The 230,686-nt window shown below is 71.0% G+C and carries 213 protein-coding genes, 5 tRNA genes, 1 other RNA gene and 2 pseudogenes (2 of these 221 only partly in view); 134 read left to right on the top strand and 87 right to left on the bottom strand.

All coding sequences use genetic code 11. From position 1 onward, the window contains the following. The 4 genes in view from ISO16_RS06460 to ISO16_RS06445 are tightly spaced (at most 25 nt apart) and all read right to left on the bottom strand, a layout consistent with a single transcriptional unit that may run on beyond the window. Positions 1–765, bottom strand: partial view of a cytochrome P450 gene (locus ISO16_RS06460; RefSeq protein WP_230304488.1) — the 5' portion only. Its footprint begins 435 nt before the window's first position; the window shows 765 of its 1,200 coding nt (coding positions 1–765); it begins with the start codon at positions 763–765; the stop codon falls past the left edge of the window. 25 nt (positions 766–790) lie between these two features. Then, complete coding sequence (locus tag ISO16_RS06455) at positions 791–1,768, bottom strand: PDR/VanB family oxidoreductase (protein WP_072635551.1); 978 nt, start codon at positions 1,766–1,768, stop codon at positions 791–793. Positions 1,769–1,778: 10 nt separating this feature from the next. Continuing rightward, positions 1,779–1,997 carry a hypothetical protein gene (locus tag ISO16_RS06450; RefSeq protein ID WP_072635550.1) on the bottom strand — a complete coding sequence of 73 codons (219 nt, stop codon included), beginning with the start codon at positions 1,995–1,997 and terminating at the stop codon, positions 1,779–1,781. A gap of 3 nt (positions 1,998–2,000) precedes the next feature. Next, a complete protein-coding gene (locus ISO16_RS06445; RefSeq protein WP_006940588.1) occupies positions 2,001–3,062 on the bottom strand; it encodes an aromatic ring-hydroxylating dioxygenase subunit alpha in 1,062 nt (353 codons plus the stop codon). Positions 3,063–3,280: 218 nt separating this feature from the next. Between ISO16_RS06445 and ISO16_RS06440 the strand changes: the two genes are divergently transcribed. Both ISO16_RS06440 and ISO16_RS06435 read left to right on the top strand, forming a co-directional pair. Further along, positions 3,281–4,642 (top strand): MFS transporter, encoded by a 1,362-nt coding sequence (locus ISO16_RS06440; protein WP_065922423.1) that lies wholly within the window; start codon positions 3,281–3,283, stop codon positions 4,640–4,642. A 44-nt stretch (positions 4,643–4,686) separates the two neighbouring features. Beyond that, positions 4,687–5,964, top strand: a complete 1,278-nt coding sequence (locus ISO16_RS06435; protein WP_072635549.1) for a LuxR C-terminal-related transcriptional regulator — start codon at positions 4,687–4,689, stop codon at positions 5,962–5,964. Here ISO16_RS06435 and ISO16_RS06430 read toward each other — a convergent pair. Together ISO16_RS06430 and ISO16_RS06425 are read right to left on the bottom strand one after the other, a co-directional pair. After that, positions 5,948–6,496: a gluconokinase gene (locus ISO16_RS06430; protein WP_072635548.1), complete on the bottom strand. Its 549-nt coding sequence runs from the start codon at positions 6,494–6,496 to the stop codon at positions 5,948–5,950. The two genes, ISO16_RS06435 and ISO16_RS06430, sit on opposite strands and share 17 nt — an antisense overlap. A gap of 52 nt (positions 6,497–6,548) precedes the next feature. Continuing rightward, positions 6,549–6,863, bottom strand: a complete 315-nt coding sequence (locus ISO16_RS06425) for a WhiB family transcriptional regulator (RefSeq protein WP_065922424.1) — start codon at positions 6,861–6,863, stop codon at positions 6,549–6,551. Positions 6,864–7,127: 264 nt separating this feature from the next. Here ISO16_RS06425 and ISO16_RS06420 point away from each other — a divergent pair, with 264 nt between their 5' ends. The 3 genes from ISO16_RS06420 (at position 7,128) to ISO16_RS06410 (ending at position 9,926) form a co-directional block, all read left to right on the top strand. Continuing rightward, positions 7,128–8,213, top strand: a complete 1,086-nt coding sequence (locus ISO16_RS06420; RefSeq protein ID WP_006940578.1) for an S-(hydroxymethyl)mycothiol dehydrogenase — start codon at positions 7,128–7,130, stop codon at positions 8,211–8,213. Continuing rightward, positions 8,210–8,836, top strand: coding sequence for an MBL fold metallo-hydrolase (locus tag ISO16_RS06415; RefSeq protein WP_072635547.1), 627 nt, complete (start codon positions 8,210–8,212; stop codon positions 8,834–8,836). Before ISO16_RS06420 ends, ISO16_RS06415 begins: the two co-directional genes overlap by 4 nt. Positions 8,837–8,897: 61 nt before the next feature. Continuing rightward, the gene (locus tag ISO16_RS06410) at positions 8,898–9,926 is read left to right on the top strand and encodes a CobW family GTP-binding protein (RefSeq protein ID WP_072635546.1); all 1,029 of its coding nucleotides are present in this window, start codon (positions 8,898–8,900) and stop codon (positions 9,924–9,926) included. Between the two features lie 25 nt (positions 9,927–9,951). On the opposite strand, the gene ISO16_RS06405 is transcribed toward ISO16_RS06410, so the two are convergent. The 4 genes from ISO16_RS06405 to ISO16_RS06390 form a co-directional block, all read right to left on the bottom strand. Next, complete coding sequence (locus ISO16_RS06405) at positions 9,952–11,403, bottom strand: DEAD/DEAH box helicase (protein ID WP_050035433.1); 1,452 nt, start codon at positions 11,401–11,403, stop codon at positions 9,952–9,954. Positions 11,404–11,578: 175 nt separating this feature from the next. Then, the gene (locus ISO16_RS06400; protein ID WP_043798868.1) at positions 11,579–12,025 is read right to left on the bottom strand and encodes a molybdenum cofactor biosynthesis protein MoaE; all 447 of its coding nucleotides are present in this window, start codon (positions 12,023–12,025) and stop codon (positions 11,579–11,581) included. Further along, positions 12,018–13,064, bottom strand: coding sequence for a bifunctional molybdenum cofactor biosynthesis protein MoaC/MoaB (gene moaCB, locus ISO16_RS06395; RefSeq protein WP_006940573.1), 1,047 nt, complete (start codon positions 13,062–13,064; stop codon positions 12,018–12,020). Before moaCB ends, ISO16_RS06400 begins: the two co-directional genes overlap by 8 nt. Then, a complete protein-coding gene (locus ISO16_RS06390; protein ID WP_075288607.1) occupies positions 13,061–14,326 on the bottom strand; it encodes a molybdopterin molybdotransferase MoeA in 1,266 nt (421 codons plus the stop codon). The genes moaCB and ISO16_RS06390 overlap by 4 nt, the downstream gene beginning before the upstream one ends. 120 nt (positions 14,327–14,446) lie before the next feature. Between ISO16_RS06390 and moaA the strand changes: the two genes are divergently transcribed. Continuing rightward, entirely contained in the window at positions 14,447–15,508 is a 1,062-nt protein-coding gene (gene moaA, locus ISO16_RS06385; RefSeq protein ID WP_006940571.1) for a GTP 3',8-cyclase MoaA, read from the top strand. Then, entirely contained in the window at positions 15,501–15,761 is a 261-nt protein-coding gene (locus ISO16_RS06380; protein ID WP_006940570.1) for a MoaD/ThiS family protein, read from the top strand. The genes moaA and ISO16_RS06380 overlap by 8 nt, the downstream gene beginning before the upstream one ends. 86 nt (positions 15,762–15,847) lie before the next feature. Here the strand turns inward: ISO16_RS06380 and nadE are convergent, their stop codons facing one another. Continuing rightward, positions 15,848–16,687, bottom strand: a complete 840-nt coding sequence (nadE, locus tag ISO16_RS06375) for an ammonia-dependent NAD(+) synthetase (RefSeq protein ID WP_072635543.1) — start codon at positions 16,685–16,687, stop codon at positions 15,848–15,850. A 75-nt stretch (positions 16,688–16,762) separates the two neighbouring features. On the opposite strand from nadE, the gene ISO16_RS06370 reads away from it, so the two are divergent. Both ISO16_RS06370 and ISO16_RS06365 read left to right on the top strand, forming a co-directional pair. After that, complete coding sequence (locus ISO16_RS06370; protein WP_072635542.1) at positions 16,763–17,536, top strand: fructosamine kinase family protein; 774 nt, start codon at positions 16,763–16,765, stop codon at positions 17,534–17,536. Continuing rightward, positions 17,533–18,081 carry a nucleosidase gene (locus ISO16_RS06365; RefSeq protein WP_006940567.1) on the top strand — a complete coding sequence of 183 codons (549 nt, stop codon included), beginning with the start codon at positions 17,533–17,535 and terminating at the stop codon, positions 18,079–18,081. Before ISO16_RS06370 ends, ISO16_RS06365 begins: the two co-directional genes overlap by 4 nt. Before the next feature lie 15 nt (positions 18,082–18,096). Here ISO16_RS06365 and ISO16_RS06360 read toward each other — a convergent pair whose 3' ends face one another. Beyond that, complete coding sequence (locus tag ISO16_RS06360) at positions 18,097–18,888, bottom strand: META domain-containing protein (protein WP_072635627.1); 792 nt, start codon at positions 18,886–18,888, stop codon at positions 18,097–18,099. Between the two features lie 5 nt (positions 18,889–18,893). Continuing rightward, positions 18,894–19,523, bottom strand: a complete 630-nt coding sequence (locus ISO16_RS06355; protein WP_006940565.1) for a TetR/AcrR family transcriptional regulator — start codon at positions 19,521–19,523, stop codon at positions 18,894–18,896. Positions 19,524–19,611: 88 nt separating this feature from the next. Between ISO16_RS06355 and ISO16_RS06350 the strand changes: the two genes are divergently transcribed. The 8 genes from ISO16_RS06350 to nrdF all read left to right on the top strand — a co-directional run bounded on the left by ISO16_RS06350 (position 19,612) and on the right by nrdF (position 28,199). Continuing rightward, on the top strand, positions 19,612–20,172 hold the full coding sequence (locus ISO16_RS06350) for an NAD(P)H-dependent oxidoreductase (protein ID WP_006940564.1): 561 nt from the start codon (positions 19,612–19,614) through the stop codon (positions 20,170–20,172). A gap of 140 nt (positions 20,173–20,312) precedes the next feature. After that, the gene (locus ISO16_RS06345; protein WP_006940562.1) at positions 20,313–20,861 is read left to right on the top strand and encodes a 2Fe-2S iron-sulfur cluster-binding protein; all 549 of its coding nucleotides are present in this window, start codon (positions 20,313–20,315) and stop codon (positions 20,859–20,861) included. Beyond that, positions 20,858–21,847 carry an FAD binding domain-containing protein gene (locus ISO16_RS06340; protein WP_072635541.1) on the top strand — a complete coding sequence of 330 codons (990 nt, stop codon included), beginning with the start codon at positions 20,858–20,860 and terminating at the stop codon, positions 21,845–21,847. The genes ISO16_RS06345 and ISO16_RS06340 overlap by 4 nt, the downstream gene beginning before the upstream one ends. After that, the gene (locus ISO16_RS06335; protein ID WP_072635540.1) at positions 21,844–23,955 is read left to right on the top strand and encodes a xanthine dehydrogenase family protein molybdopterin-binding subunit; all 2,112 of its coding nucleotides are present in this window, start codon (positions 21,844–21,846) and stop codon (positions 23,953–23,955) included. Before ISO16_RS06340 ends, ISO16_RS06335 begins: the two co-directional genes overlap by 4 nt. Before the next feature lie 197 nt (positions 23,956–24,152). Further along, positions 24,153–24,383 (top strand): redoxin NrdH, encoded by a 231-nt coding sequence (locus tag ISO16_RS06330; RefSeq protein ID WP_006940556.1) that lies wholly within the window; start codon positions 24,153–24,155, stop codon positions 24,381–24,383. Between the two features lie 69 nt (positions 24,384–24,452). Next, positions 24,453–24,881, top strand: a complete 429-nt coding sequence (nrdI, locus tag ISO16_RS06325) for a class Ib ribonucleoside-diphosphate reductase assembly flavoprotein NrdI (RefSeq protein WP_006940545.1) — start codon at positions 24,453–24,455, stop codon at positions 24,879–24,881. A 184-nt stretch (positions 24,882–25,065) separates the two neighbouring features. Next, positions 25,066–27,147 carry a class 1b ribonucleoside-diphosphate reductase subunit alpha gene (nrdE, locus tag ISO16_RS06320; RefSeq protein WP_206530652.1) on the top strand — a complete coding sequence of 694 codons (2,082 nt, stop codon included), beginning with the start codon at positions 25,066–25,068 and terminating at the stop codon, positions 27,145–27,147. A 44-nt stretch (positions 27,148–27,191) separates the two neighbouring features. Continuing rightward, positions 27,192–28,199, top strand: a complete 1,008-nt coding sequence (nrdF, locus tag ISO16_RS06315) for a class 1b ribonucleoside-diphosphate reductase subunit beta (protein WP_006940539.1) — start codon at positions 27,192–27,194, stop codon at positions 28,197–28,199. Positions 28,200–28,294: 95 nt separating this feature from the next. On the opposite strand, the gene ISO16_RS06310 is transcribed toward nrdF, so the two are convergent. From ISO16_RS06310 to ISO16_RS06300, 3 genes are read right to left on the bottom strand one after another with little or no spacing between them, the layout of a single operon-like run. Further along, entirely contained in the window at positions 28,295–28,771 is a 477-nt protein-coding gene (locus ISO16_RS06310; RefSeq protein ID WP_072635539.1) for an NUDIX hydrolase, read from the bottom strand. A gap of 29 nt (positions 28,772–28,800) precedes the next feature. Then, positions 28,801–29,862 carry an ABC transporter substrate-binding protein gene (locus ISO16_RS06305; RefSeq protein WP_065922431.1) on the bottom strand — a complete coding sequence of 354 codons (1,062 nt, stop codon included), beginning with the start codon at positions 29,860–29,862 and terminating at the stop codon, positions 28,801–28,803. Between the two features lie 31 nt (positions 29,863–29,893). Beyond that, positions 29,894–30,886, bottom strand: a complete 993-nt coding sequence (locus tag ISO16_RS06300; protein ID WP_072635538.1) for an ABC transporter substrate-binding protein — start codon at positions 30,884–30,886, stop codon at positions 29,894–29,896. Between the two features lie 259 nt (positions 30,887–31,145). On the opposite strand from ISO16_RS06300, the gene ctaD reads away from it, so the two are divergent. The 3 genes from ctaD to ISO16_RS06285 all read left to right on the top strand — a co-directional run bounded on the left by ctaD (position 31,146) and on the right by ISO16_RS06285 (position 35,139). After that, on the top strand, positions 31,146–32,900 hold the full coding sequence (ctaD, locus tag ISO16_RS06295) for an aa3-type cytochrome oxidase subunit I (protein WP_195886189.1): 1,755 nt from the start codon (positions 31,146–31,148) through the stop codon (positions 32,898–32,900). 174 nt (positions 32,901–33,074) lie between these two features. Beyond that, on the top strand, positions 33,075–34,289 hold the full coding sequence (gene serB / locus ISO16_RS06290) for a phosphoserine phosphatase SerB (protein ID WP_170914110.1): 1,215 nt from the start codon (positions 33,075–33,077) through the stop codon (positions 34,287–34,289). Positions 34,290–34,365: 76 nt separating this feature from the next. Next, on the top strand, positions 34,366–35,139 hold the full coding sequence (locus ISO16_RS06285; RefSeq protein ID WP_072635537.1) for a peptidyl-tRNA hydrolase: 774 nt from the start codon (positions 34,366–34,368) through the stop codon (positions 35,137–35,139). On the opposite strand, the gene glgX is transcribed toward ISO16_RS06285, so the two are convergent. Then, positions 35,140–37,254, bottom strand: coding sequence for a glycogen debranching protein GlgX (gene glgX, locus ISO16_RS06280; protein ID WP_230304486.1), 2,115 nt, complete (start codon positions 37,252–37,254; stop codon positions 35,140–35,142). It lies immediately after the preceding gene. A 96-nt stretch (positions 37,255–37,350) separates the two neighbouring features. On the opposite strand from glgX, the gene ISO16_RS06275 reads away from it, so the two are divergent. From ISO16_RS06275 to ISO16_RS06245, 7 genes are all read left to right on the top strand, one after another. Next, positions 37,351–38,184 (top strand): ABC transporter ATP-binding protein, encoded by an 834-nt coding sequence (locus tag ISO16_RS06275; RefSeq protein ID WP_037201771.1) that lies wholly within the window; start codon positions 37,351–37,353, stop codon positions 38,182–38,184. Positions 38,185–38,478: 294 nt separating this feature from the next. Further along, positions 38,479–39,312: an NUDIX hydrolase gene (locus ISO16_RS06270; protein ID WP_029544471.1), complete on the top strand. Its 834-nt coding sequence runs from the start codon at positions 38,479–38,481 to the stop codon at positions 39,310–39,312. A 10-nt stretch (positions 39,313–39,322) separates the two neighbouring features. Continuing rightward, complete coding sequence (locus ISO16_RS06265) at positions 39,323–40,102, top strand: enoyl-CoA hydratase-related protein (protein ID WP_006933175.1); 780 nt, start codon at positions 39,323–39,325, stop codon at positions 40,100–40,102. 53 nt (positions 40,103–40,155) lie between these two features. Further along, positions 40,156–41,133: a class I SAM-dependent methyltransferase gene (locus ISO16_RS06260; protein WP_029544469.1), complete on the top strand. Its 978-nt coding sequence runs from the start codon at positions 40,156–40,158 to the stop codon at positions 41,131–41,133. A gap of 1 nt (position 41,134) precedes the next feature. Then, positions 41,135–42,292, top strand: a complete 1,158-nt coding sequence (locus ISO16_RS06255; RefSeq protein WP_006933179.1) for a THUMP-like domain-containing protein — start codon at positions 41,135–41,137, stop codon at positions 42,290–42,292. Positions 42,293–42,367: 75 nt separating this feature from the next. Continuing rightward, on the top strand, positions 42,368–42,655 hold the full coding sequence (locus tag ISO16_RS06250; protein ID WP_006933181.1) for an ArsR/SmtB family transcription factor: 288 nt from the start codon (positions 42,368–42,370) through the stop codon (positions 42,653–42,655). Next, on the top strand, positions 42,652–43,032 hold the full coding sequence (locus ISO16_RS06245; RefSeq protein WP_006933183.1) for a VOC family protein: 381 nt from the start codon (positions 42,652–42,654) through the stop codon (positions 43,030–43,032). Before ISO16_RS06250 ends, ISO16_RS06245 begins: the two co-directional genes overlap by 4 nt. Positions 43,033–43,056: 24 nt before the next feature. Here the strand turns inward: ISO16_RS06245 and ISO16_RS06240 are convergent, their stop codons facing one another. After that, the gene (locus tag ISO16_RS06240; protein WP_072635523.1) at positions 43,057–44,358 is read right to left on the bottom strand and encodes an outer membrane protein assembly factor BamB family protein; all 1,302 of its coding nucleotides are present in this window, start codon (positions 44,356–44,358) and stop codon (positions 43,057–43,059) included. 97 nt (positions 44,359–44,455) lie between these two features. Between ISO16_RS06240 and ISO16_RS06235 the strand changes: the two genes are divergently transcribed. Together ISO16_RS06235 and ISO16_RS06230 are read left to right on the top strand one after the other, a co-directional pair. After that, positions 44,456–45,217, top strand: coding sequence for an acyltransferase (locus tag ISO16_RS06235; RefSeq protein ID WP_029544462.1), 762 nt, complete (start codon positions 44,456–44,458; stop codon positions 45,215–45,217). A 15-nt stretch (positions 45,218–45,232) separates the two neighbouring features. Beyond that, positions 45,233–46,723: an amidase gene (locus ISO16_RS06230; RefSeq protein WP_050035420.1), complete on the top strand. Its 1,491-nt coding sequence runs from the start codon at positions 45,233–45,235 to the stop codon at positions 46,721–46,723. Between the two features lie 19 nt (positions 46,724–46,742). On the opposite strand, the gene ISO16_RS06225 is transcribed toward ISO16_RS06230, so the two are convergent. From ISO16_RS06225 to ISO16_RS06215, 3 genes are read right to left on the bottom strand one after another with little or no spacing between them, the layout of a single operon-like run. Then, entirely contained in the window at positions 46,743–47,987 is a 1,245-nt protein-coding gene (locus tag ISO16_RS06225) for a glycosyltransferase family 4 protein (RefSeq protein WP_006933189.1), read from the bottom strand. Next, a complete protein-coding gene (locus tag ISO16_RS06220; protein WP_072635522.1) occupies positions 47,984–49,540 on the bottom strand; it encodes a 1,4-alpha-glucan branching protein domain-containing protein in 1,557 nt (518 codons plus the stop codon). The genes ISO16_RS06225 and ISO16_RS06220 overlap by 4 nt, the downstream gene beginning before the upstream one ends. After that, on the bottom strand, positions 49,537–50,316 hold the full coding sequence (locus ISO16_RS06215) for a class I SAM-dependent methyltransferase (protein ID WP_230304485.1): 780 nt from the start codon (positions 50,314–50,316) through the stop codon (positions 49,537–49,539). The genes ISO16_RS06220 and ISO16_RS06215 overlap by 4 nt, the downstream gene beginning before the upstream one ends. A 230-nt stretch (positions 50,317–50,546) precedes the next feature. On the opposite strand from ISO16_RS06215, the gene ISO16_RS06210 reads away from it, so the two are divergent. From ISO16_RS06210 to ISO16_RS06170, 9 genes are all read left to right on the top strand, one after another. Next, positions 50,547–51,332, top strand: a complete 786-nt coding sequence (locus ISO16_RS06210; RefSeq protein WP_006933194.1) for an electron transfer flavoprotein subunit beta/FixA family protein — start codon at positions 50,547–50,549, stop codon at positions 51,330–51,332. Between the two features lie 47 nt (positions 51,333–51,379). Continuing rightward, a complete protein-coding gene (locus ISO16_RS06205) occupies positions 51,380–52,336 on the top strand; it encodes an electron transfer flavoprotein subunit alpha/FixB family protein (protein ID WP_006933196.1) in 957 nt (318 codons plus the stop codon). 137 nt (positions 52,337–52,473) lie between these two features. Then, positions 52,474–53,316, top strand: coding sequence for a GNAT family N-acetyltransferase (locus tag ISO16_RS06200; RefSeq protein WP_072635521.1), 843 nt, complete (start codon positions 52,474–52,476; stop codon positions 53,314–53,316). Then, complete coding sequence (locus ISO16_RS06195; protein WP_072635520.1) at positions 53,313–54,212, top strand: lysophospholipid acyltransferase family protein; 900 nt, start codon at positions 53,313–53,315, stop codon at positions 54,210–54,212. The genes ISO16_RS06200 and ISO16_RS06195 overlap by 4 nt, the downstream gene beginning before the upstream one ends. 42 nt (positions 54,213–54,254) lie before the next feature. Continuing rightward, positions 54,255–55,481: a cysteine desulfurase family protein gene (locus ISO16_RS06190; protein ID WP_072635519.1), complete on the top strand. Its 1,227-nt coding sequence runs from the start codon at positions 54,255–54,257 to the stop codon at positions 55,479–55,481. Between the two features lie 5 nt (positions 55,482–55,486). Beyond that, a complete protein-coding gene (gene mnmA, locus ISO16_RS06185) occupies positions 55,487–56,581 on the top strand; it encodes a tRNA 2-thiouridine(34) synthase MnmA (protein ID WP_072635534.1) in 1,095 nt (364 codons plus the stop codon). Next, a complete protein-coding gene (locus ISO16_RS06180) occupies positions 56,578–57,639 on the top strand; it encodes a methionine synthase (protein WP_072635518.1) in 1,062 nt (353 codons plus the stop codon). Before mnmA ends, ISO16_RS06180 begins: the two co-directional genes overlap by 4 nt. 10 nt (positions 57,640–57,649) lie before the next feature. Further along, positions 57,650–59,773, top strand: coding sequence for an NAD-dependent DNA ligase LigA (gene ligA, locus ISO16_RS06175; protein ID WP_029544445.1), 2,124 nt, complete (start codon positions 57,650–57,652; stop codon positions 59,771–59,773). A gap of 79 nt (positions 59,774–59,852) precedes the next feature. Continuing rightward, positions 59,853–60,341, top strand: a complete 489-nt coding sequence (locus ISO16_RS06170) for a GNAT family N-acetyltransferase (RefSeq protein ID WP_029544443.1) — start codon at positions 59,853–59,855, stop codon at positions 60,339–60,341. Between the two features lie 10 nt (positions 60,342–60,351). Here the strand turns inward: ISO16_RS06170 and ISO16_RS06165 are convergent, their stop codons facing one another. Then, positions 60,352–61,002: a hypothetical protein gene (locus tag ISO16_RS06165; RefSeq protein WP_006942337.1), complete on the bottom strand. Its 651-nt coding sequence runs from the start codon at positions 61,000–61,002 to the stop codon at positions 60,352–60,354. A gap of 291 nt (positions 61,003–61,293) precedes the next feature. Here ISO16_RS06165 and gatC point away from each other — a divergent pair, with 291 nt between their 5' ends. Both gatC and gatA read left to right on the top strand, forming a co-directional pair. Then, the gene (gatC, locus tag ISO16_RS06160) at positions 61,294–61,593 is read left to right on the top strand and encodes an Asp-tRNA(Asn)/Glu-tRNA(Gln) amidotransferase subunit GatC (protein ID WP_029544440.1); all 300 of its coding nucleotides are present in this window, start codon (positions 61,294–61,296) and stop codon (positions 61,591–61,593) included. Next, positions 61,590–63,065 (top strand): Asp-tRNA(Asn)/Glu-tRNA(Gln) amidotransferase subunit GatA, encoded by a 1,476-nt coding sequence (gene gatA, locus ISO16_RS06155; protein WP_006942339.1) that lies wholly within the window; start codon positions 61,590–61,592, stop codon positions 63,063–63,065. Before gatC ends, gatA begins: the two co-directional genes overlap by 4 nt. Positions 63,066–63,095: 30 nt before the next feature. Here the strand turns inward: gatA and ISO16_RS06150 are convergent, their stop codons facing one another. Both ISO16_RS06150 and ISO16_RS06145 read right to left on the bottom strand, forming a co-directional pair. Continuing rightward, positions 63,096–64,469 (bottom strand): alpha/beta-hydrolase family protein, encoded by a 1,374-nt coding sequence (locus ISO16_RS06150; RefSeq protein ID WP_230304484.1) that lies wholly within the window; start codon positions 64,467–64,469, stop codon positions 63,096–63,098. Beyond that, positions 64,430–65,014, bottom strand: coding sequence for a hypothetical protein (locus ISO16_RS06145; protein WP_230304483.1), 585 nt, complete (start codon positions 65,012–65,014; stop codon positions 64,430–64,432). The genes ISO16_RS06150 and ISO16_RS06145 overlap by 40 nt, the downstream gene beginning before the upstream one ends. Before the next feature lie 104 nt (positions 65,015–65,118). On the opposite strand from ISO16_RS06145, the gene ISO16_RS06140 reads away from it, so the two are divergent. The 4 genes from ISO16_RS06140 to gatB all read left to right on the top strand — a co-directional run bounded on the left by ISO16_RS06140 (position 65,119) and on the right by gatB (position 69,726). Then, positions 65,119–66,333 (top strand): sensor histidine kinase, encoded by a 1,215-nt coding sequence (locus ISO16_RS06140; protein ID WP_442800811.1) that lies wholly within the window; start codon positions 65,119–65,121, stop codon positions 66,331–66,333. 9 nt (positions 66,334–66,342) lie between these two features. Beyond that, a complete protein-coding gene (locus ISO16_RS06135) occupies positions 66,343–67,029 on the top strand; it encodes a response regulator (protein ID WP_065922437.1) in 687 nt (228 codons plus the stop codon). A 94-nt stretch (positions 67,030–67,123) separates the two neighbouring features. Next, on the top strand, positions 67,124–68,155 hold the full coding sequence (locus tag ISO16_RS06130) for a 6-phosphofructokinase (RefSeq protein ID WP_072635516.1): 1,032 nt from the start codon (positions 67,124–67,126) through the stop codon (positions 68,153–68,155). 59 nt (positions 68,156–68,214) lie between these two features. Next, complete coding sequence (gene gatB / locus ISO16_RS06125) at positions 68,215–69,726, top strand: Asp-tRNA(Asn)/Glu-tRNA(Gln) amidotransferase subunit GatB (RefSeq protein WP_072635515.1); 1,512 nt, start codon at positions 68,215–68,217, stop codon at positions 69,724–69,726. A 64-nt stretch (positions 69,727–69,790) separates the two neighbouring features. Here gatB and ISO16_RS06120 read toward each other — a convergent pair whose 3' ends face one another. Then, complete coding sequence (locus tag ISO16_RS06120; RefSeq protein WP_072635514.1) at positions 69,791–70,207, bottom strand: VOC family protein; 417 nt, start codon at positions 70,205–70,207, stop codon at positions 69,791–69,793. A gap of 285 nt (positions 70,208–70,492) precedes the next feature. Between ISO16_RS06120 and ISO16_RS06115 the strand changes: the two are divergent. Beyond that, positions 70,493–71,442, top strand: a pseudogene (locus ISO16_RS06115) (linear amide C-N hydrolase). Positions 71,443–71,467: 25 nt separating this feature from the next. Here ISO16_RS06115 and ISO16_RS06110 read toward each other — a convergent pair. After that, the gene (locus ISO16_RS06110) at positions 71,468–72,580 is read right to left on the bottom strand and encodes a PQQ-dependent sugar dehydrogenase (RefSeq protein WP_006947419.1); all 1,113 of its coding nucleotides are present in this window, start codon (positions 72,578–72,580) and stop codon (positions 71,468–71,470) included. Positions 72,581–72,692: 112 nt separating this feature from the next. Here ISO16_RS06110 and ISO16_RS06105 point away from each other — a divergent pair, with 112 nt between their 5' ends. Continuing rightward, on the top strand, positions 72,693–73,490 hold the full coding sequence (locus tag ISO16_RS06105) for a DoxX family protein (protein WP_050035413.1): 798 nt from the start codon (positions 72,693–72,695) through the stop codon (positions 73,488–73,490). A 54-nt stretch (positions 73,491–73,544) separates the two neighbouring features. Here the strand turns inward: ISO16_RS06105 and ilvD are convergent, their stop codons facing one another. After that, positions 73,545–75,386 carry a dihydroxy-acid dehydratase gene (gene ilvD, locus ISO16_RS06100; RefSeq protein WP_043796520.1) on the bottom strand — a complete coding sequence of 614 codons (1,842 nt, stop codon included), beginning with the start codon at positions 75,384–75,386 and terminating at the stop codon, positions 73,545–73,547. A 140-nt stretch (positions 75,387–75,526) separates the two neighbouring features. Beyond that, positions 75,527–76,000 (bottom strand): PH domain-containing protein, encoded by a 474-nt coding sequence (locus tag ISO16_RS06095; protein WP_029544420.1) that lies wholly within the window; start codon positions 75,998–76,000, stop codon positions 75,527–75,529. 266 nt (positions 76,001–76,266) lie between these two features. Here ISO16_RS06095 and ISO16_RS06090 point away from each other — a divergent pair, with 266 nt between their 5' ends. From ISO16_RS06090 to ISO16_RS06065, 6 genes are all read left to right on the top strand, one after another. Further along, positions 76,267–78,213 (top strand): acetolactate synthase large subunit, encoded by a 1,947-nt coding sequence (locus ISO16_RS06090; protein ID WP_006934250.1) that lies wholly within the window; start codon positions 76,267–76,269, stop codon positions 78,211–78,213. Further along, positions 78,210–78,713 (top strand): acetolactate synthase small subunit, encoded by a 504-nt coding sequence (gene ilvN, locus ISO16_RS06085; protein ID WP_006934252.1) that lies wholly within the window; start codon positions 78,210–78,212, stop codon positions 78,711–78,713. Before ISO16_RS06090 ends, ilvN begins: the two co-directional genes overlap by 4 nt. A 50-nt stretch (positions 78,714–78,763) precedes the next feature. Further along, complete coding sequence (ilvC, locus tag ISO16_RS06080) at positions 78,764–79,765, top strand: ketol-acid reductoisomerase (protein ID WP_029544417.1); 1,002 nt, start codon at positions 78,764–78,766, stop codon at positions 79,763–79,765. 76 nt (positions 79,766–79,841) lie between these two features. Next, positions 79,842–81,548, top strand: coding sequence for a SulP family inorganic anion transporter (locus tag ISO16_RS06075; protein ID WP_043796513.1), 1,707 nt, complete (start codon positions 79,842–79,844; stop codon positions 81,546–81,548). Positions 81,549–82,000: 452 nt separating this feature from the next. Then, entirely contained in the window at positions 82,001–83,593 is a 1,593-nt protein-coding gene (gene serA / locus ISO16_RS06070) for a phosphoglycerate dehydrogenase (protein WP_006934257.1), read from the top strand. Between the two features lie 80 nt (positions 83,594–83,673). Next, positions 83,674–84,684, top strand: coding sequence for a 3-isopropylmalate dehydrogenase (locus tag ISO16_RS06065; protein ID WP_029544413.1), 1,011 nt, complete (start codon positions 83,674–83,676; stop codon positions 84,682–84,684). 45 nt (positions 84,685–84,729) lie between these two features. Here the strand turns inward: ISO16_RS06065 and ISO16_RS06060 are convergent, their stop codons facing one another. Beyond that, positions 84,730–85,902 carry an MFS transporter gene (locus tag ISO16_RS06060; RefSeq protein WP_006934259.1) on the bottom strand — a complete coding sequence of 391 codons (1,173 nt, stop codon included), beginning with the start codon at positions 85,900–85,902 and terminating at the stop codon, positions 84,730–84,732. Positions 85,903–86,016: 114 nt separating this feature from the next. Between ISO16_RS06060 and ISO16_RS06055 the strand changes: the two genes are divergently transcribed. The 4 genes from ISO16_RS06055 to ISO16_RS06040 all read left to right on the top strand — a co-directional run bounded on the left by ISO16_RS06055 (position 86,017) and on the right by ISO16_RS06040 (position 88,761). Further along, the gene (locus ISO16_RS06055) at positions 86,017–86,793 is read left to right on the top strand and encodes a fumarylacetoacetate hydrolase family protein (protein WP_006934260.1); all 777 of its coding nucleotides are present in this window, start codon (positions 86,017–86,019) and stop codon (positions 86,791–86,793) included. Positions 86,794–86,873: 80 nt separating this feature from the next. After that, positions 86,874–88,346: a glutamate--tRNA ligase gene (gene gltX, locus ISO16_RS06050; RefSeq protein WP_072635513.1), complete on the top strand. Its 1,473-nt coding sequence runs from the start codon at positions 86,874–86,876 to the stop codon at positions 88,344–88,346. 172 nt (positions 88,347–88,518) lie between these two features. Next, positions 88,519–88,590 (top strand) — tRNA-Gln (locus ISO16_RS06045). A gap of 95 nt (positions 88,591–88,685) precedes the next feature. Continuing rightward, positions 88,686–88,761, top strand: a tRNA-Glu gene (locus tag ISO16_RS06040). 53 nt (positions 88,762–88,814) lie between these two features. On the opposite strand, the gene ISO16_RS06035 is transcribed toward ISO16_RS06040, so the two are convergent. The 3 genes from ISO16_RS06035 to ISO16_RS06025 are packed head-to-tail and all read right to left on the bottom strand — an operon-like array spanning position 88,815 to position 90,316. Next, the gene (locus ISO16_RS06035) at positions 88,815–88,982 is read right to left on the bottom strand and encodes a DUF5302 domain-containing protein (protein WP_006934262.1); all 168 of its coding nucleotides are present in this window, start codon (positions 88,980–88,982) and stop codon (positions 88,815–88,817) included. A gap of 49 nt (positions 88,983–89,031) precedes the next feature. Beyond that, positions 89,032–89,574 carry a pyridoxamine 5'-phosphate oxidase family protein gene (locus ISO16_RS06030; RefSeq protein WP_006934263.1) on the bottom strand — a complete coding sequence of 181 codons (543 nt, stop codon included), beginning with the start codon at positions 89,572–89,574 and terminating at the stop codon, positions 89,032–89,034. Between the two features lie 37 nt (positions 89,575–89,611). Further along, on the bottom strand, positions 89,612–90,316 hold the full coding sequence (locus tag ISO16_RS06025) for an IclR family transcriptional regulator (protein WP_029544405.1): 705 nt from the start codon (positions 90,314–90,316) through the stop codon (positions 89,612–89,614). Between the two features lie 130 nt (positions 90,317–90,446). Between ISO16_RS06025 and leuC the strand changes: the two genes are divergently transcribed. From leuC to ISO16_RS06010, 3 genes are all read left to right on the top strand, one after another. Then, a complete protein-coding gene (leuC, locus tag ISO16_RS06020; RefSeq protein WP_029544403.1) occupies positions 90,447–91,865 on the top strand; it encodes a 3-isopropylmalate dehydratase large subunit in 1,419 nt (472 codons plus the stop codon). A 25-nt stretch (positions 91,866–91,890) separates the two neighbouring features. Next, positions 91,891–92,487: a 3-isopropylmalate dehydratase small subunit gene (gene leuD, locus ISO16_RS06015; RefSeq protein WP_072635512.1), complete on the top strand. Its 597-nt coding sequence runs from the start codon at positions 91,891–91,893 to the stop codon at positions 92,485–92,487. 168 nt (positions 92,488–92,655) lie between these two features. Further along, the gene (locus ISO16_RS06010) at positions 92,656–93,390 is read left to right on the top strand and encodes an HU family DNA-binding protein (protein ID WP_043796505.1); all 735 of its coding nucleotides are present in this window, start codon (positions 92,656–92,658) and stop codon (positions 93,388–93,390) included. A gap of 98 nt (positions 93,391–93,488) precedes the next feature. On the opposite strand, the gene ISO16_RS06005 is transcribed toward ISO16_RS06010, so the two are convergent. The 3 genes and pseudogenes from ISO16_RS06005 to cofC all read right to left on the bottom strand — a co-directional run bounded on the left by ISO16_RS06005 (position 93,489) and on the right by cofC (position 97,382). Beyond that, positions 93,489–94,427 (bottom strand): NUDIX hydrolase, encoded by a 939-nt coding sequence (locus ISO16_RS06005; protein ID WP_029544399.1) that lies wholly within the window; start codon positions 94,425–94,427, stop codon positions 93,489–93,491. A gap of 8 nt (positions 94,428–94,435) precedes the next feature. Next, entirely contained in the window at positions 94,436–96,652 is a 2,217-nt protein-coding gene (locus ISO16_RS06000) for an RNA degradosome polyphosphate kinase (RefSeq protein ID WP_029544397.1), read from the bottom strand. Between the two features lie 50 nt (positions 96,653–96,702). After that, a pseudogene (gene cofC, locus ISO16_RS05995) lies at positions 96,703–97,382 on the bottom strand (2-phospho-L-lactate guanylyltransferase). A 115-nt stretch (positions 97,383–97,497) separates the two neighbouring features. Between cofC and ISO16_RS05990 the strand changes: the two are divergent. The 14 genes from ISO16_RS05990 to holA all read left to right on the top strand — a co-directional run bounded on the left by ISO16_RS05990 (position 97,498) and on the right by holA (position 111,517). Next, positions 97,498–98,496 (top strand): NAD(P)H-dependent glycerol-3-phosphate dehydrogenase, encoded by a 999-nt coding sequence (locus ISO16_RS05990; RefSeq protein ID WP_006933747.1) that lies wholly within the window; start codon positions 97,498–97,500, stop codon positions 98,494–98,496. Positions 98,497–98,500: 4 nt separating this feature from the next. Continuing rightward, positions 98,501–99,622, top strand: a complete 1,122-nt coding sequence (locus ISO16_RS05985) for a cystathionine gamma-lyase (RefSeq protein WP_072635510.1) — start codon at positions 98,501–98,503, stop codon at positions 99,620–99,622. 49 nt (positions 99,623–99,671) lie between these two features. After that, positions 99,672–100,778 (top strand): D-alanine--D-alanine ligase family protein, encoded by a 1,107-nt coding sequence (locus tag ISO16_RS05980; protein WP_006933750.1) that lies wholly within the window; start codon positions 99,672–99,674, stop codon positions 100,776–100,778. Positions 100,779–100,841: 63 nt separating this feature from the next. Next, complete coding sequence (locus ISO16_RS05975; protein ID WP_029544392.1) at positions 100,842–102,146, top strand: glutamate-5-semialdehyde dehydrogenase; 1,305 nt, start codon at positions 100,842–100,844, stop codon at positions 102,144–102,146. Between the two features lie 80 nt (positions 102,147–102,226). Beyond that, a complete protein-coding gene (locus ISO16_RS05970) occupies positions 102,227–103,108 on the top strand; it encodes an AAA family ATPase (protein WP_006933754.1) in 882 nt (293 codons plus the stop codon). A gap of 1 nt (position 103,109) precedes the next feature. Next, complete coding sequence (locus tag ISO16_RS05965) at positions 103,110–104,561, top strand: vWA domain-containing protein (protein ID WP_072635509.1); 1,452 nt, start codon at positions 103,110–103,112, stop codon at positions 104,559–104,561. 19 nt (positions 104,562–104,580) lie between these two features. Beyond that, positions 104,581–105,363 carry a nicotinate-nucleotide adenylyltransferase gene (gene nadD / locus ISO16_RS05960; RefSeq protein ID WP_080688406.1) on the top strand — a complete coding sequence of 261 codons (783 nt, stop codon included), beginning with the start codon at positions 104,581–104,583 and terminating at the stop codon, positions 105,361–105,363. Beyond that, a complete protein-coding gene (gene rsfS, locus ISO16_RS05955) occupies positions 105,360–105,869 on the top strand; it encodes a ribosome silencing factor (RefSeq protein WP_075288605.1) in 510 nt (169 codons plus the stop codon). The genes nadD and rsfS overlap by 4 nt, the downstream gene beginning before the upstream one ends. Continuing rightward, on the top strand, positions 105,866–106,519 hold the full coding sequence (locus ISO16_RS05950) for a histidine phosphatase family protein (protein WP_006933762.1): 654 nt from the start codon (positions 105,866–105,868) through the stop codon (positions 106,517–106,519). Before rsfS ends, ISO16_RS05950 begins: the two co-directional genes overlap by 4 nt. After that, positions 106,506–107,279 carry a diglucosylglycerate octanoyltransferase gene (gene octT, locus ISO16_RS05945; RefSeq protein ID WP_043797381.1) on the top strand — a complete coding sequence of 258 codons (774 nt, stop codon included), beginning with the start codon at positions 106,506–106,508 and terminating at the stop codon, positions 107,277–107,279. The genes ISO16_RS05950 and octT overlap by 14 nt, the downstream gene beginning before the upstream one ends. A 5-nt stretch (positions 107,280–107,284) precedes the next feature. After that, positions 107,285–108,103 (top strand): DegV family protein, encoded by an 819-nt coding sequence (locus ISO16_RS05940; RefSeq protein WP_072635507.1) that lies wholly within the window; start codon positions 107,285–107,287, stop codon positions 108,101–108,103. A 92-nt stretch (positions 108,104–108,195) separates the two neighbouring features. Beyond that, positions 108,196–109,017 (top strand): ComEA family DNA-binding protein, encoded by an 822-nt coding sequence (locus ISO16_RS05935; RefSeq protein WP_072635506.1) that lies wholly within the window; start codon positions 108,196–108,198, stop codon positions 109,015–109,017. Continuing rightward, the gene (locus ISO16_RS05930) at positions 109,014–110,552 is read left to right on the top strand and encodes a ComEC/Rec2 family competence protein (RefSeq protein ID WP_072635505.1); all 1,539 of its coding nucleotides are present in this window, start codon (positions 109,014–109,016) and stop codon (positions 110,550–110,552) included. Before ISO16_RS05935 ends, ISO16_RS05930 begins: the two co-directional genes overlap by 4 nt. Then, positions 110,549–111,517 carry a DNA polymerase III subunit delta gene (gene holA, locus ISO16_RS05925; RefSeq protein ID WP_006933777.1) on the top strand — a complete coding sequence of 323 codons (969 nt, stop codon included), beginning with the start codon at positions 110,549–110,551 and terminating at the stop codon, positions 111,515–111,517. Before ISO16_RS05930 ends, holA begins: the two co-directional genes overlap by 4 nt. Positions 111,518–111,579: 62 nt before the next feature. Here holA and rpsT read toward each other — a convergent pair whose 3' ends face one another. Further along, positions 111,580–111,840, bottom strand: coding sequence for a 30S ribosomal protein S20 (gene rpsT / locus ISO16_RS05920; RefSeq protein WP_003937021.1), 261 nt, complete (start codon positions 111,838–111,840; stop codon positions 111,580–111,582). A gap of 190 nt (positions 111,841–112,030) precedes the next feature. Between rpsT and ISO16_RS05915 the strand changes: the two genes are divergently transcribed. From ISO16_RS05915 to ISO16_RS05900, 4 genes are all read left to right on the top strand, one after another. Continuing rightward, on the top strand, positions 112,031–113,680 hold the full coding sequence (locus tag ISO16_RS05915; protein WP_230304481.1) for a circularly permuted type 2 ATP-grasp protein: 1,650 nt from the start codon (positions 112,031–112,033) through the stop codon (positions 113,678–113,680). Beyond that, complete coding sequence (locus tag ISO16_RS05910) at positions 113,680–114,651, top strand: alpha-E domain-containing protein (RefSeq protein ID WP_006933787.1); 972 nt, start codon at positions 113,680–113,682, stop codon at positions 114,649–114,651. The genes ISO16_RS05915 and ISO16_RS05910 overlap by 1 nt, the downstream gene beginning before the upstream one ends. Before the next feature lie 8 nt (positions 114,652–114,659). Beyond that, entirely contained in the window at positions 114,660–115,490 is an 831-nt protein-coding gene (locus ISO16_RS05905) for a transglutaminase family protein (protein WP_029544370.1), read from the top strand. Positions 115,491–115,620: 130 nt separating this feature from the next. Beyond that, positions 115,621–116,502, top strand: coding sequence for an aquaporin (locus ISO16_RS05900; RefSeq protein WP_083662551.1), 882 nt, complete (start codon positions 115,621–115,623; stop codon positions 116,500–116,502). A gap of 12 nt (positions 116,503–116,514) precedes the next feature. Here the strand turns inward: ISO16_RS05900 and ISO16_RS05895 are convergent, their stop codons facing one another. After that, positions 116,515–117,084 (bottom strand): type II toxin-antitoxin system PemK/MazF family toxin, encoded by a 570-nt coding sequence (locus tag ISO16_RS05895; protein ID WP_072635503.1) that lies wholly within the window; start codon positions 117,082–117,084, stop codon positions 116,515–116,517. 187 nt (positions 117,085–117,271) lie between these two features. On the opposite strand from ISO16_RS05895, the gene lepA reads away from it, so the two are divergent. Both lepA and ISO16_RS05885 read left to right on the top strand, forming a co-directional pair. Beyond that, on the top strand, positions 117,272–119,059 hold the full coding sequence (lepA, locus tag ISO16_RS05890; protein WP_230304568.1) for a translation elongation factor 4: 1,788 nt from the start codon (positions 117,272–117,274) through the stop codon (positions 119,057–119,059). Between the two features lie 6 nt (positions 119,060–119,065). Further along, a complete protein-coding gene (locus ISO16_RS05885; RefSeq protein WP_072635501.1) occupies positions 119,066–119,998 on the top strand; it encodes an NAD(P)H-dependent flavin oxidoreductase in 933 nt (310 codons plus the stop codon). Between the two features lie 4 nt (positions 119,999–120,002). On the opposite strand, the gene ISO16_RS05880 is transcribed toward ISO16_RS05885, so the two are convergent. Continuing rightward, positions 120,003–121,961: a glycoside hydrolase family 15 protein gene (locus tag ISO16_RS05880; RefSeq protein WP_029544363.1), complete on the bottom strand. Its 1,959-nt coding sequence runs from the start codon at positions 121,959–121,961 to the stop codon at positions 120,003–120,005. A 64-nt stretch (positions 121,962–122,025) separates the two neighbouring features. Between ISO16_RS05880 and ISO16_RS05875 the strand changes: the two genes are divergently transcribed. Next, positions 122,026–122,232, top strand: coding sequence for a hypothetical protein (locus ISO16_RS05875; RefSeq protein ID WP_006933801.1), 207 nt, complete (start codon positions 122,026–122,028; stop codon positions 122,230–122,232). Positions 122,233–122,331: 99 nt separating this feature from the next. After that, on the top strand, positions 122,332–123,354 hold the full coding sequence (locus ISO16_RS05870) for an extracellular solute-binding protein (protein ID WP_072635500.1): 1,023 nt from the start codon (positions 122,332–122,334) through the stop codon (positions 123,352–123,354). Positions 123,355–123,437: 83 nt separating this feature from the next. Here ISO16_RS05870 and ISO16_RS05865 read toward each other — a convergent pair whose 3' ends face one another. From ISO16_RS05865 to ISO16_RS05840, 6 genes are all read right to left on the bottom strand, one after another. Beyond that, positions 123,438–124,322, bottom strand: coding sequence for a universal stress protein (locus ISO16_RS05865; protein ID WP_006933804.1), 885 nt, complete (start codon positions 124,320–124,322; stop codon positions 123,438–123,440). 72 nt (positions 124,323–124,394) lie between these two features. Further along, positions 124,395–125,150, bottom strand: a complete 756-nt coding sequence (locus ISO16_RS05860; protein ID WP_072635499.1) for a sirohydrochlorin chelatase — start codon at positions 125,148–125,150, stop codon at positions 124,395–124,397. After that, on the bottom strand, positions 125,147–126,448 hold the full coding sequence (locus ISO16_RS05855) for a sulfate adenylyltransferase subunit 1 (protein ID WP_072635498.1): 1,302 nt from the start codon (positions 126,446–126,448) through the stop codon (positions 125,147–125,149). The genes ISO16_RS05860 and ISO16_RS05855 overlap by 4 nt, the downstream gene beginning before the upstream one ends. Before the next feature lie 2 nt (positions 126,449–126,450). Continuing rightward, positions 126,451–127,395, bottom strand: coding sequence for a sulfate adenylyltransferase subunit CysD (gene cysD / locus ISO16_RS05850; RefSeq protein ID WP_006933809.1), 945 nt, complete (start codon positions 127,393–127,395; stop codon positions 126,451–126,453). After that, the gene (locus ISO16_RS05845; protein WP_006933811.1) at positions 127,392–128,129 is read right to left on the bottom strand and encodes a phosphoadenylyl-sulfate reductase; all 738 of its coding nucleotides are present in this window, start codon (positions 128,127–128,129) and stop codon (positions 127,392–127,394) included. Before ISO16_RS05845 ends, cysD begins: the two co-directional genes overlap by 4 nt. Beyond that, positions 128,126–129,853: a nitrite/sulfite reductase gene (locus ISO16_RS05840; RefSeq protein ID WP_006933822.1), complete on the bottom strand. Its 1,728-nt coding sequence runs from the start codon at positions 129,851–129,853 to the stop codon at positions 128,126–128,128. Before ISO16_RS05840 ends, ISO16_RS05845 begins: the two co-directional genes overlap by 4 nt. Positions 129,854–130,236: 383 nt before the next feature. Between ISO16_RS05840 and hemW the strand changes: the two genes are divergently transcribed. Next, positions 130,237–131,439, top strand: coding sequence for a radical SAM family heme chaperone HemW (gene hemW / locus ISO16_RS05835; RefSeq protein WP_065922453.1), 1,203 nt, complete (start codon positions 130,237–130,239; stop codon positions 131,437–131,439). Positions 131,440–131,530: 91 nt separating this feature from the next. On the opposite strand, the gene ISO16_RS05830 is transcribed toward hemW, so the two are convergent. Then, a complete protein-coding gene (locus tag ISO16_RS05830; protein ID WP_006933828.1) occupies positions 131,531–131,866 on the bottom strand; it encodes a type II toxin-antitoxin system VapB family antitoxin in 336 nt (111 codons plus the stop codon). 149 nt (positions 131,867–132,015) lie between these two features. On the opposite strand from ISO16_RS05830, the gene hrcA reads away from it, so the two are divergent. From hrcA to ISO16_RS05815, 3 genes are all read left to right on the top strand, one after another. Further along, positions 132,016–133,059, top strand: coding sequence for a heat-inducible transcriptional repressor HrcA (hrcA, locus tag ISO16_RS05825; RefSeq protein WP_050035407.1), 1,044 nt, complete (start codon positions 132,016–132,018; stop codon positions 133,057–133,059). A gap of 71 nt (positions 133,060–133,130) precedes the next feature. Then, positions 133,131–134,279: a molecular chaperone DnaJ gene (gene dnaJ, locus ISO16_RS05820; RefSeq protein WP_006933832.1), complete on the top strand. Its 1,149-nt coding sequence runs from the start codon at positions 133,131–133,133 to the stop codon at positions 134,277–134,279. A gap of 10 nt (positions 134,280–134,289) precedes the next feature. Beyond that, positions 134,290–135,051, top strand: a complete 762-nt coding sequence (locus ISO16_RS05815) for a 16S rRNA (uracil(1498)-N(3))-methyltransferase (protein WP_072635497.1) — start codon at positions 134,290–134,292, stop codon at positions 135,049–135,051. Between the two features lie 79 nt (positions 135,052–135,130). On the opposite strand, the gene ISO16_RS05810 is transcribed toward ISO16_RS05815, so the two are convergent. Beyond that, complete coding sequence (locus tag ISO16_RS05810; RefSeq protein ID WP_072635496.1) at positions 135,131–135,313, bottom strand: hypothetical protein; 183 nt, start codon at positions 135,311–135,313, stop codon at positions 135,131–135,133. A 57-nt stretch (positions 135,314–135,370) separates the two neighbouring features. Between ISO16_RS05810 and ISO16_RS05805 the strand changes: the two genes are divergently transcribed. Continuing rightward, positions 135,371–136,162, top strand: a complete 792-nt coding sequence (locus tag ISO16_RS05805) for an alpha/beta hydrolase family protein (RefSeq protein WP_072635495.1) — start codon at positions 135,371–135,373, stop codon at positions 136,160–136,162. A 4-nt stretch (positions 136,163–136,166) separates the two neighbouring features. Here the strand turns inward: ISO16_RS05805 and ISO16_RS05800 are convergent, their stop codons facing one another. Then, complete coding sequence (locus ISO16_RS05800) at positions 136,167–137,741, bottom strand: MFS transporter (RefSeq protein WP_072635494.1); 1,575 nt, start codon at positions 137,739–137,741, stop codon at positions 136,167–136,169. A gap of 127 nt (positions 137,742–137,868) precedes the next feature. On the opposite strand from ISO16_RS05800, the gene ISO16_RS05795 reads away from it, so the two are divergent. The 6 genes from ISO16_RS05795 to ISO16_RS05770 all read left to right on the top strand — a co-directional run bounded on the left by ISO16_RS05795 (position 137,869) and on the right by ISO16_RS05770 (position 143,016). Beyond that, positions 137,869–138,543 (top strand): TetR/AcrR family transcriptional regulator, encoded by a 675-nt coding sequence (locus ISO16_RS05795; protein WP_006943880.1) that lies wholly within the window; start codon positions 137,869–137,871, stop codon positions 138,541–138,543. A 62-nt stretch (positions 138,544–138,605) separates the two neighbouring features. Beyond that, positions 138,606–139,673, top strand: a complete 1,068-nt coding sequence (locus ISO16_RS05790; RefSeq protein WP_006943882.1) for a PhoH family protein — start codon at positions 138,606–138,608, stop codon at positions 139,671–139,673. Positions 139,674–139,740: 67 nt separating this feature from the next. Further along, positions 139,741–140,283 (top strand): rRNA maturation RNase YbeY, encoded by a 543-nt coding sequence (ybeY, locus tag ISO16_RS05785; RefSeq protein WP_006943887.1) that lies wholly within the window; start codon positions 139,741–139,743, stop codon positions 140,281–140,283. Positions 140,284–140,307: 24 nt separating this feature from the next. After that, positions 140,308–141,618, top strand: coding sequence for a hemolysin family protein (locus tag ISO16_RS05780; RefSeq protein WP_072635493.1), 1,311 nt, complete (start codon positions 140,308–140,310; stop codon positions 141,616–141,618). A gap of 70 nt (positions 141,619–141,688) precedes the next feature. Further along, the gene (gene era, locus ISO16_RS05775; RefSeq protein WP_006943889.1) at positions 141,689–142,606 is read left to right on the top strand and encodes a GTPase Era; all 918 of its coding nucleotides are present in this window, start codon (positions 141,689–141,691) and stop codon (positions 142,604–142,606) included. A gap of 104 nt (positions 142,607–142,710) precedes the next feature. Continuing rightward, positions 142,711–143,016: a hypothetical protein gene (locus ISO16_RS05770; RefSeq protein WP_029544337.1), complete on the top strand. Its 306-nt coding sequence runs from the start codon at positions 142,711–142,713 to the stop codon at positions 143,014–143,016. Positions 143,017–143,048: 32 nt separating this feature from the next. Here ISO16_RS05770 and ISO16_RS05765 read toward each other — a convergent pair whose 3' ends face one another. Together ISO16_RS05765 and ISO16_RS05760 are read right to left on the bottom strand one after the other, a co-directional pair. Further along, positions 143,049–143,615: a TetR/AcrR family transcriptional regulator gene (locus tag ISO16_RS05765; RefSeq protein ID WP_037201765.1), complete on the bottom strand. Its 567-nt coding sequence runs from the start codon at positions 143,613–143,615 to the stop codon at positions 143,049–143,051. Between the two features lie 5 nt (positions 143,616–143,620). Then, positions 143,621–145,039 carry an amidase gene (locus ISO16_RS05760; RefSeq protein ID WP_072635492.1) on the bottom strand — a complete coding sequence of 473 codons (1,419 nt, stop codon included), beginning with the start codon at positions 145,037–145,039 and terminating at the stop codon, positions 143,621–143,623. 196 nt (positions 145,040–145,235) lie between these two features. Between ISO16_RS05760 and ISO16_RS05755 the strand changes: the two genes are divergently transcribed. Next, a complete protein-coding gene (locus tag ISO16_RS05755; protein WP_072635491.1) occupies positions 145,236–146,273 on the top strand; it encodes an alpha/beta fold hydrolase in 1,038 nt (345 codons plus the stop codon). Between the two features lie 22 nt (positions 146,274–146,295). On the opposite strand, the gene ISO16_RS05750 is transcribed toward ISO16_RS05755, so the two are convergent. Next, the gene (locus tag ISO16_RS05750; protein WP_072635490.1) at positions 146,296–146,928 is read right to left on the bottom strand and encodes a cysteine hydrolase family protein; all 633 of its coding nucleotides are present in this window, start codon (positions 146,926–146,928) and stop codon (positions 146,296–146,298) included. Positions 146,929–146,993: 65 nt separating this feature from the next. Then, entirely contained in the window at positions 146,994–148,508 is a 1,515-nt protein-coding gene (locus ISO16_RS05745; protein WP_139311018.1) for a permease, read from the bottom strand. A gap of 286 nt (positions 148,509–148,794) precedes the next feature. On the opposite strand from ISO16_RS05745, the gene recO reads away from it, so the two are divergent. The 4 genes from recO to ISO16_RS05725 are packed head-to-tail and all read left to right on the top strand — an operon-like array spanning position 148,795 to position 151,355. Next, positions 148,795–149,610, top strand: coding sequence for a DNA repair protein RecO (gene recO, locus ISO16_RS05740; protein WP_072635489.1), 816 nt, complete (start codon positions 148,795–148,797; stop codon positions 149,608–149,610). Beyond that, positions 149,567–150,373: an isoprenyl transferase gene (locus tag ISO16_RS05735; RefSeq protein ID WP_037200968.1), complete on the top strand. Its 807-nt coding sequence runs from the start codon at positions 149,567–149,569 to the stop codon at positions 150,371–150,373. Before recO ends, ISO16_RS05735 begins: the two co-directional genes overlap by 44 nt. Next, positions 150,370–150,843 (top strand): hypothetical protein, encoded by a 474-nt coding sequence (locus tag ISO16_RS05730; protein WP_050035401.1) that lies wholly within the window; start codon positions 150,370–150,372, stop codon positions 150,841–150,843. The genes ISO16_RS05735 and ISO16_RS05730 overlap by 4 nt, the downstream gene beginning before the upstream one ends. Continuing rightward, positions 150,840–151,355, top strand: a complete 516-nt coding sequence (locus tag ISO16_RS05725; RefSeq protein WP_072635488.1) for a T3SS (YopN, CesT) and YbjN peptide-binding chaperone 1 — start codon at positions 150,840–150,842, stop codon at positions 151,353–151,355. Before ISO16_RS05730 ends, ISO16_RS05725 begins: the two co-directional genes overlap by 4 nt. Positions 151,356–151,365: 10 nt before the next feature. Here ISO16_RS05725 and ISO16_RS05720 read toward each other — a convergent pair whose 3' ends face one another. Further along, positions 151,366–151,794, bottom strand: a complete 429-nt coding sequence (locus ISO16_RS05720; RefSeq protein WP_006943911.1) for a Fur family transcriptional regulator — start codon at positions 151,792–151,794, stop codon at positions 151,366–151,368. 8 nt (positions 151,795–151,802) lie between these two features. Beyond that, positions 151,803–152,189, bottom strand: a complete 387-nt coding sequence (locus ISO16_RS05715; protein WP_072635487.1) for an ArsR/SmtB family transcription factor — start codon at positions 152,187–152,189, stop codon at positions 151,803–151,805. 168 nt (positions 152,190–152,357) lie between these two features. On the opposite strand from ISO16_RS05715, the gene ISO16_RS05710 reads away from it, so the two are divergent. After that, complete coding sequence (locus ISO16_RS05710; RefSeq protein WP_006943913.1) at positions 152,358–153,749, top strand: glycine--tRNA ligase; 1,392 nt, start codon at positions 152,358–152,360, stop codon at positions 153,747–153,749. A 67-nt stretch (positions 153,750–153,816) separates the two neighbouring features. Here the strand turns inward: ISO16_RS05710 and ISO16_RS05705 are convergent, their stop codons facing one another. After that, entirely contained in the window at positions 153,817–155,856 is a 2,040-nt protein-coding gene (locus ISO16_RS05705) for a TPM domain-containing protein (RefSeq protein ID WP_072635486.1), read from the bottom strand. Positions 155,857–155,940: 84 nt separating this feature from the next. Here ISO16_RS05705 and ISO16_RS05700 point away from each other — a divergent pair, with 84 nt between their 5' ends. The 3 genes from ISO16_RS05700 to dnaG are packed head-to-tail and all read left to right on the top strand — an operon-like array spanning position 155,941 to position 159,853. Next, complete coding sequence (locus ISO16_RS05700; RefSeq protein ID WP_373566438.1) at positions 155,941–156,630, top strand: YdcF family protein; 690 nt, start codon at positions 155,941–155,943, stop codon at positions 156,628–156,630. An 11-nt stretch (positions 156,631–156,641) separates the two neighbouring features. Further along, positions 156,642–157,913 (top strand): deoxyguanosinetriphosphate triphosphohydrolase, encoded by a 1,272-nt coding sequence (locus ISO16_RS05695; protein ID WP_072635529.1) that lies wholly within the window; start codon positions 156,642–156,644, stop codon positions 157,911–157,913. A 17-nt stretch (positions 157,914–157,930) separates the two neighbouring features. Further along, on the top strand, positions 157,931–159,853 hold the full coding sequence (gene dnaG, locus ISO16_RS05690) for a DNA primase (protein WP_006947623.1): 1,923 nt from the start codon (positions 157,931–157,933) through the stop codon (positions 159,851–159,853). Between the two features lie 16 nt (positions 159,854–159,869). On the opposite strand, the gene ISO16_RS05685 is transcribed toward dnaG, so the two are convergent. Then, positions 159,870–160,115 (bottom strand): hypothetical protein, encoded by a 246-nt coding sequence (locus ISO16_RS05685; RefSeq protein WP_010594277.1) that lies wholly within the window; start codon positions 160,113–160,115, stop codon positions 159,870–159,872. Positions 160,116–160,262: 147 nt separating this feature from the next. On the opposite strand from ISO16_RS05685, the gene ISO16_RS05680 reads away from it, so the two are divergent. Further along, positions 160,263–160,335: transfer RNA gene (locus ISO16_RS05680), tRNA-Asn, on the top strand. 225 nt (positions 160,336–160,560) lie between these two features. After that, positions 160,561–160,634: transfer RNA gene (locus ISO16_RS05675), tRNA-Ile, on the top strand. Between the two features lie 253 nt (positions 160,635–160,887). Here the strand turns inward: ISO16_RS05675 and ISO16_RS05670 are convergent. The 5 genes from ISO16_RS05670 to ISO16_RS05650 form a co-directional block, all read right to left on the bottom strand. Continuing rightward, positions 160,888–162,678 carry a glycoside hydrolase family 15 protein gene (locus tag ISO16_RS05670; RefSeq protein WP_029544323.1) on the bottom strand — a complete coding sequence of 597 codons (1,791 nt, stop codon included), beginning with the start codon at positions 162,676–162,678 and terminating at the stop codon, positions 160,888–160,890. A gap of 329 nt (positions 162,679–163,007) precedes the next feature. After that, entirely contained in the window at positions 163,008–164,507 is a 1,500-nt protein-coding gene (locus tag ISO16_RS05665) for a 2Fe-2S iron-sulfur cluster-binding protein (protein WP_072635485.1), read from the bottom strand. Continuing rightward, positions 164,504–165,466, bottom strand: a complete 963-nt coding sequence (locus tag ISO16_RS05660; protein ID WP_230304480.1) for an FAD:protein FMN transferase — start codon at positions 165,464–165,466, stop codon at positions 164,504–164,506. The genes ISO16_RS05665 and ISO16_RS05660 overlap by 4 nt, the downstream gene beginning before the upstream one ends. 1 nt (position 165,467) lies before the next feature. Then, the gene (locus ISO16_RS05655; RefSeq protein ID WP_072635483.1) at positions 165,468–165,767 is read right to left on the bottom strand and encodes a hypothetical protein; all 300 of its coding nucleotides are present in this window, start codon (positions 165,765–165,767) and stop codon (positions 165,468–165,470) included. Beyond that, entirely contained in the window at positions 165,751–166,044 is a 294-nt protein-coding gene (locus ISO16_RS05650) for a hypothetical protein (protein ID WP_139311017.1), read from the bottom strand. Before ISO16_RS05650 ends, ISO16_RS05655 begins: the two co-directional genes overlap by 17 nt. A gap of 134 nt (positions 166,045–166,178) precedes the next feature. On the opposite strand from ISO16_RS05650, the gene ISO16_RS05645 reads away from it, so the two are divergent. Both ISO16_RS05645 and ISO16_RS05640 read left to right on the top strand, forming a co-directional pair. After that, positions 166,179–166,859 (top strand): response regulator transcription factor, encoded by a 681-nt coding sequence (locus tag ISO16_RS05645; RefSeq protein WP_072635481.1) that lies wholly within the window; start codon positions 166,179–166,181, stop codon positions 166,857–166,859. Beyond that, positions 166,856–168,256 (top strand): sensor histidine kinase, encoded by a 1,401-nt coding sequence (locus ISO16_RS05640; RefSeq protein ID WP_139311016.1) that lies wholly within the window; start codon positions 166,856–166,858, stop codon positions 168,254–168,256. Before ISO16_RS05645 ends, ISO16_RS05640 begins: the two co-directional genes overlap by 4 nt. A gap of 419 nt (positions 168,257–168,675) precedes the next feature. On the opposite strand, the gene ISO16_RS05635 is transcribed toward ISO16_RS05640, so the two are convergent. Continuing rightward, positions 168,676–169,416, bottom strand: a complete 741-nt coding sequence (locus ISO16_RS05635; RefSeq protein WP_006947641.1) for a PIG-L deacetylase family protein — start codon at positions 169,414–169,416, stop codon at positions 168,676–168,678. 190 nt (positions 169,417–169,606) lie between these two features. Here ISO16_RS05635 and ISO16_RS05630 point away from each other — a divergent pair, with 190 nt between their 5' ends. Next, complete coding sequence (locus ISO16_RS05630) at positions 169,607–170,071, top strand: ArsI/CadI family heavy metal resistance metalloenzyme (RefSeq protein WP_065923443.1); 465 nt, start codon at positions 169,607–169,609, stop codon at positions 170,069–170,071. Between the two features lie 52 nt (positions 170,072–170,123). Here ISO16_RS05630 and ISO16_RS05625 read toward each other — a convergent pair whose 3' ends face one another. Next, positions 170,124–170,789 carry a sigma-70 family RNA polymerase sigma factor gene (locus ISO16_RS05625; RefSeq protein ID WP_230304479.1) on the bottom strand — a complete coding sequence of 222 codons (666 nt, stop codon included), beginning with the start codon at positions 170,787–170,789 and terminating at the stop codon, positions 170,124–170,126. Positions 170,790–170,993: 204 nt separating this feature from the next. Here ISO16_RS05625 and ISO16_RS05620 point away from each other — a divergent pair, with 204 nt between their 5' ends. Further along, the gene (locus ISO16_RS05620) at positions 170,994–171,833 is read left to right on the top strand and encodes a class I SAM-dependent methyltransferase (protein ID WP_006947644.1); all 840 of its coding nucleotides are present in this window, start codon (positions 170,994–170,996) and stop codon (positions 171,831–171,833) included. 324 nt (positions 171,834–172,157) lie between these two features. On the opposite strand, the gene ISO16_RS05615 is transcribed toward ISO16_RS05620, so the two are convergent. After that, entirely contained in the window at positions 172,158–173,762 is a 1,605-nt protein-coding gene (locus tag ISO16_RS05615) for an MBL fold metallo-hydrolase RNA specificity domain-containing protein (protein ID WP_139311015.1), read from the bottom strand. Between the two features lie 818 nt (positions 173,763–174,580). Between ISO16_RS05615 and ISO16_RS05610 the strand changes: the two genes are divergently transcribed. The 3 genes from ISO16_RS05610 (at position 174,581) to ISO16_RS05600 (ending at position 177,186) form a co-directional block, all read left to right on the top strand. Then, positions 174,581–175,708, top strand: coding sequence for an NDMA-dependent alcohol dehydrogenase (locus ISO16_RS05610; protein WP_029544303.1), 1,128 nt, complete (start codon positions 174,581–174,583; stop codon positions 175,706–175,708). A gap of 37 nt (positions 175,709–175,745) precedes the next feature. Continuing rightward, a complete protein-coding gene (locus ISO16_RS05605) occupies positions 175,746–176,576 on the top strand; it encodes a serine hydrolase domain-containing protein (RefSeq protein ID WP_072635478.1) in 831 nt (276 codons plus the stop codon). Positions 176,577–176,679: 103 nt separating this feature from the next. Further along, positions 176,680–177,186 (top strand): DUF3145 domain-containing protein, encoded by a 507-nt coding sequence (locus ISO16_RS05600; RefSeq protein WP_006947655.1) that lies wholly within the window; start codon positions 176,680–176,682, stop codon positions 177,184–177,186. 70 nt (positions 177,187–177,256) lie between these two features. Here the strand turns inward: ISO16_RS05600 and ISO16_RS05595 are convergent, their stop codons facing one another. The 6 genes from ISO16_RS05595 to aceE all read right to left on the bottom strand — a co-directional run bounded on the left by ISO16_RS05595 (position 177,257) and on the right by aceE (position 185,694). Further along, a complete protein-coding gene (locus ISO16_RS05595) occupies positions 177,257–178,690 on the bottom strand; it encodes an acyl-CoA carboxylase subunit beta (RefSeq protein ID WP_006947656.1) in 1,434 nt (477 codons plus the stop codon). Positions 178,691–178,789: 99 nt separating this feature from the next. Beyond that, positions 178,790–180,037 (bottom strand): KasA/KasB family beta-ketoacyl-ACP synthase, encoded by a 1,248-nt coding sequence (locus tag ISO16_RS05590; protein ID WP_050035391.1) that lies wholly within the window; start codon positions 180,035–180,037, stop codon positions 178,790–178,792. Positions 180,038–180,045: 8 nt separating this feature from the next. After that, on the bottom strand, positions 180,046–180,324 hold the full coding sequence (acpM, locus tag ISO16_RS05585) for a meromycolate extension acyl carrier protein AcpM (RefSeq protein ID WP_006947659.1): 279 nt from the start codon (positions 180,322–180,324) through the stop codon (positions 180,046–180,048). A gap of 115 nt (positions 180,325–180,439) precedes the next feature. Continuing rightward, complete coding sequence (locus tag ISO16_RS05580; protein WP_029544298.1) at positions 180,440–181,357, bottom strand: ACP S-malonyltransferase; 918 nt, start codon at positions 181,355–181,357, stop codon at positions 180,440–180,442. Between the two features lie 128 nt (positions 181,358–181,485). Next, on the bottom strand, positions 181,486–182,799 hold the full coding sequence (locus tag ISO16_RS05575; protein ID WP_006947663.1) for a PucR family transcriptional regulator: 1,314 nt from the start codon (positions 182,797–182,799) through the stop codon (positions 181,486–181,488). A gap of 42 nt (positions 182,800–182,841) precedes the next feature. After that, the gene (aceE, locus tag ISO16_RS05570) at positions 182,842–185,694 is read right to left on the bottom strand and encodes a pyruvate dehydrogenase (acetyl-transferring), homodimeric type (RefSeq protein ID WP_043800888.1); all 2,853 of its coding nucleotides are present in this window, start codon (positions 185,692–185,694) and stop codon (positions 182,842–182,844) included. 356 nt (positions 185,695–186,050) lie between these two features. Here aceE and ISO16_RS05565 point away from each other — a divergent pair, with 356 nt between their 5' ends. The 4 genes from ISO16_RS05565 to ISO16_RS05550 all read left to right on the top strand — a co-directional run bounded on the left by ISO16_RS05565 (position 186,051) and on the right by ISO16_RS05550 (position 189,008). After that, complete coding sequence (locus ISO16_RS05565) at positions 186,051–186,473, top strand: DUF3052 domain-containing protein (RefSeq protein ID WP_006947669.1); 423 nt, start codon at positions 186,051–186,053, stop codon at positions 186,471–186,473. A 46-nt stretch (positions 186,474–186,519) separates the two neighbouring features. Continuing rightward, positions 186,520–186,984: a peroxiredoxin gene (locus ISO16_RS05560; RefSeq protein WP_006947670.1), complete on the top strand. Its 465-nt coding sequence runs from the start codon at positions 186,520–186,522 to the stop codon at positions 186,982–186,984. A gap of 34 nt (positions 186,985–187,018) precedes the next feature. Next, positions 187,019–187,093, top strand: a tRNA-Val gene (locus ISO16_RS05555). A 205-nt stretch (positions 187,094–187,298) separates the two neighbouring features. Then, positions 187,299–189,008: a SulP family inorganic anion transporter gene (locus tag ISO16_RS05550; protein WP_083662538.1), complete on the top strand. Its 1,710-nt coding sequence runs from the start codon at positions 187,299–187,301 to the stop codon at positions 189,006–189,008. 56 nt (positions 189,009–189,064) lie between these two features. Here the strand turns inward: ISO16_RS05550 and ISO16_RS05545 are convergent, their stop codons facing one another. Both ISO16_RS05545 and ISO16_RS28900 read right to left on the bottom strand, forming a co-directional pair. Beyond that, positions 189,065–190,495, bottom strand: a complete 1,431-nt coding sequence (locus ISO16_RS05545; protein ID WP_072635477.1) for a DUF1254 domain-containing protein — start codon at positions 190,493–190,495, stop codon at positions 189,065–189,067. A 542-nt stretch (positions 190,496–191,037) separates the two neighbouring features. Then, positions 191,038–191,163 (bottom strand): hypothetical protein, encoded by a 126-nt coding sequence (locus ISO16_RS28900; RefSeq protein ID WP_256997112.1) that lies wholly within the window; start codon positions 191,161–191,163, stop codon positions 191,038–191,040. Positions 191,164–191,472: 309 nt separating this feature from the next. On the opposite strand from ISO16_RS28900, the gene ISO16_RS05540 reads away from it, so the two are divergent. Further along, on the top strand, positions 191,473–192,282 hold the full coding sequence (locus ISO16_RS05540) for a hypothetical protein (RefSeq protein WP_029544289.1): 810 nt from the start codon (positions 191,473–191,475) through the stop codon (positions 192,280–192,282). Between the two features lie 522 nt (positions 192,283–192,804). Here ISO16_RS05540 and ISO16_RS05535 read toward each other — a convergent pair. From ISO16_RS05535 to ISO16_RS28610, 4 genes are all read right to left on the bottom strand, one after another. Continuing rightward, positions 192,805–193,599 carry a hypothetical protein gene (locus tag ISO16_RS05535; protein ID WP_072635476.1) on the bottom strand — a complete coding sequence of 265 codons (795 nt, stop codon included), beginning with the start codon at positions 193,597–193,599 and terminating at the stop codon, positions 192,805–192,807. 41 nt (positions 193,600–193,640) lie between these two features. After that, positions 193,641–193,853: a hypothetical protein gene (locus tag ISO16_RS05530; RefSeq protein WP_029544285.1), complete on the bottom strand. Its 213-nt coding sequence runs from the start codon at positions 193,851–193,853 to the stop codon at positions 193,641–193,643. 61 nt (positions 193,854–193,914) lie between these two features. Further along, on the bottom strand, positions 193,915–194,274 hold the full coding sequence (locus tag ISO16_RS28615) for a hypothetical protein (RefSeq protein ID WP_230304566.1): 360 nt from the start codon (positions 194,272–194,274) through the stop codon (positions 193,915–193,917). Beyond that, positions 194,211–194,522 (bottom strand): hypothetical protein, encoded by a 312-nt coding sequence (locus ISO16_RS28610; protein ID WP_072635474.1) that lies wholly within the window; start codon positions 194,520–194,522, stop codon positions 194,211–194,213. Before ISO16_RS28610 ends, ISO16_RS28615 begins: the two co-directional genes overlap by 64 nt. Positions 194,523–195,027: 505 nt before the next feature. On the opposite strand from ISO16_RS28610, the gene ISO16_RS05520 reads away from it, so the two are divergent. Continuing rightward, positions 195,028–196,698, top strand: coding sequence for an MFS transporter (locus ISO16_RS05520; protein WP_072635473.1), 1,671 nt, complete (start codon positions 195,028–195,030; stop codon positions 196,696–196,698). Between the two features lie 64 nt (positions 196,699–196,762). Further along, the gene (locus ISO16_RS05515) at positions 196,763–198,601 is read left to right on the top strand and encodes an AMP-dependent synthetase/ligase (RefSeq protein WP_072635472.1); all 1,839 of its coding nucleotides are present in this window, start codon (positions 196,763–196,765) and stop codon (positions 198,599–198,601) included. 33 nt (positions 198,602–198,634) lie between these two features. On the opposite strand, the gene ISO16_RS05510 is transcribed toward ISO16_RS05515, so the two are convergent. The 4 genes from ISO16_RS05510 to ISO16_RS05495 are packed head-to-tail and all read right to left on the bottom strand — an operon-like array spanning position 198,635 to position 201,044. Next, the gene (locus ISO16_RS05510; RefSeq protein WP_006947692.1) at positions 198,635–198,994 is read right to left on the bottom strand and encodes a DUF5655 domain-containing protein; all 360 of its coding nucleotides are present in this window, start codon (positions 198,992–198,994) and stop codon (positions 198,635–198,637) included. 23 nt (positions 198,995–199,017) lie between these two features. Further along, the gene (locus ISO16_RS05505) at positions 199,018–199,857 is read right to left on the bottom strand and encodes an SURF1 family cytochrome oxidase biogenesis protein (RefSeq protein WP_072635471.1); all 840 of its coding nucleotides are present in this window, start codon (positions 199,855–199,857) and stop codon (positions 199,018–199,020) included. 28 nt (positions 199,858–199,885) lie between these two features. Next, positions 199,886–200,353: a low molecular weight protein-tyrosine-phosphatase gene (locus ISO16_RS05500; RefSeq protein WP_072635470.1), complete on the bottom strand. Its 468-nt coding sequence runs from the start codon at positions 200,351–200,353 to the stop codon at positions 199,886–199,888. After that, entirely contained in the window at positions 200,343–201,044 is a 702-nt protein-coding gene (locus tag ISO16_RS05495; protein ID WP_006947703.1) for an HAD hydrolase-like protein, read from the bottom strand. Before ISO16_RS05495 ends, ISO16_RS05500 begins: the two co-directional genes overlap by 11 nt. Positions 201,045–201,123: 79 nt before the next feature. On the opposite strand from ISO16_RS05495, the gene ISO16_RS05490 reads away from it, so the two are divergent. From ISO16_RS05490 to ISO16_RS05480, 3 genes are all read left to right on the top strand, one after another. Further along, entirely contained in the window at positions 201,124–202,257 is a 1,134-nt protein-coding gene (locus ISO16_RS05490) for a Nif3-like dinuclear metal center hexameric protein (protein ID WP_072635469.1), read from the top strand. Positions 202,258–202,343: 86 nt separating this feature from the next. Beyond that, positions 202,344–203,081 (top strand): zinc ribbon domain-containing protein, encoded by a 738-nt coding sequence (locus ISO16_RS05485; protein ID WP_006947708.1) that lies wholly within the window; start codon positions 202,344–202,346, stop codon positions 203,079–203,081. Then, a complete protein-coding gene (locus ISO16_RS05480; RefSeq protein ID WP_006947709.1) occupies positions 203,078–204,181 on the top strand; it encodes a bifunctional RNase H/acid phosphatase in 1,104 nt (367 codons plus the stop codon). The genes ISO16_RS05485 and ISO16_RS05480 overlap by 4 nt, the downstream gene beginning before the upstream one ends. 76 nt (positions 204,182–204,257) lie before the next feature. On the opposite strand, the gene ISO16_RS05475 is transcribed toward ISO16_RS05480, so the two are convergent. After that, positions 204,258–204,782, bottom strand: a complete 525-nt coding sequence (locus ISO16_RS05475) for a DUF1697 domain-containing protein (protein WP_072635468.1) — start codon at positions 204,780–204,782, stop codon at positions 204,258–204,260. A gap of 56 nt (positions 204,783–204,838) precedes the next feature. On the opposite strand from ISO16_RS05475, the gene rnpB reads away from it, so the two are divergent. The 4 genes from rnpB (at position 204,839) to ISO16_RS05455 (ending at position 207,693) form a co-directional block, all read left to right on the top strand. After that, positions 204,839–205,252, top strand: an RNA gene (rnpB, locus tag ISO16_RS05470) — RNase P RNA component class A. A 211-nt stretch (positions 205,253–205,463) separates the two neighbouring features. After that, positions 205,464–205,643: a hypothetical protein gene (locus tag ISO16_RS05465; protein WP_006947711.1), complete on the top strand. Its 180-nt coding sequence runs from the start codon at positions 205,464–205,466 to the stop codon at positions 205,641–205,643. Positions 205,644–205,659: 16 nt separating this feature from the next. Next, positions 205,660–207,069, top strand: a complete 1,410-nt coding sequence (locus ISO16_RS05460) for an RNB domain-containing ribonuclease (RefSeq protein ID WP_072635467.1) — start codon at positions 205,660–205,662, stop codon at positions 207,067–207,069. A 27-nt stretch (positions 207,070–207,096) separates the two neighbouring features. Further along, a complete protein-coding gene (locus ISO16_RS05455) occupies positions 207,097–207,693 on the top strand; it encodes a CHAP domain-containing protein (RefSeq protein ID WP_006947713.1) in 597 nt (198 codons plus the stop codon). Between the two features lie 3 nt (positions 207,694–207,696). On the opposite strand, the gene pip is transcribed toward ISO16_RS05455, so the two are convergent. From pip to panB, 3 genes are all read right to left on the bottom strand, one after another. Then, positions 207,697–208,656 carry a prolyl aminopeptidase gene (gene pip / locus ISO16_RS05450; protein ID WP_072635466.1) on the bottom strand — a complete coding sequence of 320 codons (960 nt, stop codon included), beginning with the start codon at positions 208,654–208,656 and terminating at the stop codon, positions 207,697–207,699. Then, a complete protein-coding gene (locus tag ISO16_RS05445; protein WP_072635465.1) occupies positions 208,656–209,096 on the bottom strand; it encodes a hypothetical protein in 441 nt (146 codons plus the stop codon). The genes pip and ISO16_RS05445 overlap by 1 nt, the downstream gene beginning before the upstream one ends. Positions 209,097–209,189: 93 nt before the next feature. Beyond that, a complete protein-coding gene (gene panB, locus ISO16_RS05440; RefSeq protein ID WP_006947723.1) occupies positions 209,190–210,038 on the bottom strand; it encodes a 3-methyl-2-oxobutanoate hydroxymethyltransferase in 849 nt (282 codons plus the stop codon). Positions 210,039–210,229: 191 nt separating this feature from the next. On the opposite strand from panB, the gene ISO16_RS05435 reads away from it, so the two are divergent. The 4 genes from ISO16_RS05435 to thiM all read left to right on the top strand — a co-directional run bounded on the left by ISO16_RS05435 (position 210,230) and on the right by thiM (position 217,215). Beyond that, entirely contained in the window at positions 210,230–211,774 is a 1,545-nt protein-coding gene (locus ISO16_RS05435) for an alpha/beta hydrolase (RefSeq protein WP_072635464.1), read from the top strand. Between the two features lie 84 nt (positions 211,775–211,858). After that, positions 211,859–213,196 (top strand): glutamine synthetase family protein, encoded by a 1,338-nt coding sequence (locus ISO16_RS05430; RefSeq protein WP_072635463.1) that lies wholly within the window; start codon positions 211,859–211,861, stop codon positions 213,194–213,196. 120 nt (positions 213,197–213,316) lie between these two features. Continuing rightward, entirely contained in the window at positions 213,317–216,328 is a 3,012-nt protein-coding gene (locus ISO16_RS05425; protein WP_043800846.1) for a bifunctional [glutamine synthetase] adenylyltransferase/[glutamine synthetase]-adenylyl-L-tyrosine phosphorylase, read from the top strand. Between the two features lie 38 nt (positions 216,329–216,366). Beyond that, positions 216,367–217,215, top strand: a complete 849-nt coding sequence (gene thiM, locus ISO16_RS05420; RefSeq protein WP_043800876.1) for a hydroxyethylthiazole kinase — start codon at positions 216,367–216,369, stop codon at positions 217,213–217,215. 210 nt (positions 217,216–217,425) lie between these two features. Here thiM and ISO16_RS05415 read toward each other — a convergent pair whose 3' ends face one another. Next, the gene (locus tag ISO16_RS05415) at positions 217,426–217,746 is read right to left on the bottom strand and encodes a PASTA domain-containing protein (protein WP_006947731.1); all 321 of its coding nucleotides are present in this window, start codon (positions 217,744–217,746) and stop codon (positions 217,426–217,428) included. Between the two features lie 690 nt (positions 217,747–218,436). Between ISO16_RS05415 and ISO16_RS05410 the strand changes: the two genes are divergently transcribed. After that, the gene (locus ISO16_RS05410; protein WP_065922478.1) at positions 218,437–221,898 is read left to right on the top strand and encodes an indolepyruvate ferredoxin oxidoreductase family protein; all 3,462 of its coding nucleotides are present in this window, start codon (positions 218,437–218,439) and stop codon (positions 221,896–221,898) included. Between the two features lie 55 nt (positions 221,899–221,953). Continuing rightward, on the top strand, positions 221,954–223,045 hold the full coding sequence (locus ISO16_RS05405) for a Glu/Leu/Phe/Val family dehydrogenase (protein ID WP_029544260.1): 1,092 nt from the start codon (positions 221,954–221,956) through the stop codon (positions 223,043–223,045). 83 nt (positions 223,046–223,128) lie between these two features. Here ISO16_RS05405 and ISO16_RS05400 read toward each other — a convergent pair whose 3' ends face one another. Beyond that, positions 223,129–223,638: an Lrp/AsnC family transcriptional regulator gene (locus ISO16_RS05400; protein WP_006947744.1), complete on the bottom strand. Its 510-nt coding sequence runs from the start codon at positions 223,636–223,638 to the stop codon at positions 223,129–223,131. Positions 223,639–223,855: 217 nt separating this feature from the next. Between ISO16_RS05400 and ISO16_RS05395 the strand changes: the two genes are divergently transcribed. Next, on the top strand, positions 223,856–225,397 hold the full coding sequence (locus ISO16_RS05395; protein WP_006947747.1) for an amino acid permease: 1,542 nt from the start codon (positions 223,856–223,858) through the stop codon (positions 225,395–225,397). Between the two features lie 111 nt (positions 225,398–225,508). On the opposite strand, the gene ISO16_RS05390 is transcribed toward ISO16_RS05395, so the two are convergent. Continuing rightward, positions 225,509–226,159, bottom strand: coding sequence for a TetR/AcrR family transcriptional regulator (locus tag ISO16_RS05390; RefSeq protein WP_006947757.1), 651 nt, complete (start codon positions 226,157–226,159; stop codon positions 225,509–225,511). A 246-nt stretch (positions 226,160–226,405) separates the two neighbouring features. Here ISO16_RS05390 and ISO16_RS05385 point away from each other — a divergent pair, with 246 nt between their 5' ends. Then, positions 226,406–227,332, top strand: coding sequence for a metal-dependent hydrolase (locus ISO16_RS05385; RefSeq protein ID WP_006947759.1), 927 nt, complete (start codon positions 226,406–226,408; stop codon positions 227,330–227,332). A gap of 13 nt (positions 227,333–227,345) precedes the next feature. Further along, positions 227,346–228,506: a hypothetical protein gene (locus tag ISO16_RS05380; protein WP_072635462.1), complete on the top strand. Its 1,161-nt coding sequence runs from the start codon at positions 227,346–227,348 to the stop codon at positions 228,504–228,506. Positions 228,507–228,643: 137 nt separating this feature from the next. Here the strand turns inward: ISO16_RS05380 and glnA are convergent, their stop codons facing one another. Beyond that, entirely contained in the window at positions 228,644–230,080 is a 1,437-nt protein-coding gene (gene glnA / locus ISO16_RS05375) for a type I glutamate--ammonia ligase (protein WP_006947761.1), read from the bottom strand. A 213-nt stretch (positions 230,081–230,293) separates the two neighbouring features. Between glnA and ISO16_RS05370 the strand changes: the two genes are divergently transcribed. Further along, positions 230,294–230,686, top strand: the 5' portion of a protein-coding gene (locus ISO16_RS05370; RefSeq protein ID WP_029544252.1) for an RDD family protein. Its footprint extends 84 nt past the window's final position; only the first 393 of its 477 coding nucleotides appear in the window; it begins with the start codon at positions 230,294–230,296; its stop codon lies beyond the right edge, outside the window.

The raw sequence follows: 230,686 nt of genomic DNA, 5'->3' as shown, positions 1-230,686 counted from the left end.
CCGCGTCATGGCGTAGACGGTGTTGGCGATGCCGTGAACGGTGGTGTCCACGCCGGCGGTGAGCAGGGATCGAACGAGCATAGGCGCCTGTTCGGCGGTGATGTCACCACGGTCGGCGGCCGCCCAGATCTGCGCGCCGAACCCGCCCGGCGCGAGATTCTCCCGCCGGCACGACTCCGCGACCCACTCCTGCGTCGGCCCGGACGCGGCGAGTGCCTTCTCCACGCGGTCGTTGCGGGGCCCGAAGGCGTTGAACGCCATGGCGCCGTACGGCAACAGATGCTCGCGGCCGTCCTCCCGGATCCCCACCGCGTCCGGGAACACCCGCAGGGGGAACACCTCGGCGAGATCGGTGACGGCGTCGAACTCACCGCGGGCCACGAGCGCGTCGGCCAGGGCGTCGGCCTCGGCCTCGAACCCGGCGCGTAGCGCGCGCACGGTGCGCGGCGAGACGACGGCCCCCATGGCCGCCCGCACCACCGTGTGGTCCGGCGGGTCGGCCTCGAGCAGCAGGCTCGGGGTACGCCACGGCGTCTCGTGGGCGAAGTCGGCGAGGCCGACCCCTCGTCCGGAGACGAAGGTGCGCCAGTCGGTGAGGCAGGCGTGGACCTCCTCGAACCTGCCCGTCGCGTACACGTCGTAGCGGGGCAGGTACACCATCGGTCCGGCGGCGCGCAGCCGGGCGTGGAACGCGTACGGGTCGGCCAGGACGGCGTCGTCGAACGGGTCGTCGTCGAGGGTGGGCGGGTGCATTGCGACGGTCACGGCGGTCACCTCGGGATTCGGGCAGTCAGAGTTCGAGAACCAGGCGGGGGCAGGCGGCGCGGGACACGCAGATCAGCATGGTGTCGTGCGCGGCCTGTTCTTCGGGGGTCAGCAGGGAGTCCCGGTGGTCCACCGTGCCGGCGAGCACGGTGGTCTCGCAGGTGCCGCAGGTACCTTCGCGGCAGGACGAGAGCACCTGCACACCCGCGGCGGCGACGGCGTCCAGGACGCTCTCGTCGGGCGCGACGGTGACGGTGGTACCGCTCAGGGCCAGCTCCACCTCGAAGCCGTCCGAGCGCACCGGAGCGGACTGTTCCTTCGCGGCGAACCGTTCGATCCGCAGCGACCCGGCGGGCCGGTCGGCGCAGGCGGTGGTGACGGCGTCGAGCAGCCCGGCGGGGCCGCAGCAGTAGACGAGGGTGCCGGGACGCGGGTCCCCGAGCAGCGACGGCAGATCGAGCGGGCCCCGTTCGTCCTGCGGCACGAGGGTGACCCGGCCCGGGTAGCGGGTGACGAGGTCGTCGGCGAACGCCATTGAGGCACGGCGGCGGCCGCCGTAGACGAGGGACCAGTCGGCGCCGGCCGCCTCGGCCGCGGCGATCATCGGCACTATCGGGGTGATCCCGATCCCGCCGGCGAGGAAGAGGTAGCGCGGCGCCGGGGCGAGGTCGAAGGTGTTGCGGGGTCCGTGAACGCGGACGCGGTCACCGACGGCGAGTTTGTCGTGCACGTACTGCGAGCCGCCGCGGCCGTCGGCCTCGCGCAGGACGGCGATGCGCCACGTCCCGGTGTCGGCCGGGTCGCCGCACAGCGAGTACTGACGGACGAGGTCCTCGTCGAGCACGAGATCGATGTGCGCGCCGGGACTCCACGGCGGCAGGGGCCCGCCGTCCGGGTGCCGCAGGCACAGCGCGACGACGCCGTCCGCGGGTTCCGTCCGCTCGACGATTTCGAGGTCGGTGCCGAATTCGTCTGCTGGGGAGCTTTTTTCCGGAAATGTCATGGTCGGGTCCTTACGCGTGAGCGACTTCGCGGGTCGGTTCGGGCGGCCGGGGGAGGGCGTCGGCGTGGTCGACGGGATGGGCGAGCAGCCAGTCCCACAGCGTGACGGGATCCTCGGCGACGTGCCGGGCACCGCAATGGCACGTTCCCTCGAGGCGGTCGGAGCCGGGCAGCCACACGACGCGCATCACGTTGGGCCCGCGCAGCATCCGGTTCGGTTGCGAGGACATCGGTTACCTCGTCTCGGCGAGGGTGCCGCCCGCCGTCATCGCCTGCAGGATCCGCCGTGCGGCCAGAGCGCCGGCGTCGATGTTGATGCTCAGTTCCTGGTACCCCTCTGGTTCGGTGGCGAGCACCTGTTCGAGCCGGTCGAGCGCGACGACGTCCTGCAGCACGACGGTGCGGTTGTTCTCGCGCAGGAACTCGGTGACCTTCTCGTCCTCGAGCGCAAAATCCCTTGCCACCGACCAGAAATCGTGAGTGGAGTGTTCGGTCTCCGGGGTGATCGCGTAGACCACCTCGACGTGGAACGCGTCGCTGTCGGGTCCGGTCTCGGGCGGCAGCACGCCGACGGGCGCGATCCGGCTGTGCAGCAGGTACAGGCACGGCGGGTGGTACTCGATGTCCTGCCACCGGGTGATGCGGCCCTCGAGGCCGGTCGATTCGGCGTAGAAGGGCGGGCATTCCGCGTCGGCGATGTGCCGGGAGACGTAGACGATCCCGGCCTCGTCGTCGACCTCGGTGGTGATGGGGGTCTCGGCCACCTCGGGGGTGCCGATGTAGCCGCCGTGCAGGTACGTCTCGTGGGAGAGGTCCATCAGGTTGTCGACGAGCAGGCTGTAGCGCGCCCGCAGCGGCTCCATGCCCGAGGCCACGGCGTAGCCGGGCGCGTCGAGCCACGGCGCCCGGGGGATGCGGGTCGGATCGGGCTCGGCCGGACGGTCCGGGTCGGCGATCCAGATCCACACGAACGAGTCCTGCTCGACCACCGGGTACGACTTCAGTCGCGCGGTGCGGGGTACCCGCTTCTGGCCCGGCACGGCCACGCAGCCGCCGTCGGACCCGTAGGTGAAGCCGTGGTAGCCGCATACGACCGTGTCGCCCGCGAGGCGGCTCGGCGCCTGCGAGAGCGGGAAGCGGCGGTGCACGCACCGGTCCGACATTGCGGTGACCTCACCGGATTCGGTGCGCCAGAACAGGATCGGCTCGTCGCAGATGGTCCGGGCGAACAGTTCCCGGTCGATCTCGCGGCCGTAGGCGGCCACATACCACTGGTTCCGGGCGATCTTCGTCATGGTTGTCTCGTCTCCACGGGGATGGTTCCGGTCCGAGCGACCGGCGGATGCCTCCACCGTGACGGGCGGCACGTGACGGGCGCCACCCGACTTCCGGATGGCGGAAAGTCGGGCGGTGCCCTTCCGGTATCCGGAAGGAGGGTGGATTCGTTGTGATCCGATCCATCACGCTCCTCGCAGGTGACTCGCCTCACATCCTTCGAACAGGGGCCCGATACATGGCAATCGATCTACGTGAACGCATCGACACCAGCCCGATGACGCGCTTCCAATGGGGCGCGGTGGCGATCTGCGTGCTGCTCAACGTCCTCGACGGCTTCGACGTGCTCGTCATGGCCTTCACCGCCCAGTCGGTGTCCCAGGAGTGGGGCCTGTCCGGTTCGGCGCTCGGCCTGCTGCTCAGCGCAGGCCTGTTCGGCATGGCCGCGGGCTCGCTGTTCCTCGCGCCGTGGGCCGACACGATCGGCCGCCGCGGCATGATCCTGCTCTGCCTGGGGATCGCGTCGATCGGCATGCTTGCCTCCGCGGTCAGCCAGAGCGCCCTGCAGCTGGGGCTGCTGCGCGCCCTCACCGGCGTCGGCATCGGGGGAATCCTCGCCAGCAGCAACGTCATCGCCAGCGAGTACGCCTCCAACCGGTGGCGCGCGCTGGCGGTGAGCCTGAACTCCACCGGCTACGCCGTCGGCGCCACCGTCGGCGGCATCATCGCCGTCGTGCTGCAGAACTCCTACGGATGGCGATCCGTGTTCCTGTTCGGCGGCGTCTGCACCGCGGTGATCATCCCGGTCGTGTACCTCCGCCTGCCCGAATCCCTCGACTTCCTGCTCGCCCGGCGGCCCGCCCACGCCCTCGCCCGCATCAACGCGTTCGCGGTCCGCGCCGGGCACCAGCCGCTCGCCGCGCTGCCCGCGCCGCGACAGGCCGACGATTCCGGGCCGCGGTCCGGCGTCAGGGTCGGCAGCCTCCTCGCACCGCGGCAGCGTCGCTCGACGCTGCTCGTCTGGGCCGCGTTCTTCCTGACCATGTTCGCCTTCTACTTCGTGACGAGCTGGACGCCGAAGCTGCTCGTCGAAGCGGGCCTGTCGGCCGACCAGGGCATCACCGGGGGCGTGCTGCTGAACCTCGGCGGCATCTTCGGCGCAACGCTGCTCGGCGCGCTGTCCGCGCGATTCGCGCTGAAGCGGGTCCTGGCGTCGTACATGGTGATCGCCGGCGCTCTGCTCGTGGTCTTCGTCCCCGCCACCGTCGCGGTGGTCGTCGCGTTCGCCCTCGGCGCCCTCATCGGCGTGTTCGTCAACGGGTGCATCGCGGGCCTGTACGCGATCACGCCCTCGGTGTATGCGCCGTCGGTGCGGGCGACCGGCGTCGGCTGGGGCATCGGCGTCGGCCGGCTCGGGGCCATCGCCTCGCCGATCGTCGCCGGTGCGCTGCTCGACCTGCACTGGTCGCCCACCCAGCTCTACCTGCTCGTCGCCGGCGCCCTCGTGCTCGCCGCCGTCGCCGTGGGACGGCTGCGGTTCGAGGCGCACACCGCCGACGCCCGGTCCGCCGACACACCCGCCTCGGTGGCCACACACTGATCGGCGGGGCCGGTCGCCGGGCCGCGCGCGCTATCGTGACCGGAGTGAACACCCCGATCCCGGCCCCCGACACGCTGATCACGAATCTGCGGGACGTACTGGTCGGGCCGCTCACCGAGATCGGCCAGCGCTTCTCGGCGCTGCTCACCGACCTGGTCCCGCACACCGCCCTGGTGATCTTCACGCGGGAATGCACCGGCCGGCCCCGCAAGGTGGCCGGCGACCCGGCGATCGTCGACCGCGTGACCATCGCCGAACTCGACCGCGTCCGAAGCGAACTCGCGACCGGGCAGATCCGTCGCGGCCCGGCCCGGATCGCGGGCCGGGACCGCGACGTGTGGGCGATCCTCGACGCCACCGACACGCTGCTCGTGCTCGTCCCGGGCGGTGCCCGCACCGGCTCGATTCCCCTCGAGCTGGTCCGGGCCCTGTTCGCCGTGGTGGCCACCGGCATCCAGCTGCAGGTCCGCAACGCCAGCCCGGCGTACCTCGCCGAATCCCGCGCCGCCTCCTCCGAACGCGCACGGACCGTTGCCGAGCTCACCGAGGCCCATGCGATGACGCTCGAGTCGATCCTCGCGACGCTGCGGTCGAGGGACCTCGACGACACCCGGGCCCGCATCACCGCACGCGAAACCGCCACCAATGCCCTCATCGGGCTGCGCTCGGCCGTCGACCGGCACCGCGAACTCGCCGAGGAGGCGGTGACCACCGCCTTCGCTAGGCTGCACGGTGAACTGCGCGGTCTGCTCTGGCACCGCGAGGTGGTCCTCGAGATGGTCGCCCCGCCGGTGGACGGGCGGGCGCTGCCGGGCGAGGTCGCGCATGCGGCCCGGGCCCTCGCCCGCGGCGCGGTCCTCGCGATGTCCGCGCAGGCGAACCTCGGCCGCGTCCGGGTCGCCTGGAACTGCGACGGAACCGACCTGCTGATCGACATCCGGGACGACGGTGACGGCGAGGCCGACGCCGCCGACCTCGCGCGGCAGCTACGGGACCGGGCCGAAACCCTCGGCGGCACCGTGGAGGCCGAGTCCACGCCCGGCTGGGGCTGCCGGGTCGCGGCCCGGCTACCGCTCGACATGCCCGCACCCGTGGCCGGCAGCCCCGCACTCGAGGCGCTGGCGGTCCTCGCGCCACGCGAGGTGGAGGTGCTCGAGCACCTCGTCGCGGGCCGGCGGAACCGGGTGATCGCCGAGCGGCTCGGTGTCAGCGAGTCGACGGTCAAGTTCCACGTGGCCTCGGTGCTCCGCAAGCTCGGGGTGAGCACCCGCGGCGAGGCGGCCGCGCTCGGCGCCGAGGCGGGGATCAAGGCCGCGGGCTGACGTCCGTCCCGCGCGTCCACTCGGCCGCCCGCGCCACGATCTCGGCGGCGACGTCGGCGGGCTCGGCGTCGATGCCGACGACGATCGCCGCCTCGTCGGGTTCGAGCGGCTCGAACGTGTCGAACTGCGAGTCCAGCAGGTCGGCCGGCATGTAGTGGCCGCGCCGCGTGCGGAGCCGTTCCCGGATCTGCTCGCGCGTGCCCGCCAGGTGCACGAAGACCACGTTCTCGCCGGCGAGGTCGTCCCGGTAGCGGCGGCGCAGCGCCGAGCACGTCACCACCCCCGGCCGGCCCCGGCCGGTGTGGTCCCGGATCCACGCGCCGACCGCCGCGAGCCACGGCGCCCGGTCCGCGTCGCTGAGCGGCCGGCCGGCGGCCATCTTCTCCACGTTGGCACGCGGATGCAGGTCGTCGCCCTCGAGCAGGTCCCATTCGGTGGCCTCGGCGACGAGTGCCGCGACGGTCGATTTGCCGGAGCCGGACACCCCCATGACGACGAGAATCGGCGGGCCGGGGTGGCCGGGTGAGTCCATTCGTGCCTCCCTGGTCGGCGCCTGCGCCGCGTCGCGGCGCAGGCGGGTCGCGTCAGCGCCCCAGCATGCCCCACCGGGCCGACCGATCCACGGCGGCGCGGCGCGAGCGGCGCTCGGACTCCGACATGCCACCCCAGATGCCGTACGGCTCACCGACTTCCAGTGCGTGGGTGCGGCAGCGCTCGAGAACCGGACACCGGGCGCAGACGAGCTTGGCGCGGTACTCGCGCAGTTCGCGTGCGCGGCCACGTTCCCCCTCGGGATGGAAGAAGGCCGACGACTCGTGGCCCCGGCACGCCGCGTGCAGCTGCCAGTCCCAGCTTTCGCTGCGGGGGTGGGGGAGGGTCACCGTGTTGGCGATCGACATTGCACTCCTCGGGCCTGCGAGGGGTCGCCTCGCCTGGACGCTGCGCCCTGTGAGGGCGGTCATACCGAAGCTTAGCCGGACTTCCGTACTCGATCAACGACACTTCGGCATTTCGGGGTCGAAAGTGGGGGACTGGTCTTTCGGTCAGGTCGATCCACTCCTTCGATCAGGTACCGGGGTGCCGCGCCGCCGATAGCGTGTGCGCATACCGCGATACGTCGCCGACGTCGCGCGAGCACCGCACGAGAAGAAGGAGACACCGTCATGCCACAGCAGGTCCGGGGCGTCGTCGCCCGCGCGAAGGGCGCTCCCGTCGAGGTCGTGCCGATCGTCATCCCCGACCCGGGGCCGGGGGAGGTCGTCGTTGCGATCGCCGCGTGCGGCGTGTGCCACACCGACCTGCACTACCGGGAGGGCGGCATCAACGACGAGTTCCCGTTCCTGCTCGGGCACGAGGCCGCCGGTGTCGTCGAGTCCGTCGGTGCGGGCGTCGACTCGGTCGCCGTCGGGGACTTCGTCGTCCTCAACTGGCGGGCCGTGTGCGGGCAGTGCCGCGCCTGCAAGCGCGGCCGCCCGCAGTACTGCTTCGACACCCACAACGCCACGCAGAAGATGACCCTCGAGGACGGCACCGAGCTGACCCCGGCCCTGGGCATCGGCGCGTTCGCCGACAAGACCCTCGTGCACGCAGGGCAGTGCACCAAGGTCGACCCCAGCGCCGACCCGGCCGTCGTCGGCCTGCTCGGCTGCGGGGTGATGGCCGGCCTCGGTGCCGCGGTGAACACCGGCGGGGTGACCCGCGGCGACTCCGTCGCGGTGATCGGCTGCGGCGGCGTGGGCGACGCCGCGATCATGGGCGCCCGCCTCGCCGGCGCCAACAAGATCATCGCGGTCGACCGGGACCCGAGGAAGCTCGAGTGGGCCACCGACCTCGGGGCTACCCACACCATCAACGGGGCCGAGGTCGACGCGGTCGAGGCGATCCAGGAGCTGACCGGCGGCTTCGGCGCCGACGTGGTCATCGACGCGGTCGGCCGCCCGGAGACGTGGAAGCAGGCGTTCTACGCCCGCGACCTGGCCGGCACCGTCGTCCTCGTCGGGGTGCCCACCCCGGAGATGACCCTCGAGATGCCGCTGATCGACTTCTTCTCCCGCGGCGGGTCCCTCAAGTCGTCCTGGTACGGCGACTGCCTGCCCGAGCGGGACTTCCCCATGCTCGTCGACCTCTACCAGCAGGGCCGGCTGCCGCTCGAGAAGTTCGTCACCGAGCGCATCGCCCTCGACCAGGTGGAGAAGGCGTTCGAGACCATGCACCGCGGCGAGGTGCTGCGCTCGGTGGTGGTCCTGTGACTCTGCGTATCGATCGGGTCGTCACCCACGGCACCTTCGCCCTCGACGGCGGCGAGTGGGAGGTCGACAACAACATCTGGCTCGTCGGCGACGACGACGAGGTGGTCGTGATCGATGCCGCGCACACCGCGCAGCCGATCATCGACGCCGTCGGCGGCCGGAAGGTGGTGGCGATCGTGTGCACGCACGGGCACAACGACCACGTCACCGTTGCCCCCGAGCTGGCCGACAAGCTCGACGCCCCGATCCTGCTCAACCCCGCCGACGACGTGCTGTGGGAGATGACCCACCCCGGTGTCGCGCACCGGCCGCTCGCGGACGGGGATCGGATCGCGGTGGCGGGCACCGACATCCAGGTCATCCACACCCCCGGGCACTCGCCCGGCTCGACGTGCCTGTACCTGCCGGAGGCGGGCGAGCTGTTCACCGGCGACACCCTGTTCTCCGGCGGTCCCGGTGCGACGGGACGCTCGTACTCGGACTTCCCGACCATCATCGGCTCGATCCGCGACAGGCTGTTCGCCCTGCCCGCCGAGACGAAGGTGCACACCGGTCACGGCGACGGCACGACGATCGGCACCGAGTCCCCGCATCTCGAGGAATGGATCCGCCGGGGCAACTGACGAGGCCCGTGGTGCGTCCCGTCCCGGACCGGCCGGCGGGACGCACCGCTAGGCTCGCCTCATGGCGAACAAGCGGATCCCCGTGGTGATCGTCGCAGGATTCCTGGGCTCCGGGAAGACCACCCTGCTCAATCACCTGCTGCGCAACAACCGCGGCGCGCGAATCGGCGTGATCGTCAACGACTTCGGCTCGGTCAACATCGACTCGATGATGGTCGCCGGGCAGGTCGACTCCATGGTCTCGCTGAGCAACGGCTGCCTGTGCTGCGCCGTCGACGTCGCCGACATGGACGCGATGCTCGACCGGCTCGCGCACCGTACCTCCGGCATCGACGTCATCGTCGTCGAAGCGAGCGGACTCGCCGAGCCGCGCAACATGATCCGGCTCGTCGTCGGCTCGGGCAACGAATACGTGGGTTACGGCGGTCTCGTCCTCGTCGTCGATGCCGCCGAGTTCGGCACCGTCCGGGACCGGCATCCCGAACTCGATCAGCACGTCGCGCTCGCGGACCTCGTGCTGCTCAACAAGACCGACCGCATCGACGGCGACGCCCACGACGAGTTGCTCGAACTGCTGTGCCGCCTCAACGACCGCGCCGCGATCGTGTCCACAGTGCACGGGCGCATCGACCCGGCGTTGCTGTTCGACATCCCCGAACGCCCCGAGCCGCAACCCGGCGAACAACTCAGCCTCGACCGGTTGCTCTACGAGGAACACGACGAGGACGGCGACCACACGCACCTGCACGACGGCTACGAAGCCGTCGACTTCGAGTCCCCCGTCCCGCTGCACCCGCGCGCCCTCGTCGACTTCCTCGAGGACCAGCCGGCCGGGGTGTTCCGCATCAAGGGGTACGTCCGCGTCGTCGCCGGGGGACGCACGCGCACCTACCTGCTGCACACCGTCGGCGACCACATCCGCTTCGACCCCGTCCGGCGCACGGGCGACGTCCCTGCCACCACCCGGCTCGTCGTGATCGGCGCCGATCTGGACCCCGAGGCGGTACGCGCCCGGCTCGCCGAATGTGTCCCGACCGAACCGGTGCCGGCAGACGCGATGCTGGCCGTGCACCGGTTCACCCCGCGCTGAGCGCGGGTCCGGAAGCGGGACCTACCTACCGTGCGGCGGTCGCCGACGTGTGATTCGGGCGACGCCGGCGCCCCCCGGCCTGGCCGGCGCGTTCCTGCCGGGCCGCCGGCTGCTCCTGCCGCGACGCGCCCTGCTGCCGGGCGGCCCCGCCGCCGTGCTGCCGGGCGGCCCCGCCGCCGTGCTGCCGGGCGGCCCCGCCGCCGTGCTGCCGGGCGCCGCGCTGAGCGGCCCCGCTGCCGCTGCGCCGGGCCGGCCGTCGCGATCCACCGCCGGACGGGGCCGGTGCGGCCTGCTTGACCGACGGGCTCACGTGCGGGGCGATCTCGCCGACCAGGTCCAGCACGTGCTCCGACTTCGCCGTCACCCGCACCGGAGTGACCTTGATCGCGGCCTTGCGCATGATGACGGCCAGATCCTTGCGCTGCTCGGGCAGCACCACGGTCACGACGTCGCCGGTGCTCCCGGCGCGGGCCGTACGGCCCGAACGGTGCAGGTACGCCTTGTGCTCGGCCGGCGGGTCGACGTGCACCACCAGTTCCACGTCGTCGACGTGGACGCCGCGGGCCGCGACGTCGGTGGCCACGAGCACACGCGCCTCACCGGAGGAGAACGCCGCGAGGTTGCGGTCGCGCGCGTTCTGCGACAGGTTGCCGTGCAGATCGACCGCCGGGATGCCGGACTCGGTGAGCTGACGGGCGAGCTTGCGGGCCTGATGCTTGGTGCGCATGAACAGGATTCGCCGGCCCGTACCGGACGCCAGGGTCCGCACGAGGTCCTTCTTCGTGTCGGCGTTGTCGACGTCGAACACGTGATGGGTCATCGCCGCCACCGGGGAGTGCGCCTCGTCGACCGAGTGCAGCACCTCGTTGCGCAGAAACCGCTTGACGAGCTTGTCGACGCCGTTGTCCAGCGTGGCCGAGAACAGCAGGCGCTGACCGTCCTTGGGGGTCGCGTTCATGATGCGCGTCACGCCGGGCAGGAAGCCGAGATCGGCCATGTGGTCCGCCTCGTCGAGCACGGTGATCTCCACCGCGTCGAGCGTGACGAACTTCTGCCGCATCAGGTCCTCGAGGCGGCCCGGGCAGGCGATCACGATGTCCACGCCGCGGCGCAGCGCGTCGACCTGCCGGTTCTGCGACACTCCGCCGAAGATGGTGGTCACCCGCAGCCCGGCGACCCGCGCGAGGGGCTCGACGACCGCGGCGATCTGCGTGGCCAGCTCGCGGGTGGGGGCCAGCACCAGCCCGCGCGGGCGGCCGGCCTCGCGGGTGGCGCGGCCGGCCAGGCGCGCGGCGAGCGGAATGGAGAACGCCAGCGTCTTGCCGCTGCCCGTGCGGCCGCGGCCGAGCACGTCACGGCCGGCCAGCGTGTCGGGCAGCGTGTCGACCTGGATCGGGAACGGGCTCGTGATGCCGCTGTCGCCCAGGGAGGCCACCAGGGTCCGGGGGACGCCGAGGTCGGAGAAGGAAACGGTCATAGGTACAGAACTGCCTTTCGATGCAGCGTGCACGCACCCCGAGACGATCTCGGAGGGCGCAGTGGATCGCCGCAAGGAAAGCCGATGCCGGTATTGCATGCGGAACCGGGCACGATCCCGGCCCGCCGGTATCCCACGACGGTGAGCATCGTCGTGATGCCCGAACTACCGCAGCCTACCCCACGCCGGGATGCTCGTCGGCGCACGCGTCGAGGCCGACCCACTCGGACAGACCGTCCTCGAATCGCTGCCGCTTCCAGATGGGGACCTCGCGTTTGATGCGTTCGACCAGTTCGGCGCAGACAGCGAAGGCTTCGGCCCGGTGCGGTGCCGCCACCGCCGCCACCAGCGCGAGATCGCCGATGGTGAGATCGCCCACTCTGTGGACCGCGGCGACCGGCAGTCCCGACTCCGCCGCCACCTGTTCGCAACAGCGACGCAGGAATCGCTCCGCCTCGGGGTGCGCCCGGTACTCGAGCGCGCTCACCGCGCGCCCGCCGTCGTGGTTGCGCACCACCCCGCTGAACAGCACCACCGCCCCGTGCTGGGGGCCGGCGACCGCGGCGTCCACCGACGCCGGGTCGAGCGGCTCGGCCGAGATCCGTGCCAGCAGCTCATTCATGCGCGCCTCCTCCGGCGACCTGGGCCAGCAGGTGGCCGAGAATCGGCTCGAGCACCGCCAGCCCGTCCTTCACGCCACCCGGTGAGCCGGGCAGATTGACCACCACCGTGCGGCCCACCAGCCCGGCCACGCCGCGTGACAGCGAGGCGTGCGGGGTGGCCTGCAGGCCGCGCAGGCGGATGGCCTCGGCGACCCCCGGCAGCTCGCGGTCCAGCAGCGCCAGCGTCGCCTCCGGGGTCGCGTCCGTGGGGGAGGCGCCGGTCCCGCCGGTGGAGATCACCAGGGCCGGGTCGCCGGCGAGCGCGTCCTCGAGGCCCCACGCGATGTCCGCGTCGGCATACACCAGAGGACCCCGCACCGTGAAGCCGCGCGCCTCGAGAAAGTCCGCGATCAGCGGGCCCGTCCTGTCCTCCCGCGTACCGGCAGCCACACCCGTGGACGCGACGAGCACCGTCGCCGGCACGCCGGCCTGCTCCAGGATGTCGTCCTCGTCCGGCGTGACGGTCTCGTCCTCCGCCGGTGCGGCGGTCTCCGCCTCGTCGCGCTGCCAGTGCCCGCGCTTGCCGCCCTCCTTCGAGACCAACCGCACTCCGTTCAGCACCGCGGCGGGGTCGACGGCCTTGACCATGTCGTGCAACGTCAGCCCGGCCACCGCGACGGCGGTGAGGGCCTCCATCTCGACGCCTGTGGGGCCCTTCGTCTTTGCCGTCGCCTCGATCGTGATCGCGGTGTCGGTGAACCCGAAGGTGACCTTCACCGACGACAGCGCCAACTGGTGGCACAGCGGAATCAGCTCCCACGTGCGCTTGGCCGCCGCGATCCCGGCGATCCGCGCGGTGGCGAGCACGTCCGCCTTGGGCATGTCGTCGGCCCGCACCAGCGACACCACCTCCGCGGTGGTGACGAGTTCGCCGGCGGCGACCGCGACGCGGGCGGTGTCGGCCTTGCCGGACACGTCGACCATGCGGGCGCGGCCCCGGTCGTCGAGGTGACTCAGGGCCCCGCCGTCGGGCGGGGTGAGGTCGTGCGGTTCGGTCATAGCGGTAGTACCTTCACGAGTTCTCCGGGTTCGAGGTCCGAGGTGTCGGCGGGGATGTCGAGCAGTACGTCCGCGGTGGCCATCGCGGCGATCAGGTGGGACCCGGCGCCGGGGATCGCCACCACGGCGCCGCCGTCGCGGCGAGCGCGCAGGAACTGGCGCTTGCCCGGCACGGAGCTGAGACCTGTTGACAGAGGACGGGTCTCGGGCTCGACGGCGGGCAGCCCCGCGGCGGCCCGCAATACCGGCCGGGCGAACACCTCGAACGAGACCAGCGCGCTGACCGGATTGCCGGGGAAGGTCAGCACCGGCACGGAATCCACCAGTGCCGTGCCCTGCGGACCGCCCGGTTGCATCGCCACCGACACGAATTCGGCCCCTCGCGGGCCGAGCACGTCCTTGACGACCTCGAAGTCGCCCTTCGACACCCCGCCCGAGGTGAACACCACCTCGGCGACGGAGGCGGCGCGAGCGAGTTTCGCCGCGAACACCTCCGCATCGTCGCCGCTGCGATCCACCGAGACCACCAGCGCCCCGTTGGCGGCCGCGCTGGCGGCCAGGGCCGGCCCGTTCGAGTCGTGGATCTTGCCCGGGGCGAGAACGCTTCCTCCGGGCACCAGTTCGCTGCCGGTCGAGATCACCGCCACGCGCGGCCGAGTCCGGACGGACACGTGGGTCAGGCCGACGGCGGCGAGCGCCGCGACGTGCCGGGCCGCGACGACGGTGCCCGCGGGCAGCAGCGTGCGACCGCGGTGGATGTCGCTGCCGCGCTCGCGCACGTATGCCCCCGGTTCGGGCAGCGTGCACACCGTGACCCGGAGTCCCCGCCCCTCGGCCGCGGTGTCCTCGACCGGCACGGTGTCCTCGACCGGCACGGTGTCCTCGACCGGCACGGTGTCCTCGACCGGCACGGTGTCCTCGACGGGAACGACGGCGTCGGCACCGGTGGGCAGTGGCGCGCCGGTCATGATCTTGGTGGCGGTCCCGGGCACGTGCGCGACGACCCCGTCGCCGGCCGCGAGGACGGCACGCACGGGCAGGGTCGCGGGCGCCGCGGTGAGCGAGGCCGTGTCGACCGCGTAGCCGTCCATCTGCGAATTGCGGAAGGTGGGGAGGTCGATCGGAGCGACGACGTCCTCGGCCAGCACCCGGCCGAGCGCTTCGAGCAGCAGCACCGGTTCGGTACCGCGGATCAGCAACGGGGAGAGCAACGTCGCCACGTGTCGCGCATGCTCCTCCACCGACCGCCTGCCGCCCGCCATGGGCCAATCCTAGGCACATCGCTCGCGGCGCCGTGCGTCCTCGTCCGGGTCGTGGTTTCTGCTCCTCCCGCACGACGGGGCCCGCGACGGCATACTGAGGGTCATGAGGACGGAGGCCCGATGACTGCGGTGCACGTGGGGATCCCGGCGGTGCGCCCTGCCGCTGTCGACGACGTCTCCGACCGGCCCGACACTCCCGAACTGCTGGACCGGTTCGGGCGTGTCGCGCGCGACCTGCGGGTGTCGATCACCGAGAAGTGCTCGCTGCGCTGCACGTACTGCATGCCCGAGGAGGGGCTGCCGGCGATCCCGCGCGAGCGGCTGCTCAGCGCCGACGAGATCGTGCGGCTCGTGGCCGTCGCGGTGCACCGGCTCGGGGTCCGGGAGGTGCGCTTCACCGGCGGGGAGCCGCTCATGCGGCGGGATCTCGAGCAGATCGTCGCCGGGTGTGCGCGCGCCGTCCCCGGCATCCCGCTGGCGGTGACGACCAACGCGGTGGGACTCGCCCATCGTGCCCGGGCGCTGGCGGAGGCGGGCCTGACCCGGGTCAACATCTCCCTGGACTCGGTCGACCGCGCGCGGTTCGCCCGGCTGACCCGGCGCGATCGGCTGGATTCGGTGCTCGACGGGATCCGCGCGGCCAAGGCGGCCGGGTTCGCGCCGGTGAAGGTCAACGCGGTGCTCATGCCGCAGACCCTCGACGGGGCCGCGGACCTGCTGGCCTGGTGCCTCGACGAGGGCGTGCAGCTGCGGTTCATCGAGCAGATGCCGCTCGACGCCGACCACGAGTGGGCCCGGGCGAACATGGTGCCCGCGCAGCGGCTGCTCGACGTGCTCTCCGCCCGCTTCGCCCTCACCGAGGTCGGCCGCGAGGACCCGTCGGCGCCGGCCGAACGCTGGGCGGTCGACGGCGGGCCCGCGACGGTCGGCATCATCGCGTCGGTGACCCGGTCGTTCTGCTCGGACTGCGACCGCACCCGCCTGACGTCGGAGGGCACCGTGCGCTCGTGCCTGTTCAGCGACCGGGAGACCGACCTGCGGGCGGCGCTGCGCGGCGGCGCGAACGACGACGAGCTCGCCGCGCTGTGGCGTGGTGCAATGTGGAACAAGTGGGCCGGACACGGCATCGACGCGGCGGACTTCACCCCGCCGCAGCGCAGCATGGGAGCTATCGGTGGGTGAGACCGTGACGGGCATCGAGGTGCGGTATTTCGCGGCGGCGGCGGACGCGGCCGGAGTGGAGAAGGAGACGGTGGCGCTGGCGCCGTCGGTGGATCTGGGCACCCTCAAGACCGCCCTGATCGACCGTCACGGCGCCGAGATGGCGCGGGTGTTGTCGGTGGCCGCGTTCCTCATCGACTCCGAACTCACCCGCGACCTCGGACGCGCCGCCGGACCTACGGTCGACGTCCTCCCGCCGTTCGCCGGCGGCTGACGGGATCAGGCCCGGCCGCCGGGCTGAGCGGATCGGCCCGGCCGCCGGGCTGAGCGGATCGGCCCGGCCGCCGGGCGGGGTGGCTGTCAGCGCCACCAGGTGTCGAACGGCGACACCGGCACCGTCCGCTTGTGCCGGGTGTTCAGGAACGTCCGCTCGAGCTTCTCGGCCAGCTCCGGGGTGACGTCCTTGCCCTCGAGGTAGTCGTCGATCTCCGCGTAGGTCATACCCAGGGCCACCTCGTCCGGAAGGGCCGGCCGGTCCTCCTCGAGATCCGCGGTCGGCACCTTCTGCCAGGTGCTGTCGGGAGCCCCGAGTTCGCGCAGCAGCGCTGCGCCCTGCCGCTTCGTCAGGCCGGCGAGCGGGGTCAGGTCCGCCCCGCCGTCGCCGTGCTTGGTGAAGAACCCGGTCACCGCCTCGGCGGCGTGGTCCGTCCCGACCACCAGGTAGCCGAGCTCGCCGGCGATCGCGTACTGCAGGATCATCCGCTCGCGGGCCTTGATGTTGCCCCGCACGAAGTCGCTCAGCTGCGATCCGTTGCCGTAGATCTCGTGCATGGCCTGCCCGACCTCGGCGGCCGAGGCGTCGGCACCGGGCTTGACGTTGATCCGCAACGAGCGGTCGGGACCGATGAACTCCAGCGCGACCTGCGCGTCGTGCTCGTCGGCCTGCGCGCCGTAGGGCAGCCGCACCGCGACGAACTCGGCCTCGCGGCCCTCGGCCCGCAGTTCCTCCGCCGCGAGCTGGGCGAGCCGGCCGGCGAGGGTGCTGTCCTGACCGCCGCTGATGCCGAGAACGAACCCCTTGGCGGGGGTCGACACGACGTAGTCCTTCAGGAACTGCACGCGGGACCGGACCTCCGCCCGGGGGTCGATCGTCGGCCGGACGCCGAGTTCCTCGATGATCTGCTCGCGAAGGTTCGCCATATTCCGAACCCTAGCGGGACGCCCGACGGTCTGCTCGGGTGACATGCGCGGCGCGCCGCGGGCACACTCGTGGCGATGAGCAGCGACGTCTTCCGCAAGCACCGGGCCGGGGCTCACCCCGACTTCTTTTGCGCCGAGGCCGCCGGGCTGGCCTGGCTCGCGGATGCCGGCATGCCCGTTGCCGGTGTCCGCGACGTCGGGGTGGACCACATCGACCTCGAGCGGTTGACCGAGGCGGCCCCCACCGCCGCGGCGGCTCGGGAGTTCGGCGCTCGCCTGGCGCGTATGCACGCCGCGGGCGCCGCCGGATTCGGTTGCGCACCGGACGGATTCGACGGCCAGCTGTTCATCGGCAAGCGGCCGATGAGTAGCACGGTCCACGCGAGCTGGGGCGAGTTCTACGTGGTGGAACGGGTCGAGCCGTTCCTGCGGATCGCGGTGGACGCCGGCAGCGTCACCGCCGCGCAGCTGCCCGACGTCGAGCGGGCCTGCGCGCGCGTCGCCGCCGGGGAGTTCGACGACGGTGCACCCCCCGCCCGCCTGCACGGCGACCTGTGGAACGGCAACGTGCTGTGGACCGCCGCGGGGGTGGTGCTGATCGACCCGGCGGCGCACGGCGGTCATCGCGAGACGGACCTGGCGATGCTGGCGCTGTTCGGCTGCCCCCGGCTCGACGAGATCGTCGCGGCCTACGACGCCACGTGCCCGCTGCGAGCCGGATGGCGCGAGCGCGTGCCGATGCACCAGCTGCATCCGCTGGCGGTGCACGCGGCGGGCTACGGTGCGGGGTACGGGCGGGCGCTGCACCGGGCGGCGCTCGCGACCCTCGCGCTGGGAGAGAAGAGTTGACCGAGATCCTCGTCGTCGCCGCCACGAAGTCCGAGGCAGCGCACGTGCCGGCGCACTACGAGACGGTGATCACCGGCATCGGCAAGGTGCACGCGGCCGTCGCGGTGACCGAGGCGCTGGCGCGGCACCGGCGCGGGACCCCGCCGGTGGTGGTCAACATCGGGACCGCCGGGGCGCTACACCTGCACCACGGCGGCCTCTACGTCCCCTCGGCGGTGATCAATCACGACATCAGCAGCGAGGTGCTGCGCAGCCTCGGCTACCCGGTCGAGGACGTGCTCGAACTCGACGACGGGGACGGGACGGTGCTCGCCACGGGCGATTCCTTCGTCTCGGACGCGCAGGTGCGTGACGCGCTCGCCGCCCGCGCCGACCTCGTCGACATGGAGGGCTTCGCGGTCGCGCTCGCCGCATCCCGCATGGGCGCGCAGTGCCGGCTCGTCAAGCACGTGAGCGACCACGCCGACGAGACCGCCCTGGACTGGCCGGCCAAGGTCGATGCCAGTGCCCGCGCACTCGCGCAGTGGCTGGTCGAGCGGTACTGAGCCGAAGCCGGCTCGTCAGCGGGCGGTGTATCCGAGACCGGTGACACCGTCGGCGGCGGTCAGCCGCATCGCCGCACCCTCGACCGTGTACCGCACCTCGCCGGACAGCACTCCCAGGACGGCCGACTCGATCCGCGCGAGCTCCGGGTCGGGGCACGCCGCGCGGGTGGTGGCCAGCGGCCCGAACGTGACCACGGTGTCTCCGACGGTGGCGGTACCGGTGAACCGGTTGCAGCCGGTGCTGCCCGAGACCGTGCCGTCGCCGGCGACGGTCAGGGTGGGCGCGGCGTTCTCGAGGGCGCGGGAGGTCGACACCGCGTCGGCCGTGACGAGTTCGGTGAGCACCCAGTGCGTGTCCACGACGGGACGGTCGGGGTCGGCGACCGTGCGGTCGAGCAGTGAGACGGACACGTCCCCGCCGTCGAGGGTGAGTACGTCGCCGTCGAGACGCCAGCGCGGTTCCGACGCCAGCAGATCGGACAGCCAGGTGTCGGCGCGGTCGAGCGGCGGCGGGCACGACATGAGAGTGCTGCCGAGCCGATCGGCGCGCAGCACGCCGTCGCCGAGTTCCACCGACCCGAACGAACGGTTGCAGCCGGCGGTGGCGGCGATCCGGCCCGCATCGGGGAACTCCACGACCAGCGGGCCGCCGCCGGGAATCTGCGGGCCCGACACGGCGGTGGAGACGAACGCCCGCCCCACGAGCACGGCCGGGTCCTGGGGCGGGGCGGCGGCGCCGTCGCCCGCGCAGACGGCCGTCGTCGCGGCCAGCGCGAGGAGAATCGAGAGCCCGAGAGTCCGCCGCATGCCGGTCACGGTACCGCCCGCCCGGCGGCGGGCGGCGCCGTGACGACGCGGCGGGCCAGGTCCGCCCACCCGTCGGCGAGCCGGTCGAGCGAGAACCCCAGATCGCGCCACTGATGCAGGACCAGGGTGGCCTCGAGCGGGGCGAACAGGGCCTGGGCCAGCAGCGGGAGGTCGCCGTCGACACCCGCAGCGCGAAGCAGGACCTCGATGTGGGTCAGGCTGACGGCCCGTGCCGGGGCATTGAACCGGGCCTCGGCGGAACTCTCCGCGGCGCGGAGCACCTCGCCCTGCACCTCCACGAGACGGATGCGGGCACGACCGAACGCGACGAGCCGGTCGACGGGATCGGCGCCGGGTCCGAGCGGCGGGGGACCGGTGAGGAACTGCTGCTGCAGGGCCTGTTCGGAATGGTCGAGCAGGGCGCGCATGAGTCCCGCACGGGAGCCGAAGCGGCGGAAGACGGTGCCCTTGCCGACCCCGGCGCGCGCGGCCACGGCGTCCATCGTGACCGCGTCGACGCCGCGTTCGGCGACGAGGAGCGAGGCCGCCTCGAGAAGCCGGCGCCGGTTGCGGGCCGCGTCGCACCGTTCGACGCCCTCGTCCCCGACCAGCGGCAGCAGCGGAATGTTCACCACGTCACAGTACCGCCCGGGAATGGAAGTGGACCGCGGTCCGTTTAGAGTGGAGTCAGACCCGGACACCCGAACCGAAGGAAACACCCCCATGTCCCAGACCCGCGTTCTCGCTCTCGTCGGCAGCCTGCGCTCCGCCTCCGTCAACCGCCGCCTCGCCGAGACCGCGGCCGCCGTCGCGCCGCAGGGCGTCGAGGTCTCCGTGTACGAAGGCCTCGGCGAGGTGCCCTTCTACAACGAGGACCTCGACGGCGAGACCGGCGCGCCCGTCGCCGCCGGGGCGCTGCGCGTCGCGGCGAGCGAGGCCGACGCCCTCCTGCTCGTCACCCCCGAGTACAACGGCACCATCCCCGCCGTGCTCAAGAACGCCATCGACTGGCTCTCCCGCCCGTACGGCGCCGGCGCCCTGGCCGGCAAGCCCGTCGCCGTCATCAGCGCCTCGCCCAGCGGCAACGGCGCGAAGTGGGCGCTCGAGGAGACCGTCAAGGCGCTTGGCATCGCCGGCAGCCGGACGGGCCTGCAGCTGTCCATCGGCGGCACAATCGACAAGTTCGGCGACGCCCACCCCAAGGAGAACGCCGAGGTCGCCGAGCAGATCTCCGCGCTGCTCGCCCAGCTCGCCGACGCCCGCCGGGAACTCGTCGACGCCTGAGCCGGCCGCACACCGAGCGGCCCCGGACCACGCCCGGTCCGGGGCCGTCACCGTCCGTACCCCATTCGCGCCCGCAGCCGTGATTGCCGGGGCATGCTGCGGGGAATACCTCGCCAGTCCCCACCGCGACGGAGGAGCCCATGGCGCACGAGAGCGACAGTCCCGGCGAACACGAGCACACGATCACCCTGCGCGTCGACGGCCGTGAGCGCCGCTGCACCGTCGACGTGCGCACCACGCTCCTCGACGCCCTGCGCGACCGGCTCGGGATCTACTCCCCGAAGAAGGGCTGCGACCACGGCCAGTGCGGCGCGTGCACGGTCCTGCTCGACTCCCGGCGCATCGTGAGCTGCCTGTCGCTCGCGGTCGCCCACGACGGCGCCGACGTCGTCACCGCCGCCGGCATCGCGGACGACGGTCCCTCGCACCTGCCCCAGGCGTTCGTCGAATGCGACGCCTTCCAGTGCGGCTACTGCACACCGGGCCAGATCTGCTCCGCCGTCGGGATGTTCGACGAGGCCGCCAAGGGTTCCCCGAGCCACGTCACCGCGGACCTCACACAGGACCCGGAACTGACCGACGACGAGATCCGCGAACGCATGAGCGGAAACCTGTGCCGCTGCGCGGCCTACCCCAACATCGTCGAAGCGCTCCGCCACGTCGCGCGCGGGGAGGGGCACTGCTCGTGAAGACGTTCCGCTACGAGACGCCTGCCGATCCCGCCGCCGCGGTCGCCGCGGTCGCCGGCCACCCGGGTGCCGCCTTCCTCGCCGGCGGCACGAACCTGGTGGACCACCTCAAGCTCGGCGTCACCGCGCCCGACGTCCTCGTCGACGTCTCCCGCCTGTCGCTCGACATCGTGGAGGAGACCGCCGAAGGCGGGCTGCGCGTCGGCGCCAACGTGCGCAACAGCGACCTGGCCGCCCATCCGATCGTCCGCCGCCGGTACCCGGTCCTGGCCCGGGCCCTGCTGGCCGGCGCCTCCCCGCAGCTGCGCAACATGGCCACCACCGCCGGCAATCTGCTTCAGCGCACCCGCTGCGTGTACTTCCGGGACCCGTCGACCCCGTGCAACAAGCGCACCCCGGGCAGCGGCTGCACCGCGATCGGTGGCTACACCCGCTACCACGCCATCCTCGGCGCCTCCGAACAGTGCGTCGCCACCCACCCGTCGGATATGGCGGTGGCGCTGCTCGCGCTCGACGCCCAGGTGACGGTGCTCGGATCGCAGGGGGAGCGGTGCATCCCCGTCGAGCAGCTCTACCGGCTTCCCGGCGAAAACCCCGAGTACGACACGGTGCTCGAGCGCGACGAGCTGATCCTGGACGTCGAGATCCCGGCGCCCGAAGGCGCCGTCTCGACGTACCGCAAGGTGCGCGACCGGGCGTCGTACGCGTTCGCGCTCGTCTCGGTGGCGGCGGACCTGACGGTCGCCGACGGCGTCGTCACCGGATGCCGCATCGCCCTCGGCGGCGTCGCGCACCGGCCGTGGCGCGCCCATCGCGCCGAGCACGTCCTGCTGGGGAGCGCCCCCGGTGACGGCGTCTTCGCCGCGGCCGCCGACGCGGAACTCGCCGATGCCCGGCCCCTCGACGGCAACGAGTTCAAGGTGCCGCTGCTGCGCCGCACCCTCGTCTCGGTACTGCGTGAACTCACCTCGGAGGCAGTCGCATGACCCACTCGGCCCAGCGCCCGATCGGCACGTCGACGCCGCGGGTGGACGGCCCGCAGAAGGTGGCCGGAACCGCGCCCTACGCGTACGAGCATCCGGTCGACGACCCGGCCTACCTCGTCCCGGTCACGGCAACCGTGGCGCGGGGAACGGTGACCCGCATCGAGACCGCGGAGGCGGAGGCCCTGCCCGGCGTGCTCGTCGTTCTCACCCCGTGGAGTGCCCCCCGCCTGGCGGACACCTCGGAGGCCGAGTACGCGGTCCTGCAGAGCCCGGACGTCGCCTTCCGGGGGCAGATCGTCGCCGCCGTGGTCGCCGAGACGCCCGAGATCGCGCGACACGCAAGCGAACTGGTCCGGGTGGAGTACGAGTCCGCGCCGCACGACGTCGCGTTCCGGCACGACCACCCGCGCAGCTATGCCCCGGAACAGGCCAACGGCGGATATCCGACCGACACGGAACAGGGCGATGCCGCAGCGGCCGAGGCCGCGGAGCGCGACGGCGTCGTGGTCGACGGCTGGTATTCCACCCCGGAGGAGCACAACAACCCCCTCGAACCGCACACGGTCGTGGCCGAGTGGTCCGGCGAGTCGTTGACGTTGTACGACTCCACGCAGAGCGCCCACGGCGTCGTCTCCACGCTGGCTCCCGTGCTCGGTCTGCGCCCCCAGCAGATGCGGGTGATCAGTCCCTACGTCGGGGGTGGTTTCGGGTCCAAGGGGGCGCCGCACGCGCACGACGTCGTGGCGGCGATGGCGGCGCGCCTGCTGCCCGGTCGGGCGGTCAAGTTCGCCGTGTCCCGGCAGGACATGTTCGGGTACGTCGGCTACCGGCCGCCCACCGTCTCGCACGTCCGCCTCGTCGCGAGCCGGGAAGGGCGTCTCGAAGCCATGGTGCACGAGGCCTTCTCGCAGTCCTCGCACGTGCGCGAGTACGCGGAGCAGACGGCGGTGTCGTCGCGGGGGATGTACGCCTCGCGGTATCGGCGCACCTCGCACCGCATCGTCGCGCTCGACGTGCCCGCGCCCTACTGGATGCGTGCGCCGGGGGAGGCCCCCGGGATGTTCGCCGGCGAGGTCGCGATGGACGAGCTGGCGGTGGCGTGCGGCATGGACCCGATCGAACTGCGGGTCCGCAACGACCCGCCCGCCGATCCCGAGTCCGGCCGGCCCTGGTCCTCGCGCCGGCTGGTGGAGTGCCTGCGGGAGGGGAGTCGCAGTTTCGGCTGGGACGCCGCCGACCGCACGCCCGGCACCCGCCGCGACGGCCGGTGGCTCGTGGGGACCGGAGTGGCCGCGGCGAGCTACCCGCACCTGGTCAACCCCGGCACCGAGGTCGCGGTCCGGCACGACGGCGACGGGCGCTTCACCGTCCGCACCGGCGCCGCGGACATCGGGACCGGAGCATGGACCACGCTCACCCTCGTCGCGGCCGACGCGCTCGGCTGCCGGCCCGAGGACATCCATCTCGAGATCGGTGACTCGGCCCTGCCGAATGCCACCGTCGCCGGCGGATCCTCCGGTACCTCGTCGTGGGGCACGGCGATCGTCGCCGCGGCCCACGCGTTCCGCAAGCGGCACGGGGATCGACCGGAGCCGGGTGCCGAGGCGTCGGCGACGGCCGAGGAGAATCCCGCGCTCGAGCACTACCGCATCCAGTCGTTCGGCGCGCATTTCGCCGAGGTGCGGGTGGATGTCGACACGGGCGAGATCCGGGTCCCGAGGATGCTCGGCGTGTTCTCCGTGGGCCGGGTGGTCAACCCCCGCACCGCCCGTTCGCAGCTGATCGGCGGGATGTGCTTCGGCATCTCCATGGCCCTGCACGAGGAGAGCATCCGCGATCCCCGCACCGGCCACGTGGTCAACCACGACCTCGCGGAGTACCACATCCCCACCAATGCCGACGTCGGCGACGTGGACGCGACCTGGCTCGACGAGGACGACCTGCACGCCACACCGATGGGGTCGCGCGGGGTCGGGGAGATCGGCATCGTCGGCAGCGCCGCGGCGGTCGTCAATGCCCTCCGGCACGCCACCGGGGCGCGGGTGCGCCGGCTTCCGGTGCACCTCGAGGACGTGCTCCCGTACCTGCCCGACAGCCCCGCGCGGTGAGTAACGACCTGGGAATATCACGGCTGTAACTCACAACATCTCGCGTTCTATGAATCTGTCGGCCACTAGGTGTAGTGTCTAGAGCGCTGGAAGGCTTGATCGTTTCCGGTCCCTCGGGGAAGCGGGATCGTGCTGGTACGACGGGCCTCGAGGCACTGCTGTGCAGTCAGTCGTCAGGTTGTCGAAAAGGGGAAACCATGAACATCACCGTCTACACCAAGCCTGCCTGCGTTCAGTGCAATGCCACCTACCGTGCCCTCGACAAGGCCGGTATCGAGTACGCCGTCGTCGACATCTCGGAGAACCCGGAAGCGCGGGACTTCGTGATGGCCCTCGGTTACCTGCAGGCCCCCGTGGTGGTCGCCGGTGACGAGCACTGGTCCGGCTTCCGCCCGGACCGGATCAAGGCCCTCGCCGTCGCCGCCTGACCCGTCGCGCGCCGACCCACCGCCCCTGCGGCCGGTCGCCGGACCCGAGCGAAGTGATGTGAGACATCCATGACCTCGTTGGTGTATTTCTCGAGCACATCGGAGAACACGCACCGATTCGTCCGGCGACTGGGGTTGCCGGCCACCCGGATTCCGCTGCACGACCGTGACGGCACCTTCGAGGTGCACGAGCCGTACGTGCTGATCCTGCCGACCTACGGCGGCGGCACCACCGCGACCGGCCGGGACACGAACTTCGTGCCCAAGCAGGTCATCCGGTTCCTCAACAATCCGCGCAACCGTGCGCTGATTCGCGGGGTCATCGCCGCCGGCAACACCAACTTCGGCGAATCCTATTGTTACGCCGGGGATGTGGTCTCCCAGAAGTGCAAGGTCCCGTACCTCTACCGGTTCGAACTGATGGGTACCGCCGAGGACGTCGAGCGCGTCCGCGAGGGCCTGGCACAGTTCTGGGCGCAGGCGTTGCAGTCGGCGTAACCGCGACCTCACCCACACTCGTCCACTCCATCAACGCTGCGTCACCGTCGGGGATACGGGTGCGCGGCGAACCCGTCTACTCACAGTGGGAGCAAGCACCGTGACCGTCACCGATGCCGCGCCGGCAGCGAGCGCCAAGATCGACGAATCCCTCAAGGGACTCGACTACCACGCGCTCAACGCGATGTTGAACCTCTACGGGCCCAACGGCGAGATCCAGTTCGACAAGGACGTCGCCGCCGCGCGCCAGTACTTCCTGCAGCACGTCAACCAGAACACGGTGTTCTTCCACAACCTCGAGGAGAAGCTCGACTACCTCGTGGAGGAGAACTACTACGAGCCCGAGGTGCTCGAGCAGTACTCCCGCCCGTTCGTCAAGCAGCTCTTCGAGCACGCCTACTCCAAGAAGTTCCGCTTCCCGACGTTCCTGGGTGCGTTCAAGTACTACACCTCGTACACGCTCAAGACGTTCGACGGCAAGCGCTACCTGGAGCGGTTCGAGGACCGCGTCTGCATGGTCGCGCTGACCCTGGCCGCCGGCGACGAGCAGCTCGCGACCCACCTCGTCGACGAGATCATCTCCGGCCGGTTCCAGCCCGCGACCCCGACGTTCCTCAACTCCGGCAAGAAGCAGCGCGGCGAGCCCGTCTCCTGCTTCCTGCTGCGCATCGAGGACAACATGGAGTCCATCGGCCGCTCGATCAACTCGGCACTGCAGCTGTCCAAGCGCGGAGGCGGGGTTGCGTTGCTGCTGAGCAACATCCGAGAGCACGGGGCGCCGATCAAGCAGATCGAGAACCAGTCCTCCGGCGTCATCCCGATCATGAAGCTGCTCGAGGACTCCTTCTCCTACGCCAACCAGCTCGGGGCCCGCCAGGGCGCCGGCGCGGTGTATCTGCACGCCCACCACCCCGACATCTACCGCTTCCTCGACACCAAGCGCGAGAACGCGGACGAGAAGATCCGCATCAAGACCCTCTCGCTGGGCATCGTCATCCCCGACATCACGTTCGAGCTGGCGAAGCGCAACGAGGACATGTACCTGTTCTCGCCGTACGACGTCGAGCGCATCTACGGTGTGCCGTTCGCCGACATCGACGTCACCGAGAAGTACTACGAGATGGTCGACGACAAGCGCATCCGCAAGTCGAAGATCAAGGCGCGCGAGTTCTTCCAGACGGTTGCGGAACTGCAGTTCGAGTCCGGCTACCCGTACATCATGTTCGAGGACACCGTCAACCGGGCCAATCCCATTCAGGGCAAGATCACCCACTCGAACCTGTGCTCGGAGATCCTGCAGGTCTCCACGCCGTCGACGTTCAACGAGGACCTGTCCTACAGTCATGTGGGCAAGGACATCTCGTGCAATCTCGGCTCGCTGAACATCGCCAAGGCGATGGACTCGCCGGACTTCGCGCACACCATCGAGGTGGCGATCCGGGCGCTGACCGCCGTGTCGGACCAGACCCACATCTACTCGGTGCCGTCGATCGAGCAGGGCAACAACGACTCCCACGCGATCGGCCTCGGGCAGATGAACCTGCACGGCTACCTCGCCCGTGAGCGCATCTTCTACGGCTCCGAAGAGGGCGTCGACTTCACGAACATCTACTTCTACACCGTGCTGTTCCACGCGCTGCGCGCGTCGAACCGGCTCGCCATCGAGCGGGGCACGTACTTCAAGGGCTTCCCCGAGTCGAAGTATGCCTCGGGCGAGTTCTTCGACAAGTACACCGACCAGGTGTGGGAGCCGGCCACCGCCCGCGTGCGGCAGCTCTTCGCCGACGCCGACGTGGCGATTCCCACGCAGGACGACTGGCGTGCGCTGAAGGCGTCGGTCCAGGAGCACGGCATCTACAACCAGAACCTGCAGGCCGTGCCGCCGACCGGGTCGATCTCGTACATCAACAACTCCACCAGTTCCATCCACCCGGTGGCGTCGAAGATCGAGATCCGCAAGGAGGGCAAGATCGGCCGCGTCTACTACCCCGCTCCCTACCTGACCAACGACAACCTGGAGTACTTCCAGGACGCGTACGAGATCGGGTACGAGAAGATCATCGACACGTATGCGGCGGCCACCCAGCACGTCGACCAGGGCCTGTCGCTGACGTTGTTCTTCAAGGACACCGTCACCACCCGCGACGTGAACAAGGCGCAGATCTACGCCTGGCGCAAGGGAATCAAGACGCTGTACTACATCCGGCTGCGGCAGATGGCGCTCGAGGGCACCGAGGTCGAGGGCTGCGTCTCCTGCATGCTGTGACGAATCTTGCCGGTACACATCGAAACTCAGGTAGGGAAAGACAGATGACCTCCGCACCCCGCGCGCACTCGCCGGCCGACGGCGCCCACGTCAAACTGATCGACCGCGTCTCGGCGATCAACTGGAACCGCGTTCCGGACGAGAAGGACTCGGAGGTGTGGGACCGCCTCACCGGCAACTTCTGGTTGCCGGAGAAGGTCCCGGTGTCCAACGACATCCCGTCGTGGGGCACGCTCACCGAGTACGAGCAGGAACTGACCATGCGCGTGTTCACCGGTCTGACCCTGCTCGACACGATCCAGGGCACCGTCGGCGCGGTGTCGCTGATCCCGGACGCGGTGACCCCGCACGAGGAGGCGGTGCTCACCAACATCGCGTTCATGGAGTCGGTGCACGCCAAGTCGTACTCGAGCATCTTCTCGACGCTGTGCTCCACCCGCCAGATCGACGACGCGTTCCGCTGGTCGGAGGAGAACGACAACCTGCAGCGCAAGGCGCAGATCGTCCTCGACTACTACCAGGGCGACAGCCCGCTCAAGCGCAAGGCTGCCTCGACGCTGCTCGAGTCGTTCCTGTTCTACTCGGGCTTCTACCTGCCGATGTACTGGTCGTCGCGGGCGAAGCTGACCAACACCGCGGACATGATCCGGCTGATCATCCGCGACGAGGCCGTGCACGGCTACTACATCGGCTACAAGTACCAGCGCGGCCTCGAGCAGATCACCCAGGCCGAGCGCGACGAGCTCAAGGACTGGGTCTTCGATCTGCTGTTCGAGCTGTACGACAACGAAACCCAGTACACCGCGGACCTCTACGACGAGGCCGGGCTCACCGAGGACGTCAAGAAGTTCCTGCGGTACAACGCCAACAAGGCCCTGATGAACCTCGGCTACGAGGCGCTGTTCCCCAAGGACGAGACCGACGTGAACCCGGCGATCCTGTCCGCGCTGTCCCCGAATGCCGACGAGAACCACGACTTCTTCTCCGGCTCGGGCAGCTCGTACGTGATCGGCAAGGCCGTCGTCACCGAGGACGAGGACTGGGACTTCTGACCCCACGGTCCACCTGTTGTGGCCGAATGTCACACGCGTTCGATCTGATCGAGCACGTGTGACATTCGGCCGTCAGGTGGGCGTCAGGCGCACCGTCAGGGGCGGCGGAACCACGCCTCCGGCACGTCCCGCAGCGCCTTCTCCAGGCGCAGCACCGACGTGGCGGTCATGTTCTGCGGCAACGAATCCGGCGCGAACCAGGCCACCTCGAGGTTCTCGTCGTCGGCGACGTGGGCCACGCCACCCGTCGGGCGCGTCAGGAAGCACACGTCCAGGTACCGCGCGACGTCCCCGTTGGGATAGGTGATCGGAGCGGTCACGTCCACGCTCGTGAGCCGGACGATCTCGGCGTCGACGCCGGTCTCCTCCCGCACCTCGCGCACGGCCGCGACGGCGGGTTCCTCGCCGGGTTCCAGGATGCCCGAGACCACGGCCCACAGGCCGTTGTCCGCGCGACGGGTCAGCAGCACCCGTCCGTCGGGGTCGACGACGACGGCGCTGACGCCGGGCAGCCACAGCGGCGCGGGACCGACCTGTGCGCGCAGTTGCGCGACGAACTCCGGAATAGGCATGTCCCCGGGCGCCTTTCGACGAGGTCGACTCAGTTGGAATAGCCGTTGAGGGTGTTGCGCACATCCGTCAGGACGGCCTTCGCGGCCACCGGGCCGGGTGTGGACCACACCAGGTCGTCCACCGCGAACAGCCGGCTGTCGGTGACCGCCCCGAGCTCGAGCCACGCCTCGGAGTCCATCACCTCGCTGCCGTGCGCGACGCCGTCCTCGCCGGCGAAGCGGACGTAGATCAGGTCGCCCTCCGCGGCGGCCGGGTCGGCCTCGTCGAGCGGGGCGTCCGCGCGCCCGTCCTGCACACCGAACCGCTGTGCGGGCGGGCGCGCGGCGCCGGCGTCGGCGAGGACCTGTCCGGCGAACGAGGCGGTGCCCTCGACGACGGCGCCGTCGCCGGTGAACCGCACGATCGACGCCTGGGTCTGCGACGCGGTCACCGCCTTGCCGACGTCCGTCGCGGTCGCGCGGTAGTCGTCGAGCACGCGGCCAGCCGCTTGCGAGCGTCCGAGTGTTTCGCCGGCGCGGAGGAACTGCTGCCGCCAGAACACCGGGTCGGAGCCGACGAGCACCGTCGGCGCGACGGTGCCGAGCCGGCGGTAGAGCTCCGGGTCGGCGGACGAGCCGAGGATGAGGTCCGGCTCCACGCCGTCGATGAGCGCGACGTCGGGCGCCGATGTGGTGCCCACCGACGGCAGCGTCGCGATCCCCGTGCCCAGGTACTCGGCCCGGGCGACGTCGGTGGTCGTGCCGACCACCCGCTCCCACAGGCCCAGGGCGCACACCGCGTCCATCGCGGCGGCGTCGAGCACGACGATCCGCTGCGGGTCGGCGGGCACCTCGGAGACGCCGCCGGTGTGGATCACCGACCGGGTGCCGCCGGCGGGCTGCCCCGGGTCCGGGGGGCTGGGGAGCGCGCACGCGGTGGTCGTGTCGCGTTCGATCCCGACGACGGCCGCCCCGGCGATGCGGGTGGTGGTGCGCACGATGCTGCTCGCCGGATCGTCCGTCGCCTCCGCGCATCCCGCCAACCCGAGTGCCGCGACGGCGGCGAGGGCGACGGTGCACGTGACGGCGCGAGACCGGGACGCTGCGGGCATACGACCACTCCTGTCTAGGGGACGGTCCAGGTTAACTGGTGTGCGGATCGACCCCGAACGCCTCGGCGAGGTCGTCGAGGATCTCGTGCGCGCCCTGGATGGACACCGGCGTCATCCACAGGCTGTCGTCCACGTCCACCTTCCGGCCGCGCAGGTTCTGCCACAGCGGGTTGGACAGGAACGGCTGCGCCGCCGCCTCGGACTTGCCCTCCCCGTCGCGGTACATGCTGACGAAGATCACATTCGCGTCCGCCTCGCCGATGAGTTCGGGGCTGATCGCGTTCATGATGCTGCTCGGATCGGCCGGGTCGGGTCCCTGGCTCGCGGGGCGGGCCAGGCCGGCGTCCTCGAGGACGATGCCGCTGAACGACGTGGTGCGGTAGAGGCGGGCGGTGGGCTCACCGGCGAAGCGGACCACTGAGACGGTGGGGTTGCCGGTTGTGGCGTTGATCTCGTCGCCGATGGCCTTCGCCCGGGCCTCGTAGTCGGCGATCTTCTGTTCGGCGAGGTCCTCCTTGCCGAGGGCCCGCGCGGCGAGACGGATGTTGTCCTTCCACGTCGGCCCGGTGCTCTCGGAGAAGACCGTGGGCGCGATGGCGGAGAGCTTGTCGTAGTTCTCGCCGTCGCGCACGTCGGCGGACAGGATCAGGTCGGGGTGCAGCGCGGCGATCTTCTCCAGGCTCGCGTCGGAGACCGCACCGACGGAGGTGGCCTCGGCGGCGAACTGCCGGCGGCTGTCACCGAGGTAGTCGGGCAGTCCCTCGGTGCGGTAGTCGACGTAGCCGACGAGGTCGGACTCGAGCAGCAGCGTCGCGTCCGCGTAGCTGGTGTCGAGCGCGACGACCCGCAGCGGCTGGGACTCGACGGTGGTCGTTCCGCGGAAGTGCTCGACGGTGCGTGGGAAGCCCGCGGTGGCGGGGGTCTGCTCGGCCGTCTCGCCGGAGGAACAGCCCGCGAGCAGCACGGCCGCGGTCAGGGACGCCGCCAGGGCGGCGATGCCGCGGCGCAGGGGGAGGGGATACACGGTGGACCTCGTCTCTCGGGATCGCAAATAGTTAGGGAACGCTTACCTTAGTGTGTGGGCGAAACCGTGTGCTCGGTGAGGTGTGCCACGGCCCCGGGTTGCGTGGGTCACAGACCCCCGCCGGTATGCTCGACCGCCGAGTACGACACTGAGTAGGACCCGGTGAGCGTGCGGTGGTCGCACCGTCTACGATTCGATCAGCGCAAGCCAGAGAACGTTCGTCTCGCACTGCGAGTCGAGCGCGCAATCAGGAGGATTAGTGACTGCCGTAGCGCCCCAGCCAGTCCCGGAGATAGCTGCAGCGAGGCCGTACCCGCCGCGGCAGGGACCCAAGGGCTCGTTCTTCTACAAGATGATCACGACCACGGATCCCAAGATGCTCGGGATCATGTACATGGTCACCTCGTTCGCGTTCTTCCTCATCGGTGGCGTGATGGCTCTGCTCATCCGCACCGAGCTCGCGGTCCCGGGTCTGCAGTTCCTGTCGAACGAGCAGTACAACCAGCTGTTCACCATGCACGGCACGATCATGCTGCTGATGTACGCGACCCCGGTCGTGTTCGCCTTCGCGAACTACATCCTGCCGCTGCAGATCGGCGCGCCCGACGTCGCGTTCCCGCGCCTGAACTCGTTCAGCTACTGGCTGTACCTGTTCGGCGCGACGATCGTGACCGCCGGCTTCATCACCCCCGGTGGTGCGGCCGACTTCGGCTGGACTGCCTACAGCCCGCTCACCAGTGAGCTGCACTCGCCCGGCGTCGGTGGTGACTTCTGGGTCCTCGGCCTCGGCGTGATGGGTCTGGGCACCATCCTCGGTGCGGTCAACTTCATCACCACCGTCGTGTGCCTGCGCGCCCCCGGCATGACGATGTTCCGGATGCCCATCTTCACCTGGAACATCCTCATCACCAGCGTGCTCATCCTCCTGGCGTTCCCGCTGCTGACCGCCGCGTTCTTCGGCCTCTTCGTCGATCGCCACCTGGGCGGGCACATCTTCGACCCCGCCAACGGCGGCGTCATGCTGTGGCAGCACCTGTTCTGGTTCTTCGGCCACCCCGAGGTGTACATCATCGCGCTGCCGTTCTTCGGCATCGTCTCGGAGATCTTCCCGGTCTTCTCGCGCAAGCCGATCTTCGGCTACACCGGCCTGGTCTACGCGACCCTGGGGATCGCGGCGCTGTCGATCGCGGTGTGGGCGCACCACATGTACGCCACCGGCGCCGTGCTGCTGCCGTACTTCTCCTTCATGACCTTCCTGATCGCGGTGCCCACCGGCGTGAAGTTCTTCAACTGGATCGGCACCATGTGGAAGGGCCACCTGACGTTCGAGTCGCCGATGCTGTTCTCGGTCGGCTTCATCGTCACCTTCCTGTTCGGCGGCCTGTCCGGCGTCATCCTCGCCAGCCCGCCGCTCGACTTCCACGTGACGGACTCCTACTTCGTCATCGCGCACTTCCACTACGTGCTCTTCGGCACCATCGTGTTCGCCACCTACGCCGGCATCTACTTCTGGTTCCCGAAGATGACCGGGCGCATGCTCGACGAGCGTCTCGCCAAGTGGCACTTCTGGCTGACCTTCCTCGGCTTCCACACCACGTTCCTGGTGCAGCACTGGCTGGGCAACGAGGGCATGCCGCGCCGCTACGCCGACTACCTGCCCTCGGACGGGTTCACCACCCTGAACATCATCTCGACCGTCGGTGCCTTCGTGCTCGGCGCCTCGACCCTGCCGTTCCTGTGGAACGTGTTCAAGAGCTACCGGTACGGCCAGGTCGTGACCGTCGACGACCCGTGGGGTTACGGCAACTCCCTCGAGTGGGCGACGAGCTGCCCGCCGCCGCGGCACAACTTCACCGAGCTGCCGCGCATCCGCTCCGAGCGCCCGGCGTTCGAGCTGCACTACCCGCACATGGTGGACCGCATCCGCGCCGAGGCGCACGTCGGTCCGGGCAGCAACAAGCACAACCATGTGGCGCTGAGCGAGGGTGCCGAGAGGACCCCCGCCGACCGCTGATCCGCACACCGGATCGACGCTTCCCGAGGCCCCGCCCGTCCCGACGGGCGGGGCCTCGCGCATTCTTCCGGGGTGGACCCCTGCTCGTTCGGCACCCCGTTCACCTGGCACAATGAGTGAGCATGTGCCGCGACGGACGAAGGATCGGAGACGTAGGTGGCGTCTGACACCGCGATGCTGGTGACTGTGACGGGGCCGGACCATCCCGGCGTGACCTCTGTGCTCTTCGCGGCGCTCACCCGGCACGAGGTCGATCTGCTCGACGTCGAGCAGGTCGTGATCCGGGGCCGGCTCACCCTCGGTGTGCTGGTCTCCTGCCCCGCCGATCCCGATGCCCTGCAGGACGAGATCGAGGCCGCCATGGCCACCATCGGCATGCACGCCCAGGTGCAGACCGGTGTCGAGCCGGGTATCGGCTCGACCGTGTCCACCCACGCCGTTGTGGTCCTCGGCAGTCCCGTCAGCGCCCGGGCGCTGCGTTCGGTGGGTCGTGAGCTCGCGCGGCAGGGCGCCAACATCGACTCGATCCGGGGCATCGCCGACTATCCGGTGACAGGTCTCGAACTCATGGTGACCGCGGCCGACCCCGGCGCCGAGGCCGACGTCCGATTGCGCGCCGGGCTCGCCGAGGTCGCCGCGGGCCTCAGTGTCGACATCGCCGTGGAGCGCGCCGGTCTCGCCCGCCGCTCGAAGCGGCTGATCGTGTTCGACGTCGACTCCACCCTCGTCCAGGGCGAGGTCATCGAGATGCTCGCCGCGCACGCCGGCGTGGAGGACAAGGTCCGCGCCGTCACCGAGGCCGCGATGCGCGGGGAGATCGACTTCACCGAGTCGCTGAACCAGCGGGTGGCGACCCTGGCCGGGTTGCCCGCGTCGGTGATCGACGAGGTCGCCGAGAACCTCGAGCTCACCCCCGGCGCCCGGACCACCATCCGCACGCTGCGCCGGCTCGGCTTCCGATGCGGCGTCGTCTCCGGTGGCTTCCGGCAGGTCATCGACGGCCTCGCCCACGAACTCGAACTGGACTTCGTCCGGGCGAACACGCTCGAGATCGTCGACGGCAAGCTCACCGGCCGCGTCGTCGGCGAGGTGGTGGACCGTGCCGCCAAGGCCCGTGCCCTGCGGGAGTTCGCCGCCGAGGCCGGCGTGCCGATCGAGCAGACCGTCGCGGTCGGCGACGGCGCCAACGACATCGACATGCTCGGCGCGGCAGGGCTCGGCATCGCCTTCAACGCCAAGCCGGCGCTACGCGAGGTCGCGGACACCGCGCTGTCCCACCCGTACCTGGACGCGGTGCTGTTCGTCCTCGGCGTCACCCGCGACGAGGTGGAGGCCGCCGACCGGGTCGACGGCACCCTGCGCCGCGTGCCCCTCGACACCGGTGCCTGAGGCCACGGCCCCGCTCGGTCCCGACGTCGTGGCTCGCCACGGTGCGGATGTCGTGGCGCGCCACGGTGCGGATGTCGTGGCGCGCCACGGTGCGGATGTCGTGGCTCGCCACGGTGCGGATTTCGTGGCTCGCCACGGTGTCCTCGCCCGCGGCTACGGGCATCGACCGGACCCGGAGGACCCCGGGGCGGTGCTCGCGATGCCGATCGTGCTGCACATCCCCAAGCAGGATCCGCCCTCCCGTAGCGCGCTGCTCGAGGCTGCTGCGATGGCGACGATCGCGCTGTGCCTGGACCCACGCGTCGGGACCGGGCCGGCCGGTGAACCCGGCCCGTGGCGCGAGCCCTACCTCGCGTGGACCGACGCGCGCATCCGCAAGGTCAGCCGTCGCGCCCGCGGTGCCCAGTGGCGCGCCGCGCAGGAGGTCGACGGAATCACCGTCGAACACCGGGGGGCACACGCCCGGGCACTGGTCCCGGGGCCCGTCGGCGCTCTCGATCCGCGCATCTCGCGGCTGCAGATCGGCGGCACCGATCTGCCCCACGACACCCCTGACGATCCGCCCGCCGGAGTTCCGGTGCTGTGGATCGACGCCGCGCTCGGCATGACCGTCGGGAAGGCCGCGGCACAGGTCGGCCACGCCGCGATGCTGTTGGCCGGGGCCCTGGACGTCGAGCACGCCGGCGCATGGGCCGACTCCGGGTTCGTGTGTGCCGTGCGCGACGCCGACCCCGCCCGGTGGCGGTACCTGACGGAGCGAGTCGACGCCGGCACCGCCGTGGCGGTACGGGACGCGGGATTCACCGAGGTGGCGCCGGGGTCGGTGACGGTCGTCGCCGTCCCGGGCTGATCACGTCGCGATCCGGAACACCAGCAGCGTCGGCCCGGTCAGCGGGAACGTCGAGCCGGCGGGCAGCGGCGTGAGATCCGCGGGCTCTCCGTCGAGGGAGCTCGAGTCGAAGGCGCACACCATCGCACCGTGGTACCACTCGGCCCGGCCGAGGGTCAGGGTGGTGGGGCCGCCTGCGTGCAGCACGAGCAGGCCGCTGCTGTCCGTCAGCGGAACGCCCGCGCGGGTGACCGTGCCCAGCTGCGAGCCGTCCACCCACGCCTGCAGCGTCCGCCGGTTCTCGTCGAGCCAGTCCGCCTCCTGCAGTTCCCTTCCGTCCGCGCCGAACCACACCAGGTCGGGGTAGCCGACCTGGCGGGCCCTGCCGTCGAAGAAGCGGCCCTGACGCAGCACCGGCACCACTTTGCGCAGACGCAACGTCTGCCGCACGAACTCGACGAGTTCCTGGTCCGCGTGCTCCCAGTCGAGTGGCCAGGCGTCGCGGACCGGGACGTCGGCGGGCACGCAATAGGCATTGTTGTTGCCGCCCTGGGAGTGCCCGAACTCGTCGCCGGCGAGCAGCATCGGGGTGCCGGTCGACAGCAGCAGGGTGGCGAGGAGCGCACGCACGTGCCGGGCCCGGGCGGCCACGATCCGCGGATCGTCCGTGGGTCCTTCGACGCCGTGGTCGACGGATTCGTTGTTGTCGCTACCGTCACGGCCCTGTTCGCCGTTGGCCTCGTTGTGCTTGCGCCGGTAGCTGACAAGGTCGGCCATCGTGAAACCGTCGTGCGCGGTGACGAAGTTGATCGACATCCACGGCCGGTGGGTGTGCCGGCCGTAGAGGTCCTCCGAGCCCGCGAGCCGGGAGGCGACCTCCCGGATTCCCGCACCGCGCGCCCAGAAGCGCCGCACCGAGTCGCGGTAACGATCGTTCCACTCCGACCACTGGGGACCGATGTTGCCGAGCTGGTAGCCGGGCAGGGTCGCATCCCAGGGCTCGGCGATCAGCTTGAGCCGGGTCAGGACGGGGTCGGTGGTAATGGCGGTGAACACCGCCGCCCGGGGATCGAAGTCGCCGCCTCGCGGCCGGGCGAGCGCGCTGGCCAGGTCGAACCGGAAGCCGTCCACACCCATCTCCGTCGCCCAGTACCGCAGGCTGTCGCAGATCATCCGCACCGCCACCGGGGAACTGCCGTCGACGGTGTTGCCACAGCCCGTCAGGTCGATGTCGTGGCCGGTGGCGTCGAGGAGGTAGTAGCCGGGCGCGTCGAGGCCGCGCCAGGACACGTGCGGGCCGTCCACCGACCATTCGCAGGTGTGGTTGTAGACCACGTCGAGGATCACCTCGAGGCCCGCCTCGTGGAGCGTGTCGACCATCGTCCGGAACTCCGCGATCTCGTTGCCGGGGGTGGCCGCGTAGCCCGGGTGGGGCGCGAAGTACGACGCGGTGGAGTAACCCCAGTGGTTGCGCATGCCGCGATCCCGTACGGGTGGTTCGGTGAGGAAGGCGTGCACGGGCAGCAGTTCGACGGCGGTGACCCCCAGGCCGACCAGGTGTTCGAGCACGGCCGGCGCCGTCAGGCCCAGATAGGTGCCGCGCCACTGCTCGGGGACGGCGGGATGGCGGGCGGTGTAGGAGCCGACGTGCAGTTCGTAGATCACCGTCTGCTCCCACGGCGTGCCGGGACGGTTGTGCCGGGCCCGGCCGGGGTTGTCGGCCACCACCGACAGCGGTGTGTGGCCGAGGGAGTCCACGGTCGACGCATCGCCGAACGGGGTGCGCTCGTAGCCGAGCAAGCGGGCCGTGTCGCCGATGTCACCGGTCAGCTGCCGGCCCCACGGGTCGAGCAGCAGCTTGTGCGGATTGGCACGTAGCCCGGTCCGGGGCTGCCACGCGCCGTGCACGCGGTAGCCGTAGCGCTGGCCCGAGCGGACCCCCGGCACCGCGCCGTGCCAGACGCCGTACGTCTTGTCCGGCAGGTCGATGCGTTCCTCGCGGCCGGCGTCGTCGATCAGGCAGAGCTGAACACGGCTGCCGTGGGGCGCGTGCACGGCGAACCGCGTCCCGTCGTCGCCGGGGAAGGCGCCCAGCGGGAAGGGACCGGCGTCGGACCGGGCGACGGCAGGTCCCACCGGCGGCTCGCCGGGTGCGGGGGAGGGGTGCGGTGGAGGCGAGGGGTACGACACGGAAGCGATCCTGCCGTGAACCGCTCGTGCGCGTACGCAAAGATGGTCGGCGTGGCAAAACCTGATCCCGATCTGCTCATCGAATTCGACGACGTGCTCGTGCGGCGGGGCGGCAACGTCCTCGTCGGTCCCGTGTCCTGGAAGGTGGAACTCGACGAACGTTGGGTGATCCTCGGTCCGAACGGGGCGGGTAAGACGTCGCTGCTGCGGGTGGCCGCAGCGGAGACATTCCCCACATCGGGGACGGCGCACGTGCTGGCGGAGACGTTCGGGAAGACCGACCTGTCCGAGCTGCGGCCCCGGATCGGGATGTCGTCGTCGGCGCTGGCGAACCGTGTGCCGGGCGACGAGAAGGTCGTGGACCTGGTGATCTCCGCGGGGTACGGCGTGCTGGGGCGCTGGCGCGAGCGGTACGACGAGGTGGACAGCGCACGCGCCGTGGAGATGCTCGAAAGCCTCGGCGCCGAGCATCTCGCCGACCGCACCTACGGCACGCTCTCCGAGGGTGAGCGCAAGCGCGTGCTCATCGCCCGGGCGCTGATGACGGATCCGGAGTTGCTGCTGCTCGACGAGCCCGCCGCCGGCCTGGACCTCGGTGGTCGTGAGGAGCTCGTGGCGCGGCTCGGCGTGCTGGCGGCCGACCCGGACGCTCCGGCGATCGTGCTGATCACCCATCACGTGGAGGAGATCCCGCCGGGCTTCACCCACGCGATGCTGCTCAAGGAGGGGCAGGTGGTGGCGCAGGGTCTGCTCGACGACGTGATCACGGGTGAGAACCTCAGCGATGCGTTCAGCCAGGCGATCACGCTCGACAAGGCGGACGGCCGGTTCTTCGCGCGCCGCACGTACCAGCCCGGGAGGCACCGCCGCGCGTAGCGGAGCGGAGCCGCGGCCGAGCACACCGCCGCGCGTAGCGGAGCGGAGCCGCGGCCGAGGTCACCGCCGCGCGTAGCGGAGCCGCGGCCGAGGTCACCGCCGCGCGTAGCGGAGCCGCGGCCGAGGTCACCGCCGCGCGTAGCGGAGCGGAGCCGCGGCCGAGCACACCGCCGCGCGTAGCGGAGCCGCGGCCGAGCACACCGCCGCGCGTAGCGGAGCCGCGGCCGAGGTCACTGCCGCGCGGAGCAGCCGGGTGGGTGAGTTGTGTGTCACGTCATGCCGTAACTTGTGAGTATGGCTATCGAACGTTCGGGAGAACCCGCGGGTGCAGCGGCGATGCCGCTCAAGGATGCCTCGACGGTGATCCTCGTCCGGGACGGCGACCGTGGCGTCGAGGTGTTCCTGCTGCAGCGCGTGCGCGGCATGGCGTTCGCCGGCGGCATGACGGTGTTTCCCGGCGGCGGCGTCGACCCGTCGGACAGCGCTGCGACGGTGGCGTGGACGGGACCGCCCGTGCCGTGGTGGTCGGAGCGGTTCGGCACCTCCGAGACGCTCGCGCAGGCGCTCGTCCTCGCGGCCGTGCGCGAGACGTTCGAGGAGTGCGGGGTGCTGCTCGCCGGTGCGACACCGGACACCGTGGTGGCGGACACGACACCGTTCGGGGAGGCCCGCAGGCAGCTCGAGGCTCGGGAGCTCACCTTCGGCGAGTTCCTCGAACGTGAGGGGCTGGTGCTGCGTGCGGACCTGTTGCGGCCGTGGTCGAACTGGATCACGCCGGTCGGAGAGGGTCGTCGCTACGACACGAGGTTCTTCGTCGCGGCGGCCCCCGAGGGACAGATCGCCGACGGCGAGACGAGCGAGGCCGACGAGGTGCGGTGGCAGACTCCGCAGGAGGCGATCGCGCACTGGCAGGAGGGCGGCAGTGTGCTGCTGCCCCCGACCTGGAGCCAGTTGACGGCCCTGTCACGGTTCGGCTCGGTCGCGGAGATCCTCGCTGCGGAGCCGCAGATCACGCCGATCCTGCCGACCCGGATCACCTGGGAGGGACAGCTCCGGGTGGAGTTCCCCGAGCAGGACGGCTACTACGAGGCGGGGCCGCATCCGTGGGCCGCCCGGGATGCCAACTAGCCTGTGCCTCATGGCTGAATTCGTGACACTCGAGGTCTCCGACGGTATCGGCACCATCCGGCTCGACCGGCCGCCGATGAACGCACTCAACCGGCAGGTGCAGGAGGAGATCCGGGCCGCTGCGCGCGAGGCGACCGTGAACTCCGACGTCAAGGCGGTGATCGTCTACGGCGGTGAGAAGGTGTTCGCGGCCGGCGCGGACATCAAGGAGATGGCCGAGCTGAGCTACGTGCAGATGAGCGAGATCATCGCGGATCTGCAGTCGGCGCTGGGGTCGGTGGCGGAGATCCCGAAGCCGACGGTGGCCGCGATCACCGGCTACGCGCTGGGGGGCGGCCTGGAGCTCGCGCTGGGTGCGGACCGGCGGATCGCCGGCGACAACGCGAAGGTCGGTGTGCCGGAGATCCTGCTCGGCATCATCCCGGGCGGCGGCGGAACGCAGCGCCTCGCCCGCCTCGTCGGCCCGTCGAGGGCGAAGGATCTGGTGTTCACCGGCCGCTTCGTCGGTGCGGCCGAGGCCCTGCAGATGGGGCTGGTCGACGAGGTCGTCGCCCCGGACGAGGTGTACAACGCGGCGCGCGCGTGGGCGTCGCAGTTCAGCCGGGGCGCCACCCGCGCACTGGCGGCGGCCAAAGCCGCGATCGACCAGGGCCTCGACACCGACCTGGACACGGGGCTGAAGATCGAGCAGCACGTCTTCGCCGGCCTGTTCGCGACGAAGGACCGCACGATCGGCATGGAGTCCTTCGTCGCCAACGGCCCGGGTAAGGCCGAGTTCGTCGGGGAGTAGGCACCCCGGAACTGGAACTTGTTCATTCCTTACCGATGGGTAGGATGCCCTTCATGACTGCAAGCAGGACCGACGGGGTCGACCCCGCGCCGAACCCGCACGCCACTGCCGAGGAGGTGGCGGCCGCCCTTCGGGACACCAAGCTCGCGCAGGTGCTCTACCACGACTGGGAGGCCGAGACCTACGACGAGAAGTGGTCGATCTCCTACGACGAGCGCTGCATCGACTACGCGAAGGGTCGTTTCGACGCCGCCGCCGGTGACCAGCCCCTGCCGTACGAGCGGGCCCTCGAACTCGGTTGCGGCACCGGCTTCTTCCTGCTGAACCTCATGCAGGCCGGAGTGGCGAGGACCGGCTCGGTCACCGACCTGTCGCCCGGGATGGTCAAGGTGGCGCTGCGCAACGCCGGGCACCTCGGCCTCGACGTGGACGGCCGGGTGGCCGACGCCGAGACGATCCCGTACGACGACGACACCTTCGACCTCGTCGTCGGTCACGCGGTGCTGCACCACATCCCCGACGTCGAGCAGTCGCTGCGGGAGGTACTGCGGGTGCTGAAGCCGGGCGGCCGGTTCGTCTTCGCCGGCGAGCCCAGCACGGTCGGGAACTTCTACGCGCGCTGGCTCGGCCGCCTCACGTGGGAGGCCACCACCAACGTCACGAAGCTGCCGTTCCTGCGGGACTGGCGGCGGCCGCAGGCCGAACTCGACGAGTCCTCCCGTGCCGCGGCGCTCGAGGCGGTCGTCGACCTGCACACCTTCGACCCGTCGGACCTGGAGCGGATGGCGGCTTCGGCCGGCGCGGTCGAGGTGAAGGCGAGCAGCGAGGAGTTCGCGGCCGCGCTGCTGGGCTGGCCGGTCCGCACATTCGAGGCCGCGGTGCCCGCGGAGAAGCTGGGCTGGGGCTGGGCGCGCTTCGCGTTCGGCGGGTGGCGCACGCTCAGCTGGGTGGACGAGAAGGTCCTCAGGCACGTGGTCCCGCGCAGCTTCTTCTACAACGTCATGATCACCGGCGTGAAGCCCGGCAAGTAGTGTGGGCTACGCGTTCACCCTCGCCGACGTCGCGTACCTGCGTTCGTCGCAGGGCGCGGCCGATCTCGCGGAGGTGGCCGCCCGGGAGCTGTCCGCGCGGACGCGCCTAGCCGACATCGGCTGGGCGCGTACGCGTTTCGCCGATCTGACCGCGCCGCTGACCGAGACGGTGCTGTTGCGCCGCAGGGCGGTCGCGAAGCTGCCCGCTGCCGGCGGCTGGCTGTTCACCGACGACGCGCTGCAGCAGGCGACGCCGGCGTCCGTCGCCGCGCATCGGGCCCGCCGGCTCGCCGGCCGGCGCGTCCACGACGTGACGTGCTCGATCGGCGCCGAGCTGGCGGCCCTGGTGGGGGTCGCGGAGGCGGTGGTCGGCAGCGATCTCGACCCCGTTCGCCTCGCGATGGCCGCCCACAACGTCCCCGGGGCGGCGCTGGCCCGCGCCGACGCGCTGCGCCCGATCACCCGCGGTACCACCGTGATCGCCGATCCGGCCCGCCGATCCGAGGGCCGGCGCACGCACGACCCGGCGGCCCTGATGCCGCCGTTGCCCGACCTGCTCGACGCCTACGCCGGACGGGACCTGGCCGTCAAGTGTGCCCCCGGACTGGATTTCGATGCGCTGGACTGGGCGGGGGAGGTCGAGGTGGTCTCGCTCGACGGCGGCGTCCGCGAGGCATGCCTGTACTCCCCGGGTCTGGCCACGCCGGGCGTGCGGCGACGGGCGAGTGTGTTGCGTTCGGACGGCGCCGTATTCGAGATCACCGACGCGGAGCCGGACGAGATCCCCGAGCGGGAACCGGGGGAGTGGATCGTCGATCCCGACGGGGCGATCGTGCGTGCGGGGCTGGTGCGGCACTACGCGGCCGCCCACGGCCTGTGGCAGCTCGATCCGCGGATCGCGTATCTCACCGGCGACACCCTCCCCGCGGGGGTGCGGGGATTCCGCGTTCTCGATCGACTGAAGTACACGGAAAAGACTCTCCGGCAATCGCTCTCGTCGATGGACTGTGGGGTGGCGGAGATTCTCGTGCGAGGGGTCGACGTCGATCCGGCGGTGCTCCGGCCGCGGCTGAAGCTGCGCGGATCGCGGTCGCTGAGCGTCGTGCTCACGCGGATCGGCCGCACCCCGACGGCGTTCGTCTGCGAACCCAGTCGCTGAGCCCTGTCCCGGCCGGGTGGGTCGTTCCGGTGCGGGTCTTGATATGCAAGCAAATACTTGCGTATTCTCGACGGTGTGGTCGACGTCTTCAAAGCGCTGGCGGATCCGACCCGGCGGGCCATCCTGGACGAGCTCGTCGACCGGGACGGCCAGACGCTGTTCGAGCTGTGCACACGACTGATCTCGCGGCACGGCCTGGGCTCGTCCCGGCAGGCGATCTCGCAGCACCTGGCGATCCTCGAGGAGGCCGGGCTGGTCCGGACCCGCCGCGAGGGGCGATCGAAGTTCCATCATGTGGACGTTGCGCCACTGCAGGGCCTCGCCGACCGATGGACGGTCGCGCATCGAAAGGAGTCGCAGTGAAGGTCACCCTCACCAGCGTGTTGGTCGACGACCAGGACAAGGCGCTCGCCTTCTACACCGACGTCCTGGGTTTCGTGAAGAAGACCGAGGTCCCCCTGGGCGAGGCGCGGTGGCTCACCGTCGTCTCGCCGCAGCAACCGGACGGGCCGGAACTGGTCCTCGAGCCCGACGGCCATCCCGCCGTCCGGCCGTTCAAGGAGGCCCTCGTCGCCGACGGTATCCCGTTCACCTCGTTCGCGGTCGACGACGTGCGCGCCGAGTACGAGCGGTTGCGCAGCCTCGGGGTGCGATTCACCCAGGAGCCCCTCGAAATGGGCGGCATCACCACCGCCGTCTTCGACGACACCTGCGGCAATCTCATCCAGATCGCCGGCTGAGCCGTCGCCGCCCGCGGCGAAAGGTCAGCGGAGCACGTAGACGTCGCCCGGCAGCGTCGCCGTGACGAACTCGCCGGCCGGCCCGACCGCGGTGCCGACCGAGAATCCGGCCGCGTCGGGCAGGGTCTCCTCGTCGAGCGTCTCCCCGCTGGCGGCGTCGAACACCAGCGCGGCCAACCCGTCGTCGGCTCGGGCCACCGTGTATCCGATGCCGTCGGCGGTCAGCGCCGGCACCCCCAGCTGGCGCACGTCGCCGCGGCGCCACACGAGTTCGGCCGCCTCACCGGTGTCGCGCAGCGCCACCAGGTCGCCGGTCCGGCCCCCCGGCGCGAGGACCAGCAGTCCGTCGGCGGACACCGCCGGTCCGGTGGAGGCCGTGTACCCGAGGTCGTGGCTCCACCGCGGCGTCCCGGTCCCGGCATCGAGGGCCCACAGGGCTCCCTCGCCGTCGTGCACGTACACCGTGGCGCCGTCCGCGGACAGCACGGGACTGGTCGTCGCGCCGCCCGGAAGCTCCAGCTGCGACCACTCCTCGACCACCCGCGCATCGTCGCCGCCGGTGTAGCGCATCGACACGACGGCGGCGCGATCGGCGCCCGGCCGCCACAGCGTCACCAGAATCCGGCCGGTCCCGAGATCGACCGCCGGGGTGGTGGCCACCGGGCAGTCCTCCGATCCGCCGAAACATGCGGCCAGACCGTGGTCGTTGGGCAGCCGTGGCACGTTCGTCCCGTCCGCCACCCCGGGGGTGGGCACGAGGTCGAAGATCGGGGCGGCGTGCCTGCCCGTTTGCGGGTCGAGCACGTTGACCTGACCGAAATGCGTGACGAACACGAGGTTTCCGTCGCCGGTGAACTGTGCGGTGCCCGGCGTCCCGCTCACCGGGATCCGCCAGCGCCGCTGGCCGTGCTCGTTGAACGACACCATCGCCCCCTCCTCGCCGACGTAGATGTTGGCCACGCCGTCGGCGGTGGGAGTCACCCCGGTGACACCCGGCGCGAGGCGGGTGCACCAGCGCTTGCGGCCGGTGTCGATCTGGAACGAGACGAGGTTGCAGCCGGCGGCGGTCGCGGCGGTGACGAAGATCTGTCCGTTCGCCGCGACGCTCGCGGGCGCGGTGACGGCGCCGCCGAGCGGACGTGACCAGGCGGGCGCGAGGTCGCGCAGCCCGTCGGCGGGCGCGGTGTTGCTGTTGCGGGCGTCGGCGTACCGACCCGGCCACGCCCCGGCGGCGAGGACGTCGACCGGGCCGCCGTCGCTGCCGCATCCGGTCAACACCAGTGCCGCCGAGGCCGTCAGCATCACCGTCCGCAGGGCAGCCCGCATCACTCATCTCCTCGCCATGGCTCGAATGACCCGATGGGCCACACTATCGGGCCGGGTGGCGCACTCGATGCGCGAGGCGGACCGTACGCTGGCAACCATGACGAGCATGTGGGGCGCACCGTTGCGCACGAGGTGGCGGGGTTCTCGTCGGCGGGACCCCGATCAGGCCCGATTCCTGACCGTCGATTCGCTGCGATGGGTGCTGGCGCACAAGGCGTACACGCCGTGGTACCTGGTCCGGTACTACCGGCTCGCCAAGTTCAAGCTCGCCAACCCGCACGTGATCCTGCGCGGCATGGTGTTCCTCGGCAAGAACGTCGAGATCCATTCCGTCCCCGAGCTGTCCCGGCTCGAGATCGGCCGGTGGGTGCACATCGGCGACGGCAACGCCATCCGCTGTCACGAGGGGTCGCTGCGCATCGGCGACAAGGTGGTCTTCGGCAAGGACAACGTCGTCAACACCTACCTCGACATCGAGATCGGTGCCTCCACACTCGTCGCCGACTGGTGCTACATCTGCGACTTCGACCACCGCACCGAGGACATCACGTACCCGATCAAGGATCAGGGGATCGTCAAGAGCCCCGTGCGGATCGGACCCGACACCTGGATCGCGACGAAGGTCACGGTGCTGCGCGGCACCCGCACCGGCCGCGGCTGCGTCCTCGGCGCGCACGCGGTGGTCAAGGGCGACATCCCGGACTACAGCATCGCGGTCGGATCGCCGGCCAAGGTGGTCAGGAACCGCCGCACGGACTGGGAGTCCGGTGCCGCCGACCGGGCCGCGTACGTCGCCGCGCTCGAGGACATCGCGCGCAAGAAGGCGGGCCGCGAACCGGCGGCGGAACCCGGTTCCTGATCCGGGGCGCCTGCGATGGACTACGCCGACTACCGCCGCTACGACGCCGTGGGGCTCGCCGAACTCGTCACCCGTCGCGAGGTCACGCCGCGCGAACTGCTCGACGCGGCCCTCGCCCGGCTCGACGCGGTGGAGCCCACACTGAACACCGTCGTGCGCCGGCTCGACGAGCAGGCGCGCAGCCGGGCCGCGGAGCGCCTCGAGGGTCCGTTCGCGGGGGTGCCGTTCCTGGTCAAGGATCTTCTCCAGGACGTCGCGGGGATTCCGACCGGCAGCGGGAGCAGGTCCCTGGCGGAGCTGCCCGCCGTGCGCAACGCGGTGGTCGTCGATCGCTGGCTGGACGCGGGCCTCGTCCTCTTCGGCAAGACGAACACTCCGGAGTTCGGGGTCAAGGGGGTGACCGAGCCGGTGGCGAACGGTCCCACCCGCAACCCGTGGAATCCCGCGCACACGCCGGGCGGGTCCTCCGGCGGATCCGCGGCGGCGGTCGCCGCCGGCGTGGTCCCGGCGGCCGGCGCGAACGACGGCGGCGGCTCGATCCGCATTCCGGCCGCCTGCTGCGGGCTGGTCGGCCTCAAACCGGGCCGGGGCCTGGTGCCGAGCGGACCCGAGGTGGACGAGGACCGGCACGGGGCGGTCAGCAACGGCGTCGTCACGCGCACGGTGCGCGACGCGGCAGCCATGCTCGACGTGCTGGCCGGTCCGGACCCGAACGGGCCCTATCTCACGGCGGCACCGCAGGAGTCGTATGCGTCGGCGGCGAGTACCCCACCGCGGACGCTGCGCATCGGGTTCGCGACGGACTCCCCGATCGGCACCGGCGTCGACCCGGAGGCCGTCACGGCCGTCGAGAACGCCGCGGCGCTGCTCGCCGAGCTGGGCCACGCCGTCGAACCCGCGGCGACGGGGATCGACGAGCGGCGGCTGTCCACCGACTGGCTGACGATGTGGTTCGCCTGGCTCGCCGCCGACGTTCGGCAGGCGCGCCTGCGCACCGGGTGCGCCCCCGACGCGTTCGAGCCCGACACGCGGTTCCTCGCCGCGCTCGGCGACTCCGTGCGGCCCTCGGACTATCTCGCCTCGCTGCGCCGGTGGAACGGGTATACGCAGCAGCTCGGCGCGTTCCACGAGCGGTACGACCTGCTGCTCACGCCGACCCTGGCGTATCCGCCGGCGCGCGTGGGGGAACTGGCCACGCCGCCCGCGCTCCAGGGGGCCGCGCGCCTGATCGTGACGGCGCGGCTGGGCCGCGCGGCGCGGTGGGCCGGGCTGATGGACCGCATCGTCGACGAGAACCTCGCCCGGACGCCGTACACCCAGCTCGCGAACATCACCGGGCGCCCGGCGATCTCGGTGCCACTGCACTGGACCGCAGCGGGATTGCCGTTGGGCGTGCAGTTTCTCGGGCCGCTGGGCTCGGAGGGACTGCTGCTGTCGCTCGCGGCACAGCTCGAGCGGGCCCGGCCCTGGGCGCACCGCGAGCCTCCGCTGCTGCCGTCCCGGTGACGCGGGCCGGCAGCGCCGGTCACCGGCCGGGCAACGGCCGCTGGGGAATCGTCGGTCGCGGAAGCGGATGGCGCACACGACGTTTCGCCTCCGAGTACACACGGGCGGTCTCGGTGGCCACCAGCCGCCAGTCGAAGTCCTCCGTGAGCCGCTCGCGCGCCGCCCGCGCCCGTCGCTGGGCGGCCGCGGGGTCGTCGAGGGTCCGCCGGACCGCCGACGCCAGCCCCGCGACGTCGCCGGGTGCGAACGAGAGGCCGGTCGAGCCGTCGACGACGGCCTCCCCGAGGCCGCCGGCCGTCGACGCGACGAGTGGCGTCCCGGCGGCCGCGGCCTCGAGTGCGATGATCCCGAACGGTTCGTAGCGGCTCGGCAGGACGATCGCATCGGCGCGGTGCAGCCACCCGAGCAGCTCGATGCGGTCGAGGTTGCCGACGAACGTCACCGACCGCGCGACGCGGTGCACGCGCGCCTGCTCGCGTAGCCAGTCGAACTGGGTGCCCTCCCCGGCGACGACGAGGGTGGTGCCGGGGTGCGTGCGCCGGATCCGGGGGAGGGCGGCGATCGCGTCCTGCACGCCCTTCTCGTACTCGAGGCGGCCGACGAACAGCAGCTGCGGCGGCCCGGAACGCGGCGCCCGCTCCCGGTAGGACCACGCGGTGACGTCGATTCCGTTGCGGATCACCGTCGCCGGCGGCAGGTCCGGCCCGTAGAGCGCGGCGACCTCCTCGTTCATCGATGCCGAACACGTGATGAGCCGATCGGATTCGTTGGCGAGCCACCACTCCACCGAGTGCACCTGCCGGTTCACGCGGCCCGACAGCCAGCCGCTGTGCCGGCCGGCCTCGCTTGCGTGCAGGGTGGACACCAGCGGTACGTCGAAGAACTCGGCGAGCGCGACGGCGGGGTGTGCGACGAGCCAGTCGTGCGCGTGCACCACGTCCGGGTACCAGCCGTCGCCGATGCCGCCCTTGGTCAGGCTCAGCCCCGCCCGCACCATGGCATGACCCATCGCGAGCGTCCAGGCGAGCATGTCCTCGCCGAAGTCGAAGTGCGGTGGGTCCTCGGCGACGGCCACCACGAGCACGCCCTCGGCGATGTGGCTGATCGTGGGGTGGGTGGTGGCGTCCGTGCCGGTGGGCCGCCGGGAGAGCACGACCACCTCGTGGCCGGCGGCGGCGAGCTCGGTGGCGAGGTGGTGCACGTGCCGGCCGAGGCCGCCGACGACGACGGGCGGGTACTCCCAGGAGACGATCAGCACCTTCACGAGGGGGCTCCCATCCGGTCGGGCAGGCGGCGGGCGTCGAGCCCGGGGAACAGATTGTCGGCCCGGTTCCAGCCGGCGGCCAGGCGCGCCGCCGTCTCGTCGCGGCCTGCGGCGACCGCCGCGGCGATCTCGCGCAACGCGTGGGCGTGCTTGTGGGCCCGGTCCCGCGCGTATCCGGCCGCGGTGTCCTTGCTGACCATGAATGCCCAGTCGCTCGACACCGTCAGCAGCGCCTCGCGCAGCATCTGGTCGTGCACCCGGTTGCGCAGCGCGGGGCGGCCGGCCCCGGCGGCGCCGCGGGCCTTGTCCAGGGTGTCGAGCGTGGTGCGCACGACCTCCTCGTTGAGCTGTACGAGGTCGCGAACCTGCTCGCCGGCCCACACCCGCCAGTCCTTCCCGGACCCCCACGAGGTGTCGTGCAGGTCGACGGGTGCTCCCACGTACCCGCGGTCGCGTGCGTCGGCGAGAGTGCCCACCTCGATGCCCGCCTCCGGCAGCGCCCGGAGCAGCCGTTCGAGGAACAGCGGGCCCTCGTGCCACCAGTGGCCGAACAGCTCGGTGTCGAAGGCGGCGACCACCAGGGCGTCGCGCCCGATGCGGTCGGACTCGCGGCGCAGTCGGCGGCGGATCGTGTCGACGAAGTCGGCCACGTGGCGGTCGACGGCCGCGGACGCCAGATCGGGGTCGTAGGGCGCCTTGTCCTGTGGGGCGACGGTGCGGCCGGTCACGCGGGCGGGCTTGAGCCCGGTGTCGTGGCAGTAGGTGTGGAAGTCCCGGTAGGCGGGGTGGCCCGGGTAGCCGGACTTCGGCGACCAGACCCGGTAGGACACCTGCAGATCCCGGCCGAAGGCGACGACGTCGGAGTCCCACACGGTCCGGCCGAGCGTGGTGTCGCCGCGCAGGGCGGGACCGTCCACCATGAAGTGCCCGACGCCGGCGCCGGCGTATCCGGCCTCCATGCCGGGGGTGAACGCGCACTCGGGCGCCCAGATGCCCTGCGGTGTGTGCGCCCAGCGGGCATGCGCGTCGGCCAGTCCCTCGGCGAGGGAGAACGCCCGCAGGCGGGGATCGAGCAGAGGCTGGAAGGGATGGGCCAGCGGCCCGCCCAGAAGTTCGACCGCCTCGGCGTCGACGAGTTCGCGGAACACCGGGGATCCGCCGTGACGCCAACGGGTTTCGAACTGTTCGAGGGCTGCGGCGGCATGCCGGTGCTCGCGGGCTCCGAGCGCACGGTAGGCCGGCTCCCGCATGCCCGCGGCCTCGTGGGCGCGCAGCTGCCAGTTGCCGAGCCAGTGGTGCATCCCGGTCAGGCAGTGGGGGTCGTCGAGCTGAGCGGCGAGCACGGGCGTCACCCCGAGGGTGACCAGGCGCGTGCGGCCCTCGGCGGCAAGCCGGCGCAGGACGTCGGTCACCGGGAGATACGTCGCGGCCCAGGACTGGTAGAGCCATTCCTCGCCGACCGGCCAGCGACCGTGGTGGGCGAGCCACGGCAGGTGCGAGTGCAGCACGAGCGCGAACAGTCCCGGTTCCCGCCGGGTGGCGGGAGTGGTCACCGCGCCGGATCCTTCACCGCGATCGCGACGAGATCCAGACTGGCGTCGATGTTCTCGGGCGCGAGGAGGAAGTCGTCGACCGTCACGGCCGCGACGTCTGCGGTCAGGCCGGCGGGCCAGGGCTCGCCGGCGAGAGCGCGCTCGATCTGGGCGTCGATGAAGGAGCCGCCGTGCTTGGCATCGAGGGCGCGCAGGGCGGGGCCGTGGTGCACCCCGGTCGTCAGGGCGACGCGGAAGCCGGCTCCCTCGAGCAGTTCGGTGAGTTCGGCGGCGTTCAGCTCGCGGGTGTGGAACGGGTTGAGCGGGGTGTCGCGGCCGGGGGAGAACGTGATGCGGTTGGGGGTGCTGATCAGCAGTTCGCCGCCGTCCCGGAGCACGCGGTGGCATTCGCGCAGGAACCCGGACTGGTCCCACAGGTGCTCGATGACCTGGAAGTTGACGACAACGTCCACGGAGGCGTCGGCGAGGGGCAGGTCGGCGAGGTTGGCGTGCCGCATGTCCACGCGCGGGTAGCGGGCGCGCACGTGCGCGACGGCGCTCTCGTCGTAGTCGAGGCCGACGACGGCGGTGGCGACGCCCGCGATCATGTCGGCGCCGTAGCCCTCGCCGGCGCCCGCCTCGAGCACGGTGCGGCCGGCGCACCGGGGCAGCAGGTCGCGGTAGACCACCTCGTGGCGGCGGAACCAGTAGTTCTCCTCCGCGATGCCGGGAACGGTGCGCTCGCCGGTGAGTGGCAGTTGAGGGGCGTCGCCGGCGGGGACGGGGGATTCGCTCACCGCCCAGACATTAGCCCCACCTTTGTCGACCTCGTCATCGGTGGTCCAGATCACAGCCGTGCGGCTCCCTTCGTGTGGTTATGGTGAACGAGGTTCCCATCCAAGTTACCAGCGGGTAACTTAGCGTGAGGTAATCTATCGCACACCCCCGTGCGAAGCACGAGAGCTCGGTCAAGGCGTTGCGCCTCGCCGATCCCAGGCAGTCATACACAGGAGGTCGACGTAGACCCATGACGAACATCGTCGTTTTGATCAAGCAGGTCCCCGACACGTGGTCCGAGCGCAAGCTCAGCGACGGCGACTTCACGCTCGATCGCGAGGCCGCCGACGCGGTGCTCGACGAGATCAACGAGCGCGCCGTCGAGGAAGCCCTGCTCATCAAGGAGCGCGACGGCGGGGAGGTCACCGTGCTCACCGCCGGTCCGGACCGCGCCACCGACGCGATCCGCAAGGCGCTGTCCATGGGTGCCGACAAGGCCATCCACCTCAACGACCCGGCCATCCACGGCTCCGACGCGATCCAGACCGCGTACGCGCTCGCGGCGGCTCTCGGCCAGATCGAGGGCGTCGACCTGGTCATCGCCGGCAACGAGGCCACCGACGGCCGGATGGGCGCCGTGCCGGCGATCATCGCCGAGTACCTCGGCCTGCCGCAGCTGACCCACATGCGCAAGCTCACCGTCGCCGACGGCAAGGTCAGCGGCGAGCGCGAGACCGACGAGGGTGTCTTCACCCTCGAGGCCACGCTGCCGGCCATCGTCTCGGTCACCGAGAAGATCAACGAGCCCCGCTTCCCGTCCTTCAAGGGCATCATGGCCGCCAAGAAGAAGGAAGTTCAGGCCCTCACTCTCGCCGACATCGGGCTCGACCCCGAGATCTTCGGCGTGGCCAACGCCGGCAGCACCGTCACCGGTGTCAGCCCGAAGCCCCCGCGTACCGCTGGTGAGCGCGTCGCGGACGAGGGTGACGGCGGCAGCAAGATCGCCGCGTACCTCGTCGGCCAGAAGATCATCTGATCGCGCCCACGCGACACAGCAGACATACCCAAGGGAGAGAAAGAGCAATGGCAGAAGTACTCGTGCTCGTCGAGCACGCCGAGGGCGCGCTGAAGAAGGTCAGCACCGAGCTGATCACCGCCGCCCGTGCGCTGGGTGAGCCCGCCGCGGTCGTGACCGGTCCGGCCGGCACCGCCGACAAGCTGCAGGACGCGCTCGCCGCCGCCGGCGCCGCCAAGGTCTACGCCGCCGAGTCCGACGACATCGAGGGCTACCTGGTGACCCCGAAGGTCGACGTGCTGGCCTCGCTCGTGGAGTCCGCCAGCCCCGCCGCGGTGATCACCGCCGCCAGCGTCGAGGGCAAGGAGGTGTCGGGCCGCCTCGCCGCGCGCATCGGCTCCGGTCTGCTCTGCGACGTCATCGACGTCAAGTCCGACGGTTCGGCCGTGCACTCGATCTTCGGTGGCGCGTACACCGTCGACGCCAAGGCCAACGGCGAGGTGCCGGTCGTCTCCGTGCGTCCGGGTGCCGTCGAGGCGCAGCCGCAGGCCGGCGCCGCCGAGCGCGTGGACGTCGAGGTGCCGGCGCAGGAGGAGAACGCGGTCAAGATCACCGCGCGCAACCCGATCGTGGGCGGCGACCGTCCCGAGCTGACCGAGGCGTCGATCGTCGTTTCCGGCGGCCGCGGCGTCGGCAGCGCCGACAAGTTCAGCGTCGTCGAGGACCTCGCCGACTCGCTCGGTGCCGCCGTCGGTGCCTCCCGCGCCGCCGTCGACTCCGGCTACTACCCGGGCCAGTTCCAGGTCGGTCAGACCGGCAAGACCGTCTCGCCGCAGCTGTATGTGGCGCTGGGCATCTCCGGCGCCATCCAGCACCGGGCCGGCATGCAGACGTCCAAGACGATCGTCGCGGTCAACAAGGACGAAGAGGCCCCGATCTTCGAGATCGCGGACTACGGCGTCGTGGGCGACCTGTTCAACGTCGCTCCGCAGCTGACCGAGGAGATCAAGAAGCACAAGGGCTGATCCCGAGGTCCCGCCGCGGCCCCGCACCCGTCCAGGGTGCGGGGCCGCACGCGTACCCGGGCATGTTCACCGGACGTGCACGGAGGCGACACCGTGCCGCCCCTGCCGCGACGTACCGGCTCGATACACATTGCGCCATGACCACTTTGCTGGTGCCGGCCCGGAACCCGGGGCTGTCGGAGGCGGTGCTGTCGGGGCCGCGGTACTCCCTGCTCGTGTCCGCCGACCGCGAACATCGCGAGGCCGCACAGCGGCTGCGTTACCGCGTCTTCGCCGCCGAACCCGGATTCCGCCTCCCGGCAGGCATGCCCGCGGGCCTCGACGCCGACCGCTTCGACGAGTACTGCGACCACCTGTTGGTGCGCGAGAACCACACCGGCGCGGTGGTGGGCTGCTACCGGATGCTGCCGCCGGAGGCCGCACGCGCCGCCGGGGGCTACTACACCGCCACCGAATTCGATCTCACCGCCCTCGATCCCGACGGTCTGCGGGCGGTGGAGATGGGCCGCGCCTGCGTCGACCCCGCCCACCGCTCCGGCTCGGTCCTGTCGCTGATGTGGGCCGGGATCCTGCACTACCTGCAACTCACCGGGCACAACTGGGTCATGGGGTGCGTGTCGGTGCCGATGCGCACCCACCCGTCCGACGTGCCCGGCGCCAACGTCCGGGGAGTGCGCGACGTGCTGCTGGCCCGGCACTCCGTCGAGCCGGCCCGGCGGGTGCTTCCCCGGACCCCGGTCGTCGTCGACGGCCGCCCCCTCGACGACATCCCGTCACCCGGGCGGCCGGTGCTGCCGCCGCTGCTGCGCGGGTATCTGCGGCTCGGTGCTCGCATCTGCGGCGAGCCCGCCCACGACCCCGACTTCGGGGTGGCCGACTTCGTCGCGCTGCAGAGCCTCGCCGGAGCCAACGCGCGCTACCTCGAGCGGCTGCGGACCGCCGCCGAGAGCGCCGAGGCGGCCGCAGGAGCGCGGGCGTGAACACCCGCGCCCACGCCTGGATGCCGGCCAGTCCCTGCGGCACCGGCTGCCTTCCGGCCGATCCGGGGCGAGTGAGTTTCGTCACGGCGGCGGCGCGCTGGGTGCTCGTGGTGGCGGTCCTGGCAACCGCCCCGTTGCTGACCGCCGGCCGGCTCCTGCCCCGCCCGGGGCGCCTCGCCGCCCAGCGTGCGTTCGCCCGCGTCCTGCTGCGTTGTGCCGGGCTGCGGCTGACGGTGACCGACCTGCGGGACCGCGGCGACGGGGGAGGCGGGGGAGGCGGGGGCGTGCTCGTCGTCGCCCCGCACGTGTCCTGGACCGACGTGCTGGTGCTCACCGCGGTTGCCCCGGCAGGGTTCGTCGCGCGCAGCGACCTGCTCGAGTGGGGACTGCTCGGCGCGCTGGCCCGCCGCATGCGGGTCATACCCATCGAGCGCGAGCGTCTGCGCGACCTGCCCGTCGTGGTGTCGCGGATCCGCGACCGCCTCCTGGCGGGGGAGCGGATCGCGGCGTTCCCGGAGGGCACGACGTGGTGCGGCAGGGCGTACGGCGGGTTCCGTCCGGCACTGTTCCAGGCGGCGATCGACGCGCAGCGCCCGGTGCAGCCGGTCGGGCTCCGGTACGCCGACGCCGCCGGGACGATCGCCACCGGTCCGGCGTTCGTCGGCGACGAGACGATGGGAGCGTCGCTGCGACGGCTCCTGCGGCACCGGGGCGTGGTGGCGGAGGTGGTGCTCGCCCCGCTCGAGCGGCCCGGCTCCGATCGCCGCGACCTCGCCGCGCGGTGTGAACTGTCCGCGCGCCGGCGGCACGACGACGGCGCCGAGTTCGCCAGGCTCGGCCGGGCCGCCGCCGCGCACGACACCCGTGGTCGCGAGGAGCTCCGGGCCGGACGGTGAGCGCGACGGGCGCGAGCCCCGACCCGCTATCCTGGTTCGGTCATGACCTCGAACCCCGCCGGAGCCTCCGGCACCTCGACGACCGTCTACCTCGATCACGCCGCGACCACCCCGATGCTGCCCGCGGCCGTGTCGGCGATGACGGAGATCTTCGCGACGGTCGGCAACGCGTCGTCCCTCCACGGGTCGGGCCGCGCGGCGCGGCGCCGCATCGAGGAGGCCCGGGAGTCCATCGCCGCGGACCTCGGTGCGCGTCCCTCCGAGGTCGTCTTCACCTCGGGCGGCACCGAGGGCGACAACCTCGCGGTCAAGGGCATCTACTGGGCGCGCCGCGACGCCGATCCGCGCCGTCGCCGGGTGATCGCGAGCGCCGTCGAGCACCACGCCGTGCTCGATGCCGTCGAGTGGCTCGTCGCGCACGAGGGCGCCGAGGTGACCTGGCTGGCCGTCGACGCCGACGGACGCGTCGAGCCGGATGCGCTGCGGATGGCCCTCGCCGAGCACGCCGACGAGACGGCCCTGGTGTCGGTGATGTGGGCCAACAACGAGGTGGGCACCGTGATGCCCGTCGCCGAGCTCACCGCGGTCGCCGCCGAGTACGGGGTGCCCGTGCACAGCGACGCCGTGCAAGCGGTCGGCCATCTGCCCGTCGACTTCGCCGCGAGCGGGCTGGCCGCCATGACGATCGCCGCGCACAAGTTCGGCGGTCCCCAGGGTGTCGGTGCCCTGCTGCTGGGCCGGCAGGTGCCGTGCGTGCCCCTCACCCACGGCGGCGGACACGAGCGCGACGTACGGTCGGGAACCCACGACACCGCCGGGATCGCCGGCATGGCCGCGGCGCTGCGCGAGGCGACGGCCGAACTCGGCGAACGCACCGTCGCGCTCACGACGCTGCGCGACGAACTGATCGCCGGTGTGACGGCCGTGGTCCCGGACGCGGTCCTCAACGGCCCGCGCGGCGCGGACCGCCTGCCCGGCAATGCACACTTCACCTTCCCCGGCTGCGAGGGCGATTCGCTGCTCATGCTGCTGGACGCGGCCGGGATCGAGTGCTCGACCGGTTCGGCCTGCACCGCCGGGGTGGCGCGGCCGAGCCATGTGCTCGTCGCGATGGGGGCGGACCCCCGCACGGCCCGCGGGTCGTTGCGATTCTCGTTGGGCCACACGTCGACTCGCGCCGACGTGGAGGCCGTTGTGGCGGCGCTGCCGCAGGTGGTGGGACGGGCGCGGGCCGCCGGACTGGCCGGCGCCGGTAGTCGAGAGAGGTGACGTCGATGAGGGTGCTCGCGGCAATGAGCGGTGGCGTGGACTCGGCGGTGGCCGCGGCCCGCGCGGTCGACGCCGGCCACGACGTGGTCGGCGTGCACCTGGCGCTGTCCACGGCGCCGGGCACGCTGCGGACCGGGTCGCGGGGCTGCTGCTCCAAGGAGGACGCCGGGGATGCGCGCCGCGCCGCCGACGTGCTCGGAATCCCGTTCTATGTCTGGGATTTCGCCGACCGGTTCAAGGAGGACGTCATCGACGACTTCGTCGAGTCCTATGCCGCCGGCCAGACCCCCAATCCGTGCCTGCGCTGCAACGAGAAGATCAAGTTCGCGGCCCTCGCCGACCGGGCCGTCGCCCTCGGCTTCGACGCGGTCGCCACCGGCCACTACGCCCGGCTCGACGACGGTGTCCTGCGTCGCGCGGTCGACGCCGGCAAGGACCAGTCGTACGTGCTCGGTGTGCTGACGGCCGACCAGCTCGCGCGTGCGATGTTCCCGGTCGGGGACACCCCGAAGGAGCGGATCCGCGCCGAAGCGGCCGAGCGGGGACTCGCGGTCGCGGACAAGCCCGACAGTCACGACATCTGCTTCATCCCCTCCGGTGACACCCGCGCCTTCCTCGGTGCCCGCATCGGGGTGCGTCCCGGCCGCGTCGTCGACGCCCGGTCCGGCGCCGTGCTCGCCGAACACGAAGGGGTGCACGGCTTCACGGTCGGACAGCGCAAGGGCCTGGGTATCGCCGGCCCCGGCGCGGACGGCCGCCCCCGCTACGTCACCGCGATCGAGCCGGACACCGGCACGGTGAAGGTGGGCTCCGCGGAAGACCTGAAGGTGTGGGCGATCAGTGCCGAGCGCGCGGTGTGGACGAGCGGGGCCGCGCCGGCCGGACCGGTCGAATGCGTCGTGCAGGTCCGCGCGCACGGCGGTGTCGCGGCGGCCGTCGCCGAGCCCGCCGGCACCGGTCTCGAGGTGACCCTGCGCGAACCGCTCACCGGCGTCGCCACCGGACAGGCCGTGGTGCTGTACCGGCCGGACGCGGGCGGCGACGTCGTCCTCGGCAGCGGCACCATCGTCGGTACCGGCACGGCGGCCACGTCCCGGTGACCGCGAACATCCCGAACCCCTGGTCCGGCGTCGCGACCGGCATCGGGTCGTGGCCCGGCACCGACGCCCGGGAATCGGCCGCGACCGTGCTCGGCGAGCTCGAGGCGTTGCCGCACCTGGTCGAGCTGCCGGCCCGCGGGCTCGGGGCCGATCTCATCGGCCGCACCGGCGCGTTGCTGGTCGACCTGCACCTCGACACGTCCACCACCGGGTACCGGCTCGGCGGTCGCCGCGGCGCGGTCGCCGCCCGCGCCGGGGATCTGCTGCGTCGGGATCTCGATGCACTCGAAGAGGCATGGGAGACAGCGGGTCTCGGTCCCGGTCGATTCCTGAAGGTGCAGTCCGCCGGCCCGTTCACCCTCGCCGCGCACGCCGAGCTGGCCGGGGGCCGGCGGGTGCTCACCGATCGCGGCGCCGTGCGCGACGTCGCCGAGTCCCTCGGCGAGGGCCTGGCGCGGCACGCCGCGGAACTGACCCGCCGCCTCGGCGCCCACGTGGTGGTCCAGCTCGACGAGCCTGCGCTGCCCGCCGTCCTCGCCGGGACCCTGACCGGACGCACGAAGCTCGAATCGGTGCCGGCGCTCCCCGAGCCGGAGGCGCAGCACCTGCTCGAGGCCGCGATCGCGGCGATCGGCCGCCCCGTCGCGGTGCACTGCTGCGCCGCCGACGTGCCCACCGGGTTGCTGCGCCGCAGCGGCGTCGACGCCGTCGCCCTCGACGTCGATCAGCTCACCGACGCCGACCTCGACGGTATCGGTGAGCTGATCGACGCCGGAACCACCCTCCTGCTCGGGCTGGTGCCGTCCACCGCACCCGACACGGCCGTCCCCACCTGGCGTGACGTCGCGGCCCCCGCGATCACGCTGATCGACCGGCTGGGCTTCCCCCGCGCCACGCTGCGCTCGGTGGGGGTCACCCCGCGCTGCGGCCTGGCCGGCGCCGATCCCACGTGGGCGCGCCGGGCGCTGCGCCTCGCCCGCGACGTCGCCGCCGCGTTCGCGGACGACCCGGAATCGCTCGGCTCCGCAGCGGCCGGGAACGTCGTATCGCTCGACTAGTCTTTCCGGCGTGAGTGAATCGACGGACGCGCCCACCCAAGCTCCGCCCGACGTGCGCGAGCGCTGGCAGCAGCTCGCGGAGGAGGTGCGCGAGCACCAGTTCCGCTACTACGTGCGCGACGCGCCGATCATCTCCGACGGCGCCTTCGACCAGTTGCTCGGCGCGCTGAAGCAGCTCGAGGACGACTACCCGGACCTGCGCGTCCCGGACTCCCCGACTCAGCTCGTCGGTGGGGGCTTCGCCACCGACTTCACCGCCGTCGACCACCTCGAGCGGATGCTCAGCCTCGACAACGTCTTCACCGAGGACGAACTGCGCGCCTGGGTTTCCCGCGTCGAGGCCGAGACGGGTCCGGACCTGCACTACCTGTGCGAGGTGAAGATCGACGGCGTCGCGCTGAGTCTGGTGTACGAGGACGGCCGCTTGCGCCGTGCCGCCACCCGCGGCGACGGCCGCACCGGCGAGGAGGTCACGCTCAATGCCCTCACGATCGACGACATCCCCGAAAGGCTCACCGCCACCGAGGAATTTCCCGTCCCCCGGGTTCTCGAGGTGCGGGGCGAGGTGTACTTCCGGCTCGAGGACTTCCACGCGCTCAACGCCGCCCTCGTCGCCGAGGGCAAGGCCCCGTTCGCCAATCCGCGCAACACCGCGGCCGGATCGCTGCGGCAGAAGAACCCCGCGGTGACCGCGCGGCGCCGCCTCGGGATGATCTGCCACGGGCTCGGCCGCGTCGAGGGATTCGAGCCGGTGTCGCTGTCGCAGTCCTACGCCGCCCTCGCCGCCTGGGGGTTGCCCGTCTCCGGGCACACCGCCCGCGTCGTCGGCGTCGAGGAGGTCGTCGCCCGGATGCGGTACTGGGGCGAGCACCGCCACGACGTCGAACACGAGATCGACGGGCTCGTCGTCAAGGTCGACGAGGTGTCCCTGCAGCGCCGGCTCGGCACCACCTCGCGCGCACCCCGGTGGGCGATCGCCTACAAGTACCCGCCGGAGGAGGTGACCACCACGTTGCTCGACATCCGCGTCAGCGTCGGCCGCACGGGCCGGGTCACCCCGTTCGCCTACATGGAACCGGTCACGGTGGCCGGGTCGACGGTCTCCCTCGCCACCCTGCACAACGCGGCGGAGGTGGCCCGCAAGGGCGTGCTCATCGGCGACACGGTGGTGCTGCGCAAGGCCGGTGACGTCATCCCCGAGGTGCTCGGCCCGGTGGTGGACCTGCGCGACGGCACCGAACGCGAGTTCGTCATGCCCACCGAATGCCCCGAGTGCGGGACACCGCTCGCCCCCGCCAAGGAGGGTGACGTGGACCTGCGCTGCCCCAACCAGCGGCACTGCCCCGCACAGTTGCGTGAGCGGGTCTTCCACGTCGCGGGCCGCGGCGCATTCGACATCGAGGCGCTCGGCTACGAGGCCGCCACCGCGCTGCTCGAGGCCGGGGTGATCGCCGACGAGGGTGACCTGTTCGACCTGACCGCCGAGGACCTGCTGCGGACGTCGCTCTTCCGCACCAAGGCGGGGGCGCTGTCCGCCAACGGCAAGCGCCTGCTGGCGAATCTCCAAGCAGCCAAGGACAAGCCGCTGTGGCGGGTGCTGGTGGCACTGTCGATCCGGCACGTCGGCCCCACCGCCGCACGGGCGCTGGCCACCGAATTCGGCAGCCTCGACCGGATCCGCGAGGCGTCCGTGGACGAGCTCGCCGCCGTCGAGGGGGTGGGACCGACCATCGCTGCGGCCCTGGGTGAATGGTTCGCCGTCGACTGGCACGTCGCGATCGTCGAGAAGTGGCGCGCGGCGGGGGTTCGCATGCTCGACGAGCGCGACGAATCCATCGAACGCACCCTCGAGGGCCTGTCGATCGTGGTCACCGGATCGCTCGAGGGTTTCTCGCGGGATCAGGCCAAGGAGGCGATCCTGCTCCGCGGCGGCAAGGCGGCCGGTTCGGTGTCGAAGAAGACCGCGTTCGTCGTCGTCGGCGATGCCCCGGGAACGAAGGCCGACAAGGCGGCCGAGCTGGGCATCCCCGTCCTCGACGAGGACGGGTTCCGCCGGCTGCTCGAACTCGGCCCGGACGGCGTCTCGGGTGGCCAGGACGCGATCGAGGAGGAGTTCGGCGAGCTCGAGAGCTGACCGGCGGCCGGAGCCGGTGTGACGGAGATCGCCCGGAAACCGTTTGGGCGGAAGGGGCGGTCACTGGGATAGTCCTCCAGTGATCGAGATCAGACGCGTGAGCCCGGACGAGTACGACGCCGTCGGCGCCCTCACCGTCGACGTGTACGTCGGCGGCGGATTCGTCGAGCCCGACGACCCGTACGCCGAGCGTCTGCGCGACACCGCCGCCCGCGACAAGCACGCCGAGGTGGTGGTCGCGCTCGCCGACGGCGAGATCGTCGGGTCCGTGACGCTGGCGGAGCCGGCGTCGCGCTTCGCCCACATCGCCGAGAAGGGCGAGCTCGAGTTCCGGATGCTGGCCGTCGCGCCGTCGGCGCGGGGCCGGGGTGTCGGGTCGGCGCTGGTGCGGCACGTCCTCGACACCGCCTACGACCGCGGCGATCGCGCCGTGGTGCTCTCCACGCAGCCGGACATGGTCGACGCGCGCCGCATCTACGACCGCAACGGATTCGTCCCCGTCCCCGAGCGGGACTGGGCGCCGGTGCCCGGCGTCGAGCTGAGCACCCTGGTCCGGGAGCTGGTCTGAGCCGTTCCGCTCAGCCGAGGACGGTTCCGATGATGCCGGCCAGGTAGCCGAGCCGGGCCACCTCGGACGGGCGGAACTCCGGGCCGCCGGGCCGGCCGAGCATCAGCACCCGGCCCTGGGTCCCCAGGGGCGCCGCCGCCAGGGTCGTGTTCATCGCTCGCCACAGGTCGGGCACCCACTCGCCCTCGTGGTCGAGCAGCATCGGCTTCTCGAGCGGCATCCACGGCACCTCCGCCGGCCGGGTCTCGGGGGCGCCGGAACTGCCGACCACCCGGTACACCCCGTACGGGCCGGTGTCGACGACGGTCGCCCAGCCGACGCGCAGCACCCGGGGCGCCCCGTCGACGAGCACCTGCAGCCGATCGTGGCGCGCGGTGGCGACCTGATCGATCAGCTCGAGTTCGCGGTGGGTGTCGAGGATTCCCGCATAGGGACGGATCGAGTCCACCGTCACGCCCTCGAGGCGTTCGGCGGCCGTGATGAGCGTGTCCGGCAGCGACCCGGCGTCGACGTCGACGACGAGATCGTCGATCGCGAAGCCGGCGCCGCGTTCGACGACGTCCAGCGAGAGGATGTCCGCACCGACCGAACCGAGCGCGACGGCGAGTGAACCGAGGCTGCCCGGCCGGTCGGGAAGCTGGACGCGTAACAGGTACGACACGTGCGTCCTTTCCCCGATTCCGAAGTCGCGGCCGAGGCGCTCGGCCGGCGACGGACACCATCTTTTCACCCCCGCAGCACCGCCGGATGCCGGTCCGGCGGTGCTGCGCCGAGACGGGACAGGAAACCGCCGGTCACGCGGTCGTTGTCACACGAACGACACAGGTGTTTCTCCGAACTGCAACACGGCGGGCGGTCGGCGCGGGTCCGGGGAACCGGCGAAACCGTCCCGGTCGGCACGCACTACCCTGGACGGGACGTTCGTTTCTTCATCGGAAAGGGGTCACCGAAGGTGCCTGCCATCTCCCGTGACGAGGTCGCGCACCTCGCCCGGTTGTCCCGGCTCGCGCTGACCGACGCCGAACTCGACGAGTTCGCCGGCCAGCTGGATACGATCCTCAGCCACGTCAAGGCCGTGTCGGAGGTGGCTGCGGACGATGTGGCGCCGATGGCCAACCCGAACGCGGTGACCAACGTGACCCGCCCCGACGAGGTGCGCCCGGGCCTGACGCCGGAGCAGGCGCTCGCCGCCGCGCCGCTCGTCGAGGACGGCCGCTTCTCCGTCCCGCAGATCCTGGGGGAGGGCGAATGAGCGCCGACCTGACCCGGCTGGGCGCGGCCGACCTCGCCGACCGCATCCACTCCGGCGACGTCTCGTCGGTCGAGGTCACCCAGGCTCACCTCGACCGCATCGCCGAGGTCGACGGCGACTACCACGCCTTCCTGCACGTCGCGGGGGAGCAGGCGCTGGCCGCCGCCGCGGAGGTCGACCGCGCGGTCGCCGCGGGCGAGAGCCCGGCGTCGCCGCTGGCCGGCGTGCCGATCGCCCTCAAGGACGTGTTCACCACGACCGACATGCCCACTACGTGCGCCTCGAAGATCCTCGAGGGCTGGATGTCGCCGTACGACGCGACCCTGACGTCGAAGCTGCGGCGGGCCGGCATCCCCATCCTGGGCAAGACCAACATGGACGAGTTCGCGATGGGATCGTCCACCGAGAACTCCGCCTTCGGTCCCACCCGCAACCCGTGGGACACCACCCGGATCCCCGGTGGTTCCGGCGGCGGCTCCGCGGCCGCGCTGGCGTCCTACCAGGCGCCCCTGGCCATCGGCACCGATACCGGCGGCTCGATCCGCCAGCCCGCCGCCGTCACCGCCACGGTCGGCACCAAGCCCACCTACGGCACGGTCTCCCGGTTCGGCCTCGTCGCGTGCGCGTCGTCGCTCGACCAGGGCGGCCCGTGCGGCCGCACCGTGCTCGACACGGCGCTGCTGCACGAGGTGATCGCCGGCCACGACCCGCGCGACTCCACGTCGGTGGACGCGCCCGTCCGGCCGGTCGTCCGGGCGGCCCGGGAGGGCGCGCAGGGCGACCTGAAGGGCCTGCGCGTCGGCGTCGTCAAGGAGTTGCACTCGGACAGCTACCAGCCGGGCGTGCTGGCGTCCTTCGACGCGGCCGTGGCCACGCTCACCGAACTCGGCGCCGAGGTCGTCGAGGTCTCCTGCCCGCACTTCGAGTACGCGCTCGCCTCGTACTACCTGATCCTGCCGTCCGAGGTCTCCTCCAACCTCGCCCGCTTCGACGCCATGCGCTACGGCCTGCGCGTCGACGACGGCACGATGAGCGCCGAGCAGGTCATGGCCGCCACCCGGGCCGCCGGGTTCGGTAAGGAGGTCAAGCGCCGCATCATGATCGGCACCTACGCGCTGTCCTCCGGCTACTACGAGGCCTACTACGGGCAGGCGCTCAAGGTCCGCACCCTCATCGCGCGGGACTTCGAGAAGGCGTACGAGCAGGTCGACGTCCTCGTCTCGCCGACCAGCCCGTTCACCCCGTGGAAGATCGGCGAGAAGGTCGACGATCCGCTGGCGATGTACCTGTCGGACCTGTGCACGCTGCCGACCAACCTCGCCGGGCACTGCGCGATGTCCGTGCCGTCCGGGCTGTCCGCCGACGACGGGCTGCCCGTCGGCCTGCAGATCATGGCCCCGGCGCTCGCCGACGAGCGCCTCTACCGCGTCGGCGCCGCGTTCGAGGCCGCACGCGGCCCGATCGTCGCCTGAGTCCGGCCGAGGCCCGGTGCGCCGTCCCGGTCAGGGGCGGTCGCACCGGGCCTGGTCCGGGCCGTAGCGGTGCCCGTGACCGGGGGCCGCGTCCAGCGCCACCGGCAGGTCCAGCGTCGCCTGCACGAAACTGACCACCGGCAGCCACCGCGGCACGGGCGCGTCGCGTCGCGCTCGGGACAGGTCGGGCGGGGACCACAGCAGCGACGGCTGCCACCACACCACCGGATCCGACGTGTTCGCGGTGACGATCGCTCCGGCCGTGCGCACCGCGCCGGCCGGCGGACCCGCCCAGATCGCCGCGCAGGGACCCGCCGCGGCCGATGCGTGGTCGGCGAGCGCGGCGCTGCCCCCGATCGACCCGAGGCTCTGCCCGTACACGTGCAGCTGCGGGCGCCGGACCGGGTCCAGGGTGTCGAGGTGGGCGCGCACGGCCGTCAGGAGGGCGCGGGCCGACGCCGCGGCCGTGTTCCGGTCGAACAGGAACGTCACCCAGCTCGGCGCGGCCGAGTACTGCTGCGCCACGAGCGCGACGTCGCCGCCGAACACCGTGTCGAACCCCCGCACCGCGCCGGGGTCGATCCAGCCCGAGCCGGTGGGCACCGCCACCACGACGTGGGCGCGGGCGAACCCACCGGCGCGGTCGAGTTCGCGCACGGCCAGCGCGGCGCGCGAGCGGGCGTCCGCAGCGGATCCGAGCCCCACGTACGTGCGGATCGCGCCGGGATGCGCGTCGAGGGTCACGAAACGGCGGCCCTCGTCGCCCAGGGACTCCCAGGACACCAGGGACGACGGACTGCCGGCCACCGCGGCGGCGACGGGCCTCGCGACCGGGTCTGCCTGCCCGAGCCCCACGGGCACAATCGCGACGCCGACGCCCATGGCCACCGTGACAGCCGTGGCCGCGACCGCGCGGGTGCCGGCCCGCCGGCGCCACGCCCCCGGAACCCGGCCGATCGCCCGTGCTGCCGCGAATATCAAGGGGGCACAACTACATACAACGATCCAGTGCGCCGGACCGGCGGGTGGTCGCCCCATCGACGCCCGCAACGCGTCCTGCCACTGCGCCGCGGCGAGCACCGCCCACCCGAGCACGCCGGCCGCGACGACCAGCGCCGCCGGCCGCGCGGCCCCAGGCCGCGCGGATCCCCCGTGCCGCCGGCGGCGCACCCCGGCGGCCACGGCCGCGGCTGCGGCGGCGCATCCGGAGGCAGCGGCCTGTGCCAGGGCCGCACGGGGCAGCAGGGACGGCGCGAGCGAGACCCACACCGCGATCGTCACCGCCACGGTCGTCGCCACCCGCGGGCAGCGCCGCGCGAGCGAATCGACCCCCGCGTCCGCGGCCACGGACGCCGCGAGCGCCCTCATCGCACCGCCCACCGCGCCGCCGCGGCCAACGTCCACACCACGGCCGCGTACGGCAGCGGCGACTCGGGAACCGGTGCCGCGTCGCGTTGCCGCCACGAATTGAACCGCACGGCAATCGACGCCACATCCGCGGTGAGGACGCACCAGCCGTCGCCGGGAGCCGCCGTGCGGCACGCCTCGTGCAGGTGCCAGCTCAGCCGGGCGTCCAGGCCGCGCCGCGCCTGCGGACCCGGTTCGTGTCCCACCGACCGGGCGTATCGCAGCAGGTCGTAGCCGAGATCGTGTTCACGGCAAGGCGTTTCGAAGAATTTCGGCAGGGGAACGGGGGAGGAGCAGCCCCCGAGGGGATCCACCAGGATCCCGTCCTCGGTGACCGGGCGGTAGTGCATCGCCGGCTCGAAGCCGGCCGGGAAGACCTCGAGCGCCGCCGCAGTGTCGCCGTCGGACAGCGCCGCCACCGCCGCCGCCGTGGCGCCCCCGTGCGGCCTCGGCTGCCCCTCCGGACCAGCCTGCGCCCCAACGGTTCCCAGGAACAGCGCCGCGGCCGTACCCACCATCACTGTCGTCGCTCGTCTGCGCATGGCACGGACGTTAGGAACGACGGGGACCGCCGCGGATCCCACACCGGAGCGGTCCGGCCGCGGCCGTCTGACCCCACGGAGCCAGGCGCATCTCACACCCTGGTATGACGACAGTGCGGGCGTCCCGTGCCTACCGTGGTGCCGTGCGCTGGACGAGAGAACGCGGCCGAGGCCGCTGGTGGACGATCGCGATCGTGGCGGCGACGCTGATCCTGTACGCGGTCGCGTGGCCCACGTTGCACCTCACCCACGAGGTGCCCGCACCGCTGATGCCCGTCGTCGCGGCGCTCGCGGCCGGGCCGTTCGTGGCGATCCGGACCGATCCCGCCCTCGGGTGGGCGGTCTCGGCCGGGGCCGCGCTGGCGATCCCGCGCGCCTTCGACCTCGTCCCCGGCTACGACTACCCCTGGCAGGTGGTGCACATCCTCGTGCTGTGCGCGCTGCTCGTCGCGGTGAGCATGCGCGCGTCCCTGCAGATCGCCGGGCTCGTGTGGGCGGCCACCGTGGTGCTGTTCTTCACCCACGTACCGGGGCAGAACGGCTGGGGCTGGGCGCTCGGCCTGACCGCGATGGCGGTGTTCGGCCTGCTCGTGCGGTGGCTCGTGCTCTCCCGGCGGCAGCTGGCCCGGCAGGAGGAGGTCAGCGAACTCGAGCGGGCCCGCCGCGCGATCCTCGAGGAGAAGGCCCGCATCGCCCGCGACCTGCACGACATCGTCGCGCACCACATGTCCCTCGTCGTGGTGCAGGCGCAGAGCGCCCCGTACCGCCTGCCCGAGGTCCCCGAACCGGTGCGCGCGGAGTTCGAATCCATCGGGGCGACCGCGCGCGAGGCGCTCAACGAGGTGCGCGGCATGCTCGGCGTGCTCCGGAGCGACAACCTCGCCGACGGCAGCGACGGCGACGGCGAAGGGGCGCAGGCTCCCCAGCCCGGCCTCGACCGGCTCGGCGACCTGTTCGAGGGCGCGCGGCGCGCCAGGATGGTCCTGTCCACCGCGGCGGACGGTGACCCGGCGGGTGTCTCCGACGCCACCGCGCTCACGGTGTACCGCATCCTGCAGGAGTCGCTCGCCAACGCCGCCCGGCACGCCTCCGGGGCACCGGTCCAGGTCGGCGTGGGGTACGGACCGGACGAGGTGAGCGTGACCGTGCGCAACGGCCCCGGGCGCGCGGAGCCCGGACCCGGGGACCGCGGCGGCGGGAACGGCATCCGCGGCATGGTCGACCGGGCGCTTGCGGTCGGAGGGCGGCTCGTGGCCCATCCCGTCCCGGGCGGTGGATTCGAGGTGCGAGCGCAGCTGCCGCGCGTCCCGGCGGCCTAGGCTGAGGCCGTGACGGACCCGAGCGCAGCCGCGACCCCCATCACCGTGTTGATCGCCGACGACCAGGCCATGGTGCGGCAGGGCTTCGGCGCCCTGCTCGCCGCCCAACCCGACATCAGCGTGGTCGGCGACGCCCCGGACGGTCGGCGGGCCGTCGCGGAGGCGGCCCGCCTGCGACCCGACGTGGTCCTGATGGACGTGCGGATGCCCGAGATGAACGGACTCGACGCGGCCCGGCACATCCTCGCCGGGCGCACCGATCCGCCGACACGTGTGCTGATGCTCACCACCTTCGACATCGACGACTACGTCTACGAGGCACTGGGCCTGGGCGCCAGCGGATTCCTGCTCAAGGACGCGCCCGCCGACGAACTGATCCGGGCGGTCCGCGTCGTCGCCGACGGCCAGGCGCTGCTCGCGCCGACCGTCACGCGCCGCCTCATCGCGGACGTCACCCGCCGGCGGTCGCCGCGCCGCGGCCGCGATCGGGCGCTCGACGTCCTCACCCCGCGCGAACGCGAGGTGCTCGAGCTGATCGCCCGCGGGCTGTCGAACCAGGAGATCGCCGCTCACCTGTTCGTCGCGGAGCAGACGGTCAAGACGCACGTGGGGAAGGTGCTCGGGAAGCTGAACCTGCGGGACCGGGCGCAGGCGGTGGTACTGGCGTACGAGTCCGGACTGGTCGTGCCGGGGTGAGCTGCACCCGCGATCGGGATGCCGCGGGCGCCGCGCCGGGGCAGTATTGCCGGGAGGACCACCGACAACCTGCACGACCGGCACGGAGGTACGGATGACGCGCATCGGCATTCTCACCAGCGGCGGGGACTGCCCCGGCCTGAACGCGGTGATCCGCGGAGCGGTCCTCAAGGGCAGGACCGTCTACGGTCAGGAGTTCGTCGGATTCCTCGACGGCTGGCGTGGTTTGGTGGAAGGCGACGCAATCCCCTTGGATCGCAGCAAGGTTCGGGGATTGTCGCATCAGGGCGGCACCATTCTCGGCACCAGCCGGTTCGGCCCCTATCAAGGACCGAACGGCGGCGCGGAGAGCATCGCCCGCACGCTCGAGCGCATGGGCGTCGACGCCGTGATCGCCATCGGCGGCGAGGGCACGGCCGCCGCGTCCAAGCGGCTGTTCGAGGAGGGCATCCGGATCGTCGGAGTGCCGAAGACCATCGACAACGACCTCGGCCAGACGGACTACACCTTCGGCTTCGACACCGCCGTCGAGATCGCGACCGAGGCGATCGACCGGCTGCGCACCACCGGCAACTCGCACAAGCGCTGCATGGTCCTCGAGGTGATGGGCCGGGAGGCGGGGTGGATCGCGCTGCACTCCGGCACCGCCGGGGGTGCCCACGCCATCCTCATCCCCGAACAGCCCGAGAGCATCGAGCAGATCTGCGAATGGGTCACCAGCGTCCGCGACCGCGGCCGGGCTCCCATGGTGGTGGTCGCGGAGGGATTCACCCTGCCGGAGATGACCGAGGCATACTCCGACAAGGGGCGCGACGAGTTCGACCGGCCGCGGCTCGGCGGCATCGCCGACGTCCTCGCCCCGATGATCGAGGAGCGCACCGGTATCCAGACCCGCGCCACGATCCTGGGCTACATCCAGCGCGGCGGCGTGCCGACGGCCTTCGACCGGGTCCTCGCCACCCGCCTGGGCATGGCGGTCACCGATCTCGTCGCCGACGAGGAGTGGGGGCACATGGTGGCGCTGCACGGAACCGACATCGCCCGGGTCGGTTTCGACGAGGCGCTCGCCAACCACAAGCGGGTGCCGAAGGACCGCTACGAGGAGATGCGGATCATCTTCGGGTGAGGTCGCGCCGCGCGTGAGGGCCGGTTCGCCGCATGGCGGCACCGTCTAAAATCGAGCGCATGACTGCCGCCATGTCCGATGATCTGCTCGCCTACGACGAGGTGCTCGCGAAGTTCGAGCCCGTGATGGGCATGGAGGTGCACGTCGAGCTGCACACCGCGACCAAGATGTTCTGCCCGTGCCCGACCACGTTCGGCGCCGAACCCAACACGCAGGTGTGCCCGGTGTGCCTCGGCCTGCCCGGCTCGCTGCCCGTCGTCAACCAGGCGGCGGTGGAGTCGGCGATCCGCATCGGCCTGGCGCTGAACTGCTCGATCACGCCGTGGGGCCGGTTCGCGCGGAAGAACTACTTCTACCCGGACCAGCCGAAGAACTACCAGATCTCGCAGTACGACGAGCCGATCGCCACCGACGGCTACCTCGACGTGGTCCTCGACGACGGCAGCACGTGGCGCGTGGAGATCGAGCGCGCGCACATGGAGGAAGACACCGGCAAGTCGCTGCACGTCGGTGGCGCCACGGGCCGCATCCACGGGGCGAGCCACTCGCTGCTCGACTACAACCGCGCCGGGGTGCCGCTCATCGAGATCGTCACCAAGCCCATCGTCGGCGCCGGCGAGCGCGCCCCCGAGGTCGCCCGCGCCTACGTCACCGCGCTGCGGGACCTGCTGAAGGCCCTCGACGTGTCCGACGTGCGCATGGACCAGGGCTCGATGCGCTGTGACGCCAACCTCTCCCTCAACCCGATCGGAGCGGCGGAGTTCGGCACCCGCACCGAGACGAAGAACGTCAACTCGCTCAAGTCGGTCGAGGTCGCCGTGCGGTACGAGATGCGCCGCCAGGCCGCGGTCCTGACCGCGGGCGGCACGGTGATCCAGGAGACCCGGCACTTCCAGGAGGTCGACGGCACCACCTCACCGGGCCGGCGCAAGGAGACCGCGGAGGACTACCGCTACTTCCCGGAACCGGACCTCGAACCGATCGCCCCGAGCGCGGAGTGGATCGAGGACCTGCGCGCCACCCTCCCCGAGCTGCCGTGGCTGCGGCGCGCCCGGATCCAGGCCGAGTGGGGCATCTCCGACGAGGAGATGCGCGACCTCGTCAACGCCGGCGCCCTGGACCTGATCATCGCCACCACCGAGGCCGGCGCCCCCGCCTCCGAGTCCCGGTCCTGGTGGGTCGCCTACCTGGCCCAGCAGGCCAACACCCGCGGCGTCGAGCTCGTCGAGCTGCCGATCACCCCGGAGCAGGTCGCGCAGGTGATCGCCCTCGTCGCCGACGGCACGCTCACCAACAAGCTCGCCCGCAAGGTCGTCGACTACGTGCTCGCCGGTGAGGGCGACCCGAAGCAGATCCTCGCTGCGCACCCCGAACTCGTGGTCGTGCGCGACGACTCGCTCATCAAGTCGGAGGTGGAGAAGGCGCTGGCCGCCAACCCCGACATCGCCGACAAGATCCGCAGCGGCAAGGTCCAGGCGGCCGGCAAGATCGTCGGCGACGTGATGAAGGCCACCCGCGGCCAGGCCGACCCGGCCCTGGTCAAGGAGCTCGTGCTCGCCGCCTGCAGCTGAGTTCTTCCACGAGAGGTTCTTCCGCGAGCGGGCGGCCTGCCGGGATGGCAGGCCGCCCGTGTGTCTACTGCGAATCGCCGGCGATGTTCACCATCCACTGGATGCCGAACTTGTCGGTGCACATGCCGAAGTGGTCGCCCCACGGTGCTCGCTCGAGCGGCATGGCGATGGTTCCGCCGTCGCTCAGCTGGTCCCAGTAGCCCCGCAGCTCGGCCTCGTCGTCGCCGCTGAGCGAGATCGAGATGTTGTCCCCCGGGTTGTAGCTCATCTGGTTGGGGGTGTCCGCCGCCATCAGGACGAGACCGTTCGGGCTCGCCAGCATCGAATGCATGATCTTGTCCTGCTCGGACGGGTCGTCGCTCGCGTGCATCTCCGCGAACGTGCTCACATTCAATTCTCCGCCGAACACGGATCGGTAGAACTCCATGGCCTGGCGGGCATTGTCGCGAAAGCTGATGTACGGATTCAGGCGTGTGGTCATGCGGGCCCCTCCCTCGGGCGTGCCACTGCTTCGGACCGATCGGCGACATTGTTGCACCGTCCCGGGTCGAGCGGGGAAGTGTGCCGGAAGCAATTGCGACACAGCCGAATTCGAGTAATCCGAACCGTCGCGGGAGCGGGTGCGGGCGGATCCGCCGCGAAAACGCCGAGATTCGACCGAAACGTCCGTATTGTCACTGTCGTCGTGCGGCGGGTCGACGCTCACGGCGCACGGGCGGCCGGATTTCTCGTCGGACATCGCGGAGGATCAATGTGCACTCGGGCAATGTGGACCGGAAGCGGGCACGGCGTTCTCGTCGGCCGGAACATGGACTGGCGCGAGGAGATGGACACGAACCTGTGGTCACTTCCGCGGGGGTCGACAGGATCGGGCACGACCGCGATCCCGACCCGGTGACCTGGACGGCCCGGTACGGCAGTCTCGTGGCCGCCGTCTGGGACAACGCCACGAGCGACGGGATCAACGAGCGCGGCCTGGCCGCCCACGTGCTGTGGCTCGCGGAGGCGGACTTCGGGGAACGGGACCCGGAACTGCCCGCGCTCGCGGTGTCCCTGTGGCCGCAGATCTTCCTGGACCTGTGCGGCACCGTCGACGAGTGCCTCGCCCTGATGGCCGAGCGGCCCTTCCAGGTCCGACCGTTGATCGAGCCGCGCTCCCAGCGTCCCGCGACCGTGCATCTGGCCCTCGAGGACGCGAGCGGTGACTCCCTGATCCTCGAGCACATCGGTGGAACGCTGCGGATACATCACGGCCGCGCGAACACCGTCATGACGAATTCACCGCCGTACGACGAGCAGATCGAACTCCGGAAGAGCTTTACCGGTTTCGGGGGATCCGAGCCGCTGCCCGGCACCACGGAGGCGTCCGACCGCTTCGTCCGGGCAAGTTACTATCTCGACCGACTGCCCGCCGTGGAGACCCCGGCCCGTGCGTATGCGGCGCTGCTCAGCGTCATGCGCAATGTCGCGCAACCGTTCGGCGAACCCGATCCGCAACGGCCGAACATCTCGATGACGATCTGGCGCACGCTGACGGACCTGACCGAGGGGCTGTACATGTTCGAATCGTCGTTCAGCCCGAACATCGTGTGGACCCGGTCGGCCGACCTGGACTTCTCGACCTGCCGCAAGCTCGACCTTGCGAAACCGGGCCTGCTGGGCAATGTGAGCGGCGCGTTCACCGACGCGGCCGAGCCGCCCTTCACGCTGTCGTGACGTACCCCGAGACGAACGGTTCCGGCTAGTCGAAGCCGCCCCCGCCGGCGGGGAACTGGATCAGCACGACCCGATCGTCGTTCGGGCCCGGTTCGCCGCCGGCCTTGTTGACGGTGGACACCCACAGCTGCCCGTCGCCGCCCGCCGACGCGCCGCCGAGACGGCCGTAGCGGTCCTGCACCGCCGGCACGGGCGCCGCCGTCACCGCCCCTGTTCCCGGATCGATGGCGACCACCGCAACCGCCTTGCCGTCCGTCAGCGACACCGCGACCGCGTCCGCACCGGCCGCGCATCCGGCCACGCCCGGACGCTCGGGCCACGTCCAGGCGGGGGACGCGCCCACCGCGCCGTCCACTCCGACACGCTGCAGCCGGTCCTCGAGCGCGGTGCGGTCGGTGACCCACAGGTTTCCGGCGGGATCCCGGCACACGTCGCCGGCCGTTCCGATCCCCGAGAGCACGACCGACGGCGCCGCGGCCGCGCCCGGCGCCGGCAGAGGCATCCGCAGCAGCTTCCCGGCGAGCGACGCCGGATCGGCGGCCGCGGCCGGATTCCCGGCGTCGCCGGTGAGCACCACCAGGTCGGTGGGTGAGGTGAACTCGAGCGCGCCCGCGTTCCCGCTCGCCCCCCGCGGGATGCCGGTGAACACGGGCTTCGGGACGTCGCCCGCGGCGAGCCGCACGACGCGGTTGTCGGTCGGGGTGGTGATGTAGGCGTAGAGCAGCCGATCCTCGTCGAAGGTCGGCGACAGCGCGAGATCGAGCAGCCCGCCGTCGCCGGAACCGTCGACCGGCACGGTGGCCACCTCCACCGGTTCCGTCCGCGGTGCCACCCGCAGGATCCGGCCCGTGCGCCGCTCCGCGACGAGAGCGGAGCCGCCGTCCGGCATGGTGACCAGCCCTCCCGTGGTGTCGAGGCACGTGGCGACCACCGCGGGGTCGGGGTCCTGACACGGGCCCGGCGGTGTCGGCGGTGCGCCCGGCGTCGTGGTCGTCGTCGGGGGCTCGAGCGGTTCGAGTTCGGCGCCCGCGTCGAAGCTCGGCTCCGGCGTGAACGGGGTGGTGGTCGCGTCGTCGAAACGGGCACACGACGTGGTGAGGGCGAGCAGACCCACGATCGACGCGACCGTCGCTCGCATCCGTCGCGACCCACCGACTCTCGCGCGCCTCGTCATGACCATGACGTTACCGGGGCGGCGCGCCCCGACTCGGTTCCCGGGTCGGCCGACCCGGGCGACCTACCCTGGTTCGGTGACCGACAAGGCGAAAGACCACGTCCCGGAGCCGACGCCGCAGGATGCCGCGGAGCCGGTGTCGAGTCCCTACGACAATCCCACCCTGGAGCTGCAGCGCCCCCGCTCGTCGATGCTCGAGTCCGATGACGACCTCGATCTCGACAACTCCGCCTTCGAGCGGCGCGGCCCGGCGCAGTACGGGTACGCGGACTCCGACGTCGCCCCCACCGAGCGGATGCACCGGTACGAGCCCGCGGGCGCCGTCGCGGCGCCGATCGGAGCGGAGACCGGTGCCGCGCCCGGGCCGGCGAAGGCGCGCCGCGGCACACTGGACCTGGGGTTGCTCGTGCTGCGGCTCGTCGTCGGCGGCACGATGGTGGTGCACGGGGTGCAGAAGCTGACAGGGCTGTGGGGCGGCCCCGGCATGGACGGGTTCGAGGCGATGCTCGCCGACGCGGGCTACCAGCGTCCGGCCCTGCTCGCGGTGCTCGGTGCGGTGGGGGAGGTGGCGGCCGGAGCGCTGCTGATCCTCGGGTTGCTCACCCCGCTCGCCGCCGCCGCCGTGCTGGCGATCATGATCAACGCGTGGTTGTTCCGGCAGTCCGCCGAGCCGGGACTGCAGTACTTCGCGCCGGACGGGGTGGAGTACGAGACCCTGCTCGCGGCCGCCGCCGCAGTGATCGTGCTGACCGGTCCCGGTCGGGTCGCGGTCGACGGCACCCGCGGCTGGGCGACCCGGCCGTTCGCCGGCTCGTTCGTCGCGCTGCTGCTCGGCGTCGCGGGTGGGGTCTGCCTCTGGATATTCGGCCGCTGACGCGGACGGTGCGTCCTTTGGGCGGCAGGAACAGCCCGAAGGACGCACCGGTGCCTACGGCACCCGGCGGACTGCACCCTTGTCGGCCGAGGTGGCCAACGCGGCGTAGGCGCGCAGGGCGGTGGTGACCGTGCGCTGCCGGTCGACCGGCAGCCACGGGCGCTCCGAAGCCTCCATCTTGGCGCGCCGCTCGGCGAGGACGGCGTCGTCGACGAGGACCTCGAGGGTGCGCGAGGGGACGTCGATGCGGATCCGGTCACCGTTCTCGAGCAGACCGATGACGCCGCCGGACGCCGCCTCGGGCGAGATGTGGCCGATCGACAGTCCCGACGTGCCGCCGGAGAACCGGCCGTCGGTGATCAGGGCGCACTGCTTGCCCAGTCCCGCGCCCTTCAGGAACGCGGTGGGATGCAGCATCTCCTGCATGCCCGGCCCGCCCGACGGTCCCTCGTAGCGGACCACGACGACGTCCCCGGGCTGCACCTTCTTGCCGAGGATCACCGACACGGCCTCCTCCTGCGACTCGACGACCAACGCCGGGCCCTCGAAGGTGAACAGGTCCTCGTCGATGCCGGCGGTCTTGAGGATCGCGCCGTCCGGAGCGAGGTTGCCGCGCAGGACGACCAGTCCGCCCTCGACGGTGTAGGCGTGCTCGACGTCCCGGATGCAGCCGGCCGCGGCGTCCGTGTCCAGCGACGACCAGCGGTTGGCGGTGGAGAACGGCTCGGTGGTGCGGACGCCGCCGGGGGCCGCGTGGAACAGCTCGATCGCCTCGTCGGAGGCCTTGCCGGAGCGCACGTCCCACGTATCGAGCCACTCGTCGAAGCTTGTCGTGTGGACCGTGGTCACGTCCGTCTCGAGCAGCCCGGCGCGGCGCAGCTCGCCGAGGATCGCGGGGATGCCGCCGGCCCGGTGGACGTCTTCCATGTGGTAGTCCGAGTTGGGGGAGACCTTTGCCAGGCACGGCACCTTGCGGCTGATGGCGTCGATCGTGCCGAGGTCGAAGTCGACCTCGCCCTCCTGCGCCGCGGCGAGCGTGTGCAGCACGGTGTTGGTCGAGCCGCCCATCGCGACGTCGAGCGCCATGGCGTTGCGGAACGCGGCGGGGGAGGCGATGTTGCGCGGCAGGACCGACTCGTCCTCGTCCCGGTACCAGCGCAGCGCCGCCTCGACGACCGTGGTGCCGGCCCGCTCGAACAGCGCCCGGCGTGCCGCGTGGGTGGCCAGCGTCGACCCGTTGCCGGGCAGTGCCAGTCCGAGCGCCTCGGTCAGGCAGTTCATGGAGTTCGCGGTGAACATGCCCGAGCACGACCCGCACGTGGGGCAGGCGCTGCGCTCGACCTCGTCGAGGCCGTCGTCGCTGACGGCGTCGTTGGCCGACGCCGAGATCGCGGTGATCAGGTCGGTGGGGGCCTGCGCGACACCGCCGACGACCACCGCCTTGCCGGCCTCCATCGGGCCGCCCGAGACGAACACCGTCGGGATGTTCAGGCGCATCGCGGCATTGAGCATGCCGGGGGTGATCTTGTCGCAGTTGGAGATGCACACCAGCGCGTCGGCGGTGTGCGCATTGACCATGTACTCCACCGAGTCGGCGATGATCTCGCGGCTGGGCAGCGAGTACAGCATGCCGCCGTGGCCCATGGCGATCCCGTCGTCGACGGCGATGGTGTGGAACTCGCGCGGCACACCGCCGGCGGCCCGCACCGCCTCGGCGACGATCTCGCCGACGTCCTTGAGGTGGACGTGGCCGGGCACGAACTGCGTGTAGGAGTTCGCGATCGCGACGATCGGCTTGCCGAAGTCGGAGTCGGTCATGCCGGTGGCGCGCCACAGGGCGCGGGCCCCGGCGGCGTTGCGTCCGGCGGTGGTGGTGCGTGACCTCAACGGGGGCATCGGGTTCCTCGGGGGCTAGGGCTGCTTCGGGGCTGGGGCTGCTTCGGGGCTGTGTGCTGCGCGGGCGCGGCGACGCCGGGGACCGGGCTCCGCCGGACGGGGCCGGAGCGGGCCTGGGCGGCTTCGAATTTACTCGTGTGCTATTTCGACTCGACGTCCGCGTCCGGCTCGGTGTCCGCGGCCTGCTCCCGTGCCTCCGCCTCGCGCGCGGCCGCATACGGGTCGGTGATGCGACCGCCGCTACCGGCGGCGAGCTGGGGGAGACGGCCGAACGTGACGACCGGCAGGGGTACCTCGGTGCCGTCGGTGCGGCGGGCGCGCGCCCAGCCCCGCTTGGGGAATCGCAGGCCGTCGAGTTCGTCCCAGGCCAGGGTCCGGGTCGAGAACGCGGACCGGGCGGTGATGCCCTCGGGCCCGACGACGGTGCGCACCCGCAGCACCCACGCGCCGACGAGGAACGGAATCACCACCATCCAGCCGAACGCGGCGGGCCAGGCCAGGGCCGGGGAGGCCACTCCGAGCAGCACGAACCCACATGCGAGCAGCGCGAGCCGGGAAATCTGGATGACCTGCGGCTGCTGTTCGGCCGTATGGGATGATGGGCGTGGTGGCACGGGCTGCTGTGGAGATGACACCTCACCATCTTCCCATTGCAGCTGAGGCATCTCACATTCTGGGACAGGTGACCGAACCAAGTTGACTGTCGGACCTTCGCGCGCCTACCGTCGAGCGCGTGAATCAGAATGGGTTGCTCGTAATCGGCCGGCGCGTCGTCGCCTGAGCCGCTTCTCGCAACTCGCCCACGACGCGCCACCCTCGTACAGCAGATGCTGCTGACGGGGGTTTTTTGTTGCCCGGAGCCAGAACCAGAGGAATCGCAGTGAGCGCACCAACCGCAAGGCCTCAACCTTCGCCGCGCAAGCCCGGGGCCGCAGCCCCGTCGCCCGCGGCCGCGGCCACCCAGTCCGGTAACCGTCGCCAGGTCGCCCCCGAGCGGGTCACCGGCGCACAGTCGGTGGTCCGGGCCCTCGAGGAGCTCGAAGTCGACACGGTATTCGGCATTCCGGGCGGTGCGATCCTCCCCGTCTACGACCCGCTGTTCGACTCGCAGAAGGTCCGGCACGTGCTGGTCCGCCACGAGCAGGGCGCCGGCCACGCCGCGACCGGATACGCCCAGGCCTCCGGCAAGGTCGGCGTGTGCATGGCCACCTCCGGCCCCGGCGCCACCAACCTCGTCACCCCGCTCGCCGACGCGCAGATGGACTCTGTCCCCGTCGTGGCGATCACGGGCCAGGTCGGCCGCGGTCTGATCGGCACCGACGCCTTCCAGGAGGCGGACATCTCGGGCATCACCATGCCGATCACCAAGCACAACTTCCTCGTGACCGACGGCGCCGAGATCCCCCGCGTCCTCGCCGAGGCGTTCTACCTGGCCGCGTCCGGCCGTCCCGGCGCGGTGCTCGTGGACATCCCGAAGGACATCCTGCAGGCCCAGACCACCTTCAGCTGGCCCCCGGAGATGCACCTGCCCGGCTACCGTCCCGTGACCAAGCCGCACGGCAAGCAGGTCCGTGAAGCCGCCCGCCTGATCGCCGAGGCGAAGTCGCCCGTGCTGTACATCGGCGGCGGTGTCATCAAGGCCGAGGCCTCTCCGGAGCTGCTCGAGCTGGCCGAGCTCACCGGCATCCCGGTGGTCACGACGCTCATGGCGCGCGGTGCGTTCCCCGACACCCACCGGCTCAACTGCGGCATGCCCGGCATGCACGGCACCGTCGCGGCGGTCGCCGCCCTGCAGAAGTCCGATCTGCTGATCACGCTCGGCGCGCGGTTCGACGACCGCGTCACCGGTCAGCTCGACTCGTTCGCGCCCGGCGCGAAGGTCATCCACGCGGACATCGACCCGGCCGAGATCGGCAAGAACCGGCACGCCGACGTGCCGATCGTGGGTGACTGCAAGGAGGTGATCGTCGAGCTGATCGAGGCGATCCGTGCGGATCTCGCGACGGGCACCACGCTCGAGTACGCCCAGTGGTGGGAGTACCTGGACGGGATCCGCCGCACCTACCCGCTCAGCTACGACCGGCCCGCCGACGGCATGCTCTCGCCGGAGTTCGTGATCCAGAAGGTCGGCAAGCTCGCCGGACCGGACGCGATCTACTGCGCCGGCGTCGGCCAGCACCAGATGTGGGCCGCGCAGTTCATCGACTACGAGAAGCCACGGACCTGGCTCAACTCCGGCGGCCTCGGCACCATGGGGTACGCCGTTCCGGCGGCCATGGGCGCCAAGATGGGCGTGCCCGACGCCGAGGTGTGGGCCATCGACGGCGACGGCTGCTTCCAGATGACCAACCAGGAACTGGCGACCTGCGCGGTGGAGGGTGTGCCGATCAAGGTCGCGCTCATCAACAACGGCAACCTCGGCATGGTGCGGCAGTGGCAGACGCTGTTCTACGAGGAGCGGTACTCGAACACGGACCTGGCCACCCACACCCTGCGCATCCCCGACTTCGTCAAGCTGGCCGAGGCTCTGGGCTGCGTCGGCATCCGCGTCGAGCGCGAGGAGGAGGTCGAGGACGCGATCCGCCAGGCGCAGTCGATCAACGACCGTCCGGTGGTCATCGACTTCATCGTCGGCAAGGACGCCCAGGTGTGGCCGATGGTCGCCGCGGGCACCGGCAACGACGAGATCATGGCGGCGCGGGGCATCCGCCCGCTGTTCGACGAGGACGAGGCGGCCGCCGAGCCGGCCGTCATCCACGAGGCACTCGAGCACGAGAAGCACCCGGACCAGCGCGGCGCCGCAGCAGCAGGAGAGGATCGTCAGTGAGCACCAGTCACACCCTCAGCGTTCTCGTCGAGGACAAGCCGGGCGTGCTGGCCCGCGTGGCGAGCCTGTTCTCCCGCCGCGGGTTCAACATCGAATCCCTCGCGGTGGGCGGCACCGAGATCCCCGAGATCTCCCGGATGACGATCGTCGTCACCGTCGACGAGTTCCCGCTCGAGCAGGTGACCAAGCAGCTCAACAAGCTCGTCAACGTCATCAAGATCGTCGAGCAGGAAGAGGAGGCCTCGGTCGCCCGCGAGCTGCTGCTGATCAAGGTGCGGGCGGACGCGAGCGTGCGGACGCAGGTCATCGAGACGGTGAATCTGTTCCGCGCCAAGGTGATCGACGTCTCGCCCGAGTCGCTCACGATCGAGGCCACCGGTACCCGGTCCAAGCTCGACGCCCTGCTGCGGATGCTCGAGCCCTACGGCATCCGCGAGATCGTGCAGTCCGGGGTCGTCGCGGTCGGACGCGGTCCGAAGTCGATCACGGCCACCCGTTAGCCTGAACACACCCTTATTTGCTGAGAGAGGTAACAACTGTGGCAGTCGAGATGTTCTACGACGACGACGCCGATCTGTCGATCATCCAGGGCCGCAAGGTCGCGGTGATCGGCTACGGCAGCCAGGGACACGCGCACTCGCTGAGCCTGCGCGACTCCGGTGTCGAGGTGCGCATCGGTCTGAAGGAAGGCTCGAAGTCGCGGGCCAAGGCGGAGGAGGCGGGCCTGGCGGTCGGCACCCCGGCCGAGGTCTCCGAGTGGGCGGACGTCATCATGCTGCTGGCGCCCGACACCGCGCAGGCGTCGATCTTCAAGGAGGACATCGCGCCGAACCTGAAGGACGGCGACGCGCTGTTCTTCGGCCACGGCCTGAACATCCACTTCGGTCTCATCGAGGCGCCGGAGTTCGTCACCGTCGCGATGGTCGCCCCGAAGGGCCCCGGCCATCTCGTGCGCCGCCAGTTCGTCGACGGCAAGGGCGTCCCCGCGCTCATCGCCGTCCACCAGGATCCCAAGGGCGAGGGCCAGGCGCTGGCGCTGTCCTATGCCAAGGGCATCGGCGGCACCCGGGCCGGCGTCATCAAGACCACCTTCAAGGAAGAGACCGAGACCGACCTGTTCGGTGAGCAGGCCGTCCTCTGCGGTGGCACCGAGGAACTGGTCAAGACCGGTTTCGACGTGATGGTCGAGGCCGGCTACGCCCCGGAGATGGCGTACTTCGAGGTGCTGCACGAGCTCAAGCTCATCGTCGACCTCATGTACGAGGGCGGCATCGCCCGCATGAACTACTCGGTGTCCGACACGGCCGAGTTCGGTGGCTACCTCTCCGGGCCGCGCGTCATCGACGCCGGCACGAAGGAGCGCATGAAGGAGATCCTGAAGGACATCCAGGACGGCACCTTCGTCAAGCGTCTCGTCGCCAACGTCGAGGGCGGCAACAAGGAGCTCGAGTCGCTGCGCAAGAAGAACGCCGAGCACGGCATCGAGGTCGTCGGCAAGCAGCTGCGCGACCTGATGAGCTGGGTGGACCGCCCGATCACCGAGACCGCCTGATCGGATCCCGCCGCTTCGACGGCCCGGCACCGCTGTGGTGCCGGGCCGTCGGCGTTCCAGGGTGGATAATGCGCTGATGTCCTGGGGCCTGGGAAAGCTGCCGGGGGTCGTCACGGCCCGCACCTACCGCCGGGAGTGGCTGCGCCCCGACATCACCGCCGGCCTGGCACTCACCGCGCTGCTCATCCCCGCGGGCATGGGCTACGCGACGGCCGCCGGGTTGCCCGCCTACGCCGGCCTGTACGCCACGATCGTCCCGCTGCTGGTGTACGCGCTGGTGGGTCCGTCGAAAGTGCTTGTGCTCGGGCCTGATTCGTCCCTCGCCCCGCTCATCGCCGCGGCGGTGCTCCCGCTCGCCGCGACGGGCGACCCGCAGGAGGCGCTCGCGCTCGCGGGGGTTCTGGCCCTGCTCGTGGGCGTGATCCTCGTCGTCGCCGGCTTCCTGCGCCTCGGTTTCGTCACCGAACTGCTGTCCAAGCCCATCAGGCTCGGCTATCTCAACGGCATCGCGCTGGTCGTCGTGGTCGGTCAGCTCCCGAAACTGCTCGGCTTCTCGATCGACGAGCCGGGCCTGCTCCAGGACACCGCCGCGATCGTCCGGGCGGTGGCCGCCGGCGACGTCGACCTCGTCGCGGCGACCGTCGGTGTGGCGTCCCTGGCGGTCATCGTGGCGTTCCGCCTCCTGCGGGCGCGCATCCCGGGTGTCCTGGTCGCCGTGGTCGGGGCGTCCGTGGTGTCCGCGCTGCTCGGCCTCACCGACGAGATCGTCATGGTCGGGGCGCTGCCGTCGGGACTGCCGACGCCCGATGTGGCAGCGGTGAGCTGGGGCGACGTGCTCGCACTGCTCGGCCCGGCGGCCGGCGTCGCGCTCATCGCGTTCGCCGACACCGGCGTGCTCTCGCGCACGTTCGCCGCCCGCCGCGGCGACGACGTGGACGGCAGCACCGAGATGAAGGCCATCGGCGCCGCCAACGTCGCGACCGGGCTGTTCAGCGGTTTCCCCATCTCGGCGAGCTCGTCGCGCACGCCCGTCGCCGAGCAGAACGGTGCCCGCACCCAGCTCGTCGGGGTGGTCGGCGCCGCCGCCGTGCTGCTGTTCGTGCTGCTCGCGCCCGGCGCGACCGCCTATCTGCCCGAGGCGACCCTCGCCGCGGTCGTCCTCGTCGCCGCCTCGGCACTCATCGACGTGCGCGGCGTGATCCGCATGTGGCGGATGAGCCGGATCGAGGCCGGTCTCGCGGCGGCGGCCTTCCTCGGAGTGGCGCTCGTCGGGGTGCTCGAGGGGATTCTCGTCGCCATCGGGCTCTCCTTCGTCGCCGTCGTGGGACACGCATGGTCGCCGTACCGCACCGAACTCGTCGAGCTCACCCGCGTCGCGGGTTTCCACGACATCAACCGCCATCCCGAGGGGCATCGGATCCCGGGCCTGCTGCTCGTGCGGTTCGACGCCCCGCTGTTCTTCGCCAACGGCTCGATCTTCGACGACTACGTCCGCTCGCTGGTCGCGAAATCGCCCGAGCCGGTCGAGTGGGTCGTGATCGCCGCGGAACCGATCACCGGCCTCGACACCACCGCCGTCGACGAACTCGTCGACCTGGACCGGTACCTGGCGGGCAAGGGCATCCACCTGGCCTTCGCCGCGATGAAGGGTCCGATCAAGGACCGGCTGGTGCGGTTCGGGCTGGGAGATCGGTTCACCCGGGACCGCTTCTATCCGACGGTCCGCACCGCCGTCGTCGCGTTCCGGCACCGGCGATCCACCGCGGGTCCCGGCCCCGCATAGCCGGGGCACGGCGTTCCGCCCTCGCGGTCCACTCGCGCCGGGCCGCGGCCTGGTGCAGGGTCCCGGCGAAACGGTGCCCGTGCGAACGGAACTCGTCGGTGGTCTGCGAGCGACGTTCCCCCGGGCGCAGGTTCGCCGGACCACAGGTGCCACCCGGACGGTCCCGCTCCGGACCCGGAATGCGGCTCGCGCCGGGACGGCGGCACCAGGTACAGGATCGGCCGGAGGGCCTTCCCGGCTCGGATTCGCCGGCGTTCGGGTCCGAACGGACCGCGGCCGTGGCGCCGCGGGCGTGGGTCGTTTCGTACCAGTAGGCAACCCATTCCGGGGCCGTGGCCCCGGGGCCACGGCCCGGGCACTAAACTGAGCCCGGTCACGGCTGCATTCGCGCACCTCGGGGTGCGGCGCCGTCGACGACCCGTCAGACAAACCAACCACAGGGGAGTTCGCACGTGAGCCAGAATGGCCGTCCCGTTGTCCTGATCGCCGACAAGCTGGCGCAGTCGACCGTCGATGCGCTCGGTGACGGTGTCGAGGTGCGCTGGGTCGACGGTCCGGACCGTCCCGCGCTGCTCGCGGCGGTGCCCGAGGCGGACGCCCTGCTGGTCCGTTCGGCGACCACGGTCGACGCCGAGGTCCTCGCCGCCGCCACGAGGCTGAAGATCGTCGGTCGCGCCGGCGTCGGCCTCGACAACGTCGACATCCCGGCCGCCACCGAGCGCGGTGTGATGGTCGTCAACGCTCCGACGTCCAACATCCATTCGGCCGCCGAGCACGCCGTGGCGCTGCTGATGGCCACGGCCCGGCAGATCCCCGCCGCCGACCGCACCCTGCGTGAGCGCACCTGGAAGCGTTCGAGCTTCAACGGCACCGAGATCCTGGGCAAGACCGTCGGCGTCGTCGGTCTGGGCCGGATCGGGCAGCTCTTCGCGCAGCGCCTCGCCGCCTTCGAGACCCACGTCATCGCCTACGACCCCTACCTGCCGCCGGCCCGTGCCGCCCAGCTCGGGATCGAACTGGTCGACATCGACGAGCTGATCGAGCGTGCCGACTTCATCTCCGTGCATCTGCCCAAGACCAAGGAGACGGCCGGCCTGATCAACGCCGAGCGGCTCGCGCGGGCCAAGGACGGCGTCATCATCGTCAACGCCGCCCGCGGTGGTCTCATCGACGAGGACGCCCTCCACGACGCCCTCGTCTCCGGCAAGGTTCGCGCCGCCGGCCTCGACGTCTTCCACTCCGAACCCTGCACGGACTCGAAGCTGTTCGACCTCGACAACACCGTCGTCACCCCGCACCTCGGCGCCTCCACGACCGAGGCCCAGGACCGCGCCGGAACCGACGTCGCCAAGAGCGTGCTGCTGGCCCTGGCCGGTGAGTTCGTCCCGGACGCCGTGAACGTCTCCGGCGGCCCGGTCGGCGAGGAGGTCGCACCGTGGCTCGAGCTCGTGCGCAAGCTCGGCCTGATCGCCGGCACCCTCTCGCCGGAGGCGGTGCAGAACGTGCAGGTCGTCGCCAGCGGCGAACTCTCCGCGGAGAACGTCGAGATCCTCGGCCTCGCCGCGCTGCGCGGCCTGTTCTCCGCCAGCAGCGACGAGCCGGTCACCTTCGTCAACGCCCCGGCCCTCGCCGAGCAGCGCGGCGTGAGTGTCGAGGTCGACAAGCACAGCGAGGCCTCCACCCACCGCAGCGCGGTGGAGGTCCGCGCCGTGGCCGCCGACGGTCTCGTCACCACCGTCACCGGTGCGCTGACCGGCCTGCAGCAGATCGAGAAGATCGTCAACATCAACGGCCGCAGCTTCGACCTGCGCGCCGAGGGCCACAACCTCGTCGTCCACTACGAGGATCGCCCGGGTGTGCTCGGTGTCCTCGGCACGGTCCTCGGCAACGCCGGGATCGACATCCAGGCGGCGGCACTGAGCCAGGACGTCGAGGGCCCCGGCGCCACGGTGATCCTGCGGGTCGACCGGGTCGTCGGCGACACCGAGGTCGCGCAGATCGTGGAGCGGCTCGACGCCCGCGTCGCGCAGGTCGACCTGTCCTGAACCACCCCCCGCTGTATCCGATGGCCGCGATCGTCGAGCACGGTCGCGGCCGTCGTCGCGAAGAGGAAGAGAGTGTGCCCATGAAGCTTGCGGTCATCCCCGGTGACGGCATCGGTGTCGAGGTCACGGCCGAGGCCCTCAAGGTGCTCAGGACGCTGGTCCCCGATCTCGAGACCACCGAGTACGACCTCGGTGCCCGGCGGTACAACGCCACCGGGGAACTGCTCCCGGACGCCGACCTGGCGGCGATCCGCGCGCACGACGCGATCCTGCTCGGCGCCATCGGCGACCCGTCCGTCACCCCGGGCGTGCTCGAGCGGGGCCTGCTGCTGAACATGCGGTTCGCGCTCGATCACCACGTCAACCTGCGGCCGTCGCGGCTGTACCCGGGGGCGAAGTCCCCGCTCGCGGCGCAGCCGGAGATCGACTTCGTCGTGGTGCGGGAGGGCACCGAGGGCCCCTACACCGGCAACGGCGGCGCCATCCGCGTCGGCACCCCCCACGAGATCGCCACCGAGGTCTCGGTCAACACCTGGTTCGGTGCCGAGCGCGTCGTGCGTTACGCCTTCGAGCTCGCGCAGAGCCGGCGCAAGCACCTCACCCTGATCCACAAGACCAACGTGCTCTCCAACGCCGGTGCCATCTGGACGCGTGCGGTCGAGACGGTGGGCGCGGAGTACCCGGAGGTCGAGACGGCCTACTGCCACATCGACGCCGCCACCATCTACATGGTCGACGACCCGGGCCGGTTCGACGTGATCGTGACCGACAACCTGTTCGGCGACATCATCACCGATCTCGCCGGTGCGGTCACCGGGGGCATCGGCCTGGCGGCCAGCGGCAACATCGATGCCTCCGGCACCAACCCGTCGATGTTCGAACCGGTCCACGGCAGCGCCCCGGACATCGCGGGCAAGGGCATCGCCGACCCGACCGCGGCGATCCTGTCGGTCGCCCTGCTGCTGCGCCACCTCGGCCGGGCGGACGAGGCGGCCCGGGTCGAGCGTGCGGTCGAGGCGGACCTCGCCGCCCGCGGCACGGGCCCGATCGTGACCACGGAGGTCGGCGACCGCATCGCGGCCGCCCTCTGATCCGGTCTCGGTGCGGCCTCCCGGTGTCCGGGAGGCCGCACCGGCTCATTTGCGGGGGACCAGGGGCACCGCGGCGGCCGGGATCAGCGCGGCGAGCGCGAACGCCGCGGGAAAGCCGGCCAGTGCGATGAGCCCGCCGAACGCGGGGCCCACGCACGCCGCCGCGACGAACTGGCCGGTGTTCTGGATGCCGAGCGCGCGGCCACCCCAGAACGGTCCCGCGATCTCGGCGACGGCGGTGAAGGCCAGCCCGTTCGGGGCCACCGTCGTCACCGATGCCACGATCAGCAGCGCGACGGCGACGGCCGAGTCGGTGAGCGCGGCGGCCGCGAGCGCTGCCATGGACAGCACAACCGAGAGCGCAACGAGCCGCAGCGGCCGCAGGCGGCTGCCGACCCGGTCGGACCACCCGCCGGCGGCGACGCGACCGAGCGCACCGAGGAACTGCGCGGCGGTGATGACCAGGCCCGCGGCGGACTCGGTCCAGCCGCGCTCGGAGATCAGCCACACCAGCGCGTAGGTCCACACCACGTACTGGGGCACCACCAGCAGCACCGACGCGGCGTGGATCCGTTGCAGCGACCGCCCGGCACGGTAGGGGTTGTCGAGCAGGCCGAGCTCTGCGGCCCGGCCGCGTTCCGGCCGCGGTGGGTCGACGATGCCGACCGCGCACGCCACCGCGGCGACGGCACACACCGAGGCGGAGAAGGCCAGGGCCGAGCCGATTCCGTGGTCGCGCGCGAGCGGCGGAATGGTCAACGCGGCGACGGCGACGCCGAGCGGCAGCGACATCTGCCGGATCCCCATGGCGAGACCACGCTGGTGCGGCGGGAACCAGCCGACGACGACGCGACCGCTCGCGGCGTTGGCGCTCGCCGCGGCGGCACCGCCGAGAGCGAGCATGAGCGCGAGCATCGGCAGGGTCCCGCTGGCGGCGGCTGCGGCCGTGGCCGCCGCAGCCAGTGCGAGCCCTGCGGCCAGGACCCGCCGCTCGCCGAACCGGTCGGCCAGGGCACCCCACGCGACGAGGCTGAACACGACCCCGAATATCGGCGCGGCCGAAAGTGTTCCGGCCTGGGCGAGCGTGAGTCCGCGATCCTCGTGGAGCGCGGGGATGAGGAAGGCAGCGCCGTTGACGAGGACCGCCTGGGCCGCCTGCGCGAACACGCCGAGCGCCAGGATGACCCAGCGCCGCGCGCCGATGTCCCGAACCGTCATGTGATCTCACTATCTGAAACAAAATTCCCGTATTGTGAACTTCCCGGTGGCAGCCTATACCTGCGTCCCGTGGTCCGCAGGGCCGCCAGCGGCGACACGGATAGACTCCCCGGCATGCGCCTTGGTCGAATTGCCAGCCCGGACGGTGTCGCCTTCGTCAGCATCGAGGGAGAGGGGGACGCCGCGACGGCGAAGGAGATCGCCGAACACCCCTTCGGCACCCCGACCTTCACCGGCCGCAGCTGGCCGCTCGCCGACGTCCGGCTGCTCGCGCCGATCCTGGCGAGCAAGGTGGTCTGCGTCGGCCGCAACTACGCCGCCCATGCGGCCGAATCCGGGAACGAGGTTCCCGACGAGCCGGTGATCTTCCTCAAGCCGAACACCTCCATCGTCGGCCCGGGGGCGCCGATCGTGCTCCCGCCGAGCAGCGGCCTCGTCCACCACGAGGCGGAGCTCGCCGTCGTCATCGGCCGTCCCTGCAAGGACGTTCCGGCCGCGAAGGCCCTCGACGTCGTCCTCGGCTACACCGTCGCCAACGACGTCTCCGCGCGCGACCATCAGCAGCAGGACGGGCAGTGGACGCGGGCCAAGGGGCACGACACGTTCTGTCCCCTCGGCCCGTGGATCGAGACGAACATCGATCCCTCGGATCTCGAGATCTCCGCGGAGGTCGACGGGCAGACGCGCCAGCGCAGCCGAACGTCGTTGATGGTGCACGACATTCCGAAGCTGATCGAGTGGATCTCGGCGGTGATGACGCTGCTGCCGGGCGACGTGATCCTCACCGGGACCCCGGAGGGGGTCGGGCCGATCGTCGACGGCAACACCGTCTCGATCACCGTCGAGGGCATCGGCACGCTGACGAATCCGGTGACCGCCAAGCGCAGGTAGCAGGCGGACCGCGGCTTCGCGGCCGGCACGCCCGGGACTAGCCTGGAGGGGACTTTTCGATCCCTCGACCCGAGTGAGCCATGACCAACAGCGAAGTACGCGTTCGTTTCTGTCCGTCCCCGACCGGAACCCCGCACGTGGGCCTCGTGCGCACCGCCCTGTTCAACTGGGCTTTCGCCCGTCACCACGGCGGCACCTTCGTGTTCCGCATCGAGGACACCGACGCCGCCCGCGACACCGAGGAGTCGTACCAGGCGATCCTCGACGCGCTCCGGTGGCTCGGCCTCGACTGGGACGAGGGTCCCGAGGTGGGCGGCCCGTACGAGCCGTACCGGCAGTCGCAGCGCCGCGACCTGCATCTCGACGTCGTCGCCAGGCTGCTCGAGGCGGGCGAGGCGTACGAGTCGTTCTCCACGCCCGAGGAGGTCGAGGCGCGCCACCGCGCGGCCGGCCGCGACCCGAAGCTCGGCTACGACAACCACGACCGCGATCTGACCGCGGAGCAGCGGCAGGCGTACCGCGACGAGGGGCGCAAGCCCGTGGTGCGGCTGCGCATGCCCGATCACGACCTGACGTGGAACGACCTGGTGCGCGGCGAGACCACGTTCAAGGCCGGCACCGTGCCCGATTTCGCCCTCACCCGCGGCAACGGCATCCCGCTGTACACGCTCGTAAATCCCGTCGACGATGCCCTGATGCGGATCACCCACGTGCTGCGCGGCGAGGATCTGCTCTCGTCGACCCCGCGCCAGCTCGCGCTCTACGAGGCGCTGCAGCGCATCGGCGTGACCGATTTCACGCCCGAGTTCGGCCACCTGCCGTTCGTGATGGGGCAGGGCAACAAGAAGCTCTCCAAGCGCGACCCCGAGTCCAACCTGTTCATCCACCGCGACCGTGGCTTCATCGCCGAGGGACTGCTCAACTACCTCGCGCTCCTCGGCTGGGGCCTGGCCGACGACCGTGACGTCTTCTCGCTCGACGAGATGGTCGCCGCCTTCGACATCGCCAAGGTCAACTCGAATCCGGCCCGGTTCGACCAGAAGAAGGCCGACGCCATCAACGCCGAGCACATCCGCATGCTCGAACCGGCCGACTTCGCGGCCCGGCTGAAGACATTCCTCGTGGAGCACGGGCACATCACCGATGACGTCGACGACGCCCGGTTCGCGGTGGCGGCCGAGCTGGTCCAGACCCGCATCGTGGTGCTCTCGGACGCGTGGGACCTGCTGAAGTTCCTCTACGTGGCCGAGGCCGACTTCACGCTCGACGAGGCGGCCGCGGCCAAGAACCTCGGCCCCGACGCCGCGCCCGTGCTGGACGCGACGATCGCCGCGGCCGACGGTGTGGCCGAGTGGAGCGCGGCGGCCCTCGAAGAGGCCCTCAAGGCCGCGCTGATCGACGAGCTCGGCCTCAAGCCCCGCAAGGCCTTCGCGCCGGTGCGCGTGGCGCTCACGGGCTCGCACATCAGCCCGCCCCTGTACGAGTCGATGGAACTGCTCGGCCGGGACGTCTCGCTCACGCGCCTGCGTGCCGCCCGGGCCCGCATCGCCTGAGCGGTGCCGGGCCGGCCGCGGCGCCCCCGCGGTCGGCCCGACACCGCGCAGGTTGTGGATTTACCCGCTCTGACCTGGCGATTTGTTATTGGGGGCACCCATGGTGCTAACCTTCTTCTCGGTTCGGAACGGAGGCCGCAGCGCCGCGAGGCAGGTCTTCGGAACAAGCCATTGGGGTATGGTGTAATTGGCAACACAGCTGATTCTGGTTCAGCCATTCTAGGTTCGAGTCCTGGTACCCCAGCGTCTGCCCGGTGATTTTGTCACCGAGCCTCGGCCGGTTAAGCTGGCTGAGCTTCCCGCCGCAGGGTGGGAGGAGCAACAGAGAAGAAAGTTCCTGGCCCCGTCGTCTAGCGGCCTAGGACGCCGCCCTCTCAAGGCGGTAGCGCGGGTTCAAATCCCGTCGGGGCTACCACGCGAAGGTCCCTCCGATCCACGGATCGCAGGGACCTTCGCTGTTTGTGCTCGTCATCCGCTCTTGCGCCGGAAATTGCGGCGGTGGTCGGCGCTGCCGTGCGGCGCCTGCGCCTTGGCCCTCCCGTCGAGATGGTCCGAGCCGCGACGGGCGTGCTGATTCTTGCGCTCGAGGGCTGCGCGGAACTGCTCCGCGATCCGGTCCCCGCTCGGGTCGTTCATCGCTGTCTCCCTTCCCTCACCCGGAGCTCGGTCCGGGACATCCCGGAATCTAACTTGGCAACCCGGCGTCTGTCGCCCGGTTTTCCAGGGCCTCGAACAGGTACGGTGCCGTGCTGCCGCCGATCGGCATCGCCGGCATCCCGAGCTTGCGGTGGTCCCAGGACCGGGTCCGGTCCGCGACGACCCGCACCGCGACGCGCTTGTGCATCATCTGCTCGACCGCGGGCCGCAACTCCGCGGTGTAGGGACCGGTGTAGCGTTCCCACACGCTGCGGCACACCTCGAACAGCACCTCTCGATCCTCGACCACCTCGGCATGCCCCTCGAGCGAGACGCCGCGCAGGGTGTCGTAGGTGTGGCCGTCCTCGACCAGGGCGCTGATCCGGTTGTCGCGCCGCAGATTGACCGCCTTCTGCGATTTCAGCTTCGTCTCGAACCAGATCTCGCCGTCCAGCACCGCGTACCACATCGCGACGAGGTGCGGGAGGCCGCCGGGGCCGATCGTCGCCATCGTCGCGACGCGGCTGCGTTCGAGAAAGTCGCCGATCTCGGCGTCGGTCATCGTGATCTGTGTGCGCTGGTTGGTTCCCATCCGTGCACTGTCGCACAGGAGCCGGCGGGTGGACGGGCTACTGCAGTCGCTTCTGCAGCGCGTCGGCGGCCGCCAGCAGGTCCGCGGCCCAGCGCGCCCCGGGCCGGCGGCCCATGCGGTCGACGGGTCCCGAGACGGAGATCGCGGCCACGACGGCCCCGGATGCATCGCGCACGGGGGCGGCCACCGAGGCGACCCCGGGTTCGCGTTCGGCGACGCTCTGCGCCCAGCCCCGGCGCCGGACTTCGGCGAGGACCCGCTCGCCGAATGCGGCCTCCGGCAGGATCGCCCGCTGCGTCGCGGCGTCGGCCCAGGCGAGCAGGACCCTGGCTCCGGACCCGGCGGTCATCGGCAGCCGGGCCCCCACGAGGACGGTGTCGCGCAGGCCCGTCGGGGGTTCGAGGGCCGCGACGCACACCCGGTGGGTGCCCTCCCGTCGATACAACTGCACGCTCTCGCCGGTGATCTCGCGCAGGCGCGGCAGCACGAGCGAGGCGGCGTCGACGAGTGCGTCGCCCGCGCCTGCCGACAGTTCGGCCAGACCGGGACCCGGCCGCCACTGGCCGTCACCGTCGCGGGCGAGCAGCCGGTGCACCTCGAGCCCGACCGCGAGCCGGTGGGCGGTGGCGCGGGGAAGTCCGGTGCGGGCGCACAGTTCGGTGAGAGTGCAGGGCTGCTCCGCCACTGCATGGAGGACGGCCATCGCTTTGTCCAGCACTCCGATCCCGCTATGCTGTCTCATAGGTCGATACCTCCGTCTCGCATAATGGGAAGCATAACCCACGCGGAACCGGGCGGGGACGACAGCATTCGCGGCCCGGGACAGCCCCGAGAACGGGATCCGCGTTCGTCACGTACGACAGGTGGAGAAGATGGCTGGAAAGACTCTGGCGGAGAAGGTGTGGGACCAGCACGTGGTCGTGCGCGGTACGGGAGAGGGCGCGGCGCGACAGCCGGACCTGATCTACATCGATCTGCATCTCGTGCACGAGGTCACGAGCCCGCAGGCGTTCGACGGTCTGCGGTTGGCGGATCGGCCCGTGCGGCGGCCGGACCTCACCATCGCGACCGAGGACCACAACGTGCCCACGGTCGACATCGACAAGCCCATCGCCGACCCCGTCTCGCGCACCCAGGTCGAGACGCTGCGCCGCAACTGCGAGGAGTTCGGCATCCGGCTGCATCCGATGGGTGACGTCGAACAGGGCATCGTCCACGTCGTCGGACCGCAGCTCGGCCTGACGCAGCCGGGCATGACGGTGGTGTGCGGCGACAGCCACACCTCCACCCACGGCGCCTTCGGTGCCCTGGCGATGGGCATCGGCACGAGCGAGGTCGAGCACGTGCTGGCAACTCAGACACTGTCGCTGCGCCCGTTCAAGACCATGGCGATCACCGTCGACGGCGCACTGCCGCCCGGCGTCACGAGCAAGGATCTGATCCTCGCCGTCATCGCCCGGATCGGCACCGGCGGCGGCCAGGGCTACGTGCTCGAGTACCGCGGCGAGGCGATCCGGAAGCTGTCGATGGAAGCACGGATGACCATCTGCAACATGTCCATCGAGGCGGGCGCCCGGGCCGGGATGATCGCGCCCGACGAGATCACCTACGAGTTCCTGAAGGGCCGCCCGCACGCCCCCCAGGGCGCGGACTGGGACGCCGCGGTGGCCGCGTGGGAGCAGTTGAAGACCGACGAGGACGCGGTTTTCGACGCCGAGGTCCACATCGACGGCTCGTCCCTGACGCCCTTCGTCACGTGGGGCACCAACCCCGGCCAGGGCGCGCCCCTCGGCGCGTCGGTGCCCGACCCGGAGGCGATGGCGGACGAGGGTGAGCGCCTCGCGGCCGAGAAGGCGCTGCGGTACATGGGACTCGAGCCGGGAACCCCGCTGCGTGAGGTGCCGGTCGACACCGTCTTCGTCGGCTCGTGCACCAACGGCCGGATCGAGGATCTGCGCGCCGTTGCGGAAGTTCTCCAGGGCCGCAAGGTCGCCGACGGCGTTCGTATGCTCGTCGTGCCCGGATCGATGCGCGTTCGTGCCCAAGCCGAAGCCGAAGGTCTCGGTGAGGTCTTCACGGCCGCGGGCGCGGAATGGCGCCAGGCCGGCTGCTCGATGTGTCTGGGCATGAATCCGGATCAGCTGGCGCCGGGCGAGCGCTGTGCATCGACCTCGAACCGGAACTTCGAAGGCCGCCAGGGCAAGGGCGGACGCACCCACCTCGTCTCGCCTGAGGTCGCCGCGGCGACCGCGGTGCGCGGCACTCTCTCCGCTCCGGCGGATCTGGACTAGGTCACGGGACCGAAGGAGAATCTCGATGGAAGCCTTCACCACTCACAAGGGCATCGGCGTTCCGCTGCGCCGGTCGAACGTCGACACCGACCAGATCATCCCCGCGGTGTATCTGAAGCGGGTCACTCGAAGCGGATTCGAGGACGGGCTGTTTGCCGCCTGGCGCACGGATCCGGCCTTCGTACTGAACACTCCGCCGTTCGACCGGGGCAGTGTCCTCGTGGCCGGGCCGGATTTCGGTACCGGGTCCTCCCGCGAGCACGCCGTGTGGGCGCTGTCCGATTACGGTTTCCGCGTCGTGATCTCGTCCCGCTTCGCCGACATCTTCCGGGGCAACTCCGGAAAGGCCGGACTGCTGGCCGCTCAGGTCGAGCAGCCGGACGTCGAATTGCTCTGGAAACTCATCGAACAACAGCCGGGACTGGAGCTGGAGGTCGACCTCAAGCATCGCACCGTGACCGCCGGAACCACCGTGGTGCCGTTCAGCATTGACGACTACACCCGGTGGCGTCTGCTGGAGGGTCTCGACGACATCGGGCTCACGTTACGGCAGGTAGAGGCGATTTCCGAGTTCGAAAACGCAAGGCCGTCTTGGAAACCGCGGACCCTCCCGGCGCCCTGATCCGGCCCCGAATCGGGCCTGAGCGGGCCGGATCCGACGACACGTTCGGATCCGGCCCGCCTGTAATTTGCATGAGAATTGGCGTGGCACATAGACTCTTGCCCGTTTGCGGGTCTACCGTGGACTCGAGTCGGTCTGACGGTGGACCGTTATGTGCGGAGGAATGCAATGAACAAGGCAGAGCTGATCGATGTTCTGACCGAAAAACTCGGTTCGGACAGGCGCACTGCAACGGCGGCCGTGGAGCACATGGTCGACGCGATCGTGCGCGCAGTGCACTCGGGTAAGAGCGTCACCATCACCGGCTTCGGCGTCTTCGAGCAGCGCCGCCGCGCGGCGCGGGTCGCGCGCAACCCGCGCACGGGTGAGACCGTGAAGGTCAAGCCGACGTCGGTGCCGGCGTTCCGCCCCGGCGCGCAGTTCAAGGCGGTCATCGCCGGCAGCCAGAAGCTCCCCGCGACCGGTCCGGCCGTCAAGCGGGGCGCGGCTGCCGCGGCGAAGAAGACAGCGGCCGCCAAGAAGACCGCGGCCAAGAAGACCGCGGCGGCGAAGAAGACTGCCGCCAAGGCAGCTCCGGCGAAGAAGGCGACCACGGCGGCCAAGGCTCCGGCCAAGACCACCGCGGCGAAGAAGACCACGGCGGCCAAGGCTCCGGCCAAGACCACCGCGGCCAAGAAGACCACCGCGGCGAAGAAGACCACCGCGGCCAAGGCTCCGGCCAAGACCACCGCGGCCAAGAAGACCACCGCGGCGAAGAAGACCACCGCGGCCAAGGCTCCGGCCAAGACCACCGCGGCCAAGAAGACCACCGCGGCGAAGAAGACCACCGCGGCCAAGGCTCCGGCCAAGAAGACCACCGCGGCCAAGAAGGCGCCGGCCCGGAAGGCTGCCGCCAAGAAGTAGGGCTGCTGGGAGTAGGGCTGCCGAGAACTAGGGCTGCCAACCGGATACCGTCCGTTCGGCGGCCATCGGGGGGAACCTCGATGGCCGCCGAAGCGCGTTCAGGCGGGCCCGGCGGGCAGCGGGCTGTCGATGTGGTCCACCGCGACGAGCCGGTCGCCGGCGAGCGACAGCACCCACGTGCTCCCCTTGCGGTTACGCGTGTTCGGCGCGGTGATCCCGTCGTGCTCGGCCCACCATTGCACAAGGTCCGGGATCACCTTGCCCTGGCTGCAGATCACCGGCACCCCGCCGCGCTGGGCGAGGTCGAGCACCCGCTTGCGCCCGAGTTGCGGGTCGGCGCTGTACTCCTCCTCCGTGAGGGAGGGTTCGACGGCAACGTCGATCCCGAGCCGGTCCGCGAGCGGTTGCACCGTCTGCACGCAGCGTGCCCGGTCCGCGGCGACCACGCTGTCGGCGCCGAACGCGAGCAGTTGCGGAACGAGGGCCTGGGCCTGGGCACGGCCCGCCGCGTCGAGCGGCCGGTCCCGATCGTCGCCCCGGTGATTCCTGCGGCTGCCGGCCTTGGCATGCCGCACGATCAGCACCGTCGCCGTGTCCGGCGGCAGGGCCTGGAAGCGGCGCAGCACCGTGTGGTCCATCGGGTACGACAGGGCCGCGAAGGCGTCGTCGGGTGCGAGCCAGCGCAGCTCGTCGACCTCGTCGTTGGGGGTGAACTCCCCGCTGCATTTCTCGGCGGCCCAGTAGTCCACCCGCTTGAGCTTGCGGTGACCCGGCACCGGGTAGGTGACCTTGCCGAGATACCGGCCGAGACGCGCCGAAATCCCGGTCTCCTCCTCGATCTCGCGCAGGGCGGCGACGATCGGGGTCTCGCCGGGATCGAGCTTGCCCTTGGGGAAGGACCAGTCGTCGTAACGCGGCCGGTGCACGACCGCCACGTCGAAACGGTTCCGGTCGGTCGGATTCCGTCGCCAGAGGACAGCCCCGGCGGCGAAGATGTTGGCTCGCATTGCGTTGTCGGAAACGGGGGACACCGACATCCTTCCGATCAGGAGCTACGGCTACGCATGAGCTCTTCTTGATGGTCACGGGCCGCGGTTCCGGGAGCCGGCGACGCGAGCCAGGTTCCGTCGGCCCGCAACGTCCAGCACCGGGTGGCCGGGTCGAGCGCCGACTCGAAGATCGAGTCGAGTTGCGCCGCCAGCCGGGGATCCTTCACCTGTGCCATCACCTCCACCCGGCGATCGAGGTTGCGATGCATCATGTCGGCGCTGCCGATCCAGATCTCGTCGGCTGCCCGGAAATGCAGGACGCGCGAGTGCTCCAGGAACCGCCCGAGGATGGACCGCACCGTGATGTTCTCGCTCAGTCCGGGTACTCCGGGCTTGAGCGCGCAGATGCCGCGCACGACGATCTCCACCGGCACCCCCGCGCAGGAGGCGCGGTACAGCGCGTCGATGACCTGCTCGTCGACCAGCGCATTGGCCTTCAGGCGGATCCGGGCGTCGCGACCGGCCGCGTGGTGCTCGATCTCGGCGTCGATCCGTTCGATGATGCCCGCTCGCACGCCGTGCGGGGCCACGAGCAGGTTGCGGTACTTCGCCATCCGCGAGTAACCGGTGAGCGTGTTGAACAGATCGGTCAGGTCCGCGCCGATCTCCGGGGCGGCGGTGAGCAGGCCGACGTCCTCGTAGAGCCGGGCGGTCTTCGGGTTGTAGTTGCCGGTACCGATGTGGCAGTAGCGGCGGATGAGCGAGCCCTCCCGGCGGACCACGAGGCACGTCTTGCAGTGGGTCTTGAGCCCCACCAGGCCGTACACCACGTGCACGCCGGCCTGTTCGAGCTTGCGGGCCCACTTGATGTTCGCCTGCTCGTCGAAGCGGGCCTTGATCTCCACCAGCGCCACCACCTGCTTGCCGGCCTCCGCCGCGGCGATCAGTGCGTTGACGATGGGGGAGTCGCCGGAGGTGCGGTAGAGGGTCTGCTTGATCGCGAGCACCTGGCTGTCGGCTGCGGCCTGTTCGATGAACCGTTGCACGCTGGTGGAGAAGGAGTCGTAGGGGTGGTGCACCAGCACGTCGCCCTCGCGCAGCGTCGAGAACACGCTCTTGGGGGTCTCGCGTTCGCCGAACGCGGGGTGCGTGGCCGGCACGAACGGCCGGTCCTTCAGGTCGGGGCGGTCCACGCCGTGCACCTGCCACAGGCTCGACAGGTCCAGCAGTCCCGGCAGCTGCACCACGTCGGCGGGATCGACGTCGAGCTCGCGCAGCAGCAGTTCGAGCATGTGCTCGGTCATGTCGTCGGCGACCTCGAGACGCACGGGAGAACCGAAGCGGCGACGGGCGAGTTCCCGCTCGAGCGCCTGGAGGAGATCCTCGTCGCGGTCCTCCTCGACCTCGAAGTCGGCGTTGCGCGTGACCCGGAAGGCGTGGTGCTCGACGATTTCCATGCCGGGGAACAGCACGTCGAGATGCGCCGCGATGAGTTCCTCGAGAGGCAGGAACGCGTCGATCTCGTCCGGGGAGCCTTCCCGGCGGACCCGGACGAAGCGATCGACGTTGTCCGGCACCTTCACCCGCGCGAAGTGCTCCCCGGCGGACTCCAGATCCTTCACGGTGACAGCGAGGTTGAGGCTCAGCCCGCTGATGTACGGGAACGGGTGTGCCGGATCGACCGCGAGGGGCGTCAGTACCGGGAACACCTGCTCGACGAAGTACGCGGTCAGGCGCTGTTTTTCGTCGTCGGTCAGATCCTCCCAGTCGATGATGGAAATGCCTTCGGCGGTCAGGGCGGGCAGGACCGAATCGAGGAAGACGAGAGCGTGCCGGCGCGCGATCTCCTGGGTGCTGCGCGCGATGAGCGCGAGTTGCGCTCGTGGCGACAGCCCGTCGGCGGAGCGGACCGACAGGCCGGTTTCGGCACGGCGCTTGAGGCCGGCGACGCGCACCATGTAGAACTCGTCGAGGTTCGAGGCGAAGATCGCAAGGAACTTGGCGCGTTCGAGGAGCGGCAGAGACGTGTCCTCGGCCAGCGCGAGCACTCGCGCGTTGAAGTCGAGCCAGCTCAGTTCCCGGTTGAGGTAGCGGTCCAGCGGCAAGCCGTCGGCGACCGCCTGCAGCATCGTGGCTGCGGGCGGGGCACTCGGTGCCGAGGCCGAACGGGTGGCGGTGGTGCCGTCGAGTCCGGCTCCGCCGTCGCCGGATGCCCCGGCGAACCCGGGGGGTTCGGTGTCGATGCGCTGGTCCGTGGAATCGCCGTGTTTCACACGTCGATCATCCCTCAGTTTCGGAACGGCGGACAATCCGTCGACGTACGTCAACCGAAGTCGGGATGACGAACGGGCATCGGCCATCCGATCCGCCCCAGAGCCGAGGCCGTCGCGGGCCCCACGCCCTGCGCAGTGGCGGCCTCGAGATCGGCGACGGTGTCCACGTCGAGCCGCAGTCCCGGCCAGTCCCCGGCCAGGGGGTGGGCTCCCGCCCGCACGTGACGGTGCGCCGAGTCCGGACCGAACAGCGGGTGCAGCGGTTCGGTCGTGCAGTGCAGCAGCGCCGAGGTGCCGGTGCCGGTGTGGTCCACGACGACCGCCCGGCCGACCTCGCGCGCCGCGGTCAGGGCCGCGGACAGTTCGGCGGGCCGCAGGGCCGGCAGGTCCGCGTGCAGCGCGACCAGATCCACGCCGGGCTCGCGGGACCGCACCCGCCGGGCCGCGGCGGCGAGCGCCGCATTCAGCGGATCGACGGCGGTGCCGGCCGTGTCGACGGCGGGGGATCGGCGAGCGTGTGCGCCCCCGCGCGGAGAGCCAGCGCGGCGACATCGGCGTCGGTGGTGATCACGGTGACGGCGAGCCCCTCGACCGCCAGCGCCGCGTGGAGGGTGTCGTCGAGCATCGCGAGCACCAGGGCAGCTCGGGTGCCGGGGTCGAGGACGTGCGCCAGCCGCGACTTCGCCAGGCCGAGGGCCTTGACGGGAATCAGCGCGTGCGCGGCGGTCATGGTCGTCGATTCTGCCAGTCGGCGACGAGGACGGTCGCGGGCGCGGCGGTGGGCGATACTGGAGCGGTCGCGGCGGTGGTCTGCGGACGGGATCGGACACGAGTAAGGGGACTGCGTGAGCAAGGCTGCGGTGTTGGGTGCGGGGTCGTGGGGGACGGCCTTCGCGAAGGTACTGGCGGAGGCCGGAACGGACGTGACGATCTGGGCGCGGCGCGCGGAGGTGGCCGAGGCGATCGCCGCCCGGCACGAGAACCCGGACTATCTGCCGGGCGTCGAGTTGCCCTCGACGTTGCGCGCCACCGCGGATCACCGCGTCGCACTCGACGGAGTGGACTTCCTCGTCCTCGCGGTGCCGTCGCAGACGCTGCGCGCGAATCTCGGGGCGTGGCGCGACGACATCGGTTCCGACGCGACCCTGCTGAGCCTGGCGAAAGGCATCGAGGGCGGCACCCTCATGCGGATGAGTCAGGTGATCGCCCAGGTGACCGGCGCCGAACACGACCGCATCGCGGTGTTGTCCGGGCCGAACCTCGCCCGCGAGATCGCCGATCGGCAGCCTGCCGCCACGGTGATCGCGTGTTCCGACTCCACTCGGGCGCTCGAGATTCAAAGGGCATGTGCAACAGGGTATTTCAGGCCATACACGAACACCGACGTGATCGGCTGCGAGATCGGCGGCGCGTGCAAGAACGTCATCGCGCTCGCGTGCGGCATGGCGGCCGGTGTCGGCCTCGGCGACAACACGATCGCCTCCATCATCACCCGTGGGCTGGCCGAGATCACCCGGCTGGGAACTGCGCTCGGTGCCAAGCCGACCACCCTGGCCGGGCTGGCGGGTGTCGGCGACCTCGTGGCCACGTGCACCTCGCCGCTGTCGCGTAACCGTTCGTTCGGGGAGCGACTGGGCAGGGGAGGGACGCTCGAAAGCGCCCAGGAGGCCACGCACGGCCAGGTGGCCGAGGGGGTCAAGTCGTGCACCTCCGTCCGGGCGCTGGCGGCCAGTTACGACGTGGAGATGCCGCTCACCGACGCCGTGCACCGCGTGTGCTACGAGGGCATGTCGGTGCCCGAGGCGATCGGGCTGCTGCTCGGCCGCCGGATCAAGCCGGAGTGAGACCGTGCCGGGTGACTCCACACGCTGCGTGAAAGCGGTTGCCGCCGAACATATTCCAGGGGCTCCGCTGCAACCCGGTCCGGTCCTCGCCGCCCCCTACCAGCTCGGCGCGGAGGGCACGGAGGCCGACACCTACGCCCGCGCCTCGAATCCCGGTTGGCGTGCCCTCGAATCCGCGCTGGCCGCGCTCGAGGGCGCGGCCGCGGCCCGGGTCGTCGGGTCCGGGATGTCCGCGGTCACCGTCGCGCTGCGGGCGCTGACCCGTCGCGGCGGCACCGTCGTCGTCCCCGCCGACGGGTACTACCAGGTGCGCGAATACGCGCGGGAACGCCTCGAGCCCCTCGGGATCACGGTCTACGAACTCACCGCCGCCCAGTTCGGCGACGGCAGTCTCCGCGCTGTCCTCGCCGGCGCCGGCGAGGGCGCGCTCGTGCTGGCCGAGACCCCGTCGAACCCGGGACTGGACGTCGTCGACCTGCGCGCCACCGCGGCGCTGTGCCGGACGGCCGGCGCCCTGCTGCTGGTGGACAACACCACCGCCACCCCGCTGGGGCAGCAGCCGCTCGCGCTGGGCGCGGACATCGTCGTCGCCAGCGGCACGAAATCGCTCAGCGGGCACAGCGATCTGCTGATGGGGTACCTCGCTGTCGCCGACGATGCACTCGTGCCGGCCCTCGACCGGGAGCGCCTGCTCTCCGGGACCGTCCTCGGCCCGTTCGAGACGTGGCTGGCGCACCGCAGCCTGGGCACCGCCGGGCTGCGCTTCGACCGGCAGTGCGCCAACGCGCTGGCCGCGGCGTCGATGCTGCGCGAGCATCCCGCCGTGCGCGGCGTCCGCTACCCCGGTCTGGGCGACGATCCCGCCCACCCCGTCGCCGCGGCACAGATGCGCCGGTTCGGGCCGCTGGTGACGTTCCGGCTCGACGGCGAACAGCAGTTCCACCGGTTCGTCGCGGCGAGCGAGCTCGTCACCGCCGCGACCAGTTTCGGGGGCATCCACACCACCGCCGACCGGCGCGCCCGCTGGGGCGATCCCGTACCGGCCGGCTTCGTGCGATTGTCCTGCGGGATCGAGGACACCGCCGACCTGCTCGACGATCTCGACCGCGCGCTCTCCCGGTGCTGAGCAGGACTCGGGTATCTACCGGGGCGGCGGCACCGGTACGGTTTGTGCCGTGAGCACACCCCGTATCCGGGTGGCCGTCGTCTTCGGCGGCCGCAGCAACGAACATTCCGTCTCCTGCGTTTCGGCGGGCAGCATCCTGCGCCACCTCGACCCGCAGCGTTACGAGGCCGTCCCGATCGGCATCACCACCGACGGCGCCTGGGTGCTCGCCGACACGGATCCCGAACGGCTCGCCAAGGCGGGCCGCGAGTTGCCGACCGTCGACGCGGAGGGAACGGCGCTGGTGCTCACCGCCGACCCCACTCGGGCCGGTGACATCGTCGCCCTCGACGAGGGCGAGTTCGGCAAGGTGCTCGCCTCCGTCGACGTCGTGTTCCCGGTGCTGCACGGCGCCTACGGCGAGGACGGCACGATCCAGGGGCTGCTCGAGCTCGCCGGCGTTCCGTACGTGGGACCCGGCGTGCTCGCCAGCGCCGCCGGGATGGACAAGGAGTTCACCAAGAAGCTGCTCGCGGCCGAGGGCCTGCCCGTCGGATTCCAGATCGTGCTGCGCCCCGGCGCCGCGACCCTCACCGAGGAGCAGAAACAGCGTCTCGGCCTCCCGGTCTTCGTCAAGCCCGCCCGCGGCGGCTCCTCCATCGGGATCAGCCGTGTCGCCGACTGGGCGGCGCTCGACGCGGCGATCGAGAAGGCCCGCCGGCACGACCCGAAGGTGATCGTCGAATCCGCGATCGTCGGTCGCGAGGTCGAGTGCGGCGTGCTCGAGTTCCCCGACGGCGACGTGCGCGCCAGTGTCGTCGCCGAGATCCGGATGCCCGACCCGTCCGGCGATCACGAGGCGTTCTACGACTTCGACACCAAGTACCTCGACGACGTGTGCGAGTTCGACGTGCCCGCCAAGCTCGACGACGACGTCTCCGACCGGATCCGGGAGCTCGCGGTCCGCGCCTTCCGCGCCCTCGACTGCCAGGGCCTGTCCCGCGTCGACTTCTTCGTCACGGAGGACGGGCCCGTGATCAACGAGATCAACACCATGCCCGGGTTCACGTCGATCTCGATGTACCCGCGTATGTGGGAGGCCAGCGGTCTCGAGTACCGCACGCTGCTGTCCACGCTGGTGGACACCGCCCTGGCGCGGGGGACCGGGCTGCGCTGATCCGCCCTGGCGCGGGGGACCGGGCTGCGCTGATCCGCCCGGGCGCGGACTAGTCTGGGGGCCATGACTGCCGTGACCCCTGACTCATCTGCAACCGTTTCCGGGGACGTCCGGGCGACCGGCGCCGGGGACACCCGCGAGGCCGTGCACGCCGCGGCCCGTCGCGCCCGCGTCGCCTCCCGCCGGCTCGCCCTGCTCACCACCGCGCAGAAGGACGCCGCCCTGCACGCCGCCGCGGACGCGGTGCTCGCCGCGTCCGACGCGGTGCTCGCCGCGAACGCCGAGGACATCGAGACCGCCCGCGCGGCGGGCACCGAGGAGTCCCTGCTCGACCGGCTCCGGCTGACGCAGGCCCGCGTCGAGGGCATCGCGGCGGGGCTGCGGCAGGTCGCGGGGCTGCCCGACCCGATCGGCGAGGTGGTCCGTGGCTCGACCCTGCCCAACGGCCTCGAGATCCGGCAGATGCGGGTGCCGCTCGGCGTCGTCGGGATGGTGTACGAGGCCCGGCCCAACGTCACCGTCGACGCCTTCGGCCTGGCCCTCAAGTCCGGCAACGCGGCCCTGCTGCGCGGGTCGTCGTCGGCAGCCCACTCCAACGCCGCCCTCGTCGAGGCCCTGCGCGGCGCCCTCGCGATGCAGGAGCTGCCGGAGGACGCCGTACAACTGCTGCCCAGCGCGGACCGGTCCTCGGTCACGCACCTCATCCAGGCACGCGGACTCGTCGACGTCGTCATCCCGCGCGGCGGTGCCGGCCTGATCTCCGCCGTCGTCCGCGACGCCACCGTGCCCACCATCGAGACGGGCGTGGGCAACTGCCACGTGTACGTGCACGCGTCGGCCGATCTGGACATGGCCGAGAAGATCGTCGTCAACGCCAAGACCCGCCGGCCCAGCGTGTGCAACACCGCCGAGACGATTCTGGTGGACAAGGCCGTCGCCGACACCGCCGTACCCCGGCTGCTGCAGGTGCTGCAGAACCACAGCGTCACCGTGCACGGTGACCTGCCCGGCCTCGAGCCGGCCACCGAGGCCGACTGGGCGGAGGAGTACCTGAGCCTCGACATCGCGCTCGCCGTCGTCGACGACCTCGACGCGGCCGTCGCGCACATCGACCGGTACGGCACCGGCCACACCGAGGCCATCGTCACCTCCGACCTCGCGGCGGCCCGGGAGTTCTCCGCGCGGGTCGACGCCGCAGCCGTTATGGTCAACGCCTCGACGGCGTTCACCGACGGCGAGCAGTTCGGGTTCGGTGCCGAGATCGGCATCTCCACCCAGAAGCTGCATGCCCGCGGCCCGATGGGACTGCCGGAACTCACCTCCACCAAGTGGGTGGTGTGGGGCGACGGCCACACCCGGCCGGCCTGAGGGTTCGCGACAGCGCTCGACGAGACCGGACCGGACGAGACCCGGACCCGACAGGGCCGGCCCCGACGAAAGGACACAGCGTGGACCGTGCGCTGCCGACCACCCCGCCGATCTTCGCCGACGTCGACGAGGTGATCGACCGCCTCGCCGAGACCGGATACCTCGCCGACAAGGCCACGGCCACCGCGGTGTTCCTCGCCGACCGCCTCGGCAAGCCGCTGCTCATCGAGGGCCCCGCCGGGGTGGGCAAGACCGAGCTCGCCCGGGCGGTGGCGCAGACCTCCGGCGCCGAGCTGGTGCGGCTGCAGTGCTACGAGGGTGTCGACGAGTCGCGGGCGCTGTACGAGTGGAACCACGCCAAGCAGATCCTGCGGATCCAGGCCGGCACCGACCATTCCTGGGACGCGACGAAGCAGGACGTGTTCTCCGAGGAGTTCCTCCTGCCGCGCCCGCTGCTGACCGCCATCCGCCGGGAGGATCCGACGGTGCTCCTGGTCGACGAGGTCGACAAGGCGGACGTGGAGATCGAGGGTCTGCTGCTCGAGGTGCTCAGCGATTTCGCGGTGACCGTGCCCGAGCTCGGCACCATCAGCGCCACCCGCAAGCCCTTCACGGTGCTCACCTCGAACGCGACGCGGGAGCTGTCCGAGGCACTCAAGCGACGCTGCCTGTTCCTGCACCTCGACTTCCCCGACGCCGACCTCGAGCGCCGCATCCTGGCGAGCCGGGTACCGGAGCTGCCCGAGACGGTCGCCGAGCAGCTCGTGCGCACGGTCCGGGTGCTGCGCGGCATGCAGCTCAAGAAGCTGCCGTCGGTGGCGGAGACGATCGACTGGGGCCGCACGCTGCTCGCCCTGGGCCTCGACACCCTCGACGACGCCGCCGTGCGGGCCACGCTCGGGGTGATCCTCAAACACCAGTCCGATCAGCTGCGGGCCGCGGCCGAGCTGCGGTTGAACTGACATGGCCGGGGCACGCCCGCCGGTGCGGGACCAGGGGCCGTCGGCGCCGCACGGCCTGCCCGGCCACCTGGTCGGGTTCGTCGAGGCACTGCGCCGCCGCGGCATTCCCGTAGGACCGTCCGAGACCGTCGATGCCGGCCGGGTCATGTCGGTGCTCGACCTGCTCGACCGGGACGCCCTCCGCGAGGGGCTGGCGTGCGCGCTGCTGCGCCGGCCCACCCACCGCCCGACCTTCGATGCCCTGTTCGACCTGTGGTTCCCGGCAGCGGTCGGCCGCCGCGAGGCCGGCGGGATCGATCCGGCGCTGCCGCGCACCCCGGACGGCGAGATCGACTTCGAGGCGCTGCGGGATCTGATCGCCGAGATACTCGCCGACGACTCCGCCGACGCGGTCGAGCTCGTCGAGCTGCTGACCGCGCAGATCGTCGAGGAGCTGGGGCAGTACACCTCGGGCAACGGACCGTCGTTCTCGGCGTACCAGGCGCTGCGCCAGGTGTCGCCCGAAACGCTGGTCTCGAAGATCCTCGAGGGCCTGCTCGGCAACGCCGGCCCGGAGGAGCGGGATCAGGACACCGAGTACGCCACCGAGGTGGCGCGCCGCACGGCGGCGCGCCGAGTGGCGGATTTCCGGGCCATGGTCGAGCGCGAGACGCGTCGCCGCACCGCCGAACAGGTCGGACGCGACCGCGTCGCCACCTACGGGGTGCCCAAGCTCGCCGAGGAGGTCGACTTCCTGCGTGCCACCGACGCCGAGCTCACCGCGCTGCGCCGCAGCGTCACCCCGCTGGCGCGGCTGCTGGCGAGCCGGCTCGCCGCGCGCCGGCGGCGGGCCCGCGCGGGAGCGATCGACCTGCGCCGGACGCTGCGCAAGTCGATGTCCACCGGCGGGGTGCCCATCGACCTGGTCAACCGCAAGCCGCGCCCGGCCCGTCCGGAGCTGGTGGTGCTCTGCGACGTCTCCGGGTCGGTCGCCGGCTTCTCCCACTTCACCCTGCTGCTCGTGCATGCCCTGCGCGAGCAGTTCTCCCGCGTCCGGGTGTTCGCGTTCATCGACAGCACCGACGAGGTCACCCACCACTTCTCCGCCGGCGCCGACCTCGGGGCCGCCATGTCGCGGATGCTGCGCGAGGCCGAGCTGATCGCCTACGACGGCCACTCCGACTACGGTCACGCGCTGGGCGTGTTCACCGAGCGGTACGCGCACAGCCTCACCAGCCGCAGCTCCCTGCTCGTGCTCGGCGACGCGCGGACCAACTACCGCGATCCCAACCTCGGCGCCCTCGAGCACCTGGTGGCCGTCGCCCGGCACGCCCACTGGCTCAACCCGGAACCCCGCGGCCAATGGGGAACCGGAGATTCGGCGGCGAAGACGTACGGCGAGGTGATCACGATGCACGAGTGCCGGTCCGCGCAGCAGCTCGCGCAGGTGGTGGCGGGCCTGCTGCCGGTGTGAACCCGTAAGCTGGACAATCGTGCATGAGCCATCCGCCCCGAATCCGGCGCCGCGACGTCGCGACGGTGACACACGACACGGCGTCGGTGACACACGACGTCGCGTCGGTGTCATGGGCGGCACCTTCGACCCCATCCACCACGGGCACCTCGTCGCAGCCAGCGAGGTGGCCGACCGGTACGACCTCGACGAGGTCGTGTTCGTGCCCACCGGACAGCCGTGGCAGAAGTCGGGGAGCGAGGTCAGCACGGCCGAGGACCGCTATCTGATGACGGTCATCGCGACCGCCTCGAATCCGCGGTTCTCCGTCAGCCGGGTCGACATCGAGCGGGACAAGGCCACCTACACTGTCGACACGCTGCGCGACCTGCGTTCGCTGATGCCCGACGCCCAGCTGTACTTCATCACCGGCGCCGACGCGATCGCCTCGATCCTGTCGTGGCAGAACTGGACCGAATTGTTCGAGCTGGCCCGGTTCGTGGGAGTGTCGCGTCCGGGCTACGACCTGCACGTCGAGCATCTCGCCGAACACCTCGAGAAGCTGCCCGCCGACACCGTCGGTCTCGTCGAGATCCCCGCGCTGGCGATCTCCTCGACCGACTGCCGGACGCGGGTGCGTGACCACAGGCCCATCTGGTACCTGGTGCCGGACGGGGTGGTGCAGTACATCACCAAGCGCAACCTGTACCGGCCCGCGAACTCGCGGCGCCTCGACGGGGCGGCGACCGTGTCATATCCCCACGCCGAGTCCCACCCCCACCCCGAGTCCCACCCCCACCCCGAGAGGAAGACCACGCAGTGACGGCAACTGCAGAAGCCATCGAGATGGCACGCATCGCGGCCCGCGCGGCCGACGAGAAACTGGCCACCGATGTCGTGGTGCTGGACGTGTCCGAGCAACTGGTCATCACCGACTGCTTCGTGATCGCCTCCGCGGCCAACGAGCGTCAGGTCAACGCCATCGTCGACAACGTCGAGGAGAAGCTGCGGCTGGCAGGCCACAAGCCCGTGCGGCGCGAGGGCACCCGCGAGGGTCGCTGGACGCTGCTGGACTACGTCGACGTGGTGGTACACATCCAGCACGACGACGAACGCAACTTCTACGCCCTCGACCGGCTGTGGAAGGACTGCCCGGTGATCACCGTCGACGGCATCGGCGCTCCCGCGCCGGCCGACGACACCGGCGCGGGGTCGCCCGCGGCCGACGACACCGGCGCGGGGTCGCCCGCGGCCGACGACACCGGCGCGGGGTCGCCCGCGGCCGACGACACCACGCCCACCGCGGACGACACGCCGGGCGACCGGTGACCCATCGGGTACCGGTCCGGCGCCTGATCCTGGTGCGTCACGGGCAGACCGAGTACAACGCCACCAGCCGGATGCAGGGGCAGCTCGATACCGAGCTGTCCGAGCTGGGGCGGCGTCAGGCCGTGGCCGCCGCCCGGATCCTCGTCGAGCACCGGCCCGTGGCGATCGTCTCCTCCGATCTGCGGCGCGCCTACGACACCGCCGTCGAACTCGGTGACCAGGCCGGCCTGCCGGTGGCGATCGATCCGCGGCTGCGCGAGACCCACCTCGGCCGGTGGCAGGGCCTGACCCACCACGACGTGGACTCGGTGTCCCCGGGGGCGCGGGCAGCGTGGCGGGCCGACGCCACCTGGGCGCCTCCCGAGGGGGAGAGCCGGGTCGACGTGGCCCGGCGCAGCGCCCCGGTGATCCAGGAACTTCTCGACAAACACGAGCAGTGGGTGCAGCGGCCGATCATCGTCGTCGCGCACGGCGGACTGATCGCGGCACTGACCGCCGCACTGCTCGATCTCCCGGTCGACCGGTGGCCGGTCCTCGGCGGACTCGGCAACACCGGTTGGGTCCAGCTCAGCGGATACGGGGACCAGCCCGCGTGGCGGCTCGACGTGTGGAACGCGACGGCTACGGTGGCGGCCGATGACGTCCTCTGACCCACGGCCGGTGGCCGGGCCGCAGCGGCCGACGCTGCTCGTGATCGGTGACTCGCTCAGCTACTACGGTCCGAAGGGCGGACTGCCGGCGGACCATCCGCGGATCTGGCCGAACATCGTGGCGCGGGAACTCGACTGGGACGTCGAACTCGTCGCGCGGATCGGGTGGACGACACGCGACGCGTGGTGGGCGATGACGCAGGATCCACGCGTGTGGGCGACGATCCCGCGGGCCGGTGCCGTCGTGCTGGCCGTGGGCGGCATGGACACCCTGCCGTCCCCTCTGCCGACGGCGCTGCGGGAGACCCTGCGCTACGTGCGGCCGCCGCGCCTGCGCCGCGTCGTGCGGGAGACCTACGGATGGCTGCAGCCCCGGCTCTCGCCCCTCGGCTGGCCGGTGGCCCTGCCGCCCCGGGTCAGCGTGGACTACCTCGAAACCATCCGCGCGTCGCTGGCGTACATGCGGCCGGACCTGCCCGTGATCGGCACGCTGCCGTCGGTGCATCGCAGCGAGCAGTACCGCGCCGTGCACCGCGGCCGTCCCGCCGCGGCCCGGGCGATCAACCGCTGGGCGTCCGAAAAGTCGGTTCCCCTGGTCGATCTCGGTGAGGCCGTGCACGCGGACATCCACTCCGGCGCGGCGAACCCGGACGGCATCCACTGGGGCTGGGACGGGCACAGCGAGGTGGCCGCCGCGGTTCTCGAGGCGGTACGGATGGTGCGCCGGGATGCGCGCGCCGCCGCGGAGGACATACGGTAGGCGGCGTGTCTGTAGTAGTGGTGACCGACTCGTCGTGCTGTCTCGACCCGGAAATGGTGGAGCGGTACGACATCCGTGTCGTGCCGCTGCACGTGATCGCCGACGGTGTCGAATTGCGCGAGGGCGTGGACGATCTGCCCGCCGACCTGTCCGGCGTCACCACCTCCGGTCCCTCCCCGGCCGAACTGACGGAGGCGTACGCCGAGGCGCTGTCGGACAGCGGTGGCGACGGCGTGGTCGCCGTGCACCTGTCCCGTGAGCTGTCGGGTACCTGGTCGGCCGCCCGCTACGCCGCCGACGCCCTCGGTGACCGGGTGCAGTTGGTCGACAGTCGAACCACCGCAATGGGTTTGGGATTCGCTGCCCTGGCGGGGGCGGAGCTGGCCCGGTCCGGTGCGAGCGTGCGGGCCGTCTACGAACGGGCTGTGGAGGTCGCCGCCCGCAGCCGGACCCTGCTGGTGGTCGACCGGCTCGACCATCTGCGCCGTGGCGGCCGCATCGGCACCGCCACGGCCCTGCTGGGCACCGCTCTGGCGATGAAGCCGGTGCTCCACCTCGTCGACGGCCGGCTGGTGCTGCGGGAGAAGACCCGCACCATGACCAAGGCGATGGCGAAGCTGGTCGACGGCGTCGTCGACACCGCGGAGCCGGTGACCGCGGTGGCCGTCCACCACCGCGATGCCCCCGAACGCGCCGAACAGCTCGTCGCACAGCTCGCCGAGCGGCTGCCCGCCGGCACCGCGCTGTCGGTGTCCGAACTCGACGCGGTTCTCGGCGCACACGTCGGTCCCGGCGCCGTCGGGGTGGTCGTCTCCCGCGCGTAGGGGTTGTCCACAGGCACACGATTCATCCACAGATTCGCCGGATCGCTTCGGCGGCCGCGTGGACGGCGGCCGGATCCGGTTAGCGTCGCGCCATGAGCAGCAGCGACGAGCACGATCTCGTGCGCAGCCGGCTCGACGCGATCGCCCGGTCCGCCGGCGATCGGGCATCGGCGGCGCCGACGATCCCGCACCAGGCGGACGACGACCCGCACCCGTGGTACGACCCGGCCGGCACCGTCGAGCCGCCGGGTCCGCTCGAGCGGTTGCGCGCGGCGCGCTGGCAGACCGGCCGGGGTGGGGCCGGGGCCCTCGCCGCGGTCGGTGTCGTGGCGGTGCTGGCCACACTCGTCGTGGTCTGGGGCGATCGTCCCGTCGCGGAGCCGGTACCGCCGCTGCCGGCGGTGGAGGTTGCGGCACCGGCGGCCGACCCCGTTGCGTCCCGGCAGGACACGGCGCCGGACGAGGTGGTGGTCAGCGTGGTGGGCCTGGTGGGCAAGCCCGGCCTGGTGCGGGTCGCGCCCGGCGCGCGGGTCGCCGACGCCCTCGCCGCCGCGGGCGGCACCCTCGACGGTGCGGACCTGACCACCCTGAATCTGGCGCAGCGGCTCGCGGACGGAGACCAGGTCGTGGTGGGTGCGTCGCCGCCGGTTCCGCCGGCGAGCGGGGTGTCCGGCTCCGGCGGCGAGGGTGGGGTCGGGGGGCCCGGCGCAGCCCCCGGGGCGGGGCCGGTGAACCTCAACACCGCCGACGAGGCGACGCTCGATGCGCTGCCCGGCGTCGGTCCCGTCACCGCGGCCGCGATCGTCGCGTGGCGCCGGGACAACGGGCCGTTCACCGACGTCGAACAGCTCGCCGAGGTCGACGGGATCGGTCCCGCTCGGCTGGCACGCCTGCGGACGCTGGTCGTGGTGTGACCGCGCCCGACCGCGACGACGCGCGACTGGTGCCGGGCGCGGTCGCGGCGTGGGCCGCAACCGCGCTCGGGTTGCACGCCGGCTGGTGGGTCTCGCTCGGGATCGCGGCGACGGCCGCCGTGTGCGCGGTGGCCACGGTCGTCGTGGCACGGCGACGACGGCTTCGTGCCGCGGCCCGGCCGCTGCTCGCCGCTCTCGTCGTCGCTGCCGGATTCTCGGCGGCGGTCGCACTGCGGGTGTGGGCGGCCGAGACGCATCCGCTCGCCGCCGCGGCCGCACGCGCCGGCTGGGCCACCCTGGTGGTCGAACCGACGGAGGACCCGAAAAGACTGGGAGACAGTGCGTTCGGCGGGGACCAGGTGCTGGTGCCGGCAACGTTGCACCGCGCCGAGCTGGGACCCGACCGGTACTCGGGCGGCGGCGCCGTCGTGGTGTTCGCCCCTGTCGACGAGTGGGCGGAGCTGCTGCCGGGCCAGCGGATCACCCTGCGCGGACGGCTCGCCGAACCGGACGGCGCGGATCTGACGGTGGCCGTGGTCCGTGTCGACGGCCCGCCCCGATCGGTGCAGGCCCCCTCGCGGGTGCAGCAGTGGGCGGGACGGATCCGCGAGCGGCTCGCCTCGGCGTCCGGAGCGGTGCTCCCGCCCGCTGCGGCCGGGCTCCTGCCGGGCCTCGTCGTCGGCGACACCTCACGGCTGTCCGACGACGTCCGGGAGAGCTTCCGGGTGGCGGGACTGACCCACCTGACCGCGGTGTCCGGGGCCAACGTCAGCATCGTCCTCGGCGCGGTGCTCCTCGCCGTGCGGGGCCTCGGCCTCGGCCCCCGCACCGGCACGGCGCTCGCGGCGGTCGCGCTGGTGGCGTTCGTCGTCGTCGTGCGCCCGTCGCCGAGCGTGCTGCGCGCCGCCGCGATGGGAGCGATCGGGTTGCTCGCTCTGGTGACGGGCCGGCGCCGGCACGGCCTGCCGGCCCTCGCGGGCGCGGTCGGCGCCCTGCTCGTCGCCGCACCGGAACTCGCGACGGACGTCGGGTTCGCCCTGTCGGTCGCGGCCACCGCCGGGCTGGTGCTGGTGGCGCCGGCCTGGGTGACCCGGCTGCGGGCCCGCGGCTGGCCCCGCTCGGCGGCGGAGGTGTGCGCCGTCTCGGCGGCCGCGTTCGTCGTGACCGCCCCGATCGTCGCCGCACTGTCCGGCACCGTCAGCGTCGTGGCGGTCGCGGCCAACATCCTCGTCGCGCCGGTACTTCCGCCGTTGACCGTGCTCGGTACCACCGTCGCGGTGGTCTCCACGGCGTCGCCGACGGCGGCGGAGCTGCTCGCCCGCGGCACCGCACCCATGCTGTGGTGGATCCTCGAGGTGGCGGACCGCGCGGCCGACCTGCCCCTGGCCGAGGTGCCCGTGCCCGGAGGCGTGGGCGGAGCAGTCGCCGTCGGGGGCGCACTCGTCGCCGCCCGGTGCCTGCCGCGACTGTGGCGTGGACGCCGGCCCGGGGCACCGGCGGTGATGTCCGGCCGTCGTGGCACGATCGATCCGTGAGCAACCCGCAGCTGCATCTCGTGCTCGGTGACGAAGACCTCCTCGTCGAACGCGCCGTCGCGCGGATCGTCGGTGACGTCCGGGCGCGGACGGGTGCGGGGTCCGAGCTGCCCGTCTCGCGGCTGCGCGCCGGGGACGCCGGCGCGGCCGAACTCGCCGAGCTGCTCAGCCCGTCGCTGTTCGCCGAGGACCGGGTGGTCGTCCTCGAATCCGCCGCGGAGGCCGGCAAGGACGCCGTCGCGCTGATCCTCGATGCGGCGACCGAACCGCCCGAGGGGGTCTCCCTGGTCGTCCTGCACAGTGGCGGCGGCCGCGCGAAGGCCATGGTGGGCGCCCTGCAGAAGTGCGGCGCCGAGACCCACGAGTGCGCCAGGATCACCAAGGCGGCCGAGCGGGTGGACTTCGTGCGTGCGGAGTTTCGCGCGGCGGGTGTGCGGGTCGCGCCGGAGGTCGTACAGGCGGTCATCGACGCCGTGGGCTCCGACCTGCGGGAGCTGGCAGCGGCGTGCAGCCAGCTGGTCGCCGACACGGGCGGCAAGATCGACGCCGCAGCCGTGCAGCGCTACTACTCCGGCAAGGCCGAGGTCACCGGGTTCGAGGTGGCCGAGAAGGCCGTGGCGGGCGACGAGCCGGGGGCGCTGGAATCGTTGCGGTGGGCGACGCATCGGGGCGTCGCGCACGTCCTGCTCGCCGACGCCCTCGCGGATGCTGTCCACACGATCGCGCGGGTCGGCTCGGCCGGGCGCGGGGACCCGTTCAAGATGGCATCCGAGCTCGGGATGCCTCCGTGGAAGGTGAAGAAGGCTCAGGCCCAGGCACGCGCGTGGGACCCGGGATCGATCGGGGCGGCGCTGCAGGTCGTGGCCGACCTCAATGCCGACGTCAAGGGCGCGGCCGCGGACGCCGACTACGCGGTGGAGCGCGCCGTGCGCCGCGTCGCGGGGCTGGCCGGCCGGACCCACTAGACGACGGAAGCCGCCCGGTCCGAGGGACGGGGCGGCTTCCGGAGCAGAGCTTGCGTTCTACCTCAGAGTCCGTTGGCGACCTTGGCCAGGGCGGACTTCTTGTTGGCGGCCTGGTTGGCGTGGATCACGCCCTTGCTGGCAGCCTTGTCGAGCTTGCGGCTGGTGGAGACGAGGAGCTCGGTGGCCTTGTCCTTGTCACCGGCGGCCGCGGCCTCGCGGAAGGAACGGATCGCCGTGCGCAGCGAGGACTTGACCGACTGGTTGCGGAGTCGGTTGCGCTCGTTGGTGCGGATCCGCTTCACCTGGGACTTGATGTTGGCCACGCGTAAAATCCTGTCGTCTTGCTGGTAGTTGGTCGGAAAGCTCTGGGCGCACTACGGCACCGACGGACCACGATACCAGCGGCCTGTCGCAAACCCCAAACCGGGCGCCGGAACCGCCGGTGGTGACGGGCAGGTGACAAGCGGGTTTCCGGCACTGCACAGCCCGGCATCCTGTAGCAGGATTTCGGGCATGAGCAGCCGAACAACCGTCGCCCGACCCCCCGACCGCTCCCGCTCGCGCAGGCGTTCCGACGGGGTGTTCGACGGCTATCGCGACGTGCCCGGCTACACGCTCGCGTTCGACGAGATGTTCGACGAGGCCGGTGGGGTGCGAGCCCCCTACCGGCGGCTGCACCAACGGTTCGTCTCCACCGGCGCCGACGAGCTCGCGGCGCGCACCGAGGCCCTCGGCCGCGCCTTCACCGACCAGGGCGTCACCTTCTCCCTGTCCGGACAGGAGCGGCCCTTCCCGCTCGACCTGATGCCCCGGGTCATCGCGGCGGCGGAGTGGGCCCGCCTCGAACGGGGCATCACCCAGCGGGTGAAGGCGCTCGAGATGTTCCTCGACGACGTCTACCGCGAGCAGCACATCCTCCGCGACCGCGTCATCCCCAAGCGGCTGGTGACCTCGTGCGAGCACTTCCACCGCGAGGCCGTCGGCATCGTCCCGCCCAACGGCGTCCGGATCCACGTCGCGGGCATCGACCTGATCCGCGACGAGAACGGCACGTTCCGGGTCCTCGAGGACAATCTGCGCTCGCCGTCCGGGGTGTCGTACGTCATGGAGAACCGGCGGGTGATGGCCCGGATCGCCCCGGACCTGTTCCGCGAGCACCGGGTGCGTCCCGTCGGCGACTACGCCTCGCACCTGCTGCGGGCGCTGCGGGCGGCCGCCGCGCTCAACGCCGCCGACCCGACCGTGGTGGTGCTGACCCCCGGCGTGGCCAACTCCGCGTATTTCGAGCACTCCCTGCTGGCCCGGCAGATGGGTGTCGAACTCGTCGAGGGCCGGGACCTGTTCTGTCGTGACAACGCGGTCTACATGCGCACCACCGAAGGCGAACGGCAGGTCGACGTGATCTACCGCCGGATCGACGACGCCTTCCTCGATCCGATGCAGTTCCGTCCCGACTCCGTACTCGGCGTCGCCGGCATCCTCAACGCCGCCCGCGCCGGCAACGTCGTGATCTCGAGCGCCGTCGGCAACGGTGTCGGCGACGACAAGCTCGTCTACACCTACGTCCCCGAGATCATCGACTACTACCTCGGCGAGAAGCCGCTGTTGCCCAACGTCGACACGCTGCGCTGCTGGCTGGACGAGGAATGCGAGGAGGTGCTCGACCGTCTTGACGAACTCGTGATCAAGCCGGTGGAAGGCTCCGGCGGGTACGGCATCGTGTTCGGTCCCGACGCCTCGCCCGCCGAGCTGAAGACCATGACCCGCAAGATCCGCAACGACCCGCGCAGCTGGATCGCCCAGCCCGTCGTGCAGTTGTCCACCGTTCCCACCCGGGTGGGGGACCGGCTCGCGCCGCGTCACGTGGACCTGCGGCCCTTCGCCGTCAACGACGGGGAGGAGGTGTGGGTGCTGCCCGGCGGTCTCACGCGCGTCGCGCTGCCCGAAGGGTCGCTCGTGGTGAACTCGAGCCAGGGCGGCGGCAGCAAGGACACGTGGGTGCTCGCCGCGCGCAGTTCCGGGGAGGAACGAGAACTCGGCGGCGCCCAGGTGGTCGACCGGCCGGCGCACGGCGCGCAGGTCGAGCACGGACCCGACATCGGCGGCCCGCAACAGCAACAGCAACAACAGCAGCAGCAGAGCGCGCTCGGGGGTGGGCGCTGATGCTGGCCCGCAATGCCGAGTCCCTGTTCTGGATCGGCCGCTACGTCGAACGCGCCGACGACACCGCCCGCATCATGGACGTCGCGGTGCACCAGCTGCTCGAGGACTCCACGGTCGACCCCGACCGCACCTGCCGGCAGCTGCTGCGGGTACTCGGATTCGCCGAGCCGCCGGGCGTGCTGGACGTGTCCACCGTGGTCGACCTGATCGCGTTCGACCGGCAGGGGCAGGGGTCGATCGTCGATTCCGTCGCGCACGCGCGCGAGAACGCCCGCGGCGCCCGCGAGGTCACCTCCAGCGAGATGTGGGAGTGCCTGAACGCCACTTACAACGGTCTCGCCGAGCGCAAGCGGGCCGCCCAGCGGCTCGGACCGCACGAGTTCTTCCGGTACGTCGAGGAGCGTGCGGCGATGTTCGCGGGCCTGGCGGACTCGACGCTCAGCCGCGACGACGGCTATCGCTTCCTGCTGCTGGGCCGGTCCATCGAACGCGTCGACATGGTGGTACGGCTGCTGCTCTCCCGGGCGGGCGACCGCCCGGGCTCGCCGACGTGGGCGACGGTCCTGCGGTCGGTCGGTGGTCACGACACCTACCTGCGCACCTACCGCGGTGCCCTCGACGCGAGCCTGGTGCTCGAATTCATGCTGCTGGACCGGCTGTTCCCGCGGTCGGTGTTCTTCGCCATCAGCGAGGCCGAGCGGTGCCTCGGTGCGCTCGACCGGCATCCGCACAGCCGGATCGGTGCCCGGGACGAGGCGCAACGTCTGCTCGGCCGTGCCCGCAGCGAACTCGAGTTCCTCGCCCCCGGACGGCTGCTCGAGGATCTGCAGACGCGCCTGCAGTCGCTGCAGGAGATGTGCCGGCAGGTCGGCGAGGCGATCGCGCTGCAGTACTTCCACGCAGCGCCGTGGGTGGCCTGGACCGATGCCGGCGCGGCACAGGGGGAGACGATCGTGGAGGGTGAGTTGTGACCTGGCGGATGCGAGTGGTCCACAAGACGGGGTACGCGTACGACGCGCCGGTCACCTCGTCGTACAACGAGGTACGGCTCACGCCCCGCGCGGACAGCCGGCAGACCGTCGTGCTCAACCGGGTCGAGACCACCCCGGCGACACGGTCGTACCGGTACGTCGACTACTGGGGCACGGCGGTGACCGCGTTCGACCTGCACGCGCCGCACACCTCGCTGGAGGTGACCGGACTGTCGGTGGTGGAGACCGAGGAGACCGCGGTGCCCGACGAGGCGATCGGATGGGACGAACTGCGCAGCGAGGAGAACCGGGACCGCTACGACGAGGTGCTGCTGCCGTCGCGGTACGTGCCGGCCGATCGCGGTCTCGCCAGGGTCGCCCGGCAGATCGCCAAGGGTGCCGATCCGGTGGCCGCGGTGCTGGCCGCGGCGCAGTGGGTGCACGACGAGATGTCCTACGTCCCCGGCACGACGGGGGTGCACACCTCGGCCGTGCAGGCCTTCGAGGAACGCGAGGGGGTCTGCCAGGACTATGCGCACCTGACGCTGCTCCTGCTGCGCGGCATGGGAATTCCCAGCCGGTACGTGTCGGGATACCTGCATCCGACGGCCGCTGCCCCCGTCGGGGCGACCGTCGCGGGGGAGTCGCACGCGTGGGTCGAGGCCTGGACCGGTTCGTGGTGGGGTTACGACCCGACCAACGCCACGGTCGTCGGTGAACAGCACGTGTCCGTCGGTACCGGCCGGGACTACGCGGACGTGCCGCCGCTGAAGGGCATCTACTCCGGCGGCGGTTCGACGGCACTCGACGTTGTTGTGGAGGTCACCCGGCTTGCGTAGTGTCCGCTGTGTCTTGTTGCGGTAGTGCTGTGCGGCCTGTGAGCCCGTCTTCGACCCGCGGTGCTCGCCAGTGCCGAAGTTCGACACATCGGATCCGGTCCTGCGGGACCGCACGACGCGAGGTGGGCGCATGACGAACGAACGCGAGACGGGCCACGAGGGCCGGGCGGCGGACCGGGCACCCGGGGCCGCCGAGCACGGGACCGAGCACGAGACCGCGCTCGAGGCCGTGGAGAAGGACGAATTCTCGGACGCCAAGAAGTACGCCGCGGAGGCGATCGGCACGTTCGTGCTGGTCTTCTCCGCAGTCGGCACGGCGGTGTTCGCCGGGGACAAGGTCGGCAATCTCGGCGTCGCGCTGGCGTTCGGGCTGACCCTGCTGTTCCTCGTCTACGCCATCGGGCCGATCTCCGGATGCCATGTGAACCCGGCGGTGACGGTCGGCCAGCTCGCGATCGGCCAGGTCACCCTCAAGCGGGCGGTGTTCTACGTCGTGGCCCAGGTCCTCGGCGGCCTCGTCGCGGGCGTGACGATCTACTCGGTGGCGCAGTCGCTGCCCACCTACGACCGGGCCGCGCAGGGGCTCGGCGCCAACGGCTGGGGCCCGCACAGCCCGTCGGCGGTGGAGGGCCCGCTCGGCGGTGTGCTCGTCGAGGGTTACGGGATCGGGGCGACCATGGTCGTCGAGGTGCTGCTGACCGCGCTGCTGGTGTTCGTGGTGCTCGCCGCGACGGACCAGGCCTCGGACGTCCTGCTGGCCGGGGTGTCGATCGGATTCACCCTGGCGGTGATCCACCTGGTCTCGATCCCGATCGACAACACCTCGGTCAATCCGGCGCGGAGCATCGCGGTCGCGCCGTACCAGGACGGCGCGCTCGGACAGCTCTGGCTGTTCATCCTGTTCCCGCTGATCGGCGGCGCCCTCGGGGCGCTGGTCTACCGGTCGCTGTTCGGGCGGTTCGCCGGATTGCGGCCGTCCGCGGCCCGGGTGGCGGGCGCCCGCCGGCGGTAAGGCGAGGGCCGGCTACTGCCAGCCGTACTCGGCGCGAAGGCGCGCGGCGACCTGCTCGAACCGGGCCCGGTCGAGCACCGCGCCTTCGCGCCGGATGCCTTCCTCGGGCACGTCCAGCACGCGGTCCAGGCGGACCCAGCTGGGCCGGCTGCCCGCGTCCCAGTTGCCGTTGCCCAGCGCCAGCCAGTCGCGGTGACCGTCCCGGTCGTTGTTCGACGACAGCATCAGGCCGAGCAGGGTGCCACCGTTGCGTCCGACGACGAGCACGGGCCGGTCCTTGCCCTGGGTCGCGTCCTCCTCGTAGGCCACCCACGTCCACACGATCTCGCCGGGGTCCGCGCGGCCGTCGAGGTCGGGGGCGTAGGCGATCCGCCGGGCGCGCTGCGCGGTGGGAGCGGTGTGGGAGGTCACCGGGCGGCCGGGCTTCGGGACCGGCCGGGCGGTGTCGGCGGCACCGGAGCCGAGCGCGGTCCGGGCCCGGTCGAGGGCGCCGGAGCGCTGCACCTGCTCGAGCAATCGCGGTCCCTGCTCGACCGCGAGCCGTCCCAGTTGCCTGCCCAGTTTCTTCCATGTGCCAGCCACGTCGGCGAGCTTAGCGGCGTGCGGGGCCGCGCAGGTGCGGCCGCGGGACCGGACCCGCCGCGACTTGGATATTCTGCAGGGGTGACCGCGTCCCGCCAGGGCCGCTGCCCGTCCGAGTCAGGAGCCCGACATCAGCACCTTCGCCGACACCACGTTCACGGACCCCGCGAAGATCCGGAACTTCTGCATCATCGCGCACATCGACCACGGCAAGTCGACGCTCGCGGACCGCATGCTGCAGCTCACCGGTGTGGTCGAGGAGCGCCAGATGCGGGCCCAGTACCTCGACCGGATGGACATCGAGCGCGAGCGCGGGATCACCATCAAGGCCCAGAACGTGCGGCTGCCGTGGCAGGTCGACGGCGAGGACTACGTGATGCACCTCATCGACACGCCCGGGCACGTGGACTTCACGTACGAGGTCTCCCGTGCGCTCGAGGCATGCGAGGGCGCGGTGCTCCTCGTCGACGCCGCCCAGGGCATCGAGGCGCAGACCCTCGCGAACCTCTACCTCGCTCTCGACAAGGATCTGACGGTCATCCCGGTCCTGAACAAGATCGATCTGCCCGCGGCCGACCCGGACCGCTACGCCGCCGAGCTCGCCCACATCGTCGGCTGCGAGCCCGAGGACGTGCTGCGCGTGTCGGGCAAGACCGGCGTGGGCGTGCCGGAACTGCTCGACGAGGTGATCCGGCAGGTGCCGCCGCCGGTCGGCGACCCCGACGCGCCGGCCCGCGCGATGATCTTCGACTCGGTGTACGACACCTACCGCGGCGTCGTCACGTACGTGCGTGTGGTCGACGGCAAGATCGTGCCCCGCGAGAAGATCAAGATGATGTCCACCGGCGCCACCCACGAGCTGCTCGAGGTGGGCATCGTCTCGCCCGAGCCGAAGGCCACCGCCGGTCTCGGCGTCGGCGAGGTCGGCTATCTCATCACCGGCGTGAAGGACGTGCGCCAGTCGAAGGTCGGCGACACCGTCACCTCTGCCCGCGGCGGCGCCGCCGAGCCGCTCACCGGCTACCGCGAGCCCCGCCCGATGGTCTACTCCGGCCTGTACCCGGTGGACGGGTCGGACTACCCCGTCCTGCGCGACGCTCTCGACAAGTTGCAGCTCAACGACGCCGCGCTCACCTACGAACCCGAGACGTCGGTGGCTCTGGGCTTCGGATTCCGGTGCGGCTTCCTCGGCCTGCTGCACATGGAGATCACCCGGGAGCGGCTCGAGCGCGAGTTCGGCCTCGACCTGATCTCCACCGCCCCCAACGTGGTCTACCGCGTGGTGCTCGAGGGCGGGCAGGAGCACATCGTCACCAACCCGTCGGACTGGCCCGAGGGCAAGGCCCGCGAAATCTACGAGCCGATCGTCAAGTGCACGATCATCTCCCCGAGCGAGTTCATCGGTTCGATCATGGAACTGTGCCAGTCGCGGCGCGGCGAGCTCGGCGGCATGGACTATCTGTCCGAGACCCGCGTCGAGCTGCGCTACACCCTGCCGATGGCCGAGATCATCTTCGACTTCTTCGACTCGCTGAAGTCCCGCACCCGCGGCTACGCCAGCCTCGACTACGAGGAGGCCGGCGAGCAGGAAGCCGCGCTGGTGAAGGTGGACATCCTGTTGCAGGGCGAGGCCGTCGACGCGTTCAGTGCGATCGTCCACAAGGACGCGGCGGCCGCGTACGGCAACAAGATGACCACCAAACTCAAGGAGCTCATCCCGCGGCAACAGTTCGAGGTCCCGGTGCAGGCGGCGATCGGGTCGAAGATCATCGCCCGGGAGAACATCCGCGCGATCCGCAAGGACGTGCTCGCCAAGTGCTACGGCGGCGACATCAGCCGCAAACGCAAGCTGCTCGAGAAGCAGAAGGAGGGCAAGAAGCGGATGAAGACGATCGGCCGGGTGGACGTTCCGCAGGAGGCGTTCGTGGCCGCGCTCTCGTCCGAGGCGTCTGCCGACAAGCCGAAGGGGAAGTAGCCCACCGTGCTCGAGACCTGGCTCACGCGCACCCTGGGCGTCACCGTCCCGCTGCTCGGCGCCCCGATGGGAGGCCGCGCCGGCGGCCGGCTGGCCGGCGAGGTGACCCGCGCGGGGGGCCTCGGTCTGATCGGAGCCGCGCGTTACAACACCCCGCAATGGCTGGCGGCCGAGTCGGCGGTGGCCCGCGAACTCGGCGGCGGGCTGCTCGGTTTCGGCCTGATGACGTGGTCGCTGGCCGCCGACGACAGTCTTCTCGACGCGGTGCTGGCCGAACGGCCCCGGGTGGTGTCGCTGTCCTTCGGCGATCCGGCGCCCTATGTGCCGCGCGTGCACGCGGCGGGCGCCCTCGCGATCTCCCAGATCAACACGATCGAGGACCTGCGGATCGGCGAGGCCGCCGGGGTCGACGCGGTCGTCGCGCAGGGACACGAGGCCGGCGGGCACACCGGCCGCATCGGGACGCTGCCGCTCCTGCAGGAGGTGCTCGAATCGACGTCGCTGCCGGTGCTCGCCGCCGGCGGCATCGCGTCCGGACGGGGACTGGCCGCGGTGCTCGCGGCCGGCGCCGAGGGCGCGCTCGTCGGCACCGCGTTGCTGGCGAGCCCCGAGACGGTCGGCCCGGAGTATGCCCGGGACAGGCTCGTCGCGGCGAGCAGCACCGACACCGTCTACACCGACGTCTTCGACCGGGCCCGGCACCAGCCGTGGCCGGCGCGGTGGGGCGGCCGGGCCCTGACGAACGACTACACCGCCGAGTGGCACGGGCGCGGCGCCGACGAGGAGACCCTCGCCGCCGCGTACGACGGCAACGACCCCCGGCTCGGCGTGGTCTACGCGGGCGAGGCGGCCGGACTCGTGCGGGAACAGCGGCCCGCCGGCGAGATCGTCCGCGACATCGCGACCCGCGCGGAGGAACTGCTGCGCCGCTTCGGGTAGCGGGTCAGGGCGCCGGACGCGCGGGCAGGAACTCCCCGGCCGCGATCTGTTCCTCCGCCCGGATCACGTGCACGACCGCGTTGATCTGCGCCAGGTGGGTGAAGGCCTGGGGGAAGTTGCCCAGGTGCCGGCCCGAGCGCGGGTCGATCTCCTCGGCGTAGAGCTTGAGCGGGCTGGCGTAGCCGAGGAGTCGTTCGCACAGGGTGCGGGCCCGTTCCACCTCGCCGATCTCCACCAGGGCGGAGACCAGCCAGAACGAGCAGATCGTGAAGCTGCCCTCCTCGCCGGTCAATCCGTCGTCGGTGGAGTCCACCCGGTACCGCAGGACCAGGCCGTCCTCGGTCAGTTCGTCCTCGATCGCCAGGACCGTCGCCCGCACCCGCGGGTCGTCGGCCGGCAGGAACCGCAGCAGCACGACCAGCAGCGCGGACGCGTCCAGGGAGGGATGACCGTAGCGCTGGGTGAACACCCCGCGCTCGTCGACGCCGTGGGCGAGAATGTCCGCCTTGATCTCGTCGGCGACGGCGTCCCACCGCGCGGCGTGGTCCGGGCGGCCCTGCATGCGCGCCAGTCGCGCGCCGCGGTCGAGGGCGACCCAGCACATCACCTTGGACGAGGTGAAATGCTGCGGCTCTCCCCGGACCTCCCAGATGCCGCGATCGGGCAGGCGCCAGTGGTCCTCGGCCTGGCCGACGAGCCGCTGCACGGCCGGCCAGAAGGTCTGGGGCATGTGCCGGCGGGTCCTCGCGTGCAGGTACACCGAGTCGAGCATGGCGCCCCAGATGTCGTGCTGCGTTTGGTGATACGCATCGTTGCCGATCCGCACCGGACGGGCCCCGTCGTAGCCGCACAGGTGGTCGAGCTGCGATTCGGTGAGCACGCGCTCCCCACCCACGCCGTACATCACCTGCAGCGGCTGCAACCGGCCGTCCTCGCTGCGGGAGGCGTCGGAGATGAACGCGAAGAACGCGTCGGCCTCCCGGTCGAGGCCGAGGGTGTACAGGCCCCACAGTGCGAACGTGGAATCCCGCACCCACGCGTAGCGGTAGTCCCAGTTCCGTTCTCCGCCAGGCGTTTCCGGAAGAGACGTGGTGGCCGCCGCGAGCAGGGCGCCGGTCGGTGCGTAGGTCAGGCCCTTGAGGGTCAGGGCGCTGGCCTGCAGGTAACTCCGCCAGGGGTGATCGGGGAAACGGCCCGTGGTGATCCACTCGCGCCAGAAGTCGGCCGTCTCCGCCATTTTCGCGGCGGCTTCCTCGAACGTGGCGGGACACTGCACATCCGACCACGACAGCGCGACGAACGCCTTGTCGCCCTTGACCATCCGGGTGCGTGCCCGGGCCTCGCCGCCCTCGAGCCCGAGCCGGAGGTCGGTGGTGAGCCGTAGTTCGGGATGCTCGCCGGGTTCGCCGCCGGTGCAGAACGCGGTGGCCTCCTCGTACACCTTGCCCGTGTACTCCCAGCGCACCGGGGCGCGGTGGTAGTCGAACGCCGGCGCGCAACTGACGTCGAGTTCCACCGTCCCGCTCACGCAGCGGACGGTGCGCAGCAGAATGTGCTCGGCGTCCCAGTCCGTCGGCGTCCGGGTGTGAGTGCGCGATCGTTCCTGGACGGCGTGCCAGGGCCCCATCACCAGCGCGTCCCGCACCACCATCCATCCCGTCTCGGTCTGCCACGTGGTCTCGAGGATCAGTCCGCCGGGCAGATACCGGCGTGCAGCGGGCACGGTGCGGTCGTGCGGTCCGACGCGGAAGTACCCGGCGCTGCGGTCGAGAATCGCCCCGAACACGCTGGGCGAGTCGGGCCGGGGCAGGCACATCCATTCCACCGCCCCGTTGCGCGCGATGAGGCATGTCGTTTCGCAGTCCGACAGGAACGCGTAGTCGTCGATCGGCGGGTACGGGCTGCGGTGTGGCGGGTGGGAATGCGCGGAGGAGATCCCGGACCCCGGAAACGTCTGTGCCATCACCTCATGATCCCGGCACCCGGCCGTCGGCGTCCACCGAAACGGCGACGACTAGGGTGGGGGCGTGGATCGGGTGGCATCGTGGTGGGACGGCTTCGAGTTGTGGCTGGCCGGCCTTCCCTTCGTCCCGCAGGTCGCGCTGGTGCTGGTCGTCATGGTGCCGTTGTGCGCCGGCGTGGCCTGGCTGCTCGACCGCGCCCTCGCGGGCGTGCTCGCGGCCGTCGGACGTAGAGAGCCGGCCGCGTCCGAACGGAAGACGGAGGATCGCTGACATGCCACGCTCGCGCGTGACCCTTGCCCTGCTGGCCCTGCTCGTTCTCGTCGTCGTGGCCTGGCTGCTGACCCGCTGACCCTGCGCCGGAGGTACGTCGTGAAATCTCGTCCGGGCCGGCGCGTCGCGGCGCTCGCCTCGATCGCGGCCGTCGTGCTCACCGCGTGTTCGGCCGGCTCCGGCGATCGCGGCGACGCGGCCGAGGCCGCCTCCGGGCCCACCGTCGACCTGTACGCCCACGAGGGTGCCCGGGCGGCGCTGGACACGGTGATCGCCGCGTTCGGCGCCACCGAGGCCGGCGAGGACGTCCGGTTCGACGTCGCGTCCGGTCCGTCCGCGCAGCAGGCCGTCGCCGTCGTGGACGGCGCCTCGGCCGATTTCGTCACCTTCGCATCGGTGCCGGACCTGACCGGCCTCGTCGACGCGGGACTCGTCGACCCGGACTGGAACGCGGGAGCGTACCGGGGAGTCCCGTACGGGTCCGTCGTCACGATGGTCGTGCGGGAGGGCAATCCGCGGGGTGTGGCGGGCTGGGACGATCTGCTCGCGCCCGGTCTCGAGGTGATCACCCCCGACCCGTCGGCCTCCGGTGCGGCGAAGCTGAACCTGCTCGCCGCGTACGCCGCGACGAGCGACGGCGGTGCCGATCCGCAGGCGGGGCTGGACTACCTCGCCGCGCTCGTCGGTGACCACGTCGAAACCTCGCCCGCGAGCGGCGAAGAGGCCGTGGAGGCGTTCGTGCAGGGTGCCGGCGACGTGCTGCTCCTCTCGGAACAGGAGGCGTTGCGGCTCGAGCGCGACGGCGCCGCCGTCCGGCGTGTCCCCCTGACCACCACTCTCCGGATCGACAGCCCCGCCGCGGTGATCGACAACGCACCCGACGTGCGGGCGGCCCAGGATTTCAACGACTTCCTCTACACCGGGGAGGCGCAACGGCTGTGGGCGGCGGCCGGATTCCGGCCCGCCGACCCGGGTGCCGCACGCGAGTTCGCCGACGACTTCCCGGCTCCCGAAAGACTGTGGACCGTCGAGGATCTCGGTGGCTGGAGCACGGTCGACGCCGAGCTGTTCCGGCCCGGTACCGGCAGCATCGCCGTGATCTACGCCGACGCGGCGAACTAGGGCGACGGAGCCGGGGATCCGCGCGCCTTGCGGACTGCTGCGCTCGAAATTCCTTGCGCGACCGGAGGTCACGGCCGCATGCGTCACTCGCGGCAGATGAGTACCGGGCAGCGGGAGTGATGGAGCAGGCCCTGGCCGGTGGAGCCGAGCAGAGCCGACGCGATCGTGCTGCGACCGTGGCTGCCCACCGCGACGAGTTGCGCGTCGATGGAACGCTCGATGAGGGCCACCATCGCGCCGCGGCGCTCGAGCTCCGTCCGCAGCTCGACGTCGGGATACCGCTCGCGCCAGCCGGCCAGGCTCTCCGCGAGGTCGGCGACCTTCTGCTCCGCGTACGTCGTCCAGTCGACGAAGCGGGCGGACTCGTCGTAGCCCCGCAGGGTCGACTGCTCGGTCCATGCGTGCACGGCGATCAGCGGTACGCCGAGGAACGACGCGAACTCGAACGCATGCTCGATGGCGGCGTTGCTCAACGCGCTGCCGTCGACGCCGACGACGACCGGCCGGGTGTCCACCTCCTCGTGGTCGCCCTCGCCCCGCCACGCCACGACCGGGCAACGGGCGTGGTTGGCGACGCGGACGACGTCGGAGCCGGCGAACATCGAGCGCAGTTCGCCGGTCGTGGTCCGGCCCACCACCAGCAGGCGGGCGGTCTTCGACAGTTCGACGAGGGTCTTCGCCGGCGGTCCCGGCCGGCTGCTGCATTCGACCGTGACGTCCGTGCGGCCGTCGAGTGCCGCCTGGCGGGCGCGTTCGAGCAGCCGTTCGCTGTCGGCCTGCAGGAGCTTGGCGAACTCCTCCTTGGATCTGCCGCCGGTCGCGCTCGGCGCATCGGGCAGCACGTTGACGAGGTGCAGCGGCTCGCGGAAGATCCGGGCGGCAGATGCGGCCCAGTGGGCCGCGGAGAACGAGCCGTCCGAACCGTCGATGCCGACTACGATCCCGTGCCGAATCGGTGCTGTGGCCATGACGATGCCTCCTTGCCTCGACTCCAGTCTGTCCCGATAGGACCGGCGTGCGCCAGAGGCAATCGGTGGTTGTCAGGCGATGTGGCGCGCGGTGATCCCGGCGTGCACGAGCGACTGCCGGTAGCGCTCGTCGATCACGAGCCCGACGGAATCGGAGGCCGCGAGGGTGGCGGCGCAGCTGACCTCGGGGAACGCCGCGCGGGCGGCGGCGACGGCGCGGTCCCACAGCAGGCCGGGGGCGAGCATCCACGGCGCGAGCACGAGGGTGGTGGCGCCGGCGGCGCGCAGGGCCGCCAGGGCGTCGACGACGGTCGGTGCCGCGGCGGTGGCGAAGCACGTCCGGCCCCACGCCCACGACGTGCCCCGCAGCAGGCGCGGGGTGATCGCGTCGGTGGCGGCGTTGGCGTCGTGGCGGCGGGATCCGACCGCGCACAGCGCGATGCCCACCGTCGGGTCGGTCCGGGAGACACCGGTGGCGGCGATCGCCTCGCGGGCCGCCGCGACGAGACGGTCGTCGGCGCCGAGGACGTCCGCCTGGATCACGTCGAGAAGCGGGTGCCGGGCGCGGGCCTCGGCGAGCAGCGCGGGCAGATCCACGCGGGCGTGGAAGGCGCTGCCCAGCAGCAACGGGACCACCACCACGCGGCGGTGTCCCTCGGCGGCGACGGCGTCGACGACCTGCCCCACCGACGGGGTGTTCAGGTCCAGGAACGCAAGCCGCACGTCCCGGCCCGGGTGGCGTTCCCGCAGCGCCGCGAGCACGGCAGCCATGGCGCGCGCCGAGCGCGGGTCACGGCTGCCGTGCGCGACGGCGACGAGCGGGATCATGCGGGGACGCGGTCCCCGAGTTCGATCTCGGCGAGGCTGTTGCCCACCAGGCCCGCCGCGAGGGTGTTGCCGCCCGCGGGATCGATGAGCAGGAAGCTGCCCGTGCGCCGGTTGACCTTGTAGTCGTCGGCCGCGATGGGCTCGGCGACCCGGACGGTGATGCGGGCGATCTCGTTGAGCTCGAGCGACTCGGGGGTGGGAACCGAGGTCAGGGTCTGCTCGTCGAAGCGCTCCTCGAGCGTCCCGACGATCGCCTGCGTCGTGCGGGTGCCGTGCTTGAGCAGCAGCCGGGCACCGGGCCGCAGCGGCTTCTCCGCCAGCCAGCACACCGTCGCCTCGAACTGGCCGATCGGTTCCGGGGCGGCGGCCGGGGCGGCGATGACGTCGCCGCGGGAGACGTCCACGTCGTCCGCGAGGATCAGCGTGACGCTGCGGCCGGCGTGCGCGACGTCGAGCTCGCCGTCGGCGGTGTCGATCCGCTCGATCGTGGTCCGGGTGCCCGCGGGCAGGATCACGACCTCGTCGCCGGGACGGACACTGCCCGCCGCGACCTGTCCGGCGTAGCCGCGGTAGTCCGGGAACTCGGCGGTGCGGGGCCGGATCACGTACTGGACCGGGAACCGCAGCCCGATCTCGTGACGGCCGTGGACGTCGGCGTCGACCGGGACGGACTCGAGGTGCTCGATGAGCGTCGGACCGTCGTAGTACGGCGTGTTCTCCGAACGGACCGCAACGTTGTCCCCGTGCAGGGCGGAGACCGGGATCTCCTGCACGTCCTCCGGGGACCAGCCGAGCGACCGGGTCAGGGTGTTGAACTGGTCGCAGATGTCGGCGAACACGCGCGCCGGGTCGTCGACCAGGTCGATCTTGTTGACCGCCAGGACGAGCTTGGGCACGCCGAGCAGCGCGAGGACGGCGGCGTGCTTGCGGGTCTGCGCGATCACGCCCTTGCGGGCGTCGACGAGCAGCACCACGAGCTGGGCGGTGGACGCACCCGAGACGGTGTTGCGGGTGTACTGCACGTGTCCCGGGGTGTCCGCGAGCACGAAGCTGCGCCGGGGTGTGGCGAAGTAGCGGTACGCGACGTCGATGGTGATGCCCTGTTCGCGCTCGGCGCGCAGGCCGTCGACGAGCAGGGACAGGTCGGGGGTGTCGAGACCCTTGTCGACCGAGGCGCGGGTGACCGCGTCGATCTGGTCGGCCAGCACGGACTTGGTGTCGTACAGCAGCCGGCCCACGAGGGTGGACTTGCCGTCGTCGACGCTGCCGGCGGTGGCGAGTCGAAGGAGGTCGCTCATGATCAGAAATATCCCTCTCGCTTGCGGTCCTCCATGGCCGCTTCGGAAACGCGGTCGTCGCCGCGGGTCGCCCCGCGCTCGGTGAGCCGCGACGCGGCGACCTCGGCGAGGATCGCCTCGTTGTCGGCGGCCTCGGACAGGATCGCGCCGGTGGTGGAGCCGTCGCCGACCGTGCGGTAGCGCACCGACCGGACCTCGAGTTCCTCACCCTCGGCCGGGCCGCCCCAGACGCCGGGCGTCATCCACATGCCGTCGCGCCGGTACACCGGGCGCTGGTGGGCGTAGTAGATGCCGGCGAGTTCGACGTTGTCCCGGGCGATGTACCGCCAGATGTCGAGCTCGGTGAAGTTGCTCAGCGGGAAGACCCGCACGTGCTCGCCGGGGGCGTGCCGACCGTTGTACAGGTTCCACAGCTCGGGCCGCTGCCGCTTGGGATCCCACTGGCCGAAGGCGTTGCGCAGCGAGAAGATCCGTTCCTTGGCGCGGGAGCGCTCCTCGTCGCGGCGGCCGCCGCCGAACACCGCGTCGAAGCGGTTCTCGGCGATGGCGTCGAGCAGCGGCACCGTCTGCAGCGGATTGCGGATCCCGTCGGGCCGCTCGGTGAGGCGGCCGTCGGCGAGGTAGTCCTCGACCTTCGCCACGTGCAGCCGCAGCCCGTACTTCTCGACGACGTGGTCGCGGAACTCGAGGACCTCGGGAAGGTTGTGCCCGGTGTCGACGTGCAGCAGCGCGAACGGCAGCGGCGCGGGCCAGAAGGCCTTGAGCGCCAGATGCAGCAGGACCGTCGAGTCCTTGCCGCCCGAGAACAGGATCACCGGGCGCTCGAATTCGCCGGCGACCTCGCGGAAGACGTGGATCGCTTCGGACTCGAGCGCGTCGAGGGTGTCGAACCTATCGCCGTCCGACTTGCGCCGGGATTCGGAGAAATTCGTGTCGATGAGTGTCATGAGGCGTGCAACCCGCATTCGATCTTGGCTCGGCCGGCCCACCGTCCGCTGCGCGGATCGGCTCCGGGTAGTGGTTTGGCGGTGCAGGGGGCGCACCCGATGGACGGATAGCCCTCGTCGACCAGGGGATTGACGAGGATCCCGTGCTCGTCGATGTAGTTCTGCATGTCCTCGTCGGACCACGCGGCGATCGGGTTGATCTTCACCAGCCCGAAGGCATCGTCGAAGGAGATCAGCGGGGCGTTGGCCCGGGTGGGGGCCTCCACCCGGCGGATGCCGGTGACCCACGCCTGGTAGCCCTTCAGGGTCTCCTTCAGCGGCACCACCTTCCGCAGGCGGCAGCACTCGTTGGGGTCCCGCGCGAACAGATCCTTGCCGAGCAGTGCGTCCTGCTCGGCCACCGTCTGCTGCGCCTTGGCCTCGACCAGGTTGACGCCGTACACCTGCGCCACGGCGTCACGGGTGCCGAGGGTCTCCGCGAAGTGGTAGCCGGTGTCGAGGAACAGCACGTCCACGCCGGGATGCACCTGTGCCGCGAGGTGCACGAGCACCCCGTCCTGCATGTTCGACGCCACGATGTACGAGTCGCCGAAGTTCTCCTCGGTCCACTGCAGCAGTTCCCGCGCCGAGGCGCCGTCGAGAGTGGCCGCCCCCTGCGCGGCCAGCTCCCTCAGTTCCTCCGTTGTCCGTGTCGTGGTCACGTTCCGTCCTTCGATCGTCTGCTCCCCGGTCATCGCAAATCGGCCTCGTCCGCGCGCAGCACCCACTGCGAGAAGCGTTCTCCCGCAGTGCGGTGCTTGACGAAGTTGCGCACCACGCGCTCGATGTAGTCGCCCATCTCGGCGCTGGTCACCTTGTGCTGGCGCAGCTTGCGGCCGAACGCGGCATCCATGCCGAGCGTCCCGCCGAGGTGCACCTGGAAACCCTCCACCTGGTTGCCGTCCCCGTCGTCGACGAGCTGGCCCTTGAAGCCTATGTCGGCGACCTGCGAACGCGCGCACGAGTTGGGGCAGCCGTTGATGTTGATCGTCACCGGAACGTCCAGCTGGGCGTTGATGTCGGCGAGGCGCTGCTCGAGCTCGGGCACCAGCGCCTGCGAGCGCTTGCGGGTCTCGACGAACGAGAGCTTGCAGAACTCGATGCCCGTGCAGGCCATCAGGTTCTTGCGCCACGGCGTCGGGTTCGCGGGCAGGCCCAGTTCGCCGAGGTCGGCGATCAGCTGATCGACCTTCTCGTCGGCGACGTCGAGCACGATGAGCTTCTGGTAGGGCGTGAAGCGGATGCGATCGGATCCGGCCTTCTCGGCCGCGTCGGCGACGGCGGCGAGGATCGTGCCGGAGACCCGGCCCGCGATGGGGGCGACGCCGACCGCGTTGAGCCCGTTGCGCAGCTTCTGCACGCCCACGTGGTCGATCGGGCGCGCCGGCTTCTCCGGTGCGGGTCCGTCCAGCAGCGGCCGCTTCAGGTATTCCGTTTCGAGAACGTCCCGGAACTTCTCGACGCCCCAGTCCTTGATCAGGAACTTCAGCCGCGCCTTCGAGCGCAGGCGGCGGTAGCCGTAGTCGCGGAAGACCGACACGACGGCCTCCCACACGTCGGGCACCTCGGCGAGCGGGATCCACGCGCCGACCCGTTGCGCCAGCATCGGATTCGTCGACAGGCCGCCGCCGACCCACAGGTCGAAGCCGGGGCCGTGCTCGGGGTGGTTCACGCCGACGAACGCGACGTCGTTGATCTCGTGCACCACGTCCTGCTGACCGGAGATCGCGGTCTTGAACTTGCGCGGCAGGTTCGAGTACTTCGGGTCGCCGATGTAGCGGCGGACGATCTCCTCGACCGCCGGTGTGCCGTCGATGATCTCGTCGAGGGACTCGCCGGCGAGGGGGGAACCGAGCACCACGCGGGGGCAGTCGCCGCACGCCTCGGTGGTCTTCAGGCCGACGGATTCGAGACGGCGCCAGATCTCCGGGACGTTCTCGACCTCGATCCAGTGGTACTGGACGTTCTCGCGGTCCGACAGGTCGGCGGTGTCGCGAGCGAACTCGGTCGAGATCCCCGCGATCGTGCGCAACTGCGCGAGGTTCAGGGCGCCGCCGTCGCAGCGCACCCGCATCATGAAGTACTTCGCCTCGAGCAGATCGATGTTCTCGTCGCCGGTGTAGGTGCCGTCGTAGCCCTGTTCGCGCTGCGTGTACAGGCCCCACCAGCGGAAGCGGTTGCGCAGGTCGCTCCGGTCGATTCCGTCGAATCCCGTGTGCGCGTAGATGTCTTCGATGCGCCGGCGCACGTTGAGCGGGTTGTCGTCCTTCTTGACCTGCTCGTTGGGATTGAGCGGCTCACGGTAGCCGAGGGCCCACTGGCCCTCCGCGCGCTGCTTGGCGGGCCGGGCCGGGCGGCGGCGGGCCGCGGCGGTTTCGGTCGTATCGCCGGCGGGGGAGACGTCGGTGGTCGACGACATACGGGTACTCCTGGAGTTCGCGAGGGACCGGATCGGGATCGGCAGGGCGGGCTGAGCCCGGCGCGGACATGCCTCGACCCGGCGGGAAGCGGGGGCTGCCGGGGGTGGGGCCGACTATCGACAGTCGGCGCAGAAACCGGCGGTGCAGGACAGACACCGCGATGCACAGACACGCTTGAGGTCGACGTGGCGTCGCGCCACGAGTCGCACTCCGGGTCCGGTCATGCGGACCATTGTGCCATGTCACGGGCCTGTTCTCGAAACGTGGCGGTATTTACGCCGAATTTCGGGGAAATGCCGAGGTGACAGCGCCGGGCCGGGGTGGCGTGTCCGGGCCGTGTCCGGGCGGCGGGCTCCGGTCGGCCTTCTGGAACACTGGGGGAGTGAGTGGAACCAATGTCGGAGTCGGAGCAGGGTTCGAATTGCCGGCCTCGGCCCTCGCCGGTGTCGGTTCCCGCCCGTTCGGCGTGTACGTGCACGTCCCGTTCTGCGCGAGCCGCTGCGGCTATTGCGACTTCAACACCTACACCGCCGGAGAGCTCGGCACGTCCGCGTCTCCGCAGTCGTGGCTCGAGGGGTTGCGCAGCGAGCTCGACATCGCGGCGCGACTGCTCGGCGCCCCGGCGGCGCAGACCGTCTTCGTCGGCGGTGGCACCCCGTCGCTGCTCGGTGCCGACGGCCTGTCGCAGGTGCTCGCGGCGGTCCGGTCGAGCTTCGGCCTCGCCCCGGGCGCGGAGGTGACGACGGAGTCCAACCCGGAATCGACGTCGCCGGAGTTCTTCGACGGCATCCGCGGGGCCGGTTACACCCGCGTGTCGCTGGGCATGCAGTCCGCCGCCCCGCACGTGCTCGCGGTGCTCGACCGCACGCACACCCCGGGCCGGGCCGTCGCGGCCGCGGGCGAGGCGCGGGCCGCCGGATTCGACCACGTCAACCTGGACCTGATCTACGGCACCCCCGGCGAGCGGGACGAGGACCTCGACGCGTCCCTCGACGCCGTGCTCGCTGCGGACGTCGATCATGTCTCGGCGTACGCGCTGATCGTCGAGGACGGCACCGCGCTCGCCCGCCGGGTGCGCAGGGGCGAACTGCCGGCCCCCGACGACGACGTGCTCGCGGCCCGCTACGAGCGCATCGACGCGCGGCTCGAGGCCGCCGGCCTGACCTGGTACGAGGTGTCGAACTGGGCGCGCGCCGACGATCCGTCGGCGCGGTGCGCCCACAACCTCGGCTACTGGGACGGCGGCGACTGGTGGGGGGCCGGGCCGGGCGCGCACAGCCACGTCGGCGGCGTCCGCTGGTGGAACGTCAAGCACCCGGCGCGCTACGCGGACGCGCTCGCCGCCGGCGGGCTCCCGGTCGGGGGCAGCGAACTGCTCACCGCCGGCGACGTCCACACCGAACGGGTGATGCTCGAGGTGCGGCTGCGCACCGGCCTGCCGCTGGACGTGCTCGCCCCCGAGGAACGACGCGCCGCCGAGACCGTCGTCGCGGACGGCCTCGCCGACCTGCGCGCCGGCCGGCTGGTGCTCACCGATCGCGGCCGGCTCCTCGCCGACGCGGTGGTGCGCGCGATCCTGACCTGACCGCGCAGCGGTGCGATGTCCCGGCCGCGCAGCGGTGCGATGTCCTGACCGCGCAGCGGTGCGATATCCCGGCCGCGCAGCGGTGCGATATCTACGCCTCGGTGGTGTCGGCGTCCGGGGCGTGAGGGAACAGGGCGTCGTAGTCGAACACTCGCGCATGCAGGACGGTGCGGTTGCGCAGCGCCGAGCGCACGGCCCGGTGCAGGCCGTCCTCGAGGTACAGCACACCCTTCCACTGGACCGCGTGCGGGAAGAGGTCGCCGTAGAAGGTGGAGTCCTCCGACAGCAGCCGGTCGAGCTCGAGCACCTTAGTGGTGGTGACGATCTGGTCGAGCCGCACCTGCCGGGGCGGGATCTGCGCCCAGTCGCGCAGCGAGAGCCCGTGGTCGGGATACGGCTTGCCGTCCCGGACGCCCTTGAAAATCATGGCACCAACTTACGACGCGTCGCCGGCGGGCGCCGTCCCGCTCGCCGTCCGGGACCGGCGACTAAACTGGAGCGAAACGGCACGCAGTGCACCGTCCTGCGGTGGTGCGTGCCGTTCCGGGTGCGACAGCAGAGACGGAGGTGGGCGGGATGTCGAGCACCGAGGAACGGCGCTTCCAGGTGTTGCGAGCGATCGTGGCCGATTACGTGTCCACCAAGGAACCCATCGGTTCGAAGACGCTCGTCGAGCGCCACAACCTGGGCGTATCCAGCGCGACGGTCCGCAACGACATGGCCGTGCTCGAGGCCGAGGGGTACATCACCCAGCCGCACACCAGCTCCGGCCGGGTTCCCACGGACAAGGGCTACCGTCAGTTCGTCGACCGGATCGCCGACGTCAAGCCCCTCTCGGGGGCCGAGCGCCGGGCGATCCTGCAGTTCCTCGAGTCGGGTGTGGACCTCGACGACGTGCTGCGGCGCGGCGTCCGGCTGCTGGCGCAGCTGACCCGGCAGGTGGCGGTGGTGCAGTACCCCACGTTGTCGGCTTCGTCGGTCCGCCACCTCGAGGTGGTCGCGTTGACCCCCGCCCGGTTGCTGCTGGTGCTCATCACCGACTCCGGCCGGGTCGACCAGCGCATCGTCGAGCTCGGTGACGTTCTCGGCGAGGAGGACCTGTCGCGGCTGCGGGACCTGCTCGGTGCCGCGCTGACCGGTAAGCGGCTCGCCGCGGCGTCGATCGCGGTGAGCGAGCTGGCCGAGGACGCGCCCGACGAGCTGCGCGATGCGGTCATCCGCTGCGCCACCGTGCTGGTGGAAACCCTCGTCGAGCATCCCGAGGAGCGGCTCGTGCTCGGCGGCACGGCGAACCTGACGCGCAACGCCGCCGACTTCGACCCGCACGCCGGCTTCCCCGGCTCGCTGCGTACCGTGCTCGAGGCGCTCGAGGAGCAGGTGGTGGTCCTCAAGCTGCTGGCGGCGACGCAGGACGCCGGTCGCGTGACGGTGCGGATCGGCGAGGAAACCCAGGTCGAGCAGATGCGCGGCACGTCCGTGGTGTCCACCGGGTACGGTGCCGCGGGCACCGTCTTCGGCGGCCTCGGTGTGCTCGGCCCCACCCGGATGGACTACCCGGGGACCATTGCGTCGGTGGCTGCGGTCGCCCGCTATATCGGTGAGGTGCTCGGCGAACGCTGAGCGCCGGGCGGCGCGGACGGACCATCCGACGACACAACATCTGTGCGAATAGAGAAGGACGAAGAACTCACGTGGCACGGGACTACTACGGGACGCTCGGCGTGTCGAAGAACGCGACCGATCAGGAGATCAAGCGGGCGTATCGCAAGCTCGCGCGCGAGCACCACCCGGATGTGAACCCGGACGAGGCGGCGCAGAAGAGGTTCCAGGAGATCTCCACAGCGTACGAGGTGCTCTCCGACCCGGAGAAGCGGCGCATCGTCGACCTCGGCGGGGATCCGCTCGGGTCCGGGCCGGGGGCGGGCGGTGGCTTCTCCGGTGCCGGCTTCGGCGGCCTCGGCGACGTGTTCGAGGCGTTCTTCGGTGGCGGGGCCACCACGTCCCGCGGGCCCAGGGGCCGCGTCCAGCCCGGCGCGGACTCGCTGCTGCGCACCCGGCTGACGCTCGAGGAGTGCGCCACCGGTGTCAGCAAGCAGATCGCCGTGGAGACCGCGATCCTGTGCGACGGCTGCGCCGGGTCCGGTACCAACGGCGACTCCAAGCCCGTGCGCTGCGAGACGTGCGGCGGCGCCGGTGAGGTGCAGTCGGTGCAGCGCTCGTTCCTCGGCCAGGTCATGACCTCGCGGCCGTGCCCGACCTGCCGCGGCGCCGGCGAGACGATCCCGGACCCGTGCCGCAAGTGCGGCGGCGACGGCCGGGTGCGGGCCCGCCGCGAGATCACGGTCAAGGTGCCGGCCGGTGTCAGCAACGGCATGCGCATCCGGCTGGCCGCGCAGGGCGAGGTCGGCCCCGGCGGCGGCCCCGCCGGCGACCTGTACGTCGAGATCATCGAGCAGGCGCACGACGTGTTCGTGCGCGACGGCGACGACCTGCACTGCACGATCCGGATCCCGATGGTCGACGCGGCGCTGGGCACCACCGTCGTGCTCGACACCCTCATCGACGGACCCGCCGAGATCACCGTCGAACCCGGCACGCAGCCCGGGTCGGTGGCGGTGCTGCGGGGCCACGGCATGCCCAAACTGCGCTCCGGGGTGCGCGGGGACGTGCACGCCCACCTCGAGGTGGTGGTCCCGTCGAAGCTCGACGGCAAGCAGTCCAAGCTCCTCGAGGAGTTCCGTCGCAAGCGCGAGCACGAGGTGCCCGAGGTCGTCACCACCGGCTCGCAGCACGCCGGGGGCTTCTTCTCCCGGCTGCGCGACGCGTTCAGCGCGCGCTGAGGCCCGGGCGGTGGCCGCAACCCTGTTCTATCTCGATCCGCTGCCCGAGGCCGGGGCTGTCGCGGTCCTCGACGGCAAGGAGGGCCGCCATGCGGCGACGGTACGGCGCATCGCGGTGGGTGAGCGCCTCGTCCTGTCGGACGGCCGCGGCCACGTCGCCGACGTGGAGGTGACGGCCACCGCGAAGGACCGGCTCGAGGCCCGCGTCCTGGCTCGGCGCGAGGTCCCCGCACCGCGCCCGTGGGTCACCGTGGTGCAGGCGTTGCCGAAGTCCGATCGTTCCGAACTGGCCGTGGAGCTGGCGACGGAGGCGGGTGCCGACGCGTTCGTGCCGTGGCAGGCCGCGCGGTGCGTCGCCCGCTGGGACGGGCCGAAGGCGGCCAAGGGCGTCGCGCGATGGCAGGCCGTCGCGGTGGCGGCCGCGAAACAGTCCCGGCGCGCCCACGTTCCCGAGGTGGCGCCGGTCCAGCGGACCGCGGGCGTCGCCGAGGCCGTGCGCGCGACCGTCGCCCGCGGGGGTATCGCGGCGGTCCTGCACGAGTCGGCAACCGAACCGTTCGCCGTGCTGCCGCTGGCCGACGTCCCCGAGCTGATGCTCGTGGTCGGGCCGGAGGGCGGCGTCGACGATGCCGAGATCGCGGCGCTGACGGCCGCGGGGGCCCGGCCGGTGCTGCTCGGGCCGACGGTGCTGCGAACGTCCACCGCCGCGGCCGTCGCGCTCGGAGCGGTGGGAGTGCTCACCGCACGGTGGAGCGCCCGGCCCGTCGAATGACCCGGGAACCGGCTCCGGAACGCGTTCGGAGGCTTCCGGTTCCGGGTTTTCCTGGGGATCTCGCCGCGCGGACCGCGCTTCACGGGGCCCGGCGGTCGAGCCGTACGGCCAGGCCGTCGAGCGGCGCACCCAGGCCTAGCTCGAACAGGTGGTCGAGGTCGAAGTCGTAGCCCTCCGCGGAGAGTGCGACGAGTGACCGGGCGAACGTCGGGTAGCTGCCGGAGCCGACGATCGCCTCCAGCGAGGGAAGCTGGTCGTCCACATGAGCCCCTGCGGCTCCCGCACGGTGCGCGGCTGCCGCTGCACTAGCGTGTCACGCATGTCCCGAACCCGTATCGCCTACGGTCCGCAGCCGCAGCAGTTCGGCCACCTGTACCTGCCGGACGCCGCGGATCCGACCGGGCCCGTGCCCGTCGTGATGGTGGTCCACGGCGGCTTCTGGAGCGGGAAGTACCACCTCAACCTCGGCACGCCGCTGTCGCTCGAACTCGCCGCGCACGGTGTGGCGGCGTGGAACGTCGAGTACCGGCGGCTCGGCGCGGGCGGGCGGTGGCCGGAGATGTCCGCCGACGTCGTCGCGGCCCTCGACGCCGTCGCCACCGCGGTGGCCGAGCGGGCCCTGGCCGCGGGTGTCGAACTCGATCCGGCCCGGGTGCGGGTCGTCGGGCACTCGGCCGGCGGTCAGCTCGCCGTGTGGCTCGCGGGTCAGCGCACGCAGGTGCGCCCCGAACTCGTCGTCTCCCAGGCGGGTGCGCTCGACCTCGCGTCCGCGGGTGAACGCGGCCGGCGGATCGGGTACATCGAGGACCTGTTCGGTCAGCCCTACGACGCGGATCCGGAGTTGTACCGGTCGGCGTCGCCCCGGCACCGGGTGCCGATCGGTGTGCCGGTCGCTCTCGTGCACGGCACCGAGGACGCCCAGGTGCCGGTGAAGGTCGCCGAGCGCTATGCCGCGGCGGCGGTCGCCGCGGGCGATCCGGTGGAACTGCACGTCGTCGACGGGGAGGACCACTTCGCGTTCCTCGACAAGCGGACCCGCAGCTGGGCGCTGTCGCGCGACCTGCTGCTCGCCCCCGAACCGCTGGGCTCGGGGGCGCGCTCGGCGGGCTGAGCGCTCAGCCGCGGCGGGGCAGGACCGCGACGACGACGACGGCGCCGACGGCCAGGGCAAGGCCGCCGACGAGACTCGCCGACGTGATCGCCTGCGAGAACGCGGAGGCCGATGCGTCGAGAAGCGGCTGGGCGTAGGAGGAGACGAACGGGTTCTTCGCCAGCTCCTCGGCGACGATCGCCGCACCGCCGACCGAATCGCCCGCCGCAGCGACGGCCGCGTCGGCCTGGGCGGCCATCGGCCCGTCGAGAGTCGCGAGCGGCAGTCCCGTGAGGAACCCGGAGATCTCGCGCTGGTAGGTGGTGGCCAGCACCGAGCCCAGCACGGCGATGCCGAGGGATCCGCCGAGCTCGACCGCGGTGTCGTTCAGGCCCCCCGCGGCGCCGAGGTCGGACTCGGGGAATCCGCTCATCACGAGGTCCGTGGCCGGGGGTGCGGCCAGCCCGATGCCGAGGCCGAGGAGCACGAGCGAGACGAGGAACAGCCCGTATCCGGAACCGTCGTCGACGAGGGCGAGAGCGAGGACGCCGGCCGCGGCGACGGCCGTTCCGGCACCGATCGCGACGCGGGCACCGAGGCGTGGGGCCAGCCGCCCGCTCACGGCCGATCCGATCGACACGGCCCCGGCCAGGGGGAGCAGGCGCAGACCGGTGCCGAGGGGGCTGTAGCCGAACACGAACTGGAAGTGCTGCGCCACGAAGTAGATCGCCCCGAACGACGCGAGGAAGAGCAGCAGCACGGACAGGCACGCGCCGCCGACGGAACGGTCGGTGACCCGCCCGAGGTCCAGCAGCGGCTGCGGGTGGCGCAGTTCCCAGGCGACGAACGCGGCACCGGCGAGGGCCGCGACCGCCACGGATCCGAGCGACGTTGCGTTCCAACCGAAGTGGAAGCCCTCGATGATGCCGAAGACCAGGGCGCCGACGGCCGCCACGGACAGGGCGCCGCCGGCCCAGTCGATGCGGGTGAGGTGCTCGGCCCGGGACGGCGGCACCAGCGCGAGCGCCGCGACCGCGGCGAATGCCGCGATCGGCACGTTGATGAGGAAGGTCGAACCCCACGCGTGCTGTTCGAGCAGCCAGCCCGCGAGCAACGGGCCGAGCGCGATCGCCAGTCCGGAGGTCGCGGCCCAGGCGGCGATGGCGCGGGGCCGTTCCGAGGCCGGGAACATGGCGACGAGCAGGGACAGGGTTGCGGGCATGATCACCGCGGCGCCGACCCCCATGGTGATGCGGGCGACGATCACCTCGGTCGCGGTGCCGGCGAGGCTGCCGAACACGGCCCCCGCGGCGAAGACGGCCAGGCCGGCGAGGAGGGCGCGCCGCCGGCCGTAGCGGTCGCCGAGGACGCCGGCGAGCAGCATCAGCGCGGCGTAGGGGACGGTGTAGCCGTCGATCACCCACTGCATGTCGGTGCTGGTGAGCCGCAGTTCGCGCAGCATGCTCGGCGCCGCGACGATCAGCGCGGTGTTCGCCATCACGACGATCAGCAGGCTCAGGCAGAGCACGGCGAGGCCGGCCCACCGTCGCGGATACGGGCGGGTGGGATCTGCGGTCGAGCGGGTCAGGATCGAGGTCATCGGCGCTCCTCACGGGATGCGGGCATCGGCAACAATTTGCACAACACTGTGCAAGTTAGAAATTTGCACACGTGTGTGCAAGTAAAGTTGACGGACGTCACACCCGGCGGCGGAAGAAGGTGTCAGCGTGGCGGAACCGGTCCGGGGGCCGCGGCGGCGGACGAGCGGGAACCGAGCCCGGATCCTCGAGGCGGCGATGGGGTGTTTCGCCGCCGACCCGGACGCCAGCATGGACGACGTCGCGCAGGCCGCCGGCGTGGTGCGCCGCACCGTCTATGCCCACTTCCCGAACCGCGAGGCGCTCGTCGACGGCATCGCCGAGGAGGCGGCTGCCGCGCTCGCCGCCGCGGTCGACCGGCCGGACCCCGAGGAGCCCGACCTGGCGCTCGCCGCCGCGGCCCTGATGACCTGGCCCGTCGGTGACCGCTTCCGCGTGCTGCTGTCCTTCGCGCGCAAGGAGGTCGGCGACGAGCGCATCGGCGAACTCATCGCCCCGCTGCGCGCCCGCACCCTCGCGATCGTGGAGCGGGGCTGCCGGTCGGGGGTGTTCTCCGCCTACCTTCCGGCCGTCGTCCTCGTCGGGATGCTCGAGGGGCTCACCATGGCGACCCTCGAGCAGGCCAATCTCGGGGTGGTGCACGACGCGGGGGAGACCGTCGCCCTGGCCGCCCTCGTCCTCATGGGGGTCCCGCCGGAGCGGGCCGTCGACGTCGTCCAGCGGGCCCAGCGAGCGCAGCGGGATCGGCGCGCGGCGCACGGCCCGGGCGGCAATGCGGTGGGGCGCGGGGACGCCCGGCGCTAGACTGGCATCGTCACGACGCCCGTCGTGCGCGAGACGAACCGAAAGCAGGCCGTACCGTCCACGTGAGTGAACCAGACGACACCCGAGACACCGGGAACGCCGAACGGACCACCGTCCGTTCCCACCTGGACCTGCCGCCCGAAGCTGCGGCGCCGCTGCTCGGCTCGGCCGACGAGAATCTCATCGCCCTCGAACGGGCCCTCGGTGCGGACATCCACGTACGCGGCAACTCCGTCACCCTCACCGGCGCGCCGGCGGACGTCGCGCTCGCGGAACGGGTGCTCGGGCAGCTCGTCACCCTCGTCGGACGCGGGCAGGCGGTGACCCCGGACGCGGTGCGCCGCACCGTGGGCATGCTCACGCAGGGTCTGTCCGACTCGCCGGCCGACGTCCTCAGCCTCGACATCCTGTCCCGGCGCGGCAAGACCATCCGGCCCAAGACCCTCAACCAGAAGCGCTACGTCGACGCCATCGACACCAACACGATCGTGTTCGGCATCGGGCCCGCGGGCACCGGCAAGACGTACCTCGCCATGGCCAAGGCCGTGCAGGCGCTGCAATCGAAGCAGGTCACCCGCATCATCCTCACCCGGCCCGCCGTCGAGGCCGGGGAGCGGCTCGGCTTCCTGCCGGGCACGCTGCACGAGAAGATCGACCCGTACCTGCGCCCGCTGCACGACGCGCTGCACGACATGATGGACCCGGAAGCCATCCCGAAGCTGATGCAGGCCGGGGTCATCGAGGTCGCGCCGCTGGCGTACATGCGCGGACGCACCCTCAACGACGCGTTCATCATCCTCGACGAGGCGCAGAACACCACCGCCGAGCAGATGAAGATGTTCCTGACGCGTCTCGGCTTCGGTTCCAAGATCGTCGTCACCGGCGACACCACGCAGGTGGACCTGCCCGGCGGTGCCCGCTCCGGGCTGGCGGCCGCCGCCGAGATCCTCGAGGGCATCGACGGCATCCATTTCGCCGTCCTCGACAGCAGCGACGTGGTGCGGCACCGGCTCGTCTCCGACATCGTCGACGCCTACGAGCGTTTCGAGGCCGATCGGCCGGCCGGCGTCGCCATGGGCAACCGGGCCCAGCGGCGGGCAGCAGCCCAGAGCCGGGTGCCGCGCCGGTGACCGTGACCGAGGGCCCCGCCCGTCTCGTACCCGCCGTGTCCGCATCCGCCCAGAAGGAACGCCACAGATGAGCATCGAGATCTCGAACGAATCGGGGATGGACGTCGCCGAGGAGGACCTGATCGACATCGCGCGGTTCGTCATCGCCCGGATGGACGTGCATCCGGCCGCGGAACTGTCGATGGTGCTCGTCGACTCCGACACCATGGCCGATCTGCACATGCGCTGGATGGACCTGCCCGGCCCCACCGACGTGATGTCCTTCCCCATGGACGAACTCGAGCCCGGCGGCCGCCCCGACGCCCCCGAGCCCGGCCCCTCGATGCTCGGCGACATCGTGCTGTGCCCGTCCTTCGCCGCGGAACAGGCCGAGAAGGCCGGCCATTCGCTCGCGCACGAACTCGCCGTGCTCACGGTCCACGGGATGCTGCACCTGCTCGGGTACGACCACGCCGAGCCCGACGAGGAGAAGGAGATGTTCGGTCTGCAGAACCAGCTCCTCGAGGAGTGGTACGAGGAACTGCGGCGCGCCGAGCACGAGGCCAGGCTCGCGGCCCGCGATCAGCAGCTCCTCGGCAAGGCCGGCTTCTTCGACCCGACCGAGCGGTAGCGGCCTCGTGATCGGAGCACTGGCGTGAGCGCCCCCGCGCTCGTCGTCGTCGCCGTCGTGCTGGTGGCGCTCGGCGGGCTGTTCGCGGCGGTCGACTCGGCGCTGAACACCGTCTCCCCGGCCCGCGTGGAGGAACTCGCCAAGGGCGAGCGGCCCAGCGCGCAGAAGCTGCTGGTGATCCTCGAGGACCGGCCGCGGTACGTCAATCTCATGGTGCTGCTGCGCATCCTGTGCGAGATCACCGCGACGGTGGTGTTGGTGGCGGCGCTGCTCGACTGGATGGGCCACACCGGGGCGCTGGTGGCCAGCGCCGTGATCATGGTGCTCGTGGACTACATGGTGATCGGCGTGGGCCCCCGAACCCTCGGTCGCCAGCACGCGTACCCCATCGCCCTGGCCGGGACCGTGCCGTTGCGCGTGATCGGTGTCCTGCTCGGCCCGCTGAGCCGGCTGCTGATCCTGATCGGCAACGCGATCACCCCCGGCCGGGGATTCCGGAACGGGCCGTTCGCCAACGAGATCGAACTGCGCGAGCTGGTGGACATGGCGCAGGAGCGCGGCGTCGTCGCCGCCGAGGAACGGCGAATGATCCAGTCGGTGTTCGACTTCGGTGACACCACCGCACGCGAGGTGATGGTGCCGCGCCCCGAGATGGTGTGGATCGAGGCGGACAAGACCGCCGGCCAGGCGACGTCGCTCGCGGTGCGCAGCGGGCACTCCCGCATCCCGGTGATCGGCGAGAACGTCGACGACATCCGCGGCGTCGTGTATCTCAAGGACCTGGTGCAGCAGACCTACTATTCGCGCGACGGCGGCCGGAGCGTGACCGTCGCCGAGGTGATGCGCCCGGCGGTGTTCGTGCCGGATTCCAAGCGCCTCGACGATCTGCTGGCCGACATGCAGCGCGACCGCAACCACATGGCGCTGCTCGTCGACGAGTACGGCGGCATCGCCGGGCTGGTCACCATCGAGGACATCATCGAGGAGATCGTCGGCGAGATCGCCGACGAGTACGACACCGGAGAGATCGCGCCCGTCGAGGATCTCGGCGACGACACCTTCCGGGTCTCCGCGCGGTTGCCCGTCGAGGACCTCGGTGACCTGTTCGACGTTGCGCTCGACGACATCGAGGTCGACACAGTCGGCGGTTTGCTCGGGTTCGTGCTCGGCCGGGTACCGTTGCCGGGTTCCGAAGTGGAGACCCACGGTCTGCGGCTGCGCGGCGAGGGCGCCCGCGACGCCCGGGGCCGGGTCCGCATCAACACCGTGTACGTGCAACGGGTCCCCGCGACGGAGACGGCCGAGACCGCCGCCGAGGAATCGGTCGACGGGTGACCGCGGCCGTCGACGCCACGACACCCACCGTGCCGATCCGCACCGCCGGCACCGCAGACGAGGAGCTCGTATGACCGACCCCGACTTCCGTTCCGGCTTCGTGTGTTTCGTCGGACGGCCCAACACCGGGAAGTCGACGCTGACGAATGCGCTCGTGGGCAGCAAGATTGCGATCACCTCGTCGCGTCCGCAGACCACCCGGCACACCATCCGGGGCATCGTGCACCGTGAACACGCACAGATCATCCTCGTGGACACCCCCGGCCTGCATCGGCCGCGGACGCTGCTCGGGCAGCGGCTCAACGACCTGGTGCGCGACACCTATTCGGAGGTCGACGCGGTCTGCGTGTGCATCCCGGCCGACGAGAAGATCGGCCCCGGCGACCGCTGGATCGTCGAACAGGTGCGGCAGGTCGCCCCGCGCACGAAGCTGATCGGCATCGTCACGAAGATCGACAAGGTGAGCAAGGAGCGGATCGCGCCGCAGCTGCTCGCCGTCTCCGAGCTGCTCGGACCGGACGTGGACGTCGTGCCCGTGTCCGCCACCTCGGGCGAGCAGCTCGAGGTCCTCATCGACGTCCTCGCCTCGCACATGGAACCCGGGCCGGCGTTCTACCCCGACGGCGAACTGACCGACGAGCCCGAGGAGACGCTCATGGCCGAGCTGATCCGGGAGGCCGCGCTCGAGGGACTCGGCGACGAGCTGCCCCACTCGCTCGCGGTGGTGATCGAGGAGATCACCGAGCGAGAGGGTCGCACCGAGAAGCAGGGCGAGCTGCTCGACGTGCATGCGCTGCTGTACGTGGAGCGGCCGAGCCAGAAGGGCATCGTGATCGGCAAGGGTGGCGCCCGCCTGCGTGAGGTGGGCACCGCTGCCCGCTCCCAGATCGAGAAGCTGCTCGGGGTGAAGATCTACCTCGATCTGCACGTGAAGGTCGCCAAGGACTGGCAGCGCGATCCGAAACAACTCGGCCGCCTCGGCTTCTGACAGTCGCGTGCGGTGTCGTCGGGCGGGCCCCGACAGGAAGTGATGCGCAGTGCCCTCTCCCGCATCGCTCGCGCCGACCGGTCGGGTCCGCCCGGGAGGCGGTCGTGGCCGGTGACCCCGGAGGCGGTCTGCGCGGCATGATCGTGCGTCACCGCGTCGCGTTCGGTCTCCTCCTTGCGCTCGCCTCGTCGGCGTTCGCCGTGCTGTGGCTCTTCGTCGTGCCCGCGCGAGCCGACGAGACGACCGGCGTGCAGTCGGCCGCGATCCGCTACGCCCATCCGGCGTGCTGGATGCTGCTGGCCGCGGCGTCGGCCCTGTTCGCGACGCGCGCCCCCCGCCGGGCCGTCGACGCCGTCGCGTGGAGTGCGCTCGTCGCGTATGCGGTCTTCGTGGTGGCGACCCTGGCCTGACCCGTGTCGGCGGCCCCGTGTGCGGCCCGCGGTCAGTCCGCCGCGGCGGGCACCGTGCTGCGCACCAGCTGCAGCACCGCCGCCGAGAGGTCGGGCGCGGCGCCGGTGGCCAGGCGGCGCAGCTGGAGTCCGGTGATGGTCGCGACCAGGGTCGGGGCGACCGACTCCGGTCGGGGGACACCGAGTTCGGTGAGGATGGTCACGGTCAGCGCGTCGTAGGCGGCCCAGCATCGGGCCGCCGCCTCCCGCAACTGCGGATCCCGGCCGGCCTGGACGTAGAGCTCGAACGGCGCGATCCGCTCCGCCGAGAACGACAGGTCCTCGGCGACCTGTCCGGTGAGTGCCGCGGCGTCGGCCAGGCTCAGTCCGCGACCACGGTAGTCCTCCGCCAGATCGCGCAACCGCGTGGTCTCGTCTGCGACGAACGTCGTCAGCGCCGACCGCAGCAGGTCGGACTGGGTGGGGAAGTGGTAGGTGATCGAGCCGAGGGAGACTCCCGCCCGGGCGGCGATGCGGCGGTTGGTGATCGCGGCGATGCCGTCCGTGCCGATCAGATGCAGGGTCGCGGCCACGATCGCGCCGCGGACGTCCGTGCCCATCGAGGTCACCACCACCGCTGCGGCGTGTGACGATCCCAGCGCAGCTCCGACTCGAGCTGGGCGGCGAGGGAGATCAGCAGGGGCTCCGCGTTCTCGTGTCCCATGAGCTGGGCGCCGACCGGCAGGCCCGATCCGGTGAAGCCCGCCGGGATGTTCACGCTCGGCCAGCCCAGGACGTTCCACGGCCAGGTGTAGGGGCAGGCGGCCGTGATCACCTTGTCGGTGGCCCAGCCCCCGAGGCCGTCCATCGCCTCCACCACCGGGGGTGGGGTGGCGGTGGTGGGGGCGAGGATGACGTCGAAGCGGTCGAAGATCGCGCCGATGCGCCGGCGGATGCGTGGTTCGGCGGCGCGAGCGGCGCGCAGCGGACGGCCGCGCAGCAACCGGCCGGTGCGGGCGTTCGCGCGGGTGCGCGGGTCGGCGAGGGCCGGGTCGGGCAGCCGCCGCACCCAGTCGTCGATGCCGGCCATCGACCGGGGCAGGAAGTTCAGGCCCAGCAGCTTTCCGTAGGCCGGGTCGGCGACGGTCACGTCGTGGCCGAGGGCACGCAGCGTGCCGGCGAGGGCTTCGACGCGGGCGCGGATCTCGGCGTGCAGTCGGGTGCGGGTGGCGGTGTAGGGGCGCGCGAGCGAGAGCGCGATCCGGAGCCGGCCCGGATCGCGACCCACGGCGTCGGACACCGTGACGGCTTCCGCTTCGTGCAGGTCGCCGACGTGGTTGCCCGCGACGGCGTCGAGCAGCAGTGCGGCGTCGGCGACCGTGCGTGCCAGGGTGCCGTGGGTGGTGAGGCCGTGGAAGGCCTCGGGGTCGGGCCACATCGAGATGCGGCCGCGTTGCGGCTTGATTCCCACGAGGTTGGTCCAGGCGGCCGGGATGCGGACCGATCCGGCGCCGTCGGAGCCGAGCGCCGCGGACACCAGGCCCGCCGAGACCGCGGCGGCGCTGCCCCCCGACGAACCGCCGGGGGTGTGGTCCCGGTGCCAGGGGTTGCGGGTGTGGCCGAAGGCGCTGCCGCCGGTGAACGGCCACTGCCCCAGTTCGGGGGTGTTCGTCTTGCCGACGATCACGGCGCCGGCGGCCCGCAGCCGCCGCACCACCTCCGCGTCCTCCTCGCGGACGGCGAACTCGCCGGCGCATCCGAACGCGGTGATCTCGTGCGCGATGTCGGTGTCGTCCTTCACCGCGACCGGCACACCGAGCAGGGGGAGACGGACGCCGGCGGCAAGACGCCGGTCGGCCTCCTCGGCCTCGGCGAGCGCCTGCTCCCGGCGGACGCCACGGAAGGCATTGAGTGCGCGATTGCCGGCCTCGATGCGTTCCAGGGCCGCGCGCGTCGCGGCGACGGACGTGGTGGCGCCGGCGGCGAGGGCGGCGGCCTCGGCGGCGAGGCCGGGCGCTCGGGTGTCTGCCCGTGGTGCGGTCATACGGCTGCGTCCCCCTTCGTGGTGTTCGTTCGAACGAACAATAACGCGTTCCAGTTTGTCTCGTCGAGGGCGGGATGCGCAGAAAGGTGGCGCTCGTCACATTCGCGGGAGGCGCGACGATCGGTTGGGTATGCCCCCGGGGATATCGCGGGAGCCTCCCCGGGGTGTCGTAGGGACCGGCTGTCAGGAGATACACATGGGTTCATCGCGCACACGCAACCTCCGGCGCGTACCAGACACGGAGACGCGGATGGTCTTCCGCACCATCCACGGGTACCGTCGCGCGTTCCGGATTGCCGGCGAGGGGCCTGCGCTGCTGCTGCTCCACGGGATCGGCGACAACTCCTCGACCTGGCAGGAGGTCATCCCGCACCTGGCCCGCAGGTACACGGTCATCGCACCGGACCTGCTCGGCCACGGCCGCTCCGACAAGCCCCGCAGCGACTACTCGGTCGCCGGGTACGCCAACGGTGTGCGTGACCTGCTCTCGGTCCTGGGCATCGAGCGCGTCACCGTGGTCGGGCACTCGCTCGGCGGCGGCGTCGCGATGCAGTTCGCGTACCAGTTCCCGCAGCTGGTCGACCGGCTCGTCCTGGTGGCCGCGGGTGGCGTCACCAAGGACGTTCACCCGGCGTTGCGCCTGCTGTCCCTGCCGGGGCTGAGTGAGGCGCTCAAGCTGCTGCGCCTACCGGGCGCCATGCCCGCGATGCGCATTGCCGGTGGCCTGCTGGGCCGGTGGCACGACACCCCCTTGCGTCCCGGGGTCCTGCTGCACGACACCTCGGATCTGATCCGGGTCCTGAGCGGATTGCCCGATCCCACCGCGTGCGAGGCGTTCCTGCGCACGCTGCGGGCCGTCGTGGACTGGCGTGGTCAGGTGGTGACGATGCTCGACCGCTGTTACCTGACCGAGGACCTGCCCGTGCAGCTGATCTGGGGTGAGCACGACAGCGTGATCCCGGTGGATCACGCGCACCTGGCGCATTCGGCGATGCCCCATTCCCGGCTCGACGTCTTCCGCGGCGCCGGCCATTTCCCGTTCCGGGACGATCCCATCCGGTTCGTGCGGGTGGTCGAGGAGTTCCTCGACTCGACCGCGCCCGCCAAGTTCGACGAGCAGCGCTGGGGCCGGCTGCTGATCAACGGCGTGAGCGAGAGCCGGATCACGGGCGGTCCGGCCACCCGCAGGGCCGTGCTCGGCGCGATGGGCGCCGACGAGCGCAGCGCCACCTGAGCGATCCCGGCGCCCGCCGCCGCTAGACGGGGGCCGCGCTCCACAGTGCCCGGAGTTTCTCGGCGGTCACCACGGTGCCGAAGTTCTGGGCCACTACGGCCACCGACGCATCGTGAGCGGCCGGGCTGTAGGTCGCGGCGCAGTCCTCCACCAGGGACACCCAGTACTCGTGGAACAGGGCGCTGCGCAGGCTCGACTCGACGCACACCTCGGTGGCCACCCCGGTGAACAGCAGCGATTCGATGTTCCGTGAGCGCAGGACGTCGTCGAGGTCGGTGCCGACGAACGCGCTGAACCGGTGCTTGACGACCACCGCATCCGCGTCTTGCGGTGCGACGCCGTAGAATTCGGCGCCCGCGGTGTCCGGCCGGCAGGTGAGACCGGTGCGGGCCGCGTCGGGTCCGTCGCCGACCCGTCCGAGCCACTGTGGCGTGTCCGTGGTCTCGTCGTGAAGGGTGCGGACGAACACGATCTGCACGCCGGCGGCCCGCGCCGATGCGATGAGCCCGGCGAGGCGCGGTGCCATGGCGACCGCGGCCGTCACGTCGAAACCGCAGCGCGCCAAGGCGCCGTCCGGGGAGCAGAAGTCGTTCTGCATGTCGATCACGACAAGCGCGCAGCGCTGTGGGTCGTAACGGAAGGGAATCGAATCCATCGTCGGGTCCTCGGGGTAGGGGATAGAAGGAAAGTCGGGGACGGGTGTGCTCACGTCGGCCGAGGTCACCAGATGACCACGGCGGCCAGGGTCGCGACGACGAGGCCGGTCACGACGGGAACGGCGAGGTGGCGGACCATGTCGGTGACGGAGACCTTGCAGAAGCCGGCCACCACGACGAGGGACGACCAGATGACCAGGGTGCCCCCGCCGGTCCAGGTGGCGCCGTTCTGGGCGATGGCGGCGAGCGTCGCGGTGTCGATGCCCGACTGCGGGGCGAGGGCGGCGGCCAGGCCGCCGGTGAGCGGCAGGCCCGCCCAGCCGGACCCGTCCAGGCCCATCGCCATTCCGATCACGAGCATGCTCAGGGCGACGAAGAGTCCGTTGTCCGGGATGAAGCCCTGCACGCCCTCAACGGCGTCGAACAGGAAGGCCGGGCCGGTACCGTCCTCGAGACCCAGGATCGCACCGGAGTAGTCGGGGATGCCCATGTACACGAATCCCGCGACGGGAAGGATGATGCCCATCGCCTTGAAGGCGTAGGACAGGCCGTCGACGAAGTGCGTCGCGCAGAACTCGAGCGCCTCCTGCCTGCGGGCGGTGACCGTCACCAGTGCCATCAGGATCATCGCCGTCCCGCCCACCAGGGACGCGCCGGCGCCGTCCGACCACGGCACGAGGTCGGTGAACCGGCCGAGCAGCATGTAGACGAGCACCGCGGCGAACGCCGCCGGCACACCGACTGCCCACCGGCGGGCCAGGCGCGGGCGGCCGGTGATGCGGGTGCCCTCGTCGTATCCGGGAAGTTCGTCCTCGAGAACGTCGACCGCACGCTCGGGCGTGGGCTCCGCCGGCGCGGCGCTCGCCGGCACGGGGTTGCGTGCGCCGCCGCCGGCCGCGGATCCGGGGTGCCCGCTCCCGCCGCCCGTCCCCGGCGTGCCGGCGCCGCCCGTCATCCGGCGGCGCACGGTGAGGAACCAGGCCAGCACCGCGGCGACGACGCCGACGATCAGCGAGATCACCAGCGCGCGACCGGCGATGTCGTCGGCGGGCACCCCGGCGCCGCTCGCGGAGATCGACGGGGCCAGCCCGATCACGTAGTCCGAGGCAATGGACATCCCCTGACCCGAGATCGCCAGGGCGAGCGCCGCACCCAGGGGTGGCAGCCCGGCCTTGATCGCGGCGGGCAGCAGCACGGCCCCGATCAACGCGAGGGCGGGCGTCGGCCAGAAGAACAGCGACAGGAGATAGGTGAACACGAACAGCACCACGTAGGCGACGCGGCCGTTGATCATCCACCGGCTCATCGGCCGCACCATCATCTCGTCGGCGCCGATGCTCCGCATCGCGGCCAGCATCGAGGTGACCGCCGCGATGACGACGAAGATCTCGAACAGCGCCGAGCCCGAGGTGAGCGTCGCCCGGAACACCGCCATCACGGCGTTCGCGACGTTGCCGTCGTAGGCGAGGGCGGTGGCGAACGTCGCCACCACTGCCGGGATCATCACGTTCTTGCGCAGGGCCATGGCCACGAGGAGGGACACGAGGCCGAGCAGGAAGACGATATGGGCGGTGGTCACGGGTGGCTCCTCCAGCGGGCTGAGGCATCGGGCCGGGGGATCGGCGCCGCCGCGGGGTGCAGGCCCGCCTGGGCCCCGCGCTACGGGCGTCGCCGCACCGGATGTCGTCCGATGGTGCTGGGTCCGGCCCGGTTCGGCAAGGGCGAAAATGACCGAACCGCAGGGGGTTCTGCTGTGCAGGTTGCAGGGAGGGTGACGACCGCGTTTCGGGTCGGCCGGGTCTGTGAACAACGCGAAAAATCCGCGCCGCCGCCTCGGTGTCGGCCCGGCGTGACAGACTCGCAGGGTGAGGTTGTACCGGGATCACGCGGTGGTGCTGCGCCAGCACAAGCTGGGCGAGGCCGACCGCATCGTCACGCTGCTCACCCGTCGCCACGGCCTCGTGCGGGCCGTCGCGAAAGGGGTGCGGCGCACCCGCTCGAAGTTCGGGGCGCGGCTCGAGCCGTTCGCGCACATCGACGTGCAGTTGCATCCGGGCCGCAGCCTCGACATCATCACCCAGGTCCAGACCGTCGATGCGTTCGGCGCCGACCTCGTCGACGACTACGGCCGCTACACCACCGCGTGCGCCGTGCTCGAGACCGCCGAACGGCTCGCCGGTGAGGAGCGCGCCCCCGCCCCGCAGCTGCACCGCCTCACCGTCGGTGCGCTCCGTGCCCTGTCCGACCAGGTCCGGCCGCCGGAACTGATCCTCGACGCCTACCTGCTGCGGGCCATGGCCTACGCCGGCTGGGCGCCGGCGATCAGCCGCTGCGCTCGCTGCGACGATCCCGGCCCGCATCGCGCGTTCCACGTCGCGGCCGGGGGAGCGGTATGCGTGCGGTGCCGGCCGCCGGGCGCCGCGACCCCCGGCGCGGGTGTGCTGGATCTGATGGACGCGCTGTTCCACGGTCGCTGGCAGGGCACCGACACGGTGTCCGAGGCGACCCGCGGGCAGGCCAGCGGCCTGATCGCCGCCCACCTGCAGTGGCATCTGGAGCGGCAGTTGCGGACCCTGCCGCTGATCGAACGCGGCCGTCCCCATGCGGTGGCTGTGGGCGGGGAGACGGTCGGGCAGGATGGGGAGCGTGATTCGACGCCGCACCCCGCAAGCATCGCGTGACCGCGAGATCCGGCCACCCGACCCGCACCCGTCCGGCGCCCGCCCGCCCGGTCTGCAGCCAGAACTGATCCCGCGGCACGTCGCCCTGGTCATGGACGGCAACGGCCGCTGGGCCCAGGAACGCGGTCTGCCTCGCACCGCCGGCCACGAACGCGGCGAGGCGGTGCTGATGGACACCGTGTGCGGGTGCATCGAGATGGGCGTCAAGTGGCTCTCGGCGTACGCGTTCTCCACCGAGAACTGGAAGCGCAGCCCGGACGAGGTGCGCTTTCTCATGGGCTTCAACCGGGACGTGATCCGCCGCCGCCGCGACGAGATGCACGAGATGGGGGTACGCGTGCGCTGGGCCGGACGCCGGCCGAAGCTGTGGCGCAGCGTCATCAAGGAACTCGAGATCGCCGAGGAACTGACCCGCGACAACGACGTGATGACCCTCACCATGTGCGTGAACTACGGGGGTCGCGCCGAGATCGCCGATGCCGCAAGGGAGATCGCGCGTCGCGTGGCCACGGGTGAGCTCGACCCGGAACGCGTCACCGAGGCCACGGTTGCGCGGTACCTCGACGAGCCCGACATGCCGGACGTGGACCTGTTCCTGCGGCCGTCCGGGGAACAACGCACCTCGAACTTCCTGCTCTGGCAGTCGGCCTACGCCGAGATGGTGTTCCAGGACAAGATGTTTCCCGACTTCGACCGTCGGGACCTGTGGGCCGCCTGCGTGGAGTACGCCTCGCGCGACCGCCGCTTCGGGGGCGTGAAGTGACGGGCGCCGGAACGGGACCGGAGGAGCGGAGGCCGGCCCCCGGCGGGGTGGACCCGAGCGGCCTCGGCCTGCGCGACCGGGTCGCGGCCGCGTTGGCGGAGTTCGTCGCCATGCACGAGCCCAGGACGAACGGCGACGATGCGCTGGGATTCGACTATGCGGGCGTGCCGTGCGCCGTGCGGGTGGTGACCCTCACCGAGGGTCTCGACGTGGTGTCGCTGACCGGCGTCCTCGCGTGGGACCTGCCGCTCGACGACGCGTTGCGCACGCGGGTCGCCGGGGCGGCCGACGCGCTGCAGTTCGGGTCGATACACCTCGTCGAGCGGGACGCCGAGGCGGACGTGGTGCTGCGGTACTCATTCCCCGCCACCGGCCTTCGGGACTCGCCCCTGACCACGATGCTGCTGCTCGTGCTCGGCGGCGCCGGCGACGCGCGCTCGGCCGTCACGGGCACGGGCGGATCCGAGTGAGCGAACTCGACTGGGACTCCCCGATCGCCACCGGGAACGACGACGCGCTGCGTGCCGCCGTGCTGCGTGTCTTCTCGGCGGTCCTCGCCGAGGAGATCGAACCCGACACGGACGGCGACGTGCCGATCTGGGTCGACGATGTGCTCACCTACGCCGTCGTCGATTCGCGGGCCGGGGTGGTGGAGCTGACGACGTACCTGGTGGAGCGGATCGCCGGTCGTACCCGCGCGGCCGAGGTCCTCGTCGACCTGCAGGCGCGATGGCCGGACGCGCGGCTCGAGTTGCACCAGGACCGGGTGACGGCGGTGCAGCGCGTCCCGGCGCGCCCGCTGGTGCCGGTGCACCTGGCGCGCGCGGTCGCGGTGGTCGCGGCGCTGGTGCCGCATGTGCCCGAACTGGCGGCGCGGCTCGGCGGCCGGGCGTGCGTGTTCGACGAGCCGGGCGACGAGACTGCCGGCGAGGTGGTCGACCTGCTGGGCGGGTGCGGCTGCGACGGCAGCGGGTGCCGCTGACCGTCGTCGGTCAGCGCGACGTCGCCGGCGCGGCGTCCGCGCAGTCGCGGCAGGTGCCGAAGATCTCGACGGTGTGGCTCACGTCGACGAAACCGTTGTCCTCGGCCACCTCGTGCGACCAGCGCTCGACCGCCGGCCCGTCCACCTCCACCGTGTAACCGCACGCCCGGCACACGAGGTGGTGATGGTGACCGGACGAGCAGCGCCGGTAGACGGACTCGCCGCTGTCGGTGCGCAGCACGTCGACGGTGCCGGCTTCGGCGAGGGACTGCAGCGTGCGGTAGACGGTGGTCAGGCCGATGCCCTCGCCGCGCTTGCGCAGTTCGTCGTGCAGGTCCTGGGCGGAGCGGAACTCCTCGATCTCGTCGAGCAGCGCGGAGATGGCGCTGCGCTGCTTGGTGGAGCGGACTCCGACTACGGGTTTGTGGGCGGGCGACACGACTACGGTCAACCTTCCTCGACGTGGGCGACGGCGTCGACGACGATGTGGGCGAGATGGTCGTCGACCAGACGGTAGAGCACCTCGCGGCCGGCGCGTTCGCCGCGGACCACGCCCGCGGCCTTGAGGATGCGCAGGTGCTGGCTGATCAGCGGCTGGGTGACGCCGAGCGCGCCGACCAGTTCGTGTACACAGCGTTCGGATTCGCGCAGTTGCAGCACGATGGCGATGCGCACCGGTGCGGCCAGCGCGCGCAGGAGCTCGCCGGCGGCGGCGAGGGTTTCCCGCGACGGGGCGGGTACGGGGGACGGCGTCGCCGATCCCGGGCGGCAGTCTTCGTGCGGACGGTCCGGGGCCGCGGCGTCGCCGCCGGGGCCGGTGTCGGCAACGCTCAACGGATCTCCTTCGTGGACTGGCGGCCGCGTTATTGCAAACCGATTCCATTTTGATATGCATGAATGTGCATGTCAACCGGCGTGCAGTTCGACCGCCCCGAGCGGAGCGATAGGCTTACGGGTCGACGCACGCTGCGAAACCCCGCATCGAAGATGGAGTGAATCCGAGTGGCACCGAAATCCAAGATCGATACCGTCGCCAACCTGGCCAAGCGCCGGGGGCTGGTCTACCCCTGCGGTGAGATCTACGGCGGTACGAGGTCGGCCTGGGACTACGGGCCGCTCGGCGTGGAGCTCAAGGAGAACATCAAGAAGCAGTGGTGGCGCAACATGGTCACCAGCCGCGAGGACGTCGTCGGTCTGGACTCGTCGGTCATCCTGCCGCGTCAGGTGTGGGTGGCGTCGGGCCACGTCGGGGTGTTCAACGATCCGCTCGTCGAGTGCCTGAGCTGTCACAAGCGCCACCGCCAGGATCACCTGCAGGAGGCGTACGCCGAGAAGAACAAGCTCGACGATCCCGACTCGGTTCCCATGTCGGAGATCTCCTGCCCGGACTGCGGCACCAAGGGCCAGTGGACCGAGCCCCGTGACTTCAACATGATGCTCAAGACCTACCTCGGCCCGATCGAGAGCGAGGAGGGGCTGCACTACCTGCGCCCCGAGACCGCACAGGGCATCTTCGTGAACTTCGCGAACGTGCTCACCACGTCGCGCAAGAAGCCGCCGTTCGGAATCGGCCAGATCGGCAAGAGCTTCCGCAACGAGATCACCCCGGGCAACTTCATCTTCCGGACCCGCGAGTTCGAGCAGATGGAGATGGAGTTCTTCGTCAAGCCGGGCGAGGACGAGCAGTGGCACCAGTACTGGATCGACTACCGGATGGACTGGTACACCGGGCTCGGCATCAACAAGGACAACCTGCGCCTGTACGAGCACCCGCAGGACAAGCTGTCGCACTACTCGAAGCGCACCGTCGACATCGAGTACCGCTTCCACTTCCAGGGCAGCGAGTGGGGTGAGCTCGAGGGTGTCGCCAACCGCACCGACTTCGACCTGTCGACGCACGCGCAGCACTCGGGCGCCGACCTGAGCTTCTTCGACCAGACCACCAACGAGCGGTACACCCCGTACGTCATCGAGCCGGCAGCGGGCCTGACGCGGTCGCTCATGGCGTTCCTCGTCGACGCCTACAGCGAGGACGAGGCGCCCAACGCCAAGGGTGGTGTCGACAAGCGCACCGTGCTGCGCCTCGACCGCCGGCTCGCCCCGGTCAAGGCGGCGGTGCTGCCGCTCTCGCGCAACGCGGACCTGAGCCCCAAGGCGAAGGACCTCGCCGCGCAGCTGCGCCAGCACTGGAACATCGAGTTCGACGACGCCGGCGCCATCGGCCGCCGCTACCGTCGCCAGGACGAGATCGGCACCCCGTTCTGCATCACGGTCGACTTCGACACCCTCGAGGACCAGGCCGTCACCGTCCGCGAGCGCGACACCATGGCGCAGGAGCGCGTCGGCCTCGACCAGGTCGAGGGCTACCTCGCCCAGCGGCTGATCGGCGCCTGACCACAGAGCCTCCGTGAGAGGGTCGGCCGCCTCGCGCGACCGGCCCTCTCACGCTGCGCGGCCGGGACTAGAACCGGCCCCCGCTCGACCCCCCGAAGCCGCCGCCTCCGCCGAAGCCCCCGCCTCCGCCGAAGCCCCCGCCTCCGCCGAAGCCCCCGCCCCCGAAGCCGCCCCCACGACCACCGGTCAGGATGCTGTTGATGAGGATACCGCCGAGCACCGCACCCGCGATATTGCCGCCGGAGGCGCCGCCGCGGGGCGGACGCTGCTGACGCTCCCAGCGCTGCACGTCGTTCTGCGCTGCGCGCAGCGCGTTCGCCGCGAGGGTCGCGGCCGCCTGAGCGTGCTGCAGCGCCTGCCCCGGTTCGTGCGCGGCGAGCTGCTGCGCGGCGTCCAGGTGGCGCTGCGCCTCGGACAGCCGGGTGCGGGCCTCGGCGCCGATCACACCGCGCCGCGTCCCGATGAAGTCCGCCGCGGCGGTGACCTGCGATCGAGCCGCCCCCAGATCCTGTTCGAGGCGCCGGCGGGTGCGCTGCGCCTCCTCCTGCGCCTGACGGGTCCGATCGCGCAGCGCGTCGAGTCGTGCGTCCGCTTCCACGACCCGGGTGAAACTGCCCAGCGGGTCGGTGTTCATGTCCGCCCGGGCGTGGTCGAGGGCCGCCTGCGCGGCCTTGCGGGCCTCGGCGAGTTCCGCACCACCCGCGGCGGCGAGCTGTTCGGCGTCGGCGATGCCCTGTGCGGCGTCGGCCATCGCGGCCGGCAACGTCGCGATCGCCCGCCGGATGTCGTCGGCGGCGTGGTCGACTGCGTCGAGCATCGTGGCAGCGTGCCCGAGAGCACCCTCCGCTTCGCGGATGGCTCGCACGGCGTCGCCCTGCTCGCCGACGGGACGTGCCACCGCGGTGCGGCCCTGATCGACGGACTTCTCGGCGAACTCGATCTCGTCCTGCGCCAGCGTCACGTTGTCCGTGATCGGGGCGAGCGCGCCGGCCGGGAACTCCGTTCGCAGCTCGGTCAGCGTCGCCTCGGCCTGGGGCAACCGCGCGCGCAACGCGATTGCGTGCTGTGTGAGCGCGTCGAGGCGGGCGGGTGCGTCGAGCAGGAGGTCGCGCATCCGGTCGAACGCCTCGACCTGCGCGTCGAGTTCCCGGTCGGCCTGGCCGCACGACGAGATCAACTGCACGAGCATGTCGCGCTGCTGCTGGGGCGTCTCGGGGATGGCGTCGTCGAGCCGCTGCCGGATCTCGAACGCGGACGCCAGAGCCGACTGCGCCTGTCGATAGGCGTGGTCGAACGGCTGGACCGCGGCATCGCCGAACTCTCCGCGCGCCAGCTCGAGCGCCTCGGCGCTCGAGCGAACGGCGTTGTCCGTCTCGACCAGGATCTTCTGGGCGTACAGCTCGAGGCCCTCGAGCGGCAGCTCGCGCAGCGCGTCGGTGTCGGTCGGGTCGGTGGCCGCCGCCGCCTGGGCGCCCGCCTCGGCCCGCTTGCGCTTCGCGCGCCGGGAGTACAGGTACACCCCCCCGGCCCCGGCCGCGATCACTCCGCCGCCGACGAGCAGCGTGGTGCCGGAGCCGGAACCCGACGCCGACAACGCCGCGTCGAGACCCTCGGCCGCCGCCCCCGCGGCCCCGGCCCAGTCCTGGCTGCGCAACTGCGGCACGATCCGGTCCGCGCTGATGGCGTCCCGTTCGGACGCGGTGACCCCGGACAGGGCGTTCGGCGTCCACAGCGCGTACTCGCGGTCCTGCGTGGCCACGGCGAGCAGGGCCGTGTCCGTCCCGAAGTTGCTGGCCTGCGCAGTCCGCTCGGTCCAGTCGTCGGACGACAGTCCGGAGAACGTCGGCACGTACGCCACCCACAACTGCACCCCGTGCTCGGCGTAGAGCGCGTCTGCTGCCTGCTGGATCTGCGCCGTCGCCGCCGGATCCAGTACTCCGGCGGTGTCGGTGATCGGCTGGGGAAGCCGGAAGGGCGGCTCGGCCGCCGCCGAACCGGGCAGCACCAGCCAGGCCAGGGCCGCGAGCAGGATCGGCACCGACATCGACAGCGAGCGGCGGAGCGGGCGGGCCGGAAGCGGCCGGACGGCGACCGAATGCGGTGACATGCGTCGAATCTATCGGCTCGCATGCGCCGTCGCCCGTGGCGCGTCGCCGGGTGGGCGCGCTCGGAACACTGGCAGAATCGGGGAGTGAGTACCGCAGCCCGCCCACGCCCGGCCCCGTCCCTGCCCGAACCCCCGCGCGGGTTCGGTGCGGGCGTCGCGCGCTGGACGCGCCGGCTGGTGCTCGGGGTGCTGCTCGCGGCGATCGCCGTCCTCGCCGGAACCGCGGTCCGCGTGTGGCAGGTGGCGCGCATCGACGACTGGAGCCGGGCCGACGCCATCGTGGTCCTCGGCGCCGCCCAGTACTCCGGCACCCCGTCGTCGGTGTTCCAGGCCCGGCTCGACCAGGCCCTCACCCTGTACGAGAACGGGGTGGCCGAGCGGATCGTCACCGTCGGCGGCAAGCAGGAGGGCGACCTGTTCACCGAGGCGGCGTCCGGCAAGAACTACCTGATCGCACAGGGAGTGCCGGAGTCGGCGATCACCGCCGTCGAAGAGGGGTCGGACACGTTGCTCAGCGTCGAGGCGGTCAGCCGGGAGATGGCCGGGCAGGGACTGCACTCCGCGGTGCTGGTGAGCGATCCATGGCATTCGCTGCGCACTCGCACCATGGCCCGCGACGCCGGTCTCGACGCGTGGACCGCACCGACCCGCACCGGCCCCGCCGTGTACACCCGGGAGTCGCAGCTGCACGGGATCGCCCGCGAGACGGGCGCGCTGATCTGGTACCAGCTCACCCACGACTCGGCGGACTTCCCCTACACGGCCGCGCAGTGAAGGAGGACGTGATGCCGGGCTACAGCGAACACGAACTCGAGCGGCGCGTCGCCGAGGTCCCGAAGGTGTCGGCGCTCGCCGGTGCCGAGCCGGCGACCGCGAGCCGTACGCCGTTCGCGCGGGACCGTGCCCGCGTCCAGCACAGCGCCGCGCTGCGACGGCTCGCCGACAAGACCCAGGTGGTCGGCCCCCGCGACGGTGACACTCCGCGCACCCGGCTCACCCATTCGATCGAGGTCGCCCAGATCGGCCGCAGCATCGCCGAGGGCCTCGGCTGCGACCCCGACCTGGTGGACCTCGCCGGCCTCGCGCACGACATCGGACACCCGCCGTACGGCCACAACGGGGAACGCGCCCTCGACGAGGTGGCCGCGAGCTGCGGCGGGTTCGAGGGCAACGCGCAGAATCTGCGGATCCTCACGTGCCTCGAGCCGAAGACCCTCCACCCCGACGGCACGAGCGCCGGTCTGAACCTCACGCGCGCGACACTCGACGCGACGCTGAAGTACCCGTGGACCCGCCCGGCGCCCGGCGCGAAGTTCGGTGCCTACGACGACGACGCCGAGGTCCTCGCCTGGGTGCGCGACGGCGCGCCCGACCGGCGCAAGTGTCTCGAGGCCCAGATCATGGACTGGTCCGACGACGTCGCCTACTCCGTCCACGACGTCGAGGACGGCGTCATCGACGGACGGATCGACCTGCGTGTGCTCACCGACCCGGCGTCGGTGAACACGCTCGTCGATCTCGGTATGCGCGAGTTCTCCGGCCTGGACCCGAACGAGCTGGTGGAGGCGGCGAAGCGACTGTCGCAGATGCCGGTGGTCCAGGCCGTGGACACCTACGACGGCAGCCTCGCGTGCTCGGTGGCACTCAAGCGCCTCACGAGCGAGCTCGTCGGCCGATTCGCGACGGCAGCGATCATCGGCACCCGTGCCGTCACCGGCGACCGGCCCGTCACCCGCTACGACGCCGACCTCGTCGTTCCGCCCGTCGTCGCGTCCGAGGTGGCGCTGCTCAAGACCATGGCCCTGCAGTTCGTGATGTCCGACGCCGCCCACCGGCAGCGTCAGGAACGGCAGCGTGAACGGATCCACCGCGTCGCCGAATGGCTGATGCGCACGGCGCCGGTCGGCCTCGACCCGTTCTTCGTGCCGCTGTGGGACGCCGCCGTCGACGACGCCGCCCGCATGCGGGTGATCGTCGACCAGATCGCCTCGTGCACCGAGGCCCGGCTCGAACGGATCGACCGCGACAGCCTCGCCGCTCAGGCGAGTTGGGGGTAGCGCCTAGACTCGTCGTCGTGGCCGGGCGTATTTCAGACAGAGACATCGCGGCCGTCCGCGACCGCGTCCGGATCGAGGACATCGTCGGCGAGTACGTCGCCCTCAGGCGCGGCGGCGCCGACTCGATGAAGGGGCTGTGTCCCTTCCACGACGAGAAGTCCCCGTCCTTCCACGTCCGCCCCAACCACGGTCACTTCCACTGCTTCGGCTGCGGCGAGGGCGGCGACGTGTACTCGTTCCTGCAGAAGATCGAGCACATCAGCTTCGTCGAGGCCGTGGAGCAGCTCGCCGACCGGGTCGGCTACACCCTCAACTACGAGGGCGGCGGCCCGTCGGTGCAGCGCGACCGGGGCACCCGCGCCCGGCTCGTCGCCGCCAACGCGGCCGCGCAGGAGTTCTACGCCGAGCAGCTGCGCACGCCCGGCGCGCAGGCGGCGCGGGACTACCTGACCGAGCGCAGCTTCGACGAGTCCGCGGCCGAGGTGTTCGGGTGCGGTTACGCCCCCGACGGCTGGGATGCCCTCACCAAGCACCTGCTCACCCGTGGCTTCGAGTTCGCCGAGCTCGAGGCCGCCGGGCTGTCCAAACAGGGGCGCCGCGGACCCATCGACCGGTTCCACCGGCGGCTGCTGTGGCCGATCCGCAATCTCGCCGGCGACGTCATCGGTTTCGGTGCCCGTCGGCTGTTCGACGACGACACGCTCACGGCGAAGTACGTCAACACCCCGGAAACGTTGCTCTACAAGAAGTCTCAGGTGCTGTTCGGCCTGGACCTGGCCAAGCGGGAGATCGCCAAGGCGCACCAGGCCGTGATCGTCGAGGGCTACACCGACGTCATGGCGATGCACCTGTCGGGCGTGAAAACCGCTGTGGCCGCGTGCGGTACCGCATTCGGCGACGAGCACCTGGCGATGCTGCGGCGCCTGCTCATGGACGACAGCTACTTCCGCGGTGAGATCATCTACACCTTCGACGGCGACGCAGCGGGCCGGGCCGCGGCGATGAAGGCGTTCGAGGGCGACCAGAAGACCACGGCCAAGACGTTCGTCGCGATCGCGCCCCAGGGCATGGATCCGTGCGAGCTGCGGCAGAAGTCCGGCGACGGGGCGGTGCGCGACCTCGTCGCCCGGCGCACCCCGATGTTCGAGTTCGTCGTCAAGTCGATCCTCACCGAACACAACCTCGACACCGCCGAGGGGCGGGTGGAGGCGCTGCGCCGCACGGTTCCCGTGGTGGCCCGGATCAAGGAACGCACGCTGCGCGACAGCTACGCGGTGCAGCTGTCGCACTGGGTGGGCTGGGACGACATTCCGGCCGTGCGCCGGCGCGTGCAGGACGAGTCCCGGCGCGTCGCCCGCGGCGGCGACGAGAAGCCGCGCACCGCCGCGCCGCAACAGCGGGCGGAGACGGCCGCGGCGGGCACGGTCCTGCGCCGGCCCCGCCCCAACGATCCGGCGCTGTGGCCGCAGCGCGACGCCCTCAAGGCGGCGCTGCAGTACCCCGGCATCGCCGGCACCGTGTTCGATTCGCTGCCCGCCGAGACGTTCACCGACCCGGCCTACGCGGCGGTGCGTGAGGCCGTGGCCGCGGTCGGTGGGACGAGCGCGGGACTCGGCGGCGCGGAATGGGTGGACGCCGTCGGGCGCGCCGCCACCGACCCGATGGTGCACTCGCTGGTCATGGAACTCGCGGTGGACCCGCTGCCCGCGGAGGAGGACCGGATGCCCCGCTACATCGGCGGGGTCCTCGCCCGGCTGCAGGAGGTCTGGGTGGGGGAGCAGGTCGCCGAACTCAAGTCCAAACTGCAGCGCATCTCCCCGGCCACCGAATCCGACGAGTTCCACTCGTTGCTCGGGGACCTCGTCGCGCTCGAGCAGTACCGGCGCAGCCTGCTCGACCAGGCCATCGGCGACACCAGCGGCGACGGCCTGGCCGGCTGAACTCACGCCACCCGCGTCACCGCCGCAACTGGTCGCGGGGGACGAGGATCGTGGTCTGCTCGTCGAGCGGCTTCATCGGCTCGAGCTTCGGCTCCGGGCTGAGCGAGTCGGCCAGCTTCTGCCGGCTCACCTCGATCGCCTTCTTCGTCACCGGACTACCCGCGACCGCCTTCGCCGTCCTGCTGAGCTGTTCGTACCGGGCGCGGCCCGCCCGTGTCCCCAGGACGTAGCCCGCGGCAACCCCCACCAACAGTCCGATCAACGTCGTCTCCATTCAGCCGTGTCAACGTCCCACCCATCCTGCCCGATCCTCGCCCTCGGGCTCACAGGCAGGCGATTTGGTGCCGCGTCGGGTGGGGCGCTACAGTTCTTCACGCACCGCGGGAAACGGCGGAGCACCGCAGGACAATCCCCTGTAGCTCAATTGGCAGAGCATTCGACTGTTAATCGAACGGTTGCTGGTTCGAGTCCAGCCGGGGGAGCTCCAAGAAAACCCCTCCCACCCGATCTCGGGTGGGAGGGGTTTTCTTGTCTGCGCCGCCACGAAAGACGCTGAGTGTGACGGAAATTACAGGAGCCGTGTGGTGCCGCCGCGACGGGTCGGCGACAGCCCGCGCCGGGCGACACGGGGGTGACCCGCGACGCGGGGCGGCCGCCGCAGCCGGTAGCATTCGCCACACGTCGCGTACCTCCGGATGCGCGCGGACGGGGCGGTAGCTCAGTCGGTTAGAGCCGTGGACTCATAATCCATTGGTCGCGGGTTCGAGCCCCGCCCGCCCCACAATCGTCCCTGTTCAGGACGGTTTACGTCCGGCCTCGATAGCCGAAACCTATGGATGTGGACGCCTTCGTCGCCGACGGCAGCTGCAAAGACGGCGCCCGGACTTGCGGAAGCTGTTGGAGTCGCTCAGCATCCCGGTCGACGAGGGAAAGGCCCAGATCGGCGACCGCTCGGCGATCGGGGACACACGGCGCTCGCGCAGAGCGTCGAGGGCAGCAGGTGGTCGACCCGGACCGGACGGCTGCTCGGGTGGTCACCGCGAGGTGGGGCGGTGGGTATGGACGGCATGGCCGGCGAGGTGGCGTGCGGTGTTGACCAACGCCACGTGGCTGAAGGCCTGGGGCACGTTGCCGAGCTGCCGACGGGCGTGGGGGTCGTACTCCTCGGCGAGCAGCCCGACGTCGTTGCGCACCGACAGCAACCGCTCGAACAGGGCGTGGGCGTCGCGAGTGCGGCCGGCGCCGTGCAGGGCGTCCGCGAGCCAGAAGCTGCAGGCCAGGAACGCTCCTTCCGGCTCGGCGATGCCGTCGACGTGTTCGAGCTCCGGCCGGTAACGCAGCAGGAAGCCGTCCCGGCTGAGCTCACGTTCGACAGTGGCCACGGTGCCCAGCACGCGGGGATCATCCCACGGCAGGAACCCGGTGCGGGGAATGAGCAGCGACGCCGCATCCACGCCGCGGCTGCCGTAGAACTGGGTGAAGGTGCCGCGGTGGGGATCGAATCCCTTCGTCAGGATCTCGGTTCGGATCTGTTCGCGCAGAACGCGCCAACGGTCGACCGGGCCGGGCAGACCGAACCGTTCGACCGCCCGGATACCGCGGTCGACCCCGGCCCACGCCATCACCTTGGAATGGACGAACGGGCGAGCCGGCCCGCGTACCTCCCACAGCCCGTTGTCGGGTTCCTGCCAGTGCCCTTCGAGAAAGTCCAGCAATGCCACCTCGATGTCCCAGGCCGGGTCACCGCGAAGGCCGCTCTGCCGGGCCAGGTGCAGACCGTCGAGCACCTCACCCCACACGTCGAGCTGGAACTGCCCGGCGGCGGCGTTGCCGATGCGCACGGGCACGGAGGCCTCGTAGCCGGACAGCCACGGCACCTCGTATTCCGGCACCCGCCGGGCCCCGTCGAGCTGGTACATCATCTGCAGGTCCGCCGGATTCCCGGCCACCGCCCGCACCAGCCAGTTCCGCCAGGCCCGGGCTTCGGCGACGAATCCGCAGCCGAGAAGGGCCTGCAGGGTGAAGGTGGCGTCCCGCAGCCAGCAGTACCGGTAGTCCCAGTTGCGGCTGCCGCCGATCTGCTCGGGCAGCGAGGTGGTGGCCGCGGCCAGAATCCCCCCGGTCGGCCGGTAGGTCAAGGCCTCGAGCGTGATCAGGGAACGGTGCACGGCCTCGGGGTACTCACCGGTGTAGTCGCACCGCTCGATCCACTCCGTCCAGTACGCCTGGGTGTCGGCGATCGCCTGCAGGGCGTCGAGCGGGCGGGGGGTGTGCCCGTAGGACAAGGCATAGGTCAGCACGAACGGGACGCTCTCGCCGGCGCGGACCTCGAACTGCGCGGTGGTTCTCATGTCGTGGCCGTGCAACGGCACCGGGGTGCGCAGCCAGGCCGCATCCGGCCCGGCGACCGCGGTCAGGGATCCGGGCACGCGGCGCACCCACGGGACGACGTGACCGTAGTCGAACCGCAGCCGCAGCTCGGTGTTCATCCGCACCGACCCGGCCAGGCCTTCGACGACTCGGACGACGTCGGCGGCCTCGGCCCGCACCGGCATGCAGTCGGTGACCCGCACCGTCCCGGTGGCGGTGACCCACTCGGTGTCCAGGACGAGAGTGTCGCGGCGGTACGCCCGCCGGGTGCACAGACCGCCGTCGGTGGGGGCGAGCAGCCATCGTCCGGCCTCGTCGTCACCGAGCAGCGCCGCGAAACACGCCGGGGAATCGAACCGGGGCAGGCACAACCAGTCGATCGAGCCGTCCCGGCCCACCAGCGCGGCGGTGTGCAGATCACCGATCAACGCGTAGTCCTCGATGCGCTGCTGCATCACCCGTCGACCTTCCCGATGTTCCGGCCCACGGCCCCTGCCGGTGCGCACGATGCCCGACCGTGGCCGCGGCGCCGCCGACCGGGGCGCGCTGTGCCCGTCCAGTATGCCGAGCCCGACAGAACCGGCGGGCGGGATCGGTCGACCTGGTGGCGGTACACGCCGGCGAGCCGATCATCGAAAGATGCTGCCGGCGATGATCGCCGGGGTGGGTGGCGCTCGGTACTCTCCGTGCAACCCCCCGCGCCGGTGAGGCCGATCGTTGCCACCGGATCGGGGATGGAATGGCGACGGCTGACCTTGGCAACCGTGACGCCCGGCCGGGCGCGTCACAAATCCAGGACCAGAGTGGGGCTGTGGGCGCGGGAGATGCACGGATACATGACCCCGAGCCGATCCTTGCCCGGGGTGTGCGGCACCGCGTCGAGATGCTCGACCTCGCCGGCCAATACCCGAGTCTCGCACGCCCCGCACACGCCCTCCCGGCACGAGGCCATTACCGGTACACGAGCGTGCTCGAGCGCTTCGAGCACGGACTGGCTCTCCGACACGTGCACGTGACGATTGCTGCGGCTGCAGGTGACATCGATCGGCCGACGCGGACCAGGGGACTGTCCCGGTGCCGCGGTGAACCGTTCGATGTGCAGGCGTGCGGGCGGCACCCGGGCGACGACCTCGTCGGTCATCGCCGCGGGGCCGCAGCAGTACACCGCGCCGGCGGTGGCAGCGGCGAGGATGGGGGCAAGGTCGAGGCGGCTGCCGGTTTCGTCGTGGGCATGGATACTCACGTTCTGCGGCCATCGCTGCTCGAGTTCCTCGCAGAACGCCATGGTGGCTCGGCTGCGACCGAGGTAGATCAGCCGCCATCGGCGGTGCGCCGGCAGCGATTCGATCATTGCCTTGATCGGGGTGATCCCGATGCCCCCGGCCAGGAAGAGATAGTCGTGTGCGGGTTCGAGCGGAAAGTGGTTCTCCGGCGGGCCGACGTACAGGACCGTGCCGGGGCGGGCGCTGGCGTGCAACCAGGAACTGCCACCCCGGGAGTGCGGCGCCCGGTGCACCGCGATCCGGTATCGGGTGCGGTCGGCGGGGTCGCCGCACAGCGAGTAACGGCGCTGGAGGCCGTGGGGCAGGTGCACGGTCACATGCGATCCGGGTGTCCACACGGGCAGCTCGCCCCCGTCGCGGGCGGTCAGGTCGATCCCGACGATGCCGGAGGCCAGCAGATGCGTAGCGCCTACGGTCATCGGCTGTGGTGCCGACCGCGGCCGCCGTGGTGTCCGACGGGACGCGGGGGGCCGACCGCCACCGGTCAGGACACGCGTCAGCACGGCCACCATCGTCGAGACCACCAGGATCAAGGCGACAAGTCGATATCCCCAGGCGCCGGCGTCGGTGCCGGACCATCCGGCGTGGAAAGACACGAGCACCACTGCGGCATAGCTGCCGTAGTGCAGGCGCTTCCACCACCGCGGCGACATGCGTGCCCGGAGCAGCGAGGACCCGTAGACGGCGAGCAGGAGATAGAACGCCACGACGCCCAGGGCTACCGGCCAGGGCCGGTAGCCGGCGGAGAGCGGGACGAGCACGTCGGTGAGGGAGAACCGGGACCACGAGTCGAGCACGAGTGAGAACATGTGCAGGCCGGTCATGATCAGGGCGGTGCCACCGAGCCAGCGATGCAGATCCTGCAACCACGCCGGGTTGGCGACCGTCTGCGGGATTCGCGTCGACAGCAGCACTCCCCACAGCACCGCGACGGTCAGGGTGACCCAGGCGACGAGGGCGCTGGCGCGGGTGACGTACCACCACAGGTGCAGATCGCTCATTCGAAATCGCTCCAGTTCACGGAACGCCGTTGTCGCCGGTCGGCGGACAGCACCAGGGCGGCACCGCCGAGACGCGGGACCTGCCCCAGCAGGGCCTCGGGTTCACCGACGAAGGCGAGCTTGGTCAAGGCCTCGGCCCGTGCGCCGCTGCCGGCGACGACGGTGGCGGTCACCGTCGAGGTGACAGCGCTGACGCCGGTGGCCGGGTCGATCAGGTGGTGGGCGGGACCGGTGGCGCCGGTCCACATGCGCACCAGGCGGCTCGAGGTGGCCACGGCCCCACGCGTCAACCGCACGACGGTCAGCAGCTCACCGGTGAAAGGGTCCTCGATGCCGATGGTCCAGGCGCCGCCGTCGGGCGCGGCTCCGGCGACGACGAGGTCTCCGCCGACTTCGACGAGGACGCCGTCGGCGCCGCGGTCGAGGACGAACTCGGTGAGCATGTCGGAGGCCAGTCCTTTGCCGAGCCCCCCGGGGTCGAGGGTGGTGCCGACAGAAAGCCGCACGAGAGGACCGTCGATGTCGATGTCGGTCATGGATCCCGGCCAGGTGGCGGTGTCGGGCAGCATGGTAGTCCGGGTCGGGTCGGTGCTGCTGGTGGCGTAGCCGGCGGCGACCAGCTGCGGCAGCGTGGTCGGGTCGAAGGCGCCGTCGGTCAGCGCCCAAGCGCGGATCAGTTCGCGCACCAGGCGGACGGTGCAGGAGCGGACCTGCACCGGTCGCCCCTGCGCCCAGTTCAGCCGCCAGACGTCGCTGGTGTCGAGGAACCGGCTCCACGCCTGTTCGAGTTCGTCCAGCAATGCGAAACAGTCGTCGACGAGACCCGGTGGCCCGCCGACCACCGTGATCGCCGCAGTGCCGCCCATAGCGGGGCGACGGTCCTGCCGGACGGCCCGCATCGTCGTCGCCTCGCTGCCGGCTCGGGCGCCGGCCGCGCCGGCATGCGGAGGAGAAGCCATCTCAGCCGCCTGATCCGCGGGAGATGCCGTGTGGAACGGTCACGGCGCTGCGGCCGGGAGCCGGCGCGGGCACTGCGGCCGTGTCCGCTCGATCGGACACGCCGCCGGTGGAAGCGGTCGAGGAAGCGGCCCCGCCGACCTGGCCGGGGTCGGCGCCGGAGTCGGCGAAGCGATCGGGGGCATTGGCGGCCATGGCGGTCACGATGGCGAGCACGGCACCGCCGGACAGGATCGAGGCGGTGATCTTGGACCGGTGTGCCGGCGAGCGCCGCGACAGGCGCGGGTCAGTCGTCGGGTTCATGCTCGGTCCTGTCCGGCTCCTCGTGATCCTCGCTCGACGGCGGTTCGTGTTCGCGCGTCGGTACCGCCGTGCGGGTCGACGTGGGGGTCGTTGCCGGAGTCGGGGCGGAGATGCTCGGTGCCCCGGAAGTGGGACTGCTGGGGATGAGTACCTCGTTCGCGCGTCCGATGTCGCTGTTCGAGGAGGTGCTCAGGATCCGGGTGTTGACGGCCAGGGCGGCTGCTCCGATCACTAGGACGAAGAGCACGGCAACAGCCACCGCCACTTTCGATCTCATGTCTTCACCGTAGGGACGGATCGGCGAAGGATGGTCCTGCAAAGATCCAAGATTCGTCCAAGATCACTCGAGGGTTCGTCCCCCGGCGGTGGTCGGATCGACGCCCGGCTCGGTGCGAGCCGATAATTCGGGGCATGCAGGTGCTCGTGGTCGAAGACGACGAATCCGTCGCCGCCGGGGTGTGCGACGGGTTGACCCGTGCGGGGTTCGACGCCCGGTGGGTGGCTACCGGCGCCGATGCCGTCGCGGCGGTGTCCGAGTCGGGCCCGGAGTTCGTCCTGCTCGATCTGGGGCTACCGGACATGGACGGCACCGACGTCTGTCGCATCATTCGCGCCCGGTCGCCGATTCCGATCATCGTGCTCAGCGCCCGCGGGGAGGAAATCGACCGGGTCCTGGCATTGGAATTGGGCGCCGACGACTACGTGGTCAAACCGTTCGGAATGCGCGAACTCATCGCCCGTATCCGCGCCGTCGGACGGCGGGTCGGCGCACCCGGGGAGACAGCCCACGAGCACACCGGCATCCGCACGATCGGGGGCCTGACCCTCGACCGCCGTACTCGACGGGTGCACCTGAAGGAACGAGAGATCCACCTGACGCCGAAGGAATTCGATCTGCTCAGCTACCTGTCCGAGGATCCCGGTGCGGTGTACCGGCGCTCGGACATCCTGCACCAGGTGTGGGGTGCCAACTGGTACGGCACCACCAAGACCGTCGATGCCCATGTGGCCGCCCTCCGTAAGAAGCTCGGCGACCCCTGCTGGATCGAAGCAGTCCGCGGGGTCGGCTTCCGGCTCGGGGATCGTCCGTGAGATGGCGGTTGATGGCCGCGTTCATGGCCGTCACCTTCGTCGTGGTGGTAGTACAGGACGTCCCGCTCGGCAACTACCTGATGCAGGTCGAACGCGAACGCATCACCACCTCCCTCGAGCGGGACGCGTTCTTGCTCGCCGGCCGCAGCGAGGACACTCTCGAAGCCAGGACCGGAATCGATCCGGCACTGGCCGCCGACACCCGGCGCTATCACCGTGCCAGCGGCGCCCGGGTGGTGATCGTCGACGCCGACGGCACCGCCGTGCTGACCTCCGACGACGACCAATCCAGCGCCGGCGCCTCCTATCTGTCCCGCCCAGAGATCAGTGCGGCACTGTCGGGACAGATCACCTCGGGCCAACGCCGTTCGGACAGTCTCGGCACGGACCTGCTGTATGTGACGGTCCCGGTTCTCAGCGGCGAGAGCGTCGTCGGCGCTGTGCGGCTGACCTACCCAGTCCAGGTGGTGACCGACCAGGTCCACCGGCAACTACGCATGCTCTGGCTCGTCGCCGGCATCACCGTGCTCCTGGCCGGAATCGTGGCCGTCCTCATCGCCGGCCCCGTCACCCGCCGTTTGCAGCAGCTGCGCCGCACCACCGAACAACTCGCCGAAGGCGACCTGGCGGCACGCACCCCCGAGCACGCCGGGGCGCCGGAGATCCGCAGCCTGGCTCGCTCGTTCAACCGGATGGCCGACCGGCTCGAGTACCTGCTGCGCCAGCAACGCGCGTTCGCCGGCGATGCCTCCCACCAGTTGCGCACCCCGTTGACCGCCCTGCGCCTGCGCCTCGACAGCGCAGCCGACCTCGTCGAGTCCGATCCCGATGCTGCTCGCAGCACCCTCGCCTCGGCCCAGGACGAGGCCCTGCGGCTACAGCACATCATCGATGCACTCCTGGTGCTCAGCCGCGCCGACGACGCCGGCACCGCACCCCAGCAGATCGACCTGGCCGAGATCGCGCGCACGCGCGTCGAACAATGGGCACCGCTCGCCGACGAATCCGACGTCCGGCTCACCGTGACAGCACCCACGGCCGCGCCCACGTTCGCCGTGCCCGGCGCCGCCGAGCAGATCATCGACAACCTCCTCGACAACGCCCTGGCAGTGTCCGACCCCGGCTCCACCATCGAGGTCACCGTCGCCCCGGTCGCCGCCGCCGATGTCGTCGACTTGCACGTCCTGGACCAGGGCCCCGGCCTGTCCCCGCAGGACTGCCTCCGGGCCTTCGATCGGTTCTGGCGTGCCCGCACCGACACCGAAGGCAGCGGACTGGGCCTGGCCATCGTCGCGCAACTCGCCCGTGCCAGCGGAGCCACCGCCGAGCTGCTACCTCGCACCCCGAACGGGGGCCTCGATGCCCATATCCGGTTTCGTGCGCCCGCGTGCCGTTAGCAGAACTGCACCACCGACCCCGCAGGGACCACGTGCATCGACGAAGAACGCGTGCGCACACCCTCGCACCACCGTGCCGGTAGCGTCGGTGACAGCGGAGCAGTGCGCCGTGGCGGCGATGGGCGAGAGCGTTCGAAATCCCACCGGTTTCCCACCATCCACATCGAAACCGGACATCGGAATCGGTGCCGCCCGTTTCTCGCCACTGCCGTCCACCCAGTCCTACCGGCCTGCCTGGATGGTTCGGTGCCCGCCGGGAAAAGTCTGAATTCGCTTGCCTCATAACCGATTCGGTCGCGAATTTGGGCCCGCCCGGCCCGCCGTTTTCCCGTCCCGGAAGTCGGCACCGGGCGCTCGGGCCGGACGAAACGTGGACGGTGGCGGCGCAGGTGCCGGCGGACCCTCCGGGATTTCGACCGTCACACTCCCTGGAGCCGGATCTGCTGGAAGGCGACGGCATGCTGCACGCCGATGCGCGCTCCGGCCGCCGCGGTGAACTCGTGCAGGAATGCCGCGGGATCGAAGTCCCGGCCCAGTCCGTCCAGATAGGACCGGTGTGCGCGCAGTGACTCGATACCGGCGTCGAGGCTCTCGGTGACGTCGACGGCGTGCGAAGGCTGGTTCGCGCCCATGAGGTACACGAGGCCGACCTCGTCCCACGGTGGCAGGTTCTCGTCGAGCAGCTCGGGGAAGATCCAGCGGTTGCCGGCGTCGCGCGCGGCGTCGAGCACCGCGACGCCCACGGCGCGGTGGTCGGCCTGGTTGATGATCCGACCACCGTTCAGGCCGTAGGTCGGCTCGTACGTGGCGGTGATCAACACCTCCGGACGGAACCGCCGGATCTCGCGGGCTATGGCGCGGCGCAGGTCGAGTCCGTATTCGACGACACCGTCGCGGTATCCGAGGAACGTCACGTCCTCGACGCCGACCACGGCGGCGGCGTCGAGTTGCTCGCGGCGCCGCAGCGGTGCCGCCTCGGCGGGAGTACGGCCGTCGATGCCGGCCTCGCCGTCGGTGGCGATGACGTAGGCCACCGACTTGCCCGACCGGGTCCAGCGGGCGATGGCGCCGGCGGCGCCGTACTCGAGGTCGTCGGGATGGGCGACGACGGCCATTGCGCGGTTCCAGTTCTCGGGCAGCGGGGCCAAAGTGGTGTTCATGACGGCACCTTTCGTGACAGTGGCTGGGTCTTCTTTCCGACGCTGCAGCGGCGCGAGGGACGCATCCGCGGGGCGCGGGTGCCGGTGGCTGCGTCCGTCGGGGGCGGCAGTCGTCAGTAGGGAGGACACACGGTGACGAGAATCCGCGGTGGATTCCCGGCCGGTGTCCCGATTTCGAGGAGTGACCACCATGCCTGCTACCCGAGTCCAGCTCGCTCTCAACGTCGAGGACATCACCGCGGCGACCGAGTTCTACACCGCGCTGTTCGGGGTGTCCCCGCACAAACAGCGCCCCGGGTACGCCAACTTCGCGATCGAGGATCCCCCGCTGAAGCTGGTGCTGATCGAGAATCCCGGTGCGCGCGAACGCCTGAACCACCTGGGGATCGAGGCGGCCGGCTCCGAGGAGGTGTCCGGAGCGCTGGCCCGGTTCCGCGCCGCCGGTCTGACCGCCACGGTGGCCGAGCAGGATCTGTGCTGCCATGCCGTGCAGGACAAGGTGTTCGTCGATGCGCCGGACGTGCCCAACGGGTGGTGGGAGTACTACGCCGTCACCGACGACAACCCCGCCAACCCGGACGGGCTGACGGGCTCGGCGTGTGCGGTTGCGTGCGCGAGTGAGGACAGCCCGGTCGCGGGTGCCTGCTGCGGCTGACAGCACTCGCCCCGGTGGGCCGTCCTGCGACGGCACACCGGGGCGCGCCGGATCAGCGGGGGCTGCCGGCGCAGCGGCAGTCGGTCGGGGCGGTGTAGTCCATCGGCATCCCGTGGGCATCGAGGGTCAGCGCGCAGCACCGTCCGAGCAGCTCGGCCAGCTTCCGCCGGCCGCGTTGGACGCGGGACTTCATTCCGGACAGGGATACGCCTTCGAGGGCGGCGGCGTCGGCCTGGGTCAGTCCTTCGAGGTCGGTCAGCTCGACGGCTCGGCGCTGCTCAGGGGAGAGCCCCTCGAGCAGCGGGCGCAGGCAGGAGGCCAGCTCCCGCAGAGTGGTCGCCGCGTCGTCGTCCCATTCCTGCCCGGCCTGGTCGGGTGCATCGCCGGTGAGCGGCGCGAGCCGGTCCCGATCCCGGGCGGCCCGGCGGTAGTCGTCGATGATCGCGCTGCGGGCGATCCGATACACCCACCGGATCAGGTGCTCGCGGTCCTCGACACGGCCGAGGTTCTTGTGGACGCGCAGCAGGATCTCGCCGAGCACGTCGTCGGCGCGGTCCGGATCCGCGATCCGCCGGTGCACGAAGGCGCGGAGCTGCGCACCGAACTCGCGCCAGACGGCTTCGGTGGTCATGGCTTCGGTGGTCATGGCTTCGGTGGTCCTGGCTTCGGTGGTCACGGCGTCCGCGCCGGCCGCGGAACTGGTCGATGCCCTGGTCATGGTCTGGTCCTCCGGGGAAGGGGCGCTGTACGGGCGGTGTCCCTCACAGACGACGGTACCGGCGAAAGGACGCAGGTCCCCTGCCGAAGTCGCCGGTGCCGGCACGCCCCGTCCGGGTCGGGTGTGCGTCCCCGCGGTGGCGGTGACGTCTGTGTGGATGCCAGTGCGGGGCACGGTCCCGCCACACCGGACGAAGGAGTAACCATGACCGGCACCGTGGAACGTGACGCCGACCGGGCGCTGAAGGCCAAGCACCGGGCGCTGTGGGCGGCCGGGAACTATCCGGCGGTCGCGGCCGACCTGATCCCGACGTTCGGCCCGACGCTCGTCGCCGCGGCCGGGGTGACGGCGGGCCGGCGGGTGCTCGACGTGGGCGCCGGATCCGGCAACGCTGCCATCCCGGCTGCCGAACGGGGCGCGATCGTCACCGCCGCCGACCTGACGCCGGAGTTGTTCGTCGCGGGCCGCACAGCCGCGGCCGAGCGGGGCGTGGACCTCGAGTGGGTGGAAGCGGACGCCGAGGCCCTGCCGTTCCCCGACGGCAGCTTCGACGTCGTGCTCTCGAGCGTGGGGGCGATGTTCGCACCCCACCACCAGGCCGTCGCCGACGAGCTGCTCCGCGTGTGCCGGCCGGGCGGGACGATCGCGATGATCAACTGGACGCCGGAGGGCTTCATCGGTCAGCTGTTCCGGCTCATGGCCCCGTATGCGCCGCCACCGCCGCCCGGCGCTTCGCCGCCCCCGCTGTGGGGCGACGAGCAGCACGTCCGGGAGTTGTTCGGTGATCGGATCACCGACCTGAGCATGGATCGCCGAATCGTGGTGATGGACCACAGCGCGGATCCGACCGAGTTTCGCGAGTACTGGAAGCACAACTACGGTCCGACGATCGCGGTGTACCGGTTCAACGCCGTCGACCCCGACCGGACCGCAGATCTCGACCGGAAGTTCCTGCAGTTCCTCACCGACTGGAACCGGGCCGGGCAGCCCGGCCGGACCGCGTACGACGCCGAGTACCTGCTGCTCACCGCCCGCAAGAGGTAGCCGGCCCGGTCGGTGCGGGCGTTCACCGCAGCGCCACGCCGACCTCGTGCGGCCGCGGCAGTAGAGCCGAAGGGGAGAAGCAGCAGTAGAGCCGAAGGGGAGAAAACAGCAGGGGTGCCGAAGGGAGAAAGCGAAGCCCCGCCGGCTTCGCGCGTCGTCGCCGGCGGGGCAGGGCCACTGTGCAGGGGGGATAGCGGCCGGATCCGAGCGTATTCGGCCTGCGGGGCGATGTGAAGTAGAACGGCCCATTCGGGTAGGGCATAAGGTCCCGATCGGTGCAATTCGGGCGACCGTCGGCGATGTGGCTCTCGCTTCGGGCTCGGTTCAACCCCGTTTCGTCCGCCGCCCCGCGTCGCGGACGTCCGTGTAGCTGTCCAGGATCTCGTGGATCTCGGCGATGGCCTTCCGGCGCGAGCCGGCATCCGCGATGCGCGCGAGCTGCTGTTTGAGGCTCACCGCAAGTTCGGCGTAGTCGTTCTGCCAATCGCGGCCGGTCAGGCGTGGCATATCCGCGCGGGCGGGGTGTATTCGCGTGGCCGGGGTGCCGGCCGCCAACACGTAGCCTTCCCCCATCGCCGGGGTGATGATCGACAGCGAAGGGTCGACCTCCCGCACCAGTTCGGCCAGCGCAGCGACTGCCTCCGGTTCGCCGTGCGCGAGGAACAGGCTGCCCGACACGGGGCCGCGCGCCTTGATCCAGTCCAGCAGTTCGGTCTGATCGGCATGGGCGGAGTAGCTGTCGATCCGGCGGATCTGCGCTCGCACGTCGATGTCCTGACCCGAGATGCGGACGCGCTTCGCGCCGTCGAGGATCACGCGGCCCAGCGAGCCCTGCGCCTGGAAACCGACGAACAGGATCGTCGAATCCCGGCGGTGGAGATTGTGCTTCAGGTGATGACGGATGCGTCCCGCCTCGCACATGCCCGAGGCGGCGATGATGATCGCGCCCGACATGTCGTTGATCCGCTTGGAGACGGCAGCGTCGTCGACGTAGTGGATCGCGGGATGGCGGAAGATGTCCTTCCCCTCGAGGTCCTCGAGCTCGCCCGCATGCTCGGCGAACACCGAGGTGGCGCGGTTGGCGAGCGGTGAGTCGACGAACACCGGCACCGCGGGGATGCGGTTCTCGTCGGCGAGGTGTGCGATGTCGAGCAGCAGCTCCTGCGTCCGTTCCAGCGCAAAGGCGGGAATGACGAGATTGCCGCCGTGCCCGACGGCCCGGTGGATCTCCTCTTCGAGCAGGTCGCGTCGCTGGTCGATCGTCATCCGCACCCGAGTCCGATTGCCGTAGGTGGATTCGCAGACGACATGGTCCGATCCGGATGGGCCCTCGGGGTCGGGGTGGAACGCCTTCTGCGCGGGGCCGAGGTCGCCGGAAAAGAGCAGGCGCACGCCCCCCGCCTCGATCTCCGCCGATGCGGCACCCAGGATGTGCCCCGCGTTCCACAGTCGCGCACGAAAGCCCGCGGCGGGCTCGAACCACTCCTCGAGTGCGACCGCACGGGTCTGCCCCCACGCGGCGAGCGCATCCTCCTCGGTGTAGAGCGGGACGAACCGCTTCTCGCGCGTGCGATCGCGCCGCCGGTTTCGCCGCTCGGCCTCGAATTCCTGGATGCGCCCGGCATCGGCGAGCATGAATTCCAGCAGGTCGGCGCTCTGGCCGGTGCAGAAGATCGGTCCGTCGAAACCCTGCGCCACCAGCTTGGGCAACAGGCCGCAATGATCGATGTGGGCATGGGTGAGGACGACGGCGTCGATCTCGTGCGGGGCGAACGCGAAGTCGCCGTGGTTCAGCTCCTCGAGGCTGCGTGAGCCCTGGAACAGGCCACAGTCCACCAGGATCCGCGTGTCGCCGAGGGCGACCTCCATGCACGAGCCGGTCACCGTCTTCGCGGCACCGTGGAAGACGAGAGTCGGATGTTGCCTCACGCGCAGCTCCTACGAAATCGCCCGCCGAAATTGCAGGTACGACAGCCAAGCTATCCGAACATCCGGGTCGGGCAGCCCTGCTTGGAAATCTCGCGGCTTCGGCGGCGCCGGTCGGGCCCGGAGGTCTTCACCCGCGGGTTCACCCCGGGCCGTGAATATCACCCCGGCTATCACCCTCGTCGGCCGTTACGTCCGCCGGCGGCCGGTCGATGGACATCGTGGTGGCGCCGGGCACCCCGACGCTCGGCGTCACCGCATACCGGACGCCCCCGCCTCGAGCAGACGGGGCGGGGGTGTTCGTCGCGTCAGTCCCGCGAGTCCGCGCACACGCCGGTGCGGAGTCGCTCGCCGCGTGCCGCACGATGCGGTGACCGCCGTGGCCCGTTCGTCTGCCGCGGGGCGGACCGCGGCGACCGGTGCTCGGCTCTGAGGGCGATCGCTGCCCCGACGATCGTGGCAACCACCGCAGCAACGGCCACCCACGCGACGAGCAGCGACGCGATCACGTTCATGCCGTCTACACCGCTGCCGGACGGCCGAGGGTTACGCGGTTCCCGAGCTTCACCCTGCGATTCACCCTGGTCCGAGTCCTGTTCGCGCGGTCGGTCCGGTTCGCCCCGGCCGGCGGGGAGGGTTCGGTGACGGTGGGCGGAGCCCTGGGGGGCGGTCCGGCTTTCGGCTGCCGTGTCCATGCGGAGTCCCCACCCGGGACCGGGCGGGGACCCGGCAGCGCGCCACACATAGAACCTGTTCCAATTTCGTCGTCTTGTGGCTATGGTCACATGCGTACACACGCACTGTGACGGAGGGCGATGCAGATGAAGACCAAGGGCGCGATCCTGTGGGGTCTCAACGAGCCGTGGTCGGTGGAGGAAATCGAGATCGGCGACCCGGTCGCGGGTGAGGTGCAGATCCGCATGGAGGCGGCGGGCATGTGCCACTCGGACCACCACATCGTCACGGGAGCGACGCCCATGCCGTCCTTCCCGGCGATGGGTGGCCACGAGGGGTCCGGTGTCATCACCAAGGTCGGCGAGGGAGTCGTGGGCCTCGAAGTCGGCGATCACGTCGTCCTGTCCTTCATTCCGGCCTGTGGCCGCTGCCCGTCGTGCGCCACCGGCCACTCGAACCTGTGCGACCTCGGCGCCGGCCTGCTCAGCGGCATGGCCATCTCCGACGGCACCTACCGGATCCAGGCACGCGGCCAGAACGTGATCCCGATGTGCCTGCTCGGTACCTTCGCGCCCTACATGACGGTCAACCAGACCCAGGTCGTCAAGATCGACAAGGACATCCCGTTCGAGCTGGCCGCCCTCGTCGGCTGCGGCGTGCCCACCGGCTGGGGGTCGGCCACCCACGTCGCAGACGTCAAGCCTGGTGAGGCTGTCGCCGTCATCGGCATCGGGGGTGTGGGGATGAGCGCGCTGCAGGGCGCCGTCGCATCCGGGGCGCGGCAGATCTTCGCGATCGACCCCGTGCCGTGGAAGCGGGAGCAGGCCCTGAAGTTCGGCGCGACGCACGCCTACGCGTCGATGGCCGAGGCGCTCATGCCGATCATGGAGACCACCTGGGGCCGCATGGCGGACAAGACGATCATCACCGTGGGCGAGATGCGCGGCGAATACGTCGAGGAGGCCCTGCAGCTGACGGCGAAGAACGGCCGCTGCGTGGTCACCGCGATGGGGCACATGACGGACATGGACGTGAAGCTGAACGCGTTCCTGTTCGCGATGCTGCAGAAGGATCTGCAGGGCAACATCTTCGGCGGCTGCAACGCGCGGGTCGACATCCCCAACCTGCTGGCGATGTACAAGTCCGGACAGCTCAACCTCGCGGACATGGTCACCCGCACCTACACCCTCGAACAGATCAACGACGGCTACCAGGACATGCTCGACGGGAAGAACATCCGCGGCGTCATCAAGTACACCGACGCCGATCGGTGATCGCGCGGTAGCCTGCGCCGTCTTCTAGGCTGGGTACGTGAACAGCCTCGACGCGATCTCCGACTGGCCCGTCGACCACGCCGCCGCCGCGGTTCTCACCCGCGGCGGCGGTGTCGTCGCCGGGCACGGCGACCAGTTGCGGCTCTACCGTCTCGCGTCGGTCACCAAGCCGCTCGTCGCCTACGCGGTCCTCGTCGCCGTGGAGGAGGGTGCGGTCGAGCTCGATCAGCCCGCCGGTCCGGAGGGGTCCACCGTCCGCCATCTGCTGGCACACGCGTCGGGACTCGCCTTCGACGAACGCCGGGCGCAGGCCGAGCCCGGGCGCAAACGGATCTACTCGAGCGCGGGCTTCGAGATCCTCGCGGAGCTCGTCGCGGGTGAGACCGGCATCCCGTTCCCCGAATACCTCACCCAGGCCGTCTTCGAGCCGCTCGGCATGCGGGAATCGTCGCTGCCGGGACCCGCCGGGCACGGGGGACAGTCGTCGCTCGCCGACCTGACGCACTTCGCCGCGGAGCTGCTCGCGCCCCGCCTGGTGTCCGCGCAGACTCTCGCGGAGGCCACCCGGGTGCAGTTCCCGGGGCTCGACGGGATCGTGCCCGGATACGGCATGCACAAGCCCAACGACTGGGGGCTCGGGTTCGAGATCCGCGGCCGGAAGAACCCGCACTGGACCGGTTCGGCCAATTCGCCCGAAACGTACGGGCACTTCGGCCAATCCGGTACATTCCTGTGGGTCGATCCCCGCGCGGAGGTCGCGTGTGTCGCGCTGACCGACAGGGCTTTCGGCGACTGGGCCAAGCCGCGGTGGCCGGCCCTCGCGGACGACGTACTCACCGAATTCTCAAATTCCTCATCCGTTCCCTAGCGAAACAGGAGTAACACAGGCAGACTGTCCCCTGTCGCCATGCGCGACCGCTTCGATGTCAGGCCGTTGGGGAAGACGTCCCTCGTCGAAGTGGAGGTGTGTAGTGCGCGCGTCGAACCAGTTCGCGGATGCGACGACCGGGGTGGTCTACATCCACTCGTCGCCTGCTGCGGTCTGCCCGCATATCGAATGGGCACTGGCCGCCACCCTCGATTGCCGTCCGGATCTCACCTGGATCGGTCAACCGGTCGACGTCGGACAACTGCGCACGACTGTGAACTGGGCGGGTCCCGTGGGGACCGCCGCACGCCTCGTCGACGCCCTCCGGGTGTGGCCGATGATCCGCTTCGAGATCACCGAGGACCCCAGCGACGGCGTCGACGGCGAGCGCTACAGCCACGTGCCGGGACTGGGGCTGTGGCGCGGCAACACGAGCGCGAACGGGGACGTCGTGGTCGGAGAGATGCGGCTGCGGGCGCTGCTCGCCGGCGGCAACATCGAGGAGGAACTGACCCGGGTGCTGGGAACGGCCTGGGACGAGGCGCTCGAGCCCTACCGCAGCGGCGGCGAGGGCGCCGAGGTGACCTGGTTGCGCCGGAACGTGGGGTAGGCCGCTGCGCGGCCGGTGCGTCCTTTGGGCTGCTGGGGCAACCCGAGAGACGCACCGGCGGCGCAGCCGCCTACAGCGGGATGTTCTTGTGGCGGCCGCGGCGCGCGGGAGCCGCGGCCAGCGCCTGGGCGAGGGTGCTGCGGGTCGTCGCCGGGTCGATCAGTTCGTCGACGACGCCGATCGACATCGCCCGGCCCACGCCGCCGGCGATGGCCTCGTGCTCGGCGGCGAGACGGTCGTGCAGTGCCTCCCGCTCCTCCTCCGGCGCCGCGGCCAGGGCCCGCTTGTGCAGGATGCCCACCGCCGCCTTGGCGCCCATCACGGCGACCTCGGCGTCCGGCCAGGCGAACACGGCGGTCGCGCCCAGTGCGCGCGAGTTCATCGCGATGTAGGCGCCGCCGTAGATCTTCCGGGTCACCAGCGTCACGCGGGGCACCTCGCACTCGGCGAATGCGTGCAGCAGCTTGGCTCCGCGACGGACCACGCCCTCCCACTCCTGGCTCACGCCGGGCAGGTAGCCGGGCACGTCGACGATGACGACGAGGGGAACGCCGAAGGCGTTGCACAGGCGCACGAAACGCGCGGACTTCTCCGCGCTGACGGAGTCCAGGCAGCCGCCGAGACGCAGCGGATTGTTCGCGATGACGCCGACCGTGCGTCCGCCGAGCCGGCCGAAGCCGGTGACGACGCTCCGGGCCCATCCGGCCTGCAGTTCCTCGAAGGTGGACTCGCCCTCGACGTTGTCGAGCAGCTCGTGCACGATCGGGCGGACATCGTAGGCGCGGCGGGGGGATTCGGGCAGCAGCGCCCGCAGGTCGGTGTCGCCGCGACGGGCGGCGTCGAGGTCGAACTCGCCCTGCTCGGCGAGCATCGACACGAGGCGACGGGCCCGGTGCAGGGCGTCGTCCTCGTCGTGGGCGGCGATGTGGGCGACGCCGGACTTCTTGGTGTGGGTGTCCGGCCCACCGAGGGATTCCATGTCGACCTGCTCGCCGGTGACGCTGCGCACCACGTCGGGGCCGGTGACGAAGATGCGGGCCTCGGGCGCCATGATGACGATGTCGGTGAGTGCGGGGCCGTAGGCGGCGCCGCCCGCCGCGAAGCCGAGAACCACGGAGATCTGGGGGATCCGGCCGGAAGCGCGGACCATGGCCTCGAAGATCAGGCCGACGGCATGGAGGGAGTCGACGCCCTCCGCGAGCCGAGCGCCGCCCGAGTGCCACAGCCCGACGATCGGGACGTCCTGTTCGAGGGCCGTGTCGATGGCGTCGACGATGTGCTTGCAGCCGTCCACGCCCATGGCGCCACCCATCACGGTGGCGTCCGAGCAGTACGCGACGGTCCGGACGCCGTCGATGGAACCGATCGCGGCGAGCATGCCGGACTTGTCCCGGGGGTGCAGCAGGCTCAGGGTGCCCGCGTCGAACAGTCGCTCGAGCCTCCGGAGCGGATCGCGGGGGTCGACGGCGGCGTCGCGCGTCTGAGCAGGTTCCAGGACGGTCATCGCGTTCTCCTCGGGCAAGGCAAGAGCGGGGGATGGGCGCCGGGGGTGGGGGTCCCGTGACGAGACCCCCACCCCGACGGCGAGCGAAGTCCGGTCGGGTCAGGCCCGGCCGAACGCGAGCGCAACGTTGTGCCCACCGAAACCGAACGAGTTGTTCAGCGCGAAATCGATCCGGCCGTAACGGGCTTCGCCCTTCACGACGTCGAGATCGATCTCTGGATCCTGGTTGTCCACGTTGAGCGTGGGCGGGATGACCCCGTCCCGCAGGCTCAGGACCGTCAGGACCGCTTCGAGCGCGCCGACCGCACCGATCGAATGCCCCAGGGCTCCCTTCGGTGCATACACCGCGGCATGGTTGCCGACCGCGGAATTGATCGCCTTCGCCTCGGCGATGTCGCCGATGGGTGTGGCCGTGGCATGCGCGTTGACGAAGCCGATGTCGGACGGCGACAGGCCGGCGCCACTGATGGCCTTCGTCATGGCCCGCGCCGCGCCCGTCCCCTCGGGATCGGGTGCCACGATGTGGAATCCGTCCGAGGTGATGCCCGCACCGAGCAGGCGGGCGTGGATGGTGGCGCCGCGCGCCTTGGCGTGCTCCTCGGTCTCGAGCACCATCAGCGCGCCGGCCTCGCCGAAGACGAAGCCGTCGCGGTCCTTGTCGAACGGACGCGACGCCCTGCTCGGGTCGTCGTTGCGGGTGCTCAGCGCCCGCATCATGGCGAAGCTGGCGGTGGCGACCGCGTCGAGCTGGCCCTCGACGCCACCGGCGACGACGATGTCGGCATCGCCCATCGCGATCATCCGGTAGGCGTGGGCGATGGCCTCGTTGCCGGACGAGCAGGCGGACACCGGCGTCAGCACGCCGGCCTTCGCGCCGAGCTCGAGGCCCACCGTCGCCGACGGGCCGTTCGGCATGACCATCTGCACGGCGAACGGGGACACCTTGCGGTAGCCGTCGTTGCGCAGCTTGTCGACGGCGTCGATGAGCGCTTCGCCGCCACCGAGACCGGTGCCGATGACGACACCGAGGCGCTCGCGGTCGACCTCCGGGCTGCCCGCGTTCTCCCACACGGTGCGGCCGAGGCCCAGCGCGAGCCGCTCGACGAAGCTCATCCGGCGGATCTCGACGCGCGAGAGGGTTTCGTCGGGGCTGGTCTTGAGCTTGCCGCCGATGCGAACCGGCAGGTCGAACTCGTCGACGAAGCCGGTCAGCGTGTCGATGCCGCTCTCACCGGCGAGCAGGCCCTTCCACGTGGCATCCACGTCACCAGCGATCGATGTCGTGGCCGCGAGGCTGGTGACGACGACGTTGGGGAATGTCCCGGTGCGGGGAGAGGCGGAAGTCACGGTTGAGCTCACTCGTTGTCGTTCGTGGCCTGGACGCCCTCGGCCTCGAGCTTCTGGATGTAGGCGACGGCGTCACCGACGGTGCGGAGGCCGGCGAGGTCCTCGTCGGGGATCTTCACGCCGTACTTGTCCTCGGTCTGCACGGCGATCTCGACCATGGACAGGGAGTCGATGTCGAGGTCGTCGACGAAGGACTTCTCGACGGTCACCTCGGAGGGCTCGATGCCGGTGACCTCTTCGATGATCTCCGCGAGACCGGCGATGATTTCTTCCTGGGTGGCGGCCACGTTGTGGCTCCCTTCTTCGTTTCGTCTTGCTGATCGGACCGGGTGGCGGATTCCGCCCGGATTCCGGGTGCCCGTCGAGGGCAGGTCCCGTACTGCGCGACGCGCGCGCAGCAAACTAGCCGACGCGGAGCGATTCGGCCAGCGCTGAGATCTCCTCAGGGGTCTTGAGTGCCGTGGTCGGCGTGCCGCGCATCTCCCGCTTGGCGATGCCGACCAGGGTGCCGGCCGGGGGAAGCTCCACGACCGCCGAGACCTCGGCCGCGCGCAGGGTCGCGGTGCACAGGTCCCAGCGCACCGGTCGGGTGACCTGCGCGGCAAGCTTGGTCAGTGCGTCCGCTCCGGATGTGACAGGTGCCCCGTCGGAGTTGGACAGCAGCGTGCGGGTCGGATCGCTGGGCACGATCTTCGCCGCGGCCTCGGCGACGGCTTCCTGGGCCGGGGCCATGAATACGGTGTGGAAGGCGCCGGCGACCGGCAGGGGCCGGATCCGGGCCTTCTCCGGAGCGTTCGCCGCGAGCTCCTCGAGTGCCGTGAGGCGACCGGCGGCGACGATCTGGCCGGCCGCGTTGATGTTGGCCGGCGTCAGGTCGAGTTCGGCCAGCCGGGCGAGCACGTCCTCTTCGTTGCCGCCGAGCACGGCCGACATCCCGGTCGGCTCGATCGCGCACGCCCGGGCCATCTCGGCACCGCGGACCGCGGCGAGCATGACCGCCTCGTCCGCGCTGATGACCCCGGCGATTGCCGCGGCCGCGAGCTCGCCGACCGAATGGCCGGCGACGATCGTGTCGTCCGGGACGAGGTTGCGGGCCTCGAGTTCCTCGTAGGCCAGCAGCGCCGTCGCGACGACCAGCGGCTGGGTCACCGCCGTGTCGGTGATCTCCTCGGCCGTCGCGGTGGTGCCGAGGCGTTCGAGATCGAGGCCCGAGGCCTTCGACCACAGCTGGATGCGATCGCGGGCGCCGGGCTGCTCCAACCAGGAGGCGAGCATGCCGGGTGTCTGGGAGCCCTGACCGGGGGCGAGCAGCGAAATCACGATGATCAGAGAACACCCTGGACAGGGCCTTGCGAGATGTCGGTAGGGATGAACTCTCGCTTGCTGTTTTGTAGGGTTCCCACAAAACAGCACGTCGGCGTCCACCATCGACGGAACGCCGCCTCCCGTTACGTGCCCGGTTCGCGCAGTGTGAAACGGGAGACTGGTGGGACTGGAGTTCGTAATTCGTTATGACTTCGAGCCAGCCTTCCCACGGTGGCGGCTATCCGCAACACGTAAGCATCACGGGGATTCGTGGGGTCGCGGCCGGTGACTTCTGTGATCCGCTTGAGCCGGTACCGGACGGTATTTGGATGAACAAACAGCTGTCGGGCACAGGTCTCGACAGCACCCCCACAGTCGAGGTATGCGTCGAGGGTGTCGGCCAGCGCCGGACCCGCCTCGGTGAGCGGAGCCACCACGTCGTCCTCGAGCGCGGCGATCGCCCCCGCGTCGCCGAGCAGCGCCCGCTCCGGCAGCAGTTCCGCGGCGTGCACCGGCCGCGGCGCTCCTCGCCACCCGGCCACCGCCTCCATGCCGGCCATCGCCTCGACCGCGGACGCGTGCGCCGACGCGAGGGTGGGCGTGGTGGGACCGATCACCACCGGGTCGTCGGAAAAGCTGCGCATCAGCTCGGAGCGGAACGTCATCGCCTCGATGCTGCCGTGCAGCTCCCCGCTGACCACCATCACGAGCCGCTCGCCCTGCACCACTGCCAGCGCGGCGCGGCCGTGCTGCTGCGCGATCGAGTGCACGGTCGTCACGACCGACACACCCTCGTTCGGCGGGGGAGTGCCGATGATCACGGTGGCCGGCGCCGTCGCATCCCAGTTCAGCGTCGCGGCGCGCGAGAGCATGTCCGAACCGGTGTCGCCGCGGACCACCGCGTCGACGACCAGCGCCTCGAGGCGGGTGTCCCAGGCGCCGCGGGACTCGGCCGCGCTGGCGTAGACCGAGGCTGCGGCGAAGCCCAGTTCCCGGCCGTAGCGCAGCGTCGCCTCGGTCAGTGCGACGAGCTGTTGCTCGTTGCGCGCCAGCGCGGGCAGCCACTGCTCGAAGAACTCCATGGCGGCGCGGACCATGTCCACGGTCTGGCGCAGCGTCAGCCGGCGTGCCAGATCCTGCGGGATCACCTGGAACGCGTCCAGGCTGAACCGCAGATCACTGTCGGGGTTGCGCACCCATTCGAGGAAGTCGACGACCGCCGTCTGGATGATCAGCTGCACGTTGGACCGCTGCGACGCGTCGAGATCCGCGAAGAACGGCAACTGCTCCTGCATGGCGTGGACGGCCTCGGTGGACAGCCGCCCGGAGAACTGCTTGACCCGGCGCAGGAGCGCGTCGGGCAGGGGATCACGCTCCGGCCGCGCCGGCGGCACCGGACGCCCGGTAGGGACGCCCGGTGCCCGCCTCGGACGCGGCTCTGCGGGTTCTGCGACCATGGGACGAAACTACGCCCGTCGCCCGCGGCGGAGCGGGTCGGATCAGGCCACGCCGGGATCCGAGGTCTGCTCCGGAGCCGCCGCCACGTCGTCGATGCGGTACCGCCGGGCCGCCTCGACCGCCTGCGAGCGATCGATCGCGCCGTCCCGGCCGAGGGCGGCGAGCACCGCGACCACCGTCGACTCCGCGTCGATGTTGAAGAACCGGCGCGCGGCCGGGCGGGTGTCGGAGAACCCGAACCCGTCGGCGCCGAGCGTCGTGTAGTCGCCCGGCACCCACTGCCGGATCTGGTCCGGTACCGCGCGCATCCAGTCCGAGACCGCCACGAACGGACCGGCGGCGTCGGCGAGGACCTTGGCCACGTACGGCGTCGGAGCGTCGGCACCCGGGTCGAGCAGCGCCTGCCGCTCGCACTCGACGCCGTCACGGCGCAGCTCGCCCCACGAGGTCACCGACCACACATCCGCGGCCACGCCCCATTCGTCGGCGAGCATCTCCTGCGCCCGCAGCGCCTCGGGCATGAGCACACCGGAGGCGAGGATCTGCGCCTTCGGCCCGGAGCCCTCGCCGCGGCGGTACAGGTAGATGCCCTTGAGCAGGCCCTCGACGTCGAGGTTCTCCGGCTCGGCCGGCTGCACGTACGGCTCGTTGTAGAGGGTGATGTAGTAGAAGATGTTCTCGCCGCCGAACCCGTCGACACCCTCCGTGCCGCCGTACATGCGGCGCAGACCGTCCTTGACGATGTGCGCGAGCTCGTAGGAGAACGCAGGATCGTACGACACCACCGCCGGGTTGGTGGACGCCAGCAGCAACGAGTGCCCGTCGGCGTGCTGCAGGCCCTCACCGGTGAGGGTGGTGCGGCCGGCCGTCGCGCCGAGCACGAAACCGCGGGCCATCTGGTCGGCCGCCGCCCACAGCCCGTCGCCGGTGCGCTGGAAGCCGAACATCGAGTAGAAGATGTACAGCGGGATCATCGGCAACCCGTGCGTGGCGTACGAGGTGCCGACGGCGGTGAACGATGCGGTGGAACCGGCCTCGTTGATGCCCTCGTGCAGGATCTGCCCGACGACGCTCTCCTTGTAGGCGAGCATCAGTTCCGCGTCGACCGACGTGTACAGCTGGCCGTTGCGGTTGTAGATCTTCAGCGACGGGAACCACGAGTCCATACCGAAGGTGCGGGCCTCGTCCGGGATGATCGGCACGATGCGCGGACCGATCTCCTTGTCGCGCAGCAGCTCCTTCATGATGCGCACCAGCGCCATGGTGGTGGCCACCTGCTGCTTGCCGGAGCCCTTGCGGATCACCTCGTAGGCCTTGTCGTCGGGCAGCGTCAGCGGGGCCTTGGCGGTACGGCGCTCGGGCAGGAACCCGCCGAGCGCGCGCCGCCGCTCGAGCATGTACTGGATCTCCGGGGAGTCGTTGCCCGGGTGGTAGTACGGCGGCATCTTCGGGTTCGCCTCGAGCTCGGCGTCCGAGATCGGGATGCGCTGCAGGTCGCGGAAGTACTTGAGGTCCTCGAGCGTGAGCTTCTTCATCTGGTGCGTGGCGTTGCGGCCCTCGAAGTGCTTGCCGAGGGTGTACCCCTTGATCGTGTGCGCGAGGATCACCGTCGGCTGGCCCTTGTGCGCCATCGCCGCCGCGTACGCCGCGTAGATCTTGCGGTAGTCGTGGCCGCCGCGCTTGAGGTTCCAGATCTCCTGGTCGCTGAGGTTCTTGACCAGTTCCTTGGTGCGCGGGTCGCGGCCGAAGAAGTGCTCGCGGACGAAGGCGCCGTCGTTGGCCTTGTAGGTCTGGTAGTCGCCGTCCGGCGTCGCGTTCATCAGGTTGACCAGCGCACCGTCCTTGTCGGCGTGCAGCAGGGCGTCCCACTCACGACCCCACACCACCTTGATGACGTTCCAGCCGGCGCCGCGGAAGAACGATTCCAGTTCCTGGATGATCTTGCCGTTGCCCCGGACCGGACCGTCGAGGCGCTGCAGGTTGCAGTTGACCACGAACGTGAGGTTGTCCAGACCCTCGGTCGCCGCGACGTGCGCGAGACCCCGCGACTCCGGCTCGTCCATCTCGCCGTCGCCGAGGAACGCCCACACGTGCTGGTCGGAGGTGTCCTTCAGGCCGCGGTCGTTCAGGTAGTGGTTGAACCGCGCCTGGTAGATCGCGTTCATCGGGCCGAGGCCCATCGACACCGTCGGGAACTCCCAGAAGTCGGGCAGCAACCGCGGATGCGGGTAGGACGGCAGGCCGCCGCCCTGGTCGGCGTGGCTGGCCTCCTGGCGGAACCCGTCGAGCTGCTCGGCCGGGATGCGGCCCTCGAGGTAGGCGCGGGCATAGACGCCGGGAGAGGCGTGACCCTGGATGAAGATCTGGTCGCCGCCGCCGGGGTGGTCCTTGCCGCGGAAGAAGTGGTTGAAGCCCACCTCGTACAGCGCCGCGGAGGAGGCGTAGGTGGAGATGTGGCCGCCGACGCCGATGCCGGGGCGCTGCGCGCGGTGCACCATGATCGCGGCGTTCCACCGGATGAAGGCACGGTAGCGACGCTCGACCTCCTCGTCGCCGGGGAACCACGGCTCGTTCTCGGTCGGGATGGTGTTCACGTAGTCGGTCGAGGTCAGTGCCGGGATCGAGACGTGGCGCTCGCCGGCACGCTCGAGCAGGCGCAGCATCAGGTACCGGGCACGCGCAGGACCGGCGGACTCGAGCAGCCCGTCGAAGGACTCGAGCCACTCCGTGGTCTCGGCCGGGTCTATGTCCGGCAGGTAGGAGGCCACGCCCTCGCGGATGACCCGCACGCGGCCGTCGGAGGCCCCGCTGGTGTTCGGCGAGGATCCCGCTTCCGAGGCGCCTTGTGTGGCGGCGCTCGTCGAGGAATCGGGCTCGTGGATCAGGTCTGTCAACGTCTGCTCCTCATCGTGGTGGGGCGCGCAGGTGTGGCGCCCGCTCCGTAGGCCGGCTCTTGTGGGAGCCGACTCATCGACATCTGAACGAGATGCACTGCTCATCTTCCCCCATCGCGCGGTGGGAGGCATCCCCCCGGGTGTGAAGCGGCCGCGAGGCGGGTATCCGGACCGTTCGACTCCGCGCGGCAGAATCGGCGGTGCGGAGCTCCTCGCGGTAACGTCCCCCGAAGAATGTTGTGACTTTCCTTGCGATTCGGCTTGCGTTGAGCCCCCCGAGGATGTTCGCTTTGAAAAATCGCTCGTGACATCCGGTACGCGGCAGGCCCGCGGCCCAACCGAAGGAGGACACCACCGTGGTCGCCGCGGCGGACGCCCAGAACTACGTTCAGAAGCTCGGTATCACCCACGACCAGGTGGTTCAGGAACTCGGTTGGGATGAGGACACGGACGACGACCTGCGGGCCGCCGTCGAGGACACCATCGGATCGGACCTGCTCGACGAGGACTCCGACGAGGTCGTCGACGTGGTGCTCCTCTGGTGGCGCGACAGCGACGGGGACCTCGTCGACGCGCTCATGGATGCGATCGGCCCGCTCGCAGACGAGGGCGTCGTCTGGGTGCTGACCCCGAAGACCGGCCGCGCGGATCACGTCGAGCCCAGCGAGATCGCCGAATCGGCCACGACCGCCGGCCTGACCCAGACCTCGACCGCCAACCTCGGCGACTGGGTGGGCAGCCGGCTGGTGCAGCCGAAGGCCGCCCGCACCAAGCGCTGAGCGCACCGCTCAGTTCACCTCCACCGAAGTAAGGACGACCGACGCGATGGCGATCGAGGTGGGTGCCGAGGCGCCCGATTTCACACTCAAGGACCAGAACAACCAGGAAGTGACCCTGTCGAGCTTCCGCGGGCACAAGAACGTGCTGCTCGTGTTCTACCCGCTGGCGTTCACCGGGGTCTGCCAGGGCGAGCTGTGCGCCGTGCGGGACGACCTGCCGACGTACGAGAACGACGACACCGCGATCATCGCCGTCTCGGTGGGGGCCTCGCCCACGCACAAGATCTGGGCCGCCGAGCAGGGCTACACGTTCCCGCTGCTGTCCGATTTCTGGCCCCACGGCGCCGTCGCCCAGGCCTACGGCGTGTTCAACGACAAGTTCGGTTTCGCCAACCGCGGCACGTTCGTCGTGGACAAGGACGGCATCATCCGGTTCGCCGAGGAGAATCAGCCCGGCGAACCCCGTGACCAGGGCGCTTGGGTGCGAGCGCTGGCCGCGCTAAAGTCCTGAGGCACAGTCCGGCGGCGCGAGCCGTCGGATTTGCGGGCGTGTAGCTCAGTGGTAGAGCTCTGGTTTTACACACCAGCGGTCGGGGGTTCGAAACCCTCCGCGCCCACCAGGGGAGTGGCGGTGAAAGACCTGGTCAGCGGCCGGTCCTTCACCGCTCGAGGGGGATTCTGCCCACCCGACATCCACTGCAGGGCCTTCACGTTGACGCCCGCGGACACGGCCAGGCCGGGGCCGCGGTGTGCCGGGGATCGTGCGGCGTCACCCGGGGTCTTTGGGCTCTGTCGTGGCCGGGCCGGGTTTGCTGTGCTCGTGTTGTGAAGGTGCCGCTGCTCACGTCGTTCGAGGGCTATCGGGCCAACCAGATGGGACGTGACCTGCTGGCCGGCCTGACGGTGTGGGCGGTTCTGGTGCCCGAGGCCCTCGCGTACGCCACGATCGCCGGGGTGTCCCCGGTGATCGGCCTGTATGCCGCGCCCGCGGCGCTGCTCCTCTACGCGCTGTTCGGCAGCTCCCGGCACCTGGTGGTGGGGCCGATGGCGGCCACCGCGGCGCTTTCGGGTGCTGCTGTTGCCGGCATTTCCGGTGACGCCGATTCGGCAGCGCTGACGGCCGGTCTGGCGCTGCTGGTCGGTGCGCTCGGGATTCTCGCGGGGCTGTTGCGTCTGGGGTTTCTGGCTTCCTTCATCTCCGAGCCGATGCTGAAGGGGTTCATCGTCGGCTTGGCGCTGACGATCATCGTCGGCCAGCTCCCGAAGCTCTTCGGAGTCCCGAGGGGAGAGGGGGACTTCTTCGAAAATGCCTGGCACCTGGTCACGTCGCTGGGTGAGACGAACGGCTGGACGTTGGCCGTCGGCGCCGGCTCCCTTGCGGTCGTACTGGTCCTGCACAGGGTGTCGCCCCGGCTGCCCGCACCGCTGGTCGCGGTCGTCCTGGGAATCGTCGCCGTCTCGGTCCTCGGCCTCGACGCCAAGGGAGTGGAGATCGTCGGGCGGATCGAAGGCGGGCTACCTCCGCTCGGGCTCCCCGGCCTCCCTGGATCCGACTACGTCGCGCTGCTCGCGTCGGCGGCAGGGATCCTGCTGGTGGCGTTCGCCGAGGGCGTCGGAGCAGCCAAGAACTACGCCGCCAAGGAACACTACGAGATCGATCCGAACCAGGAGCTGCTCGGGGTGGGCACAGCGAACATCGGCGCGGGACTGTCCTCCGGGATGATCGTCAACGGGTCCCTGTCGAAGACCGCGGTCAACGTCTCGGCCGCGGCGGTGTCGCAGATCTCTGGCATCGTCGTGGCGGCGCTGACGGTGATGACGCTGCTGTTCCTGACCGGTCTGTTCGCGAACCTGCCGGAGGCCACCCTCGCCGCCGTGGTGATCGCGGCCGTCACGAAGCTCGTCGACTTCCGGACGCTGCGCAAGTACGCGCGCCTGGCGACCCCGAGCCTGCGGCGGATCTACGGCGTCGCGGCGTACGCGGACTTCCTCGCCGCGGCGAGCGCCATGGTGGGTGTGCTGGTCTTCGACATCCTTCCCGGGCTCTTCCTCGGTGTCGCGGTGTCGGTCCTGCTCCTGCTGTTCCGGGCCTCGCGGCCTCACGTCGCCGAGCTGGGCCGCACACCGGTCAAAGGCCGCTGGGTCGACCTGCAGCGCCATCCCGACGCGCTCACTGAGCCCGGGATCGTGGTGCTGCGGCCCGAGTCCGGCTTGATCTACGCCAACGCCGACAACGTGGCAGCGGCCGTGCGCGGCCATGTCCATGACGACACGCGGGCCGTCGTCCTCGACACCGCAGCTGTGCCGGGAATCGACATCACCGCCGTCGAGATGCTGGACCGGCTGTATGCCGACCTCGAGCACCACCACATTCGGCTGCTCTTCGCCGGCGAGATCGGCCAGGTGCGCGACCTGCTCAGCGCGACCGGCATCGCCAGTGTCGTTAAAGACGCACACCCGACCGTCGACGCGGCCGTCACCGCGGCCCGTCGCAAGCTCGACCACCCGCCGGACACCGACCAGAAGTCGGCGTGACGTCTCTGACGGCCGGTGGAGAGGCACCGGCCGTCAGGGCGGACCATTCCCGGTTGCTACGCGAGCGGTTCGATGTCGGGCAGTCTCCATGTCTTGTCGAACCACGGTTCCAGCGGACCGTAGAGCCGGACTATCGCGAACCAGCTCTTGCCGGGCAGGGTCTGGATCCAGTTGCGGCTGCCCTCCGGCCGTTCGGGACCGAAGTGGACGTCGACGGAGCCGTCCGCGTTCGAGATCATGTCGCGGTCGCTGGCAACGGTGGGCCATTCCTGGTCGGTCTGCAGCATCGACCGGGTCTGGGTGTCGTAGACGACGATCGACCAGAAGGTGTTGACCGGCACGTTCGGCGGGACGTGCAGCCGGTAGGTCCTGGCGCCGTCGAAGTGCGCGTCGGTGGCGTCGACGAACGCCGTGACATACTGCGATCCGGCGCCGACCATCTCCGTCAGGTACGCCGGACTCGATCCGCTCCCTATGAAGCCGAGCGCGGCGGCGGTGTCGAGCATCGCGGCGCCATTGTCCTGGAACTGGTAACCGGCGAAGAGGAAGACCCGCCAGGCGCCGTCCGGGTAGTAGCGTGCCTCGGGCTGGCGGACCCGGTAGAGGAGCGCGCGGGCGGTCGCGTCGCCGACCGCGGCTGCCTCGGTCAGGATTGCCCGCATCCGCTCGTCGGGGTCGAACGGTGTGCCGTGCTGGATGCCGACGGCGGCGAACATCCCCAGCGTGACCGGGTCGGATGACTCCGGCAGCTCGGACTGCACCACCTCGTTGAGCAGCTCCCAGTACTGGTAGTCGGCGGCCGGGATGGTGACCCACGGCTCGAAGGAGACGTTCACGAATCGCATCGGCGGCGGGTCGTCGGCCTGAGCCAGCGGGTAAGCCCGGGTCTTCGCCTTGATCATGTCGGCGGCCGGATGCGGGTCGCCGTGCTCGTCGCGGAAACCGCGCGAGACGAGGCACATCCCGTAGCTACGGGACCGCACCACGAAGTAGCCGTCCGGGACCTCGCCGTCGTATGCAGGCGGCAGGAACAGGTACTTGCCACCCTGGCCCTTGTCGGGTCCGGTCGCGCCGATGTCGACGACCCAGCGCCCCCACGAGTCGTCGATCAGGCCGTACACGTCGGGCGGGGCGTCCAGGACGAGGGGTCCATCGTGGAGGTCGATCCACATGTAGAAGTACACAACGGTCGTGTGCATCGCCGGTCCGACGGTGCACGGGTGGCACAGGTCCTCCCAGAGCGCCATCGTGGTGTTCGCCGGGCCCCAGCGCAGCAGCCCCCGGCGCCACGCCGCCCACGACACCGGATGCTGCGCCAGCAGGTACGCCTGCACCGCCCGCTGGAAGTCCAGGTTGTCGAACAGTGTCCGGGTCGTCTCGTCGTCCGGGACTCCGTCGAAGGACCGCAGCGTGCCCAACCGGGTGCGGACCTCGTCCGGCATCTCGATGCCGGGCGGAATCGGGGTGCTGTTCGCATGTGAGGTCATCGCGTCCTCCTGTGTCGATAGCCCTTGCCGAGATTCTCCGCCGCCGACCCGACGGCTCGCGCCACCCACTCAGGATGCGCCGTCTCTGCCCTCACTGTGTGCCGGATCGACGAGGGAACACGGGACGGCGTGGTACACCCGTCACGGTCTCGAGGTCGCCGGTTGTGGCATTCATGAACCGCTGCCCTGCGTGGAAGGAGCGCACTCACCTGGGTGAGGCCGACCTGGAGGATGGTGACGGGTATCCTCGTAGCGCGTACGCACGACGCCGGGGATGTCATAGGTGCCGTCGAGCAGCTGCTGCAACCCACGCTGCCCAGCAGCCTGTTCAGGGTCCGGTACCTCACCGCCGGAAGGGCTTTGCCCACATTCGCCCGAGCTCGCGCCTCCGAGAGGACGCTCGCGACCGCCTCGAGGTCGTCGTCGAACAGCCGACCGAGCTGTCAGTGCGTTCGTTGAGCCAGTCGAGCGCGCTTCGGTGATCTTCACCGACCGTGTCGATACCCAAACGATGGCCGCGGCGTCGAAGCCGGCTGCGTACATCAGGCTCTGCCCAGGTGCCCGTGATCGGTTCGCTCGAGTTGGTTCTCGATGACGACGGTGCGGCCGTTGTCGTCCTCCGCCTGGATGTCGAAGCAGAATTCGCCGACAGCGACCTGTGTGGACACGACCGTCAACGGCCTCTCGAGCTACTCAGCCGGGAGGTCGATGTTCTCGGCAAGCCAGGGCGTGAAATCACCTGCTTCTGACGTCGGGACACTGAGTGGGTCCGCGACTCGGCGCAGCCTTCCGAGGTCATTACCGTCCAGCTCCGTGGTTGCGATTGTGCGGGCGGCACCAGCCACCGGCGGCCGATTCTCCCAATCGAGGACCCGCCGCTTTTGAAAGGCACAGAAACGGGTAGGCGGAGTTCGCGAGGTTACCCCGGACTGGGAAGGCCCAGCTTCGGTCTGTTGCGGTCACCGGGAGAGGTAGAGATGGGGTTCTGGCTCTACAAGTGCAACGCCGCGGAAGGCGGGCCGTCCGGATATTACGGTGACTGGCTACGGGGCGTGTTCAGTCGAGGTGCACCTGTCGAGTGGGGCGGGGACTACTCGACGCTGTCGGGTGAGGTGTCCAAGCATCTCGCCGAAGAAGTGACGGCCGGGGACGTGGTGGCGGCCTATCAGACCGATTCGAAGTCCGTGGTCGGGTTCTGCACGGTCACCAAGCTGACTGGGGAGCCCGGCGTTCGCAGAATCTACTTGCAGCCCATCCACTGGCTGACGCCGGCGTTCCCGGTGCACGAGCGAAAAGCGGGGACGCCCCTGGAGAGCTCGAATGCAGTCAACGGCCCCGCGGCGTTCCGCGAACTGCCGGATGCCGAGATGCAGGCCCTCGTGACGCTCAGTGGCGCACCCGATCGTGTGCTCGAGGGCAAGCCCGCGAAGGACGGATGGCGTCCTGTTCCGATACGCGATCCCAGTGAATTGATTGTGCCCCTCGACGAGGTCTGGGCCGGCCACACCCGCGGCTACTACGGCCTGGAAGAGTCGTGGCGGCAGGACGGCGTGGTTCTCGCACCCAAGTCGGTGACGTTCTTCGCGAGCTTGGACGATCTGCGGGACTACTTGCGGTGGAGGGTCGGGCAGTGGGAGGCGGACGGGTACGTGAGGACCGTCGGCGTGGAATTCCGAGCCACGGCGGCCCAACTCGTCGACGGTGACGAAGGCACCGGCGCAATGGTGACGTTGGAACCGTTCACCTACCGCGACACCCCTCCAGAGTTCGGAGGGACCGGCGACTGACGCCCGGAGGTGCCGTTCCGTCCGTCTACCGCGTGGTCTTCCCCGCCCTCTCAGCCGCTCCGCAGTGAGGCCGGATGGACGGCACAGCGTACGGACTACACGGCCCGGCAGCCGTCCGGCGCTGCGCCGACTGCCCGACCCGATCCTCGAATCGTTCCGGCGGGTAACGAGTGCCGCTCGTTCGTCGCCCCCTCGGGTATGCGCCGGTCCCGCAGTGCCTGCTCCGGTGACCACCCCGACTCGAGCGTGCGCAACGTCGTCACCTACATTCGGGACCGGCTCGAGGAGTCCGAGACCCTGCAGCAGGCGCAGACGGCACCATGCAGCCGTTCTCGGCGAGCCAGGACCTGCACAGTGAATTCCTCGCCGCGGTGATCGGGAGCTATGGACTCCTCGGCGGACCGGTCGGCGCAGATCCTCGACAACCAGAGGATGTCGCAGAAGCTGCTGGTGGCGTTGTTTCCGACCGTCTATGAGCGCCTGAAGGGTGCAGTCCGGCACTGTTCGCCTACTCGGAGAAAGTCAGTCGATGGCGTAGTAGCGGTGGTAGGTCCCGTAGCCGGTTGGTTTGCGTCCGATGACTCCGCGCGCGACCAGTCTTTGCAGCCGGTCCTCGGCCTCACGGCGGGTGATGAAGAGCGAACCGGCGACCGTGCCCTCCGACTGGAAGGCGTCGTTCTCGACGAACAACTCGAAGGTTTGCCGGTCGCGGTCGTCGTCGAGCCGAGCCTGTATCGCCCGACGATGGGACGGCTCGAGCAGCGCAGCGGCACGTGCACTCGACAAACGCTTGCGTCGGGAGACGAACAGGTCGTAGGTCTCGCGGTCACGTCGGGTCGGTAGCAGGGCTTGCACCTCACGCCTGAAAGTCATGATCGCATCGAAGGGGTCGGGTTCCGCGGAGGGCACCGTCTCGGACTCCTCGGCCGGGGTGCCGGCATTCATCGCCGCGGTGTCCCGAGGCTCGCTCTCGTCGACGTCGTTGACGTTGTCGATCGGGCGGTAGATGCCGTCGGACAGTTGCTCGACCCGGCCCATCACGACAAGCATCGCGAGTCGTTCCAGGGCGTCCTCCGGGGTGATGCCCGATCTCCTGGCGAGGTACGTGACGGTCACCGGCTTCGGTCGAGCACGCACGATGTGCAGGGCTTCGAGTGCCGCGTCCTCCGAGCAACCGGCGGATTCTTCGTCCGGGACGTCATTCGGGGCGGAGCCGGCATCGTCAACGACGGGTGCGAGGCCCGCGAGGGCAGCGGCCGCGGCAGCGGATGGGTCGTCGTCCTCGATGACGATGCCGTTGGGCAGAGTGATTCTCACGATTCCCTCTTCGTGACCCGGAGTGGCGCTGTCGTCGCCTGCTATGTCCAGCCGGGTCCACGCGAGTCGGGGGGCGAGACGAACTCGACGGGTACGTCGTTGACCACGTTTTCGGTGAACGAGAAGCTGCCGTCCTCGAAGTGGGTCGGTCTCGCCAGGCGCAGCAGTCTGCCGTCGTCGTAGACGCCCATCACCCGCCAATATTCCTCGGCCCACCAGACTCCTTGGCCGAGCCGCACTTCGCCGGGTCTCACGGGGACCTCCCGGTCGGAATCGAGTTGCCGCCGTCGACAGGAGTATCGGCAATGTGCCCAGTTATGTTCCCGCGCTCATCGCGGCGACCAGGACCGGCAGGTCGTCCGCGACGACGAGGGACAGTGGGCTCTCGTTGGGCTTGCCGCTGCGCGTGATGATCAAGGCGGTCGGCGGGAGTCCGCCGTCGGCGGGTGGGGAGAACTTCTTGATGGCCTGCGGCACGGTCGTCTTGCGGGACAGATGGATGACTCGATCGTGGGGCTCGACGAACTCCGGTGCCGCGCCCACGGTCTCGCCTTCGACGATCTCGTCGGTGGCCAGGCGGTGTGCGAGCCAGCATGCGATGCAGTTGGTGGTCAGCAGACCGCGGTAGGTGCGGTCGTCGCAGATGGGAAACTGCGAGTAGTGGTGCCGGCGGATCTCCTCGAGGACCGAGCGGAGCGGATCGTCGAGTCCGAAAGACGCGAGTGGGCGTTGCGGGCGTTACGCAGATCGGCGAACGCGCGCAACGCCGGCAGATCGAGCGGGGTGTGGTGTCGCCGCGCGTAGTCCTCGGCCATCCGGACGACGCCGGTCCGGCCGTCGTCGGTCTGGAGCTTCCATGTGAAATGGTTCTCGATCGCGGTGAACGCGGCCGGGAATCGGATCGCACCGCTTACCTCGTCCATCACGTTCCATCTGCCTGAGGCAGGTCTGCGCTTTCGCAGACGGGAGTGGGCATCGATGAGATGTGACGCGTCTGTGGGACTTCTATCCTCCGCCTTCGCGGATACGTACCGCCGATGGCCGCTCGGGGAGCCGGCAGCGCCGGCCGGGTGTCTCCGATCAGCACACCGCCTGACCGACCACTCCCGGTTCGACCCTTCGGACCTGTTGTGGCCCAGACTGAACGGAGTCGCGAGATCGTGGTCGAACGGCGGAACCAGGCACGTCGCCGATTCTCGCCGTCGGGCCGTCCGGAGGTCGTACCGTCGAACTCACGGGCCGGTCGTGATGCCACCGGCCACGGGCAGAATCGAGGCTCGTCGTGCGACTTCGTGGTACCGCAACGTCGTCCGCCGGGGTGGCACCCGCTTTTCCGGGCATCGCCCTTTCCGTTGTGTCCGCCGCGGCCGCGGCAGCAGTCGGTGTCCGCGCGGGCGCGGCGGCATCAGGGTCGTCGCCCATTCCGACGTGAACGGCGGCGGAAGGACCGGCACACCGGGACCGGGCGTCGCCGGAGCCCTGTTCCTCCCCCTTGCGGTCCAGAACTTCCTGATGGTCTACAACTCGACCGCCATGAACGTGGCCATGTCGGCCATAGTCGCGGATCTGCAGACCACTCTGACCGCCGTACAGTCGGCGATCTCGCTGTACTCCCTCGTCATCGCCGCGTTCCTGATCACGAGCAGCAAGCTCGGAGGCCGCCTCGGCTACCGACGAACCTTCGTCCTGGGCGCGGAGATCTTCGGGCTCGGCACGCTCATCACTGCCGTCGGCCCGAGTATCGTCTTCATGTTGGTCGGCTGGTCCCTGCTCCAGGGGATCGGCGTGGCGCTCATGATCCCGGCCATGCTTGCCCTGCTCACCGACGCCCTGACCGGCGCCACGCGGACGAGGGCGTTGTCGACGATCGGGACGGTCGGCGGGGTTGCCGCGGCGGCAGGCCCCATCGTCGGTGGCGTGATCACCAGTTTCCTGAGCTGGCGGGTGTCGTTCCTCATGGGAACCGTGGTGACGGTTGTCGTGCTGCTCCTCATGCGCCGGGTCGCCGAACCGGGGCGACGCAGCGTTCCGGCGGAGGATCGCCGGTTCGACGTCCTGGGAGCGGTGCTGTCCGCGACCGGATTCGGGCTCCTCGTCGTCGGGACGCTGCTGGCCGGCAGGTACGGCCTGGTCCGGGCCCGGCAGGACTTCGAGGTGCTCGGGTACACGGTGCTCGAACGGGGCGGGGTGTCGCCCGTGCTCGTACTGGGCGGCGCCGGGCTGGTGGTCCTGGTCGCGTTCGCCGCGTGGGAGCGCCACCTCGTCACGAACGGTCGAGATCCGCTGGTGCGGATCGCGGTGCTGCGAAATCGGACGACGCGGGCCGGCTCGGAGACCCTGGCGATGCAGGCGCTGGTGACCGCGGGTGTCCTGTTCCTGGTGCCGGTCTTCCTGCAGACGACGCTGGGTTTCGACGCGCTGTGGAGCGGCCTTGCCATGCTGCCCGTGACGCTGGGGCTGATCGTCGCCGCCTCGGCGGCGGCCCGGCTCGTCGCCGGCCGCCGAATGACTCATCGGACCGCCCAGCTGTGGTCGTTCCTGTTCATGATCGCGGGCTGCGTCGCGGTCGCCGCCATGTTCGACCCGCGCGAGACGGGGCAGACCGCGACGGGCCTGGCGCTCGCGCCGGGGCTCTTCCTCCTCGGTGTCGGCCAGGGCATGACGATGACGCTGACCGACCTGATCCAGTCGACGCCGCCGGCGGAGGAGGTGAGCGACGTGACGGGCCTGTCGCGGAGCATCAACTACCTCGGGAGCTCACTCGGAGTGGCACTGGCCGGTGCGTTCCTGACGACGGCGCTGGTCTCCTCGTTCCAGTCGGGGGTGGACGACAGCGCCGTGCTGAACGCCGCGGAGAAGCAGCTCGTCCAGCAGACGGTAGACCAGCAGGTCCAGGTCACCGCGCTGCGCGACGACCAGGTCGGTGCCAACCTCGCGGCGCGGGGCGTCGGGGGTCCCGCTGCCGACGAGCTCGTGCGGATCAACGCCGACGCCAGGAACCGCGCCCTGACCTTCGCCGTCGGCGCCATGGCGGTCATGTCGACCGTCGGCTACGTTGTCGCGCTACGACTCCCGCGGGTACCTGCCCGGCGTCGGTGACCGGGGGCGCCCTCGTTTGCGCAACCGCCCACGTCGGAGACCGGGACGGTCCTACACTCGGCGCATGGCTGCGCTGCGGGTGGCGGACGAACCGGTGGACTCTTCGAAGCTCGACAACCGGGCGTCGTCGGTGGCCCGGCTGTTCGTCGACCGGGTTGCGGCGACTCCCGAGGCCGAGGCCTTCCGGTATCCGAAGGGTGACGGCTGGGAGAGCGTGACCTGGAGGCAGGTGGGCGAGCGGGTCGACACGCTCGCCGCGGGCCTGATCGCCCTGGGGGTCCAGCCTCAGGATCCGGTCGCGGTCGCGTCGTCGACCCGGTACGAATGGGTGCTCGCCGACTTCGCGGTGATGTGCGCCGGTGCCGCGACCACCACGATCTACCCCACGACCAACGCCCCCGACGTCGCCTTCATCGTCGCCAATTCGGGCAGCGGCGTCGTGATCGCGGAGGACCGGACCCAGGTCGACAAGCTCGTCGCCCACCGCGCCGACCTGCCGAAGGTGCGGACCGTGGTGGTCATCGACGGCGAGGGCGACGGGGACTGGGTCATCAGCCTCGCCGACCTGGAGGACAGGGGCCGGAAACTGCTTGCCGAGTCGCCCCGCGTCGTCGCCGACCGGGTCGACGCGATCCGGCCCGAACAGTTGGCCAGCATCATGTACACCTCCGGCACCACCGGGAAGCCGAAGGGCGTGCTGCTGCCGCACTCGGGGTGGACGTACACGGCTGCGGCCGTCGACGCGGTGAACATCCTCGGACCCGACGATCTGAACTTCCTCTGGCTGCCGCTGTCGCACGCCTTCGGCAAGGTCATGCTGGCGCTGCCCCTGCAGATCGGTTTCACCACCGTGATCGACGGCCGCGTGGAGAAGATCGTCGAGAACCTCGCCGTCGTGCATCCCACCTTCATGGGCGCGGCGCCGCGCATCTTCGAGAAGGCACACGCCCGCATCGAGGCGATGATCGCCGAGGAGGGCGGGGCGAAGAAGAAGATCTTCGACTGGGCCCTCGGCGTCGGACTGCGTGTCTCGCAGGCCCGGCAGGAGGACCGCGCACCCTCTCGCCTCGACCAGCTCCGGTACCGGCTCGCCGACCGTCTCGTGTTCTCCACCATCAAGGAGCGTTTCGGCGGTCGCCTGCGGTTCTTCGTCTCGGCGGCGGCCCCGCTCGACCGTGCCGTGGCGCAGTGGTTCGACGCGGCCGGCATCATCATCCTCGAGGGGTACGGCCTGACCGAGACGTCCGCCGCGTCGTTCATCAACCGCCCGTACGCGTACCGGCTCGGCACCGTCGGCTGGCCCTTCCCGGGCACGGAGGTGCGGATCGCCGGCGACGGGGAGGTACTGCTGCGCGGGCCGGGCGTCATGGACGGCTACCACGAGCGGCCCGATGCCACCGCAGAGGCCCTCGAACCCGACGGCTGGTTCCACACCGGCGACATCGGGGAACTCGACGCCGACGGGTTCCTGCGGATCACGGACCGCAAGAAGGATCTGTTCAAGACCAGCCAGGGCAAGTACGTCGCGCCGTCCGCGATCTCCGCCACCTTCAAGGGCATCTGCCCCTATGCCAGCGAGATCGTCGTGTACGGCGAGAGCCGGCCCTACTGCGTCGCCCTCGTCGGTCTCGATGCCGAGGCGATCACGGAGTGGGCGGACAAGAACGGCATGGCCGGCAGGGAGTTCGGTGAGATCGCCCGGGACGAGCGGACCCGCGAGCTGATCGCCGGCTGCATCGACCGGCTCAACGACCGGCTCAACCGCTGGGAGCAGATCAAGAAGTTCACGGTCCTCGACCGGGAGCTGTCCATCGAGGCGGGGGATCTGACGCCCAGCATGAAGCTGCGCCGCAAGCTGGTGGTCGACAATTTCGCCGACCGGATCGAGCAGCTCTACGTCTGACGCCCGTCGCGGCTCACCGCCCTGCGGAACCTGCTATCGGGTGCTTGCGCCGACCGTGGCGTACGCCTCCGCCAGCAACGCGACGACGCCGTCGTCGAGCTGATCCGGGGTGGCGATGCTCAACCGGTGGGTCGTCACCTTTCCGGTGGTCGGGAAGGCCTCCCGCAGCTGCGGGTGATGGACCCGCCGCGGCAGGTCGATCGCGATCTCGAGCCGCGACGAATAGACGAATGCCGCCGCGAACACGCGACCGCGCCCCCACCGCACCTCGGCGGTGCGGACCTGCTCCTCGACGTCGTCGCCGAGGCCCAGCACGAGCGTGCGGAGCCGGCAGAACATGTCGACGGCGGCGGCATCCTTGTCGGCCAGGTAGTCGTCGATCGTCGCGTGCATCGCGGGCTCCTCGCCTGGGTGGCTCAACGGGACCGGCCGTAACGGTCGGCGAGCTTGTCTTCGGTGCTGCGCTCCACCGGAGCGGGCACCGGTTCGGCCTCGGGGGCGGCGGCCGACGCCGGGTCCTTCCGCTTGCGGCGCTCGCGCAGCTCCGCCCATACGAAGTACCCCAGGCCCAGCGGCGCCATGATCCCGAACGCCACCCACTGCAGCCCGTACGACAGGTAGGGGCCGGCGTCGAGCTGCGGCAACGGGATCGTGCCCAGCCCCCCGGCCTGGTTCTCGGACAGCTGCAGGTATCCGCCCGTCAGCTCCAGGCCGGTGAACGCCGCGATCTGCGCAGGGTCGATCGAGTAGACCTGGGTGTGGCCGGCGTCGCGGAACGGGGTCTTGCCCTCGGCGGTCCCCTCGGACATCCGCAGGCGGGCGTCGACGGTCACCGGACCGGCCGGTGCCGGGGCGAACCCGGGGATCTCGGTGCCCCGCTCCGGGCGCACGTATCCACGGTTCACCAGGACGGTGCGGCCGTCGGCGAGCCGGAACGGCGTGAGCACCTCGTAGGCGGGGGAGGACTCGACGCTGCGCAACCGCACCAGCAGGTCCGAATCCGGGAGGTAGGACCCGGTCGCGACGACGCGCCGCCACTCGTCCTCCGGTGCCGGCGCGGCACCGGTCAGCAGCTCCTCCACCGGCACGGGGTCCGTGGCCAGCGAGGCGGTGATCCGGTCGTTGCGCTCCTCGGTGGTGGTGTTCTTGCCGAGCTGCCACGGCGCGAGCACGGTGAAGCACGCGTAGGCGAAGCCGCCCACCACCAGGGCCAGCACCAGCCAGCTCGGGCGGAGCAGGAACGTCAGTCGTCGCACGTAACCACGGTAACCGGTGACGCGGGCCTCATTGCCGTCGCACCCAGTCGAGCAGGCCCGGGATCGCCGCCTCGATCTGCCGCCGGACCAGTTCGAACTCGTACCGGTCGCCGTAGTACGGATCCGGTACCGACTCGCCCTCGGCGTCCGGGTCGAAGCTGCGCAGCAGCACCCGGCGCTCGGCGGGCACCCCGAGCTGCGCGAGCACCCGGTCGTGGCCGGCGTCCAGTGCGACCACCAGATCGGCGGCGAGCTGCTCGTCGGTCACGCGCCGGGCGCAGTGCCCGGTCGGGTAGCCGTGCCGCCGCAACAGGTCCGTGGTGCGTGGATCCGCGTCCTCGCCGGCGTGCCAGTCGCCGGTGCCGGCGCTGGTGACCCGGACGCGCTCGGCGAGACCGGCCCGGCGGAGGTGCTCGGCGAAGATCTTCTCGGCCATCGGCGACCGGCAGATGTTGCCGGTGCACACGAACGTCACGTGCAGGCGCTCAGCGGTCACCGGTCAGCACCCTCGTCAGTTCGTCGACGCTCGCCGTGGACCGGTGGGCGACGGCCGCCTCGTCGTCGGCGCCGTACCCCCACTCGACGAACACCGTCGGAATACCCCACCGCGCCGCGCCCGTCACGTCGTGCTCGCGGTCGCCGACCATGACCACGCCCGCGGTGCCGCCGTCCTCCGCGGCGACCGGGTCCACCCCGAGCGAGGCCAGACTGTGCGCGATCACGTCCGACTTCGCCCGCCGGCTCCCGTCGTCGCTCGCGCCGCCGATGAACTCGAAGTGGGCGGCCAGCCCGAAGTGCTCGAGGATGCGGACGGCGAAGCCCTGGTTCTTCGACGTCGCGACGGCGAGCCGGCTCCCGGCGTCGCGCACCCGCTCGAGCATCGCCGCCACCCCGTCGAACACGGAGTTCTCCGCCCAGCCGCGCGCGTCGTAGCGCTCGACGTACGCGGTCAGCGCCCGATCCACCTGCTGTTCGTCGAGACCGAGCCCGCGCAGTGTGTCGATCATCGGCGGACCGAGGACCCGCTGTGGCTCGTCGTGCGCCGGTTCCGGAACGCCCACCGTGGCGAGCGCATGCCGGAACCCGTCGAGCACGCCCGCCGCCGAGTCCGTGAGGGTGCCGTCGAGGTCGAACAGCACGACGGGCGCGGGCAGCAGCAGTGGATGCAGGTCGGCGAGAGTCGTCACGTCCCCATTGTCCCGGCTCCCGGCGAAGCCCGCCGCGTAGGGTCTCGGGCAGCACCCGGGAGACGACGAAGGAGGAGCGGTGACGGCGGTGACGCTGCGCGAGGTGATCGACGTGCTCGAGACGGCCTATCCGCCGTCGCTGGCCGAGTCGTGGGACTCCGTCGGGCTGGTCGCCGGTGATCCCTCCGAGCCCGTGAGCAGGGTCCTGCTCGCGGTCGACGCGACCGCCGACGTCGTCGACGAAGCCCTCGCCTGGGGTGCGCAGTTGCTCCTCGTGCACCACCCGCTGCTGCTGCGCGGCGTCGACACCGTCGGCGCGCACACCCCGAAGGGCGCCCTGATCCACCGGCTCATCCGAGGCGGCTGCGCGCTGTTCACCGCCCACACCAACGCCGACCGTGCCGACCCGGGCGTGTCCGATGCGCTGGCACAGGCGCTCGGCCTGACCGGCCTGCGGCCGATCGAACCCAAGCCCGAACCGGCGGTCGACAAGTGGGTGGTCCTCGTGCCCGCCGACTCGGCCGAGACGCTGCGCGCCGCCCTGTTCGACGCCGGTGCGGGCCGGCTCGGGAACTACCGCGAGTGCTCCTGGACCACCTCCGGGACCGGACAGTTCCGTCCCGAGGCCGGGGCGGATCCGGCGGTCGGCACCGTCGGCGAACTCGAACGCCTGGCCGAGGACCGCATCGAGGTCGCGGCCCCGCGATCGGTGCGCGGCCGGGTGCTTGCTGCCCTGCGCGCGGCGCACCCGTACGAGGAACCCGCGTTCGACGTGCTCGAACTCGCCGCTCTGCCCGGCTCCCGGGGTCTCGGCCGGGTCGGAGAACTCCCGGCGCCGCAGACGCTGCGCGAGTTCACCGAGCGGGTCGCGGCCGCACTGCCGGCCACCGAGTGGGGGGTGCGCGGTGCCGGCGACCCCGACCGGATGATCCGCACCGTTGCGGTGTGCGGCGGCTCCGGCGACTCCTTCCTCGGCACCGTCGGCCGGCTCGGCGTCGATGCCTACGTCACCGCGGACCTGCGGCACCATCCCGCCGACGAGCACCTGCGCGCCGGCGGCCCCGCGCTTGTCGACGTCGCGCACTGGGCCAGCGAGTACCCGTGGTGCGCCCAGGCGAAGGGTGTGCTCGACGACGTGTTCGTCGACCGCGACGGCTGGTCGACCCGCGTCAGCGCGCTGCGCACCGATCCCTGGACCACCGCAGCCCGGTAGGTCCGGGTTCCCCGTGACCGGCCGCGCGGTACGGTAGGCAGCTACCACCCCCCTTGATCTCGTCGCCGAAAGCAGGAACCCGCCGAGTGAACGTCGAACCCGCCGTGCAGTCCAAGCTCCTGGCCCTCGCCGCTGTGGACACCGAGGTGACCCGCCTGGCGCACCGGCGCCGCACCCTGCCCGAACAGCAGGAGGTCGAGCGGCTCGAGGCGGAACGCACCGCGCGCCGGGACGCCGCCGTCGCTGTCGAGATCATCCTCGACGACCTCGACCGCGACATTCGCAAGCTCGAGGGGGAGGTCGAGGCGGTCCGCCAGCGGGAGGATCGCGACCGCAAGCTTCTCGCCGCCGGCGGTGTGGGCGCCAAGCAGCTGTCCGAACTCCAGCACGAGCTGACCAGCCTCGAACGCCGGCAGGCCCTGCTCGAGGACGAGCTGCTCGAGGTCATGGAACGCCGGGAGGCATCCAAGGCCGATCACGACCACGCCGGCGCGCGGTTGTCGAGCGTCGACGAGGAACTCGCCGACGCGGTCCGCCTGCGCGACGAGGCGCTCGCCGACATCGAGGTCGCCGAGCAGCGGTGCCTGAGCGACCGCGCGGCACTCGTGGAGGCCTTCCCGGCCGAGCTGGTCGACCAGTACGAGGCGCAGCGGACGAAGACGGGCATCGGCGCGGCCCTGCTGCAGGCGCGCCGGTGCGGCGCATGCCGCCTCGAGCTCGACCGCGGCGAGATCGCTCGCATCGCCGCCGCCGCCCCCGAGACCCTCGTACGTTGCCCCGAGTGCAACGCGATCCTGGTGCGTACCAAGGAATCCGGGATTTGAGCCGGGTAGTTGTCGAGGCCGACGGCGGCTCGCGCGGCAACCCGGGCCCCGCCGGCTACGGTGCGGTGGTCTTCGGCGCCGACCATGAGGCGGTGCTGGCCGAGCGCAGCGCGAGCATCGGCCGCGCCACCAACAACGTGGCCGAATACCAGGGCCTGATCGCCGGATTGACCGCCGCCGCCGAACTCGGGGCCGACGAGGTCGACGTCCGGATGGATTCCAAGCTTGTCGTCGAGCAGATGTCGGGCCGATGGAAGATCAAGCACCCGGACATGATTCCGCTCGCCGCCCGCGCCCGCGAGCTGGCCCGGGGATTCTCGCGGGTCGAGTTCACCTGGGTGCCACGCGCGGAGAACGCCTACGCCGACCGGCTCGCCAACGAGGCGATGGACGCCGCCGCGTCGGTTGCTTCGGGTTCCGAATCCGCTTCTCCCACACCGGAATCGGCGGCCCCACCGGTGAAATCGCCCGGCTGGACCGGCGCTGTCGGCACGCCCACCCGGATGCTGCTGCTGCGGCACGGGCAGACCCCGCTGTCGGTGGAGCGCCGCTACTCCGGCCGCGGCAACCCGCCGCTGACGGAACTGGGCCGTGCGCAGGCCCGCGCGGCCGCGCGTCGCATCGGCGAGCGCGGCAACGTCGCCGCGGTGGTGTCGTCGCCGCTCGGGCGGGCCCGGGAGACCGCCGATGCCGCGGCGTCGGCGCTCGGTCTGCCCGTGACGGTGCACGAGGGCCTCATCGAGACCGACTTCGGCAAGTGGGAGGGGCTGACCTTCCTCGAGGCGGCGCAGCGCGATCCCGATCTGCACCGGCGCTGGCTGGGGGACACGTCGGTGCGCCCGCCGGGTGGGGAGAGCTTCGACGAGGTCCGCGGCCGTCTCGCCACCGTCCGCGACGATCTGGTCGCGGAGTACGGCGGGGCGAACGTGCTCGTCGTCTCCCACGTCACGCCGATCAAGACGCTGCTGCAGATGGCGCTCGACGCGGGGCCGTCGCTGCTGTACCGCCTGCACCTGGACCTCGCGTCGCTGAGCATCGCCGAGTTCTATCCCGACGGCGGCGCGGCCGTGCGGCTGGTCAACGACACGTCGCACCTGTAGGCGCCGTCGGCGCCGGTGTGTCTTTCGGTCTGCGCCCACCGCCCGAAGGACGCACCGCCGGCAGCGTTCCGGCCGCTCACACCTGGAGTTTTCGGAGCGTGCGCAGGTTCCGCGTCGTGGTCACCGCCTTGTAGCGCGGTTTGCCGGTGTTCCGGCCGAAGGCGCTCTTGACCGTCTGCCCGCGCTCGACGTCCCAGTAGAGGACGCCGTTGCCCCGGGCGACGCGTTCGACCGCCGGGTCGAGACCGTCCGCCGTCGCCGCCAGTTCGTCCAGAACCGCGGGATCGGCGACGAACACCGCGTACGCGTGCCGGCCGTCACGCTCCTCGAACGGGTAGGCGTCGACGATCGCCGCGACGGCCGCCTGATCGTGGACGAACACGAACGCCTCGTACCCGAATCGATCACGCAGCGCCGCCTCGATCCGGGCCTTCGCTTCGGCGGTATCGGCGGTGTCGGCATCGAACACCACGTTGCCCGAAGCGAGCACGGTGCGGACGTTGCCGAAACCGAGCCCGGCGAACACGTCCTTCAGATCCGCCATCGCGATGGTGATGCCACCGACGTTGATTCCCCGCAGCAGGGCCACATATCTCGCCATGGCGGTACCGTAGTTCGCATTCGAGACAGGTGAGGCAGTACCCTGATCGACGCGGACGAGTTGGCCGGGCGACCGCGGCTCAGGGAACCGGCACCGTGGCGGTGCCAGGCCCTGGATCGAGGAAAGTCCGGACTCCACAGAGCAGGGCGGTTGCTAACGGCAACCCGAGGTGACTCGCGGGACAGTGCCACAGAGAACAGACCGCCCACCCCTCGGGGTGGGTAAGGGTGAAACGGTGCGGTAAGAGCGCACCAGCGCCCCGGGTGACCGGGGCGGCTCGGTAAACCCCGCCCGGAGCAAGGTTGAAGGCCGCACCGACTCGTTCGGTGCGGCTGCGCAGGTGTCCGAGGGCTGCTCGCCCGAGCCTGCGGGTGAACCGCTCGAGGTACCCGGCGACGGTGTGCCCAGATGGATGGTCGCCACCCCGCCTCGGCGGGGTACAGGATCCGGCTTACAGGCCGGCTCGTCCGCCCACCCGGCTCAGATCGGGGCGACGACCAGCAGGTGCGCCCAGTAGGAGGCGGCCTCGTGCCCCAGGTAGGGGAGCAGGAAGTCGTAGAGCAGGTACGACATGCGGTGCCTTTCGAGTCGTCGAGCGGGGACCAGGGGCCGACGGTACCAGCCGCGCCGCGCGTGCGGGTTACCCCGAAACTCGGCGTCGGTTGGGGCAGACTGGGAGTCATGAGCGACGAGGGCTGGTACTACGACGTCCACACCGGAAAGGTCAGCCAGGGAAAGGACCCCAGTGCGCTGAACCGCATGGGGCCGTATCCGGACCGCGCCACCGCCGAACGGGCACTCGAGATCGCGGCCGAGCGCAACAAGGCCGCGGACGAGGCCGACGAGGAGTGGAACCGCTGAGCGGTTCCCCAGCACGGTGACGAACACCCGCATCGTCGTCGCGCCCGCGATCGACTTCGGAGCCGTCCGCGCCGAGTTCGCGCTCGACGACAGTTATCCCCTGGCCGCCGTCGCCGAGGCCGAGGCCGCGGTCGACCGCTGGTCCGCCGCGCGGGTGGACCGCACGGATCTGCCCCTGGTGACCATCGATCCGCCGGGCTCGATGGATCTCGACCAGGCGCTGCACCTCGAGCGCACCGTCGACGGCTTGGTCCTGCACTACGCGATTGCCGACGTCGCGGCCGTCGTCGCACCCGACGGCGCGCTCGACCGCGAGAGCCGGCGCCGCGGACAGACCTACTATCTGCCCGACAGGTCGGTCCCGCTGCACCCCCGGCCGTTGTCCGAGGATTCGGCCAGCCTCCTCCCCGGCCGCGTGCGTCCGGCGGCGCTGTGGCGCATCGTTCTCGACGACGCCGCCGAGCCCGTGGACGTGAGCGTGCGGCGCGCACTGGTCCGGTCCGTCGCCCGGTTCGACTACGCCGGCGTGCAGGCCGGCGTCGACGCCGGGGTCGTGCACCCGTCGATCGCGGCACTATCCGAGTTCGGCCGGCTCCGCGAGGCCGCGGCCCGCGCACGCGGCGCGATCGAACTGCGCCTGCCCGAGCAGGACGTGGTCGCCGACGGGAACGGCTGGCGGCTGACCACCCAGCCGCGCACCGAGGTCGACGACTGGAACTCCCACGTGTCGCTGCTGACCGGGATGTGTGCGGCGCGACTGATGCTCGACGCGCGGATCGGGCTGCTGCGGACCCTGCCGCCGGCCGCTCCCGAGGCCGTGGCGCAACTGCGGCGCACCGCTTCCGCCCTGGGAGTGCCGTGGCCGGACCAGGTGCCGGTGGGTACCTTCCTGGCCGGCCTCGACGTGAACCTGCCCGGCACCCTGGTGCTGATGAGCGAGGCCCCGGCGCTGCTGCGCGGCGCGTCGTACGTGGCGTTCGACGGTGCGATTCCGGAGCAGCCGGGACACGGGGCGATCGGTGCGCCGTACGCACACGTCACCGCGCCGCTGCGGCGGCTGGCCGACCGGTTCGTGACGGAGGTGTGCCTGGCGCTCTGCGCGGGCACCGACGTGCCGGACCCGGTGCGCGCCGTGCTCCCGGAGCTTCCCGAGACGATGTCCGGCTCCGACGCGCTCGCCGGGAAGGTGACCCGCGCGTGCATCGAACTCACCGAGGCGACGGTCCTCGCCCCGCACGTGGGGGAGTCGTTCGAGGCGACGGTCCTGCGTGCGGCGAACGGCCGCCGGGACGCCGAGGTGTTCGTGCCCGACGCCACCGTGATCGCCCCGTGCGCCGGCGAGCCGAAGGAGGGCAGCCGGATCCGGATCCGGCTGACGCACGCCGACCCGCAGGCCCGGAAGGTGCGGTTTGCGTACCCGGCGTGACGTCGCTGCCGGGCGGGAGCGGCGGCCGTGAACGCGTCCCGACCGCCGCGCCGGCCGCGGGGCCTGCTCGTCGGCCTCGCCGTCCTCACGACGGTGCTTGTGGTCCTGGCGGTGCTGGTGTTCCGCGTGGCACCGAGCCGGTATCTGCCCTGGGACACCGCCGACTTCCCGGACGTGGACACGTCGGCGTTGACGCTCCCGCAGGCGCGGATCGTGGAGTTGCTCGAGGACGAACACCGGACGCAGCGGCCCGGGACGTTCTACTCCGAGGGCGCCGAGGAGCCCTGGTGCGCGAACTTCGTCAGCTGGATCATGCGGGAAGCGGATCGGCCGCTGGCCAATCCGCATTCCGGGCACTGGCGGATCCCCGGCGTGTACACCCTGCAGGAGTACTACGAGTCGGTTGGACGATTCGAACCGGCCGGCGACGGGTACCGGCCGGCGGTGGGCGACGTGGTGCTGTACGAGAACGAGCTGTGGGTCGGCCAGCACACCAACATCGTCGTCGCGGTCGACGGCGACACCGCGACGACGGTCGGCGGCAACGAACTCGGCCGCATCCGCGTCCACACCGTCGACGTCACGTCCGACTCGGCGGTCGTCGGGTTCGGCCGCCTCGGGTGAGGATCAGCGGAAGCGGTCGGTCGCCTCGAGCAGGTGATGGGTGATGCCGGGCTCGTTCGCGGCGTGCCCGGCGTCGTCGACGACGACGAGTTCCGAGCCGGACCACGCCTTGTGCAGTTCCCACGCGCTCGTCGCGGGGCAGACCACGTCGTAGCGACCTTGCACGATCACGCCGGGGATGGTGCGCAGCCGTCCGGCGTCGCGCAGCAGCTGCCCCTCCTCGAGGAAGCCACGGTTGCGGAAGTAGTGGTTCTCGATGCGCGCGAATGCCAGAGCGAAACGCGGTTCCGACGTCTCCACGACCCGTTCCGGGGTGGGCAGCAGGGCGCTGGTCGCCCCCTCCCACGTCGACCACGCCACGGCGGCCCGCAGCGCGACGTCGGGGTCGGGTGAATGCAGCAGCCGGTGGTACGTGTCGACGGGATGCTCACCGTCCGGCGCCCCGGCCAGCGGCTCCAGGAAACGCTCCCACAGCTCGGGGAACAGTTGTCCGGCGCCACCGTTGTAATACCAGTCGATCTCGCTGCTGCGCAGCAGGAAGATACCGCGCAGCACCAGCTCGGTGACCCGGTGCGGGTGGCGCTGCGCATAGGCCAGGGCCAGCGTCGACCCCCACGAGCCGCCGAACACCTGCCAGCGGCCGATCCCCAGATGTCGCCGCAGGGTCTCGATGTCGGTGAGCAGATACTCGGTGGTGTTGGCGGACAGATCCGCGCCGTCGGCGACGTGCGGCACCGACCGACCGCAGCCGCGCTGATCGAACAGCACGATCCGGTACGCCTCCGGATCGAAGAACTGCCGGTGGGCGGGCATGGTGCCGCCGCCCGGACCGCCGTGCAGGAACACCACCGGCTTGCCGGCGGGATTCCCGCTGACCTCCCAGTAGATGCGCTGGCCGTCGCCGACGTCGAGCAGGCCCTGCTCGTACGGCTCGATCGGCGGGTACGGCCGCCGCAACGGCATCAGAAGCCGACCAGCGCGGAGGCGAGGGTCGGGATCTGCAGGGCCTCGAGCGCCTGGCTGTGCACCTCCGGACACTGGGCCGAGGCGATCGTGTCGACACGGTCACGGTCCTGGGCGAGCGCCAGCATGTCGATCCCGTTGCGGGCCGCCCACTCGCCGACCAGCAGGTTCAAGCCGGGCTTGCTCATGGACGGGGTGTAGGTCCGCCAGCTCTGCAGCTGGGCCTCCATCTGCGAGCACAGCTCGGCGGCCTGGGCCTCGGTGACCCCACCGGGCAGCGCGCTCGGCTCGGCCGCCGCGCCGGTGCCGGTCGTCGGCTGCGTCGACGCGGTGGTCGAGCCGGTGGGGGCGGGCTGACCGCCGGACGCGCACCCGCCCAGGGCGGCGATCGTCGCACCGGCGACGGCAACGGCGAGCAGTGTGCGACGGGGACGAATCATGTGGGGTGCACCTCGCGGGTCGGTAAGGCCCGGGCCTACGGGTGAGCGGAACCTCCGGCCGGACCGGCCGTAGGTTCCCCTCGTCCTGCCGGATCAGAAGGAATGCTCGGGACCGGGGAACGTCCCGGCCGCCACCTCTGCAGCATATTCGGCCGCGGCGCGGCGCAGTTCGTCGCCCACGCTGCCGAACTTCTTGACGAACTTCGCGGTCTTGCCGCTGGTGTAGCCGGCCATGTCCTGCCACACGAGGACCTGGGCGTCACACTCGTTGCCGGCACCGATCCCGACCGTGGGGATGGTCAGCTTGCGGGTGACCTGGCCGGCGATGTCGGCGGGCACCATCTCCATGACCACGGAGAAGGCGCCGGCCTCCTGCACGGCGATGGCGTCGGCGATGAGCTGTTCTGCGCCGTCGCCGCGGCCCTGCACGCGGAATCCGCCGAGGCTGTTGACCGACTGCGGGGTGAACCCGACGTGGGCCTGGACGGGGATGCCGGCGGCGGCGATCGCGGCGATCTGCGCGGCGACCCGCTCGCCGCCCTCGAGCTTGACGGCGTGGGCGCCGCCCTCCTTCATGAAGCGGATGGCGGTGGCGAGAGCCTGCTCGGGCGACGCCTCGTAGGTGCCGAACGGCAGGTCGGCGATCACCAGGGCGTGCGGCGCGCCGCGCACCACGCCGCGCACCAGGGGGAGCATTTCGTCGACCGTGACCGGCACGGTGGTGTCGTAGCCGTAGACGACGTTGGCGGCGGAGTCGCCCACGAGCAGCACCGGGATGCCGGCCTCCTCGAAGATGCGGGCGCTCGAGTAGTCGTACGCCGTCAGTTCGGCCCAGCGACGACCCTCGGCCTTCATGGCCTGCAGGTGATGGACCCGCGTCTTGCGCCGAGGGGCGGCGGACGGGGCGGAGCCGCCGTAGAGGGCAGCGGTGGATTCGGACATCAGAGGTCCCTTTCTGCCTCGAGGCCCGTGCGGGTCCCCGGGTTGGGTGATGACGGTCTCAGTCTGCCACCGGCTCCATTCGGGCAGTAGCGGCGCCGGCGGTGCGATTGGTCACATCCGCCGGATGCGGCGGCGGGCCGGACCCGAACCGGCCGCGTCGGCGCGGATGCTGCCCGTGGCACCATCGCTGGGTGTCGTCCCCTTCGCTCCGCGTCCCGGCGCGCGCCGTCGCGCTGACCGCCGCGGTGCTGCTCGCCGCCGGCTGCAGCACCACGACCGAGACCGCGCCGCCGCGGACGTCGCCGATCGGCGCCCCGGCCGGCCTCGAGCAGTTCTACGCGCAGCAGGTGCAGTGGGGGTCCTGCCGGGACTACGGCCCCGACGCCGAGCAACTACCCCGCGGCGTGCAGTGCGCGCGGATCACGGTGCCGCTGGACTACGACGACCCGAACGGGGAGACGATCACGGTGGCGATCTCCCGCTCGCCCGCGTCCGGGCAGCGGATCGGCTCGCTGCTCGTCAATCCCGGCGGGCCGGGTGCGGCCGGGATCGGGCTCGCCACCGTTGCCGACGGCACCGAGCTGACCGACCGGTTCGACATGATCGGATTCGATCCCCGCGGCGTCGGGGCCTCCGAGCCCGCAGTGCGCTGCCGCACCGACGCCGAGGCGGACGCCGACCGCGCGTCCGACGACGGCGACATGAGCCCCGAGGGCATCGCGCGCACGGAACAGCGGCACCGCGACTATGCCGGTGCCTGCGCGCAGCGCGCCGGGACCGGCCTGCTCGCCCACGTGGGCACCCGCGAGGTCGTGCGCGACATGGACGTGCTCCGCTCCGTCCTCGGCGATGAGAAACTGAACTACCTCGGGTTCTCGTACGGCACCCGGATCGGCACGCTCTATGCGGAGACCTTCCCCGACCGGGTGCGGGCGATGGTGCTCGACGGTGCGCTCGATCCCGAGCAGGACCCCCTCGACGAGGTCCTGCTGCAGGCGGCCGGATTCCAGACGGCGTTCGACGCGTTTGCGGCGGACTGCGCCCGCCACGACGACTGTGCGCTCGGCGCCGACCCGGTCGCGGCGGTGGGCCGGTTCCGGGCCCTGGTGGACCCGCTGATCGCGGCGCCCGCGGAGACCACGGATCCGCGCGGCCTGAGCCACCGGGACGCGATCACTGGGGTGCAGCAGGGTCTGTACTCGCCGCGGCTGTGGGGCTCGCTGCGGGCGGGGCTCGCGGCGCTGACCGAGGGCCGGGGCGACACGTTGCTGCTGCTCGCCGACCTGTACGAGGGACGCGGCGACGACGGCACCTATGCCAACTCCACCGATGCCTTCAACGCGATCCGGTGCGTGGACGACCCGCCGGTGACGGACGCGGCCGTCGCGGCCGAGGCCGACCGGCTGTACCGGCAGGCCGCGCCGTTCCTCGACGACGGCCGCGCGAGCGGCGCCGCGCCGCGGGATCTGTGCGCCTTCTGGCCGGTGCCGCACACCGGTGAGCCGCACACCCCGGACGTGCCGGGCCTGCCGACCGTGCTCGTCGTCTCCACCACCGAGGATCCCGCAACGCCGTACCAGGCGGGGGTGGACCTCGCGCGGCAACTCGGCGGCGCACTCGTCACCTTCACGGGTACCCAGCACACCGTCGTGCTCGACGGCGAGGCCTGCGTCGACGACCCGGTGATCAGGTATTTCGTGACCGGACAGGCGCCGGCGGCGGACCCGCGGTGCTGACGGCGCGACGATGTGAGCGACACGCCGGGGCCACAACCCGCGGATGTAACACGGATTTAACGCACTGTGCCTAGTCTCGGCCGTATGGATCGCCAGAAGGAGTTCGTGCTCCGCACCCTCGAAGAGCGCGACATTCGGTTCGTGCGCTTGTGGTTCACCGACGTGGTCGGAACGCTCAAGTCCGTGGCGATCGCCCCGGCCGAACTCGAAGGAGCCTTCGAGGAGGGCATCGGGTTCGACGGCTCGGCCATCGAGGGATTCTCCCGCATCTCCGAGGCCGACATGGTCGCCCGGCCGGACGCCTCGACCTTCCAGGTGCTGCCGTGGGCCGACAGCAAGGGTCAGCAGTACTCGGCCCGCATGTTCTGCGACATCACGATGCCCGACGGCACCCCCAGCTGGGCCGATCCGCGGCACGTGCTGCGCCGCCAGCTCAACAAGGCATCCGACCTCGGCTTCAGCTGCTATGTGCACCCCGAGATCGAGTTCTTCCTCGTCGAGAACGGTGAAACGGGCGCGCCGCCCGTGCCGGCCGACGACGGCGGCTACTTCGACCAGTCGGTGCACCGCTCGGCCCCGAACTTCCGCCGCCACGCCATCGACGCGCTCGAGTCGATGGGCATCTCCGTCGAGTTCAGCCACCACGAGACCGCGCCCGGTCAGCAGGAGATCGACCTGCGCTACGCCGACGCGCTGTCCATGGCCGACAACGTGATGACCTTCCGCTACGTGGTCAAGGAGATCGCGATGTCGGAGGGCGTGCGCGCGACGTTCATGCCCAAGCCGTTCCGCGAGCACGCGGGGTCGGCCATGCACACCCACATGAGCCTGTTCGAGGGGGAGAACAACGCCTTCCACGATCCCGACGATCCGCTGCAGCTCTCGGCCACCGGCAAGGCCTTCATCGCCGGGGTGCTCGAGCACGCCAACGAGATCAGTGCCGTGACCAACCAGTGGGTCAACTCCTACAAGCGCATCGTGCACGGCGGCGAGGCGCCCACCGCGGCCTGCTGGGGCCCGTCCAACCGCTCCGCTCTGGTGCGGGTGCCGATGTACACGCCGAGCAAGGCGTCCTCGCGCCGGGTGGAGATCCGCACGCCCGACTCGGCCTGCAACCCGTACCTGACGTTCGCGGTGCTTCTCGCCGCCGGCCTGCGCGGCATCGAGAAGGGCTACGAGCTCGCCCCCGAGGCCGAGGACGACGTGTGGGCGCTGACCTCCGCGGAGCGGCGCGCCATGGGGTACCGGGAGCTGCCGACCGACCTCGACATCGCCCTGCGCGAGATGGAGAAGTCGGAACTGGTGGCCGAGGCGCTCGGCGAGCACGTGTTCAACTTCTTCCTCCGCAACAAGTGGACGGAGTGGGAGAACTACCGCAGCCAGGTCACCCCGTACGAACTGGATCAGTACCTGGGCTTGTAACCCCTGCCGGCCGCGGCCGCACGAGGGCGTCGCCGCGGACCGGACGGTCGACGACGACGAAGAGGTGAGGTCCGTGCCCACTCGGGCGGTAGTGTCCCGCGCCGGAGCGACGGTGGCGGCATGGTGAGACCGCCGACGGCGCGTTCGGCGATACCGAGCGCCGGTCGGCTCGGCCTCCTCGCCCCGACCGCACCCGACGAACTCCGGCAGCTCGGCTGGACCGACACCGACAGCACCGAACTGCTGTGGGCCCTCTCCCGCGCACCCGACGCGGACCTCGCCCTGCGCACCCTTGCCCGGCTGCACGACGCGCTCGGCGACGGCTGGGCCGAACTCGACGCGGCGCTGCGCACCGACAAGGGGCTGCGCGGCCGGTTGTTCGGCCTGTTCGGCGGGTCGTCCGCCCTGGGCGACCACATCGTGGCCCACCCGGATCGGTGGCGTGGCCTCGCCGGGACGCTGCAGCTGCCCGACCGGCGGACCCTCACCGATCGGATGCTCGGCTACGTCGAGGCCGAACCCGAGGCCGGGACGGGAGACAACCGTCTGATCTACCGGGCGACGATCACCGGTCCGGCGGCCGTGGCTGCGCTGCGCACCGGCTATCGCGACCAGCTGGCGCTGCTCGCGGCCGCCGATCTCGCGGCCGTCGTCGAGAACGAACCGGTCCTGCCGTACCTCGAGGTGGGGCAGCGGCTCGCGGACCTCGCCGACGCGGCCCTGACGGCGGCCCTGGCGGTGGCCGTCGCCAGCGTCGTCCCGGACGGTCCCTGCCCCGTCGACCTGGCCGTCATCGCGATGGGCAAGTGCGGGGCCCGCGAGCTCAACTACGTCAGCGACGTCGACGTCGTGTTCGTCGCCGAGCCGGCCGACGCTCGCGCCGGCCGCATCGCCGGGGAGATGATGCGGATCGGTACCTCGGCGTTCTTCGAGGTCGATGCCGCGCTGCGTCCCGAGGGCAAGCGCGGCGCACTGGTCCGCACCCTGGACTCGCACGTCGCGTACTACCAGCGCTGGGCCAAGACGTGGGAGTTCCAGGCACTGCTCAAGGCCCGGCCCATGACCGGCGACCTCGACCTCGGTCGCCGCTACGTCGAGGCGCTCAGCCCCATGGTGTGGACGGCCTCCGAGCGGGAGGCGTTCGTGCCCGAGGTGCAGGCGATGCGCCGGCGCGTCGAGGAACTCGTGCCCGCCGAGCTGCGCGAGCGGGAACTCAAGCTGGGCCGGGGCAGCCTGCGCGACGTGGAGTTCGCGGTGCAGTTGCTACAGCTGGTGCACGGCCGCGCCGACGAGGCGCTGCGCGTACCGAACACCGTGCAGGCGCTGTCCGCCCTCGCCGACGGGGGCTATGTCGGGCGCGACGACGCCGCGAACCTGCGGGCCTCCTACGAGTTCCTGCGGCTGCTCGAGCACCGCCTGCAGCTGCAGCGGCTCAAACGCACCCACACGCTGCCGCCCCCGGAGGACCGGGAGGCGATGCGCTGGCTCGCCCGCGCCGCGCACATGCGCCCCGACGGACGGCACGACGCGCTCGGGGTGCTCGAGTCGGAGATCAAGCGCAACTCGGCGCGGGTGCGCAAGCTGCACGCGAAGCTGTTCTACCGGCCTCTGCTCGAGTCGGTGGCCCGGGTGGACAAGGAGGCGCTGCGGCTGTCGCCCGACGCCGCGGTCCGGCAGCTCGCCGCGCTCGGCTACAGCGCACCGGAGAACGCGCTCGGCCACCTGACGGCACTGTCCGGCGGTGCCTCCCGCAAGGCCCGCATCCAGGCGCTGCTGCTGCCGCAACTGCTCGAGGCGCTGGGGGAGACGAGCGACCCCGACGCCGGGCTGCTCGCCTACCGCCGCCTGTCCGAGGCGCTCGTCGACCGGGTGTGGTTCCTGCGGACGCTGCGCGACGAGCCGTCCGTCGCGGACCGGCTCATGACCGTGCTCGGGTCCTCCGCCTACGTGTCCAACCTGTTGTTGCGGGCCCCGGACGTCATCCGGCTCTACGCCGACGGCGCCGGCGGGCCCCGGCTCCTCGAACCGCGGCCCGACGAGGTCGCCAAGGCCATCGTCACCTCCTCGGCCCGCTACGACGCCCCCGACAAGGCGATCAACGCGGCCCGGTCGCTGCGCCGGGCCGAACTCGCCCGCGTCGCGAGCGCCGACATCCTCGGGATGCTGGACGTACCGCAGGTGTGCCGCGCACTGTCCGCGGTGTGGGCGGCGGTGCTCGAGGCTGCCCTGGCCGCGGTGATCAAGGCGTCCGAGCAGGAGGACGGGCCGGCGCCGGCGCGGCTCGCGGTGATCGGCATGGGGCGTCTGGGCGGTGGCGAACTGGGCTACGGGTCCGACGCCGACGTGCTGTTCGTCTGCGAGCCGAACCCCGGGGCGGACGAAACCGCCGCGGTGAAGTGGGCGAACCAGGTCGCCGAGCGGGTGCGCACCCTGCTCGGCGCGCCGAGCACGGATCCGCCGCTCGAGGTCGACACCGGCCTGCGCCCCGAGGGGCGCAGCGGACCCATGGTGCGCACCCTCGCGTCCTATCAGGCGTACTACGCCCAGTGGGCGCAGACGTGGGAGGTGCAGGCGCTGCTGCGGGCCGACGCCGTCGCCGGCGACGCGGAGCTCGGACTGCAGTTCCTGCACATGATCGACGCCACCCGGTACCCGGCCGGCGGCGTGTCGGACGACGCGGTGCGCGAGATCCGGCGGATCAAGGCCCGGGTCGACTCGGAGCGGTTGCCGCGCGGTGCCGACCCCGCCACCCACACCAAGCTGGGCCGCGGTGGCCTGGCCGACATCGAGTGGACCGTGCAGCTGCTGCAGCTGCAGCACGCGCACCACATCGAGTCGCTGCACAACACCTCGACGCTCGAGACGCTCGATGCGATCGGCGCCGCAGAACTGCTCAGCAGCGCGGACGTCGCACTGCTGCGCGACGCGTGGCTCACCGCCACCCGCGCCCGCAACGCGCTCGTGCTGGTGCGCGGCAAGCGAACCGACCAGCTGCCGGGCCCGGGCAAGCTGCTGTCGGCGGTCGCCCAGGTCGCCGGCTGGTCGGGTGGTGACGCCTCCGAGTTCCTCGACCACTACCTGCGGGTCACTCGACGTGCCCGGGGGGTCGTGGAGCGGGTGTTCGGGACGTGAGGCCCCGACCTCCCGTGGAACCAGCTCAGGACTTCATCGTGACCACTGCCCCGATTCCCCCGACCGTCGACGATCTCGCCGCCGCTCTCGACGCTCTCCGCGCCCGGGTGCCGCTGGTGCAGTCGCTCACCAACGTCGTCTCCGCCAACTTCCTGACCAACGTCCTGCTCGCCGCCGGCGCGAGCAACGCCCACATCGACAACGTCCACGAGGCCGCCGGATTCGCCCGCATCGCCGGGGGCGTGCTGATCAACCTCGGCACCCCCGACGACGGGACGGCGGCGGCGTTCACCCTGGCCGCCGAGGCCGCCCGCGACGCGGGCACCCCGTGGGTGCTCGATCCCGTCGGCGTGGGGGGCCTCCCGTGGCGCACCGGCCTGGCCGCGGATCTGCTCCCGTTCCGTCCGACGGCGATCCGCGGCAACGCCTCCGAGGTCATCGCGCTGGCCGGTCTGGGTGGCGACACCCGCGGCGTCGACAGCTCCGACGACCCCGCCGCCGCGGTGCCGGCCGCGCTGGCGCTGCTGGCCCACGCCGACGCGGTGTCCGCCTCCGGTCCCGTGGACCACCTCGTCGGCCGCGACGCCGCCGGTGCGACGACCGGCCTGCGCATCGGTGGCGGCAGTGCCCTGCTCCCGCGCGTGACCTCCACCGGCTGCGCGCTCGGTGCCCTCGCTGCGGCATACCTCGCCGTCGCCCCCACGGCGCTGATCGGACTCGCCGCCGCGCACGCCCACGTCGCGGTGGCCGCGGAGATCGCCGACGGGAACGCCACGGGCCCGGGCTCCTTCGCCGTCGCGTTCCTCGACGCCCTGTACTCGGTGAACGCGGACGTCCTCCGGGTCCGTGCCCGCGTCGAGCCGTTGGACATCCCGGCGCAGGCGTGAGGGCCGATCGCCCCCGGACGTCGGGTGTCACCAGGGGGTGATTCCCCTGCGGGACTGGATAATTCGGGCAAGGCGCTCGATGCGTGCCCGGTGAGGGTGCGGGAGAACGCGTTCGGCGAGGCGATTCCGCCGGATCGGTTGGGCGCATGCGGCACCGCCGTGCATCCCCCCGGGTCGCGAGGGGCGCACGGTGGTTCGCGAAGCGAGAGGTCAGCGGCAGACTACGACGAGGCCGACGCCCAACCACACCTGCCGTTCGACACGATCGAACTCGTCGTCGTCGTGGTCGTACACGTAGTCGACTTCGGTGCGATAGCCGCGATCCCGTTGTTCGGTGACGCGGCACTCGCCGGACAGATTGCCGGCGCGGTTGGTGATCCGGTACGGGATGCCTTCCGCGTCCAGGAGGGCGATCGCCTGTTGTTCGCTGAGGCCGACGACATCGGGCGCGGGTTGCGCTGCGGCGATGCCGGATCCGAGAAGGAGGGTGGCGGCGGCCGCGCACAGGGCGGCCGGGAGGGTGGTGCGCATGACAACGTCCTTTCGGGAACGATGTCGCGATGGAGTGAATCCGGTGGGGGACACCCGTTCCGCCCGGGCATGCCGGTGAGCGGGGTCCGTCAGATGTGGTCTATCGGCGCGGTCGGGAGGACGGGACCGGGCGGCGGCGCGCGGCCCCGCGGCACGGACGACGGTCCGGCCGTGGACGACAGTGCCCCGGCATGGCGGGGTACGCAAGCTTTCATCGGCAGTTCCCCAGGCGCTCCGGCCCGGAACCGGCCGGCGCCACTTCAGGGTACTCCCGGCTCCTGACAAATCCGGCAGAACTGGCAGCCTCGGCGGAACGGCTTCGGTGGCCGTGCCCTCGGCATCGGTGCCCCCGGCATCGGTGTCCACGGCATCGGTGTCCACGGCCCCGATCTGCCCATCGAACGGAACCGCGCACGAAGCCGGTGTCGGACCCCGGAGCGAGAGCGGACGGGCCGGTCCGCTACGGCGCATCGAGCCGGCCGGGTCCGCGTCGCCGGTGGTGCGACACCCGCCCGCTGATCACGGTGACCATTTGTCGAGTGTGTCGCGGGTCACATTTGAACATTATGATTCGCTGAAAACTTGCGTGTTGACGAAATCAATCAGCTATGTCGATTATTGCTGCACCAGTTGATGTGACTTGAGCGACGCTGCGCAACACATGTCGCAGCAAAGGAACGGTGGTGTGCGATGACCGAGACCGCGGTCCGCGAAATCGAGCGTCTTCCCTACGACCTGGACGACCGGTACCGCTCCGGCTCGGGCACGGTGCTGCTCACCGGCGTCCAGGCGATCGCCCGGCAGCTCGTCGAGCAGCACGTGCGCGACATCCGCGACGGACGTCGCGTGGCCACGTTCGTCTCCGGGTACCCCGGCAGCCCCCTCGGCGGCCTCGACAAGCTGCTGCACGGCATGCCGAAGGTTCTCGCCGAGCACGACATCACCTTCGTGCCCGGCTTCAACGAGGAACTCGCCGCGACGTCCGTGTGGGGGAGTCAGGGCCGGCTCGGGGCGGGCACGCCCACCCACGATGCTGTCGTCGGTGTCTGGTACGGCAAGGGCCCCGGTCTGGACCGGGCCACCGACGCGCTGCGGCACGCCAACATGTACGGCGTCGACCCGAACGGCGGCGTGCTGTTGATGGTCGGCGACGACCCGGCATCGAAGTCGTCGACCGTGCCCGCGGTGAGCGAACGGTCCCTCGCGGCCCTCGGCATCCCGGTGCTCTTCCCCCGCAACGCCGCCGAGATCGTCTCGATGGGCCTGCACGGGGTCGCGCTGTCGCGCGCCTCGGGCTGCCTCGTCGCGCTCAAGATCGTCGCGGACGTCGCCGACGGCGCGTGGTCCGTCGACGGCTCGGTCGCGGACCTGCGCATCACGGTTCCCGAGATCGACTGGGAGGGAAAGCCGTTCGTCTACCGTCAGCGTCCGATGGCTGCGCCGAGCGACAGCGTGATCGCCGAGGCCGACCTGTACGGGCCGCGCTGGGCGATGGTCCACGCCTACGGGAAGGCCAACGGGCTGGACGTCGTGGAGGTCGACCCCCCGCACGCCCGGATCGGGCTGGCCGCCACCGGCACCACGTTCGACGCGCTGCGGCAGGCGCTGCTCGACCTCGGGGTGACCGACGCCGACCTGCATCGCGCCGGGATCCGGCTGCTGCGCATCGGCATGCCGTACCCGATCGGCCCCGACCTGGTCCGCGAATTCGCTTCCGGCCTCGACCAACTCGTCGTCGTCGAGGACAAGACCGCGTTCGTCGAAACCCAGATCCGCGAGATCCTCTACGGCACCGACGCCCCGCCGCGCATCGTCGGCAAGAAGGACGCCGACGGCCGCCCGCTGATGCCCGTCGACGGCGAACTGACCGCCGGCCGGATCCGCGGGCCGCTGCGCCGGGTACTGCGCGGCCACGTGGACCTCGGACCCGCGCCGCTCCCGTCGCTGCCCCTGGAAGTGCTGTCGGCCAAGCGCACCCCGTACTTCTGCAGCGGCTGCCCGCACAACCGCTCCACCGCCCTGCCGGAGGGCTCGATCGGCGGCGGCGGCATCGGCTGCCACGCGCTCGTCACGATGTCCGGCCGCGCCGACAGCGCCGTCACCGGGCTGACCCAGATGGGCGGCGAGGGCGCGCAGTGGATCGGTCAGGCACCGTTCACCGACATCCCGCACATGTTCCAGAACCTCGGCGACGGAACGTATTTCCATTCCGGCCAGCTCGCCGTGCAGGCGTGCGTCGCGGCCGGGGTGAACATCACCTTCAAGCTGCTCTACAACGACGTCGTCGCGATGACCGGGGCGCAGGACGCCGAGGGCGCGTTGACGATTCCCGCGCTCACCCACAAGCTCACCACCGAGGGGGTGCGGCGGATCATCGTCTGCTCCGACGAACCGAAGCGGCACCGCAAGCGCTCCCTCGCCCGCGGCGTGACGGTCTGGCACCGTGACCGGCTCGACGAGGCGCAGCGGCTGCTGCGCGAAGTCCCGGGCGTCACCGTGCTCATCTACGACCAGCACTGCGCTGCCGATGCGCGGCGGCAGCGCAAGCGCGGCACCCTGCCCGCCCGCACCACGCGCGTGGTGATCAACGAGGCGGTGTGCGAGGGCTGCGGCGACTGCGGCGTCAAGAGCAACTGCCTGTCGGTGCAGCCGGTCGACACCGAGTTCGGGTCCAAGACCCGCATCGACCAGACGTCGTGCAACACCGACTACTCCTGCCTCGACGGGGAGTGTCCGTCGTTCGTGACGGTCGAGGTCGCGCCCGGACGCACGCCGCAGCGCCGCACCGTCCCGGTGCCCCCGGCCGTGCCCGACCCCGATCCCGGCTCCGCGGTGGGCACCCGCAACATCTTCCTCGCCGGCATCGGTGGCACCGGCATCGTCACCGTCAACCAGGTGCTCGCGACCGCCGCGCTGCGCGCCGGCTTCGACGTCGAATCCCTGGACCAGATCGGTATGAGCCAGAAGGCCGGCCCGGTGGTCTCGCACCTACGGTTCGCCGCCGACGGTCTCGAACCCGGCAACCGGGTGACCACCGGCGGGGCGTCGTGCCTGCTGGCGCTGGACCTGCTCACCGCGGCGGATGCGAAGAACCTCGCCTACGCCGATCCTGCCACGACCGTGGCGGTGGCCTCGACGAGCCGCACCCCCACCGGGGACATGGTGTACGACAGGTCGATCCGCCACCCCGACGAACAGGAGCTGCTGTCCCGGCTGGACGCGGCGACCCGCCGGTCGGCCTCGTTCGACGCTCTCGCCGCCGCACAGGCACTGTTCGGCGACACCGCCGCCGCGAACTTCCTGATCGTCGGCGCCGCCCATCAACTCGGCGGCCTGCAGATCCCCGCCGAGTCCGTCGAGGAGGCGATCGAGATCAACGGTGTCGCGGTGGCGGCGAACATCGCGGCGTTCCGGTGGGGCCGCGTGGCGATCGCCGACCCCGGCGCGTTCGCGGCCGCAACCGAACCGGCCCGCCCGCAGCCGAAGGTCACCGTCGCCCCGGACGCCCTGTTCGCGGACACCACCCTCGACGGCGAGGTGCTGCGGCTCGTGCGGGTGCGTGCCGCCGCGCTCATCGACTTCCAGGGCGAACGCCTCGCCGCCCGCTACATCGACCGGGTGCAGTCCGTGTGGGCGGCCGAACGCCGTGTCACCGACCGCACCGACCTCAGCGAGGCCGTCGCGCGCGGGCTGTTCAAGTTCACCGCCTACAAGGACGAGTACGAGGTCGCGCGACTGCTCGTCGACCCCACGTTCCTCGACGAGGTACGCGCTCAGGTGCCCGGCGGTGAGCAGCTGACCTACCGGCTGCACCCGCCGGTCCTGCGGGCGCTCGGCCGCACCAAGAAGATCGGGTTCGGACCGAAGTCGCACGCGGCGCTGCGGATCCTGGCCAAGGGCAGGCGCCTGCGCGGCACCCGCCTCGATCCGTTCGGTTACGCGCACGTCCGGAAGGTCGAGCGCGCCCTGCTCGCGCACTACACGGCCACGGTCGATCGCCTCGCCGCCGACCTCGATGCCGCCACCTACGACCGCGCGGTGCAGGTCGCGGCTCTGCCGGACACGGTCCGCGGCTACGAGGACGTCAAGCTGCGCTCCGTCGAGCAGTACCGCGCGCGGCTCGCCGAGCTCGGCGTCGAGATCGACTTCTGAGCCGCCACCGATTCTCGGCATCCCGAATACATTCTTCCGGAAAGGAACCCATCACGTGACCACCTCGACCCTCGCCCGTTCGGCCACCTCCGACGCCCCCGCCGGTGTCTTCGGCCGATCCCGGTGCCTGTCCGACCGCCCACACGAGCAGGTCGTCTTCTGTCAGGACGCCGCGACCGGCTTGCGCGCGATCGTCGCGATCCACTCCACCGCGCTCGGGCCCGCGCTCGGCGGCACCCGCTTCTACCCGTACGCCGACGAGGCCCGGGCGCTCGAGGACGTGCTGCGGCTGTCGTGGGGCATGACCTACAAGGCCGCGGTCGCGGGCGTGAACCTCGGCGGCGGCAAGGCCGTCATCCTCGGTGACCCCGCCACGGACAAGAGCGAGGCGCTGCTCGCCGCGTACGGACGGTTCGTCGAGTCCCTCGGTGGCCGCTACATCACCGCCGCCGACGTCGGTACCCACGCCGGCGACCTGGACGTGATCGGCCGCCAGACCTCGCACGCGGTGGGACGCACTCCCGCGGCCGGCGGATCCGGGGACAGCTCGCCGCTCACCGCGCTCGGCGTGTTCCAGGCGATGCGCGCCGGAGCCGAGCATGTCTGGGGAACAACGACTCTCGCCGGCCGCACCGTGGGTGTCGAGGGGCTCGGGAAGGTGGGCTACGAACTGGTGGGGCTGCTCACCGCGGACGGCGCCGACGTGGTGGTCTCGGATGTGAACCCGGTGGCTCTCGCCCGGGTGGCCGCCGAGTTCCCGGCGGCACGGGTCGCCGACGGCGTCGTCGCGGCGCCGCTGGATGTGTACGCACCGTGTGCCCTGGGGGGAACGCTGACCCCGTCGACCGCCGGGGTGCTCGGTGCGCGTCTGGTGTGCGGTGCGGCGAACAACCAGCTGGCCCGCCCGGAGGTCGAGGACATCCTGCGCGACCGCGGCATCACGTGGGTGCCGGACTACGTCGCCAACGCCGGCGGCCTGATCCAGGTCGCGGGGGAGGTCGACGGATCCGACCCGACCGTCGTCCGGTCCCGGGTGGACGCGATCTTCGACCGCACGGCCGAGATCTTCGAGATGTCGCGGACCCTGGACATCGGGCCCGGCGCGGCCGCGAACCGGGTCGCCGAGCGGCGTATCGACGCCGCCTGACGGGCGGTACGGCGAGGGGGAGGCACCGCGGTGCCTCCCCCTTCTCGCGTACCCGGAAACCGATGTCCCTCGACGCCGGTCCCTCAGTGCCGGTCGCTCACCGGCGCGGAGCGCCCGTGCCCGGAGTCGCGGGTGAGGTGTTCGAGCAGGGGCTGCGTCCGGTACGGCACCGGCGTCGTCAGCGCCAGCGTGGTCGTGGTGTGCGCGACGCCCTCGATCGCATGGATTCGTTCGAGCTGCAGGAGCAGATCCTCCTGCGACTGCGCCGCCATCCGGATCAACAGGTCCTCCCGGCCCGTCGTCGCGTGCACCTCGAGCACCTCGGGGAACCGCTCGAGCTCCGCGATGACGTGACCCATCCGGGCCTGCACCAGTTCTGCGCCGATGAACGCCTGCAGCGGCAGGCCGAGCTTCGGCAGATCCACCACCGGCCGGTATCCCGTCACGGCGCCGGACTCCTCGAGCTTCCGGATCCGCGACTGGACGGTGTTGCGCGCGACGCCGAGCTTCGCTGCCAGATCGACGATGCCGGCCCGCGGGTTGTGGGTGAGCTCGGCGAGAAGAGCCGCGTCGAGCCGATCGAAACTGAGCACGGTGACATCCTTTCCGTTGTGATGTGCATCACATTTGAGCATTGTGAATAGCTGGTGCGGAAGATATTGACACGAATTGTGACAGTGCCATGATTGCTGCACTGAATTGCTCACGCAATCCCGCTCTGCGGCACCACAATGCGTCGCCTGCGAGTGTCACGCCCCCGGTCGCCCACGAGGTCCGGCGGGCCCACAATCCCATCCTGAGGAGCACATCATGCCCGGAGTCGGCATCTGGCGCACCAAATCCGTCGAACAGTCGATCGCGGACACCGACGAACCCTGTTCGCGGCTGCGAAGAGAGCTGACCGCCAAAGACCTGACCGTGTTCGGCGTCGCCGTGGTGATCGGCGCCGGCATCTTCACCCTCACCGCACGCACCGCGGGCAACGTCGCCGGCCCGTCGATCTCGCTGGCATTCGTGCTCGCCGCGATCACGTGTGGTCTCGCTGCCCTGTGTTACGCCGAATTCGCGTCGACCGTCCCCGTCGCCGGCAGCGCCTACACCTTCTCGTACGCCACCTTCGGTGAGTTCGTCGCCTGGATCATCGGCTGGGACCTGATCCTCGAGTTCGCGCTCGCCTCCGCCGTCGTCGCCAAGGGCTGGTCGCTGTACCTCGGTGGCATGCTCGGCGGCAGCGGGCACACCACGATGCATCTCGGGCCGCTTGCGGTCGACTGGGGGGCGCTACTCATCGTCGGCGCGATCACGGTCGTGCTCGTCGTCGGCACCAAGGTGTCCTCGCGGGTGTCGGCCGTCGTCACCGCCATCAAGGTTGCGGTCGTCCTGCTGGTCATCGTGGTCGGCGTCTTCTACATCGACAAGAGCAACTACTCGCCCTACATCCCGCCGGCCGAGGGGGCGCAGAGCACCGCGAGCGGCGTGCACCAGTCGCTGTTCTCGGCGCTCACCGGAGCCGACGGCAGCAGCTACGGATGGTACGGCCTGCTCGCCGCCGCGAGCCTGGTGTTCTTCGCATTCATCGGATTCGACGTGGTCGCCACCACCGCGGAGGAGACGAAGAACCCGCAGAAGGCGCTGCCGCGCGGCATCTTCGCCTCGCTCGCCATCGTCACGGTCCTCTACGTGGGCGTCACGCTGGTGCTGACCGGCATGGTGAAGTACACCGACCTGCGGACGGGCAGCGCGCTCGTCGGCGACGGCAGCGCCACGCTGGCCACCGCGTTCGAGGCACACGGCATCACGTGGGCGCAGATGGCGATCAACGTCGGCGGCCTCGCCGGCCTCACCACGGTCGTGATGGTGATGATGCTCGGCCAGACCCGCGTGCTGTTCGCGATGTCCCGGGACGGGCTGATGCCGCGGCAGCTGGCCACGACGGGCCGTAAGGGCACCCCGGTACGCATCACCCTGCTGGTCGGCGGCATCGTCGCCGTCCTCGCCGCGGTGTTCCCGATGGGTGTGCTCGAGGAGATGGTCAACATCGGCACGCTGTTCGCCTTCGTGCTGGTGTGCATCGGCGTGATGGTGCTCCGCCGGACCCGCCCCGACCTGCCGCGCGGGTTCCGGGTGCCGCTCGTGCCGCTGGTGCCGATCCTCGCGGTCCTCGCGTGCGGCTGGCTGATGCTCAACCTGTCCGTCGAGACGTGGATGCGGTTCGTGGCCTGGATGGCCCTGGGCGTGGTGATCTACTTCGTCTACGGTCGGCGCAAGTCGGTGCTCGGGCAGCGGCTGCGGGCCGAGGCGGCCGAGCGGGCGGAGACGCCGCAGGTCGTCCGCGAGCCCGAGCCGGTCTAGCGCGGCGATCGGCCGCGGCCCCGGAGCGACCGCTCCGGGGCCGCGGCCGTGCGACGGCGTGCGATCGGCACCGGCGGGCGCACCGGGATCGCCGGTCCGGGCCGGTTCCCGTCACGCGCTGTCGTCTCGGACGCCGCCGGAGGAGGCGCGTGCCGCGGTCGGGCACTGGGCGAGGATCGCGGCGCCCATCCAGCGTCGGAGATAGCGCCGCAGCTCGTCGTCGCTCCGCGGGGGGTTGCCGGGGGAGACGAAGAACGACTGCATCGTGCGCAGCACGTATTCGACGAGTTCGTGGAGTGCCGCGTCGTCGTACCCGTAGCGCTCCCAGTCGACGTCGAAACGCTTGATCATCGTCATCCCGAACTCGCGTGCCTCTTCGGAGGTGAGGCCGTCGGGATGGACGTTCGAGTACGTGCCCGTGAGCAGGATGCCCAGATGCGGCGTCCGGCGTACCTCGGCCAGGGTGTAGACCACGCCTTCGGTCATCGCGTCGACGGGATCCTCGATGCCGCGGATGTGCCGGGTCAGTCGAGCGAGGAATCCGTCGACCGATGCGATCGCCGCGGCCCGCATCAGTGCATCCGCGCTGGGGAAGTAGCGGTACACCGTCTGGCGGATGACGCCCAGCGACTCCGCGACATCGGCGATGCTGATGACGGAACCCGTACGCCCGATCAGATCGACTGCAGCGGAGACGATCCGGCGGGACGCTTCGTCGTCGTTCTCCGGTGGGCTGCCGCCCCACCCGCGTCTCCGTGCCACTGCTCCGCTTCCTCGGATCGCACCGCATCCGGAACGACGGACCCTCCGCATGGTGGGGCCTGTCGGCCGTCCGCTCGAACGACCGACGGTAGCACGGGGTGGCCCGCCGCCCGCGGGGCCGTCCGCCAATTCGATAACACGTTCTCATCATACGTGTGGGTCGATCTATGTATGATCACGGCACCGCGGCGCGGGGCCTCGGCGGGGCCCCGGCCCAGCCCATTTCCGGACGACGAGGGGTAGCGCGTGACCGATCTGCAGATCCGAAAGATGAACTTCGCGTTCGAGGACTACGACGTGCCCTTCCTGTGGAACGACGCGAATCCGGCCTTCTCGAGCATGGCCAACGCGGTCTCGTTCCTGGCGATCGGCTTCGAGAAGATGATCGTGAAGATGATTCTCCAGACCAAGCCGCTGATCACCGACCCCGAGGTCGCCGCGGAGGCGGACGCGTTCATGCGTCAGGAGGGGCAGCACTCGACCGCGCACCGCCAACACGTCAGGGCCCTGATCAAGCAGTACCCGGGGCTCCGGGAGACTCTCGACGACGTCATCGGAGAGTTCGACCGGCTCACCGCGGAGACCTCGCTGAACTACCGGCTCGCCTACACCGCGGATCTCGAAGCGACCTTCACTCCGGTGTTCAAGCTGATGCTCGACAACGAGGCGGCCCTGTTCCGGCCCGGAGACGACCGGGTGGCGTCGCTGTTCATCTGGCACTTCGTCGAGGAGGTCGAACATCGGAGTTCGGCGCTCGTCGTCTTCGACTCCGTCGTCGGCTCCGACATCTACCGGATGCGCGTGGCCCCCTCGGTCTTCCGTCATGTGCTGAAGGTCATCCGGCTGGCCTGCGAGGGCTTCAACGAGCATGTTCCCTTGGCGGACCGGAGGATCGACGCTCTGTCGATGTTCGCGTCCTACCGGCGCAAGCAGCGCCTGCGCACGTGGTTGCCGCTGCTGCACGCGGAGGACCACGGCCCCCTGCCGCGCGCGTTCGACGATCTGCCGCTCGGTGAGCAACTCGTCGCCCTGGCGGGAGTCGTCCGGAGCCAGTTGCCGAAGCACAACCCGGCCCACGAGAAGCTGCCGGCACTCGCGGACGTGTGGTTCCGGCGCTACGAGGATGGCTACGACGTCACGCGCTGGTACACCGCCGACGCGGTCGCATCGTAGGGGGGCCGGAGCGATGACCGACCTGTGCGCACCCACCTTCGCCGAACTCGCCACGTCCCTGGGCTTCTCGTGCGAGGAGGCCGGTGGCCTCGTCGAGGTCCGCAACCCGTCGGCCCTGGAGAACTGGACCCTTCCGGTTCTCGAGGTCACCGTCGTGTTCGGTGCCGTGCTCGCGCTCGTGCTCGCCGTCGTGCGCCTGCGTCGCCACGGCGATCCCACCAACCTGGTGCTCTGGTTCGGCGCCACCGCCTACCTGTTCCTCATCGAGCCACCGCTGTACTTCCCCGCCGCCTTCGGCATCGAGGAGCACGTGGACACGATGTTCGCCCACAACGTGTTCACGGTGGAGTTCCTGTGGGGCCGGCTCCCGCTGTACATCGTCGCGATCTACCCGCTGATGGCCACGCTGGCCTTCGAGATCGTCAGAATGCTGGGCGTTTTCCGGCGCTACGGGGTTCTCGTCGGTGCGGTCTGCGTGGGCTTCGTTCACCACTCGTTCTACGAGATCTTCGACCACCTCGGACCGCAGTTGCGATGGTGGCACTGGTCGGTGACGAATCCGGTCAACCAGCCCATGTTCGATGCGGTCCCGCTCCCGAGTGTGGTGGTGTTCGCCGCGCTCTGGCCGATGTCGCTCGCGTTGTGCGTGCAGTTCTTCGTCGGTCGCCACGTCGACCGCGGCCGGCACTTCTCCGGTCTCGAGCTGGTGTGGCGCACGGTCGTGATCGGCCTGCTGGCGTCGCTGGGCACGTTCGTCCTCCCGCTCCCGGCCACGGTCCTGGGCATGGGAAGCACGACGGTCCGGGGAGTGCTGTACGCGGTGGAACTGGTCGTCGTCACACTCGTCGCGAGCGTGGTGCTCGTGCGCCGATGGGTGCGGCTGCGGCGGGGCGAGCCGGACGTTCCTCCCTACACGAACCGCTTCGTCCAGGCCTACAGCGTGGTGTACCTGTGCGTCATGGCGTTCCTCTGGGCGACCGCATTGCCCGACTTCCTCCGTGCCGTCGACGGCGTGACGAGCACCGGAGATCCGGTCGGAAACCTGTGGTACACGCTGGCGTGTTTCGTCGTCGCACTGCTGTGCGTCGCCGCCACGTTCACCGCACACCGCGGAGGGGGTGAACCGGGCGACACATCGCCCGCGCACGAGCGGGACGCGACGCACGCCGGATAGCAGATTCGGCGCACACCGAGGGCGGCCGGCGGTGGGGGAGTCGCGCCCTCCGGCCGACGAGGCCGCACACACGAGTCCACCCGCCTTGCGGACTCGCAAGGCGGGTGGACTCGTGACGAACTACGTGCGGAACCGGCTCAGCAGTCGTAGTACAGCTGGAACTCGTAGGGGTGCGGCCGCAGGTTGACCGGAGCGATCTCCTGCTCCCGCTTGATCGAGATCCAGGTCTCGATCAGGTCGCTGGTGAACACGCCGCCCTCGGTCAGGTACTCGTGGTCGCGCTCGAGGTTGTCGATGACCGATTCGAGGCTGGTGGGAGCCTGCGGGATGTTCTTGGCCTCCTCCGGCGGGAGCTCGTAGAGGTCCTTGTCGACCGGGGCCATCGGCTCGATCTTGTTCTTGATGCCGTCGAGACCCGCGAGCATCTGCGCGGCGAACGAGAGGTACGGGTTGCCCGAGGAGTCCGGGGCGCGGAACTCGAGGCGCTTGGCCTTCGGGTTGTTGCCGGTGATCGGGATGCGCACGGCGGCGGAGCGGTTGCGCTGGCTGTAGACCAGGTTGATCGGAGCCTCGTAGCCCGGCACCAGACGGTGGTACGAGTTGATCGTCGGGTTGGTGAACGCGAGCAGCGACGGCGCGTGGTGCAGGATGCCGCCGATGTACCAGCGCGCCAGGTCGGACAGGCCCGCGTAGCCGGACTCGTCGTGGAAGAGCGGCTTGCCTTCCTTCCACAGCGACTGGTGCACGTGCATGCCCGAACCGTTGTCACCGAACAGCGGCTTCGGCATGAAGGTCACGGACTTGCCGTGCTTCCAGGCGGTGTTCTTGACGATGTACTTGAACAGCTGCAGATCGTCGGCCGCACCGAGCAGCGTGTTGAACTTGTAGTTGATCTCGGCCTGACCGGCGGTGCCGACCTCGTGGTGGCCGCGCTCGAGCTCGAAGCCGGCGTTCTGCAGGTTGGTGGAGATCTCGTCGCGCAGGTCCACGTAGTGGTCGTACGGTGCGACGGGGAAGTAGCCGCCCTTCGGGCGGACCTTGTAGCCGAGGTTGGGGCTGCCGTCGGCGTTGAGCTCGACGCCGGTGTTCCACGAACCGGAGACCGAGTCGATCTCGTAGAACGCGCCGTTCATCTGCGAGTCGTAGCGGATCGAGTCGAAGATGTAGAACTCGGCCTCGGCACCGAAGAACGCGGTGTCGGCGATGCCGGTGCTGACGAGGTACTCCTCGGCCTTGCGGGCGACATTGCGCGGGTCCCGGCTGTAGGACTCGCGGGTGAACGGGTCGTGGACGAAGAAGTTGATGTTCAGCGTCTTGGCGGCCCGGAAGGGATCGATGCGCGCGGTGGTGACGTCGGGCAGCAGCATCATGTCCGACTCGTGGATGGACTGGAAGCCGCGAACGGACGAGCCGTCGAACGCCAAGCCGTCCTCGAACACGTCCTTGGTGAACGCGCTCGCGGGAATCGAGAAGTGCTGCTGAACGCCGGGGAGGTCGCTGAATCGGATATCGACGTACTCGACGTTTTCGTCCTCGATGTACTTGATGACCTCTTCGGCCGAGGTGAACGCCACGCTTGTGCTCCTTCAGTCAATGCGCGCCATGGGGATGGGGCGTCTGCGTCGGATACAGACCGTATTGAGCTGGTGTTGCCCGACCATCAATCCCATGTTTCACCGATGTTACAGCTCGTCTTCCGGTGTCGTGAGGACTACTTTTGTGGTAGAAGTCACCGGCGTGCACGTGGGGTCGGGCCGGTCCGCTCGTTGCACCCTATCCTGGACAGCATGGCACGTATGACCGGCAGCTGGCTCTCCGGACCCGCTGCGGCGATCCCCAAGGGGCAGGAAAAGGCCCAGGACTACCGCGGGCAGTTGCTCGGCCTGCCCCAGGAGGGGCCGGGTGCGCTCGCGGGCACCGGCCGGCGGGCGAGCGCTCTGGCGATCGACTGGTTCACCTCCGTCGGTATCGCCACCGCGATCGTCGGCGAACGTCCCTTCGAGAACCCTCAGCTGTCCACCTACACCCTGCTGGTGTGGTTCGTGGTGGGGGTGCTCACGGTGACGTTGTTCTCGTTCACCCCGGGGCAGTATCTGGTCGGCCTCCAGGTCGCCCGGGTCGATGCGCCCGCACGAGTGGGGCCGGTTCGCGCCCTGGCGCGGCAGCTGCTGCTCGTGTTC

The organism is Rhodococcus sp. M8 (assembly GCF_015654185.1).
GTDB classification, from domain to species: domain Bacteria; phylum Actinomycetota; class Actinomycetes; order Mycobacteriales; family Mycobacteriaceae; genus Rhodococcus; species Rhodococcus aetherivorans.
The sequence above is the reverse complement of the archived record's forward strand: the minus strand, read 5'-3'. Positions and strand labels throughout refer to the sequence as shown.

Coding starts and splice junctions, on each gene's coding strand:
- ISO16_RS06455 (WP_072635551.1), bottom strand. CDS start 1,768: ATGACATTTCCGGAAAAAAGCTCCCCAGCAGACGAATTCGGCACCGAC.
- ISO16_RS06450 (WP_072635550.1), bottom strand. CDS start 1,997: ATGTCCTCGCAACCGAACCGGATGCTGCGCGGGCCCAACGTGATGCGC.
- ISO16_RS06445 (WP_006940588.1), bottom strand. CDS start 3,062: ATGACGAAGATCGCCCGGAACCAGTGGTATGTGGCCGCCTACGGCCGC.
- ISO16_RS06440 (WP_065922423.1), top strand. CDS start 3,281: ATGGCAATCGATCTACGTGAACGCATCGACACCAGCCCGATGACGCGC.
- ISO16_RS06430 (WP_072635548.1), bottom strand. CDS start 6,496: ATGGACTCACCCGGCCACCCCGGCCCGCCGATTCTCGTCGTCATGGGG.
- ISO16_RS06425 (WP_065922424.1), bottom strand. CDS start 6,863: ATGTCGATCGCCAACACGGTGACCCTCCCCCACCCCCGCAGCGAAAGC.
- ISO16_RS06420 (WP_006940578.1), top strand. CDS start 7,128: ATGCCACAGCAGGTCCGGGGCGTCGTCGCCCGCGCGAAGGGCGCTCCC.
- ISO16_RS06410 (WP_072635546.1), top strand. CDS start 8,898: ATGGCGAACAAGCGGATCCCCGTGGTGATCGTCGCAGGATTCCTGGGC.
- ISO16_RS06405 (WP_050035433.1), bottom strand. CDS start 11,403: ATGACCGTTTCCTTCTCCGACCTCGGCGTCCCCCGGACCCTGGTGGCC.
- ISO16_RS06400 (WP_043798868.1), bottom strand. CDS start 12,025: ATGAATGAGCTGCTGGCACGGATCTCGGCCGAGCCGCTCGACCCGGCG.
- moaCB (WP_006940573.1), bottom strand. CDS start 13,064: ATGACCGAACCGCACGACCTCACCCCGCCCGACGGCGGGGCCCTGAGT.
- ISO16_RS06390 (WP_075288607.1), bottom strand. CDS start 14,326: ATGGCGGGCGGCAGGCGGTCGGTGGAGGAGCATGCGCGACACGTGGCG.
- moaA (WP_006940571.1), top strand. CDS start 14,447: ATGACTGCGGTGCACGTGGGGATCCCGGCGGTGCGCCCTGCCGCTGTC.
- nadE (WP_072635543.1), bottom strand. CDS start 16,687: ATGGCGAACCTTCGCGAGCAGATCATCGAGGAACTCGGCGTCCGGCCG.
- ISO16_RS06370 (WP_072635542.1), top strand. CDS start 16,763: ATGAGCAGCGACGTCTTCCGCAAGCACCGGGCCGGGGCTCACCCCGAC.
- ISO16_RS06360 (WP_072635627.1), bottom strand. CDS start 18,888: ATGCGGCGGACTCTCGGGCTCTCGATTCTCCTCGCGCTGGCCGCGACG.
- ISO16_RS06350 (WP_006940564.1), top strand. CDS start 19,612: ATGTCCCAGACCCGCGTTCTCGCTCTCGTCGGCAGCCTGCGCTCCGCC.
- ISO16_RS06345 (WP_006940562.1), top strand. CDS start 20,313: ATGGCGCACGAGAGCGACAGTCCCGGCGAACACGAGCACACGATCACC.
- ISO16_RS06335 (WP_072635540.1), top strand. CDS start 21,844: ATGACCCACTCGGCCCAGCGCCCGATCGGCACGTCGACGCCGCGGGTG.
- ISO16_RS06330 (WP_006940556.1), top strand. CDS start 24,153: ATGAACATCACCGTCTACACCAAGCCTGCCTGCGTTCAGTGCAATGCC.
- nrdI (WP_006940545.1), top strand. CDS start 24,453: ATGACCTCGTTGGTGTATTTCTCGAGCACATCGGAGAACACGCACCGA.
- nrdE (WP_206530652.1), top strand. CDS start 25,066: ATGTTGAACCTCTACGGGCCCAACGGCGAGATCCAGTTCGACAAGGAC.
- nrdF (WP_006940539.1), top strand. CDS start 27,192: ATGACCTCCGCACCCCGCGCGCACTCGCCGGCCGACGGCGCCCACGTC.
- ISO16_RS06310 (WP_072635539.1), bottom strand. CDS start 28,771: ATGCCTATTCCGGAGTTCGTCGCGCAACTGCGCGCACAGGTCGGTCCC.
- ISO16_RS06305 (WP_065922431.1), bottom strand. CDS start 29,862: ATGCCCGCAGCGTCCCGGTCTCGCGCCGTCACGTGCACCGTCGCCCTC.
- serB (WP_170914110.1), top strand. CDS start 33,075: ATGCTGGTGACTGTGACGGGGCCGGACCATCCCGGCGTGACCTCTGTG.
- ISO16_RS06275 (WP_037201771.1), top strand. CDS start 37,351: ATGGTCGGCGTGGCAAAACCTGATCCCGATCTGCTCATCGAATTCGAC.
- ISO16_RS06270 (WP_029544471.1), top strand. CDS start 38,479: ATGGCTATCGAACGTTCGGGAGAACCCGCGGGTGCAGCGGCGATGCCG.
- ISO16_RS06265 (WP_006933175.1), top strand. CDS start 39,323: ATGGCTGAATTCGTGACACTCGAGGTCTCCGACGGTATCGGCACCATC.
- ISO16_RS06260 (WP_029544469.1), top strand. CDS start 40,156: ATGACTGCAAGCAGGACCGACGGGGTCGACCCCGCGCCGAACCCGCAC.
- ISO16_RS06240 (WP_072635523.1), bottom strand. CDS start 44,358: ATGCGGGCTGCCCTGCGGACGGTGATGCTGACGGCCTCGGCGGCACTG.
- ISO16_RS06235 (WP_029544462.1), top strand. CDS start 44,456: ATGACGAGCATGTGGGGCGCACCGTTGCGCACGAGGTGGCGGGGTTCT.
- ISO16_RS06230 (WP_050035420.1), top strand. CDS start 45,233: ATGGACTACGCCGACTACCGCCGCTACGACGCCGTGGGGCTCGCCGAA.
- ISO16_RS06210 (WP_006933194.1), top strand. CDS start 50,547: ATGACGAACATCGTCGTTTTGATCAAGCAGGTCCCCGACACGTGGTCC.
- ISO16_RS06205 (WP_006933196.1), top strand. CDS start 51,380: ATGGCAGAAGTACTCGTGCTCGTCGAGCACGCCGAGGGCGCGCTGAAG.
- ISO16_RS06200 (WP_072635521.1), top strand. CDS start 52,474: ATGACCACTTTGCTGGTGCCGGCCCGGAACCCGGGGCTGTCGGAGGCG.
- ISO16_RS06190 (WP_072635519.1), top strand. CDS start 54,255: ATGACCTCGAACCCCGCCGGAGCCTCCGGCACCTCGACGACCGTCTAC.
- mnmA (WP_072635534.1), top strand. CDS start 55,487: ATGAGGGTGCTCGCGGCAATGAGCGGTGGCGTGGACTCGGCGGTGGCC.
- gatA (WP_006942339.1), top strand. CDS start 61,590: ATGAGCGCCGACCTGACCCGGCTGGGCGCGGCCGACCTCGCCGACCGC.
- ISO16_RS06145 (WP_230304483.1), bottom strand. CDS start 65,014: ATGCGCAGACGAGCGACGACAGTGATGGTGGGTACGGCCGCGGCGCTG.
- ISO16_RS06140 (WP_442800811.1), top strand. CDS start 65,119: ATGACGACAGTGCGGGCGTCCCGTGCCTACCGTGGTGCCGTGCGCTGG.
- ISO16_RS06130 (WP_072635516.1), top strand. CDS start 67,124: ATGACGCGCATCGGCATTCTCACCAGCGGCGGGGACTGCCCCGGCCTG.
- gatB (WP_072635515.1), top strand. CDS start 68,215: ATGACTGCCGCCATGTCCGATGATCTGCTCGCCTACGACGAGGTGCTC.
- ISO16_RS06120 (WP_072635514.1), bottom strand. CDS start 70,207: ATGACCACACGCCTGAATCCGTACATCAGCTTTCGCGACAATGCCCGC.
- ISO16_RS06110 (WP_006947419.1), bottom strand. CDS start 72,580: ATGCGAGCGACGGTCGCGTCGATCGTGGGTCTGCTCGCCCTCACCACG.
- ilvD (WP_043796520.1), bottom strand. CDS start 75,386: ATGCCCCCGTTGAGGTCACGCACCACCACCGCCGGACGCAACGCCGCC.
- ilvC (WP_029544417.1), top strand. CDS start 78,764: ATGTTCTACGACGACGACGCCGATCTGTCGATCATCCAGGGCCGCAAG.
- ISO16_RS06075 (WP_043796513.1), top strand. CDS start 79,842: ATGTCCTGGGGCCTGGGAAAGCTGCCGGGGGTCGTCACGGCCCGCACC.
- ISO16_RS06065 (WP_029544413.1), top strand. CDS start 83,674: ATGAAGCTTGCGGTCATCCCCGGTGACGGCATCGGTGTCGAGGTCACG.
- ISO16_RS06060 (WP_006934259.1), bottom strand. CDS start 85,902: ATGACGGTTCGGGACATCGGCGCGCGGCGCTGGGTCATCCTGGCGCTC.
- ISO16_RS06055 (WP_006934260.1), top strand. CDS start 86,017: ATGCGCCTTGGTCGAATTGCCAGCCCGGACGGTGTCGCCTTCGTCAGC.
- gltX (WP_072635513.1), top strand. CDS start 86,874: ATGACCAACAGCGAAGTACGCGTTCGTTTCTGTCCGTCCCCGACCGGA.
- ISO16_RS06035 (WP_006934262.1), bottom strand. CDS start 88,982: ATGAACGACCCGAGCGGGGACCGGATCGCGGAGCAGTTCCGCGCAGCC.
- ISO16_RS06030 (WP_006934263.1), bottom strand. CDS start 89,574: ATGGGAACCAACCAGCGCACACAGATCACGATGACCGACGCCGAGATC.
- ISO16_RS06025 (WP_029544405.1), bottom strand. CDS start 90,316: ATGAGACAGCATAGCGGGATCGGAGTGCTGGACAAAGCGATGGCCGTC.
- leuC (WP_029544403.1), top strand. CDS start 90,447: ATGGCTGGAAAGACTCTGGCGGAGAAGGTGTGGGACCAGCACGTGGTC.
- leuD (WP_072635512.1), top strand. CDS start 91,891: ATGGAAGCCTTCACCACTCACAAGGGCATCGGCGTTCCGCTGCGCCGG.
- ISO16_RS06010 (WP_043796505.1), top strand. CDS start 92,656: ATGAACAAGGCAGAGCTGATCGATGTTCTGACCGAAAAACTCGGTTCG.
- ISO16_RS06005 (WP_029544399.1), bottom strand. CDS start 94,427: ATGTCGGTGTCCCCCGTTTCCGACAACGCAATGCGAGCCAACATCTTC.
- ISO16_RS05975 (WP_029544392.1), top strand. CDS start 100,842: ATGACTGCCGTGACCCCTGACTCATCTGCAACCGTTTCCGGGGACGTC.
- ISO16_RS05965 (WP_072635509.1), top strand. CDS start 103,110: ATGGCCGGGGCACGCCCGCCGGTGCGGGACCAGGGGCCGTCGGCGCCG.
- octT (WP_043797381.1), top strand. CDS start 106,506: ATGACGTCCTCTGACCCACGGCCGGTGGCCGGGCCGCAGCGGCCGACG.
- ISO16_RS05935 (WP_072635506.1), top strand. CDS start 108,196: ATGAGCAGCAGCGACGAGCACGATCTCGTGCGCAGCCGGCTCGACGCG.
- ISO16_RS05915 (WP_230304481.1), top strand. CDS start 112,031: ATGAGCAGCCGAACAACCGTCGCCCGACCCCCCGACCGCTCCCGCTCG.
- ISO16_RS05910 (WP_006933787.1), top strand. CDS start 113,680: ATGCTGGCCCGCAATGCCGAGTCCCTGTTCTGGATCGGCCGCTACGTC.
- ISO16_RS05905 (WP_029544370.1), top strand. CDS start 114,660: ATGCGAGTGGTCCACAAGACGGGGTACGCGTACGACGCGCCGGTCACC.
- ISO16_RS05900 (WP_083662551.1), top strand. CDS start 115,621: ATGACGAACGAACGCGAGACGGGCCACGAGGGCCGGGCGGCGGACCGG.
- ISO16_RS05880 (WP_029544363.1), bottom strand. CDS start 121,961: ATGGCACAGACGTTTCCGGGGTCCGGGATCTCCTCCGCGCATTCCCAC.
- ISO16_RS05865 (WP_006933804.1), bottom strand. CDS start 124,322: ATGGCCACAGCACCGATTCGGCACGGGATCGTAGTCGGCATCGACGGT.
- ISO16_RS05860 (WP_072635499.1), bottom strand. CDS start 125,150: ATGATCCCGCTCGTCGCCGTCGCGCACGGCAGCCGTGACCCGCGCTCG.
- ISO16_RS05855 (WP_072635498.1), bottom strand. CDS start 126,448: ATGAGCGACCTCCTTCGACTCGCCACCGCCGGCAGCGTCGACGACGGC.
- cysD (WP_006933809.1), bottom strand. CDS start 127,395: ATGACACTCATCGACACGAATTTCTCCGAATCCCGGCGCAAGTCGGAC.
- ISO16_RS05845 (WP_006933811.1), bottom strand. CDS start 128,129: ATGACCGGGGAGCAGACGATCGAAGGACGGAACGTGACCACGACACGG.
- ISO16_RS05840 (WP_006933822.1), bottom strand. CDS start 129,853: ATGTCGTCGACCACCGACGTCTCCCCCGCCGGCGATACGACCGAAACC.
- ISO16_RS05830 (WP_006933828.1), bottom strand. CDS start 131,866: ATGATTTTCAAGGGCGTCCGGGACGGCAAGCCGTATCCCGACCACGGG.
- hrcA (WP_050035407.1), top strand. CDS start 132,016: ATGTCGAGCACCGAGGAACGGCGCTTCCAGGTGTTGCGAGCGATCGTG.
- ISO16_RS05805 (WP_072635495.1), top strand. CDS start 135,371: ATGTCCCGAACCCGTATCGCCTACGGTCCGCAGCCGCAGCAGTTCGGC.
- ISO16_RS05800 (WP_072635494.1), bottom strand. CDS start 137,741: ATGACCTCGATCCTGACCCGCTCGACCGCAGATCCCACCCGCCCGTAT.
- ybeY (WP_006943887.1), top strand. CDS start 139,741: ATGAGCATCGAGATCTCGAACGAATCGGGGATGGACGTCGCCGAGGAG.
- era (WP_006943889.1), top strand. CDS start 141,689: ATGACCGACCCCGACTTCCGTTCCGGCTTCGTGTGTTTCGTCGGACGG.
- ISO16_RS05765 (WP_037201765.1), bottom strand. CDS start 143,615: ATGGGCACGGACGTCCGCGGCGCGATCGTGGCCGCGACCCTGCATCTG.
- ISO16_RS05760 (WP_072635492.1), bottom strand. CDS start 145,039: ATGACCGCACCACGGGCAGACACCCGAGCGCCCGGCCTCGCCGCCGAG.
- ISO16_RS05755 (WP_072635491.1), top strand. CDS start 145,236: ATGGGTTCATCGCGCACACGCAACCTCCGGCGCGTACCAGACACGGAG.
- ISO16_RS05750 (WP_072635490.1), bottom strand. CDS start 146,928: ATGGATTCGATTCCCTTCCGTTACGACCCACAGCGCTGCGCGCTTGTC.
- ISO16_RS05735 (WP_037200968.1), top strand. CDS start 149,567: ATGGGGAGCGTGATTCGACGCCGCACCCCGCAAGCATCGCGTGACCGC.
- ISO16_RS05705 (WP_072635486.1), bottom strand. CDS start 155,856: ATGTCACCGCATTCGGTCGCCGTCCGGCCGCTTCCGGCCCGCCCGCTC.
- ISO16_RS05695 (WP_072635529.1), top strand. CDS start 156,642: ATGCCGGGCTACAGCGAACACGAACTCGAGCGGCGCGTCGCCGAGGTC.
- ISO16_RS05670 (WP_029544323.1), bottom strand. CDS start 162,678: ATGCAGCAGCGCATCGAGGACTACGCGTTGATCGGTGATCTGCACACC.
- ISO16_RS05665 (WP_072635485.1), bottom strand. CDS start 164,507: ATGAGCGATCTGCACCTGTGGTGGTACGTCACCCGCGCCAGCGCCCTC.
- ISO16_RS05660 (WP_230304480.1), bottom strand. CDS start 165,466: ATGGCTTCTCCTCCGCATGCCGGCGCGGCCGGCGCCCGAGCCGGCAGC.
- ISO16_RS05655 (WP_072635483.1), bottom strand. CDS start 165,767: ATGAACCCGACGACTGACCCGCGCCTGTCGCGGCGCTCGCCGGCACAC.
- ISO16_RS05650 (WP_139311017.1), bottom strand. CDS start 166,044: ATGAGATCGAAAGTGGCGGTGGCTGTTGCCGTGCTCTTCGTCCTAGTG.
- ISO16_RS05645 (WP_072635481.1), top strand. CDS start 166,179: ATGCAGGTGCTCGTGGTCGAAGACGACGAATCCGTCGCCGCCGGGGTG.
- ISO16_RS05635 (WP_006947641.1), bottom strand. CDS start 169,416: ATGAACACCACTTTGGCCCCGCTGCCCGAGAACTGGAACCGCGCAATG.
- ISO16_RS05630 (WP_065923443.1), top strand. CDS start 169,607: ATGCCTGCTACCCGAGTCCAGCTCGCTCTCAACGTCGAGGACATCACC.
- ISO16_RS05625 (WP_230304479.1), bottom strand. CDS start 170,789: ATGACCAGGGCATCGACCAGTTCCGCGGCCGGCGCGGACGCCGTGACC.
- ISO16_RS05620 (WP_006947644.1), top strand. CDS start 170,994: ATGACCGGCACCGTGGAACGTGACGCCGACCGGGCGCTGAAGGCCAAG.
- ISO16_RS05610 (WP_029544303.1), top strand. CDS start 174,581: ATGAAGACCAAGGGCGCGATCCTGTGGGGTCTCAACGAGCCGTGGTCG.
- ISO16_RS05595 (WP_006947656.1), bottom strand. CDS start 178,690: ATGACCGTCCTGGAACCTGCTCAGACGCGCGACGCCGCCGTCGACCCC.
- ISO16_RS05575 (WP_006947663.1), bottom strand. CDS start 182,799: ATGGTCGCAGAACCCGCAGAGCCGCGTCCGAGGCGGGCACCGGGCGTC.
- ISO16_RS05560 (WP_006947670.1), top strand. CDS start 186,520: ATGGCGATCGAGGTGGGTGCCGAGGCGCCCGATTTCACACTCAAGGAC.
- ISO16_RS05545 (WP_072635477.1), bottom strand. CDS start 190,495: ATGACCTCACATGCGAACAGCACCCCGATTCCGCCCGGCATCGAGATG.
- ISO16_RS05540 (WP_029544289.1), top strand. CDS start 191,473: ATGGGGTTCTGGCTCTACAAGTGCAACGCCGCGGAAGGCGGGCCGTCC.
- ISO16_RS28610 (WP_072635474.1), bottom strand. CDS start 194,522: ATGGACGAGGTAAGCGGTGCGATCCGATTCCCGGCCGCGTTCACCGCG.
- ISO16_RS05515 (WP_072635472.1), top strand. CDS start 196,763: ATGGCTGCGCTGCGGGTGGCGGACGAACCGGTGGACTCTTCGAAGCTC.
- ISO16_RS05510 (WP_006947692.1), bottom strand. CDS start 198,994: ATGCACGCGACGATCGACGACTACCTGGCCGACAAGGATGCCGCCGCC.
- ISO16_RS05475 (WP_072635468.1), bottom strand. CDS start 204,782: ATGGCGAGATATGTGGCCCTGCTGCGGGGAATCAACGTCGGTGGCATC.
- ISO16_RS05465 (WP_006947711.1), top strand. CDS start 205,464: ATGAGCGACGAGGGCTGGTACTACGACGTCCACACCGGAAAGGTCAGC.
- pip (WP_072635466.1), bottom strand. CDS start 208,656: ATGCCGTTGCGGCGGCCGTACCCGCCGATCGAGCCGTACGAGCAGGGC.
- ISO16_RS05445 (WP_072635465.1), bottom strand. CDS start 209,096: ATGATTCGTCCCCGTCGCACACTGCTCGCCGTTGCCGTCGCCGGTGCG.
- panB (WP_006947723.1), bottom strand. CDS start 210,038: ATGTCCGAATCCACCGCTGCCCTCTACGGCGGCTCCGCCCCGTCCGCC.
- ISO16_RS05430 (WP_072635463.1), top strand. CDS start 211,859: ATGGATCGCCAGAAGGAGTTCGTGCTCCGCACCCTCGAAGAGCGCGAC.
- ISO16_RS05425 (WP_043800846.1), top strand. CDS start 213,317: ATGGTGAGACCGCCGACGGCGCGTTCGGCGATACCGAGCGCCGGTCGG.
- ISO16_RS05415 (WP_006947731.1), bottom strand. CDS start 217,746: ATGCGCACCACCCTCCCGGCCGCCCTGTGCGCGGCCGCCGCCACCCTC.
- ISO16_RS05410 (WP_065922478.1), top strand. CDS start 218,437: ATGACCGAGACCGCGGTCCGCGAAATCGAGCGTCTTCCCTACGACCTG.
- ISO16_RS05395 (WP_006947747.1), top strand. CDS start 223,856: ATGCCCGGAGTCGGCATCTGGCGCACCAAATCCGTCGAACAGTCGATC.
- ISO16_RS05380 (WP_072635462.1), top strand. CDS start 227,346: ATGACCGACCTGTGCGCACCCACCTTCGCCGAACTCGCCACGTCCCTG.